Annotated in this window: 191 protein-coding genes, 1 tRNA gene, 3 pseudogenes and 3 riboswitches (1 of these 198 cut by a window edge); of the genes and pseudogenes, 103 read left to right on the forward strand and 92 right to left on the reverse strand. The window is 69.0% G+C overall.

Translation table 11 applies throughout. The features are described from left to right. The 5 genes from F3H57_RS07920 to F3H57_RS07940 all read right to left on the reverse strand — a co-directional run. A protein-coding gene (locus F3H57_RS07920; RefSeq protein WP_149755371.1) for a tyrosine recombinase XerC crosses the window boundary here: on the reverse strand, window positions 1-103 show its 5' portion. 824 nt of this gene lie to the left of the window's left edge; only the first 103 of its 927 coding nucleotides appear in the window; its start codon is at window positions 101-103; its stop codon lies off the left edge, out of view. Beyond that, a complete protein-coding gene (locus F3H57_RS07925) occupies window positions 100-807 on the reverse strand; it encodes a DUF484 family protein (RefSeq protein ID WP_149755372.1) in 708 nt (235 codons plus the stop codon). Before F3H57_RS07925 ends, F3H57_RS07920 begins: the two co-directional genes overlap by 4 nt. A 144-nt stretch (window positions 808-951) precedes the next feature. Then, the gene (locus tag F3H57_RS07930; RefSeq protein ID WP_149755373.1) at window positions 952-1,650 is read right to left on the reverse strand and encodes a thiamine ABC transporter ATP-binding protein; all 699 of its coding nucleotides are present in this window, start codon (window positions 1,648-1,650) and stop codon (window positions 952-954) included. Continuing rightward, complete coding sequence (locus F3H57_RS07935; protein ID WP_149755374.1) at window positions 1,637-3,151, reverse strand: ABC transporter permease family protein; 1,515 nt, start codon at window positions 3,149-3,151, stop codon at window positions 1,637-1,639. The genes F3H57_RS07930 and F3H57_RS07935 overlap by 14 nt, the downstream gene beginning before the upstream one ends. Further along, window positions 3,127-4,110: a thiamine ABC transporter substrate-binding protein gene (locus tag F3H57_RS07940; RefSeq protein WP_149755375.1), complete on the reverse strand. Its 984-nt coding sequence runs from the start codon at window positions 4,108-4,110 to the stop codon at window positions 3,127-3,129. The genes F3H57_RS07935 and F3H57_RS07940 overlap by 25 nt, the downstream gene beginning before the upstream one ends. Window positions 4,111-4,152: 42 nt before the next feature. Then, window positions 4,153-4,272: riboswitch (TPP riboswitch) on the reverse strand. A 117-nt stretch (window positions 4,273-4,389) separates the two neighbouring features. Here F3H57_RS07940 and F3H57_RS22145 point away from each other — a divergent pair. From F3H57_RS22145 to F3H57_RS07955, 4 genes are all read left to right on the forward strand, one after another. Further along, complete coding sequence (locus F3H57_RS22145; RefSeq protein WP_188129632.1) at window positions 4,390-4,530, forward strand: hypothetical protein; 141 nt, start codon at window positions 4,390-4,392, stop codon at window positions 4,528-4,530. Window positions 4,531-4,652: 122 nt separating this feature from the next. Continuing rightward, window positions 4,653-5,753, forward strand: a complete 1,101-nt coding sequence (aroC, locus tag F3H57_RS07945; protein ID WP_149755376.1) for a chorismate synthase — start codon at window positions 4,653-4,655, stop codon at window positions 5,751-5,753. Window positions 5,754-5,824: 71 nt separating this feature from the next. Beyond that, complete coding sequence (locus F3H57_RS07950) at window positions 5,825-6,418, forward strand: LysE family translocator (protein ID WP_149755377.1); 594 nt, start codon at window positions 5,825-5,827, stop codon at window positions 6,416-6,418. Between the two features lie 66 nt (window positions 6,419-6,484). Then, window positions 6,485-7,444 (forward strand): acetyl-CoA carboxylase carboxyltransferase subunit alpha, encoded by a 960-nt coding sequence (locus F3H57_RS07955; RefSeq protein ID WP_149755378.1) that lies wholly within the window; start codon window positions 6,485-6,487, stop codon window positions 7,442-7,444. A gap of 15 nt (window positions 7,445-7,459) precedes the next feature. On the opposite strand, the gene F3H57_RS07960 is transcribed toward F3H57_RS07955, so the two are convergent. Continuing rightward, on the reverse strand, window positions 7,460-8,134 hold the full coding sequence (locus F3H57_RS07960) for a GntR family transcriptional regulator (protein ID WP_149755379.1): 675 nt from the start codon (window positions 8,132-8,134) through the stop codon (window positions 7,460-7,462). Window positions 8,135-8,303: 169 nt separating this feature from the next. Between F3H57_RS07960 and F3H57_RS07965 the strand changes: the two genes are divergently transcribed. Genes F3H57_RS07965 through F3H57_RS07980 form a run of 4 tightly spaced genes read left to right on the forward strand, consistent with a single transcriptional unit; the run spans window position 8,304 to window position 11,008 of the window. Further along, the gene (locus tag F3H57_RS07965; RefSeq protein WP_149755380.1) at window positions 8,304-8,762 is read left to right on the forward strand and encodes a GAF domain-containing protein; all 459 of its coding nucleotides are present in this window, start codon (window positions 8,304-8,306) and stop codon (window positions 8,760-8,762) included. 25 nt (window positions 8,763-8,787) lie between these two features. Next, window positions 8,788-9,402 (forward strand): LysE family translocator, encoded by a 615-nt coding sequence (locus tag F3H57_RS07970; protein ID WP_149755381.1) that lies wholly within the window; start codon window positions 8,788-8,790, stop codon window positions 9,400-9,402. 23 nt (window positions 9,403-9,425) lie between these two features. Further along, a complete protein-coding gene (locus F3H57_RS07975) occupies window positions 9,426-10,319 on the forward strand; it encodes a homocysteine S-methyltransferase family protein (protein ID WP_149755382.1) in 894 nt (297 codons plus the stop codon). A 41-nt stretch (window positions 10,320-10,360) separates the two neighbouring features. Continuing rightward, complete coding sequence (locus F3H57_RS07980) at window positions 10,361-11,008, forward strand: RluA family pseudouridine synthase (RefSeq protein WP_149755383.1); 648 nt, start codon at window positions 10,361-10,363, stop codon at window positions 11,006-11,008. 4 nt (window positions 11,009-11,012) lie between these two features. Here F3H57_RS07980 and F3H57_RS07985 read toward each other — a convergent pair whose 3' ends face one another. Continuing rightward, window positions 11,013-11,882, reverse strand: coding sequence for a helix-turn-helix transcriptional regulator (locus tag F3H57_RS07985; protein WP_149755384.1), 870 nt, complete (start codon window positions 11,880-11,882; stop codon window positions 11,013-11,015). A gap of 85 nt (window positions 11,883-11,967) precedes the next feature. Between F3H57_RS07985 and tsaA the strand changes: the two genes are divergently transcribed. The 13 genes from tsaA (at window position 11,968) to ureG (ending at window position 20,671) form a co-directional block, all read left to right on the forward strand. Continuing rightward, window positions 11,968-12,450: a tRNA (N6-threonylcarbamoyladenosine(37)-N6)-methyltransferase TrmO gene (tsaA, locus tag F3H57_RS07990; RefSeq protein ID WP_149755385.1), complete on the forward strand. Its 483-nt coding sequence runs from the start codon at window positions 11,968-11,970 to the stop codon at window positions 12,448-12,450. Window positions 12,451-12,679: 229 nt separating this feature from the next. Then, complete coding sequence (locus F3H57_RS07995) at window positions 12,680-13,414, forward strand: urease accessory protein UreD (protein WP_223163007.1); 735 nt, start codon at window positions 12,680-12,682, stop codon at window positions 13,412-13,414. A gap of 3 nt (window positions 13,415-13,417) precedes the next feature. Next, a complete protein-coding gene (locus F3H57_RS08000; RefSeq protein WP_149755386.1) occupies window positions 13,418-13,720 on the forward strand; it encodes an urease subunit gamma in 303 nt (100 codons plus the stop codon). A 19-nt stretch (window positions 13,721-13,739) separates the two neighbouring features. Continuing rightward, window positions 13,740-14,309 (forward strand): HupE/UreJ family protein, encoded by a 570-nt coding sequence (locus F3H57_RS08005; protein WP_149755387.1) that lies wholly within the window; start codon window positions 13,740-13,742, stop codon window positions 14,307-14,309. Window positions 14,310-14,319: 10 nt separating this feature from the next. Beyond that, entirely contained in the window at window positions 14,320-14,625 is a 306-nt protein-coding gene (locus tag F3H57_RS08010; protein WP_149755388.1) for an urease subunit beta, read from the forward strand. Beyond that, the gene (locus F3H57_RS08015; RefSeq protein WP_149755389.1) at window positions 14,626-15,027 is read left to right on the forward strand and encodes a lysozyme inhibitor LprI family protein; all 402 of its coding nucleotides are present in this window, start codon (window positions 14,626-14,628) and stop codon (window positions 15,025-15,027) included. 210 nt (window positions 15,028-15,237) lie between these two features. Continuing rightward, on the forward strand, window positions 15,238-15,546 hold the full coding sequence (locus F3H57_RS22150) for a hypothetical protein (protein ID WP_188129633.1): 309 nt from the start codon (window positions 15,238-15,240) through the stop codon (window positions 15,544-15,546). A gap of 20 nt (window positions 15,547-15,566) precedes the next feature. Beyond that, the gene (locus tag F3H57_RS08025; protein ID WP_149755390.1) at window positions 15,567-16,526 is read left to right on the forward strand and encodes a hypothetical protein; all 960 of its coding nucleotides are present in this window, start codon (window positions 15,567-15,569) and stop codon (window positions 16,524-16,526) included. Between the two features lie 269 nt (window positions 16,527-16,795). Continuing rightward, the gene (gene ureC, locus F3H57_RS08030; RefSeq protein ID WP_149755391.1) at window positions 16,796-18,508 is read left to right on the forward strand and encodes an urease subunit alpha; all 1,713 of its coding nucleotides are present in this window, start codon (window positions 16,796-16,798) and stop codon (window positions 18,506-18,508) included. 120 nt (window positions 18,509-18,628) lie between these two features. Continuing rightward, entirely contained in the window at window positions 18,629-18,847 is a 219-nt protein-coding gene (locus F3H57_RS08035) for a DUF1127 domain-containing protein (RefSeq protein ID WP_149755392.1), read from the forward strand. A 22-nt stretch (window positions 18,848-18,869) separates the two neighbouring features. After that, window positions 18,870-19,352 (forward strand): urease accessory protein UreE, encoded by a 483-nt coding sequence (locus F3H57_RS08040; protein ID WP_149755393.1) that lies wholly within the window; start codon window positions 18,870-18,872, stop codon window positions 19,350-19,352. Then, complete coding sequence (locus tag F3H57_RS08045; protein ID WP_149755394.1) at window positions 19,342-19,971, forward strand: urease accessory protein UreF; 630 nt, start codon at window positions 19,342-19,344, stop codon at window positions 19,969-19,971. The genes F3H57_RS08040 and F3H57_RS08045 overlap by 11 nt, the downstream gene beginning before the upstream one ends. A 64-nt stretch (window positions 19,972-20,035) precedes the next feature. Next, window positions 20,036-20,671, forward strand: a complete 636-nt coding sequence (ureG, locus tag F3H57_RS08050) for an urease accessory protein UreG (protein WP_149755395.1) — start codon at window positions 20,036-20,038, stop codon at window positions 20,669-20,671. A 129-nt stretch (window positions 20,672-20,800) separates the two neighbouring features. Here the strand turns inward: ureG and F3H57_RS08055 are convergent, their stop codons facing one another. Then, on the reverse strand, window positions 20,801-21,355 hold the full coding sequence (locus tag F3H57_RS08055; RefSeq protein ID WP_149755396.1) for a 5-formyltetrahydrofolate cyclo-ligase: 555 nt from the start codon (window positions 21,353-21,355) through the stop codon (window positions 20,801-20,803). Between the two features lie 27 nt (window positions 21,356-21,382). Next, window positions 21,383-22,780, reverse strand: coding sequence for a magnesium transporter (mgtE, locus tag F3H57_RS08060; protein WP_149755397.1), 1,398 nt, complete (start codon window positions 22,778-22,780; stop codon window positions 21,383-21,385). 164 nt (window positions 22,781-22,944) lie between these two features. On the opposite strand from mgtE, the gene guaD reads away from it, so the two are divergent. After that, on the forward strand, window positions 22,945-24,225 hold the full coding sequence (gene guaD / locus F3H57_RS08065; protein WP_149755398.1) for a guanine deaminase: 1,281 nt from the start codon (window positions 22,945-22,947) through the stop codon (window positions 24,223-24,225). A gap of 178 nt (window positions 24,226-24,403) precedes the next feature. Here the strand turns inward: guaD and F3H57_RS08070 are convergent, their stop codons facing one another. Together F3H57_RS08070 and F3H57_RS08075 are read right to left on the reverse strand one after the other, a co-directional pair. After that, complete coding sequence (locus F3H57_RS08070) at window positions 24,404-26,065, reverse strand: BCCT family transporter (RefSeq protein ID WP_223163008.1); 1,662 nt, start codon at window positions 26,063-26,065, stop codon at window positions 24,404-24,406. Between the two features lie 116 nt (window positions 26,066-26,181). Continuing rightward, a complete protein-coding gene (locus tag F3H57_RS08075; protein WP_223163009.1) occupies window positions 26,182-26,646 on the reverse strand; it encodes an Lrp/AsnC family transcriptional regulator in 465 nt (154 codons plus the stop codon). Window positions 26,647-26,778: 132 nt separating this feature from the next. On the opposite strand from F3H57_RS08075, the gene ald reads away from it, so the two are divergent. Beyond that, window positions 26,779-27,900 (forward strand): alanine dehydrogenase, encoded by a 1,122-nt coding sequence (gene ald / locus F3H57_RS08080; RefSeq protein ID WP_149755399.1) that lies wholly within the window; start codon window positions 26,779-26,781, stop codon window positions 27,898-27,900. 34 nt (window positions 27,901-27,934) lie between these two features. Next, entirely contained in the window at window positions 27,935-28,291 is a 357-nt protein-coding gene (locus tag F3H57_RS08085) for a YigZ family protein (protein WP_149755400.1), read from the forward strand. Between the two features lie 4 nt (window positions 28,292-28,295). On the opposite strand, the gene F3H57_RS08090 is transcribed toward F3H57_RS08085, so the two are convergent. Next, window positions 28,296-29,183 carry a cation diffusion facilitator family transporter gene (locus F3H57_RS08090; RefSeq protein WP_149755401.1) on the reverse strand — a complete coding sequence of 296 codons (888 nt, stop codon included), beginning with the start codon at window positions 29,181-29,183 and terminating at the stop codon, window positions 28,296-28,298. An 11-nt stretch (window positions 29,184-29,194) separates the two neighbouring features. Beyond that, window positions 29,195-29,626 (reverse strand): large conductance mechanosensitive channel protein MscL, encoded by a 432-nt coding sequence (mscL, locus tag F3H57_RS08095; protein ID WP_149755402.1) that lies wholly within the window; start codon window positions 29,624-29,626, stop codon window positions 29,195-29,197. 116 nt (window positions 29,627-29,742) lie between these two features. Between mscL and F3H57_RS08100 the strand changes: the two genes are divergently transcribed. Then, a complete protein-coding gene (locus F3H57_RS08100) occupies window positions 29,743-30,444 on the forward strand; it encodes a glutathione S-transferase N-terminal domain-containing protein (RefSeq protein ID WP_149755403.1) in 702 nt (233 codons plus the stop codon). Between the two features lie 111 nt (window positions 30,445-30,555). Here F3H57_RS08100 and F3H57_RS08105 read toward each other — a convergent pair whose 3' ends face one another. From F3H57_RS08105 to F3H57_RS08160, 12 genes are all read right to left on the reverse strand, one after another. After that, on the reverse strand, window positions 30,556-31,005 hold the full coding sequence (locus F3H57_RS08105; protein WP_149755404.1) for a YtoQ family protein: 450 nt from the start codon (window positions 31,003-31,005) through the stop codon (window positions 30,556-30,558). A gap of 78 nt (window positions 31,006-31,083) precedes the next feature. Next, on the reverse strand, window positions 31,084-33,408 hold the full coding sequence (gene ytpR, locus F3H57_RS08110; protein WP_149755405.1) for a YtpR family tRNA-binding protein: 2,325 nt from the start codon (window positions 33,406-33,408) through the stop codon (window positions 31,084-31,086). A 136-nt stretch (window positions 33,409-33,544) separates the two neighbouring features. Next, a complete protein-coding gene (locus F3H57_RS08115; protein WP_149755406.1) occupies window positions 33,545-33,832 on the reverse strand; it encodes a YrhK family protein in 288 nt (95 codons plus the stop codon). 75 nt (window positions 33,833-33,907) lie between these two features. Then, complete coding sequence (locus F3H57_RS08120; RefSeq protein WP_149755407.1) at window positions 33,908-34,837, reverse strand: tRNA ligase subunit PheS family protein; 930 nt, start codon at window positions 34,835-34,837, stop codon at window positions 33,908-33,910. A 70-nt stretch (window positions 34,838-34,907) separates the two neighbouring features. After that, window positions 34,908-36,200, reverse strand: coding sequence for a DUF3422 family protein (locus F3H57_RS08125; RefSeq protein ID WP_149755408.1), 1,293 nt, complete (start codon window positions 36,198-36,200; stop codon window positions 34,908-34,910). A 152-nt stretch (window positions 36,201-36,352) separates the two neighbouring features. Continuing rightward, window positions 36,353-36,580 (reverse strand): hypothetical protein, encoded by a 228-nt coding sequence (locus F3H57_RS08130; RefSeq protein WP_149755409.1) that lies wholly within the window; start codon window positions 36,578-36,580, stop codon window positions 36,353-36,355. A 620-nt stretch (window positions 36,581-37,200) separates the two neighbouring features. After that, on the reverse strand, window positions 37,201-38,697 hold the full coding sequence (locus F3H57_RS08135; protein WP_149755410.1) for an NAD(P)(+) transhydrogenase (Re/Si-specific) subunit beta: 1,497 nt from the start codon (window positions 38,695-38,697) through the stop codon (window positions 37,201-37,203). Window positions 38,698-38,713: 16 nt separating this feature from the next. Next, window positions 38,714-40,288, reverse strand: coding sequence for a Re/Si-specific NAD(P)(+) transhydrogenase subunit alpha (locus F3H57_RS08140; protein WP_149755411.1), 1,575 nt, complete (start codon window positions 40,286-40,288; stop codon window positions 38,714-38,716). Window positions 40,289-40,492: 204 nt separating this feature from the next. After that, window positions 40,493-43,888 (reverse strand): efflux RND transporter permease subunit, encoded by a 3,396-nt coding sequence (locus F3H57_RS08145; RefSeq protein ID WP_149755412.1) that lies wholly within the window; start codon window positions 43,886-43,888, stop codon window positions 40,493-40,495. A gap of 3 nt (window positions 43,889-43,891) precedes the next feature. Further along, complete coding sequence (locus F3H57_RS08150) at window positions 43,892-45,352, reverse strand: efflux RND transporter periplasmic adaptor subunit (protein WP_149755413.1); 1,461 nt, start codon at window positions 45,350-45,352, stop codon at window positions 43,892-43,894. Between the two features lie 132 nt (window positions 45,353-45,484). Then, window positions 45,485-46,018 (reverse strand): molybdenum cofactor biosynthesis protein B, encoded by a 534-nt coding sequence (gene moaB / locus F3H57_RS08155; RefSeq protein ID WP_149755414.1) that lies wholly within the window; start codon window positions 46,016-46,018, stop codon window positions 45,485-45,487. Then, the gene (locus tag F3H57_RS08160) at window positions 46,015-46,800 is read right to left on the reverse strand and encodes a uracil-DNA glycosylase (RefSeq protein WP_149755415.1); all 786 of its coding nucleotides are present in this window, start codon (window positions 46,798-46,800) and stop codon (window positions 46,015-46,017) included. Before F3H57_RS08160 ends, moaB begins: the two co-directional genes overlap by 4 nt. Before the next feature lie 319 nt (window positions 46,801-47,119). Between F3H57_RS08160 and F3H57_RS08165 the strand changes: the two genes are divergently transcribed. The 4 genes from F3H57_RS08165 to plsY all read left to right on the forward strand — a co-directional run bounded on the left by F3H57_RS08165 (window position 47,120) and on the right by plsY (window position 50,601). Then, window positions 47,120-48,070, forward strand: coding sequence for an aspartate carbamoyltransferase catalytic subunit (locus tag F3H57_RS08165; protein WP_149755416.1), 951 nt, complete (start codon window positions 47,120-47,122; stop codon window positions 48,068-48,070). Next, window positions 48,067-48,621: an aspartate carbamoyltransferase catalytic subunit gene (locus F3H57_RS08170; RefSeq protein WP_149755417.1), complete on the forward strand. Its 555-nt coding sequence runs from the start codon at window positions 48,067-48,069 to the stop codon at window positions 48,619-48,621. Before F3H57_RS08165 ends, F3H57_RS08170 begins: the two co-directional genes overlap by 4 nt. 73 nt (window positions 48,622-48,694) lie before the next feature. After that, window positions 48,695-49,993 carry a dihydroorotase gene (gene pyrC / locus F3H57_RS08175; RefSeq protein WP_149755418.1) on the forward strand — a complete coding sequence of 433 codons (1,299 nt, stop codon included), beginning with the start codon at window positions 48,695-48,697 and terminating at the stop codon, window positions 49,991-49,993. Beyond that, a complete protein-coding gene (plsY, locus tag F3H57_RS08180; RefSeq protein ID WP_149755419.1) occupies window positions 49,993-50,601 on the forward strand; it encodes a glycerol-3-phosphate 1-O-acyltransferase PlsY in 609 nt (202 codons plus the stop codon). The genes pyrC and plsY overlap by 1 nt, the downstream gene beginning before the upstream one ends. A gap of 272 nt (window positions 50,602-50,873) precedes the next feature. Here the strand turns inward: plsY and F3H57_RS08185 are convergent, their stop codons facing one another. Both F3H57_RS08185 and F3H57_RS08190 read right to left on the reverse strand, forming a co-directional pair. Further along, window positions 50,874-51,470 carry an inner membrane-spanning protein YciB gene (locus F3H57_RS08185; protein WP_149755420.1) on the reverse strand — a complete coding sequence of 199 codons (597 nt, stop codon included), beginning with the start codon at window positions 51,468-51,470 and terminating at the stop codon, window positions 50,874-50,876. A 30-nt stretch (window positions 51,471-51,500) separates the two neighbouring features. Further along, entirely contained in the window at window positions 51,501-52,403 is a 903-nt protein-coding gene (locus F3H57_RS08190) for a DMT family transporter (protein WP_149755421.1), read from the reverse strand. Between the two features lie 309 nt (window positions 52,404-52,712). On the opposite strand from F3H57_RS08190, the gene F3H57_RS08195 reads away from it, so the two are divergent. Then, a complete protein-coding gene (locus F3H57_RS08195) occupies window positions 52,713-53,201 on the forward strand; it encodes an MgtC/SapB family protein (RefSeq protein WP_149755422.1) in 489 nt (162 codons plus the stop codon). A gap of 163 nt (window positions 53,202-53,364) precedes the next feature. Here the strand turns inward: F3H57_RS08195 and F3H57_RS08200 are convergent, their stop codons facing one another. Both F3H57_RS08200 and ftsY read right to left on the reverse strand, forming a co-directional pair. Further along, window positions 53,365-53,760 (reverse strand): GNAT family N-acetyltransferase, encoded by a 396-nt coding sequence (locus F3H57_RS08200; protein ID WP_149755423.1) that lies wholly within the window; start codon window positions 53,758-53,760, stop codon window positions 53,365-53,367. Then, on the reverse strand, window positions 53,757-55,097 hold the full coding sequence (ftsY, locus tag F3H57_RS08205) for a signal recognition particle-docking protein FtsY (RefSeq protein ID WP_149755550.1): 1,341 nt from the start codon (window positions 55,095-55,097) through the stop codon (window positions 53,757-53,759). Before ftsY ends, F3H57_RS08200 begins: the two co-directional genes overlap by 4 nt. Before the next feature lie 60 nt (window positions 55,098-55,157). Here ftsY and F3H57_RS08210 point away from each other — a divergent pair, with 60 nt between their 5' ends. Next, window positions 55,158-56,078, forward strand: a complete 921-nt coding sequence (locus F3H57_RS08210) for a lytic transglycosylase domain-containing protein (RefSeq protein ID WP_223163010.1) — start codon at window positions 55,158-55,160, stop codon at window positions 56,076-56,078. Window positions 56,079-56,394: 316 nt separating this feature from the next. On the opposite strand, the gene F3H57_RS08215 is transcribed toward F3H57_RS08210, so the two are convergent. From F3H57_RS08215 to F3H57_RS22155, 15 genes are all read right to left on the reverse strand, one after another. Next, on the reverse strand, window positions 56,395-57,621 hold the full coding sequence (locus tag F3H57_RS08215; RefSeq protein WP_149755552.1) for an aminotransferase class V-fold PLP-dependent enzyme: 1,227 nt from the start codon (window positions 57,619-57,621) through the stop codon (window positions 56,395-56,397). Window positions 57,622-57,638: 17 nt separating this feature from the next. Continuing rightward, on the reverse strand, window positions 57,639-57,836 hold the full coding sequence (locus F3H57_RS08220) for a DNA gyrase inhibitor YacG (protein ID WP_149755424.1): 198 nt from the start codon (window positions 57,834-57,836) through the stop codon (window positions 57,639-57,641). Next, window positions 57,833-58,864: a ribonuclease E/G gene (locus tag F3H57_RS08225; RefSeq protein WP_149755425.1), complete on the reverse strand. Its 1,032-nt coding sequence runs from the start codon at window positions 58,862-58,864 to the stop codon at window positions 57,833-57,835. Before F3H57_RS08225 ends, F3H57_RS08220 begins: the two co-directional genes overlap by 4 nt. Further along, complete coding sequence (locus F3H57_RS08230; RefSeq protein WP_149755426.1) at window positions 58,861-59,436, reverse strand: Maf family protein; 576 nt, start codon at window positions 59,434-59,436, stop codon at window positions 58,861-58,863. Before F3H57_RS08230 ends, F3H57_RS08225 begins: the two co-directional genes overlap by 4 nt. Before the next feature lie 61 nt (window positions 59,437-59,497). Continuing rightward, the gene (infA, locus tag F3H57_RS08235; protein WP_005978431.1) at window positions 59,498-59,716 is read right to left on the reverse strand and encodes a translation initiation factor IF-1; all 219 of its coding nucleotides are present in this window, start codon (window positions 59,714-59,716) and stop codon (window positions 59,498-59,500) included. 102 nt (window positions 59,717-59,818) lie between these two features. Next, window positions 59,819-60,703: a carbon-nitrogen hydrolase family protein gene (locus tag F3H57_RS08240; protein WP_149755553.1), complete on the reverse strand. Its 885-nt coding sequence runs from the start codon at window positions 60,701-60,703 to the stop codon at window positions 59,819-59,821. A 156-nt stretch (window positions 60,704-60,859) separates the two neighbouring features. After that, a complete protein-coding gene (locus tag F3H57_RS08245; RefSeq protein WP_149755427.1) occupies window positions 60,860-61,441 on the reverse strand; it encodes a GNAT family N-acetyltransferase in 582 nt (193 codons plus the stop codon). Continuing rightward, the gene (locus F3H57_RS08250; RefSeq protein WP_223163011.1) at window positions 61,438-61,836 is read right to left on the reverse strand and encodes a ketosteroid isomerase-related protein; all 399 of its coding nucleotides are present in this window, start codon (window positions 61,834-61,836) and stop codon (window positions 61,438-61,440) included. Before F3H57_RS08250 ends, F3H57_RS08245 begins: the two co-directional genes overlap by 4 nt. After that, window positions 61,833-62,219, reverse strand: coding sequence for an arsenate-mycothiol transferase ArsC (locus F3H57_RS08255; RefSeq protein ID WP_262504502.1), 387 nt, complete (start codon window positions 62,217-62,219; stop codon window positions 61,833-61,835). Before F3H57_RS08255 ends, F3H57_RS08250 begins: the two co-directional genes overlap by 4 nt. Window positions 62,220-62,288: 69 nt before the next feature. Further along, a complete protein-coding gene (locus tag F3H57_RS08260; RefSeq protein WP_149755430.1) occupies window positions 62,289-62,768 on the reverse strand; it encodes a UPF0262 family protein in 480 nt (159 codons plus the stop codon). Window positions 62,769-62,882: 114 nt separating this feature from the next. After that, window positions 62,883-63,515, reverse strand: coding sequence for a hypothetical protein (locus tag F3H57_RS08265; RefSeq protein WP_149755431.1), 633 nt, complete (start codon window positions 63,513-63,515; stop codon window positions 62,883-62,885). Further along, window positions 63,512-64,822, reverse strand: coding sequence for a histidinol dehydrogenase (gene hisD / locus F3H57_RS08270; RefSeq protein ID WP_149755432.1), 1,311 nt, complete (start codon window positions 64,820-64,822; stop codon window positions 63,512-63,514). The genes F3H57_RS08265 and hisD overlap by 4 nt, the downstream gene beginning before the upstream one ends. Before the next feature lie 287 nt (window positions 64,823-65,109). Further along, window positions 65,110-65,577 (reverse strand): DUF2948 family protein, encoded by a 468-nt coding sequence (locus F3H57_RS08275; RefSeq protein WP_149755433.1) that lies wholly within the window; start codon window positions 65,575-65,577, stop codon window positions 65,110-65,112. After that, window positions 65,577-66,845, reverse strand: a complete 1,269-nt coding sequence (gene murA, locus F3H57_RS08280) for a UDP-N-acetylglucosamine 1-carboxyvinyltransferase (protein WP_149755434.1) — start codon at window positions 66,843-66,845, stop codon at window positions 65,577-65,579. Before murA ends, F3H57_RS08275 begins: the two co-directional genes overlap by 1 nt. Before the next feature lies 1 nt (window position 66,846). Continuing rightward, window positions 66,847-67,002: a hypothetical protein gene (locus F3H57_RS22155; RefSeq protein ID WP_188129634.1), complete on the reverse strand. Its 156-nt coding sequence runs from the start codon at window positions 67,000-67,002 to the stop codon at window positions 66,847-66,849. Between the two features lie 100 nt (window positions 67,003-67,102). Between F3H57_RS22155 and F3H57_RS08285 the strand changes: the two genes are divergently transcribed. Continuing rightward, a tRNA-Thr gene (locus tag F3H57_RS08285) sits at window positions 67,103-67,177 on the forward strand. Between the two features lie 245 nt (window positions 67,178-67,422). Beyond that, the gene (locus F3H57_RS08290) at window positions 67,423-68,220 is read left to right on the forward strand and encodes a tyrosine-type recombinase/integrase (RefSeq protein WP_149755435.1); all 798 of its coding nucleotides are present in this window, start codon (window positions 67,423-67,425) and stop codon (window positions 68,218-68,220) included. On the opposite strand, the pseudogene F3H57_RS22505 reads toward F3H57_RS08290, so the two are convergent. Beyond that, a pseudogene (locus F3H57_RS22505) lies at window positions 68,108-68,651 on the reverse strand (IS21 family transposase); the annotation flags it as partial. The gene F3H57_RS08290 and the pseudogene F3H57_RS22505 overlap by 113 nt on opposite strands. 567 nt (window positions 68,652-69,218) lie before the next feature. Here F3H57_RS22505 and F3H57_RS08295 point away from each other — a divergent pair. The 19 genes from F3H57_RS08295 to F3H57_RS08385 all read left to right on the forward strand — a co-directional run bounded on the left by F3H57_RS08295 (window position 69,219) and on the right by F3H57_RS08385 (window position 90,986). Then, entirely contained in the window at window positions 69,219-69,917 is a 699-nt protein-coding gene (locus tag F3H57_RS08295) for a GntR family transcriptional regulator (RefSeq protein ID WP_223163019.1), read from the forward strand. A 318-nt stretch (window positions 69,918-70,235) separates the two neighbouring features. Beyond that, on the forward strand, window positions 70,236-70,430 hold the full coding sequence (locus F3H57_RS08300; protein ID WP_037266307.1) for a hypothetical protein: 195 nt from the start codon (window positions 70,236-70,238) through the stop codon (window positions 70,428-70,430). Window positions 70,431-70,681: 251 nt separating this feature from the next. Further along, complete coding sequence (locus F3H57_RS08305) at window positions 70,682-70,960, forward strand: MoaD/ThiS family protein (protein ID WP_149755437.1); 279 nt, start codon at window positions 70,682-70,684, stop codon at window positions 70,958-70,960. Window positions 70,961-70,969: 9 nt separating this feature from the next. Next, window positions 70,970-72,133, forward strand: a complete 1,164-nt coding sequence (gene moeB / locus F3H57_RS08310) for a molybdopterin-synthase adenylyltransferase MoeB (protein ID WP_223163012.1) — start codon at window positions 70,970-70,972, stop codon at window positions 72,131-72,133. 69 nt (window positions 72,134-72,202) lie between these two features. Beyond that, window positions 72,203-73,231: an ABC transporter ATP-binding protein gene (locus tag F3H57_RS08315; protein ID WP_149755439.1), complete on the forward strand. Its 1,029-nt coding sequence runs from the start codon at window positions 72,203-72,205 to the stop codon at window positions 73,229-73,231. Then, complete coding sequence (locus tag F3H57_RS08320; RefSeq protein WP_149755440.1) at window positions 73,228-74,304, forward strand: ABC transporter permease; 1,077 nt, start codon at window positions 73,228-73,230, stop codon at window positions 74,302-74,304. Before F3H57_RS08315 ends, F3H57_RS08320 begins: the two co-directional genes overlap by 4 nt. Window positions 74,305-74,362: 58 nt before the next feature. After that, window positions 74,363-75,292, forward strand: a complete 930-nt coding sequence (locus F3H57_RS08325) for a thiopeptide-type bacteriocin biosynthesis protein (RefSeq protein ID WP_188129635.1) — start codon at window positions 74,363-74,365, stop codon at window positions 75,290-75,292. Then, complete coding sequence (locus F3H57_RS08330; RefSeq protein ID WP_149755442.1) at window positions 75,289-76,635, forward strand: YcaO-like family protein; 1,347 nt, start codon at window positions 75,289-75,291, stop codon at window positions 76,633-76,635. Before F3H57_RS08325 ends, F3H57_RS08330 begins: the two co-directional genes overlap by 4 nt. Beyond that, window positions 76,632-77,270: a TOMM precursor leader peptide-binding protein gene (locus F3H57_RS08335; RefSeq protein WP_149755443.1), complete on the forward strand. Its 639-nt coding sequence runs from the start codon at window positions 76,632-76,634 to the stop codon at window positions 77,268-77,270. The genes F3H57_RS08330 and F3H57_RS08335 overlap by 4 nt, the downstream gene beginning before the upstream one ends. After that, entirely contained in the window at window positions 77,267-79,594 is a 2,328-nt protein-coding gene (locus F3H57_RS08340) for a nitroreductase family protein (protein WP_149755444.1), read from the forward strand. The genes F3H57_RS08335 and F3H57_RS08340 overlap by 4 nt, the downstream gene beginning before the upstream one ends. Then, complete coding sequence (locus F3H57_RS08345; protein ID WP_149755445.1) at window positions 79,587-80,636, forward strand: PqqD family peptide modification chaperone; 1,050 nt, start codon at window positions 79,587-79,589, stop codon at window positions 80,634-80,636. Before F3H57_RS08340 ends, F3H57_RS08345 begins: the two co-directional genes overlap by 8 nt. 23 nt (window positions 80,637-80,659) lie before the next feature. Next, window positions 80,660-83,209, forward strand: a complete 2,550-nt coding sequence (locus tag F3H57_RS08350) for a lantibiotic dehydratase (RefSeq protein ID WP_149755446.1) — start codon at window positions 80,660-80,662, stop codon at window positions 83,207-83,209. Window positions 83,210-83,223: 14 nt separating this feature from the next. Continuing rightward, a complete protein-coding gene (locus tag F3H57_RS08355; RefSeq protein WP_149755447.1) occupies window positions 83,224-83,946 on the forward strand; it encodes an ABC transporter ATP-binding protein in 723 nt (240 codons plus the stop codon). Window positions 83,947-83,961: 15 nt separating this feature from the next. Beyond that, window positions 83,962-85,125, forward strand: a complete 1,164-nt coding sequence (locus tag F3H57_RS08360; RefSeq protein ID WP_149755448.1) for an ABC transporter permease — start codon at window positions 83,962-83,964, stop codon at window positions 85,123-85,125. Continuing rightward, window positions 85,125-86,294, forward strand: a complete 1,170-nt coding sequence (locus F3H57_RS08365) for an ABC transporter permease (RefSeq protein WP_149755449.1) — start codon at window positions 85,125-85,127, stop codon at window positions 86,292-86,294. Before F3H57_RS08360 ends, F3H57_RS08365 begins: the two co-directional genes overlap by 1 nt. 12 nt (window positions 86,295-86,306) lie before the next feature. Then, on the forward strand, window positions 86,307-87,521 hold the full coding sequence (locus tag F3H57_RS08370; RefSeq protein ID WP_149755450.1) for a YcaO-like family protein: 1,215 nt from the start codon (window positions 86,307-86,309) through the stop codon (window positions 87,519-87,521). Next, a complete protein-coding gene (locus tag F3H57_RS08375) occupies window positions 87,518-88,873 on the forward strand; it encodes a TfuA-like protein (RefSeq protein ID WP_149755451.1) in 1,356 nt (451 codons plus the stop codon). Before F3H57_RS08370 ends, F3H57_RS08375 begins: the two co-directional genes overlap by 4 nt. Then, a complete protein-coding gene (locus tag F3H57_RS08380; protein ID WP_149755452.1) occupies window positions 88,845-90,041 on the forward strand; it encodes an efflux RND transporter periplasmic adaptor subunit in 1,197 nt (398 codons plus the stop codon). Before F3H57_RS08375 ends, F3H57_RS08380 begins: the two co-directional genes overlap by 29 nt. Before the next feature lie 45 nt (window positions 90,042-90,086). Beyond that, on the forward strand, window positions 90,087-90,986 hold the full coding sequence (locus tag F3H57_RS08385) for an alpha/beta fold hydrolase (RefSeq protein WP_149755453.1): 900 nt from the start codon (window positions 90,087-90,089) through the stop codon (window positions 90,984-90,986). Window positions 90,987-91,213: 227 nt separating this feature from the next. On the opposite strand, the gene F3H57_RS08390 is transcribed toward F3H57_RS08385, so the two are convergent. From F3H57_RS08390 to F3H57_RS08400, 3 genes are read right to left on the reverse strand one after another with little or no spacing between them, the layout of a single operon-like run. Continuing rightward, window positions 91,214-92,083 (reverse strand): ABC transporter ATP-binding protein, encoded by an 870-nt coding sequence (locus F3H57_RS08390; RefSeq protein ID WP_149755454.1) that lies wholly within the window; start codon window positions 92,081-92,083, stop codon window positions 91,214-91,216. After that, on the reverse strand, window positions 92,080-93,108 hold the full coding sequence (locus tag F3H57_RS08395; protein WP_223163013.1) for a FecCD family ABC transporter permease: 1,029 nt from the start codon (window positions 93,106-93,108) through the stop codon (window positions 92,080-92,082). The genes F3H57_RS08390 and F3H57_RS08395 overlap by 4 nt, the downstream gene beginning before the upstream one ends. Then, complete coding sequence (locus tag F3H57_RS08400) at window positions 93,105-94,139, reverse strand: ABC transporter substrate-binding protein (RefSeq protein ID WP_223163014.1); 1,035 nt, start codon at window positions 94,137-94,139, stop codon at window positions 93,105-93,107. Before F3H57_RS08400 ends, F3H57_RS08395 begins: the two co-directional genes overlap by 4 nt. Before the next feature lie 57 nt (window positions 94,140-94,196). Then, a riboswitch (cobalamin riboswitch) is annotated at window positions 94,197-94,405 on the reverse strand. A 317-nt stretch (window positions 94,406-94,722) separates the two neighbouring features. Here F3H57_RS08400 and F3H57_RS08405 point away from each other — a divergent pair. The 6 genes from F3H57_RS08405 (at window position 94,723) to F3H57_RS08430 (ending at window position 100,619) form a co-directional block, all read left to right on the forward strand. Then, window positions 94,723-95,433, forward strand: a complete 711-nt coding sequence (locus F3H57_RS08405; protein WP_188129636.1) for an IclR family transcriptional regulator domain-containing protein — start codon at window positions 94,723-94,725, stop codon at window positions 95,431-95,433. A gap of 64 nt (window positions 95,434-95,497) precedes the next feature. Further along, window positions 95,498-96,463, forward strand: coding sequence for a Bug family tripartite tricarboxylate transporter substrate binding protein (locus tag F3H57_RS08410; protein ID WP_149755456.1), 966 nt, complete (start codon window positions 95,498-95,500; stop codon window positions 96,461-96,463). A 78-nt stretch (window positions 96,464-96,541) separates the two neighbouring features. Next, complete coding sequence (locus tag F3H57_RS08415; protein ID WP_188129637.1) at window positions 96,542-96,985, forward strand: tripartite tricarboxylate transporter TctB family protein; 444 nt, start codon at window positions 96,542-96,544, stop codon at window positions 96,983-96,985. A 19-nt stretch (window positions 96,986-97,004) separates the two neighbouring features. Further along, a complete protein-coding gene (locus tag F3H57_RS08420) occupies window positions 97,005-98,516 on the forward strand; it encodes a tripartite tricarboxylate transporter permease (protein WP_149755458.1) in 1,512 nt (503 codons plus the stop codon). Window positions 98,517-98,526: 10 nt separating this feature from the next. Further along, entirely contained in the window at window positions 98,527-99,756 is a 1,230-nt protein-coding gene (locus tag F3H57_RS08425; RefSeq protein WP_149755459.1) for a CaiB/BaiF CoA transferase family protein, read from the forward strand. Beyond that, window positions 99,753-100,619: an HpcH/HpaI aldolase/citrate lyase family protein gene (locus tag F3H57_RS08430; protein ID WP_149755460.1), complete on the forward strand. Its 867-nt coding sequence runs from the start codon at window positions 99,753-99,755 to the stop codon at window positions 100,617-100,619. Before F3H57_RS08425 ends, F3H57_RS08430 begins: the two co-directional genes overlap by 4 nt. Window positions 100,620-100,696: 77 nt before the next feature. On the opposite strand, the gene F3H57_RS08435 is transcribed toward F3H57_RS08430, so the two are convergent. Next, entirely contained in the window at window positions 100,697-101,575 is an 879-nt protein-coding gene (locus tag F3H57_RS08435) for a shikimate dehydrogenase (protein WP_149755461.1), read from the reverse strand. A gap of 364 nt (window positions 101,576-101,939) precedes the next feature. On the opposite strand from F3H57_RS08435, the gene F3H57_RS08440 reads away from it, so the two are divergent. Further along, window positions 101,940-102,158, forward strand: coding sequence for a DUF1127 domain-containing protein (locus F3H57_RS08440; RefSeq protein ID WP_149755462.1), 219 nt, complete (start codon window positions 101,940-101,942; stop codon window positions 102,156-102,158). Window positions 102,159-102,344: 186 nt separating this feature from the next. On the opposite strand, the gene tdm is transcribed toward F3H57_RS08440, so the two are convergent. Both tdm and F3H57_RS08450 read right to left on the reverse strand, forming a co-directional pair. After that, window positions 102,345-104,714 (reverse strand): trimethylamine-oxide aldolase Tdm, encoded by a 2,370-nt coding sequence (gene tdm, locus F3H57_RS08445; protein WP_149755463.1) that lies wholly within the window; start codon window positions 104,712-104,714, stop codon window positions 102,345-102,347. 64 nt (window positions 104,715-104,778) lie between these two features. Next, entirely contained in the window at window positions 104,779-106,125 is a 1,347-nt protein-coding gene (locus F3H57_RS08450; RefSeq protein WP_149755464.1) for an NAD(P)-binding domain-containing protein, read from the reverse strand. A 167-nt stretch (window positions 106,126-106,292) separates the two neighbouring features. Between F3H57_RS08450 and F3H57_RS08455 the strand changes: the two genes are divergently transcribed. Continuing rightward, entirely contained in the window at window positions 106,293-107,597 is a 1,305-nt protein-coding gene (locus tag F3H57_RS08455; RefSeq protein WP_149755556.1) for an ABC transporter substrate-binding protein, read from the forward strand. On the opposite strand, the gene F3H57_RS08460 is transcribed toward F3H57_RS08455, so the two are convergent. Then, window positions 107,598-108,317 carry a FadR/GntR family transcriptional regulator gene (locus F3H57_RS08460; protein WP_149755465.1) on the reverse strand — a complete coding sequence of 240 codons (720 nt, stop codon included), beginning with the start codon at window positions 108,315-108,317 and terminating at the stop codon, window positions 107,598-107,600. 223 nt (window positions 108,318-108,540) lie between these two features. Then, complete coding sequence (locus F3H57_RS08465) at window positions 108,541-109,911, reverse strand: ammonium transporter (RefSeq protein ID WP_149755466.1); 1,371 nt, start codon at window positions 109,909-109,911, stop codon at window positions 108,541-108,543. Between the two features lie 449 nt (window positions 109,912-110,360). Here F3H57_RS08465 and F3H57_RS08470 point away from each other — a divergent pair, with 449 nt between their 5' ends. Genes F3H57_RS08470 through F3H57_RS08485 form a run of 4 tightly spaced genes read left to right on the forward strand, consistent with a single transcriptional unit; the run spans window position 110,361 to window position 115,416 of the window. Continuing rightward, complete coding sequence (locus F3H57_RS08470; RefSeq protein ID WP_149755467.1) at window positions 110,361-111,611, forward strand: sarcosine oxidase subunit beta family protein; 1,251 nt, start codon at window positions 110,361-110,363, stop codon at window positions 111,609-111,611. Between the two features lie 13 nt (window positions 111,612-111,624). Next, window positions 111,625-111,912 carry a sarcosine oxidase subunit delta gene (locus tag F3H57_RS08475; RefSeq protein WP_149755468.1) on the forward strand — a complete coding sequence of 96 codons (288 nt, stop codon included), beginning with the start codon at window positions 111,625-111,627 and terminating at the stop codon, window positions 111,910-111,912. Beyond that, a complete protein-coding gene (locus tag F3H57_RS08480) occupies window positions 111,909-114,863 on the forward strand; it encodes a sarcosine oxidase subunit alpha family protein (RefSeq protein ID WP_149755469.1) in 2,955 nt (984 codons plus the stop codon). Before F3H57_RS08475 ends, F3H57_RS08480 begins: the two co-directional genes overlap by 4 nt. After that, window positions 114,856-115,416, forward strand: a complete 561-nt coding sequence (locus F3H57_RS08485) for a sarcosine oxidase subunit gamma (protein WP_149755470.1) — start codon at window positions 114,856-114,858, stop codon at window positions 115,414-115,416. Before F3H57_RS08480 ends, F3H57_RS08485 begins: the two co-directional genes overlap by 8 nt. An 85-nt stretch (window positions 115,417-115,501) precedes the next feature. Here the strand turns inward: F3H57_RS08485 and F3H57_RS08490 are convergent, their stop codons facing one another. After that, window positions 115,502-116,503 (reverse strand): GlxA family transcriptional regulator, encoded by a 1,002-nt coding sequence (locus tag F3H57_RS08490; RefSeq protein ID WP_149755471.1) that lies wholly within the window; start codon window positions 116,501-116,503, stop codon window positions 115,502-115,504. A gap of 138 nt (window positions 116,504-116,641) precedes the next feature. Here F3H57_RS08490 and F3H57_RS08495 point away from each other — a divergent pair, with 138 nt between their 5' ends. After that, entirely contained in the window at window positions 116,642-117,289 is a 648-nt protein-coding gene (locus tag F3H57_RS08495; protein ID WP_149755557.1) for a helix-turn-helix domain-containing protein, read from the forward strand. A gap of 21 nt (window positions 117,290-117,310) precedes the next feature. Here F3H57_RS08495 and F3H57_RS08500 read toward each other — a convergent pair whose 3' ends face one another. The 4 genes from F3H57_RS08500 to F3H57_RS08515 all read right to left on the reverse strand — a co-directional run bounded on the left by F3H57_RS08500 (window position 117,311) and on the right by F3H57_RS08515 (window position 121,200). Continuing rightward, window positions 117,311-118,378: a heme-dependent oxidative N-demethylase family protein gene (locus tag F3H57_RS08500; RefSeq protein ID WP_149755472.1), complete on the reverse strand. Its 1,068-nt coding sequence runs from the start codon at window positions 118,376-118,378 to the stop codon at window positions 117,311-117,313. A gap of 11 nt (window positions 118,379-118,389) precedes the next feature. Then, the gene (locus F3H57_RS08505) at window positions 118,390-119,376 is read right to left on the reverse strand and encodes a PDR/VanB family oxidoreductase (protein ID WP_149755473.1); all 987 of its coding nucleotides are present in this window, start codon (window positions 119,374-119,376) and stop codon (window positions 118,390-118,392) included. Continuing rightward, a complete protein-coding gene (gene dmmA, locus F3H57_RS08510) occupies window positions 119,373-119,981 on the reverse strand; it encodes a dimethylamine monooxygenase subunit DmmA (protein WP_149755474.1) in 609 nt (202 codons plus the stop codon). The genes F3H57_RS08505 and dmmA overlap by 4 nt, the downstream gene beginning before the upstream one ends. A 73-nt stretch (window positions 119,982-120,054) precedes the next feature. Beyond that, entirely contained in the window at window positions 120,055-121,200 is a 1,146-nt protein-coding gene (locus F3H57_RS08515) for an aminomethyltransferase family protein (protein ID WP_149755475.1), read from the reverse strand. A gap of 243 nt (window positions 121,201-121,443) precedes the next feature. On the opposite strand from F3H57_RS08515, the gene F3H57_RS08520 reads away from it, so the two are divergent. The 7 genes from F3H57_RS08520 (at window position 121,444) to F3H57_RS08550 (ending at window position 128,509) form a co-directional block, all read left to right on the forward strand. Next, window positions 121,444-122,817 carry an ammonium transporter gene (locus tag F3H57_RS08520; protein ID WP_149755476.1) on the forward strand — a complete coding sequence of 458 codons (1,374 nt, stop codon included), beginning with the start codon at window positions 121,444-121,446 and terminating at the stop codon, window positions 122,815-122,817. A 12-nt stretch (window positions 122,818-122,829) separates the two neighbouring features. Then, window positions 122,830-123,048 carry a hypothetical protein gene (locus F3H57_RS08525; protein WP_149755477.1) on the forward strand — a complete coding sequence of 73 codons (219 nt, stop codon included), beginning with the start codon at window positions 122,830-122,832 and terminating at the stop codon, window positions 123,046-123,048. Window positions 123,049-123,193: 145 nt separating this feature from the next. Beyond that, complete coding sequence (locus tag F3H57_RS08530; protein WP_149755478.1) at window positions 123,194-124,120, forward strand: class II glutamine amidotransferase; 927 nt, start codon at window positions 123,194-123,196, stop codon at window positions 124,118-124,120. A 1-nt stretch (window position 124,121) separates the two neighbouring features. Beyond that, window positions 124,122-124,799, forward strand: a complete 678-nt coding sequence (locus F3H57_RS08535; protein WP_149755479.1) for a GltB/FmdC/FwdC-like GXGXG domain-containing protein — start codon at window positions 124,122-124,124, stop codon at window positions 124,797-124,799. Window positions 124,800-124,812: 13 nt separating this feature from the next. After that, window positions 124,813-126,159, forward strand: coding sequence for an FMN-binding glutamate synthase family protein (locus F3H57_RS08540; RefSeq protein ID WP_149755480.1), 1,347 nt, complete (start codon window positions 124,813-124,815; stop codon window positions 126,157-126,159). A 78-nt stretch (window positions 126,160-126,237) separates the two neighbouring features. Continuing rightward, window positions 126,238-127,566 carry a type III glutamate--ammonia ligase gene (gene glnT, locus F3H57_RS08545; protein ID WP_149755481.1) on the forward strand — a complete coding sequence of 443 codons (1,329 nt, stop codon included), beginning with the start codon at window positions 126,238-126,240 and terminating at the stop codon, window positions 127,564-127,566. Window positions 127,567-127,663: 97 nt separating this feature from the next. Further along, window positions 127,664-128,509, forward strand: coding sequence for a DMT family transporter (locus F3H57_RS08550; protein ID WP_149755482.1), 846 nt, complete (start codon window positions 127,664-127,666; stop codon window positions 128,507-128,509). A gap of 76 nt (window positions 128,510-128,585) precedes the next feature. Here F3H57_RS08550 and F3H57_RS22160 read toward each other — a convergent pair whose 3' ends face one another. Together F3H57_RS22160 and F3H57_RS08555 are read right to left on the reverse strand one after the other, a co-directional pair. After that, window positions 128,586-128,756, reverse strand: coding sequence for a hypothetical protein (locus F3H57_RS22160; RefSeq protein WP_188129638.1), 171 nt, complete (start codon window positions 128,754-128,756; stop codon window positions 128,586-128,588). 31 nt (window positions 128,757-128,787) lie between these two features. Continuing rightward, a complete protein-coding gene (locus F3H57_RS08555; RefSeq protein ID WP_149755483.1) occupies window positions 128,788-130,170 on the reverse strand; it encodes an ammonium transporter in 1,383 nt (460 codons plus the stop codon). A gap of 643 nt (window positions 130,171-130,813) precedes the next feature. On the opposite strand from F3H57_RS08555, the gene F3H57_RS08560 reads away from it, so the two are divergent. From F3H57_RS08560 to ptsP, 5 genes are all read left to right on the forward strand, one after another. Further along, window positions 130,814-131,950 (forward strand): glycosyltransferase, encoded by a 1,137-nt coding sequence (locus F3H57_RS08560; protein ID WP_149755484.1) that lies wholly within the window; start codon window positions 130,814-130,816, stop codon window positions 131,948-131,950. A 154-nt stretch (window positions 131,951-132,104) separates the two neighbouring features. Next, window positions 132,105-133,307, forward strand: coding sequence for a 3-deoxy-D-manno-octulosonic acid transferase (locus tag F3H57_RS08565; protein ID WP_149755485.1), 1,203 nt, complete (start codon window positions 132,105-132,107; stop codon window positions 133,305-133,307). An 82-nt stretch (window positions 133,308-133,389) separates the two neighbouring features. Next, window positions 133,390-133,842 (forward strand): DUF1178 family protein, encoded by a 453-nt coding sequence (locus tag F3H57_RS08570; protein ID WP_149755486.1) that lies wholly within the window; start codon window positions 133,390-133,392, stop codon window positions 133,840-133,842. 118 nt (window positions 133,843-133,960) lie between these two features. Beyond that, on the forward strand, window positions 133,961-135,217 hold the full coding sequence (locus tag F3H57_RS08575; RefSeq protein ID WP_149755487.1) for an aspartate kinase: 1,257 nt from the start codon (window positions 133,961-133,963) through the stop codon (window positions 135,215-135,217). 211 nt (window positions 135,218-135,428) lie between these two features. Then, the gene (gene ptsP, locus F3H57_RS08580) at window positions 135,429-137,666 is read left to right on the forward strand and encodes a phosphoenolpyruvate--protein phosphotransferase (protein ID WP_149755488.1); all 2,238 of its coding nucleotides are present in this window, start codon (window positions 135,429-135,431) and stop codon (window positions 137,664-137,666) included. A gap of 205 nt (window positions 137,667-137,871) precedes the next feature. On the opposite strand, the gene F3H57_RS08585 is transcribed toward ptsP, so the two are convergent. The 3 genes from F3H57_RS08585 to F3H57_RS08595 form a co-directional block, all read right to left on the reverse strand. Then, window positions 137,872-138,744, reverse strand: a complete 873-nt coding sequence (locus F3H57_RS08585) for a DUF2189 domain-containing protein (RefSeq protein WP_149755489.1) — start codon at window positions 138,742-138,744, stop codon at window positions 137,872-137,874. A gap of 446 nt (window positions 138,745-139,190) precedes the next feature. Then, entirely contained in the window at window positions 139,191-139,895 is a 705-nt protein-coding gene (locus F3H57_RS08590) for an EcsC family protein (RefSeq protein ID WP_223163020.1), read from the reverse strand. Between the two features lie 280 nt (window positions 139,896-140,175). Further along, complete coding sequence (locus tag F3H57_RS08595; protein WP_149755491.1) at window positions 140,176-140,661, reverse strand: GNAT family N-acetyltransferase; 486 nt, start codon at window positions 140,659-140,661, stop codon at window positions 140,176-140,178. 128 nt (window positions 140,662-140,789) lie between these two features. On the opposite strand from F3H57_RS08595, the gene F3H57_RS08600 reads away from it, so the two are divergent. The 6 genes from F3H57_RS08600 (at window position 140,790) to F3H57_RS08625 (ending at window position 145,853) form a co-directional block, all read left to right on the forward strand. Next, window positions 140,790-141,395, forward strand: a complete 606-nt coding sequence (locus F3H57_RS08600; protein ID WP_149755492.1) for a flavin reductase family protein — start codon at window positions 140,790-140,792, stop codon at window positions 141,393-141,395. A gap of 332 nt (window positions 141,396-141,727) precedes the next feature. Beyond that, complete coding sequence (locus tag F3H57_RS08605) at window positions 141,728-142,375, forward strand: CatB-related O-acetyltransferase (protein ID WP_149755493.1); 648 nt, start codon at window positions 141,728-141,730, stop codon at window positions 142,373-142,375. Window positions 142,376-142,527: 152 nt separating this feature from the next. Then, window positions 142,528-143,388, forward strand: a complete 861-nt coding sequence (locus F3H57_RS08610; RefSeq protein ID WP_149755494.1) for an S-methyl-5'-thioadenosine phosphorylase — start codon at window positions 142,528-142,530, stop codon at window positions 143,386-143,388. A gap of 263 nt (window positions 143,389-143,651) precedes the next feature. Continuing rightward, entirely contained in the window at window positions 143,652-144,191 is a 540-nt protein-coding gene (locus tag F3H57_RS08615; protein ID WP_223163015.1) for an adenine phosphoribosyltransferase, read from the forward strand. A 176-nt stretch (window positions 144,192-144,367) separates the two neighbouring features. Further along, window positions 144,368-145,381 carry an alkane 1-monooxygenase gene (locus F3H57_RS08620; RefSeq protein ID WP_149755495.1) on the forward strand — a complete coding sequence of 338 codons (1,014 nt, stop codon included), beginning with the start codon at window positions 144,368-144,370 and terminating at the stop codon, window positions 145,379-145,381. A gap of 70 nt (window positions 145,382-145,451) precedes the next feature. Then, window positions 145,452-145,853 (forward strand): hypothetical protein, encoded by a 402-nt coding sequence (locus tag F3H57_RS08625; RefSeq protein WP_149755496.1) that lies wholly within the window; start codon window positions 145,452-145,454, stop codon window positions 145,851-145,853. Between the two features lie 258 nt (window positions 145,854-146,111). Here the strand turns inward: F3H57_RS08625 and F3H57_RS08630 are convergent, their stop codons facing one another. Next, window positions 146,112-146,765: a sulfotransferase family 2 domain-containing protein gene (locus F3H57_RS08630; protein WP_149755497.1), complete on the reverse strand. Its 654-nt coding sequence runs from the start codon at window positions 146,763-146,765 to the stop codon at window positions 146,112-146,114. 113 nt (window positions 146,766-146,878) lie between these two features. Between F3H57_RS08630 and F3H57_RS08635 the strand changes: the two genes are divergently transcribed. Next, a complete protein-coding gene (locus F3H57_RS08635; protein ID WP_149755498.1) occupies window positions 146,879-148,510 on the forward strand; it encodes an AMP-binding protein in 1,632 nt (543 codons plus the stop codon). A gap of 208 nt (window positions 148,511-148,718) precedes the next feature. On the opposite strand, the gene F3H57_RS08640 is transcribed toward F3H57_RS08635, so the two are convergent. Then, complete coding sequence (locus F3H57_RS08640) at window positions 148,719-149,258, reverse strand: DUF4269 domain-containing protein (RefSeq protein WP_149755499.1); 540 nt, start codon at window positions 149,256-149,258, stop codon at window positions 148,719-148,721. A 253-nt stretch (window positions 149,259-149,511) separates the two neighbouring features. On the opposite strand from F3H57_RS08640, the gene F3H57_RS08645 reads away from it, so the two are divergent. The 3 genes from F3H57_RS08645 to F3H57_RS08655 all read left to right on the forward strand — a co-directional run bounded on the left by F3H57_RS08645 (window position 149,512) and on the right by F3H57_RS08655 (window position 151,750). Continuing rightward, window positions 149,512-149,730 carry a hypothetical protein gene (locus F3H57_RS08645; RefSeq protein ID WP_149755500.1) on the forward strand — a complete coding sequence of 73 codons (219 nt, stop codon included), beginning with the start codon at window positions 149,512-149,514 and terminating at the stop codon, window positions 149,728-149,730. A 286-nt stretch (window positions 149,731-150,016) separates the two neighbouring features. Beyond that, entirely contained in the window at window positions 150,017-150,235 is a 219-nt protein-coding gene (locus F3H57_RS08650; protein ID WP_149755501.1) for a DUF1127 domain-containing protein, read from the forward strand. A 483-nt stretch (window positions 150,236-150,718) separates the two neighbouring features. Further along, window positions 150,719-151,750 (forward strand): hypothetical protein, encoded by a 1,032-nt coding sequence (locus F3H57_RS08655; protein ID WP_149755502.1) that lies wholly within the window; start codon window positions 150,719-150,721, stop codon window positions 151,748-151,750. Between the two features lie 162 nt (window positions 151,751-151,912). Here the strand turns inward: F3H57_RS08655 and F3H57_RS08660 are convergent, their stop codons facing one another. The 6 genes from F3H57_RS08660 to F3H57_RS08685 form a co-directional block, all read right to left on the reverse strand. Beyond that, complete coding sequence (locus F3H57_RS08660) at window positions 151,913-152,743, reverse strand: hypothetical protein (RefSeq protein WP_149755503.1); 831 nt, start codon at window positions 152,741-152,743, stop codon at window positions 151,913-151,915. Between the two features lie 69 nt (window positions 152,744-152,812). Then, window positions 152,813-153,445 (reverse strand): uracil phosphoribosyltransferase, encoded by a 633-nt coding sequence (upp, locus tag F3H57_RS08665; RefSeq protein ID WP_149755504.1) that lies wholly within the window; start codon window positions 153,443-153,445, stop codon window positions 152,813-152,815. Further along, window positions 153,442-154,452 carry an adenosine deaminase gene (locus tag F3H57_RS08670; RefSeq protein WP_149755505.1) on the reverse strand — a complete coding sequence of 337 codons (1,011 nt, stop codon included), beginning with the start codon at window positions 154,450-154,452 and terminating at the stop codon, window positions 153,442-153,444. Before F3H57_RS08670 ends, upp begins: the two co-directional genes overlap by 4 nt. Further along, on the reverse strand, window positions 154,452-155,660 hold the full coding sequence (locus F3H57_RS08675) for a phosphopentomutase (protein ID WP_149755506.1): 1,209 nt from the start codon (window positions 155,658-155,660) through the stop codon (window positions 154,452-154,454). The genes F3H57_RS08670 and F3H57_RS08675 overlap by 1 nt, the downstream gene beginning before the upstream one ends. Window positions 155,661-155,778: 118 nt before the next feature. After that, window positions 155,779-157,080, reverse strand: coding sequence for a thymidine phosphorylase (locus F3H57_RS08680; protein ID WP_149755507.1), 1,302 nt, complete (start codon window positions 157,078-157,080; stop codon window positions 155,779-155,781). Continuing rightward, window positions 157,077-157,484: a cytidine deaminase gene (locus tag F3H57_RS08685; RefSeq protein ID WP_149755508.1), complete on the reverse strand. Its 408-nt coding sequence runs from the start codon at window positions 157,482-157,484 to the stop codon at window positions 157,077-157,079. The genes F3H57_RS08680 and F3H57_RS08685 overlap by 4 nt, the downstream gene beginning before the upstream one ends. Before the next feature lie 149 nt (window positions 157,485-157,633). Between F3H57_RS08685 and F3H57_RS08690 the strand changes: the two genes are divergently transcribed. From F3H57_RS08690 to F3H57_RS08700, 3 genes are all read left to right on the forward strand, one after another. Then, window positions 157,634-157,843 (forward strand): DUF3072 domain-containing protein, encoded by a 210-nt coding sequence (locus F3H57_RS08690; RefSeq protein WP_149755509.1) that lies wholly within the window; start codon window positions 157,634-157,636, stop codon window positions 157,841-157,843. A 66-nt stretch (window positions 157,844-157,909) separates the two neighbouring features. Further along, window positions 157,910-158,101 (forward strand): DUF3072 domain-containing protein, encoded by a 192-nt coding sequence (locus F3H57_RS08695; protein WP_149755510.1) that lies wholly within the window; start codon window positions 157,910-157,912, stop codon window positions 158,099-158,101. 102 nt (window positions 158,102-158,203) lie between these two features. Next, window positions 158,204-160,483, forward strand: coding sequence for an NADP-dependent malic enzyme (locus tag F3H57_RS08700; RefSeq protein ID WP_149755511.1), 2,280 nt, complete (start codon window positions 158,204-158,206; stop codon window positions 160,481-160,483). A gap of 69 nt (window positions 160,484-160,552) precedes the next feature. Here F3H57_RS08700 and F3H57_RS08705 read toward each other — a convergent pair whose 3' ends face one another. Then, on the reverse strand, window positions 160,553-160,795 hold the full coding sequence (locus tag F3H57_RS08705; RefSeq protein ID WP_149755512.1) for a hypothetical protein: 243 nt from the start codon (window positions 160,793-160,795) through the stop codon (window positions 160,553-160,555). Between the two features lie 248 nt (window positions 160,796-161,043). Here F3H57_RS08705 and prpE point away from each other — a divergent pair, with 248 nt between their 5' ends. Beyond that, window positions 161,044-162,936 carry a propionate-CoA ligase PrpE gene (prpE, locus tag F3H57_RS08710; RefSeq protein ID WP_149755513.1) on the forward strand — a complete coding sequence of 631 codons (1,893 nt, stop codon included), beginning with the start codon at window positions 161,044-161,046 and terminating at the stop codon, window positions 162,934-162,936. Window positions 162,937-163,074: 138 nt separating this feature from the next. Here prpE and F3H57_RS08715 read toward each other — a convergent pair whose 3' ends face one another. From F3H57_RS08715 to F3H57_RS08725, 3 genes are all read right to left on the reverse strand, one after another. Beyond that, window positions 163,075-163,572 (reverse strand): DUF421 domain-containing protein, encoded by a 498-nt coding sequence (locus F3H57_RS08715; RefSeq protein WP_149755514.1) that lies wholly within the window; start codon window positions 163,570-163,572, stop codon window positions 163,075-163,077. Then, window positions 163,569-164,252: a DUF4396 domain-containing protein gene (locus F3H57_RS08720; RefSeq protein ID WP_149755515.1), complete on the reverse strand. Its 684-nt coding sequence runs from the start codon at window positions 164,250-164,252 to the stop codon at window positions 163,569-163,571. Before F3H57_RS08720 ends, F3H57_RS08715 begins: the two co-directional genes overlap by 4 nt. Before the next feature lie 64 nt (window positions 164,253-164,316). Further along, window positions 164,317-165,078: an NAD kinase gene (locus F3H57_RS08725; RefSeq protein WP_149755516.1), complete on the reverse strand. Its 762-nt coding sequence runs from the start codon at window positions 165,076-165,078 to the stop codon at window positions 164,317-164,319. A gap of 235 nt (window positions 165,079-165,313) precedes the next feature. Between F3H57_RS08725 and glyA the strand changes: the two genes are divergently transcribed. Further along, window positions 165,314-166,603 (forward strand): serine hydroxymethyltransferase, encoded by a 1,290-nt coding sequence (gene glyA, locus F3H57_RS08730; protein WP_149755517.1) that lies wholly within the window; start codon window positions 165,314-165,316, stop codon window positions 166,601-166,603. A 435-nt stretch (window positions 166,604-167,038) separates the two neighbouring features. Here glyA and F3H57_RS08735 read toward each other — a convergent pair whose 3' ends face one another. Next, window positions 167,039-167,413: a hypothetical protein gene (locus F3H57_RS08735; protein WP_149755518.1), complete on the reverse strand. Its 375-nt coding sequence runs from the start codon at window positions 167,411-167,413 to the stop codon at window positions 167,039-167,041. A 102-nt stretch (window positions 167,414-167,515) separates the two neighbouring features. On the opposite strand from F3H57_RS08735, the gene F3H57_RS08740 reads away from it, so the two are divergent. Continuing rightward, the gene (locus F3H57_RS08740) at window positions 167,516-168,283 is read left to right on the forward strand and encodes an alpha/beta fold hydrolase (protein ID WP_149755519.1); all 768 of its coding nucleotides are present in this window, start codon (window positions 167,516-167,518) and stop codon (window positions 168,281-168,283) included. 7 nt (window positions 168,284-168,290) lie between these two features. On the opposite strand, the gene F3H57_RS08745 is transcribed toward F3H57_RS08740, so the two are convergent. Together F3H57_RS08745 and F3H57_RS08750 are read right to left on the reverse strand one after the other, a co-directional pair. Continuing rightward, window positions 168,291-168,647 (reverse strand): hypothetical protein, encoded by a 357-nt coding sequence (locus tag F3H57_RS08745; protein ID WP_223163016.1) that lies wholly within the window; start codon window positions 168,645-168,647, stop codon window positions 168,291-168,293. Window positions 168,648-168,769: 122 nt separating this feature from the next. Then, entirely contained in the window at window positions 168,770-169,054 is a 285-nt protein-coding gene (locus F3H57_RS08750) for an acylphosphatase (protein WP_149755520.1), read from the reverse strand. Window positions 169,055-169,173: 119 nt separating this feature from the next. Between F3H57_RS08750 and F3H57_RS08755 the strand changes: the two genes are divergently transcribed. Both F3H57_RS08755 and lepA read left to right on the forward strand, forming a co-directional pair. Continuing rightward, window positions 169,174-170,190 (forward strand): glycosyltransferase family 2 protein, encoded by a 1,017-nt coding sequence (locus F3H57_RS08755; RefSeq protein WP_149755521.1) that lies wholly within the window; start codon window positions 169,174-169,176, stop codon window positions 170,188-170,190. Window positions 170,191-170,534: 344 nt separating this feature from the next. Then, the gene (gene lepA / locus F3H57_RS08760) at window positions 170,535-172,337 is read left to right on the forward strand and encodes a translation elongation factor 4 (protein ID WP_149755522.1); all 1,803 of its coding nucleotides are present in this window, start codon (window positions 170,535-170,537) and stop codon (window positions 172,335-172,337) included. A 310-nt stretch (window positions 172,338-172,647) separates the two neighbouring features. On the opposite strand, the gene F3H57_RS08765 is transcribed toward lepA, so the two are convergent. Together F3H57_RS08765 and F3H57_RS08770 are read right to left on the reverse strand one after the other, a co-directional pair. Next, the gene (locus F3H57_RS08765) at window positions 172,648-173,457 is read right to left on the reverse strand and encodes a DUF1353 domain-containing protein (protein WP_149755523.1); all 810 of its coding nucleotides are present in this window, start codon (window positions 173,455-173,457) and stop codon (window positions 172,648-172,650) included. A gap of 75 nt (window positions 173,458-173,532) precedes the next feature. Next, window positions 173,533-173,979, reverse strand: coding sequence for a low molecular weight protein-tyrosine-phosphatase (locus F3H57_RS08770; protein WP_149755524.1), 447 nt, complete (start codon window positions 173,977-173,979; stop codon window positions 173,533-173,535). A 40-nt stretch (window positions 173,980-174,019) separates the two neighbouring features. Here F3H57_RS08770 and F3H57_RS08775 point away from each other — a divergent pair, with 40 nt between their 5' ends. After that, complete coding sequence (locus F3H57_RS08775; RefSeq protein WP_149755525.1) at window positions 174,020-174,718, forward strand: NAD-dependent deacylase; 699 nt, start codon at window positions 174,020-174,022, stop codon at window positions 174,716-174,718. A gap of 41 nt (window positions 174,719-174,759) precedes the next feature. Here F3H57_RS08775 and F3H57_RS08780 read toward each other — a convergent pair whose 3' ends face one another. The 6 genes and pseudogenes from F3H57_RS08780 to F3H57_RS08805 form a co-directional block, all read right to left on the reverse strand. Beyond that, window positions 174,760-175,248, reverse strand: coding sequence for a copper chaperone PCu(A)C (locus tag F3H57_RS08780; protein ID WP_149755526.1), 489 nt, complete (start codon window positions 175,246-175,248; stop codon window positions 174,760-174,762). Window positions 175,249-175,265: 17 nt separating this feature from the next. Beyond that, window positions 175,266-175,634, reverse strand: a complete 369-nt coding sequence (locus F3H57_RS08785; RefSeq protein WP_149755527.1) for a hypothetical protein — start codon at window positions 175,632-175,634, stop codon at window positions 175,266-175,268. 220 nt (window positions 175,635-175,854) lie between these two features. Continuing rightward, window positions 175,855-177,375, reverse strand: coding sequence for a fucose isomerase (locus F3H57_RS08790; RefSeq protein WP_223163017.1), 1,521 nt, complete (start codon window positions 177,373-177,375; stop codon window positions 175,855-175,857). An 80-nt stretch (window positions 177,376-177,455) separates the two neighbouring features. Further along, window positions 177,456-179,179 (reverse strand): annotated as a pseudogene (locus F3H57_RS08795) (FGGY-family carbohydrate kinase). 52 nt (window positions 179,180-179,231) lie between these two features. Continuing rightward, window positions 179,232-179,870 carry a GntR family transcriptional regulator gene (locus F3H57_RS08800; protein ID WP_149755529.1) on the reverse strand — a complete coding sequence of 213 codons (639 nt, stop codon included), beginning with the start codon at window positions 179,868-179,870 and terminating at the stop codon, window positions 179,232-179,234. Beyond that, complete coding sequence (locus F3H57_RS08805; RefSeq protein ID WP_188129639.1) at window positions 179,867-180,811, reverse strand: dihydrodipicolinate synthase family protein; 945 nt, start codon at window positions 180,809-180,811, stop codon at window positions 179,867-179,869. Before F3H57_RS08805 ends, F3H57_RS08800 begins: the two co-directional genes overlap by 4 nt. 101 nt (window positions 180,812-180,912) lie before the next feature. Here F3H57_RS08805 and F3H57_RS08810 point away from each other — a divergent pair, with 101 nt between their 5' ends. From F3H57_RS08810 to F3H57_RS08825, 4 genes are read left to right on the forward strand one after another with little or no spacing between them, the layout of a single operon-like run. Then, complete coding sequence (locus tag F3H57_RS08810) at window positions 180,913-182,316, forward strand: FAD-binding oxidoreductase (RefSeq protein ID WP_149755531.1); 1,404 nt, start codon at window positions 180,913-180,915, stop codon at window positions 182,314-182,316. Further along, window positions 182,313-182,834 (forward strand): TRAP transporter small permease, encoded by a 522-nt coding sequence (locus F3H57_RS08815; protein ID WP_149755532.1) that lies wholly within the window; start codon window positions 182,313-182,315, stop codon window positions 182,832-182,834. Before F3H57_RS08810 ends, F3H57_RS08815 begins: the two co-directional genes overlap by 4 nt. Before the next feature lie 3 nt (window positions 182,835-182,837). Then, window positions 182,838-184,115, forward strand: coding sequence for a TRAP transporter large permease (locus F3H57_RS08820; RefSeq protein ID WP_149755533.1), 1,278 nt, complete (start codon window positions 182,838-182,840; stop codon window positions 184,113-184,115). A gap of 36 nt (window positions 184,116-184,151) precedes the next feature. After that, entirely contained in the window at window positions 184,152-185,159 is a 1,008-nt protein-coding gene (locus F3H57_RS08825) for a TRAP transporter substrate-binding protein (protein ID WP_149755534.1), read from the forward strand. Between the two features lie 128 nt (window positions 185,160-185,287). Here F3H57_RS08825 and F3H57_RS08830 read toward each other — a convergent pair. Next, window positions 185,288-185,725 (reverse strand): annotated as a pseudogene (locus F3H57_RS08830) (transposase); the annotation flags it as partial. A 182-nt stretch (window positions 185,726-185,907) separates the two neighbouring features. Continuing rightward, entirely contained in the window at window positions 185,908-186,207 is a 300-nt protein-coding gene (gene rpmB, locus F3H57_RS08835) for a 50S ribosomal protein L28 (RefSeq protein WP_149755535.1), read from the reverse strand. A 235-nt stretch (window positions 186,208-186,442) separates the two neighbouring features. Here rpmB and F3H57_RS08840 point away from each other — a divergent pair, with 235 nt between their 5' ends. Continuing rightward, complete coding sequence (locus tag F3H57_RS08840) at window positions 186,443-187,702, forward strand: MFS transporter (protein WP_149755536.1); 1,260 nt, start codon at window positions 186,443-186,445, stop codon at window positions 187,700-187,702. 49 nt (window positions 187,703-187,751) lie between these two features. On the opposite strand, the gene F3H57_RS08845 is transcribed toward F3H57_RS08840, so the two are convergent. Together F3H57_RS08845 and meaB are read right to left on the reverse strand one after the other, a co-directional pair. After that, on the reverse strand, window positions 187,752-188,402 hold the full coding sequence (locus F3H57_RS08845) for a TenA family protein (RefSeq protein ID WP_149755537.1): 651 nt from the start codon (window positions 188,400-188,402) through the stop codon (window positions 187,752-187,754). Between the two features lie 76 nt (window positions 188,403-188,478). Beyond that, window positions 188,479-188,595, reverse strand: a riboswitch (TPP riboswitch). A 141-nt stretch (window positions 188,596-188,736) separates the two neighbouring features. Further along, the gene (meaB, locus tag F3H57_RS08850) at window positions 188,737-189,720 is read right to left on the reverse strand and encodes a methylmalonyl Co-A mutase-associated GTPase MeaB (RefSeq protein ID WP_149755538.1); all 984 of its coding nucleotides are present in this window, start codon (window positions 189,718-189,720) and stop codon (window positions 188,737-188,739) included. 167 nt (window positions 189,721-189,887) lie between these two features. On the opposite strand from meaB, the gene F3H57_RS08855 reads away from it, so the two are divergent. Then, window positions 189,888-190,256 (forward strand): c-type cytochrome, encoded by a 369-nt coding sequence (locus F3H57_RS08855; protein ID WP_149755539.1) that lies wholly within the window; start codon window positions 189,888-189,890, stop codon window positions 190,254-190,256. 50 nt (window positions 190,257-190,306) lie between these two features. Here F3H57_RS08855 and F3H57_RS22165 read toward each other — a convergent pair whose 3' ends face one another. Both F3H57_RS22165 and F3H57_RS08865 read right to left on the reverse strand, forming a co-directional pair. Beyond that, window positions 190,307-190,933, reverse strand: coding sequence for a response regulator (locus F3H57_RS22165; protein ID WP_188129640.1), 627 nt, complete (start codon window positions 190,931-190,933; stop codon window positions 190,307-190,309). After that, a complete protein-coding gene (locus F3H57_RS08865; protein WP_149755540.1) occupies window positions 190,930-192,303 on the reverse strand; it encodes a histidine kinase in 1,374 nt (457 codons plus the stop codon). Before F3H57_RS08865 ends, F3H57_RS22165 begins: the two co-directional genes overlap by 4 nt. A gap of 385 nt (window positions 192,304-192,688) precedes the next feature. On the opposite strand from F3H57_RS08865, the gene F3H57_RS08870 reads away from it, so the two are divergent. After that, a partial coding sequence (locus F3H57_RS08870) for a PQQ-dependent catabolism-associated beta-propeller protein (protein WP_149755541.1) occupies window positions 192,689-193,318 on the forward strand: 630 nt, incomplete at its 3' end.

The raw sequence follows: 193,318 nt of genomic DNA on the forward strand, positions 1-193,318 counted from the left end.
GATAGGCGGTGATCGTCGCCTCGGCCGATCCGTCGATCGCGCGCCGGGCGGCCAGCCACGCCTCCAGCGCGTCGCGCGCGGCGGGGCTGAGCGCGAGGGTCACGACAGCCAGCGCCGCATCGACCGCTCGAACACGCCGGCGAAGAAGCCGAGCAGATCGGAACCGTGCTGCGGCGTGAACTGGTTCGGATCCTCGGCCCCGAGGACCAGAAGGCCCGGCAGCCGCCCGGCGCCGAAATCGAGCTTCAGGCACGCCTCGGACCGGATCCAGTCCGACAGCTCGCCGTAGATCCGCGCGTCGCGCATGCCGCACTGGCGCAGCGTCACAGCGCGCACCGGCGTGCCCCGCCCTTCGGAGACGTAATCGTCGATGAATCCCGGCTCGGCCACGGTCAGCACCTCGCCGAGCTTGCGCACCGCCGGGATGTCGCCGCCCTCGCGGGACTCCAGCACCAGCTTCACGCAGTCGACGCGCAGGATGTCGGCGACGTCGCCGCCGAGATCGCGCAGGAACGTCTCGAAATCCACCGGGTCGAGCATGCGCAGGATCGCGCGGTGGATCTGGTTGGTTCCGGCGAGGTTCTCGTAGGCCGCCGCGATGACCGACCGGTGCGTTTCCTCCAGCCGGTCGAGACGCGATTCGAGCCGTTCCATCGCGATGCCGCGCAGATCGACGATGTTGGCGCCCATGGCCCGTTCGTTGGCGGCGACGAGCGCGCGCATCAGGTCCTGGTCGTCGAGCACGATATCGGGCTTGGCGATGATCGTCTCGCGGACATTGTCTTCGATGCGGGCGGCGTCGCTCATGCAGGGGCCTCGTCGGTCGGGCGCGTGGGTGAGGCGCAGGATAATCTCGCGCCGTCGGGCTCTTGCGGACATGACTTCATGTTGGGGGTGCAAGTCAATCGGGGCCGCACCCCTGGACAGGCGGGGTTGCGCCTGCGCCACGCCCTACGCGCCCAGATAGGCGCGCAGCGCCTCGGGCGGATCGGCGAAGATCGCGGCCGTCTCGCGTGGCGGCGCCGCCACGCCTTCGGCCACCAAGATCGTGCGCTCCGCGAAGGCGCGCGCATCGGCGGGGTCGTGCGTGACCAGAAGCGCCAGCGCCTCCATCTCGCCGGCGACGCGCGCAAGCTCTGCCAGCATCTCTGCCTTGAGCGCCGGGCCGAGCGCCGCGAAGGGCTCGTCGAGCAGCATGACCGGGCGGTCCTGCAACGTCACGCGCGCCAGCGCCGCGCGGCTCGCCTGCCCGCCCGACACCGCGCCCGGCTTGCGCCCGGAGAGATCCGACAGGCCCATCCGCTCCAGCGCCGCGGCGATCCGCTCGCGCTCCTCCGCCGTCAGCCGCCCGCCGCGCGGGCGCAGCGCCAGCGCGAGGTTCTCGTGCAGCGTCAGGTGCGGAAAAAGGTTGTTGTCCTGAAACAGCGTCGCGACCGGCCGCTGCCCCGGAGGCAGCGCGGTGAGGTCCCGGCCCTGCCATGTCACGCGGCCCGAGGCCGGCGCGCGAAACCCCGCGATGACGTCGAGCATGGTGGACTTGCCCGCCCCGGACGGGCCGATCACGGCGACCCGCCCCGGCGCCTCCAGCCGCAGATCGGCGCGAAGCTCGAAGCCCTCGGACCCCGCGACGATACCCTCAAGCGCCAGCATTGCGGCCCCCTCTGTCAAATCCCCAGAACAGCCCCAGCGACAGCGCCAGGAGGAGGAGTGCCGCACCCTGCGCCGCCTCCATCCGGTAGGACCCCATCAGCCGATAGACCTGAAGCGGCAGCGTCGCCCGTTCGGGATCGGCGAACAGCGCGATGACTCCGAGGTCCCCCATCGAGAGGGCCGCCGTCAGGCCCGCCGCGAATCCCAGCGGCCGGCGCAGGCGCGGCAGCAGGATGCGCGTGACCCAGACCCGCCCCGAGAGGCCCAGCGCCGCCGAGAGGCGCGCGAAATCGGTGCGGATCGCCTCGGCCTCGGGGCGCAAGATGCGCAGCGCGAAGGGCAGCGCCATCAGCGCGTTGACCAGCGCCGTGACCGGCAGCGCCAGCGCCACCGGGTTCACATAGGGGCGCACGATCACGAAAAGGCCCGTGCCCAGCACCAGCGGCGAGATCGCGATGCCGAGTAGGCCCATAACCTCCCCCCACCGCGTTGCCAGCGGCAGCGCCCACAGAAGGCACAGCGCGGTCGAGGCTAGCGCCACGCCCAGCGACTGCCCGGCCGCGCGCCAGACCGGCCAGCCCAGATCCGCCAGCCCCGGCACCCCGTTCCACGCCACCAGCGCCAGCGGCGTCAGCAGGAACAAGGCCGCCAGAGCGATGGCGGCAGCATCGAGGGCGCGCGCCGAGCGCCGCGCCGCGTCCCAGCGCGGCACCACGCGGTCGAGCCCCGCGCCCATGCCCGCCGCGCCCGACAGGCGCAGCGCCACCAGCCCCGCGGCCAACGCCAGCGCGAGTTGCAGGCAGGCCAGCATCGCCGCGCGCCCCAGATCGAAGTCGAAGCGCATCGCCTGGTAGATCGCCAGTTCCACCGTCGTCGCCCGCGGCCCCCCGCCCAGCGTCAGCGCCACGGCGAAGGAGGACAGGCAGATCACGAAGATCACCGCCGCCGCCTGCGGCGCGATCCTGCGCAGCATCGGCCATTCGACGACCCGGAACACTTCGCGCGGACCGAGGCCCAGTTCGGCGGCGAGCCGCAGCCGCTCGCCCGGCAATGCCAGCCAGCCCTGCAGGATCATCCGGGTCGCCAGCGGCAGGTTGAAGAAGACATGCGCGACGATCACCCCGTGCGCGCCGTAGATCGTGATCCCCGGCAGGCCCAGCGCCTCCAGCGCGCCGTTGACGATGCCCGAATTGCCGAAGACGGCGATCAGACCCAGCACCGCGACGATCACCGGCAGGATGAACGGCGCGCCCAGAAGGGCCACAAGCAGCGACCGCCCCGGAAAGTCGCGCCGCGCCAGCGCTCGCGCCACCGGAACGGCGAGCGCGACCGACAGCGCGGCCGACAGCGCCGCCTGCCAGAGCGTGAAGCGCAACGCCTGCCCGTCGCCGGGGGCGAAGGCGCCGAAGCCGCCCGCGCGCCACAGGACCGCCGCGACCGGCCCCAGCGCCAGCGCGGCAACCAGTGCGCCCGCGCCTAGCGCGACAGCGCGCTGCGCCACGCTTCGATCGCCGCGTCCTTGCGCGACGCGGCCTCGTCCTCGTCGTAGAACAGCACGGTTTCGGGCAGATCGAGCGCCTGGAACCCCTCGGGCCAGTCCTCGCGCGGCAACTTGGCCGGGATCGACCAGTTGCCGGTGGCGATCATCGACTGGAAGTCCTCGGACAGAAGGAACGCCATGAAGTCGTCGGCCAGATCGGGCACGTCGGTCGAGGCGACCTTCGCGGCAAGCTCCACCATGAAATAGTGGCCCTCGGGGAAGATTGCCGCTTTCACGGTGTCGTCGTCCTCGGCGATCAGGTGATAGGCTGGCGACGTGGTGTAGCTCAGCGCCATGTCCGCCTCGCCGTCGGTGAAGAGGCCGTAGCTTTCGGACCAGCCCTTGGTGACGGTCAGGATGTTGTCCGCGAGATCCCCCCAGGCGGCCTCTGCCTCCTCGCCGTAGACCGCGTCGACCCAAAGCGCGAGCGCGAGGCCGGAAATCGAGGTGCGCGGATCCTGGATCACGATGCTCAGATCGTCGGGGGCGCTCCGCAGCTCCTCGAAACTCTGCGGCGGCATGTCGACCCGGTCGGTGTCGTAGACGAAGGCGGTGTGCCCGTAATTGTAGGGCAGGAAGACGTCGTCGGTCCAGTCGACCGGCAGCGTCAGTTCCGAGGTGTCCTGCCCGTGCGAGGCAAAAAGCCCGCTTTCCCGCGCCCGGCGGGTGACGTCGGTGTTCAGCCCGAAGACCACGTCGGCATCGGTGTTCTCGCCTTCGAGCAGAAGCCGTGGCAGCAGGTCGCCGGTCGAGAATTCGAGATCGCAGTCGCAACGCGCCTCGAACAGCTCCTCGATCTTCGGGCCGGGCCCCCACTCGGAAGCGACGTAGTCTCCGGCATAGACCGTCAGGACCCTGTCCTGCGCGGCGGCGGCACCGGCACAGGTCATGGCTGCGGCAAAGATCGTGGTGGCTCTCATCGCCCATCCTCCTCTTGGCGGCGGAGGGGGCAAGGGATGCGGGCAGCCCGGCCAAACCTTCCCTCCGCCGGTCTCAACCGGGCCAGGTTCAACGGGTTCGCAGGCAGGCCCGCTTCTCAGCCCGGCACGGCCACGCGCGCCAAGGCACCCCGAGGTGTGCAAGCGAGGTAGCCGAGGGACCGGCCTCCGGCAAGGGGGCATACTGCCGTCGGGGGTTGCCTTCGGGACTGTTAGCTCCACGATTTGCCGGATAGCCGACTGGGCGGAACGAGGTCAGAGATGAGCGACAGACAATCATTGGCGGCACGCATCTGGGAGAATCTGAACCCGAAAGAGCCGAGCCCGTGGTTCCTCCTGAAGCTCTGGATATTCATGGTGAGTTCCATGTTCATCGCTCTCGTCATCGGCATCGTGACCTGAGCCAGGGGGCCGCCGCCGACAATTCGCCGCGCCGGCGGGCGCTTCCCGCGCGCTTCCAGTACCGCCGGCCTTGAGCCGCTCCGCCGCGTCGCCTAACAGGGGGCGATCAACGGAGCGTCACCATGTCCTTCAACACCTTCGGCCACGTCTTCCGCGTCACCACATGGGGCGAAAGCCACGGGCCCGCGCTCGGCTGCACGGTGGACGGCTGCCCGCCGAACGTGTCCCTGGACGAGACGGCGATCCAGTACTGGCTCGACCGCCGCAAGCCCGGGCAGAACAAATACACCACCCAGCGACGCGAGGCCGACCAGGTGCGCATCCTGTCGGGCGTGTTCGAGGGGCGGACCACCGGCACGCCGATCCAGCTGATGATCGAGAACACCGACCAGCGGTCCAAGGATTACGGCGAGATCGCCGAGACCTTCCGCCCCGGCCATGCCGACATCACCTACTGGCAGAAATACGGAATCCGCGACTACCGCGGTGGCGGCCGGTCCTCGGCGCGCGAGACCGCGGCACGTGTCGCCGCCGGCGGCGTCGCGCGCGCCGCGCTGGCCGCGCTGGCTCCGGGCGTGACGATCACCGGCTACATGACGCGCATGGGCGCGCATGGCATCGACGGGCCGCGTGACATGGACGAGATCGGGCGCAACCCGTTCTGGGTGCCCTCGGCGGCGGCGGCCGAGACCTGGGCCGCCTATCTCGACGAGCTGCGCAAGTCCGGCAATTCCTGCGGCGCGGAGATCGAGGTCAGCGCCTCGGGCGTGCCCGCGGGCCTCGGCGCGCCGGTCTACGGCAAGCTCGACACCGACCTCGCCGCAGCCTGCATGTCGATCAACGCGGTCAAGGGCGTGGAAATCGGCGAAGGCATGGACGCCGCCCGGCTCACCGGGGAAGACAACGCCGACGAGATCCGCCTCGGCAACGACGGCGCGCCGGTCTACGGGTCGAACCACGCCGGCGGCATCCTCGGCGGCATCTCCACCGGGCAGGACGTGGTGGTGCGCTTCGCGGTCAAGCCGACCTCGTCGATCCTCAAGCCCCGCGCCTCGATCACCAAGTCCGGCCAGCCGACCGAGGTGGTCACCAAGGGCCGCCACGACCCCTGTGTCGGCATCCGCGCGGTGCCCGTGGGCGAGGCGATGGTGGCCTGCGTGATCCTCGATCACCTTCTGCTGGACCGCGCACAGACCGGCGGGCAGCGCGGGACGATCGGCTAAGCGCCACCGCCGCGCCTCACCTGCACCGGCGCGACCGCATTTCTTCCTACCGCCATGCTTGAGCGCCGATCATGACCCCCGAGATCCTCACCGCGTTGACCACCTTCGCCCTCGTGACCGTGGTCACGCCGGGGCCGAACAACTTCATGCTCATGGCTTCGGGGGCGAATTTCGGCGTCGCGCGGACGGTGCCGCACATGCTGGGCATCGGGCTCGGCTTTCCGGCGATGGTGTTCCTCGTCGGTCTTGGCGTGATGCGGCTCTTCGACCTCTGGCCGCCGGCCTACACGATCCTCCGCATCGCCTCCGCGCTCTACCTCCTCTACCTGGCCTGGAAGATCGCGACCGCCGCGCCCGCGGCCGAGACCGCGCGCCGCGGGCGTCCATTCACCTTCCTCGAAGCGGCGGGCTTCCAATGGGTAAATCCCAAGGCCTGGTCGATGGCACTGTCGGCGATCACCCTTTACGCGCCGGGCCGCGATTTGACGGCGATCCTGTGGGTATCGGGCATCTACGTCGCCTGCTCGGTCGTCTCGACCTCGGCGTGGACGGTGCTCGGCACCGCCATCGGCCGGGTGCTGGGCAATGCGCGGCGGCTTCGGATCTTCAACATCGCCATGGCGGCGCTGCTGGTCGCGACGCTGATCCCGGTGTTCCTCGCCTGAGGCGGGGCGCGGTTGCATAACCTGCGCCGCTTCGCCATATCGGGCCCGACCTGTCCGGAGCGCTTCATGCACTATCTCGACTTCGAAAAACCGCTCGCCGAGATCGAAGGCAAGGCCGAGGAACTGCGCGCCATGGCGGCCGCCAATTCCGAGGTCGATATCGGGGACGAGGCCGCGGCGCTCGACCGCAAGGCCGAGACGATGCTGCGCGACCTCTACGGCAAGCTCTCGCCCTGGCGCAAATGCCAGGTCGCGCGACACCCCGAACGGCCGCACTGCAAGGACTACATCTCCGCGCTCTTCACCGAATACACCCCGCTCGCCGGCGACCGGAACTTCGGCGACGATCACGCGGTGATGGGCGGGCTCGCGCGCTTCAACGACCGCGCCGTGGTCGTCATCGGCCATGAGAAGGGCAAAGACACGCAGTCGCGCCTGACCCACAATTTCGGCATGGCCCGGCCCGAGGGCTACCGCAAGGCAATCCGCCTGATGGACATGGCCGACCGCTTCGGCCTGCCGGTGGTCACGCTGATCGACACGCCGGGCGCCTATCCGGGCAAGGGCGCCGAGGAACGCGGCCAGTCCGAGGCGATCGCCCGCTCGACCGAGAAATGCCTGCAGATCGGCGTGCCGCTGGTGAGCCTGGTGATCGGCGAAGGCGGATCCGGCGGCGCGGTGGCCTTCGCAACGGCGAACCGCGTGGCGATGCTCGAGCACTCCGTCTATTCGGTGATCTCGCCCGAGGGCTGCGCCTCGATCCTGTGGAAGGACGCCGAGAAGATGCGCGAGGCCGCCGAGGCGCTGCGCCTGACCGCGCAGGACCTGCAGAAGCTCGGCGTGATCGATCGCATCATCCCAGAGCCGCTGGGCGGCGCGCACCGCGACCCCGAAAGCACCATGGCCAGCGTCGCGGCGACCCTCGCGGCCATGCTCGGCCAGCTCGAGGACCAGAGCCGCAAGGACCTGGTTCAGGCCCGGCGCGACAAGTTCCTGAAGATGGGGTCCAAGGGCCTCGCCGCCTGAGCGCCTGTCCGCGGCTCAACCCACCAGCATCTTCAACCCCTGCGTGACGTCCGAGCGCACGGCAAGCCGCAGCCCCGGTTCGTCGCCCGCCTTCAGCGCGGCGATGATCAGCCGGTGGTAATGCGGCGCCTCGGACCGCCTCAGCCGCGTATAAAGCGCCCGCATCGTCGGGCCGAGCTGCAGCCACACCGTCTCGGCCATCGCCAGCATCGCCGGGGCCTGCGCCCGCAGGTAGAGCGTGCGATGAAATTCCAGGTTGGCGCGGATGTACCCGACCGCGTCACGGTTCGCGACCACCTCGGAAATCGTGGTGTTGATCGCCTGCAGCCGGTCGATCAGCGCCATGTGCGCGCGCGGCAGCGCCCGGCTCGCCAGTTCCACCTCGATCAGCGCGCGCAGCGCGGCCAGTTCCTCGATCCGCTCGGGGGTCAGCGCCGGCGTGGCCAGGCGGCCCGACGCGCTCATCGTCAGCGCGCCCTCGGCCACCAGCCGCTGCACCGCCTCGCGCGCCGGCGTCATCGACACGTCGAATTCCCGCCCGATGCCGCGCAGGGTCAGCGCCTCGCCCGGGGCGATCTGGCCGAACATGATGCGCGAGCGCAGCCCGCGATAGACCCGGTCATGGGCCGACGGCGCGGGCTCTGCCGCGCGCGGCCCGAAGATCGGAGAAGAGCGTGAGGACGACAACATCGCCCCATGTGATCACAAAGCGCATTGGCGTCAATCACCCTCGTCTTCGCGTCCGCGCGAGCCCGCCGCCGGGCGCTCCCGGCCGCCGATCGGCCGGACCGGACCTGACCGGGATTGCCTCGGCGCACGCGGGCGGGTAGCGGCAGGGAACGTGACGGAGGATCGGATCATGCAGGCGGATTATGCGCAGTTGCAGAAGAGCGTCGCGGCGCTTTGCGAGGGCGAGGACGACGCGGTGGCGCTGATGGCGACGCTGGCGTGCGAGCTGCACCATGCCGACGCGCGCTTCGACTGGACCGGGTTCTACCGCGTGGTGGCACCGGGGCTGATGAAGATCGGGCCGTACCAGGGCGGGCACGGCTGCCTCGTCATCCCGTTCGAGCGCGGGGTCTGTGGCGCGGCGGCGCGCACCGGCGAGGTGCAGATCGTCGACGACGTGGAGGCCTTCCCCGGACATATCGCCTGCTCCGCCTCCACCCGGTCGGAGATCGTGCTGCCGGTGCGCGACGGCGCAGGGCGACTGATCGCGGTGCTCGACATCGACAGCGACCGGCCCGGGGCCTTCGGGCCAGACGACGCGGCGGGGCTGGGCGCGATCCTGGACTCCGTCTTCGGGCGGCTCGGATGATCGCCGCCGGAGCGCGGACGCGGCTATGGTAGGCCTCCTGCCCGACGCCGGCACGCTGCTGGCGTTCCTCGGCGCGGCCCTCGCGCTGAACCTGACGCCCGGCGCCGACGTGATGTTCGCGCTCGCCTCGGGCGCCGGCGGCGGGCGGCGCGTCGGCGTGGCGGCGGCGCTTGGGGTCAGCCTCGGCTGTCTGGTGCATGTCGCGCTGACCGCTGCGGGGGTGGCGGCGCTGCTGGCAGCGCACCCGGCGGCCTTCGACGCGATCCGCTATGCCGGGGCGGCCTACCTGATCTGGCTTGCGATCCGCGCCTGGCGGGCCGGGCCCGCGACCGGCGAGGCCGGCGCGCGCGGGATCGGCCGGGCGGTGGCCCGCGGCGCGCTGACCAACGTGCTCAACCCCAAGGTGGCGCTCTTCATCCTCGCCTTCCTGCCGCAATTCGCCGACCCGGCGCGCGGGCCGGTCTGGGCGCAGATGCTGGCGCTCGGCGGGATCTTCGCGCTCACCGCCTTTGTCGTCACCGCGGCCTACGGCGCGGCCGGCGGCGCGCTGCGGCACGCGCTGGCGCGGCGGGCGCGCTGGCTGAACCGGATCGCGGCGGCGGTGTTCGCGGGCCTCGCCGCGCGGCTGGTGCTGGCCTAGGTGACCCCCTGAAAGGGGGAGAGATGGCCGATATCACTTTACTCGACGGCGGCGTGGGACAGGAGATCGTGGCCCGCGCCGGCGCGTCCGACACGCTGGCCTGGGCGACGGAGGCGATGCGCCGCGCGCCCGGCACGGCCGAGGCGGTGCACCGCGATTTCCTGTCCGCCGGCGCGACCGTCGCGATGGCGAATACCTACGCGGTCCTGCCCGACCGGTTGCCGGAAGACGGACGCACAGAGGCGCTGCGCACCCTGCGCGCACAGGCGATGGCGGAGGCCCGCGCAGCGCGGGACGTCCACGGTTCGGGCCGGATCGCGGCGACGATCGGCCCGCTCGGCGCCAGCTACCGGCCGGACCTCATGCCGCCGCACGACAAGGCGGTGGCGGTCTATGACGACGCCGTCGCGGCGCTCGGGCCGGAGAGCGACCTGCTGGTGTTCGAGACGGTGGCGTCGGTCGCCCATGCGCGGGCGGCGCTCGCGGCATTGGACCGGTCCGGACGGCCGGGCTGGATCGCGGTCACGGTGGACGACGAGGACGGCAGCCGCCTGCGCTCGGGCGAGCGGGTGGCCGAGGCGGCCGCACTCATTCGCGACTCGTCTGCGGGCGCCGCGCTCGCCAATTGCTCCGCGCCCGAGGCGATGCCGGCGGCGCTGGACGCGTTGGCCAAGACCGGCCTGCCCTACGGCGCCTACGCCAACGCCTTCGAGACGATCACCAAGGATTTCCTCGCCCGTCCGGCGGTCGACAACCTGTCGCGGCGGCGCGACATGGCGCCCGCCCCTTACGCGGCGCACGCGCTCGACTGGGTGGCGCGGGGCGCGACCGTCGTCGGCGGCTGCTGCGAGACGACGCCCGCGCACATCGCTGCCGTGGCCGAACGATTGCGGGCCGCCGGCCACGGCATCGTCTGAGCGCTTGCCAGCGGCGCGCCCCGCTGGCAGAGCCACATCCCATGAGAGACGTCTACGATCCGCCGCAGGGCGACATCAGGGTGCTGCACGAAGATCACGAGATCCTCGTGGTCGACAAGCCCGCCGGGCTTCTGTCGGTGCCCGGCAATGGGCCGGAGCTGGCCGACTGCCTGATCGCCCGCCTGACCAAGGCCTTTCCGCAGGTGCTGCTGGTGCACCGGCTGGACCGGGACACCTCGGGCGTGATGATCTTCGCGCTCAGCCCGCACGCGCAGCGGCATCTCGGCCTGCAATTCGAGAAGCGGCAGGTGAAGAAGTTCTACGTCGCGCGCGTCGCCGGCGCGCTGGAGCCTGCCAAGGGCTCCGTCGATCTGCCGCTGGCCGTCGACTGGCCGAACCGGCCCCTGCAAAAAGTGGACCACGCGGAGGGTCGCCCGGCCCTGACCGACTGGCGCGTGCAGCGGCGGGGCGAGGGCGAGACGCGGGTGAAGCTCAGCCCAAAAACCGGGCGAAGCCACCAGCTTCGGGTGCACATGCTGGCGCTCGGCCACCCGATCCTGGGCGATCCGCTTTATGCGCCCGAGACGGCGGCGGACCACCCCCGGATGATGCTGCACGCCGAGGAACTGCGCCTGCGCCACCCCGATGGCGGCGCCGGCCTGAACTTTCGCGCCAAGGCGCCGTTCTGAGCGTTCAGCCGTTCCAGCGCACGGCGCCGGTTTCGGAGACGTCGTAGCCGCCGAGCCTGTCGGCATGGTCGCGGAAGTCCTGGCCGCGGCAAAAGGCGAAGAAGCGTTGCAGGCCGGGATCGAAATAGGCCTTGCGGTCGATCAGCAGGTCGAAGCGTTCCTCGATCAGCGGCACGAAGCGCAGCCCGTGCGCGGCCGCGAGCGCCCCGAGGCCGAAGGTCACCTCGGCCGCGCCCTGCTGCACCGCCGTCACCGCGTCGCTTTCCGACAGCGCCGGCGGCGCGAGGTCGAGCGCGCCACGCTCCAGCCCCGCCTCGGAGAGCAGGTGGTCGAAGACCGATTCGGTCCCCGATCCGCCCTGGCGCGGCACGATCCGGCGGCCGGGAATGTCGGCGAGGCGCTGCACGGAACTGTCCGGCGACAGGGCCAGCCCGCGCGTGCGCTTCGCGAACCCGATCAGGACGGCGTTCTGCGCGCCGCTGCGCTGCGCCGCCGCGACGTTCCATGCGCCGTCCTCGAAAAGGTGCAGGCCGGTGGCCACGCCCTCCCCGGCGGCAAAGCGCGTCAGCCCGTCGCCGGAGCCGTCGAAATAGGTCGCAAGAGCCGTCTGCGCCTGCCGCAGCGCCCAGTCGAGCAGGGGATCGTGGCTGCCGAGGAACACCGCCGGGCGCACCGACGGCGGCGCGCCGGCATCGAGCGCGCCGGCCGCGATCCAGGCGCGCACCTCCCGCGCCGGGAAGAGCAGCTTGCCGGTGACCTTGGAGCATGGCACCTGGCCGGAGCCCGCAAGATCGTAGACCTTGCGCTCCTTGATCCGGAGCAGGTCGGCCAGTTCGCGGACGGTGAGGTATTCAGGCTGGGTTATCTCGGTCATCGTGCGTCCTTATTGCACCGACAGGCGGGGGCGCGGCAAGCGATGCGCTCTTGCGAAATCACGTCCGACCGGTCCAATTGACGCCATGAGCGATACCGATATCAGACCCGGCGAGCGCGCGGCGGATCTTCCCCCGGCCGCCGACGCGCAATTGCGCTTCATCGGCCGGGCGCGCACACCCTTTGCCAGCCGCGCCGACTGCCCCCGGCAGGGGCGGCTCGACGGGCCGGACTGCGCGCTGGAGCTCGATCTGGTCTGGGCCGACGCGCTGGAGGGGCTGGAGCGGTTCGAACATGCCGACGTGCTCTACTGGCTCGACCGGTCGCGGCGCGACCTGGTGCTGCAGAGCCCGAAATCGGACGGCACACTGCGCGGCACCTTCGCGCTGCGCTCGCCGGTGCGGCCCAACCCGATCGGGCTGTCGCGGGTGCGGATCGTCCGGCGCGAAGGCGCTCGGCTGATCGTGCGCGGGCTCGACTGCATCGACGGCACGCCGCTGATCGACATCAAGCCGGAAGCCTGCGCCTACACGCCGGAGGCACCGGCGAAGGCGGCGGACGGGGCGTGATCGCGAATCGCCCGAAAATCGGGCGAACGCCATCAGAACCGCCCTCGAATTACGCATCGCCTCGCCATGTGCTCCGTCATGCGCGCCGTGATTTGCCGTCGCGCCCGCTGTGGGTGCAAATGCCTGAAGAACAGGCGGGGGCGGGATCATTCCCTACGACGTGGGCATAGAGGCGCAGCGCGCACGCGGCACCGCGCGGTTGGGCGTGAAGCGCCGCGGGTCGGCGTCGGTGATCGACGATCTGGCCATGTCGGGCTCGCTCAAGCTCGTCTTTCCCGGCACCGCCGGGCCGCTCCAGGCGGTCTGGCTCAACACCGCCGGCGGCGTCACCGGCGGCGACCGGTTCGAGACCGCCGTAAGCCTCGCGCCCGAGGCCGCTGCGGTGCTGACCTCCCAGGCCGCCGAACGTATATACCGTGCCCTCCCCGGAGAGACCGGGCGCATCGAGACCTCCCTGAGCGTCGGCGCTGGCGGCAGCCTGTCGTGGCTGCCGCAGGAGACGATCCTCTACGACGGCGCCGCGCTCGACCGGCGCCTGTCGGTGGACCTCGCATCCGGCGCCCGCTTCCTCGGCATCGAGACGCTGATCTTCGGCCGCGCGGCGATGGGCGAGCGGGTGCGCGACCTTCGCCTGACCGACCGGATCGACCTGCGCGTCGGCGGCAGCCTCGTGTGGGCGGACCGGCTGCGCCTCACCGACGACGCCGATGCCGCACTCGCCCGGCCGTTCGTCGCGAATGGCGGCGGCACGGTCGCCACCCTCCTTTTCGCCGCGCCGGGCGCCGCGTCCCGGCTGGAGGCGGTGCGCGCGCTTCTGCCCGCGACCGCCGGCGCCTCTTCTCCCGCAGAGGACGTGATCGCCGCGCGCATCGTCGCCCCGGATGGGTTCGAGATGCGCCGCACGCTCTGCCCCCTGCTCGAACGCCTCTCGGAGGCGCCGCTTCCCCGACCCTGGATGATCTGACACATGCAACTGACCCCCAGAGAGAAGGACAAGCTCCTTGTCGCCATGGCCGCCGAAGTGGCCCGCCGCCGCCTGTCGCGCGGCGTGAAGCTCAACCACCCCGAGGCCATCGCGCTCATCACCGACGCGGTGGTCGAAGGCGCGCGCGACGGCCGCTCCGTCGCCGAGATGATGCAGGCCGGGGCCGAGGTCATCACCGCCGAACAATGCATGGAGGGCGTGCCCGAGATGATCCACGAGGTGCAGGTCGAGGCGACGTTCCCCGACGGCACCAAGCTCGTCACCGTGCACAACCCGATCCGCTGACCGCCAAGGAGGCATCCCCATGACCCGCTTCGCCCTCGCCCTTGCCGCCGCCCTCGCCGCCGGCCCGGCCTTCGCCCATCTCGACCCCGGCGCGCACGGATCTTTCGCCGCCGGCGCCTCGCACCCGGTCTTCGGCACCGACCACGTGCTGGCGATGGTGGCGGTCGGCCTCTGGGCGGCGATGCTGGGCGGCCGCGCGCTCTGGGCGCTGCCGGCCGCCTTCGTCGGCGCAATGGTCTTCGGCTTCATCGTCGCGCTCGGCGGCCTGCCGCTGCCGGTGGTGGAGCCGATGATCGTCGCCTCGGTTCTGGTGCTGGGCCTCCTGACGGCGGCGGCTTTGCGCCTGCCGCTCGGCGCGGCGGCCGGGATCGTCGGCCTGCTCGGCGTCTTTCACGGCCATGCCCACGGCGCGGAGATGGGCGGCGCGAGCGCACTGGCCTACCTTGCCGGCTTCGCGCTGGCCACGGCGGGTCTGCATGCGGCGGGCGTTGCGGCTGGAATGGTGCTGACGAAGCGCGCAGAGTTCGTGCTGCGCGGGCTTGGCGCGGGCGTCGCGCTCGCCGGCTCCGCGCTGCTCGTGGCAGGCTGAGGGGGCCGAGATGATTCCCGGAGAGATGTTCCCCGCCGACGGCGCCCTGACGCTCAACGAGGGCCGCGAGGCGATCACGCTGATGGTGGCCAATACCGGCGACCGGCCCGTGCAGGTCGGCTCGCACTACCATTTCGCCGAATCCAACCCGGCGCTCGACTTCGACCGTGCGGCGGCGCGGGGCTACCGGCTCGACATCGCCGCGGGGACCGCGGTGCGGTTCGAACCCGGCCAGCGACGCGAGGTCACCCTCGTGCCCTATGCCGGCGCGCGGCGTGTCTACGGCTTCAACCAGCAGGTCATGGGAGAGCTCTGAATGCGGCACCTCCAGGCAGCGGCGATCGGTCTGGCGGCGCTGACCGCCGGGCCGCTCACGGCGCAGGATCTCGATTGCAGCGATCCGGTGACGCAGGTCGAGATGACGGGTTGCGCGTCCCTCGACTACGACGCCGCCGACGCGGCGCTGAACGACGCCTACGGTCGGGCCGTGTCACGCGCCCGCAGCATGGACACGGGGCTGGACGCGGACGACGTGCCCTCCGAGACGGTCCTGCGCGAGGCGCAGCGCGCCTGGATCCCGTTCCGCGACCGCGCCTGCGAGGCCGAGAGCCTCGTCTATCGCGGCGGGTCGGCGCAGAACATGGTCTTCTACATGTGCCTGACTCGGCTGACCGAGGCACGCACCGAAGATCTGCATGCCTTCGGCGAGGGATACTGATGCGACACGCGGGCTTGTGCTGCGCTGCGGCGGAGTGCATCCTGTGGATCGGGGCGCCGCCTGGCGCGTTCGGCTTCGGTTGGACGGTGCGAGCGACTCAAACGGCCCCAGGAGGGACTGCGAGGTGACGGCGCGACCGGGATCCAGCCTTCGCAACGTGCCGAGCGGCGTCAGGACGACGCGCCCGGCCGGCAAGGAGACCTTACGTTGATGCACCCGTATTTCGCCGCCTGTGCGGCGCTGACCACGCTCTCGATCGAGGCGCAGACCGTCTTCTGGACGCGTGTCGCCGGGCTGTCCGGCTATGCCACGCTGCCGCAGGGCGAAGCGCAGCGCATGGCCGCCGAAAAGCCGCGCGCCTTCGCCGAAAGCGGTGCGGCGCTCACCCGGGCGATCTGGCGCGGGGCACCGGCGGCGGCGCTGTTCGGGATCTGGGCGGCCCCCCTGACACGCACGGCGCGCGCCAACCGGCGGCGCCTGGGACGGCACCGCACCCGCCGGGCGCGGGCCACACACTGACCGGACAAGGAAGGTTCGAGATGTACCTGACGACACCGATGACAGCGGCGAGCGCGATGGCGGTCTGGAGCAGCCACGCCTGGAGTGCGCAGATGCGCATGGCGCAGGTCTTCCTTGATGCCGCGATGACGCAATCGCGGATGATGTGGGGGCTGCCGGCGGCGCCGCAGGCGATGGGCCTCGCCGCCCCGGTGATGCTGTGCGGCACCGGCCCGAGCGCCGGTGCGCCGACGTCGAAGCCGGCCGCGCGCACGGCACCGGCGGCGCCGGCAGACACGACCAAGACCGCGGAAGCAGCTCCGGCCGCTTCGGACGCCGCCGCGAAGGCTCCGGCCAAGCAGACCGCGCCGAAGAGCGGCGGGACCACCGCGAAGCGCACCAGCTCCGGCCGTACGACAGCGCGCCGGACAACCAAGCGCTCTGGCTCCGCCGCATCCGCGAAGCCCGACACAACGTCATCGGCAGCGAAAACCGGCGACGCGGCAAGTGCGGGCGGGAAATCCGGCACCGCGGCCGCGCCCGCGGCGCCGAAGGCCGAGACCTCCGCCAAGGGCACCGGCTCGACCTCCGCCAAAGGCACGGGCGCGTCCACCGCTGCCAAGGAGACGTCCTCCTCCTCCGCGGCAAAAGGCACGGAGCCGACCTCCGCTGCCAAGACCGACGCCCCGTCCGAAGCCAAGCCAACCCCGCCGAAGACCGATGCGCCCGCGACCCAGTCGAAAGACACCGGCAAGAGCGGCTCCAAGACAGCCAAGAGCGGCAACAGCGACACCTCGTCGGGCGGCACCTCGGGCGGCAGCAAGCCCGCGCCGAAGGCGGCGGCAACCACCTCGAAGGATGCGCAGGTGAAGGCCGACCCGAAACCGGCCGCATCCGGCAGCGGGGCCGGCGCCAAGACGGACGACAAGCCCGCGCCGCGCCGCCGCGCGCGCAAGCAGCCCTCGACCCCGCCGGCGATGCCCGAGAAATCCGGCGACTGACCGAAGCGACCGGGCGCGCGCCACGCGCCCGGCCACCACCCCAAGGAGCGTGCCGCCCGTGCCGACCGCCCGACCACAGAAGCCGAGGCCGATGTGAGCATCGCGCTTCACCCGGCCCGGCCCGGGCTCTTCGGTGATCCGGACGGCGTGCCGCGCAGCTTCGGCCCGCCGCCCGGCGCCGGGCCAGACGCGCCGCTCCTTTCCGCCGAACGTCCCGAATGCCACCGGTCCGAGGCCTGGTGGCACGCCCCAGCACAGGAGCCGTAAACATGCCTGCCACGATCTCTCGCGCCGATCATGCGGCGATGTTCGGCCCCACGACGGGCGACCGCGTGCGCCTTGCCGATACCGACCTGGTGATCGAGGTCGAACGCGACCTCACCGGCCCTTACGGCGAGGAGGTGAAGTTCGGCGGCGGCAAGGTCATTCGCGACGGCATGGGCCAGTCTCAGACCACGCGGGCGGACGGCGCGGTCGACACGGTCATCACCAACGCGCTGATCCTCGACGCGACCGGCATCTACAAGGCCGATGTCGGGCTGCGCGACGGGCGCATCGCGAAGATCGGCAAGGCCGGCAACCCCGACACCCAGCCCGGCGTCGACATCGTAATCGGTCCGGGGACCGAGGTGATCGCGGCCGAGGGCCGGATCCTCACCGCCGGCGGCTTCGATAGCCACATCCACTTCATCTGCCCCCAGCAGATCGAGGACGCGCTGCATTCCGGCATCACCACGATGCTCGGCGGCGGCACCGGACCTGCGCACGGCACGCTGGCGACGACCTGCACGCCGGGGCCGTGGCATATCGGGCGGATGCTTCAGGCGCTCGACGCCTTCCCGATGAATTTCGGGCTGTCGGGCAAGGGCAACGCCTCGCTTCCCGCGCCGCTCGAGGAACAGGTGCGCGCCGGCGCCTGCGCGCTGAAGCTGCACGAGGACTGGGGCACCACCCCCGGCAGCATCGACAATTGCCTCAGCGTCGCCGACGACATGGACGTGCAGGTGATGATCCATACCGACACGCTGAACGAAAGCGGCTTCGTCGAGAACACCGTCGCGGCGATGAAGGGCCGCACCATCCACGCCTTCCACACCGAGGGCGCGGGCGGCGGGCACGCGCCGGACATCATCAAGATCTGCGGCGAGGATCACGTCCTGCCGTCCTCGACCAACCCCACGCGCCCGTTCACCGTGAACACGCTGGAAGAACATCTCGACATGCTCATGGTGTGCCACCACCTCGACAAGCGGGTGCCCGAGGACGTCGCCTTCGCCGAAAGCCGCATCCGGCGCGAGACCATCGCGGCCGAGGACATCCTGCACGACATGGGCGCGTTCTCGATCATCGCGTCGGACAGCCAGGCGATGGGCCGGATCGGAGAGGTCATCATCCGCACCTGGCAGACCGCCGACAAGATGAAGAAGCAGCGCGGCCGGCTGAGTGAAGAGCAGGGCGACAACGACAACCTGCGCGCCCGCCGCTACGTGGCGAAATACACGATCAACCCCGCCATCGCGCACGGCATGAGCCAAGAGATCGGCTCCATCGAGGAAGGCAAGCGCGCGGACCTCGTGCTCTGGTCGCCGGCCTTCTTCGGGGTGAAGCCCGAGATGGTGCTGATCGGCGGGTCCATCGTCTGCGCGCAGATGGGCGATCCCAACGCCTCCATCCCGACGCCGCAGCCGGTCTACACGCGGCCGATGTTCGGCGCCTTCGGGCGCGCGGTGGAACGCTCCGCCGTGACCTTCGTGTCGGCCGCCGCCGCGGCGGACGGGATCGGCGCGTCGCTGGGTCTGGCCAAGGACGTCCTGCCGGTGCGCAACACCCGCGGCATCACTAAGGCCGACCTCGTGCTCAACGACTATTGCCCGGAGGTCGAGGTGAACCCCGAAACCTACGAGGTCCGCGCCGACGGCGAACTTCTGACCTGCGCGCCGGCTTCCGAGCTGCCGATGGCGCAGCGCTATTTCCTGTTCTGAGGGGACGAGCCATGCACATGTCGCATCGCGGGACTGCCCTATTGTCCGTTGGGTCGCGTTCGCAAACTGCCTACTTCGTGGGCACGGGAGGGGACGACACCGACACAACGGACGAAACTTATGGCACAGAGTGCATTTGCAAACGACACCGCCGGCGCCGGCTTTCTGGCCCGGCTCGGGGATGGCCTGACCCGCGGGCTGACCTTTCTCGCGGAGAACAACCCGCGCTACGCGCGCATCCAGCAGCTGAACCGCATCAGCGACGCAGAGCTGGAAGCGCAAGGCACGACCCGCGCCGAAGCCGTGCGTCACATGTTCCGGGATCAGTTCTACCTCTGATCCACCGGCCGGGGGGCGCGGCATGAGCGCCCCCGACCTCACCTCCCGCGCATATCACGACCATGCGCACGCCACGCCTGCGGGCCGCGTGGTGCTCGATTACGAATCGCGCTTCCTGCGCCGACGCGTGCTGACGCTTGAGGACGGCCGCCGCCTGCTGGTCGACCTCGCGCAGACCGTATCGCTCGATCACGGCTCGGTGCTGGTGACCGAGGACGGCGCAGAGATCGCCGTGGAGGCCGCGCCCGAGCCGCTTTACGCCGTGACCGGCGATATCGTCCGGCTCGCCTGGCATATCGGCAACCGCCACACCCCCTGCCAGATCGACGGCACCCGCCTGCTGATCCGGCGCGACCACGTCATGCGCGACATGCTCGCGCGGCTGGGCGCCGAGGTGGCGGAGGTCACCGCGCCCTTCGTGCCCGAGGGCGGCGCCTACGGGCATGGCCGCACCCACGGCCACGACCACTCCCATGCCCACGGGCCGGAGCCGCATGAGCACTGACCTCACGCTGCACCAGCTCTTCTCTCCCGCCTTTCCGACCGGCGGTTTCGCCTATTCGCACGGGCTGGAAACACTGGTGGCGGAGGGGCAAGTGACCTCGGCCGAGGAACTGCGCGACTGGCTGGAGACCTGGCTGGCGCAAGGGACCGGCTGGTCGGACGCGGTGCTCTTCGCCTGCGCGGCGCGCGGGGAGGATCCGGGCGCGCTGTCCGACCTGGCGCTCGCCCTCGCCGGCACGGCGGAGCGGCGGCGCGAGACGGAATTGCAGGGCGCCGCCTTCGCCGCCACCTGCCGCGCGGTCTGGGCGCTCGATCTGCCGGAAATGGCCTACCCGGTGGCGGCGGGGCGGGCGGTCGCCCTCCTGGGCCTCGATGCAGAGGCGGCGCTGGGGACGGCGCTCCTCAACACCGTGTCGGGCTATGTCGGCGCGGGCATCCGGCTTATCCCGATCGGGCAGAGCGCGGGCCAGGAGGTGCTGGCGGCGCTCGCCCCCGCCTGCGCAGAGGTGGCGGCGCGGGCGATGGCTGCCTCGCTCAACGATCTGGGCGGCTTCGCGCCGCTTATCGACGTGGCATCGGCCCGGCACGAAACACTGGGCGTGCGGCTCTTCCGGTCCTGACCCCTTTCACACCGTGCGCCGCTTCGCGATAGTCGCGCGACAACATGAAGAGAGGAACAAAGACATGGCGTCTCCCCACGGTCCCCTGCGCGTCGGCATCGGCGGCCCCGTCGGCGCCGGCAAGACGACGCTGACCGCTGCGCTCGCGCGCGCGCTGGCGCCGCACCTGTCGATGGCGGTGGTCACCAACGACATCTACACGCAGGAGGACGCCGAGGCGCTGATGCGCCTGCAGGTCCTGCCGTCCGAGCGCATTCGCGGGGTCGAGACCGGCGGCTGCCCGCACACCGCGATCCGCGAGGACGCCTCGATCAACCTCGCCGCCATCGCGGAGCTGAATGCCGCGCTGCCGGACCTCGAACTGGTGCTGATCGAGAGCGGCGGCGACAACCTGTCGGCCACCTTCTCGCCCGAACTGGCGGACGTGACGATCTACGTGATCGACGTCGCCGCCGGAGAGGAGATCCCCCGCAAGGGCGGCCCGGCGATCACCCGCTCGGACCTCCTGGTCATCAACAAGACCGACCTCGCGCCCCATGTCGGGGCCTCGCTGGAGGTCATGGCCGAAGATTCCGCGCGCATGCGCCCGGGCCTGCCGACGATCTTCGCGGCGCTCCGGCGGGGCGAGGGCATCGACGAGATCGTCGCGAGCCTGGCCGGGATCGGCGGGCTCGACCTCGCACGGCTGGCGGCGGAATGAGCGGGACCGGGCGGGACTGGTAGCCTCGGATTGCGCGCCCGGCGGCCCGCGGCGGCAGCGAGGGGCCAGCCCCTCGCGCGCCCCGGGATATTTGCGGGCAGATGAAACCAGGGGCGGCAGGGGCCCGGGTCAGCCGGGGGTGATGATCTCGCGCTCGGTGATGATAAGGTCGAGCGGCTGGTCGGTTGGCTCGGTCGGCAGGGCGTCGGCCTCCTGCGCGGCGAAGGCGAAGCCGATGGCGCGGGTGGGGCGGCGGGCGCGCAGGCGCGCCAGCGTGCGGTCGTAGAAGCCGCCGCCATAGCCGAGCCGGTCGCCGGCACGGGTGAAGGCAACCAGCGGAACGATCAGGATCTCGGGCTCGATCAGGTCGAGCGTGGCGGGGATCTCGGCGCCGAAGGGGCCGGTGGTCATCTCGGTGTCCGGGGCCCAGCGGGCGAAATCCAGGGGCTCCCCTTTCGCCCGGATCACCGGCACGGCGACGGGGCCGTGGGCCGCGGCCTCGATCATCGCCGGGCGCGGGTCGATCTCAGTCCGGATCGGCATGTAGCCCGAGAGCGGCACGCCGCGGTGGCCGGAGAGATACTCGGACAGGCGGGCGGCAGGGTCGGCCGGGCGCGCCTCGTAGGCAGCGCGCCGGCGGTCGAACGCGGCGCGGCGGGCGGCGGCCTTGGGATCGTCGGTCATGGCGGTCTGGAGTCCTTCCGGTAGAAATCAAAGAAGCACGATCACGGCGAGGCCGAGGAAGGCGAAGAAGCCCACGACATCGGTGACCGTGGTGACGAAGGCGCCGGAGGCGAGCGCAGGGTCGATGCCGACCTTCTCCAGCACGATGGGAATGCCGATCCCGGCAAGGCCCGCGACGACGAGGTTGATGACCATCGCCGCGGCGATCACGAGGCCGAGTTCCGGCGAGCCGAACCACACAAGCCCGACGATCCCCATGATCACCGCGAAGGCGGCGCCGTTGACGAGGCCCACGGTGATCTCGCGCCGGATCACCCGCACCGCGTTCGACCCGGTAAGGTCGCGGGTGGCGAGCGCGCGCACCGCCACGGTCAGCGCCTGGGTGCCGGCATTGCCGCCCATCGACGCGACGATCGGCATCAGCACGGCCAGCGCCGTGACCTGCGCGATGGCGCTTTCGAACTGCGCGATGACGAGAGAGGCAAGCACCGCCGTCACCAGGTTCACCGCGAGCCAGGGGAAGCGCTGGCGCGTCGTCTCCATCACGCTGTCCGAGAGCGAGCTTTCCTCGCCCACCCCGGCGAGGCGCAGGATGTCCTCCTCGTTCTCCTCGTCGAGGACGGCCATGGCGTCGTCGATTGTGATCACCCCGACGAGGCGGTCGTTCTCGTCCACCACCGGCGCGGAGATCAGGTGATACTGATTGAACGCGTAGGCCACGTCGCCGTCGTAGCGGGTCACCGGGATGACGTGAAAGCTTTCATCGGTGATGTCGCGCAGCATGACCTCGCGCCGCGAGCCCATGAGTTTGCCGAGCGCGACCTTGCCCACCGGCTTCAGCCGCGGATCGACCAGGATCACGTGGTAGAATTGCTGCGACAACTCGTCCGAATTGCGCATGAAGTCGATGGCCTCGCCCACGTTCCAGTGTTCGGGGGCCATCACCACCTCGCGCTGCATCAGGCGGCCGGCGGAATATTCGGGGTAGGTCAGCGATTGCTCGACCGCGATCCGGTCGGGATCGTCGAGCACTTCGAGGATGGCGTCGCGCTGGGGATCCTGCAGATCCTCCAGGAGGTCGACCACGTCGTCGGAATCGAGCTCGCGCACCGCGCTGGCGAGAACGCGCGGATGCAGGATCCCGACCACTTCCTCGCGGATGCCCTCGTCGAGTTCCGTCAGGATGTCGCCGTCGAATTCCTCCCCGTAGAGGCGGATCAGCCGCATCCGGTCGAAGGCGTTCATCTGTTCGAGCATGTCGGCGATGTCGGCCGGGTGGAGCGGGTCCAGAAGCTCCACCAGCTTGCCGCGATCCTGGACCTCCACGGCGTAGAGGATCGCCGAGATGGTCTTGGGGTCGAGGGCGTAGGCGTCCTCGTCCCCGGCCTCGGGTTCGGGGGCGATGTCGGTCTGGTCGTCGGTCATTCTGCCTGTCCCCCTGTGCTGACGGCGGCGAGTCTCGCGCGACCTTACGGGAGGGGCCGGGCAAGCGACAGGCCCGGCGCGGGCGCGATCACGGCGACGTTGGCGATTTACCTTGCTCGGGCACGGGGATAGGCTTTTTCCGCGCTGCGGCAAGGGGGCTGGACATGGATGACGCGGACCTTCTGCTCGGCCGGGTGCTGCGCTTCGACGGCGATCCGTTCGCGGGCGGCGCGGCGCGCGTCGATCCGGCCGGAGGAGTGCTTCTGGCGGGCGGCCGGATCGCCGCGGTCGGGGACGGCGCGGCGCTGGCGGCGGCACATCCGGGGGCGGCGCGGCACGATTACGGCGCCGGCCTGATCTGCCCCGGCTTCGTCGACGCGCACGCGCATTACCCGCAGACGGCGATCATCGCGAGCTGGGGCAAGCGCCTGATCGACTGGCTGAACACCTACACCTTCCCCGAAGAGATGCGCTTCGGCGATCCCGCCTATGCAAGCGCGGTGGCGGAGCGGTATCTGGACCTCACCACCGCCAACGGCACCACCACGGTGGCAAGCTACTGCACCATCCACCCCGAGAGCGTCGAGGCGCTCTTCGCGGCGGCGGAGGCGCGCGGGCAACGGGTACTGGCCGGCAAGACCTGCATGGACCGCAACGCGCCCGAGGGGCTGCGGGACGATGCGCAATCGGCCTACGACCAGTCGAAGGCATTGCTGGAGCGGTGGCACGGGCGCGGGCGGCTGTCCTACGTGATCACGCCGCGCTTCTCGCCGACCTCCACGCCCGAGCAGCTCTCTGCGCTCGGCGCGCTCTGGGCGGAGCATCCGGAGTGCCTGATGCAGACGCACCTGTCCGAACAGGTGGACGAGATCGCCTGGGTGCGGTCGCTCTACCCTGGGGCGCGCGACTACCTCGACACCTACGAGGCGCACGGGCTCCTGGGCGCGAACGGGGTCTACGGGCACGCCATCCACCTCGAAGAGCGGGAGATCGACCGGCTGCGCGAGGTCGGCGCGGCGCTGGTGCATTGCCCGACCTCGAACACCTTCATCGGCTCGGGGCTGTTCGACATGGGGCTCGCGGCCTCGCTGCGCGTGGGTCTGGCGACGGATACCGGCGGGGGCTCGTCCTTCTCGATGCTTCGCACGATGGCGGCGGCCTACGAGATCGGACAGCTCCGCGGCACGCCGCTGCACCCCGGCACGCTGATGTGGCTGGCGACGGCCGGCTCGGCGGCAGCGCTGCGCATCGGGGACCGCGTCGGGCGGATCGAGGGCGGGATGGAAGCCGATCTCTGCGTTCTCGACCTGGCATCGACGCCGGCCATCGCGCAGCGCGCGGCGCGGGCGGAGGATGTCTGGGAAGAGGTCTTCGCGACGATCATGATGGGCGACGACCGGGCGGTGCGCGCGGTCTGGATCGGCGGGGGTCGCGTCGCGGCGTAGGTCGGCGCGGGGCGAGGAGGACGGGAGCGAGGGGCCTGCCCCTCGCGCTCCCCGGAGTATTTTTGAGCCCAAAGAAGCAGAGCGCCGGAGATCCGTGATGGGCCAGCCTGCGCGGCTTCGGTCCGGACGGTGCGGAGGCGGAAATGCGAACGCCCCGCCGTTGGCGGGGCGCTGCGTGTCACTCGGCGGGATTGGGCCGCGCGCCGGGGGGAGGCGTCGGGTCGGAGCCGTAAAGCTCGCCCGGCAACTCGTTCGGCATGGCGTGGTCCGCCTCGTCGTCGTTGCGGTACTTCTGGTTGTGCCGGTAGATCATCAGCGGATCCCATGACAGCGCCTTGAAAAGGCCGATCAGGATCAGGAAGACGATGATGGCGAAGGGGAAGCCCGCGATCACAGCCGCCGCCTGTAGCGCCGAGAGGCCGCCGGCCAGCAGAAGCACCGAGGCGACGGCCCCTTCCGCGACCGCCCAGAAGATGCGCTGCACCTTCGGGGGATCGGGATCGCCCCCGGCAGTGAGCATGTCGATCACGAAGGAGCCCGAGTCCGACGAGGTCACGAACCACAGCACGATCAGCACGATGGCGAAGCCGGACATCAGATCGGAGGCCGGGAAGAAGTCGAGCAGCGCGAACATCGCGTCGCCGTAGCTCTCCTTCGTCGCCTCCACCAGCGCCGGGTCACCGCCGAGCGAGATCTGCAGCGCCGTGCCGCCGAAGGCGCAGAACCAGAAGAACATGATCGAGGAGGGCAGCAGCATCACCCCGACGAGGAATTCGCGGATCGTTCGGCCGCGGCTGATGCGGGCGACGAAGACGCCGACGAAGGGCGCCCAGCTGACCCACCAGGCCCAGTAGAAGATCGTCCAGGAGTTCTGCCAGGTGCCGCCATCGGCCCAGGCTTCGGCCCAGGTGCCCCATTGCACGAGATCGCGCACATAGGCGCCGTAGCTCTGCACGTAGGTGTCGAAGATGAAAAGCGTCGGCCCGACGATCAGCATGAAGGCCAGGAACAGCATCGACAACAGGATGTTGAGGTTAGACAGCCGCTTGATGCCGCCGTCGAGGCCCGCGACCACCGAGAGCGTGGCCAGCGCGGTGATCCCGGCGATCACCAGGATCTGCACCACCGGCGATTGCTCGATCCCGAAGACCTCTCCGAGCCCCGAATTGATCTGCATCGCCCCGAGACCGAGCGAGGTAACGATCCCGAACATCGTGCCGAAGACCGCCAGGATGTCGACCGCATCGCCCCAGAACCCGAAGATCCGGTCGCCGAGCAGCGGGTAGAGCGCCGAGCGAATGGTCAGCGGCAGGCCCTTGCGGAAGTGGAAATAGGCCAGGCTGAGCGCGACGATGGCGTAGATCGCCCAGGCGTGGAAGCCCCAGTGCAGGAAGGAGATCGTCATCGCCTGCCGGGCCGCTTCCTCGGTCTCCGCATCGCCGACGGGCGGGGCGAAGTAGTGGTAAAGCGGCTCCGCCACGCCCCAGTAGATCAGCCCGATGCCGATCCCCGCCGAGAACAGCATCGCCGTCCAGGAAAAGAGGTCGTAGGCCGGCGTCTCGTTCATCCGGCCGAGCCGGATGTCACCGAACCGCCCGAAGGCGAGGTAGACCACCGCCACCAGCAGGATGTTGACCAGCGCGATCAGCGCCCAGCCGAGATTGCCGGCCAACCAGCCCTGCATGGTCGAGAAGATGGCGCCCGCGGTTTCGCTGAATAGGGCGCCGAAGATGATGAAGCCCACGATCAGGATCGCCGAGGTGCCGAAGACCCGCCGGTTGACCTTGGGAAAGAAGAGCAGCGGTTCCTGCTGCATCTTGTCGTGCATGTTGTCGCTCATCCGTCTCCCTGACTGCCCGTCCGCGCGGGCCGAAAGGACCGGACGTCGGGCTTATCCACCGCGGGTTCCACCCGCGTTAACGACGAACGATAGCCCAAAAGACGGGCAATTGCCAATCAAACTGGAAGAGCGGTGGTCGAAAACACGGTACGGAGGGCGAAACTGGACTGCATCTGGGTCACATGCGGCAGCCGGGTTAGGTACTGGCGATGGATGCGGGCGAAGTCCTCCGTGTCCTCGGCGACGACTTTCAGCAGGTAATCGGCAGATCCCGCCATCAGGTGGCATTCCAGCACGTCCGGCACCCGTCGCACCGCCGTCTCGAAGGTGTCGAGCACCTCGTCGGACTGGCCTGAGAGCGTGATCTCGACGAAGACCGTGGTCGGCAGACGGAATTTCTTGTGATCCAGAAGCGCCACATAGCCCGCGATGAAGCCATCTGCCTCGAGCCGCGCGACCCGCCGGTGACAGGCCGAGGCCGACAGGTGCGCCGCCTCCGCCAGCTCGGCGTTGGAGATCCGCCCACGCGTCTGAAGGACCCGGAGGATCCTCAGGTCGGTGTCGTCCAGTGGGCCTGCCACGCCAGATACTCCCGGATTTTAGCGCTTAGGTCGACGAAACTTCGAAGTTTTTCGCTAACACCGCACCACCTTTGCAGAGAAATTGCAAGCCGTCGCACCCAGTGTGCATGGTAGAGGAAAAGGAGGAGCCGCATGAAGATCGGATGCCCGACAGAGATCAAGCCGCAGGAATTCCGTGTCGGCGTGACACCCGCCGCGGCCGCCGAGGCGGTGGCGCATGGCCACGAGGTGCTGATCCAGTCCGGCGCCGGCACAGGGGCCGGTTTCGACGATGCCGATTACGAGGCCGCCGGCGCGCGCATCGCCGCCGATGCCGAAGAGGTCTTCGCCGCCGCCGACATGATCGTGAAGGTGAAGGAGCCGCAGGCGGGCGAGCGCAAGATGCTGCGCGAGGGGCAAATCCTCTTCACCTACCTCCACCTCGCCCCCGATCCCGAACAGACCCACGACCTCATCGCCTCTGGCGCGACCTGCATCGCCTACGAGACGGTGACCGACGATCGCGGCGGCCTGCCGCTGCTGGCGCCGATGTCCGAGGTGGCCGGCAAGCTCGCCCCGCAGATGGGCGCCTGGACGCTGCAGAAGGCCAATGGCGGGCGCGGCGTGCTGATGGGCGGCGTGCCCGGCGTGACGCCGGCGCGCGTCTGCGTCGTCGGCGGTGGCGTCGTCGGCACCCATGCGGCGCGCATCGCCTCCGGCATGGGCGCGGACGTGACCGTGCTCGACCGCTCCCTGCCCCGCCTCAAGCAGCTCGACGACATGTTCCGGGGCGAATTCAAGACGCTCTATTCCTCCAAGGCCAACACGGGCGAGCAGGTGCGCAGCGCCGACATGGTGATCGGCGCGGTGCTGATCCCCGGCGCAGCGGCGCCGAAGCTGGTCAGCCGCGCGGACCTGTCCGACATGAAGCCGGGCGCGGCGCTCGTCGACGTGGCGATCGACCAGGGCGGCTGCTTCGAGACGTCGAAGGCGACGACGCATCAGGATCCGATCTACGAGGTCGACGGGATCATGCATTACTGCGTCGCCAACATGCCCGGCGCGGTGGCGCGGACCTCGACGCTGGCGCTCGGCAACGCCACCCTGCCCTTCATGCTGGCGCTCGCCGACAAGGGCTGGCAGCAGGCCTGCCTCGACGATCCGAACCTCCTCAACGGTCTCAACGTCCATGCCGGCAAGCTGACCTACTACGCTGTCGGCCGCGCCCTCGGGATCAACGTGACCTCGCCACAGATCGCGGTGAAGGCGGCTTGACCTTCGCCCCCGGCCGGGGCACCCCGCCCCGGCCATGAGTTTGATCGTCCTAGACAACGTGCTCTCGGATCGCGGATCGAAATACGCGGTCGCCGGCGGGCCCGCCGCGACCCGCGAAGAGGCCGACGCGCTTCTGAAAGAGCTCAAGCGTCGCAAGAAGTTCGCCAAGGCCACGCACAACACCTGGGCGGCGCTCTTGCCGGACGGCCCGGTCAAGGACGACGATGGCGAGGCCGGCGCCGGCATGGTCATCCTGCGCATGCTCGAACGCGAGGGGCTGGAGGGGCACGTGGTGATCGTGACCCGATGGTTCGGCGGCAAGCACCTCGGCGGCGACCGCTTCCGGCACATCCAGAACTGCGTGCGCGCCTATCTCGACGAGATCGCCTGAAGCCTCAGATCGTCAGCGCGCCGCTGTCATGCGCCTTGTGCTCGGGCTCCACGTGGATGGTGACCTGAGCGCCCGGGATCTCGCGCCGGATCGCCGTCTCGATCCGGTCGCAGATGACATGTGCTGTCTCCACGCTCATCTCGCCCGGCACGACAAGGTGGAAGTCGACGAAGCGCGCCGGACCGGCGTGCCGCGTGCGGATGTCGTGCGCTTCCACCGCGCCGGCGCCGCTTTCGGTGATGATCCGGTGAAGCGCGTCCTGCTCCTCGCTCGGGACGCTTTCGTCCAGGAGGCCGGAAACGGAGGCGCGAATCATCCGCCAGCCGGACACAAGGATGTAGACCGCGACCGCACCGGCCAGCGCCGGGTCGATCCAGGCCCAGCCTGTCAGCGCCGCCGCCGCGACGCCCGTCCCCACCCCGGCCGAGGTCGCCACGTCGGCCGCCAGATGCCGCCCGTCCGCCACCAGCGCCGGCGAATGCAGCCGTCGCCCCTGCCGCATCAGCACCAGCGCCCAGCCGCCATTCGCCGCGCTCGCCACCGCGATCAGCGCGATCCCGAGACCGGGCGCACCCAGCCCGGCCGGATCGCCGATCCCGGTCCAGACCTCCTCCAGGATGAAGAGCGCGGCGAGCACCACCATCACCCCCTCGGCCACCGCCGAGAGAATCTCGGCCTTGTGGTGGCCGTAGGGATGTTCGGCGTCGGGTGGCCGTGCCGCCACCCGCACCGCCCACAGCGCAATGCAAGCGGTACCGATATTGACGATGCTCTCCAGCGCGTCCGACAGGATCGCGAGCGATCCCGTGATGCGCCAGGCGGCGAGCTTCAGGCCAAACACGCCGACCCCCACCCCGAGGGAGGCCAGTGCCAGCCACGTCCTGGTATCCAAGTCCTTGCCCCTTACTTCCTCAGCGCGTCGCGGATCTCGATCAGCACGTCGAGCTCGGACGGCCCGGTCTTGACCTCGGGCTCCACGTCGTCGGGTCGCTCCGCCGCCGCCTTGATCCGGTTGACCGTCCTCACCAGCATGAACACGACGCCGGCGACGATGAAGAAGTTGATGACGGCCATCAGGAAATTGCCGATGGCAAACACCGCGGCGCCCGCCTCCTGCGCCGCGGCGACGCTGGGATAGCCGCCCTCCGGCGCCGTGCCCAGCACGTAGAACCAGCCGGAAAAATCGATGCCGCCGGTGAAGATCCCGATCACCGGGTTGATGAGGTCGCTCACCAGCGACGTGACGATCGCGGTGAAGGCCGCGCCGACGATGATGCCCACGGCCATGTCCATGACATTGCCCTTGGCGATGAAGTCCCTGAATTCGCGGATCATGTTTCCTCCTTCCGCAAGCGGACCCTGCGGCGCACGGCGCCTGTGCGCGCCCGCCCGTGGCCGGGCGCGTGCCGCCGCATTACGTCGCCCCGCAGCATCACGCAACGGAGCATTCCATGGCAGATCTTTCCGCCTTTCCGATCACCCGCCGCTGGGCACCGGAACATCCCGACCGCATCCAGCTCTACGCCTTCCCGACGCCGAACGGGGTGAAGATCTCCATCGCGCTCGAGGAAATGCACCTGCCCTACGAGGCGCACCGCGTCACACTCGGCGACGAGGACGTGCGCAGCCCCGAATTCCTGTCGCTCAGCCCCAACAACAAGATCCCCGCGATCATCGACCCGGAGGGTCCTGACGGCGCGCCCATCGGCCTTTTCGAATCCGGCGCGATCCTGATCTACCTCGGGGAGAAGACCGGCCGCTTCCTCGGCACCAATCCGGCCGAGCGGGCCGAGATCCTGCAATGGCTGATGTGGCAGATGGGCGGCGTCGGCCCGATGTTCGGGCAGATGGGCTTCTTCGTGAAGCTCGGCGGCAAGGACATCGAGGATCCTCGCCCGCGCGAGCGTTACATCGGCGAGGCCAGGCGCCTGCTGTCGGTGCTCGACCGCCAGCTCGAAGGCCGGGACTGGATCGCCGGCGAGTATTCCATCGCCGACATGGCCGTCGCCCCGTGGCTCAATGCGCTCGACTTCTACGAAGCGCGCGGACTCGTGGGCTTTCATGATTACAGGAACGTGCCGGCCTATCTCGAACGGTTCCTGTCCCGCCCGGCGGTGCAGATCGGCCTCAAGACACCCCCGCGCGAGGGCTGACCGATCCCCATGCCCCTGCTTCTTTGGGCCTGAAAATACTCCGGGGGTGCGGGGGCAGCGCCCCCGCGAACCTCACCGGCCTCGTGGCGCGCACGAACGGCGCGCCGAAGCTCAGCCCGGCAGCGTCCCGGTCAGCACGTAGCGCAGGATGTTCACCACCTCCTCGGGCTCGCGCGCCACGGCGAGCGCGGCGGCATCGACCTCCTTCAGCGCGTGGTCATGCTCCTCGGGCTGCAGGATCACCAGCGACTTGCCGAGGGCCGAGGCGACGCCCGCGTCGAAGGCCGCGTTCCACTGCTTGTACTGCGTGCCGAAGCGCACGACGACGATGTCGGCGTCCTCGATCCCCTTGCGGGTGCGGATCGCGTTCATCATCGCGCCCTTGTGGTCGTGCCAGTATTTCGACGTCTCCGCGCCGAGGATCGTCACGCCGCAATCGTCCGAGGCGCCGTGATCGGTCACCGGCCCCGAGAAGGTGACGTCGAGCCCCTGCGCCCCGTCGATGATCCGCTCGCGCCAGTCGGTGTGAATCTCGCCCGAAAGATAGACGTTGAGGCCCATGAGAATCCCTTTCCTGCCCTGACAAGTCGCCCTTGAGGTATCGCGCGCCGCAGGCCGGGCACAAGCCCGTGTCGGGGCTCAGCCCCGAAGCTGCCCGCCAGTCGCCTTCTGCACCTTCTCCACGATCCTTGCCGCAGCGGCCTCGATCTGTACCTCCGACAATGCCGCGTCGCGCGGGCGCAGCCGCACCGACACCGCGATCGACTTACGGCCCTCACCCAGCGGCCCGCCCTCGAAGGCGTCGAAGACCTGCACGCTTTCGATCAGCGCCTTGTCGGCGCCGGCGGCGGCGTTGACGAGGTCCTGCGCGGCGACGCCCGCGTCGACGACGAAGGCGAAGTCGCGCTCGACCACCGGATGCGCCGGCAGGTCGAGCGGCGGGCGCTCCGTGCGCACCCGTTTCGGCTGCGGCACTTCGGCCGGCCAGAGAGTGAAGGCGACGGCGGGGCCGGTCAGCCCCAGCGCCTGCAGCACGCGGGGATGGATATCTCCGAAGACGCCGAGGATCTTCTTGGGACCGAGGCCGATCATGCCGTGCCGCCCGGGGTGCCACCACGGCCCCGCCCCGCGCAGGATTTGCGCGCGGGCAGGCGCGCCGATGGCGGCAAGCACCGCCTCGAGGTCGGCCTTGGCGTCGAAGACGTCCACCGGCCGGGCGGAGCCGTGCACGTCGCGCCCCGTGCTGGCACCGAGACGCAGGCCGCTCATGCCCGCCGCGGGTGTGTCTCCAAGCGCGAAGAGCGCGAGGTTCGCCGCGCCGCGCGTCTGGTTGGCTGCTGCGGCGCGCAGGAGACCGGGCAGCAGGGCCGCGTCGCCCGCCTCTGTCGGGAAGAGGGTCGCATCATCGGCATGGGCGTCGCCCGCGAAGAGGCATTCGTCGTAGCCGAGCGCGGCCGCCGTGCGACGGGCGATGCGGGTGCGCCTGCGGAGCGGTGACAGCGCAGGACCGGGCACGCCGGCGGGCCGCGGAAGTGGGGCGCTCTCGACCCCGCCGAGGGAGGCGATGCGGGCGATCTCGTGCACAAGGTCGGCCGGCGCGACGGGGCCGGGCCGCCAGCTCGGCGGGTGCACCGTGGCGCCCTCCACCCGGAAGCCCAGAGCTGCCAGCGTCTTGCGCTGCGCCTCTTCGGCAATCTCCAGCCCCGTCAGCTCGTCGCAGAGGCCGAAATCGAAGGCGATCTCGGGGGCTGAATCGGGCGCCGCGCCCGCCTCGACCACATGGCTCGGCATGCCGCCGGCATGGTCGACGATCATGCGGGTCGCAAGTTCGATACCGTCGCGGGCAGAGGCCGGGTCGACACCGTGGATGAAGCGGTGTGCGGCGTCCGAGGCAATGCCGAGCGCCCCGGCCGTCGCTTCCGTCGTGGCGGGATCGAACCAGGCCGCTTCGAGGAAGACGTCGACCGTTCCCTCCGTCACGCCGGTCCCCTCACCGCCCATGATGCCGCCGAGGCTGACCGGGCCTGATCCATCCGAAATCGCCACCATGCCGGGGGCGAGCGTGTAGGTCCGCTCGTCCAGAGCTGCGAGGGTTTCGCCCCCGGCCGCCCTGTGGACACGCAGGGAGCCGGAAAACTTGCCCGCATCAAAGACATGCAGCGGACGGTTGATGTCGTGCGTGAAGAAATTCGTCACGTCGACAAGGAAGGAGATCGGCCGCAGCCCTATCGCCTTCAGTGCGTCCCGCAACCACTTGGGACTCGGGCCGTTCTGGACGCCGCGGATGAGGCGCCCGCAGAAGACCGGGCAGGCATCGGCGGTGTCCGCGTCGATGGCCACGGCCACGGGGCTGTCGAACTGGCCGGGGACCGGCGCGGCCTCTTTCGGGCGGAGCGTTCCGAGGCCGCGGGCGGCCAGATCGCGGGCGATGCCGCGAATGCCGAGCGCGTCGGGCCGATCCGCCGGAACCGAGATTTCCACGACCGGGTCGACCTTTGCGGGGTCGTGTTCACCCAACCAGTCGGCAAAGGTCCGGCCGACCTCGCCCGAAGACAGCTCGATGATGCCGTCGTGATCCTCGCCGAGTTGCATCTCGCGCATCGAGCACATCATGCCGTGGCTCTCCACGCCGCGGATCTTGCCGACCTGGATCGTCGTGTCGATCCCGGGGACATAGGTTCCGGGCTTGGCCACGACGACGGTGATCCCGGCACGCGCGTTGGGGGCGCCGCAGATGATCTGCGACTCGCCGGTGTCGGTCTCCACCCGGCAGACCTTCAGCTTGTCGGCGTCGGGATGCTTCTCGGCCGCGACCACCTTGCCGATGGTGAAGGTCGACAGCATGTCCGAAGGGTCATCGATGCCCTGCACGACAAGGCCCGTGTCGGTGAGCGCCGCCGCGATCTCCTCGACCGGGGCCGTCGTCTCCAGGTGATGCTTGAGCCAGGAGAGGGGGAATTTCATCGCGGCACCTCGGGCAATCCTCGTCGCCCGCGCTCCTAGCCGATCGGTCCGGCGACGGAAAGGGCGTACGGAGCGTGCCGACCGCGAGGCATTCCGTGTGCCCCTATTCCGAGATCGGCCGCGATTCCGTACCGGATCAGTCGAGGGTCTCGGCATCGGCCAGCGTCTCGGTGTCGCCGGCGCGGAAGAGGTGGATTTCCCGCGTCAGCCGCAGGGTCGGCTTCACGCAGAAGAACAGCGAGCCGAACACGAACATCCACGTCGCGGTGAACTGGGTCTCGTCCCAGAAGAACAGGACGGAGCCGACCAGGAACAGCACCGCCGCGGCGAAATCCACGATCGTGTGAGCAAGCTCGTAGCGGGCGTAGAGCCTGCGCGTGCGGGCGGTGCTCTGGCGGGTTTCGTGCCGGAAAAGCTTTGTCATGGCGGCCTCGCGGATGGTGACGTGCCGGGCAGGACATGCGGCGGCGCTGCGCCGAGTCGAGGAGACGCCCTCGCCCTACCGCGACAGGCCGGCAGCCAGCGTCGGCACGTCGAGCGGATCGAAACCGTAGTGCCGCAGCCAGTGGATGTCGGCGGCATAGAGGCCGGCCGCGTCGGGGATACCGTATTTCAGCATCGCCAGGCGATCGAGATCGAGCGCGAAGGCGATGGCCTGTCCGGAGCCGAGACCGGCGGCTTCGTGGTGCACCGGGTGCAGGAGGCCGCCTGTCACGGCCGCCGTCCACGTGCCGTCCGCGCCGCGGAGCTCGAACGCCGCCGAGGGTGCGGTGTGGGAGGCCGAGGCCGCGCGGAGCCGGATTTCGAGATCGCCGCGTTCGAGGAAGGCCGACAGGATCTTCTCGACCAGCCATTTTAGCTGCGGAAGGCCCGGCGCGGAGACAGTGGCGACGCCGTACAGCACATGCGCGGGATGCGGAGCGCCCGATGCCCGCACCCGGCCCGTCGCGGCGACGCGCCCCACCCCGCCGCGGGACGCCAGCGCACGCAGCACCGGGCCGGTCACATGCGCGTCGGGCAGTGCGCCCGGCCCGGCATCCGGCGCATCGCTCTCGGTCAGGGCGAAGCCCTGGTCGGCGAGCAGGGCGGTCACCTCCTCGATCACCTGGGACAACGGGTGGACGGTGCCGCGCGCGAGCGGGCGCGCGGGCAGCGTGACATCGATCCGTTCCGCCGCCATCCGCACCTCGAGCGCCTCGTCCGCCAGGACCTGTCGGCGCGCCGCGAGCGCGGCGTTGATCTCGTCTTTCAGGGCGTTGAGGCGGGGACCTTCGACCTTGCGCTCCTCGGGCGTCATGCGGCCGAGTTCGCGCATCTTCAGGCTCACCGAGCCCTGCTTGCCGAGCGCCTCGGCGCGCAGCGCGTCGAGCGCCGCCTCGTCCGCGGCCGCGGCAATGCGGGGAAGTAGGGTGTCGCGCAGATCGTCCATAGGGGCCTCCGGGCAGCGTCGGCGCCTAGCTAGACGCCGCGCCGGCGGCGCGCAAGCCGGCGGCGCGGGATCAGTCCTTCGCTTCGGCCGCTTCGCGCAGGCGGCGGATCAGGAACCAGACGGCGAAGATGACCGGCGGCGTCACCGCCGCGGTCAGCAGGCCCTTGGAGACGCCGAGCGGCTCCGCCGCCGGGTAGAGCAGGTAGGAGGCAAGCGAGACCGCGTAATAGCTGATGGCGACGGTGGAGAGGCCCTCCACCGTCCTTTGCAGGCGTAGCTGCATCTCGGCCCGCTTGTTCATGCCCTCAAGCAGTTGCTGGTTCTGGGCGGCGCGCTCCACCTCCACCCGCGTGCGCAGAAGCTGCGAGGTACGCATGGCGCGTTCGGACATGGTGCCGATACGGCGTTCGGTGGATTTCACCGTGCGCATGGCCGGGTCGTAGCGGCGCATCATGAACTCCGCGAAGGTCTGCCGGCCCTGCCAGCGTTCCTCGCGCAGGACGGAGATGCGCTGGCCCACGATCGCCTCGTAGGCGTCGGTCGCGCCAAGGCGGAAGGACGTCCGGGCCGAGAGCGATTCAAGCTCGGCCGATGTCGCGAGGAGCGATTTCAGCGTGTCCTCGGCCGACCCTGTGCCCTGGGTCATCGCCTCCATCAGGTGCGACAGCTCGGTGTCGATCTGGCCCAGCTTGGGCGAGATCTCCTTCACGCGGGAGAAGCCGAGCATCGACATTGTCTTGTAGGTCTCGATCTCGGTCAGGCGCTGGACGATGCGACCGACGCGGCGCTGGCCGATGCCGGGGCGGGTGAAGACGGCAAAGCGCTGGTGCCCGGCCGGGTCGATGCGAAAATCGCCGGCAATCACGGCGTCGTCGCCGATGACCGCGCTCGCGGCGATGGAATCGGAGACGAACCAGTCCTCGATCAGCGCGCCGGTGCGGTCCTCGTCCTCGGGCCGCTCGCAGATGCGCACGAGCGCCGAGGTCATTCGCACCCCCGGCGCCTCGGTGAGCCAGTCTGGCGGGAAGACCTCGAAATCCGCGGGATCGAAGGGGCGGTCGGTGAGCCCATCGAGGAATACCGTGTAGGTGACGAATTCCGTGTGCTGTTCCCATTTCAGCATGTGCTGGCCGATGACGCTAGAATAATGCGTGGCGCCGGGCTGCGGGTGCTGGGCGCCATAGCGGTCGAGCAGGTCGGTCAGGTGGGCCAGGTCGAGGGACTTGTCGCGCGAGGCCGCATGCTGCGGCTTCTTGATCGCCAGGTACACCGCGCGGCAGGGCGCGGTGAGCGACGGGAACGGGCGCGCGTGCAGCTCGTTGGCGAGCTTGTAGCGCAGCGGGTGGTCCTGGATCGGCGGCATATCTGGCCCCGGAATTGGCATCGGGGCCGACTAGATACCGGTGGCGACCTCGGCGTAAAGAGACCTCTCGTCGAAAATTCAGGGGCTTGCCGGGATGCCGCGGTATGCGGAACGGCCTCTTCGGTGCGATATCAGGCGGTTGTACCCGCCGGTCAGCGGTGGCGGTGGTGCTTGTCGCTCAGGCTGCGGTCGCGTTGGGAAGGGCGGTCGAGCATGATCGCGAGCAGGACCGCCCGCAGCAGCAGCAACGCCGCGATGCCGGCCAGCAGCACCGACCACGATCCGATCGCGGGGGCGGAGAGCATGGCGATCCCCACCAAGAGCAGCCCCATCGTCGCCATCGCGAAGATCCGCATGGAGCGGGTTTCCTGGGATATCATCGTGTCACCTATCGAACGCTTCGGGTGCCCCTTGTCATCCCCGGGGGCGCCTTGTGGCAGACATAGCATCGAAACGGGTGCAGCCCGAGTGTGGCGCGGACGGCTCGGCAGAGTATGGCCGGGGCCTGCGCGAGGATCAGCCGGCCGGGCGCGACACTGCGGCATTTTTGTCGGAACATGCGGCAGAGCCGCAACAGGGCAGTGGTGGATCCGGGCAGGAGCGGCGTGGGGCAGAAAGGAATTTGCGTTTTACGGTAGGGCGTTGAGGGGCGTCTGTGGCCGCCAACCGATTTACCCGGGCGCCTTGCCCGGACCTGACGGGTGCGCCCGCGCGGAACAATGGCCGAGGGCCGCCGCGCATCGCCGGACCGGCGATCTGCCTACGCTCGCGCGGCTCTTGGAGGTCTCCCGGAAGTGGCTGCCACAAAGCGCTCCTGCTCTCAGGCCGGGATCGCCGGACCGCCGCCCGGCGATACCCGGCTTGCGCTTAGTCGGGGCGGCATGGGGGGGGCGGTGCAGCGGGTCGCCAACTGCGCACGTCGCGCGAGACCTATACCGCACCGCGTGGTTCCGGAGTGTCGCGGCGCCGCCTCTTGGGGCGGCGCCGGCCTTTCGTCGGATCAGGAGATCTTCTGCAGAAGATCGTCGAGGGACTTCTTCGCATCGCCGTAGAACATCCGCGTGTTGTCCTTGAAGAACAGCGGGTTCTCGATGCCGGAATAACCCGTCCCCTGCCCGCGCTTGGACACGAAGACGTTCTTGGCCTTCCACACCTCGAGCACCGGCATGCCGGCGATGGGCGAGTTGGGATCGTCCTGCGCCGCCGGGTTCACGATGTCGTTGGAGCCGATGATGATGACCACGTCGGTATCGGGGAAATCGTCGTTGATCTCCTCCATCTCCAGCACGATGTCGTAGGGCACCTTGGCCTCGGCCAGGAGCACGTTCATGTGCCCCGGCAGACGGCCCGCGACGGGGTGGATCGCGAAACGCACCTCCTTGCCCTGCGCGCGCAGGCGCTTGGTCAGCTCGGCGACGTTGTTCTGCGCCTGCGCCACCGCCATGCCGTAGCCGGGCACGATGACAACGCTGTCGGCCTCTTCGAGGGCCTGCGCCACGCCGTCGGCGTCGATGGCCACCTGCTCGCCCTCGACCGCCTGCTGCTCACCCTGCGCGCCGCCGAAGCCGCCGAGGATGACCGACACGAAGGAGCGGTTCATCGCCTTGCACATGATGTAGCTCAGGATCGCACCGGAGGAGCCTACGAGCGCGCCCACCGTGATCAGCAGGTCGTTGGACAGCGAGAAGCCGATCGCCGCGGCCGCCCAGCCCGAGTAGGAGTTCAGCATCGACACAACCACCGGCATGTCGGCGCCGCCGATGCCCATGATCAGGTGATAGCCGATGAAGAGCGCGCAGAGCGTCATCAGGAAGAGCGGGAAGAAGCCGCCGGTGCCGAAGTACCAGAACAGGCAGATCAGCGACACGCCCGCCGCGGCGGCGTTGAGCATGTGCCCGCCCGGCAGCTTGGTCGCGGCGGAGGTCACCTTGCCCGACAGCTTGCCGTAGGCGATCACTGAACCGGTGAAGGTGATGGCGCCGATGAACACGCCAAGGAAGAGCTCCAGCCGCAGCACGTTGATCTCGGCCTGCGACTTGTGGGCCACGAGCGCCGCGAAGCCGCGGAACTGCTCGGACACCGCCTCGGCCGAGGCGAGCGCCTCTGCGGCGAGACCGTCCTGAAGCGGGAACGGCACCCCGGCCTCGGCAAAGAGAGACGCGACGCGGCCGATCTCGATATGGGCGTTGTAGCCCACGAACACGGCGGCAAGACCGACGAGCGAGTGCATTGCCGCGACGAGCTGCGGCATCTCTGTCATCTGCACCCGCTTGGCGACGACGACACCGATGGCCGCGCCGGCGGCGATCAGCAGGATCGACAGCCACCACAGACCCGCGCCGGGGCCGAAGAGGGTGGCGAGCACCGCCAGCGCCATGCCGACGACGCCGTACCAGATCGCGCGCTTGGCGCTTTCCTGCCCCGAGAGTCCCCCGAGCGACAGGATGAACAGAACTGCTGCGACCACGTAGGCCGCGGTGGTGAAGGGAAATTCCATGTCTCCGCTCCTACGCTCAGGATTTCTGGAACATGGCGAGCATGCGCCGTGTCACGAGGAAGCCGCCGAAGATGTTGATCGCGGCCATGAAGACCGACAGCGCGGCCAGGAGGATGACCAGGAAGGACCCGGACCCGATCTGCATCAGCGCCCCGAGGATGATGATCGACGAGATCGCGTTGGTCACCGCCATCAGCGGGGTGTGCAGGCTGTGCGCGACGTTCCAGATCACCTGGAAGCCGACGAAGACGGCGAGCACGAAGACGATGAAGTGCTGCAGGAAGGACGGCGGCGCCACCAGACCGACGGCGAGCATCGCGATGCCGCCCACGCCAAGCAGCGTGACCTGGCTGCGGGTCTGCGCCTTGAAGGCGGCCATTTCCTCGGCACGCTTTTCCTCTGGCGTCTTTTCCTTTTCCTTCGGCTTGGGCTTCTGCGCCGCGATCGCCTGGGTCTTCGGCGCCGGCGGCGGGAAGGTCACCTCGCCCTTGTGGGCGATGGTAGCGCCGCGGATGACGTCGTCTTCCATGTCGTGATTGACGGCGCCGTCCTTTTCGGGCGTCAGGTCCGTCATCAGGTGGCGCACGTTCGTCGCGTAGAGCGTCGAGGACTGCGTCGCCATGCGGCTGGGGAAGTCGGTGTAACCTATGATGACAACGCCGTTGTCGGTCACGACGCGCTCGTCCTTGACCGTCATCTTGCAGTTGCCGCCGCGCTCGGCGGCGAGGTCGACGATGACCGAACCGGGCTTCATGGCCTTCACCATGTCCTCGGTCCACAGCTCGGGCGCCTCGCGGTTGGGGATCAGCGCCGTGGTGATGACGATGTCCATGTCCGGTGCGAGCTCACGGAACTTGGCGAGCTGCGCCTCCTGGAATTCCGGCGAGGACGGCTTGGCGTAGCCACCCGATTCGGAGCCGTCGGCCTGTTCTTCCTCGAAATCGAGGTAGACGAACTCGGCGCCCATCGACTCGACCTGCTCGGCCACTTCCGGGCGCACGTCGAAGGCGTAGGTGATCGCGCCGAGCGACGTGGACGTGCCGATCGCCGCAAGGCCGGCGACGCCGGCGCCGACGACCAGAACCTTGGCCGGGGGCACCTTGCCCGCCGCCGTCACCTGGCCGGTGAAGAAGCGGCCGAAATTGTTGCCCGCCTCGATCACCGCGCGGTAGCCGGCGATGTTGGCCATGGACGACAGCGCGTCCATCTTCTGCGCCCGGCTGATGCGCGGGATCATGTCCATCGCGATGACCGACGCGCCCTTGGAGGCGGCGAGCTTCATCAACTCTTCGTTCGATCCCGGGTAGAAATGCGAGATCAGCGTCTTGGTCTCGTCGAGCCGGTTCACTTGCTCTTCCGAGGGCGGGCGGACCATGGCGATGATCTCGGCCTCGGACCAGAGCGCGTCCGGCCCGTCGACGACCGTCACCCCCGCGTCGCGGTAGGCGTCGTCGAGAAAGCCGGCCTTCTCCCCTGCCCCGGCCTCGATCAGACAGTCGTGGCCGAGCTTCTGAAGCATCTTGGCCGAGTCCGGGGTCATCGCGACCCTGTTCTCGCCCGGGGCGGTTTCCTTTGGCGTGCCTATCTTCACAGGTGGTCCCTCTCCGTTTCCCGATCCGGGGCCCATGGCCCTCGGCTGGTTATCCCGTTGCGGGCTTAGAGCATAGACACCGCCCGGGTGAAAGCCATCCATTCGTTTGTTGCGCGCAAGTGTCGAGCGCGGCAACAAACGAAGCTGTTTTACCCAGCGGAAGAGCGCGGGACACGGCGTTCCTGCGACCGAGCGCCGCAGAACTCAGCTCGCTGCCGGGCGCGTCCTGCGACCGAGCGCGAGCCACATGGCCGCGGCGAGGTAGGCCAGAAGCGACAGCGCCGCGACCCCGCCGGCAAAGAGCGCGAAGGCCGCCGGCAGCGTCTCTGCCCCCGGCAAGACGCCGGAGAGGGGCGCCGGCAGCGCGCCGGTCACCCCCGCCCAAACGAGCGTGACGCCGAGCCACACGACGACGAGCGCGAGGCCGCCAGCGTAGGCGATCCGCGCCGGCCGCAGGCGGTGGCGCAGGCCGCGTCCGAAAGCGGCACGGGCGCGAGCGAAATCCTCCCCCACCGCAAGAAGGGCGGGCACCACCAGCAGCACCAGCACCATCCCGAAGCCGAGCCCGTAGCACAGGGTGATGACCGTGGGCTTGAGGAACTGCGCCTGGCTGGAGCTTTCGTAAAGCAGCGGGCCGAGGCCGAGGACGGTGGTCAGCGTGGTCAGCAGGACGGGGCGCAGGCGGTCGGCGGCGCCGTCGATGATCGCCGGGACGATGCCTCGGTCGCTTGCGTAATCGTCGATCGTGGTCACCAGAACGATGGAATCGTTGATAATGATTCCGGTCATGCCCAGGAGGCCGACGACCGTGAACATGGATGTCGGCACGTCCCACACGTTATGGCCCCAGATCGTGCCCACGAGGCCGAAGGGGATGATCGCCATGACCACCAGCGGCCGCGTCCAGCTTGCGAAGACCCAGGCGAGGATGAGGTAGATCCCGAGCAGCACCAGCACGAGCCCGGTTGCGGCATCGGACAGGAACTCGTCCTCGTCCTCCGAGAGGCCCGACAGCGTGTAGTCCACCTGCCGTTCGGAGGCGATGCGCGGCAGGATCTCCTCTTGCAGTGCCTCGATGACGTTGGCGGCGCTCTGGGGGTCGTCCTCGGCGATGTCGCCGGTGACGGAGATGAGCCGCACGCCGTTCTCGCGCCGGACGGTCGAGAACCCGGTGCGCCGGTCGACCTGCACGATGTCGGCGAGCGCGACATATCCGCCTTCGGGCAGGCGGAGCTGCGTGCGTTCGAGGAAATCGGCGGTCAGCTCGTCCTCGGGCAGTTCCACCCGGATCTCGGCGGAGCGCGGGCCGAGCGGATAGGTCGCCGCCTCGATCCCGCCGAGCCGGGCGCGCAGGGTCCGCCCCAGGCTGTCGATGTCGAATCCGAGCGCGGCGCCCTGCGGGGTCAATTCCAGGATCAGCTCCTCCTGGTCGTAGGGCAGATCGTCCTCGACAGCGGAGACCTCGGGGAAGCGGGCGAGCGCCTCTTTGAGGTCCTCGGACGCGGCCTTGAGGATGCCGGCCTCCGCGCCCGAGAACTGAACGTCCAGCGCGTCGCCCCCGGGTCCGGAGCGCCAGCCGCGGAAGCTGACGGTCTCGGCGAGCGGGTGGTTCTGCACTTCTTCCTGCAGGTCGGCGACGAAGGCGAAAGAGGAATAGGGCCGGAAATCCGGTTCGATCAGCTCGATCGAGATGGCGCCGAGAAGGTCGGGATCCTTGCTTTCTGTGCCCGACAGGCCGCGCCCGGTATTGCCGCCGATCTCGGTCATCACGAAGGCGACGGGATTGCGCCCGTGCTCGGCCTCGTAGGCCGCGCCGACAGCGGCGGTGGCGCGCTGCATCTCGCGCATCATCGCGAGGCTGTCCTCGCGCGTGGCGCCAGGCGCCATGGCGAAGTTGCCCGAGATGGAAGGCTGTTCCGGCGCGTTGAAAAAGCGCCACGGCACGTCGCCACGGATCATCAGCGCGGCCTGTGAGGCCAGAAGCGCCACCGCTCCGGCGAGGACCACGTAACGCCCGGCGATCACGCCCGCCACAAGCGGGCGGAAGAGCCGTTCTCGCACCCAGAGAAAGCCGCGGTTCACCACCCGCGAGGGCAGATCGTACCAGTGATCCTTGCCCGAATGCCGGAGCGCGTGCGCCATGTGGTTGGGCAGGATCAGGAAACACTCGACCAGCGAGGCGATCAGCACCACGATCACGGTGAAGGGGATGTCCTTGATCATCTCGCCGAAGCGCCCGCCGATTGCGGTCAGGCCGAAGAAGGCGATGATCGTCGTCAGTGTGGCGCAAAAGACCGGCATGGCCATGCGCGCGGCGGCGCGTTCGGCGGCCTCGGCCGGCGGCAGGCCGCGCCGGGCGAGCGCGTCGGAATGTTCCCCCACCACGATGGCGTCGTCGACGACGATGCCGAGCGTGATGATCAGCGCGAAGATGGAGATCATGTTGAAGGTGATGCCGCTCGCGTACATCAGCGCGACGGCGGCGAACATCGCTGTGGGGATGCCGGCGGCCACCCAGAACGCCACGCGGGCGTTGAGGAAGAGAAACAGCAGCGCCACGACCAGACCGAGCCCCATGAGCCCGTTGTCGATCAGGATGTCGAGCCGCTGGGAGATCTCGTCGGCGCGGGTGCGGATCAGCTCGATCCTCGTGCCGGCGGGCAACTCGGCGCTCATCTCGGCGGCGATCTCCTCCACCCGGCGCTGGATGGCGATGGCGTCGCCGCGGGCGGAGCGGTCGACGCGGATGGAAATGGCCGAATTCTCGCCCACGAAATAGCTGCGCGCGCGGTCGACGCCTTCGACCCTGACATTCGCCACATCCCCCACGGTCAGGCTCGTGCCATTGGGGTTGGAGCGCAGGGCGATGGCGGCGATCTGGTCGGCGGCGCGCTTTTCCACCCCGGTGCGCACGCGGGCATTGGCGCCGGTGACCTCCCCGGCGGGGTCGGCGTCGACCTCCGCCGCGATGGCGGCGGCGATCTCCTCCAGCGTGACGTCGTAGGCCAGAAGGTTGGCCGACGGCACCTCGATCACCGTGCGCGGCGCGGAAATACCGCGGATCGTGGTGGAGGTGATGCCTTCCTCGAACATCCGCTGCACGAAGGCGTCGGCGATGCCGGCAAGCTGCTGCGGATCGAGCGGACCGGAGACGACGACGTCGGTCACCCGGTCGAACCAGTTGTTGCGCGTGACCTCGGGGTCCTCGGCCTCTTCCGGCAGTTCGGTGACGGAATCGACCGCCTGCTGGATGTCGTTGGCGGCGCGGGCCATGTCCCAGCCCGGCTCGAATTCCACCTCCAGGCGGGCTCGGCCCTCCTGGCTCTCGGCCTCTGTTCCCTCCACGCCTTCGACGGCAAGGAGCGCGGGTTCGAGAAGCTGGACGATGCCGGCGTCGATATCCTCCGCGCCCGCACCCTCCCAGCGCACGTCGACGTCGATCTCGTCGATGACGACGTCGGGGAAGAATTGCGCGCGCATGTTGGGGATCGCCAGTGCGCCGGCGGCCAGCATCAGGACCAGCAGGAGGTTGGCGATGGTGCGGTGGCGGGTGAAGTAGCTGAAGAGTCCGTGGGCCCTGTCCGGGGTCGGCCGCGCCATGCCCTAGCCCCCGATCCGCGATTCGATGCGCTCGACCACGGAAGCCGGGACGCGCTGACCGGAAAGCTGCGCGAGGATGCGTTCCTTGGCGGCGTCGGGCATCGCCGCACTGCCCTCCACGTAGGCGACGAGGCGCTGGCGGCGTTCGTCGCTGAGTTCCATGAGCGCGTCGGCGGTTTCTTCCTCGTCCGGCAGGTCCACCCCGAGCGTGCGGACCTTTATGCCGGGACCGAGGAGCGGCGTGCGCTGCGCCACCACGAGACGGCCGTCCACCGGGCCGGCGTCGACGAGGATGTCGTCGCCCTGCCGGCGCTGCAGGGTCACCGGCACGACCTCCAGCCGATCTTCGGCGCCGACGACGAGCACGGTGCCGGCGGCGTCGAGCGCGGTGGCCGGCAGGCGGGCGAGGTTCTCCATTGGCGCTTCCTCGACCTCCACGGTCACGAAGTCGCCGGGGCGGAAACCGGGGGCGCGGTCCAGCCGGGCGAAGATGATGCGCCCGGTCTCGCCCTCCGCCACCGATCCGGCGGAACGTTCGATACGGCCCGAGGCGACGATATCGGTGCCATGCACGTCGAGCCGCACGGTCACGTCCTGGTGCCCGAGTTCCCCGTCCGGGCCGAGCAGCCGGATGTAGCCCTGGGTGGAGACGCGGAAGGCAACCTCGAGCGCGTCGGGGTCGATCAGTCGGGCGATCTGTTCGCTTTCGGACACCAGCCGGCCCTCGACCACGCTGACCTCGGACAGGGTGCCGGTGAAGCCGGCGCGAATCTCGGTATCGGTCAGCGCGCGCTCGGCCTCCGCGATGGCGAGGCGGGCGCGGCGGATGGCGGTCTCGGTCGCGTTGAGCCGCGCCTCGGCCTCGGCCACGGCCTGCCGGCGCTGGATCACCGCGCCGCGCCCCGTGGAAAGCTGCAGTTCGGCCTCCTCCACCGCCGCGGCGGAGCCGACGCCGCGGTCAGCGAGGTCGCGCTGACGGGCGAGCGCGCGCTCGTAGAGCGCGGTCTGCCCCTCGGCGGCAGCGAGGTTCTCCTGCGCCAGTTCCACGGCGCGGGCGGCGTCGGTTTCCTCGGCCTCGGCGTCCTGCAGGTCGGCCTCGGCGCGGTCGAGCGCGGCCTCGGCGTCGGCGGGGTCGATCCGGGCGAGAAGCTGGCCCTGCGAGACGCGCCCGCCCTCGTCCATCTCTTCGGCCAGTTCGACGATGCGGCCCGAGGCACCGGCGCGGATCTCCAGCTCGCGTCGGGAGCGGACCTCGCCATAGGCGGTAAGGATCGGGCGCAGGGTCTCGGCCTCGGCCGCCACCACGTTGACGGAGAACACCCGCTCCTCGCGCTGGGGCATCCGCGGTTCCTCGGAGAGGCGGGCGGTCACGGCGCCTTGCACCAGCGCCGCGGCATAGACCAGAAGGCCCAGCGTCATCGCCGTCAGGAACAGGCCCAGAAGGCTTCGGCGCAGAAATCGCATCGTCGTCACGGTCCCTCGGGGCGCGGCGGGCGGGCCGTCGGGGCCACGTCGCGACGCGCTGATAATAGGTACAAGTGTTGCGCCGCATGGGCCGGCCCAGACGCGCTCACGACCCTTTTACGGGCGCGGCGGTCATTTCCGCCGCTGATGTTCCGATAATCTTGGGAAAATTTCCACGAAATTGCACGGACGGTGCCGGTAATCGAGCTGCGGCGCGAGGATCTCGTCCCAGGCGTCGCGGCAGGCCGAGGGCGAGCCCGGCAGCGCGAAGAGGTAGGTGCCCTCCGCCACGCCGGCGGTTGCGCGGGACTGCACGGCGGACGTGCCGATCTTGTTCATCGACACGATGGTGAAGACCGTGCCGAAGGCGTCGATCTCCTTTTCGTAGACGTCGCGGTGCGCCTCCACGGTCACGTCACGTCCCGTAAGGCCCGTGCCCCCGGTTGAGATCGCCACGTCGATGTCCGGGTTGGCGCACCACTCGCGCAATTTTGCGGCGATGGCGGCCCGCTCGTCGCGGACGATGGCGCGCGCGGCCAGGGTGTGGCCGGCGCCCTCCAACCGCTCGACCAGCGTGTTGCCGGAGCGGTCGTCCTCGGGCGTGCGGGTGTCCGACACGGTCAGCACGGCGATGCGGACAGGCAGAAAGTCGCGGGCGGCGCTCATGGGCTGGTCCTTTCGGAACTGGCGGTGAGCCGCGCGGAGAGGTCGAGCAAGTCGGCCCAGGCCTCGCGCTTGGCCGCCGGGTTGCGCAGAAGGTAGGCGGGGTGGAGCATCGGCAGCGCCGGGCGGCCGAGCGCCTCGGTCCAGCGGCCGCGCAGGCGGGTGATGCCGCGCTTGCCGAGCACCGCGCCGGCCGAGACGTTGCCCATGATCACCAGAAGGTCGGGATCGGCGAGCGCGACGTGGCGTCTGAGGAACGGCAGCATCATCGCCACCTCGTCGGCGCGCGGGTCGCGGTTCTGCGGCGGCCGCCAGGGCAGCACGTTGGTGATGTAGACGCCGGCATCGCCGGTGTCGGTGCGCGCCAGCCCGATGGCGGCGAGCATCCGGTCGAGGAGCCGGCCGGCGCGGCCGACGAAGGGTTTGCCGGCGAGATCCTCCTCGCGTCCCGGCGCCTCGCCGACGATCATCACCCGGGCCGAGGGGGCGCCGTCGCAGAAGACGAGGCTGCGGGCGCCGCGGCGCAGGTCGCAATGGGGATAGGCGTCGATGGCAGCGCGCAGGGCGCCCAGGTCGCGCGCGCCGGCGGCGGCGCGCTCGGCCTCGGCGACGGGGTCTTCCCCGGCGGCGGGCGCCGGGGCCGGAGCGCTCGGGGCGGCCTCTTTCGGCTGGGCAGCGGCGGCGAAACGGTCGACGGGCGCGTCCGAGATCGTCTCGGTCACGCCCATGTCGAGCTGCCATTCCAGCGCCGCGCGGGCGGCGTGCCAATCGAGTGCCGAATCCATGGCCGCGAGCATAGCCGCGCGGGCCACGGGGGAAAGGGGCGCCGGGCGCGCGGCGGACCGGGGGCTGGCGCTGCAACGCCCGAGGTCTGCGCTTTATCCCGGCCACACACCTCAGCAATCCGAACGGCGCGCGCGGGTCACATCGCGCCAGACCGTCGGGCCGGTCCGGCGCGCGCCCGGCACCTTCGGTACTCTTCGGGCGATCGCCGCTTTGTCCGGGCGTTTTTCGGGGACGGCGAGACGCACCTTCCCCTACCCTTGCCGGTGCCGCGCCCCGCAGCTACAACGCCCGCGACCAAGAGGCCGGAGCCAAAGCCCGATGCGTTTCGATCACCGCCACCTGCTGGGCATCGAGGCCCTGCGCCCCGACGAGATCGTCACGCTGCTCGACCTCGCGGACCGTTACGTCGCGCTCGGCCGGCAGCAGGAAAAGCACGCCAGCCTGCTGACGGGCCGCACCCAGATCAACATGTTCTTCGAGACCTCGACCCGCACCCAGGCCAGCTTCGAGCTCGCCGGCAAGCGCATGGGCGCGGACGTGATGTCGATGGCGATGCAGGCGTCCTCGATCAAGAAGGGCGAGACGCTGATCGACACCGCGCTGACGCTGAACGCGATGCATCCCGACCTCCTGATCGTGCGTCACCCGCATTCCGGCGCCGTCGCGCTGCTCGCGCAGAAGGTCAACTGCGCGGTGATCAACGCCGGCGACGGGCGGCACGAACACCCCACGCAGGCACTGCTCGACGCGCTGACGATCCGCCGGCGCAAGGGGCGGCTGCACCGGCTGACCGTGGCGATCTGCGGCGACATCGCGCACAGCCGCGTCGCCCGCTCCAACATCCTGCTGCTGCACAAGCTGGAGAACCGCGTCCGCCTCGTCGGACCGCCGACGCTGCTGCCCTCGGGGATCGAGGATTTCGGCGTGGAGGTCACCCACGACATGCGCGAGGGGCTGGCCGATGCCGACGTGGTGATGATGCTGCGGCTCCAGAAGGAACGCATGGACGGCGGTTTCATCCCCTCGGAGCGCGAGTATTACCACCGCTACGGGCTCGACGCCGAGAAGCTCGCCCATGCCAAGGAGGACGCCATCGTCATGCATCCCGGCCCGATGAACCGCGGGGTGGAGATCGACGGCACGCTGGCCGACGACATCAACCGCTCGGTGATCCAGGAGCAGGTGGAGATGGGCGTCGCGGTGCGCATGGCGGCGATGGACCTTCTCGCCCGCAACCTGCGCGCCCGGCCGACCGAGGTGATGGCATGAGCGACCTTGAGGTCCGCGCCGCGGAGACCGGGATCGTCCGGGTCTTCCACCTCGACCTGCCGGCCGACGCGGTGGAGCGTTTCACCGGCGAGGCGGGAACCGGCGAATGGCCGGTGAAATACGCCCTCGGCGCCACCGCGCTGCGCCGCGACTTCGTGGAGATCGTGGCGATCCGCGACCTCGGGGCGATGACGCTGCCGGGATATCTCGAAGAGGCCTACGACATCGCCGGCAAGGATCTCGAGGCCGACCGCGCGGAGCTCGAGGCGCTGACGGGGCACGTGCTGGTGCTGCCCTCACAGGCATTCGAGCGCACGGCCCAGACGCTGGACGTGCGTCCCCCGCTGCGCTTCGTCGGCGCCTACCGCGAACCGGGCGCCTCCGCGCCGGCGGCGCCGCTGCACAGCGCGGCCTCGGGAGGCGCGGGCACCGGCGGCAGCGCCCCGAACACGGCGCCCGGCCGCCGCTCACCGCTGTTGCAGGCGATGGCCTACGTGATCATGGCGCTCTTTGCCGCCGTCGTCGTCTACCTGCTGGTGGCCGCGCTGTGAACCGGGCGGACTTACCTGCCCCGCGCGGCGCCGCGTTCTGCGCCGCCGCCGCCGATCCGGCAAGGAGCCCTGCATGACACCCGTGCTGATCGCCAATGCGCGCCTGATCGACCCCGAGGCCGGCGAGGTCCGCGAGGGCGCGGTACTGATCGAGGATGGCCGCATCGCCGAGGTCTTCGACACCCCTGCCCCGGACGTGTCGGAGGACCGCGTGCCCGCAAAGGCGCGGCGCGACGCGCGCGGCAAGTGCCTCGCGCCCGGGATCGTGGATATCGGCGTGAAGGTCTGCGAGCCCGGCGAGCGGCACAAGGAAAGCTACAAGACCGCCGGGGACGCCGCGGCGGCCGGCGGCGTGACCACGATGGTCACCCGGCCCGACACCGACCCCGCGATCGACACGCCCGAGACGCTGGAATTCATCCGCCGCCGCGCGGTGGAGGCATCGCTCGTTCATGTCCTGCCGATGGCGGCTCTGACCAAGGGCCGCCAGGGCCGCGAGATGACCGAGATCGGTTTCCTGATGGATGCCGGAGCCGTCGCCTTCAGCGATTGCGACCACGTGGTGCGCGATACCAAGGTACTGACCCGCGCGATGACCTATGCGGCGGGCCTCGGCGCGCTGATCGTCGGCCACCCGCAGGAGCCGATCCTGAGCGACGGCGGCGCGGCGACCTCGGGCAAGTTCGCCTCGCTGCGCGGGCTGCCGACGGTGTCGCCAATGGCCGAACGCATGGGCCTCGACCGCGACATCGCGCTCGTGGAGATGACCGGCGCGCGCTACCACGCCGACCAGGTGACCGCCGCGCGCGCCCTGCCCCCGCTGGAACGTGCCAAGCGCAACGGTTTCGACGTCACCGCTGCCACCTCCATGCACCACCTGACGCTGAACGAGATGGACCTCGCGGATTACCGGACGTTCTTCAAGGTCAAGCCGCCGCTCCGCTCCGAGGACGACCGGCAGGCGGTGATCGAGGCGGTGAAGACCGGGCTCATCGACATCGTCTCGTCGATGCACACGCCGCAGGACGAGGAATCCAAGCGCCTGCCCTTCGAGGAGGCCGCCTCTGGCGCGGTGGGGCTGGAGACGATGCTGCCGGTGCTGCTGCGCCTCTACCATTCCGGCGATCTGCCGCTGCCGGTGCTGTTCCGGGCGCTGTCGCTCAACCCCGCGCGGCGGCTGGGGCTGGAGGCGGGGCGCATCGCCAGGGGCGCGCCGGCGGACCTGGTGCTGTTCGACCCAGACAAGCCCTTCGTCCTCGACCGGTTCAAGCTGCGCTCGAAATCGAAGAACACGCCGTTTGACGGCGCCCGACTGCAGGGTAAGGTGATAGCGACATTCGTTGCCGGATCCGCTGTCTACGAGGCCGACTGATGCCCGCGCTCGACTCCGCGCCCCTGGTGCTGATCCTCTGGGCCGTTCTGGGCTATCTCTGCGGGTCGGTGCCCTTCGGGCTGGTGATCACGCGCACCATGGGGCTTGCCGATCCGCGCACAATCGGGTCGGGCAATATCGGCGCGACAAACGTCCTGCGCACCGGCTCGAAGGCGGCGGGGGCGGCGACGCTGATCCTGGACGCGGCGAAGGGCGCGGTGGCGGTGGTGGCCGCGCGGCTCTTTTCGGCGGAGGACGCGGTGCAGGTGGCAGCTCTGGCCGCCTTCGTCGGGCATTGCTACCCGGTCTGGCTGCGCTTCGTCGGCGGCAAGGGAGTGGCGACGTTTCTCGGCGTCCTTCTTGGGCTGATCTGGCCGGTGGGCCTGCTGACCTGCGCGACGTGGCTTGCGGCAGTGGCGCTGACCCGGGTGTCGAGCGTCGGCGCCCTGATCGCGGCGGTGCTGTCCTCGGGCTGGATGCTGCTATTGGGGCGGCCGGACGTACTGGTCGTGGGCGTGCTGATGACGCTTCTGATGATCTGGCGGCACCGGCAGAACATCGCCCGTCTGCGCGCAGGCACCGAGCCCCGGCTGGGCGAACGGCCGTAGGCTGCGGCCGCCGCGCCAAGTGGTCTGAACATCCGTGACTGGCCCGAAGGCGCCGGGTCAGCGCCGGCCCGTGGGTTGGCGCTTCCAGACCTCCGGGGTCTTTGATTTATGCCAGCCACGCCCCTCCGAAATTCAAACGTTGCGCCAGAATGACAAAGCGCCGACCCGCGGGGACGGGTCATGCCGGAGGCATGCTTCCAGCATGACGCTGGCCCGGCGCCTTCGGCTTGACTCCGGGCCGAGTTGCGCGGGGTTCGAGCTACCTTGCCGCCCTATTCTTCCCCGGTGCCGTAGCGGCGGAAGAGACCACCCTGCGCCATGAAGAAGGCAAACAGCGCCGCCGTCAGCCCGAAGGTCTTGAAGTAGACCCAGGTCTCGGTCGACATGCTGCGCCAGACGACCTCGTTCGCCAGCGCCAGCGCGAAGAAGAACGCCGTCACCCGCTTCGTCAGGATCATCCAGCCCTCGTCCTGCAGCGGCACCAGCCCCTCCATCACGTAACGCAGGTAGCTCTGGCCGCGCAGCAGCCCCACCGCCAGTACGCCGCCGAAGATCAGGTAGATCAGCGTCGGCTTCATCTTGAAGAAGCGCTCGTCGTTGAGCCACACCGACAGCCCACCGAACACCACGATCAGCACCACCGTCACCACCTGCATCCGGCTGAGATGTCCGGTCAGCCACCACAGAAGGCCGGTCGAGGCCACCATCACCGGCACGAAGCCGGCGGTGACCACGATGAAGCCGTCATAGGCGGTGCCGCCGATGTCGAAGCTCCGGTCCTTCAGGATGAGGTAGGCCACGAAGAAGGCCAGCACCGGGCCAAGCTCCAGCGCGGTCTTCAGACCCTGGGATATTTCGCGATTGGACATCTGCCACCTCCGGGGGGCGATATGGGCCATTCAGCCGCCGAACTCAACGATCACCGCACCGAGCGCGATGAGGGCCATCAGAGCGATGCGGCGCGGGCCGACGGTTTCCTTCAGCACCAGCCAGCCGATCAGCGCAGCGAAGACGGTAGAGGTCTCGCGCAGGACCGCCGCCTCGCCGACCTTGTCGAGCCGGGTGGCCAGCATGATCGAGCCGAAACTGGCGAAGGCGACGAGCCCGCCGGTGACCCCCCGCAAAGCCAGTGGGCCGGGGGGCGGCGGGGCCTCCATGCGCGCGTAGCGCCAGACGGCATAGAGCGGCATGGCCGCACCGTCTATCATGAAGAACCAGGCGAGGAAGGTGAACGGGTCGGCGGCGCTGCGGATGCCGTAGGCGTCGTAGGTGGTGTAGAGCGCCACGAAGAGCCCGGTAGCGACCGCGAAGCCGAGCGCGGGGCCGAGCGTCGCGCGGGCGTCGTGAAGGTAGAGGTAGTTGTAAAGCGCGAGCCCGAAGATCCCCGCCATCAGCACCGCGATGCCGAGCCATTGCAGCGGCGCGAAGACCTCTCCGAAGATGAGGTAGGCACCGATCACCGCGAAGAACGGGCCGGTCCCGCGCACCACCGGGTAAACGACGGTGTAGGCACCGCGGGTATAGGCCAGCGCCTGCAGCACCTTGTAGACGAGGTGGATGGCGAAGGCGCCGGCGAAGATCGTCCACATGTGCGGCGCGGGCCAGGGCACGACGAAGAGCGCGAAGGGGGCGGCCATCAGCCCGTAGGACGCGTCGATCGCGCCGCGCGACAGCCACGGGTCGTGCCGGCCCTTCTGCAGCGCGCCGAAGACCGCGTGCAGGAGCGCGGCGAGCAGCGCCAGCGCCATGGCCAGCGTGCGCCCGGCCTCGGTGCCCTCGAGCGAGATCAGCCAGTCGCTCACGGCGCGTCCCTTTGTCGGCGACGCCGGGCGGAGAGGCCGGAGGGGGCGCTGCCCCCGCGCCTGCGGCGCCCCCCGGAGTATTTGGAGCCCAAAGAAGCCGGGAGAGGCGGGATCTGGCGGCCGGGGGACGAGGTGGCGGCGACGCAGCGGAAGCGGCCTCCGCATGCCCGGCGGCGCGGGGCGGGTGCCGGCTGGCGGCCTGCTGGGGGGCGGGGACGCGCAGGTGGCGCGCCGACGAACCGAACGTGCCGCAGAGGCGTTATGGCCGGGACGGACACCGCGACCCGGTCTCCGAGGGGAGGACATGCCATGATCGACCTCGTCCGAGACGAGCTTCTGACCACGTTCGGCGCGACGCCGCTGCCGGTGGCGATCCTGCGGCTGGTCTGTGCCGCGATCCTCGGAGCGATTCTGGGCTGGGAGCGCGAATCGCACGACAAGCCGGCGGGGCTGCGCACCCATATCCTCATCGCCATCGCGTCCTGCCTGTTCACGCTGATCGCCTTCGATCTCATCGCCATGGGCGAAGAGGCCGGGGATGCCCTGCGGGTCGATCCGATCCGCGTGATCGAGGCGGTGACCGCCGGGGTGGCGTTCCTCGCCGCCGGGTCGATCATAACCCAGGGCGCGCGGGTGCGGGGGCTCACGACCGGGGCCGGGATGTGGATGGCCGGCGCGGTCGGCCTGTCCTGCGGGACCGGCAACGTGCCGCTTGCCGCGCTCGCCACGGTGCTGGCCCTCTTGGTGATGTGGGTGCTGCGCAAGCTGGCCGGCCGCCGCCAGGGCAAATACCGTTGAGGCGGCGGGGCGGCGGCAACGCTCCGAGACGGCGCCTGTTCACTATGAAGAACCTCACTACACGCGCCGGGGGCCCTCGCGGCGGCATGGCACGGTGTCGTGCCCGGGCACCGTGCGGAATCGTCACCGGTGGCGGCATCGCGCGCCCCGCCCCGGGACGCGATCATGGCAGGATCCGCTCCATGCCCGTGCGGATCTCGAACCCGAATCGCTTGTAGAGCGCGGCGCTGCCCGGCGGTGCGATCAGGACGATCCCGCAGGTGGCGGGCAGCTCGGCCTCCGCCCAGGCGATCAGGCGTTCCACGATGCCGGTGCCGAGGCCCTGCCCGCGCATCTCCGGATCGACCGCGACGTCGACGATCTGCGCCACCGTCCCGCCGTCTCCCACAAGCCGGCCGAGTCCGACAAGGCGGCCCCGCCGCCGCGCCGCGACGACGTGGAGCGAGCCCTCGAGCCCCTTGGCCGCCGCGGCCGGGGCGCGGCGCCCCTCGCCCGCGAGCCGCATGAGTTCGAGGTATTCGCCCACCGCGGGCGCGCCGTCCTGCCAGGTCAGGCTCACCTGTCGAGCCCCGAGAGCGCGGCGGCGAATTCCTCGGGGTCGAACGGCGCGAGATCGTCGATCTGCTCGCCCACGCCGATGGCGTGGATCGGCAGGCCGAAGCGGTCGGCGAGCGCCACCAGGACGCCGCCCTTCGCAGTGCCGTCCAACTTCGTCATCACCAGGCCGGACACGTCGGCGAGCTTCTGGAAGGTCTCCACCTGGTTGAGCGCGTTCTGCCCGGTGGTCGCGTCGAGCACCAGGAGCGTGTTGTGCGGCGCCTCGGGGTCCTTCTTGCGCAACACGCGGACGATCTTGGCCAGCTCCTCCATCAGATCGGCGCGGTTCTGCAGCCGCCCGGCGGTGTCAATCAGCAAAAGATCGGCGCCGTCGTTCTGCGCCTTGGTCAGCGCGTCGAAGGCGAGGCTTGCCGGGTCCGAGCCCTCGGGCGCGGTCATCACCGGCACGCCGGCGCGCTCGCCCCAGACCTGCAACTGCTCGACAGCGGCGGCGCGGAAGGTGTCGCCGGCGGCGATCACCACCGACTTGCCGGCCTCGCGGAACTGGCTGGCGAGCTTGCCGATGGTCGTCGTCTTGCCCGACCCGTTGACGCCGACCACCAGCACCACCTGCGGCTTCGTGCGGTAGAGCGGCAGCGGCTTGGCCACCGGCTCCATGATCCGGGCGATCTCGGCCGCCAGGAGCTCCTTGATCTCCTGGGTGGAGACGCGGCGACCGTAGCGGCCTTCGGCCATGTTGCCGGCGACGCGCAAGGCGGTGTCGACGCCCATGTCGGCCGATATCAGCAATTCCTCGAGGCTCTCGACCATCTCGTCGTCGAGCACCCGGCGCATGACCGGCGCCTCGGTGGTGCCGCGCCCGAAGAGACGGCCGAAAAGGCCGGTATTGCGCGTCTCGGGCGTGCCGTCGCCGGGGATCTCGGGCGGAGGCTCCGGGCTGTCCGGCACCTCCTTCTGCGGGATCTCCAGCGGGGTGAGCGGCACGCTCTCGGAGGGGCGTCCGGGCTCCGGATCGTCGGGGACCGGGGCGTCCGGTCCGGGGTCGTCGGGCACCTCCGCCGGGGCGGCGGGGTCTTCGGGCACCGGCGCCTCGTCCGGAACCACCGGGGGCACTTCCTCCGGCGGCGCGGGCGCCGGATCGGCCGGCGGCGTGACGTCCGGGGCCTCGGGCGCCGGGTCGGCCGGCGTCGCCGGCCGCTCGGGCGTATCCGGCGCCGGCGGGGCGCCGGAGCTCTCCGGATCGGTGCTGCCGCCCTCCTCGACGATGGCGTCGAGCCCCTCTTCGAGCTTCGAGGAGGAGCGCAGCAGGCGGCTTTTCAGTTTTCCGAAAAAGGACAAGACGGCCTCCGTCACGATCCCTCCTCACGTAGACGCGATGGCGGGCAAGGAAAAGGGCCGTTGACGGCACCGGGCGCCGGCGCCCAAATCCGCGCCATGTGGCGATGGATGCTCCTGGCCCTGACGCTCGCCCTCCCCGCGCCGGCCGCGGCGGAGCCGGGCACGCTGTGCTCGGCCGGAAAATGGAACCGGGTGATGTGCATCCGCCCGTCGCATTTCGTCTTCGATACCTGCCAGGCGATCGAGTATTTCGCACGGGAGAACGGGCTCGACCCGGGCTTCTTCGCGCGGCTCCTCTGGCAGGAGAGCCGGTTCGACCCCAACGCGGTGTCGCACGCCGATGCGCGCGGCATCGCGCAGTTCATCGATTCGACCGCCTACCTGCGGGGCCTCTCCGACAGCCACAACCCAGCGCTCGCGCTCGAGCATTCCGCCCATTACCTCGGGGAGATGACGCGGGAGTACGGCAACCAGGGGCTCGCGGCGGTGGGCTACAACGGCGGCGAAGGGCGCGCCGAGGGGCTGATCGCGAAGACCGGCGGGCTGGCGAGCGAAACGGTGGATTACGTGCGCATCATCACCGGGCTGCGCGCCGAGACCTGGCGCGACGACCCGCCCGAGGACCACGATTTCCGCCTGCAGGGCGACATGCCGTTCCAGGAGGCGTGCCATGACCTCGCCCGCAACCGCCGCCTGACGAAATATCCGCCGGTGGAGCCGCCGGTCTCGCCCTTCGGCGTGCAGATGGCCTTCGCCCGCACCGAGGCCGGCGCGCGGGACGCGTTCGAGACGCGCAGCCGCGCCTGCCGCGGCCGGGTCGAGGACGTGCCGCTCGACATCGTCTTCGTGCGCAACCGCGTCTCCGGCCGGCAGGGCTACTACATGGCGCGGCTCGGCCAGGAGACGGCGCGCAGCGCGCACACCCTTTGCGCCGCGCTGCGCCGGCAGGGCTGCATCTGCGCCGTCTACAAGAACGACTGACCGCGCGCCGCCGGGCCCAATTGCCAGGCCGAGGCCCTCGCCGGGCCCGGGGCGCTGTCCCCGGGCTTCATCTGCCCGGAAATATCCCCGCCGGAGGCTCCCGCACGGCCCACGCGCGCTGCGCCGGGACGCCGGGCGACCCGGTGTTCAACGACCCGGTGTCCAGCGTGCGCCCGGCCGCCCGGCCATGCTCCCGTGGCGAGGATGGAAGTTCCGGCGGGGCCCATACCGCCAGATGAAGACGGGGGTGCCGCGACGGACCGCAAGTGGGACGCTCGTTGGCGGACGGAGGCGGGCCGGGCGCGCGGCGTCGCGGTCAGAGGATTCCGCGCACCGCGTCGAGGAAGGCGCGCACTTCGCCCAGGGTGTTGTAATGGCAGAGCGAGACACGCACGCAGCCGGTCTGGCCGAGCGGTTCGAGGATGTTGCCCGAGTAGTGGTCGGCCTTGCGCAGGTGGGTGCGGATGCCTGCCTCGTTCAGGCGGTCGACGATCTCGGACGCCGGAACCGCCTCGGCCCAGAACGACACCAGCCCTTCGCGCGCGGGGTTGTCCGCGCCGCCGATCACGGTCACGCCCGGCAGCGACGCGAGGCCCGGCAGGTTGTCGGTGCCGAAGAGCATGGCGTCCGTCAGAGCGCTCTCATGGGCGTGGATCGCCGCGCCCGCCGCCTCGATCCGCTGGCGCGGGTCCGAGGCGCCGGAGACCTCCGCCCCCAGCCAGTCGAAATAGGCGACGACGTCCGACAGCGTCGCATAGGCGCCGGTGTCGCGGGTGCCGAGTTCCCACGCGCCGACCGGGCCGCCGGTCAGGCTGTCATGGCCGAGCGCGGTCAACCGGTCCGAGGCCCAGGCGACCCCGAAGCCGTGGCGCGAAAACATCTTGTAGGGCGAGATCGCGTAGCCGTCGATGTCCGCGCCGGCGATGTCGATGCGCCCGTGGCAGGCGTGCTGGATCCCGTCGACGACGATCAGCGCCTCGGGCGCCTCGGCGCGAATTGCCGCCGCGATGGCGGGCACGTCCATCGCCATGCCGGTGACCGGCGAGGTGTGAAGGATCGTCGCCACGCGCACCTCGGGCGTGACCGCGGCCGCGTAGGCCTCGGGCGTGACCTGCCCGGTCGCATCGTCGTGCTTGACCCAGACGTGTTCGCGCCCCGTGACCTCCGCCCAGCGGGCGGCGGCGGAGCGCGAGGCGGGATGTTCGACCGTGGAGCCCAGCACCACGCCGCCCTCAGGCGCGCCGAGGCAGGCATCCCGGATCATCCGGAACAGCAGCTCCGTGCCGCTTTCGCCGACGAAGATCGCCCCCTCCGGCGCGTTCAGCAGCACCCGCATGTCCGCCTTCGCCCGGTCGATCGCCGCCATCAGCGCCCGGCTGGCACCGTTCGCGCGGCCCTGGTTGTCGGGGATAGCGGCATAGCGGGCGGAGGTCTCCACCACCGCGTTCAGCGTCAGCGCGCCGCCGGCATTCTCGAAGAAGATCCGCTCGCCTTCGAAGGGGCAGGTCTCGACATGGGCGAAGCGGGCGCGGATCGCCGTCATCAGCTCGGGTGCGAAGGTCAATGTCGGCTCTCCGGATCGGTGGCATCGGCGGCGCGGGCGGCCTGGTCGAGCGCCTCCTCGGTGTCCTCGGGGTCGGTCGAGGGCACCGCATAGGACCCGTTCAGCCATTTCGCGAGGTCGAGATCGGCGCAGCGCTTCGAACAGAACGGCCGGACCTCGGGATCGGTGGGCTTGCTGCAGATCGGACAGCTCATGGGGCCTCCTGCCTGAGGATGTCGGCGAGCGCCGGGCGGTCGCGCTTGCGCTGCAGCTCGATATTGCCCATCGGCGTCCAGCCGGCAAAGATCGTCTCCACGCTGTCGGCCTTGAGCGCGGCGCGCAAGGCGCCTTCGATCTGCCGCCGCTCCTTCTTCGGGATCGGCGCGGGGTCGATCGTGACGAGCCCGCCGAGCCCGCGCAGCCGCAACTGGCGCGGCAGCGCCCGCAACGCGGCCAGCGTCGCCTTCACCCCCGCCGCCGGGGACGTGTCGCCGCCGGTGTTCACGTCGACGGCGACGAGCGCACGGGTGACCTCCACCGCCATCGAGGCACCGCCGCCCAGCGGCACGTGCGGCCCGCGCAGCGCCTCGATCTCGTCGAGCACGCCGTGACGGTCGAAGGCGCCGGCCTCGCGGTCGACCTCCGCCGGGAGCGCCCATTCGCGCCAGGCGCGGGCATGGGCGCCGTCGCCCTCCACCAGCACCTCGGCCGGGCCGGCCGTGTCGGCCATGACGGCAGCGGCAAGCGCGCTCATCTCGCGGATGTCCTCGGCGATGGCATCGGGATCGGCGCCGTCGCAGGAGGAGCGCAGGATGAGGCCGTCGGCGCCGCCGTATTCCTCGTGCGCAATCTCGAGGATCGCATCACGCGCGTCGGAATCGCGGATCGCGCGGCTGACATTGATGCCGGGCGCGCCGGGCGTGACGATGCCATAACGGCTCTTGAAGAGGACGCGGTCGGTGACCGGGATCGCCTTGCCCGGTTCCGGGAACCCCGTGACCTGCAGGATGCGCGCCTCGCCCGGCGAGATCCCCTTGATCTGGCGCAGGTAGGCAGGGCCGTCCGGCGTGTCGAAAAAGATGCCCCCCTGCCCCTTCATCGGCCGCCCGGCGATGCCGCGATAGATCGTGCCCGGCAGTGCCCCGGCGCCGTCGATGAAAAGATCGTCGAGCCGCCCGTCCACGATCAGCGCCGCGGCCTCCCGGCCGCCGAGCTCACCGAGCGCGATCGTCGCCCCCTTCATGCCCGCCCCCAGACCGGCCAGCCGGCGGCGGCCAGAAGCTGCGCGGTCTCGGCCAGCGGCAGCCCAACGACGGCGGTGAAGGACCCCGAGATCCACGGCACCAGCGCCCCCGCCGGACCCTGGATACCGTAGCCGCCGGCCTTGCCCTGCCAGTCGCCGGTGGCGAGGTAGCCCCGGATCTCGTCATCGCTCAGCGGTTTCATCTTCACCTTGGTCACAACGTCACGGGCCCAGACCCGCGGACCCCGGCGGACCGCGAGCGCTGTCACCACCTGGTGGCGCCGGCCCGACATCGCCCGCAGGAACGCCGCCGCCTCGCCTTCGTCCTCGGGCTTGCCGAGGATGCGCCGGCCGAGCGCGACGGTGGTGTCCGCCGACAGCACGATGTCGTCCTCATCCGCGACAACCGCCACCGCCTTCTCGCGCGCCATGCGCTGGCAATAGGGGCGCGGCAACTCCCCCCGCACCGGCGTCTCGTCGATATCGGGCGGACGGATGTCGTCGGCGACGATGCCGAGCTGGGACAGAAGCTCGCGCCGCCGCGGCGAGCCGGAGCCGAGAATGAGCTTCATCGTCGCTCTCCACACATGCGAACGGGGCCCGAAGGCCCCGCGCCATCGGCCCTGTCGGGCCTCACTTGAAGCGGTAGTTGATACGGCCCTTGGTCAGATCGTAGGGCGTCATCTCCACCTGCACCTTGTCGCCAGCCAGAACCCGGATGCGGTTCTTGCGCATCTTGCCTGCCGTGTGCGCGATGATCTCATGGCCATTCTCTAGCTCGACCCGGAACGTCGCGTTGGGCAGGAGTTCCTTCACGACACCGGGAAATTCGAGCGTATCTTCCTTGGCCATGGTCTCTCCTGAATTGCGTAGAGGGGCGGCGCTGCGCACCACCCGCTCGATGCGCCCGTAATTGGCCTATTCGGCGGATTTTTCAAGCCCAAAACGCGAGCCTCAGCGCAAGGACACGATTTCAGGCGCGCCGGCGCGCGGTACCTGCTCGTCCCAATGCGCGCGGTTGAGCACGACGCCGTCGGCGCGCACCGCAGCGATCCGCGCGAGATCCACCTCGGCATAAGTCCAGCCCGGCGCGTCCAGCACACCTTCGGCAAGAACGCCGGTCGGCGGAAAACCGGTGTCGGGCGGGCCGAACACGCCGCCGGTGCCGCAATTGGTGTCCACCGCCTCGGACCACTCGGCCGCGCCGACAGTGGAGGACATGACGCTCACGCATTGCGCCTCGAGCGCGCGCGCCATCGCGCCGATGCGCACCCGCCAGTAGCCGGCCAGCGCCTCGGTGCAGGACGGCACCAGCAGCAGATCGCAGTCCGCCAGCGCGCGGCCCAACAGCGGATATTCCGAATCGTAGCAGATCAGCACGCCGATCCGGCCCAGCGCGGTATCGAAGACCCGCAGCGGTCCGCCCGGCACAACGCCCCAATCCTCGCGCTCGAACCGCGTCATGATCTGCTTGTCCTGCACGCCGACCGCGCCGGACGGCGCGAACAGCCGCGCCCGGTTCACCGGACGGGCCCCGAGCGCCGGATCGAGGACCGGCGCCGATGCCGCCAGCACATGCACCCCGTGCCGCGCCGCGAGCTCGGCATGCAGCGCGTCGGCCGCCGGCACGCGGTCCGACACCGCTCGCAGCGACGCCTCGAGATCCCCGGCCACCTCGAGCCCGTCCAGCGTCGCCAGTTCCATGCTGCCATACTCGGGAAAGACCAGCAGCTCCGCGCCCGCCTCCGCGGCCTCCGCCACCCAGGCCCCGATCTTGGCCGCATAGGCGTCCCAGCTCTCCAGCACATCCAGCGGATAGGCCGCCGCCGCCACCTTCACCATGTCACGCCTCCCTCGCCACTCTTGCCTGCACCCCTGCTTCTTTGGGCCGACAAATACTCCGGGAGCGCGAGGGCAGCGCCCTCGCCCGGGGGGTTTGGGGGTCCACCCCCAAACATGGTGCGCGCGCGCCAGCGCGCTCCGCGGGATCCGCCCTCACAGCTCGCGCAACCAGAACTGCAAATGATGGTCGGTCTCGGCCGCCTCGTCGATGTCCTTCCAGCGGAAACTGGCGACCACCCCCGGTAGCGGCGCGTAGCCGCGCTTGCGCCAGAACCCGTTCAGCGGCACGTAGCCCTCGGGCCGCAGCGGATGGTCCTCGGGGCGCTGCACGCTGCAGAAGGCGGCGTGGCTGCGCCCCAGGCGCCGCGCGTGGTCCTCGCGCGCGTCGAAGAAGGCATGGCCGAGACCCCGCCCCCGATACTCCGGCAGCAGCACCGATTCGGCGCAATAGAAGATCGTCTCGAGGTCGAGCCCGGTGGGCGCGAAGGCGGCGGCGAAATCGCCGGCATGGTCCTCCATCGGCGTGCCGGTGGCCGCCCCGACGAGGGTATCGCCGTCGAATGCGCCGACGACGATCGCGCCCGCGCTCTCGCGGTAGGCCTGCAGGTAGCCGCGCTCGTACTCCACCGAGCCGTCGTAGAGGTAGGGCCAGGCCCGGAACACCTCGATCCGCAGCCGCGCGACGTCGTCGAGCGCGGCCGCCAGCGCGTCTCCGGTGAGCGTCTCGACCTTCACGAGGAAACCTGCCGGATCCAGTCGGCGAGGTTGTAATAGGTCACAACGCGGCTGATCTTCCCGCCCTCCAGCGAAAAGAACGACCCCGCCGGCAGCTTGTAGGTCTGGCCCGCCGCCTCCGGCAGGCCCTCGTCGGTCTGAAGGTAGCTGCCGTTGACGATGTATTCCGCCGCGCCGCGGGTGCCGCCCTCGGCCGAGAACAGCACGATGTCGGTCAGGTGCTCGTCGTAGCAGCGCGCCATGTGCTGGCAGAAGGCGCGGAACTTCTCGCGGCCGACGCGCACCTCGCCCTCGTTGACGTGGTGGGCTACGTCGTCCGACAGGCACTCGAGCATGCCCTCGATGTCGTGGCGGTTGAACGCGTCGAAATAGCGGGCAAGCGTGTCGGTGCTCATCGCGGTCCCCATTTTCCCTTCAGCTGATCGTGGATCTGGTCGCGGGTCTGGCGGTAGGCGTTGAGCTTGGTTTCGCGGTCCTCGCCGATCCCGGTCGGATCCATAACCGGCCAGTATTCCACCGACAAATGGAAAAGCCGCGTCAGGTCGAGCGCGTGCCGCCGGGCCGCCGGCGACATGGTCACGATCAGGTCGAACCCCGACAGCGCCTCGCCCAGCGCCTCCAGTTCCTCGAAGCTGCGGGCGCGGTGGCGCGACAGCTCCACCCCGATCTCGGCGCAGGCGGCGATGGCGAAGCCGTCGATGTCGAGATCGCCCAGCACGCCCACCGATTGCACGTAGACCGACGTGCCGTAGAGCTTCTTGGTGATCCCCTCGGCCATGGGCGAGCGGACGGCGTTGTGATCGCAGGCGAAGAGCACCGATTGCGGCAGGGGCGTCGCCGGCACCAGTCAGCCCCCGAAATGCAGCACGCAGACCAGCGTGAAGAGCCGCCGCGCGGTGTCCTGGTCGATCTCGGCCTTGCCGTCCAGCCGCTCGCGCAGGATCCGCGCGCCTTCGTCGTGGATGCCCTTGCGGGCCATGTCGATGGTCTCGATCTGGCTCGGCGGCAGGGTCTTCACCGCGTCGTAGTAGCTCTTGCAAATGGAGAAGTAGTCCTTGACCACCTGCCGGAAGGGCGACAGCGACAGGTGGAACTCGGCCGCCTGCTCGCCGCCCTCGGTGGCGACGTCGAAGACCAGCCGCTTCTCGCGGATGCCGAGCGACAGCGTGTAAGGTCCGTCCGGCATGGCATGGCCGTTGCGCGCCGGCAGCGCAAAGACGTTGCGTTCCATCAGATCGAACATCGCCACGCGCCGCTCCTGCTCGATCTCGGGCGTGGGCGGCGGCAGGGCGGCATCGTCCAGGTCGATATGCGCGATATGGCTCATGGCGCCATCCTTCCGGCGTTTTGCCGGTCAGCCTAGTCCGCGCGGCGCGCGGCGGCAATGCCGCAGCGCAGCATAAATTGTTTCAGGTCCGTCACGATCCGGGCGCCCTGCGCCTCAGCGAACCATGTAGGCCGCCGCGATCGTCGCGAACAGCAATGCGGCGCCGCAGAGCTTGGCCGTCATCGGGTGCAGCGCCAAGGGCACCGATCTATGCGCCGTGTAAGTCGCACCGATCCCCAGGAGCAGCACAGGCTGGAAATAAAGGTAGCCCGGCCAGCCGCCCTCCGGCGGATAGGCCAGCACGCCCGCGAGCAGCAGCGCGACAAGGGCCGGCCAGCCCAGCCAGGCGCGCGGGATCGGCCGATCCGTGTCGTAGCGCGCGGCAGCCCTCGCCAGCCGCCCCGTCGGCACCGGCCAGACCCAGCTGCCGAACGCGGCGCCGACGCCCCCAGCGGCGGCCGCCACCGGGGCCGATGCGCCGAGGACCAGCACGATGGCGGTGGCTGTGGACACCCCGACATGCAAGGCGCTCGCCATCCGCTCAGGGGACCAAACGCCCCTGCCCCGTGCCGTCAGCTGGTAGCTCTCGACCACGTCGAACGACCACAGCGGCAAGGTCGCGGCGGCGAAGATCCGCACCGCGACCGCCTCGTCCGCCGAGATCCAGACGAGCAAGACCAGGCCGGCAGCAGCGAGGAAGGCCAGCGGCACCGCGTAACCGAATGCTGTCAGGTCAGCTCGGGTCATTGCCCCGATTTGTTGAGCCTTTCGCGCCGCGCAGCAACCGACAATCCGTGCGCCTCCAGGCTTTCGGCGGAGGCCAGCCGTTCGGCAGAGGGGCCGATGGCGGCGAGCGCCTCGGGCGTCATCTCGGCCAGGGTCGTGCGCTTGAGGAAGTCGAGCACCGACAGCCCCGAGGAGAATCGCGCCGAGCGCGCCGTCGGCAGCACGTGATTCGGCCCACCGACGTAGTCGCCGATGGCCTCGGGCGTCCAGTGGCCGAGGAAGATCGCACCGGCATGCCGGATCTGGCGCGACAGGCTGCGCGGATCTTCCACGCAAAGCTCCAGGTGTTCGGGCGCGATCCGGTCCGACAGGTGCGCGGCCTCCGAAAGATCCGCGACGGTGATCACGGCGCCGAAGTCGCGCCAGCTCGCCCCGGCGATGGCGCGGCGCTCGAGCGTCTGGAGGCGCGCCTCCACCGCGTCGGCGACCTGCCGGCCGAAGGCGGCGTCGGTGGTGATCAGGATCGACTGGGCGCTCTCGTCGTGTTCGGCCTGACTCATCAGGTCGAGCGCGATCCAGTCGGGGTCCGAGGTGCCGTCGGCGATCACCAGGATCTCGGAGGGCCCGGCGATCATGTCGATGCCGACGCGGCCGAAGACCCGGCGCTTGGCGGCGGCGACATAGGCGTTGCCCGGCCCGGTGATCTTGTCGACGGGCGCAATGCTCTCGGTGCCGTAGGCAAGCGCGGCGATCGCCTGCGCGCCGCCGATGCGGTAGATCTCGTCGACCCCGGCGGTGCGCGCGGCGTACATCACGAGCGGGTTGATCACGCCGTCCGGCGTGGGCACGCAGATCGCCAGCCGCTCCACCCCCGCGACCTTGGCGGGAATCGCGTTCATCAGCACCGACGAGGGATAGGAGGCGAGCCCCCCCGGCACGTAGAGCCCCGCCGCCTCCACCGGTGTCCACCGCCAGCCGAGCGTCGCGCCCTCTGGGTCGGTCCAGCTCGCGTCCGTCGGCATCTGGCGCACGTGGTAGGCGCGGATGCGCTCGGCCGCGTGGTCGAGCGCCGCGCGATCTGCGGGCGGCACGCGGGCGATCTCGGCATCGACCTCGGCGGCGGTGATGGCCAGCCCGCCGGGCTTGAGCGCGAGGCGGTCGAAGCGTTCGGTCAGCCCGATCAGCGCGGTGTCGCCCCGGGCGCGGACGTCCGAGATTATCGCGGCGACGGCGTCGTCGACATCGGGGCTGTCCTCGCGCTTGGCGGTCAGCAGCGCCTCGAAGCGCGACGCGAAGTCGGGCTCGGCGGTGTCGAGAAAGACGGGCATGGCGGTCTCCGTGCGTCGGGCGTGGCGGCGGTTATATCGCGCATGCGCGTGGTGTCGAGTTGGGGTGGTATATGCGGCCGATGCGCGGCGCGAGACGGACCGGGCAAGCCGTGCCGCGTGTCGTCGCCGGGCTTTCGTCCGCGGAGCTCTGAGCCGACCGGCCCGGAATCAAGCCGAAGGCGCCGGGCCAGCGTCATGCGTGCGTCGCATGCCTGCGGCATGACCCGTCACGGCGGGCCGGCGCTGGCCCGGCGCCTGCTCGTCGGTGGCGACCCTGGCGACGTTCCCTATTCCGGATGCTCCGGCGTCTTGCGGGAGGGCGCGAGATACGGGCGCGTGACGTCGCGCAGCATCACCTCCAGCGCCTCGACCTCGGCGCGGACCACGCCGTCGCCGGCGAAGACGACCTCGACCGCGCCAGCCGCGTCGGCGCCGGGCTCGAAGCCCACAGAAAGGATCTGAAGCACCGTGTCGGGATCGCCGCGGGTGACGCCCTGGCTCCGCACCCCGGTCACGTGGTCGACCACCAGCACCGATTGCACGCGCTCCACCCCGCCGCGGGCGAGGTCCTCTTCGCGGCGCAGGCGGTTCACGAGGAAGGCGAGCCGCCGCTCGTCCGGCAGATACCGCATTTCGGACGAGGGCAGCACCGCGTCCTGGACCAGCGCCGACAGCACCGACAGATCGTCGGGATCCATGGCCCCAAGATAGAGCGGCTTGCCGCCGGCATCCTCGAAGCGGGCATCCTCGGTCATCAGGCGGCCACCCGCTCGATCTTGGCACCGACCCCGGCGAGCTTCTCGACCACGTGCTCGTAGCCCCGGTCGAGGTGATAGACCCGGTTCACCACTGTCTCGCCCTCCGCGGCGAGCCCGGCGAGGATCAGCGACACGCTGGCGCGCAGATCCGTCGCCATCACCGGCGCTCCCTTGAGCGCCGGCACGCCGTTGACCTTCGCGGTGCCGCCCGACACCTCGATCGAGGCACCCATGCGCATGAGTTCCGGCGCGTGCATGAACCGGTTCTCGAAGATCTTCTCCTCCAAGACGGACGTCCCCTCCGCGGTGCACAGAAGCGCCATCATCTGCGCCTGAAGATCGGTCGGGAAACCCGGATAGGGCTCTGTCGTCACGTCAACCGCCTGGATGCGGTTGCCGCGACGCGCAACCTTGAGCCCGGTCTGCGTCTCCTCCACCGACACGCCGGCGGCATCCAGCCGCTCGCAGAAGGACTGAAGAAGGTCGATGCGCCCGCCGAGGCACTCCACCTCGCCGCCGCAGATCGCCGGGGCGAGCATGTAGGTACCGAGCTCGATCCGGTCGGTGACCACTTTGTGCGTCGCACCGCCGAGCCGCTCGGCCCCCTCGATGGTGATCGTCGAGGTGCCCTCGCCCTCGATCTGCGCACCCATCGCGCGCAGGCACCGTGCCAGATCGACGATTTCGGGCTCGCGCGCGGCGTTCTCGATCACCGTGGTGCCGCGGGCGAGCGTCGCGGCCATCAGCGCGTTCTCCGTCGCGCCCACGGACACCAGCGGGAAACGCACGCGCCCCCCGCGCAGCCCGCCCTTCGGCGCCTTGGCGAAGACGTAGCCGTCGCGCAGGTCGAGCTCCGCCCCCAGCGCCTCGAGCGCCTTGAGGTGCAGGTCCACGGGCCGCGCGCCGATGGCGCAGCCGCCGGGCAGCGACACCTCGGCATAGCCGTCGCGCGCCAGCATCGGGCCCAGTACGAGGATCGAGGCGCGCATCTTGCGCACGATGTCGTAATCGGCTCGGTGATTGTCGAGCGCGTGGCTCGACATGGCGATCACCCGCCCGTCGTTGAGCGCGCTGACCTCCGCCCCGAGCGAGGACAGCAGCTCGGTCATGGTGCGGATGTCCGACAGCCGCGGCGCGTTCAGAAGGGTCAGCGGCTCTTCGGTGAGCAGAGTCGCAGGCATCAGCGTCAGGCAGGCGTTTTTCGCGCCCGCGATCGGGATCTGCCCCGAGAGCGGACCGTTCCCGGTCACGACGATCGAATCCATCTCAGCTGTCTTCCTTGTCCTGCTCGTCCCCGTCCGACTTGGCCTCTCGCGCCTTCGCCTGCGCCTTGCGCCGGGCGAGGTTGGCCTTCAGCGCCGCCCGGAGGCGGTCCTCGCGGTCGTTGTCGCGTGACGTTGGGGTGCCTCGTTTCCGCTCCATGCACCGGTCCTTACAGGAGGTGGCAAAAAGCGTCCAGATTGCGCTTGCACGCCATGGCGCTTCTGGGTAGAGAGCCGCCCACGCCGCCACGGCGCCGGGCGCTGCTGTAGCTCAGTGGTAGAGCACTCCCTTGGTAAGGGAGAGGTCGACAGTTCAATCCTGTCCAGCAGCACCATCCTATCCCCTTGATCGCGAAGAAACGCCTTGCTTTCAAAGGTGTTTTCACACTCCGCTGTTACAAACCTTGTTACAGAACGGGTGCAGCGACGGCTGGGAAACCACATTACCTACTGAACCGTGAGGGCCGCTACTTCGCGCGGAGCGTGGTGCCGACAGAGCTGCGGCCCTACCTCGAGAACAAGTCGGAGCTGCCCACGCCGCTCGGCGCTATGGTAGCACCCCATCGCCGTCGCCGAGTTGATGCAGAAGATCGCGCTGGCAGAGCGCCGCGCAGCCGAGGAGAAGGGCCTCCCGCAGGTGCCGGGCCCTTTTTCACTCACCGAAGCACAGATCGCTGTGCACAGCTACAACGTCCGACTCGTGCACACCGGCGCGCGGATTACCGAGATCATGCAGCTCCGAAAGGCGGACCTCCGTCAGGAGGACGAGCTCTACGTGATCCGGCTGTCTCCCGACGCAGGCACGATCAAGACGGGGCATTATCGCGACGTGCCCCTGCACCACCAGCTCGTCGAGCTGGGCTTTCCTGAGTTCGTCGCTGCAGTTCCCGAAGGCCCCCTCTTCTACAGCGGCAAGGCCGACGAGGTCCGGCTCGACAAGGCCGAGCATCAAGGCAACCGCACCGCCGCGTGGCTGCGCGCGGCCAAGCTGGTGCCGACGGGCGTTCAGCCGAACCACGCGTGGCGGCATCAGCTCAAGACCGTCGCCCGCGAGATCGGTATCTCTGACCGCGTGGCAGATGCCATCTGCGGCCACGCCGGCAGGACAGCAGATGACAATTATGGCGACGTGACCGTAAAGGCGCGCGCTCGGGCCTACGTGCTGACCGCGGCACCGGTGTCTGACGCCGATTTGGCGGCCGTGTCCAACGCGCTGGTGGGCAGTTCACTGCCCGCTTGGACCGAACAGTGCAACGCCGTGAAGCGGAGTCGAACAGTATCTCGTGGGTCTGCAGTATATAGGCATGCGCCAAAAAGGCGCGGCTGTGCGAGAGCTTCGCATGTGCGACCTGCGGCTTGGTCCGTTCGCCGCCGGTGATGGCAAAGTCTTCGCTACAGTCGAACTGGAAGGCTTCGCCGGGCCGGAACGCCAGATGCACAAAGGTGCCGCGCCCCGTCGCGTTCTGCTCGCGCTGCCGCGCCGTCCGCCACTCCCGCGCGAAGGCTGCGACCCGGTTGTAGGAGCCGGTGTAGCCAATCGCCACGAGGTCGGCATGCAGATGCGTCAGGAGCCGGCGTTGCTAGCGCGACTTCGCGGCGTCGGTCTTTAGCCAGCCGGCGAGCTTGTCAGCAAAGGGACCGAACTTGCTCGGTCGCTCGGGCCGAGAACTTCGGCTGGATCGTGCCTGCTCCCAGATACTTCTTGATGGTGTCCCGCGAGAGCCCGGTTCGTCGCGCGATCTCTCGGATCGGCAACGTGTGAGGAAGCGCCAAGCGGCGAATGACGTTCAAAAGTCCCGTGTGGATCACTCCATTACCCTCGTCGCTCGCAGCGATCGGGAGAAGGCTCACATGGGTCAAATCTCAGTGGAAATCAGGCGCTAAGCCGGATCAGTTCCGCTCGGAAATCAACACCTTGTGTTACCGTCGGTTACTAGCGAGCCCCAGAACAATGGCAATACCGATTCCGATGGCGGCGCCCACGGCCCAGGTTCCGGTCGCGACGGCGGTTCCGGCTCCCACGGCGACAGCGACAGCGATGGCAGGTGCCTTGGACATAACGGCGGCTCCTTCCTCTTGCCTTGCTTCGGCGGAGGCTCCGGCACAATCATATCGCGAACCGGAAGCACTCGACAACCGCGCGCGTGATGGATCGATCCGACGCGCCCAGTCCTATCTATCTCCCGTGCAAGGCCACTAAGAGTCTGTCACTCAAAAGTTTTGTGAAACTCACAATCCCGCGATTCTTTGCCGGTCTTGGCAGCGCAACGGCAGGGTTCTGCGAAATTTCCACTTGAGCATACAACTTAGGGTTTTACCCAGCGGCAGTCGGTTCCTACGCTCGCCTCAGATTCGCGGAGGGAGTTCATACCAGTGATGCATATCCGTCGCACGTCATGTTCCTACAGCACCGCCTATCTCGGATTGCGTGATCAGATCATACGAGGCGACTACAAGCCGGGCTCACGCCTTGGCATATCACTGCTCGCCAACGAGTTTCGTATGAGCCCGACGCCGGTGCGCGAGGCACTGTCGCGCCTGGCCCAGGAAGACATAATCGAGACGCGTCAGCAGCGCGGATTCTTCATCAAGGAATTCAATCCGGACGAGATCGCTGAGCTTTACGCGCTCATTCATCTGAACGTCGCGTTTCTGATGCGACGCACCGCGTCGAACGGCGCGCTGCCCACGGTGGCCGACGAGATCTCAGACATCTTCGCGGCCGAGACGGCGACCGCTGCGTCGAGGCACGTCTTTCGGTTTCGCGATCGGCTTGCCGACCACGCCGGGTCACCGAACGCGGCGCAGACTCTGCACAACCTTTTCCTCCGGACGCACTTCATCCGGGTAGTGGAGTTCAGCAACCGCCAGCGGCACGCAAAAATGAAAAGCATCGCTGTCAGTATCGCGAGAGCGGCCCGTCGCGATGATCGGCAGAACTGTTTCAGGGCCCTCGACAGACTGTTCCTGCAGCGGGCGGAGTGGTTCCCGACGGTTACAAATCAAGCCTCCAACCTAGCGGCACAGATCGGCAAAGATGGCAGCGTCGAGCGGGAACTGAAAGTCGCTGAATAGGGCGCCGGAAGCGCTATTCGCCATCATCACACGCCCAATTACCCCTTCCTCAGAGGCGCTCATTTCGGTGCCTAAATTGGACGCTTTGGCGAACGCCACCTGATACATCGGGTGCGAATTTTTCATTTATAGTCAAATATCTGTCCACCTTCCCGGGCGAAACACGAGGTCCCGTCTCCGAATAATATATTTCTCACCATTTCGTTGCCTGAACGTAAGGCGGCTTGCTATCGATATACGTGTCGCGAACGGCTGAAACCCGGGAATGAGTTCGGAGATCAGAATCGCGGCGCAACACTGAAATCGGAGTAAGCAGAGATGAGCATCAAAGCATCTGCTCTCGACACGCACGTGTTCGACCTTCACGCCGACGACGACCTGGACCTGTTCGCAGAAGAACTGCCCGAGCAGGTTCAGCTCGTGTCCGACTGCGCCAGCTCGGCCAGCTCGGCCAGCTGCTGCACCTGCACGGGCAGCTTCGGCAGCATGGGTTCTGTCGTCAGCTGCGGCTGATACGGAATTTGTCCAGCGCCGGAGGCAGGCCCGCCTTCTGTGTCTGGACAGGTCGGCAGGCGTGGCGCGCCTGCCGACCATCCCCCGACAGACTTGGCGATCCATCGGTTCTCTTACTTCACCCTTCAAGATAATCGATCGGACCGGTCCCGACAATCCCCGAGCGGCGCAAATCCACTTCGCGCCGGTTGGTTCCCTGTTGCCGTCGCCCCCCTTCGGACGCGGCACAAACAGATCTGGGAGATCGCGACATGACCATCGTCATCGAACTGCCCGCGACGCTGCGCCCCTATGCGTCCGGTGAATCGCGGGTCGCGCTCGACGGAGAGGACTCCTTCGGCGGCGCGCTCGATGCGCTCGTCACGCGGCATCCGCGCCTCAGAAAGCGGCTGCTCACATCGTCGGGCGCGATCTACGATTTCGTCGGCGTTTTCGTGAACGATCGCCGGCTCGACCGCGACGACATGCCCGATCGCGCCCTCTCGGACGGCGACGTGGTGAGCTTCGTTCCGGCGATGGCGGGGGGCTGAGCCATGGCCATGGACGGATCCGCACCGCCGACCATGCCGGAGTTGACGCAGGACGAAACGCGCCGCTACGGCCGGCAGCTCGTCCTGTCCCAGATCGGGCCGGACGGACAGCGCCGCCTCAAGGGGGCGCGCGTGCTCGTCGTCGGCAGCGGCGGGCTCGGTTCGCCCGTGCTGCTCTACCTTGCCGCGGCGGGGATCGGACATCTCGGCATCGTCGATTTCGACATCGTCGACATGAGCAACCTGCACCGGCAGGTCCTGTTCACCGACGCCGACGTCGACCGCTCCAAGACAGAGAGCGCGGCCGAACGCCTGCGGGCGCAGAACCCGCACCTGTCCTTTGCGGTGCACGAGGCCCGCATCGACGCGGACAACGCGGCCGGGCTCGTCTCCGGCCACGATGTCGTCGTGGACGGCACCGACAATTTCGCTGCGCGTTACGTCATCAACGATGCCTGCGTCCGTGCGGGCGTGCCCAACGTCTCGGCATCCATCCTGCGGTTCGAGGCGCAGGTCTCGGTCTTCGACCCGGCGCGCGGGGGGCCGTGCTATCGGTGCGTATTCCCCGCCCCGCCGCCGGCGGGTCTTGCCCCGTCCTGCGCCGAGGCCGGCGTGGTGGGCGTCCTTCCGGGCATCGCCGGGACGCTCCAGGCGAACGAGGTCATCAAGCTGGTCTGCGGCATCGGCACGCCGCTCGCGGGGCGGCTTCTGACCTTCGACGCGCTCGACGCCCGGTTCCGCACCTTCGAGGTGGCGCGCGACCGCGGCTGCGTCGCCTGCGGCGATGCTGCGGATCCCGCCCGCCCCCTCGGCCTCAACCCCGAGGCGGCGCCGGCCACCTGCCACGCCGCTGCGATCCCGGAAATGACGGTCGAGGCGCTGAGCCGCAGTCTCGCCGAAGGGACCGCCCCCCTGCTCGTCGATGTGCGGGGCGAGGCGGAGCGCGGGATCGCCGCTATTCCGGGCTGCACGGCCATGCCGCTCGACACGATCGAGATCGCGGCGGACGCGCTGCCCACGGGCCGGACGATCCTGTGCATCTGCCACAAGGGCGGCCGCTCCATCACCGCGGCGCGCACCCTGCGCGAACTTGGCTTCGACGATGTCGCGAGCCTTGCCGGCGGCGTCGACGCCTGGGCGGCCCGCATCGACCCCAGCGTCGCCCGCTACTGAACCCCGAGGCCGCGCCGCCGCGGCCCCTGTCACCGATTGGCCCCGAGGGCCGAGATCCGAGGTTACGCCATGCCTGTCTTCTCCAAGCACCGCCTTCCGCGCGACGCGGGCGACAGCCGCCGCGGCGCCGCGCTCGATCCAGCGCAGTCGCGGCCCCTGACGGACCTTCGGGTCGCGGCCACCGGGGTCCGCAAGACCTACAAGAGCGGCGATCGCGAGATCCGCGCCCTGAAAGGTATCGATCTGCACGTCGCCAAGGGAGAGTTCCTGGGTGTTCTCGGCCCCAACGGCGCCGGCAAGACGACGCTGATCGAATGCCTGGAGGGCATCCGCAGCCCCGACGACGGCGACGTGCGCATCCTCGGCGCCGACGCCGCGGACGCGCGCGAGATGAAGGCGGTGCGCGGCCGCATGGGGATCGCGCTCCAGCACTCCACCCTGCCGCCGCGCCTGACGGCGCGCGAGCTTCTGGGGTTGCAGGCGCGCCTCTATGCCAGCGACGTGAGGGTCGACCGGATGATCGACCTCGTCGGGATCGGCGACAAGGCCGACCAGAGGATCGAGCACCTCTCGGGCGGCCAGCAACAGCGGGTCGCCGTGGCCATGGCGCTGATGGGCGATCCGGAGCTTCTGTTCCTCGACGAGCCGACCTCGCAGCTCGACCCGCACGCGCGGCTGGCCCTGTGGGAGGTGCTCTATGCCCAGCGGGACCGGCGCGAGGCATCGGTGATCATCACGACCCACCAGATGGAAGAGGCGCAGCGCATCTGCGACCGGGTGGTGATCGTCGATCAGGGTCGCATCATCGCCGAGGGGCGCCCCAAGGACCTGCTGCGCCAGCATTTCACCGCGCGGCGCATGACCTTTCTCTTGCCGATGGCCGCCACGCTCGATCTGCGCGCGCTGAACGCGCGTTCCGCGCCGGCCGGAAACGGCCTCAAGCGCATCACGCTCAGGACCGAACGGCCGAGCGCGACGCTGGTCGAACTGGGCCAGACCTTCGGCGACCAGCTTTCGGATCTCAGCGTCGAGGAACCGACGCTCGAGGAGCTTTTCGTGAAACTCACCGGGACCCCGCTTGAAGGAGAGGCCGCATGACCCTGGAACCTATCAGAGCGCTGTTCTCGATCCAGCTGGCGGAGACCCGGCGCGATTTCGGCGCGGTGTTCCTGAGCCTTATATTTCCGCTGTTCTTCGTCCTGCTGCTGAGCGGCTCGGTCCTGCTGTCGCCGGACTTCACGGTCGAGTTCGGAGTCGTCAACGGCGACACCAACGCGGAATCGCGCGCGTTTGCCGATGCTCTCGCTTCCCAGAACGTCGCATTGCGCACCCTCGGCGCCGACGAGGCCGCCGCCGGGCTCGACAGCGGGGAGCTGTCGGCCGTCGTCACCTTCCCCGAGGGCTGGCGCCCCGGCGGCGCGGAGCCGCTGCGGCTCGACAGCGGAGAGACTTTCTCGGGCTTCGCGCAGACGGCGGTGGACGCGGCGCGGGCGCGCGTCGGCCTCGCCGACGACGGCAGCATCGACGCCCGCGTCGTCACCCAGGCCCGGAACGCCGAGTTCAACTTCATCTACCCGGGCATGTTGGCGCTCGCGCTGGTGCAACTCGGCCTCTTCATGACCGCGACGCCGATCCTCAAGGCGCGGGACCGCGGCACGCTGCGCTACCTGCTGCTCACTCCGCTTACCAAGACCGAGATGGTGTTCAGCCAGATCGCCTTCCGCCTGGCCGTGGCCATCGTGCAGATCGGCATTCTGCTGGGCGTGGGCAGCTTCATCGTCGACCTGACGCTTCTGCAATGGGTCCAGACCGCCGGCCTCGCGCTCATGGGCGTGGTGATGCTGATCGCCGTTGGCTACGCGCTCTCGGGCCTCGCCAGCAGCACCGAATCCGGCATGGCCCTGATCATGATCGCGAACTTCACGCTCATGTTCGGCGGCAACATCTTCTGGGATCCCGAGGGCTCCACCGTGCTGATGGCGATCGCCCATGTGCTGCCGGTCAGCTACCTCGCCGACGCCTTCCGGCAGGTCATCACGCATACCGACGGGCTGTGGCCGCTCTGGGTCGATCTCGTCGCCATCGTCGGCTGGACCGCTGCGATCCTCATGCTCGCGACCCGCACGTTCTCGTTCGACATGCGCAGCGGAGACACCGCCCAACGCGCCTGACATGCCGCGCCGTGCCAGGTGCGCGGCGCACGACCCCGACGACCCGAGGAGATGGCCCATGACCGACGCCCCCGTGACCACCGACCCCAACTGGATCTTCCTCAAGATCTATCTCGGCGAAGCGGTCGACCGCATGGACTGGATGATCGCCGAGGTCGCCCGGCTCACCGCCCGCCGCGACGATCTGCGGAAATGGTTCTTCCTGCGCTATATCGACGAGGACGGCATCCATGTCCGCCTGCGCGTGCTGCCCGCCGACGAGGCAAGCGCCGACAAGATCCGGGCGGACCTGATCGACTCCACCGCCGACCGCCTCAGCCGCATCCACGCCCAGCCGCCCGGCGATTACGCGCCGATGGTGTCGCTGCCCGGTTTCGAGGAGCAGATCGAGCAGGTCACCGCCGCCCACAACGACGTGCGCGTGGTCGAGGCCGCCTACGAGCCCGAGTACGACAAGTTCGGCGGCGCCGCCGGCATGCCCATCGCCGAGACGCTGTTCTTCCGCAGCTCCGAGATCGCCGCACGGCTGATCGAGCTCGACACCGACGGCGCGCTGTCGCGCAAGAGCCTGATCCCGCGCCTCATGCACGAGACCTTCGAGGCGTTCCGCCCCGGCACCGACCCCGCCACCTTCTGGCGCGAATATTCCTATTACTGGCTCGGGGCGCGGACACCCGCGGCCGAGGATTGGCGCGACCGTTTCGCCGAGAAGGCCGCCGACCTCGCCGCCGACGGGATCTCGCCGCTGGCGCCGCACGGCACCGCGCAGGGCAAGTTCGATGCGCTGGTCTCGGACTGGCGCACGGCGCTGGACGCCGCCGCCGCGGATTACGCCGCGCTCGGCGGACAGGCCGGGATCAACGCCGAGGTGCTCGCCTTCACCTTCGCGCACCTGATGAACAACCGCCTCGGCATCGCCAGCCTCGAAGAGGCATACATGGCCGCGCTGGTCGAGCAAGCGGCCGAGCCCGGGAAGGAAGCGGCATGAACCCGGTTCTCGACCTCGACATGGATCATCTGCGGGCGCGCTACCCCTTCCAGCGCCTGCTGATGCCGCAGGGCGGGCTTCTGTCGGGTGCCAGCAAGATGGCGCCCGACCGCGGATCGCCCGACCTGCACGTCGCCGTCACCGACATCGGCAACATGACCAAGGTCTTCCCGCATGTCATCAAGCCCGACGGCAACGACGTCGTGGACGAGCCGATGGGCGGCGCCGGCGCCGATCTCGACGAGGAGATGGCCTGGCTGCGCGCGGTCATGGAAGGCGCGGAACGCTACGCCAACATGGCCTATGAGAGCGAGGACGATTTCGTCGTCGCCAGCGGCAACGAGGTGGGTGAGCTGGGCATCGACCTCGACACCATCGCCCGCTGCTCGGACGCCGAATACGCCGACCCGGCCTGCCCGTTCAATCCGCCCGACAAGTCCCTGCCGATCCGCTGGACGCGTGGCTGGTCGCTCACCCACGAACGCGAGCGTTGGGTGCCGACGGTGATGACGCATCTCTACGCGCGCCCCTCGCGGAACGAACGGTTCTGGCAGGAGATCTCGACCGGGGTCGCGGCGCATGTCGACCTGTCCTCGGCGATCGTCTCGGCGCTCTGCGAGGTCATCGAACGCGACGCGCTGGCGATCCTGTGGCTGGCGCAACTGCCGCTGCCGCGGATCGAGGTGCCCGTGCCTCGTCCGCCGGCCCTGGCGGACAATCACCGGATGCTGGACCAGAGCCTCGTGCGGCAGCATTTCTTCGACGCCACCAGCGACCTCGAAGTGCCGACCGTCTATTCGCTGCAACTGGTCGAGAACCACCCGAAGCTGGCGCAATACGTCAACTGCGCCACCGGCTTCGATCCGGCAACGCTGGTGGCCAAGACGATCCGCGAGGCCGCGCCGGCCCGCCCCGTCCTGCAACAGCAGGCCAACATGCCCGAGAACTTCGACGATTACCGGGCCCTGTCGGACGGCGCGGGGATGCTCGGCCGCCCCGAATGGCGGCAGGCGTTCGACTTCCTCACCCGGTCGCCCAACAGCATCGCGCTCGGCGAGATGACCGCGCCCGGGGCGGAGCGGCCGGCCGATCAGGTCCGCTACATCCTCGACCGCCTCTCGGCGCAGGGCTTCGAGGCGGTGATCTGCGATCTGACCACCGACGAGCTGCGCGACATGGGCATCTGGGTCGTGCGCGCCGTGATCCCCGGCCTCATGCCGATGAGCGTCGTCCAGAAGGGCCGCTTCCTCGGCACTCCGCGGCTTTACGACTACCCGCGCCGCGCCGGGTTCGGCGCTCTGGACGAAGCCGACATCAACCCCCTGCCACAGCCGTTTGCATGATGAAGACACTGTATCTCACTCTCGGACCTTTCGGTGCCGCGGTCGCGGATCGCGCCGCCTGCCCCGAAGACATCGTCCGGCCGTTTCCGCACGACGCGGCCGACATCGCCGCCGCGCTCGACACGCTCTTCGCGGAGGCCGACTTCGTGGCCGTCGCCGCGTGGCGGCCCGACGCGGGCGGCTTCATGGCCGTCGAAGAGGCCGCGCGCCGCACCGGAACGCCGTGGAGCCTTGCGGTCCTGACCGGCACGCACCTGTCGGTCGGCCCGCTCACGCATCCGGGCCGTCCCGGCTGCTACGGCTGCCACGTCAAGCGCGCCGGCACGCATCATCGCGCGCCCGGCCGCCAGTCGGTGCTCGAGCAGTTCTACCGCAAGCACCCGGAGGCGGGGCCCGAGGGCTTCACCCGCCCGATGGTCTCGCTCGCCGCCAACGCGCTGAAGGGCGATGCGGCGGCGGGCCTGCACCAGGCCGGACGCCTGCGCATCGTCGACGTCCTGACCGGACAGGTCACCCTCACCAAGGTCCTGCCCGTCCATGGCTGCCCGAGCTGCTTTGCCGACCGGGCGCAGGCGCAGCCCGGCGCGCGCTTCGTCCGCGACCTCGCCCCGGCGCTTTCGGAGATCCTGAGATGAACCAGATGAACAGCATCAGCGCCGACGTGATCGGCGGCAGCTTCCTGAACGATGCCGAACTCGCGCTGCCCGAACGCCCGCGCGTGCCGCCCGAGATCCTGATGATCCCCTATGGCGCGCACGGCCTTCTGTTCGAGGGCGGCGACGGCAACCAGATCATCTCGGGACGCGGCGCGCGCAGCTTCATCCCGCGCCTCGTCGCCGTCCTCGACGGCACGCGCACCCTGCCCGAGATCCTCGCCGCGTTTCCGCGCGTCGACGATGCGAAGGTCTTCGGCGCGCTCGCGTTGCTCTACAGCCGCGGGCTGCTGGAGGACGGCCCCGGCGCGGCGGTGCCCGAGGCGCTGGAAGAGACGGCGCGATTCCTCGGCCGCTACATCGACGCCACGCGCGTCAACGGCAATCGCGGCGCGGCGCTGGACCGGCTGGCCGGGACGCGCGTGGCGCTGGCCGGACGCGGCGCCGCGTGGCTCGCCGAGGCGCTGGACGGCGCGGGTCTGGCCGCGCTCGACACGCCCGCGACGCCGGCGGACCTCGACTCGGGCACCGGCCTGCTGCTTACGCTCTTCTCCGGCCCCGAACCGGACGCGCAGGACTGGCTCGATGCGGCATGGAATGCCGGCATCCGCATCCTGCACGCGCATGTCGGCGCCGAGACGGCCGAGATCGGCCCGCTCTTCGTGCCGGGCGCCTCTGCCAGCCCGACCTGCTTTCGCCGCCTGCGCCCCGAGGCCCCCACCGGCACGCCGGCCGATCCGGGGTTCTGGGCCGGCACCTTGGCGATGTCGGCGCAGTCCCTCGTCAGCCGGATCGGCCGCGTGGAGCTTTTCGATCTGTGCCACGTTCACCAGGGCACGGCCTACGAGAGGTTGCAGCTCGCCCGGCTTCCCGGGTCCGAGGCGGCCGGGCTCGGCCATGTCGCGCCGCCCGAGACCGATCCGCACAACGTGGTCTGGCGGCTCCACAACGCCGCGAACGCGATGCCCCCGCGCGAGCTTCTGGTGCCGCGCGACCACCAGATGCACTACTCGGCCTCCAACATCTCGACCGCGCAGGAGAAGCCGGACCCGCATCATGGCGCGACGCCGATCGCACTGCCCGAGGACCGCCCGCTGACGGACGTCGCGCGCGATGCTCGGCTCGACCTGCCGACCCTCGGCACGATGCTGCGCCATGCCGCCGGCTACGACGCGGACGGCACCCGCATCGCCCCGAGCGCGGGCGGCCTCGGCTCCGCCAACCTCTATCTCGTGGCGCGGGACGTGCCGGGGCTGCCGCGCGGCGCGATGTGCCATTACTACGCTCCGGCGCACCGGCTCGACTACCTCGGGACCCTCACAGACGAGGAGCTTTCCGGCGCGCTTGGCGCCAGCGCCGAGGATCTGCCCGCCGCGCTTCTCGTCGGTGCCTCGGACACCGACAAGACGCAGAAGAAATACAACAACTTCGCCTTCCGCTTCGCCCAGCTCGATTGCGGCGTGGCGCGGGCCTACCTGACCGATCTGGCCGGCCATTACGGCCTGCCGGTGCGGGATTATCCCGGCCTGCGCGACCGCAGCATGGCGCTTCTGCTGAAGCTCGGCATCCGCGCCGACCAGGAGATCGTCGCCTTCGCCGCCGGACTGGGCGAGATGGCGCACACCGCGCGCCGCCCCCTGCCCGCGCTGCGCCCGTTCCAGGCCGTCACCCAGCTGATCGAGCTGTCGGCGCAGGACGGGCCGGTTTCGGCCCCGGCGGCGATCGTGCCTCCGGCGCCGGTCTGGAGCGCGGCAGACGATCCGGGGCATGTGCTGCGCACGCGGCGCTCGCGCCGGGTCTTCGATGGCGTCCCGCTCGGCTCGGCCGAGATCGGCCTGCTGTTCCGCGAGGCGCAGGTCATCGGCGACATCCTCGAGGCGACCGGCGCACGCCGTCTCAGACTGGGTTTCTGGGGCATCGCCGCCCGCACGGACGGCACCGCCGACATCCTGCGCCCCGGCGCGGACGCGCCGCAAGTTTTCCGGCCCGGCGTGGAGTTCGAACGGCTCGCGGATCTGACGATCCAGCCCAAGCTGATGGAAGCGCCCTTCGTGCTGCTCGTGACCGGAGATCTGCACGACGCCGTCGCACGGGCCGGCGCGCGTGGCTACCGCGACCTCGTCGGCCGTGCCGGTGCGATCGCGGGCCGGACGCTCAATGCCGCGTGGGCCGCGGGCATCTCGGGCTGCCCTTGGGGCGGGATGTGCGAATCCGGCTGGGGCCCGCTTCTGGACATTGACCGCTACACCGACTGCCCGCTCTTCGGGATCAGCTTCGGCCGCACCGGGGAGGAGACGCATGGCTGACATCGCATTCACCGACATGGCAGAGCCTGCCGCCGCGCCCTGCCTTGCCTTCAAGCCCGGCGTGGCCAAGGTCAAGCGCAAGAACACGACGGTGTTGGTGTCGCCCGAGGACGGCCGCTCGCTGCGCATCTCGAAACCGGCCGAGGCGCTGATCCCGCTGCTGGCCGAGGGCGCGGACAAGCCGCGATTGCGCGAGGCGCTGGCTGACCGCTACCCGACGACGCCGCGCATCACGCGGCAGCTCGACCGCTTCCTGACACAATTGCGCGACGCGGGAATGCTCGAGACCGGCATCGCCGCGCCGACGGCCGATCGGTTCGACGAGAAACCGGTCGCGAAGATCGCGCTCGTCGACGTGGGCCCGGCGGCCGAAGCCGTCGCCGGGGCGATCCGCAGCGTGCCGCCGCGGCTCGCCTGGCTTGCGCTCGCCGCGCTCGTCGGTGGCGCGGTCCTTTGTATCGGGCTTCTCGCGTTCGACGCGCGCATGCCGCACCCGTCCGATTTCGTGTTCGACTTCCATGTCGCCGGCGTCCTGACCTACGCGCTGATCGGCGTTCCGCTGCACGAGTTTGCGCACGCGGTCGCCTGCCGCCTGATCGGGGCGGAGGTCGGCAAGGCCGGCATCGTCGCCCACGGCTTCACGCCGGGACCCTATGTCGAGACCCGCGGCGTCTACCGCATCCGCAACCGCTGGCACCGCTTCGCCGTCCCGGCGGCCGGACCAGCGACCGATCTCGTCGCCGCCGGGGCCGGAGCCGCGATGGTTCTGCTGGCGGCGAACGCCGATGGCGGGCTCGCCCATGCGGGCCAGACGCTGATGCTGACGGCGCTGCTCTTTCTCGCCTTCAACACCAACCCGTTCATGCCCAGCGACGGCAGCCACATGGTCGAAGCCGTGCTCGACGATGAAATGGCGCGCAAATCGGCGCTGCGGCTGCGCGGCTCACCGCTCTCCGACCGGCGCGACGTCGCCTTCTACCGCGCCTACGCCTCGAGCCACCTGCAGGGCATCGCCTGCCTGCTTTGGTTCTGGTGGTTCTGACGCGTGCACCCCGGGAGGATGCCATGACATTCGAAGCGAGATCACTGCAACGGCCCGCCCACGTGGCACGCCCGAGCGTCGTCGCCCCCTTCGCACTCCTGCGCGCGGCGACCCTGCCCATGGGTGCCCTCGACCGCCTGCGGCTTCCGCACACCGAGAGGCTTCTCGCGCGGATCGCGCAGGCGCAGGCGCGGATGGAAACCGTGCGCGCCGAGGTCGAGGCCGCGCTGCACGGGCTCGTCCCGGCGCTGGAGACGGAAAAGAAGCTGCGCCGCGCGGCGGTGAACCTCAAGCGCGACGTGCACAACGGGCGCGGCTCCAAGCTGTCGGACGAGGTCATCGCCAAGATCGCCGGCCGCCTCGGGCACGGGCCCGCCAGCGACGCGCTGGAGGACTGGCGCGGCGCAGCGCGCGACTATTCCGGGGCGCGCACCGCGCTGGACGAAACCGTGACCGAGGAGACCCAGAGCGTCCTGCGACCGGCCCTGCGCGCCGCGCTCGACGTGCCTCATTTCGCCCGCGCCGTGGCGCTGTCCAGCCCCCGCACCGCCCGGATGGCGGCGAAGGAAAAGAAACTGCCCAAAACGGCATGGCCCGACAAGCTGGAGCGCTCGCTTCTGGGCTACATCGCACGGGCCAGCGCCAAGACCAGCCCCTTCTCAAGCTTCATGTCGGTGTCGACGATCGCCGTCGACACGGCATCGCCGGCGCCGCCCCCGCAGGCGTCCGAGGCGGACTATGACAGCATCGCCGCCGCCAACCGCGGGATCGCCGCGCAACTTGAGCGTCTCGGGCGCGAGACGGCTTTGCGCGCCTCCGGCGACCGGTTGACCGTCAACCCGACGCTGCGCTCTGTGCGCAACGGCCGCTTCGTCGCGCTCTGCAACGAGGATGTGACCATGGCGGGCCGCGGATGGAGCGAGCAGCGGCTCGCGCAGTTCCGCTTCGGCGCGGCCCTGGGCGAGACCCTGACACCGGGCCTGTCGGACGATTGGGACGGCTGGGCCGGACGGCTCGCCGCGGCGGGCGTGCCCCGCGACGACGCGGGCAAGATGATCTCCACGCTCCTGTCGCGCGGCGTTCTGACCGCGCAGCCGGTGATCGACGCCTTCACGGGCGATCCGCTGGATGCGCTGGCCGCGCATTGGCGCCACTGCGGAGACGACGCGCTGCACGCCGCCGCCTCGGACCTCGACACGATGGCAGACGCGGCCCGCGGCTTCGGCACGGCCGAGGGCAACGACCGCCTCGCCCGCCTCTCGCGGGTCGAGGAGACGGCCGCCGACCTGCGGAGCAGGCTTGCCGCCGGCGCACGCGCTCCCGACGCCCTGACCAACGCGGTGACCGAGGATTGCTGGCTCGGGAGCGCGGGCGGAACCCTCGGGGCCGATCTCATGGGGCCGCTGTCCGACCTCGACGACTTCCTGTCGTCGCAGGTCGCCGTGGCCCCGGCCTACACCCGCCTTGTCGAGGCTTTCGTGGAGACCTTCGGCGCGGGCGCCTCCTGCGATACGGTGGTGGAGTTCCTGACCGGCGCCGCGCCGCACCTTGTCGACATCCCCGAATTCGGCGCGCGGGTCGAGGAAACCCCGCCCGAGGCGGCGCCCGAAGGCGCGCGCATCCCGGTCACGGCCCATTTCCAGATCGCGCACGATGCGACGCGCGGCGATACGCAATTCGTGATGAACCGCGTCTTCGACGGCGCGGGCTGGCTCGCCGCGCGCTTCACCCGCGCGGACCATCCGCAGGCCGACCGCCTGACCGGCGCGCTGGAAGGCTGGCTCGCCACGGTCGCGGACGGGGCCGAGCCTGTGGATCTGCCGGTCGCCGCGCACGCGTCGGACCTTCAGGCCCACCGCCGCGTCACACACCGCGCGCTGGGCTGGCCGGGCGAGCCCCTCACGCTTGGGGAGGAGCGCATCGTCGATCCCGCAGCGCTCCGGCTTCACCACGACCGCGCGACCAACCTTCTGTCGCTCACCGACGCCGAGGGGCGCCCGATCAGCCTGCAATACATCGGCAACACCTTCCCCATTCCGACCTGGGGCGTGCGCTATGCGCTGTCGATCCTGTCGCGGCCATTCGCCGTGGCCCGGCCGAGCGTCGATGTGCCCTCGCTGGCCTCGGACGTTCCGGTTCATCCCCGCCCCGCACGGCGCCACGGCAAGGTGGTGCTGACCCGGCCGGGCTGGTGGGTCTCCTCGGCGCATATCCGCGAGACCTGGCTCGACGGCACGCCGGCCGAACAGCTTGTCGCCACGGCGCGCGACTGCGCGCGGCACGGCCTTCCGCCGTGCTTCTACGCGCAAATCCACGTGCCGATGCAGAACGCCTCGCTGGTCAGCCAGGACATGCTCGACGCCAACCGAAAGCCGATCTGGATCGACACCCGGAACCCGTTCTGGCTGGCCATGCTGGAGCGGCTCGCCCGCAAGGCGGAGTGGCTGGTGTTCAGTGCGCCCTGCCCCGGCCCGGACGCGCTCTGGTTCGAGGTCGCCGGGCACAGACACGTCAGCGAAATCCATCTCGAGATGCTGGTGCGCGCCGGACAGCGCCGCCGCGCCTCGGACTGAGAAAGGAGACGGCCATGACACTTCACGACCCCGAGATCGCCCTCAAGGCCACCGAACAGACGGACGCGGCGCCTCTGGTCGTCATCGACCGTGTCTCGCGCGCCTACCGCAAGGGCAAGGTCGCGGTCCCCGTGCTTGAGCGGCACGCGATGACCATCGCGGCCGGCGAAATGCTCGCGCTCGTGGGCGCGTCCGGCTGCGGCAAGACGACCCTTCTGAACCTGATCGGCGGCGCGGACCGCCCCGACGCGGGCGAGATCACGGTGGGCGAGACGCGCATCACCTCGCTCTCCGATGGCGCGCTGACGGATTGGCGCGGCCGGAACGTCGGTTTCATCTTCCAGTTCTACAACCTCCTGCCCGCCCTCTCGGCGCGCGCCAATGTCGAACTGCCGCTGCTGATCCACGATCTGCGGGCCGCCGAACGCCGGGCGCGCGTCGACAACGCCCTGAACCTCGTCGGCCTCGAGGACCGCGCCGACCACCGCCCCGAGGAGATGTCGGGCGGCCAGCAGCAGCGCGTCGCCATCGCGCGCGCCCTCGTGACCGATGCCGACCTGCTGCTCTGCGACGAGCCGACCGGCGATCTCGACCAGGATTCCGCGACCCGGATCATGGAGCTTCTGAGCCTTCTGAACGAGGAATTCGGCAAGACCATCGTCGTCGTCACGCACGACCCCAACGTCGCGGCCTATGCCGCCCGCACGGTGCGTCTGACGCGCCCCGAAGCCGTCTGAGGGAGGCCCGAACCGATGCGCCTTGTCTCGCTCATCCTCAGGAACGCCGCCCGCAGCCGCGCCCGGGTCGCGTTCACGCTCGGCTCGGTGGTCGTGGCCTTCCTGCTGCTCGGGCTCATGCTGCCGGTGCTGCGCGTGTTCGACAGCCGCGTCGACTTTGCCGATGCGAACCGTCTCATGGTGCTCAACAAGGCGTCGATGATGCGGCCGCTGCCGATCAGCTACGGCGACCGGATCGCCGAGCTCGACAACGTGTCGGACGTCGGGCACTTCACCTATTTCGGCGCGTCCTACCGCGATCCTGGCAACGAGATCCCGGCCATCGTCACCAATCCCGCGAAGTTCCCCGACCTGGTCGACGAGGTCGCCTTCCGCAACGAGGGCACGCTGTCGGACTGGCAATCCGACCCGTCGAGCATCGCCGTCGGGCGCGAGCTGGCCGACGAATACGGCTGGCAGGAGGGCGACCTCGTGCCGCTCTATTCCTCGATCTACACGCGGTCGGACGGCAACCCGGTCTGGACCTTCAGGGTCGGCACGATCTTCGACGGCGCGACCGAGGATTCGGTCACCAATTCGGTGGTGATCCCCTACGGCTTCTTCAACACCGAACGCAGCCGCGGCAAGGACACGGTGGGCTGGTATGCCGTCCGCATCGACGACGCCAATGCCGCCGAGACGACGGGCGAGGCCATCGACGCGGTCTTCGAGAATTCTCCGAACGAGACCGCGACCACCACCGAACGCGCCTTCGCCAAGAGCTTCCTCAACCAGATCGGCGACTTCAAGACGATGATCGGCGCGGCGCTGATCCTCGTCTTCTGGACGCTCGTCCTGATCACCGCGAACGCGCAGATGCAGTCGATCCGCGAACGCTTCGGCGATTTCGCAGTCATGCGCATCCTCGGCTTTCGCAAGCGCCGCATCGCCGGGATGATCCTGTCGGAGAGCCTGTTGATGATGTTCGCCGGCGGCGTGATCGGCATGGCCGTCGCCGCCGTCGCGGTCGCCATCGTCGCGGCGAACGGCGAGGCGCTTCTCGCGCTTCTGAAGCTCGACTGGCGCGACTGGGCCATCGGCGCGGGCCTCATGGCCGGCACCGGGCTGGTCGTGGCCGCCGTGCCCGCGACGCTCGCGGCGCGCCAGAAGATCACCGACGGACTGGCGGAGGCCCTGTGATGAAGACGTTCAAACGTATCCGCACCGCGCTTGTCATCTCGCTCAGGGGGCTGGGGCGGCGCTGGTGGGCCTCGCTCAACTCGGTCTTCGGCACCGCGGTCGTGGTCGCCGTCATGGTGGCGATCCTCGCCATCGGCGCGGGCTACAGCGAGGCCATGAAGATGGCCGAGGTGGACGACGCCTACATGATCCTCAAGGGCGGCGTGCGCTCGGAGATGGAAAGCACGCTCGAAGGGCCGGACGTGCGGCTGATCGAATCCGAACTCGGCGGCGACGCCGCGGCCGAGGTCTATGTCGTCACCTCCATCGAGGACAGCGAGGGCGAGCCGGTCAACGTCGCACTGCGCGGCATCGGCGCGGGGTCGGTCGACATACGTCCCGGCTGGACGCTGAGCGCCGGTCGAATGCCCCGAGAAGGCCGGCGCGAGATCGTCGTCGGCAAGCGCGCGCAGCAGCATTTCGGCGGCCTCGCCCTCGGCGACGCGATCCGGCTCGGCTCGGCCAGCTGGACGGTGGTCGGCATGTTCGAGACCGGCGGCTCGCTGACGGAATCCGAGATCTGGGCCGGCGCCACCCCCGTCCAGGACGCCTTCGACCGCCCCGACGCCTACCAGGTCGTCATCGCGACCCCGCAGGACGGCGAAAGCCCGCAGGACATGCAGGCCCGCATCAATCGCGACGACCGGCTGAGCGTGTCGGTGGTGAGCATGGCCGACTACTACGGCGAACAGGCCCGCGCGATGGAGCGATTCGTGTCGATCCTCGGATACGGGATCGGAAGCCTGATGGCGCTCGGCGCGATCTTCGCGGCGCTCAATACGGGCCTTGGCCACATAAAGACCCGCGCCAAGGAGATCGCGACATTGTCGATCCTCGGCTGGACCCGCAGTTCGTTGACCGTCGCCCTCGCGATCGAGACGGTGCTGATGACGGTCCTCGGCGGCCTCATCGGCGTGGCGCTGGTCCACCTGATCTTCGACGACCGGCTGATCTCCACCCTCTTCTTCGCCGAGGACTTCACCCAGATCGTCTTCGACTTCGAGGTGACGGCCGCGATCCTGTGGCAGGCGGTCGCGATGGCGGTGGTGATCGGCCTCTTGGGCTCGATCGGCCCGGCGATGCAGCTGCGCCGCCTGCCGGTCGCGCAGATCCTGCTGCAGCGGCGCTGAGGGAGGCACGACATGATCACGCTGCTCGGCCAACCCGCCAGCGCCGCCAAGGCGCATTTCGACGGCACCCACCGGACCCGCGCGCCCGAGGAGACCTTTGCCGACTACGCCCGGCACATGCCGGCAATGGGCATCACGCGGATCGGCAATGTCACCGGGCTCGACCGGATCGGCTTTCCGGTCTGCGTCGCGGTCCGCCCGAATGCCCGCGCCCTGTCGACCAGCCAGGGCAAGGGGCGCAGCCTGGCCGCCGCCCGGGTCTCGGCGCTCATGGAAGCGATCGAGACATGGCACGGCGAGCGCCCCGAGGGCGAGATCCGCATCGCGAGCCATGCCGAGCTGTCGCGCGAGGGCCCGGTGCCGCCGCTGCGCGATTTCCCGGTCCGGGCCGATGCGCACCTCTCCGAGCGCCACCCCATCCCGTGGATCCGCGGCTGGGACCTGATGGAAGAAGCGCCGGCATGGCTGCCGCTCGAGACGGTGTCGACCAATTTCGTGGAAGGCGGCAACCGGCCTGCCTTCCTGCGCTCCACCAACGGGCTCGCTTCGGGCAACCACGTACTCGAAGCGGTGGTGCACGCCCTCTGCGAGGTGATCGAACGCGATGCGCTGACGATGTCGGGGCTGCGCGGAAACCCGGTTCCGGTCGATCCGCAGAGCGTGCCGGACCCGGAACTGCGCCAGCTTCTGGACGAGCTGGCCGAAAAGGCGGTCGCGGTCTTCCTGACGGACCTGACCTGCGACACCGGCGTGCCCACCTTCTCGTGCGAGCTCATCGACGATCCCGAGAGCCCGGCCTGGCGGGCGCTGCCGCAGGTCGACGGCCACGGCACGCACCTCGACTACCGCGTGGCGCTCAGCCGGGCGGTGACCGAGGCGATCCAGGCCCGCGCGACGGTGATCTCGGGCAGCCGCGACGACCTGTTCCCGCAGGATTATCGCGACGCGGTCAGCATCGAGGACCAGCTGGCCCGCGTCGAGAACCGCAGCGCCGCCCCTCTGGCGACCGTCCGGACCGACGCGACCGCGAGTTTCGAGGGCGACCTCGCGCTGCTGCTGGATCGCCTGCGCGCGGTCGGCGTGCGGCACGTGCTGGCCTGCGACCTTCGCCGGTCCGAAATCGGCATCCCGGTGGTCAAGGTGGTCGTTCCGGGGCTCGAGCCGGTGCGCACCCCGTTCTATCAGCCGGGCCCGCGCGCCCGCGCGATCCTGAAGGAGGCCGCATGACCGGACCGATCCTCATCTTCCTCGGCCCGACCCTGGCCGTCGACGCCGCGCGACGGCATCTCGACGCCACATACCTGCCGCCCTGCCGCATGGGCGACGTGTTCCGGGCGCTCGAGACCCACCGCCCGCGGGCCATCGGCATCGTCGACGGCTATTTCGAGGCAACGCCGGCGGTATGGCACAAGGAGATCCTCTACGCGCTGTCGCAGGGGGTGGCGGTCTTCGGCGCCTCCAGCATGGGCGCCCTGCGCGCGGCCGAACTGCACCCGTTCGGGATGGAAGGCGTCGGCGCGATCTTCGAGGCCTTCGCGCACGGCGATCTGACGGACGACGACGAGGTGGCGGTGGCCCATGCCGAGGCGGCGGCGGGCTACGACCTCGCCTCCGATCCGATGGTCAATCTGCGCCGCGGGCTGGACCTCGCGAAGGGCGCGTCGGTGATCGCCGAAGACGACCGGACGCGGATCGTCGCCGCATTGAAGGCGCTGCCGTATCCGCAGCGCAGCTGGCAGGCCATCTGGGCCGGCGCGGGCGGCCTCGCGCAGGCCCGGCTGCGGGCGTTGCGCGACTTCGTCGAAACGACCGATTGCGACCTGAAGGCGCAGGACGCGCGCGCGCTTCTGGACCGGATCGCGGAATGGGACGGGGCCGGCCGCGCGGCGCCCAAGGCAGATCATTTCGACTTCGAGCCGACCCTCTTCTGGGAGGAACTGATGCGGCTCAACCGCCCCGAGGAGGCGACCGGCGGTGACGGCGGGCAGCGATTGCTCGACCATGTCCGCGTCTCGCCGGGCCGGGAGGCCGCGCTGTCGGGCGCGCTTTTGCACCATCTGGTCACGGATGCCGTGCGGCGGCTCGGCGTCACGGTTCCGGACGACCGCGTGGTTCTTGCCCGCTTCCGCCGCAAGCGGGGGCTGACCTCGCCTGCGGCCCTCGGGACCTGGATGGCCGACAACCGGATCGACCAGGCCGGGTGCCTCGACCTTGCGCGATACGAGGCACAGGTGCGGGCGCTTCTCCAGCGCACCATGCCGAGCCTCGGACCGGATGTCGCGGCCGCCCTGCGCGTGGCCGGAACCTACCCCGCGGCAGAGGCCGGCGCGCGGCGCACCGAGACGCATCTTGCGCGCGCGGGCATCGACGATCCGGGGCCGGACCACGTGGACGCGCTGGAGCCGGTGCTGGCCGACTACCAGCGCCGGACCGGACCTGTTCACACCGACCTCGACACCCACGCGGCCGAGCTTGGCTTCGGGTCGACGCGCCACTTCCTCCGGGCGCTGATCGGCGCCCATCTCGCAGCGGAATCCGAGGAGGCCGACGATGACACACCTGCCAGACAGCACGCGTGAGGCGCCGCGCAGGACCGAGCCCACCGGCGGGGCCTTCCGCAGCTATTCGGAAGCCGAGCGCGCCCGCATGCGCGGTATATTGCAGGACATGGGCACGCGCACGTCCTCGGCCGGGGCCGCGCCCGGCGGGCCGTCCCCCGACGGTCCGGCCCGGCCCCGGCGCGGTCTGCGCCGCATCGGATGGGCCGCGCTGGCGGGTGCGGCGGTCGCGGGGGTCTGGGCGTTCGCGCCGTCCCCCGACAGGATCGTCGCGGCCGCCGAAACCCGGCTGGCCGCCCTGATCGGCCCCGCCGAGCCGCCGGCAGACCCGGCCCCCGCGCAGCCGGCCGACCCGGCGGCCGAGCCGGGCGCCGCCGCACCGCCGCCCCCGGCGGCGGCCCCGACCCCGACGCTCGAGGCCAGCGGCAAGGTTGTCGCCCGCCGCGAGGCGACACTGTCGAGCGATCTGACCGGCCGGCTGGCCGAACTGCTCGTCTCCGAGGGTGACAGGATCGAGGCCGGCGACCCGGTCGCCCGTCTCGACGCCGAAGCGGCCGAGGCGCAGCTTGCCATCGCCAGCGCCAACGTCGCGGCGGCCGAGCAGGAGCGCGCCGTGGTCGCCGCCGAACTCGCGGCCATGGAGGACGACCTCGCCCGGACCCGGACCCTCACCGAACGTGGCGTGTCGTCGAAACAGGCCCTGAGCGAGTTGCAGGGCCAGCACGCCGTGCTCGAGGCGCGGGCCGCCTCCAACGACAGCCGGATCGACGTCCAGCGGCGGCAGCTCGAAGCGATGCGGCAAGACCTCGACAACACGCTGATCCGCGCGCCCTTCGACGGCGTGATCACCGAGATCACCGCCAATGTCGGCGAGATCGTCTCGCCCGTGTCCTCGGGCGGCTATACCCAGTCAGGCATCGCCACCGTGGTCGATCCCGGCTCCATCGTCGGCGAGGTCGACGTGAACGAGCAGTTCCTGTCGAAGGTGCGCCCGGGCCAGCCGGTCGAGATGACGGTGCCGGCCTGGCCCGACCGCACCTTTGCCGGCTCTGTCGACCTGATCACGCCCGTCGTCGACGACAGCACCGCCGCGGTCGAGGTCACGGTCGCCTTCGACGACGTGCCCGCCAGCGTCTATCCGGGAATGCGCCTCGATGTCGCGTTCCTCTCCGGTCCCGAAGAAAGCTGATCCGCGCCTTCCGCGGTTCGGACTATCCCCAGAAGGAGACCCGACATGATCTTCACCCGACGAAGCCTGTGCTGCGCGTTGACTGCCGCCCTCGCACTGTCCCATGTCGCACGGGCGGCCCCGCAGCTGGACGGCATGGACACCTTCGAGACCGATCGCATCACCATCGACAGCACGTCCGGCCCGGGACCGGACGTGATCCTTCTGCCCGGCCTCGCCACCCCGGGCGAGGTCTGGGACGGGGTCGTCGCGGATCTCGACGGACGCGCGCGGACCCATGTCGTGAACGTCAAGGGGTTCGGCCACGGCGACGGAGCCGCCAACGCGGCGGGCGACCTGATGGCGGGCGTCCTGTCGGACATCGCCGTCTTCACACGCGACCGCGGGCTCGACCGGCCGGCGCTCGTGGGGCACAGCCTCGGCGGCACGCTTGCGCTGCAGGCGGGGATCGAGACGCCGGATCTTTACGGCAGGCTCATGGTGGTCGACGCGCTGCCTTTCGTGGCGCTGCTCTTCGATCCCGGCGCGACGAAGGACAGCGTCGAGGAACAGGCCGCCTCCATGCGCGACCGGATGGCCGAGGCGCCGGCCGGCGCGAACGCGGAGGCGACCGCCGAGCGCTATGCAATCGGCGAGGACGCACAGAAGCGCGTCGCGGAGTGGATCGCGGCCTCGGATCCGCAGACCGTCGCGCAGGCCTTCTACGAGGACATGCAGACCGACCTGCGGCCCGCCCTCTCGGACATCGTCGCGCCGGTCCACTTAATTGTGCCGGTGCCGCCCGAGGCAGAAGGGCGAGACTTCCCCGCACAGTATGAGTCGCTTTACGGCGACGTGTCCAACTTCACCCTGCATCCGGTCGAGGAGGCTCGCCACTTCGTCATGCTTGATCAGCCAGACAGGATGACGGCGCTGATCGAGGACTTCCTTAAGCTCTCTGACTAGGGGTCTTGAATCACACGACGGGTGACCCCGGCAGACCAAAGCAACGTCCCCGGTATCATCATCATGCGTGCATTTGGGGCGGCGCGACGCACTGTCGTCGTCAAGCTTGATCGGCCGGAGGGAATAACGGCGCGTTCCGAAGACTTCCTCACCCTTGCCGACCAATATGCGTCAGCCGCGCCGGGTGTTCCGGACGACTCGAGGATGGGCGCCCGCGTCGCGACACGCTACGATAGGTGCCCGTAGGTCTCTTGTCGGCTATCGCTTCCGCTGCGCCTGTCGTCTTCCGGCTTTGAACGGCAATGAGCCTGGAGCGAACGATGGCGGGCCGGTGGAGGCGCCACAGTGAAGTCGATCCGGAGGGTGCCGTGCCGGTCGTACCGCTGGGTGGCCTCCACCGCGAAGACATCGCGGATCAGCCCGGGTGTCAGCGTACCAGCCGGCAGGCCCTGAGTGACCAGCCGCCCCCGGTCCAGAACCGCGATGCAGTCGCAGAAGGCCGCGGCATGATCGAGATCGTGCAGGGCGATCACGCAGGTTGTCCGGAGGCTCCGCAGCAGGTCGAGCAGTTCGAGCTGATGGCGGATGTCCAGGTGGTTCGTGGGCTCGTCGAGCAGGATCTCGCGCGGCTCCTGGGCGAGGGCGCGCGCCACCTGGACGCGCTGGCGCTCTCCGCCGGAGAGTGTGGACCAGGACTGGCCCGCACGGCCCGTCATGCCGGTCGTCTCGAGCGCGGCGGCCACCGCCGCCTCGTCGGCCGGTGTCCAGCCGCCCCAGGCGCCGCGATGGGGCGTGCGCCCCAGGCTGACCACGTCCCGCACGCGCAGTTGCATCTCGGTCGCGGAATGCTGCTCCACGAAGGCCAGCCGCCGGGCGAGCTCGGCGCGGCGAACCCTGCTGACCGGGCGCCCGTCCAGCAGCACGTCGCCCGCATCCGGGCGGCGCAGCCCGCCGAGCAGGCGCAGCAGGCTGGACTTGCCGGAGCCGTTCGGACCGACGAGCCCCAGCACACCTCCCGCCGGCGCCGTGACGCTCACGCCGTTGAGGATGCGCCGTCCTCCGGCGCTCCAGCTCACATCCCGGGCCGCGAGCGTCATGAGGTCCTTCGCGACCGCCAGAGGATCGCCACGAAGGCGGGTGCTCCGAAAAGCGCCGTCACCACGCCGATCGGCAGGACCTGCCCCGGAACCACGGTGCGCGAGAGCACGTCCGCCCCAACCATGAAGACCGCCCCGGCCAGCACCGTCGCCGGGATCAGTCGCTCGTGACCCGGACCGACAAGGAACCGAGTGGCATGGGGGACGACGAGCCCGACGAAGCCCACCGCTCCGATCAGGCTCACCATGGCGGCGGTGAGGAAGGCGGTGATGGCGAAGAGCTCGACCCGGACCTTGCCGGTCTCGATGCCGAGCGCCGCGGCGGCGTCCTCGCCAAAGGCGAAGGCATCGAGCGCCCGCGCGCGGCGCAGGCAGAGCAGGCCGCAGATCAGCACCACCGGCACCGCCAGCCCGGCGTCGGGCCAGCGGATGCCCCCGAGGCTGCCCAGCAGCCAGAACATGATGCCGCGGGTCTGCTCTGCACTCGCCGAGGTCGTGACGATGAAGGAGGTCGCGGCGTTGAAGAGTTGCGAGCCGGCGATCCCCGCGAGGATGATCCGCTCGGTACCGCCTCCCGTACCCGTCGCGAGCAGGGCGACGAGCCCGAAGGCCGCCGCGGCACCGCCAAAGGCCCCGAGGGTGAGAGACACCGCGCCGGCACCCACGCCGAGGATAATCACCATGACCGCGCCGGTGGAGGCCCCGGCCGCTATGCCCAGCAGATAGGGCTCGGCCAGCGGGTTGCGCAACAAGGCCTGGAGGACGCAGCCGCAGAGGGCAAGCGCCCCGCCCGCCGCGGCGGCCACCACCGCGCGGCTCAGGCGATAGTGCCAGACGATGCCTTCCCGGATCGGGTCCACCGTCAGGTCGAGCCCGAAGATCTGGCGTCCCAGTACCTTGAGGATCGCCGGCAGCGGAATGCGCACGTCACCGATCGAGATGGCTGCAGACCCGGCGGCGAGCAGTGCGGCTCCGGCCAGCAGCAGGAACCACCCCAGCGGGAAGCGGCGGCGGGGATAGCTCACCGCGTGAGGCCGAGGGCCGAGATGGCCTCAGCCAGCCGGGCCACGCCGTCGATCGCGCGCAGCGTAGGATTCATGGCATGGGCGTCGAGCTCCACCAGCCGGCCATCGTGCACCGCGGTCATCTGGCTGGTGAGTGGATCGGTCTCGAGGAATTCGCGCTTGAGAGCCACATTGTCAGCCGGCTGGTTCCGCCGCTTCATCGTGCCCAGAACGATCACGTCCGGATCGTGGTCGGCAATGGTTTCCCAGCCCACGAGCGGCCATTCCTCGTGGCTGTCGACGACATTGCGCAGACCGATCACGTTCGAGATCCACTGAGGCGCGCCGTAGCCGCCGGCCAACCAGGCCTCGCCGTCGATTTCGGGCGAAGAGAACCAGTAGACGACCGAGATCTCCTCGGCCGCCAATGCCTCGGCGTCCCGGGCCGCGGCGGCTTCGCGCTCCCGGCTATCGGCGATCAGGGCCTCGCCCTCCGAAGGCACACCGCCGATATCTGCCAGCTCCGCGACCTCCCGGTAAAGCAGGTCCGAACTCCACGCCTCGGACCGGGCGCCGTCACCAGAGGCGGCGCCGAACTCGCTCTTGGCGCATTCCGCAGGCGAGACGTAGACGGGAATGCCGAAATCCTCGAACTGTGCGAAGGTTCCGACGCGCCCCTGCTCAGGCCCGATGTCGTTGATCCACTGGACGGCGACCATGTCGGGCCTCGTGCCGACAACCGCCTCGAAGCCAGGCGTATTCTCGGCAATCCTCGGCAGGTTCGCCCCCGCTTCGGCAAGCTCCCCGGGCAGGTCACTGACCCAGGTCGCGGTTCCGGCGATCCGGTCGGCCAGCCCGAGCGAGAGCAGGATCTCGGTGGTGCCCTGCCCGATAGAGACGATGCGCTCGGGGGCTTCGTCGAATTCCAGCGTGCGGCCGCAATTCTCGATTGTCACGGCGGCACCGCCGACCTGCGCCAGCGCGGGAAACGCCAGGCCGGCGGCCATCAGGAGGGAAAGGCCGCCCACGGCGACCGGGATGTACTTGGTCATGTCTGGTCCTTCTCCGGACGCCCCGCCCGGATCGGTTGCGGTGACAGGCCGTGCCTCATGCCTCGGCCCGGAACGGCAGGTCTCCTGACTCGTGGCCTGTCGCGCCCCGATCCGCCTTCCCGCGCAGTGCGCGCAGTGGCTCCGGCATCGGCCGGAAGGAACGGAGCGGCCACTTACAGTTGCGGGGGCAGTCCCGGACTTGCGCCGAAGGGGCGCGCACCGGATTCCCTTTTGATCCCGAAGGAGCCGTTCCCGACCGGTTGAATAGTCTCTGCGTGGTGCTGTCAACGAGTTCGCGGCGCGGAGGCTCGGCTTGAAGGGAGATTGACCCCGCTCCGACAGACGCGCTGCGTAATCCCGGGGAGCCTCGGAAAATGCGTTCTATTCCATGGGGATGCTTGCGGTGTCGGCAGCATCCCCCGCATCGGGCACCGGTCTCGCGCGCAATTGGACCGGCGCCCATCGCCCGGCCAGGACGGGCATTCGCTTGACACGCTCGACGCTTCAGTACTAGCGTGTTCGACATGATGCACATGTTCAACATACTGAACGATCGATGAGTTCGGGTCGTGGCTCGGAGAGGGTGCTCCTCCTGCTGGAGTGGATGGCGGAACAACCGGATTCCGTGTCCCTGGCGGCGGCAAGTGCGGCCCTTGGTGCGCCGAAATCGAGCGTTCTCAACCTGCTCAGGATGCTCGTCGACATGGGCTATGCAGAGAAGGCGTCTGAGCACAGCTACCGCCTGATCCGGCTGCCCGGAGAGGTCGGATCCGGTCGTGCGATGCACGGCACGCTCCTTCGGCAGACCCGGCCTGCGCTCGAAGCCGCCGTGCAGCACTCGCAGGAAAGCGGCTTCGTCGCGGTCCTGGAGGACGGCCAGGTCCGATATCTGTGCAAGGTCCTGCCGGACCGGGAAATCCGCTACGACCGAGACATCACGGTCTTGAGAAACCCGTTTCGCGTGAGCAGCGGCATCGTCCTGCTGACCGGTCTCGAGAACACGGCACTGACTGCCGCCGCACGGACTGCGGAGGCTCATGGCTACGGCGATCCCGCGAACCTCGTCGAACGGGTCGCCGAAGCGCACCGCGACGGCTACGCCGTGACCCGCCGCGGCGTCGTCGAGGGTGCGGCCGGTGTAGCCGCGCCGATCTACGGCCCGAACTACGAGGTCGTTGCGGCACTCAACATTGCGGGGCCGGCGGACCGGCTGGCGGACCATCTGACCGACATCATCGACATCACGACCACCAGCGCACGGGCCGCAAGCGCGGCCCTCGCGCGCCGCTCATGACATGACGGCGCATACCGGAGTGCACGAGACGCGCTCCACGAACCAGTCTCCGAGGGAGGATACCTTGACCAAGATCACACTGACCGGAAGCATCGGTCTTGCAGGCATCGGTCTGATCGCACTCGCCGGCCCGATCGCCGCACAAGAGTTCCCCGAGCGCCCGATCGAGTTCGTCGCGGGCTACGGTCCCGGCGGTGGCCACGACACCATGCTGCGCACGATGGCGCGGCTGATCGAAGAACAGGATCTTGTCGATGTGCCGATCAACGTCGTGAACAAGGAAGGCGGCAGTTCCGCCGTGGCGATGGGCTACCTGAACGCCCGCGCGGGCGATCCGCACTACCTGATGTCGATCACCTCATCGCACATCGCAACGCCGCTCACCTCGAACATCGGGCTGGATTACTCCGATTTCACCCCGATCGCCCGGCTCGGCATCGACCCCGAACTGCTGGTGGTGAACGCGAGCAGCGACTTCGAAAGCCTCGAGCAACTCATGCAGGCCGAAGACACGCTCAATGTCGGCGGTACCGCCACGGGCAGCATTGAGCACATCGTGACAATGCAACTCGCCGAAGCGACCGACCTCGACCTGAACTTCATCCCGTTCCAAGGGGACGGCGAGGTTGTGACGGCGCTCCTGTCGAACCAGATCGATCTTGCGATCGCGAACCCGGGCCCGGTCGCGGATTATCTGGACAGCGACCAGTTCCGCGCGCTGGCGATCAGCACGGAAGAACGGATCGACAACCTGCCCGACGTACCGACCTTTACCGAGCAGGGTGTCGACATCACGATCAGCCTGTTCCGTGGCCTGACAGCGGCGCCGGACATCTCGGACGAGGCGCGCGCGGCATTGACCGAAATGGTGACGACGCTCTTCGAGACCGAGCAATGGCAGGACGAGTATATCGAACCGAATGCCGTCGTTCCGCTCGTGATCACCGGCGAGGAGTTTGCCGACTACCTCGGCAAAACCGAAGAGGTCTATCGCGAGACCTTGGGTGAACTGGACATGCTGAGCCAGTAAGGTATGCGCCCGGCCCCGGAAACGACGGGCCGGGCATCCCACAGACAGCGATACCGCTCAAACTCGCCGGAGGTTTCCATGCGAGCGTCCGAACTCGTCCTACTGGTGACGATTGCCGGCTTCTCGGCCGTGCTTTGCGTCCAAAGTCTCGAATTCCGCTACACGTCGGCGCAAGGTTTCGGGCCGGGCTTCGTGCCCATGAACTTTGCAATCGCCACACTGGTCCTCGGTCTTTTGATCATGCTGAAGTCGCGAAAAGCGACCTCCGACGCGACGGCCCCGTCTGCCATCGGTGAAAGATTCAGGGCCGCCCTTCCCGCAGTCGCGGCGGCGGCGCTCCTCTTCGCCGCGACATATGTCATGCATCTCGGATCGGTCCTGCTGCCGCTGTTCGCGGTCATGGTCGTCATTTCGCTGACCATGCTGGGGCATTCGCTGATCCGGGCTCTCCTGCTCAATGCAATCACGCTCGCAGCCGTGTTCGCCATCTTCAATCTCTGGCTGAACATTCCGGTCACCTGATCAGAAAGGCGCTTTCCACATGGAAGCTCTAAGCAACCTGATGATTGGGTTCGGCGAAGTGCTGACCCCATTCAACATCGCCATCATCTTTGCCGCGGGCCTCATCGGAACCGTCGTTGGCGCACTTCCCGGTCTCGGACCGTCCGCGGGCATCGCCCTGATGCTCCCGCTGACCTTCGGCATGAGCGAGGCGTCCGGCCTGTGCCTGCTGACCGGCGTCTACATGGGCACGATGTATGGGGGCCGGATCACCGCGATCCTGATCAACGCCCCCGGCGATGCGCCGGCCATCATCACCGCCCTCGAAGGCTATCCGATGATGCAGAAGGGCCGCGGCGCCATGGCGCTCGGCATTTCCGCCGTCGCGTCCTTCGTAGGGGGTCTCTTCGGGCTCGCGGTGCTCATCTTCCTGGCCCCTGTCATCGCCTCCTACGCCATCTACCTCGGCGCCCCGGAATACTTCCTGCTGATGGCGGTCGGACTCGCCACGGTCATGCTTCTGGCAGGCGACAGCATGCTCAAGGCGTTCTTCGTGACATGCCTCGGCGTTCTGGTCAGCACCTTCGGCAGTGACTACGTCTCCGGCCAGATCCGCTTCGCCTACGTGCCGGAACTCATCGAGGGCATCGATTTCGTCGCGATCATCATTGGCCTCTACGGCCTCGGCGAGGTTCTCTACAATCTCGAGAAGAAGGTGAAGCTCGAACTCGGCAAGCCGCGGTTCAGCATCCGGGAATTCGTGCCCGGTCGAAGCGAACTCGGCGAGGCCGCGGCTCCGACGATGCGCGGCTCGGTCCTCGGAACGCTGATCGGGATCGTTCCGGGCGCCGGTGCGACCGTGGCGACCTTTCTCGATTACGCACTGGAAAAACGGATTTCGAAGCGGCCGGAGAATTTCGGAAAAGGCGAAATCAGCGGCCTGGCCGGCCCGGAGGCCACAAACAACGCCGCGGTTCCCGGCTCGCTCATTCCGCTGATCACGCTTGGCATTCCCGGGTCCGGCGGAACCGCCATCATGCTCGGCGCGCTGATCATGTTCGGGATGAGGCCGGGGCCTCTCCTGATGACGACGTCGGGCGACATCGTGTGGGCCATGATCGCGGGCCTCGTGCTGGCCAACTTCTTCCTGCTGCTGTCGAACATTCTGCTGATCCCGGTCTTCATCAACCTGCTGCGGACCATTCAGAACAATCTGGCAAACGTCGTCATAGCGCTCTGCGTGGTTGGCGCCTTCTCCCTGAGCTACAGCCCCTTCAACATCTGGATCATGCTGATCTTCGGCGTGCTGGGGTACCTGTTCAAGAAGAACGACTATCCGACCGGACCGTTCATTCTGGCGGTCGTTCTGGCGCCACTCGCCGAGAACTACTTCCGCCAGGCGGTGATGCTGGGCCAGGGCAGCGCCGCGATCTTCGTCGAGCGGCCGATCTCTCTCACCATCCTCATCCTGATGGTCCTTATCGTCGCGGGGTCGGTTTTCGGTCGCCTTCGGGCCCGGAAGCTTCGCGAGATGCGCAACCCCGAAGAATGAAAGAGACACCATGAGCTGGCAGAAATTCACTTTCGACGACACCACCGGAGGTCCGATGGCAGGCGTCCGGGTCGTGGATCTATCGCGCCTCGTGGCCGGGAACATGGCCTCGCTGCAACTGGCGGATTTCGGGGCCGACGTCATCAAGGTCGAACCGCTCCCGACGGGTGATCCGCTCAGGGCCTGGAAGCAAAGCGGAACGTCGACGTTCTGGAAGGTCTACGGGCGAAACAAGCGGAGCATCGGGGTGGACTTCCGAAAGGAGGGCGCGATCGATCTGCTCAGGAAGCTGATCGCAACCGCAGACGTGCTGATCGAGAGCTTTCGTCCGGGCACCCTGGAAAAGATGGGGCTCGGACCGGATGTTCTGCACGAACTGGCCCCGGGCCTCGTGATCCTTCGGGTTTCCGGTTTCGGTCAGACCGGCCCCTACTCGTCCCGTCCGGGCTTCGGCACTCTCGTCGAAGGCATGTCCGGCTTTGCATCCCGAAACGGGGAGGAAGGCGGTGATCCCCTGCTTCCCCCGCTCGCGCTCGCGGACATGATCGCCGGGATATACGGCTCGAACGCGGTTCTGATGTCTTTGCGCGCCCGCGAAGCCACGGGCCGTGGGCAGGTCGTCGATCTCGGATTGCTGGACGCTATGACCTCCGTGCTCGGCCCGGAGGCCCTGGACTTCCAACTCTCGCAGAAACCGAAGCCGAGACTTGGCAACGGTTCCAACCAGTCGAGCCCGCGCAACGTCTACCAGGCGAAGGACGGCGGCTATATCGCGCTCTCCGCCTCCATGCAGAAGACCGCGGAGCGCGTCTTCCGGTGCATCGGCCGGGAGGACCTGATCGACCATCCGGACTACTGCAACAACGAACGGCGCGTGGCTCGCAGGGGTGAAGTGGACCGGATCGTCGGCGACTGGATCGGCGCCCGCACGACCGAGGACGTCCTGACCGTTTTCGACGAAAACGGAATAACCGCGGCGCCCGTCTACGACATGTCCGACATATCCTCGGACCCCCACTTCCGCGATCGAGGAATATACGTGGCGCTGCCCGACGATGAACTGGGATCCGTGTCGATGCACGCACCGGTGCCCCGATTGTCGGCCACACCCGGAGCCTTCCATCGCCCCGCACCGTCAATCTCCGAACATGCGCATCAGGTACTTGCGGACACCGGCATGGACGCACAGGAGGTTGCCGACCTGATGGAACGCGGCGTCGTCGGGAGGGCCCCGGAATGAAGGGCAAGGCAGCGACGTGGCGCTCCCTCCTCTATGTGCCCGGCAATAACGAACGGTTCATCGCGAAGGCCCAGAGCCGCGGAGCCGATGCGATCATCCTGGACCTGGAGGACAGCGTGCCTTCCGATCGCAAGGAAGACGCTGTCAAGCTCGTGTCCGAATGGCTCCCGTCCCTTGCAGCGGGACCATCCGACATCTGTATCCGGGTCAATGGGGACCTGCTTCAACTGGCCCGGGACCTGCGTCTGCTCGGCCGCCAGGGCGTCTCGGCGATCCTTCTGCCGAAATGCGACGATGCCGGGAAAGTGCGGTTGGTGGCGGAGGCGTTGGATCTGCTCGACCCGGCGGGCCACGTCGGTATCGTTCCCCTGCTCGAAAGCCCCGAAGGCCTCAACAATGCCCACGCGATCGCCGCGGCATGCGATCGCGTGTGTGCACTTCTTCTCGGCAGCGAGGATTTCGCCGCAATTTGCGGGATCACCCCGTCCGAAGCCACGCTGCTCGGCGCCAAACAGCAGATCGTCTACGCGGCGCGCGCCGCCGGCATTGCGCCGCTAGGACTTCTCGACAGCATCGCCGCCTACGCGGGCCATGACATCGGCGCTTTGGCCGCAAGATCGTCGGCTTTCGGGTTTTCGGGCGCGACCGCAGTTCATCCTGACGCCATAGCCCCGCTGAACAGAGGCTTCGCACCGAGCGACGAAGACATCGAATGGGCAAAGTCGGTCGTGATTGCCATGGAGGATGCCGCGCACCGGGGTCTCGGGGCGGTCTCGCTCGGCGGCAAGATGATCGACAAGCCTATCGCGGACCGCGCCAGGTCGACCCTTGCTCGCCAAGACGCTTTCCGTGGCAAGCGCTGAACTCCGCCGGCTCGGCCCGGTCGATAACAGCGACATCTGCGAGTCCACGGCCTGCCCTGTGACGCGGCGCAGCGCGGTCAGGGGGAGAAGGCGTCGAAGGTCGTCCGCATCGCATCGGGACAGGCGGGCCGGCCGGTGAAGAGCTCGAAGGCATGCACCGCCTGGAATACCGCCATGCCGGCGCCCGGCAATACGGCGCAGCCGCGCACGCGCGCGGCTGCCAGCAGCGCGGTCTCGAGCGGGAAATAGACGATATCGGCGACCCATTGCCCGGCGGACAGAAGGCCCGGGTCGATCGCGGCGCCGGGCAGCTTGGCCATCCCCATGGGCGTGGCGTTCACGATCCCGTCCGGCCGATCCGCGGCAAAGAGTTGCGCGGCCTCCGTCGCCAGCGCCGCGCGGCAGGGGGCGGGAGCGGCCTCGATGTCGGCGCAGAGCCGCTCCGCACGGGCCACATCCGTGTCGAGGATGGACAGGCGCAGGGCGCCGCTCTGCGCGAGCGCATGCGCCACCGCGACCCCGGCGCCGCCCGCGCCCAGCAGCAGGACATGGTCGCGCCGCGCCTCCGGCAGCCCCAGCGAGAAACTGCGGGCAAAGCCGGTCAGATCGGTATTGTGGCCGATCCGCCGTCCGCCGTCGAAAACGACGGTGTTGACCGCGCCGACCGAACGGGCCTCGGGCGAGAGCGCATGCAGATGCGCGATCACCTCGATCTTGCAGGGATAAGTGACGTTGAGGCCACAGAAGCCTGCCCCCTCTGCCCGGTCCACGATGTCCGCGAGGGTCGCGCCCGCAAGCTCCGGATCGTCGAGGTCGAAAAGGCGATAGCTGCCTGGAATGCCCTGCCGGCGCGCCTCGGCCTCGTGCATCGCCGGAGTGCGCGACAGCGCGATGCCGCGCCCGACGAGGCCCGCGCGCAGCCCGGCGCGCCCGGAAGCTGGCGGTTTCGCCGTCATCTGATCCTCCCGTCCACAGGCTGCGTCACCGGGCGACCGCAATGCAACGAGCGACGCGCGGACACAAGGGCGCGGCCCGTCTACGGCCCCGACCCGTACCGGTGGCGGGCCGAACGCAACAGCGCTGCGACACCGGTCGCATTGACGTCGCGGAGACAGCCGCGCCCGGTTGGAACAGGGTTGTGCAGCGTCGCGCGGGATCGGAAGAAGTGACTGTCCTCCCAGAGACTTATACTCCCCGGACAGATATGCATGAAGCGGGATGCCGGGATGTAGTATGGTCGGTGGTGTACCAGAAGAGAGGCCCTTATCTGGCGGTCAAGCACAGGCACACTCGCCAAGTGCGGATGCAAGGAGATCCAATATGACCGCAACCGATTTCAACTCCGTTCCGCACCACACCTCCGAAGGTCGTGGACTCTTCGGGCGTATTGCGGATTTCTTCAGAACCGTCGCGGAATCGACCGAACGGGTGCAGAGCATCCGCGTCCGGCACTCCCTCAGCGACGCAGAACTGGCCGCGCGCGGCCTGAAGCGCGAAGACCTCGCACAGTACGTGTACCGCGACACGCTGCACGTCTGATAGGGGCCTCGGTGGCCGGGACGCCCAGGCATGGGCCGGGTACCCGCCCCTGAAATGAAATACGACAATCTGCGCATGCCTTCGCTATGGCCGAAGATGCGCGGATTTCTTGAGGGCCGGCTCAGCCGGCCCTTTTTGCGTCCGGCCGCCCTGTCCGGGCCCGGGGCGGCCGCCCGCCGTCCCGTGTCAGGACCGCGGGCGCAGTTTCTTCGGGTCGTAATGCGACAGCGGCACGATGGTCGCCGGAAGCCGCTTCTGGTGGCCGTCGAGCTTGCCGATCTCGACCTCCGTGCCGGGCTCGTGATGCGCGACGTCGACCCGCGCCAGCGCAATGTTCTTGCCGAGGATCGGCGAGCGCATGGACGACGTGACCACGCCGATCTGCGCGCGTCCGATATGGATGCAATCGCCATGCGCGACCGACACGTTGCTGTCGATGTCGAGGCCCACGAACTTGCGCATCGGGTTTTCCTTGCGGCGGATCAACGCCTCGCGGCCGATGAAGTCGTCGGTCTTGGACTTGAGCGGCACGGTGAAGCCGATGCCCGCCTCGAACGGGTCGGTCTCGTCGCTGAAATCGTAGCCCGCGAAGATCAGCCCGGCCTCGATCCTCAGCATGTCGAGCGCCTCGAGCCCCATCGGGGTGAGCCCGTGGCCCTGCCCCGCTTCCCACACCGCGTCGAAGACCTCGCCCGCGTGTTTCGGGTGGCAGAAGACCTCGTAGCCCAGTTCCCCGGTATAGCCGGTGCGCGAGACGACGATGGGCGTGCCCTGATCGTCCCCGATCCGCGCGGGCGTGAAGCGGAACCAGTCGAGATCCATGAAATCGGGCTGATGCGGCGCGGTCCACACGACCTTGCGCAGGATGTCGCGGCTTTCGGGACCCTGCACGGCGATGTTGTGCATCATGTCGGTGGAGGAGCGGATCAGAACCTTCAGCCCCAGCGCCTCGGCCTGTTCGCGCAGCCAGTCGCCGCCGTAATCGGACCCGCCGATCCAGCGGAAATTGTCCTGCCCGAGCCGGAACACGGTGCCGTCGTCGACCATGCCGCCGTGCGGGTAGCACATCGCGGTATAGACCACGCCGCCCACCGGCAGCGTCTTCATGTTCCGGGTGAAGACGTACTGGCACAAAGCCTCGCTGTCGGGGCCGGTGATCTCGAACTTCCTGAGGGCGCTGAGGTCCATGACCACCGCCTTTTCGCGGCAGGCGTGGTATTCCTTGATCGGCCCTTCGGTGGACATGCAATTGGCAAGCCAGAAGCCGTTGTAGTCGATGAAGTTGTCGGTGAACCGGTCGAACCGGTCGTGAAAGCCTGTCTGCCGGGTCATCCGGGGCTCCGCGTCGGGCGTGGGGCGCCAGGCCACCGCGCGTTGGAATGTTTCGCTGCCGCTGTAGGTGCGCACGTGGATGTCGGTCGGGTTCCAGCCGTTCGCCGGCGAGGTGTCGTCCGGGCAGGCCGAGGACACGCAGACCAGATCGGTCAGCGCGCGCAGCAGCACGTAGTCGCCGGGGCGCGTCCACGGCTCGTCCGAATACATCACGCCGTGTTCGTCGAGGCCGGTGTTGAAGAAGAAGTTGATCGCCATCCAGCCGGCACGCGGCGTGACCCCGCGCGGGCCCAGCGCGCCGTTGAAATTGTCCGAACAGTTGACGTGACCGGGATAGCCGATGTCGTCGTAGTATTTCGGATAGCAGGCCAGCGCGAAGGCGTCGTGCCGCCCGCAGGTGTCCTGCACCACCTCGATCAGCGGCAGCATGTCCTGGTCGTAGTATTTCCCGTGCAGCCCCGGCATCGGGTAGGCATGCCCCATGAGCGTCCGCGTCGTGGTCACGTCGAGCGCATGCTCGATCCCGCGGTCCAGCTTGCGGGCCGCGAAGCACTGGAAATCGGTGCATTGCCGGCCGTCGACGTCGAGAATCTGGATATAGTCACCGGCCTTCACGAAATAGGCCTCGGCGGTGGCGGAATGCACGCGGATGTCGCTGACCGGATCGACGAGCGGATCGGGCAGCTCGAATTTCGGCACGCGCTTGAGCGTGGCGCGGCGCACGAAGACGGTGAGCGGCGTCGCGGTGTCCTGCGCCTCGAAATCCATCGCGCCGCCGGGGGCGGCCACGATGACCGATCCCTCGCCCGTCGCGGTGAACTCCTGCGCCGTGCCGGCGGGCGTGGTTCTATCGAAGAGCCGGATCGCCTGCGCGCGCGCAAGGTCCAGCCCGCGCGCCTCGATCCCCATGCGCAGGCTGCGCAGCGACGGATCGTCCGACACAAGCAGCGCCTGAAGCCCGGCGGGCGCGGCGCCACCGGCCTCGCCCAGAAGGCCGGGATGCGATCGGCCCGCGCCATCGGCGCAGACCAGCTCGCACGGCTGGCCGCCCTCGGTGTTCACCACTTCAAGCCTGTCGCCTTCCTCCAGGCGCACGAACATCGCGCCGCAGCCGGGCACGACGTAGCGTTCGGTGCCCTGCGGCAGGGTGAAGACGCTCGGCTCCCACATACCGCTCGGTTTTGGCGGGCCGGGCGTGACGGCGGGATAACGATCGTCCAGCATCGCGCTGCTCCTTGGGATGGAAGTGAGACCGGCCGCGGCGCCGGGGCGCCGCGGCCATGGGCCGTCAGGTCTTCAGATAGGTCGCCATGCTGTCGTCGAGCGCGTCCTTCCACGGCGTGTGGTGGACCGGCGCCATGGTCCCCGTGATCACCGACTTGTAGCTGTTGTTGCGGAAGCCCATGATGTCCTCCATCTTGTGATACTTCCACTGCACGAAGGCCGCGCTCGCGCCGTCGAGGTCGAAGTCGGGATAGTCGGTCTCGGCCACCAGTTCCTTGATGTAATCGGCCTGGTAGTGGATCGCGTACTTCGCGTCGTCGCTCGCCTCCTCGCGCTCCTGCCGCTCCTTCACGTCGGCGAGCATCACCTCCTTGTCGGCCGGAATCTCGATCCGGCCCATGATCGCGTCGCGGACCCACCAGGCCTGCGCGTCGAACATGTTGAAGGTGAACCACTGGTCCTGCATGCCGAGGTAGAAGAGCTTCGGATTGTAGATCCACGCCACACCCTTGTAGAGGTCCGTGGTCGCCAGACGGTTGGCCGTCTTCAGGCGCAGATCGTCCGGCAGGAAGTTGAAGTGGTGCTTGTAGCCGGTGCACAGGATGATTGCGTCGATCTTCTTGCTGGTGCCGTCCTTGAAGTGCGCGACGTTGCCCTCGAGCTTGACCAGCGCTGGCTTCTCTTCCCAATTGTCGGGCCAGTCGAAACCCATGGGCGCAGAGCGGTAGCACGAGGTGATCGACTTCGCGCCGTATTTCCAGCACTGCGAGCCGATGTCCTCGGCCGAGTAGGACGAGCCCATGACGAGGATGTCCTTGCCGGCGAACTCGCGCGCGTCGCGGAAGTCGTGGGCGTGCAGGATCCGGCCGTTGAAGGTCTCGAACCCCTCGTAATAGGGCACGTTCGGCGTGGAGAAGTGGCCCGAGGCGACGATGACGTGATCAAAGTCCTCGGAATAGACGTAGTCCTTTTCGTGGTCGTGCACGGTGACGGTGAACATGCCGCTGTCGTTGTCGTAGGACACCCAGCGCACCACGGTGTTGAAACGGATGAGGTCGCGCACCCCGGCCTTCTTCACCCGTCCCTCGATATAGTCGAAGAGCACGGCGCGCGGCGGGTAGGACGCGATCTGCTTGCCGAAATGTTCCTCGAAGGAATAGTCGGCGAATTCCAGGCCCTCCTTGGGGCCGTTGGACCACAGGTAGCGGTACATGGAGCCATGCACCGGCTCTCCGTTCACGTCGAGACCGGTGCGCCAGGTGTAGTTCCACAGCCCGCCCCATTCTTCCTGCTTCTCGAAGCACACCAGTTCCGGGATCTCCGCGCCCTTCTCGGCGGCGGACTGGAAGGCACGCAGCTGGGCAAGGCCGGACGGACCGGCGCCGATGATCGCGACACGTTTCTTGGTCATGGCAGTTCCTCCCTGTGAGGCGGACAATTGGTTTGCTTTTGGTCTGAACCAAATGGACAACCACAGGACCACACCTGTCAACGATTTTTCTTCGCAGGGCATCAATTTTCCCCTCGGGAACGCTCGGGCTGCTTTCCCAGCGCGCAGCCGGCGGCTAGTCTATGCGCATGGTTCCATCGAGCTTCGCCCACCGCATCGCCGTTTCCTCGCTGTTCCCGCAGGACCAGGTCGGCATGAAAGAACCGATCCGCATCGGTTTTCTCGCGCCGCTGACCGGGCCGGTCAGTTCCTGGGGACTGCCGGGGCTGAACGGCTGCCGGCTGTGGGAGGACTGGCTCAACCGCGCGGGCGGCATGCTGATCGGCGGACGGCGCTACCCGGTGCAGCTCGTCCCGTTCGATTGCGGCTACGAACCCGAGCGGGCGCTCGAAGGCGCGCGGCACCTGGTGCTTTCCGAGAAGGTGGCGCTGCTGATGATGCTGGGCGGGGACACGTTCACCCCGCTGCGCAGCTTTTTGTCGGACAGCCGGGTGCTGACCTCCACGCTGCTGCCGAGCGATCTTTCGCCCGACACCCGCTATCTCATCGCGCCGTCCGAGACGCACCCGATCTTCAACGTCACCGGCGTCGACTGGATCGCACGGCACCGCCCTGACCTGCGCCGCGTCGCGCTCTGCAGCCAGCGCGACGCGCTCGGGCTGCCGTCGCTGGCGACCTACCGCGCGGCGTTCGAGGCGGCCGGGATCGAGATCGTGAAAGAGGTGATCTACGACCCCGAGGAGAGTGACGCCGCCGGGATCGTGCAACCGATGATAGACTCGGGCCCGGACCTTCTGTGCTGGTGCACGAGCCACACGCCCCACGTTCACGCGATGACGGAATATGCCTTCGGCGCGGGGTTCGGCGGCGCGATGCTGTCCTGCACCTTCGACAATTACCAGCGGCTCGTCGCGCGCACCTCGGCCGAGTTCATGGAGGGCAGCGTCTTCCAGTTCCCCGACTTCGACGACCCCAAGCTTGCCAAGAAGGCGTTCTTCTTCAACCGGCCCAGCACGTTCTTCCGCGAATACAACGCCCGCTACCCGGAAAGCTGGAGCGCGGTGAGCTGGGAATACGTCGCCATCCTCGACATCTGGCATGCGGCGGTGGAGAAGGTCGGATCGGTCCACCCCGCCTCCGTTCTCGCGACGATGAAGCAGATGGACCGCGTGACCCACGCCTTCGGCCCCGCGCGCTGGTGGGGCGAGACGATCTTCGGCATCGACAACGTGCTGATCGGCGACTGGCCGGTGGTGACGCTCCGCGAAGGCAAGGCGAGGATCGCGGAGTTCGGGTCGATTCCCGGCTGGCTGGAGCGGCACGAGGAGCTTCTGAAACACCACATGGAGGCGCTCGGCCAGCTCTGGCAGCAGCGGCTGGAGACCGGCGGGCAAAGCACCGGGCTCGCCGCGCGCGGGGCCGCCTTCAGTTGATCAGCGGTCGTGCAGGAAGAGCTTCTGCTCTTCCACCAGGTGCAGCTTCACGATCTCCACCGCCGCCTCGACGTCGCGGGTGGCGATGGCGTTGAAGAGCGAATTGAACCGGGTCTGGTAGTCCTGGATGCGGTCGGGCGTCAGGTGCTTGCGCATCAGCGCGGTGCGGAAGCTCTGGCGGCAGACCTCGATGGTCAGCTCGTAGCAGGATTCGAGCAGCGCGTTGCGGGTCGCGCGGGCGATCCGGCGGTAGAACTCCTCTTCGCAGCGCACGAATTCGGTCACGTCGGTGCGCACCGCCTCGATCTGCGCGACGGTGCGCGACAGCTCCTCGAGCTCCAGCGGGGTCATGTTCATCACCGCGAGGCGGAACATCTCGGGCTCGATGATCGAGCGCACGATGAGATGGTCGAGCGGGCTGGTGCGGTCGCCGAGCGACTGCCGGCGCGGCGGCTCGGGCCGTTCGGACTGGTAGATCACGAAGCTGCCACTGCCCTGCCGGCGGCGGATGATCTTGCGCGTCTCCAGCACGTCGAGCGCCTCGCGCACGGTATTGCGCGACACGCTGAGTTCGGTGGCGAGCGCGCGTTCGCTCGGCAGGCGTGAATCGGGAGGATAATCGCCAGAGGTGATGCGCGCGAAAAGCGTGTCGATCACGATCCGCACGGTTTCCCCGACCGACTGCCCGATGGCGAGATCCGCGCTGGTCAACTGGTTCATGTCCACTCCGGCAAGGCTGCGACGCCGCGAGGCCACGATACGGGAACGCGGCGGACGGCCACAAGCGGATCGTGCGGGAAGCCGGGGCTTTGGTGCATTGCCCGGAGCGAGCGGCGCGCAAGCCGCGCATCGTCGGGCCGCGGCCCGGCGATGCGCGGCGGCCTTCGGCCTTGATTCCGCGCCGGGGCCCGAGCGCGCCGGGACCATTCCCGGCGCGCCTCCCTCAGCTGCGCGGCAAGCTGTCGGCGTGCGTCATCACGTCCGGCTCGAGATCCCAAAGCAGCTTGTCGAGCCCGTCGATCTGGTCGTCCTGCGCCACCCGCAGCCCGATCGTCTTGTCGAGGATGAACCCGAAGACCAGCCCCGTCACGGCCCCCACACCCACGCAGAGGGCGACGCCGGCCAACTGCATCACGAGGGAAATCTCGCCATGCTGGAAGGCATAGGCGCCCTCCTCGATGCCGAAATAGCCGCCGCGCGGCGTGCCGGCCTTGAAGATCCCCAGCACGATCAGCCCGTAGACCCCGGCCCCAAGAAACAGCGGGAACAGCTTGTGCTCGTCGATGCCGCGCTTGAGCGTGAACTCGTAGACGAGATAGGCCGCGACCGGCGCCGTCAGGCCCAGAAGAAGCGCCTGCCACGGCATGTAGACGTCGAAGCCCGAGGCCCCGGCAACATAGCCCGCCAGCGGCCCGAGCAGCGTGTAGGCGTAGTTCTTCGACATGTAGGCCAGCACGAGGCCGGTGAAGGCGCCGCCGGCCCAGACCAGCGCGTAGTTGTTCAGCGCCACGCCCACGCTTGTGTCCGCCATGGTCACGCTCACGCCCAGCGCCTCGGGGTCGAAGAAGAACATGCACGACAGGATCACCATCGGCAGCCCCGCGAAGATCAGCAGCAGGCCGGGCGCACAGAGCCCGATGCTCGGCGCAAGATAGGCCGCGACGCGCGGATGCGGCGACATCATGCCGGGCCGGGCGCCGAGCTGCATGGTCAGCGCCAGCGCCATGCCCGCCGGGAAGAGGTAGACGAAGCCGACGCCGAAGAAGTCGTGAAAGCCGGCATTGGTGAGCGGCCCGACCGAGCCCCAGGTCGCCCAGCTCAGCGCAGAGGACACCACCGCGGCGACCGCGCAGAGGATGAAATAGGGTGCCGCCTTCATCCGTTCGGACACCGAGAAGTGAAACAGGATGTTGATGATGCCGGCGAAGACGGCGAGGAAAAAGACGAAGATCTGGAACGTGTTGAGGCCCGGAAACACGCCCGGATCGACGTTCTGCGCCAGCACGTTGACCATGGCACCACCGATCCACCAGTCGCGGATCGAGTCCATCATCGTGGCGCCTTCCATGATGTAGTATTGCGACGCCCAGAGGCCGAAGCCGATCAGGTAATAGGTCCCGAAGCCGATGAAGAAGCCGAGCGACTTCTCGATCGTCGAGTTGAACAGGTTCTTGCGCCGCGCCGTGCCCGCGTCGATCAGCAGGAGCCCGACGACGACGAGGATGGCCCCCACCGTCCCCGAGGCATAGAGCAGGTTCTGAACGAGCGAATTCAGGCTGACCTGATCCGCGAAGATGGATCCTTCTGGTGGCATCTTGTGTCTCCTCCCAATGATGGCCTTGTCGTTTGCCCGGCGCTTGCTGCGCCGGTTGCACCCTCGGCCGCGCCGGCCGGGCGCAGCCGTAGTACCAATCAGACCTCTTTTGGGCCTTTGGTCCGGGAGCATGCGACGGATTGGCTTACGCACAAAGCAATTTTTTACGGACCGGAAAATTTTTTGCCTTGAGGCGGCGATACGGTACCCAGGACACGGGGGTCGGCCGCTGCCCCCTCGCGTCCAAGCAGGAACAGGCCCCAAGTGGTTCTTCCGGCTGGATAACCGCCGCGTGCCGGGCCGGGCCGCCAATCCCGTGAGCCGCCCGCCATGCCCGGTACGGTATCGGACCCAGAGACCCCGATGTCCGATCTTGTCCCGAACATGTCCGATGCGGCCATGACCGGACGCGCCATGCCTGAGATGCTGGCCCAAAGGAGTTCGAATCGATGCGATACTCGGGATTCAAGGTCATACGCGAAGCGCTGCACGGCCATCGCGGCTGGGGCCCGGCCTGGCGGGACGCGGCGCCTGCGTCCGATTACGACTACGTCATCATCGGCGGCGGCGGCCACGGGCTCGCCACCGCCTACTACCTCGCGAAGGAATTCGGCGAGAGCCGTATCGCGGTTCTCGAGAAAGGCTGGATCGGCGGCGGCAATGTCGGGCGCAACACCACCATCATCCGCTCCAACTACGAGCGCGACGGCAACGAGCCGTTCTACGAGTTCTCCCTGAAGCTCTGGGAGGGGCTGGAGCAGGAGCTGAACTACAACGCAATGGTCAGCCAGCGCGGCATCCTCAACCTGATCCACTCGGACGCGCAGCGCGACGCCTTCGTGCGCCGCGGCAACGCCATGCGCCTGCACGGCGCGGACGCCGAGCTGATGAGCACCGAGCAGATCCTGGCAAAGTACCCATTCCTGAACGTCGACAACGCCCGTTTCCCGATCAAGGGCGGGCTGGCGCAGCACCGCGGCGGCACCGTGCGCCACGACGCGGTCGCCTGGGGCTATGCCCGCGCCGCCGATGCGCGCGGCGTCGACATCATCCAGAACTGCGAGGTCACCGGCTTCCGGATGGAGAACGGCCGCTGCACGGGTGTCGAAACCACCCGAGGCACCATCGGCGCGAAGAAGGTCGCGGCCTGTGTCGCAGGCTCCTCCTCGCGGCTGATGGAGAAGGCCGGGATGCGCCTGCCGATCGAGAGCCACGTGCTCCAGGCCTTCGTGTCCGAAGGGCTGAAGCCGGTCCTGCCGGGGGTCATCACCTTCGGCGCCGGCCACTTCTATTGCAGCCAGTCCGACAAGGGCGGGCTGGTCTTCGGCGGCGATATCGACGGCTACAATTCCTACGCCCAGCGCGGCAACCTGCCGGTGGTCGAGGACGTCTGCGAAGGCGGCATGGCGATCTTCCCGATGCTCGGGCGCGCACGGCTTCTGCGGATGTGGGGCGGCGTCGTGGACATGTCGATGGACGGCTCCCCGATCATCGACCGCACGCATATCGACGGGCTCTATTTCAACGGCGGCTGGTGCTACGGCGGTTTCAAGGCGACGCCCGCCTCGGGCTTTGCCTACGCGCACCTTCTGGCCACCGATCGCCCGCACGAGATCGCCACCGCCTACCGCTTCGACAGGTTCCAGAAGGGCCTGATGATCGACGAGAAGGGCATGGGCAACCAGCCCAACCTGCACTGAGAGGAGGCCGGACATGCTCATCGACCACCCCATCCTCGGCCCCCGCGACGCCAGCGAATTCGTCTACAAGGGCGACGCGAACCTGATCCATCGCCCGGACTGGCAGGCGGAGGACGCGGCCGCGCAATTCTTCGAATACGGCTATCTGCGCGATAACCCCGCCGGCCCGCACCGCGAGCTGTGGTTCCACGAACAGGGCGACCGGTCCTGGCTCGTGGTGACGCGCGACACACGAACCCACGAGATAACGAAGGTAGAGCTGGCGCGCGACGTCGCCCGGCGGGAAGGACGTTCGAAATGACCGAGGTAAACCGCGTCGACGGCGGCCTCATCGACCGCACCCGCCCCATGCGCTTCCGTTTCGACGGCAAGGAGATGACCGGCTACCAGGGCGACACGCTCGCCTCCGCGCTCCTGGCCAACGGCGTCCGGCTGATGGGCCGCTCGTTCAAGTACCACCGCCCGCGCGGGCCGCTGACCGCCGGCTCGGAAGAGCCGAACGCGCTGGTCGAATTGCGCGAGGGCGCACGGAAAGAGCCCAACACCCGCGCCACCACCGCGGAGCTGTTCGACGGGCTCGTCGCCCAGTCGCAGAACCGCTGGCCGTCGCTCGCCTTCGACGCGCTGGCGATCAATGACGGGCTCGCGCCGCTTTTCGCGGCGGGGTTCTACTACAAGACCTTCATGTGGCCGGCCTCGTTCTGGGAAAAGCTCTACGAGCCGATCATCCGCCGCGCGGCGGGGCTGGGATCGCTCAGCCTGAAGGACGATCCCGACGAGTACGACAAGGGTTTCCTGCACTGCGACGTGCTGGTGATCGGCGGCGGACCGGCGGGTCTGGCCGCGGCGCTCCGCGCCGGTGAAGCCGGGGCGCGCGTGATCCTCGCCGACGAGGATTTCGTCATCGGCGGGCGCCTCAACGCGGAGACTTACGAGGTCGGCGGCGGCGCAGGCCACGCCTGGGCGGCGGAGGCGGCGGGCAAGCTCGCCGCGATGCCGAACGTGCGGGTGATGCCCCGGACCACGATCCTCGGCGCCTTCGACCACGGCGTCTACGGCGCGCTGGAGCGGGTGAGCGATCACCTGCCCGTCCCGCCGGACGGCAAGCCGCGCCAGATGCTCTGGCGGATCTACGCTCAGCGCTCCATCCTCGCGGCGGGCGCGACCGAGCGGCCGGTGGTCTTTGACAACAACGACCGCCCCGGCATCATGCTGGCGAGCGCAATGCGCGCCTACGTCAACCGCTGGGGCGCGGCGCCCGCGCGGCGGGTGGCGGTCTTCACCAACAACGACGACGGCCACCGCACGGCGGCCGACCTCGCGGCGCGCGGCGTGACCGTCGCAGCAGTGATTGACACCCGCGAGAACGCGCCGTCCGGCACCGGCTACGAGGTGATCTCGGGCGCCTACGTCACCGACACGGCCGGACGGCGCGGGCTGTCCTCCATCGAGGTGCGCACACCGGACGGCGGGTCGCGGCGGATCGAGTGCGGCGCGCTCGGGGTGTCGGGCGGCTGGAATCCCAACGTCCACCTGACCTGCCACCAGCGCGGACGCCCGACATGGGACGAGTCGCTCCACGCCTTCGTGCCGGGCGGCACCCTGCCCCCGGGCATGAGCGTGGCGGGCGCGGCCTCTGGCGCGTTCTCCACCCACGCGGCGCTGCGCTCGGGCGCGGAGATCGCCGGTACGGTGCTGGAGGGCCTCGGCCGCAGGGTCCCTGCCCCGGATCTGCCGGAGGCGGAGGACGCGCCGGTGAACATCGCGCCGTTCTGGGTCGTCGAAGGCGCAAATCGCGCCTGGGTCGACCAGCAGAACGACGTGACCGCCAAGGACGTGCGGCTGGCGCATCAGGAAAACTTCGTCTCGGTCGAGCATCTCAAGCGCTACACCACGCTCGGCATGGCCACCGACCAGGGCAAGACCTCGAACATGGCGGGCCTTGCGATCATGGCGCAGGTCGCGGGCAAGAACATCGCCGATGTCGGCACCACCATGTTCCGCCCGCCCTACACGCCCACCGCCATCGGCGCCTTCGCGGGCCGCTCGCGCGGCAAGGACTTCCGCCCGGTGCGCAAGACCCCCAGCCACAAATGGGCCGAGGAACAGGGCGCGCCCTTCGTCGAGGTCGGCATGTGGCTGCGCGCGCAGTACTTCCCCCAGCCCGGAGAAACCCAATGGCGCCAGAGCGTCGACCGCGAGGCGCTGGCGGTACGCAACTCGGTCGGGATCTGCGACGTGACCACGCTCGGCAAGGTGGACGTGCAGGGCGCGGACGCGGCGGAGTTCCTCAACCGCATCTACGCCAACGGCTTTGCCAAGCTCGCCGTGGGCAAGACGCGCTACGGCCTGATGCTGCGCGAGGACGGCATCGCCATGGACGACGGCACCGCCGCGCGGCTGGCGGAGGATCACTTCGTGGTCACCACCACCACCGCCAACGCCGTGCCGGTCTATCGGCACATGGAGTTCGTACGCCAGTGCCTTTACCCGGATATGGACGTGCAGCTTATCTCCACCACCGAGGCATGGGCACAGTTCGCGGTGGCCGGGCCCAATTCGCGCAAGCTCCTGCAGAAGATCGTCGATCCCGACTTCGACCTCTCGAACGAGGGCTTTCCGTTCATGGCATGCGGCGAAGTCACGGTCTGCGGCGGCCTGCGCGCGCGGCTCTTCCGGATCTCTTTCTCGGGGGAGCTTGCCTTCGAGATCGCGGTGCCCACGCGCTACGGCGATGCGCTGGTGCGCCGGCTGATGCAGGCGGGCGAGGAATTCGGCGCGGTGCCCTACGGGACCGAGGCGCTCGGCGTTCTTCGGATCGAGAAAGGGCACGCCGCGGGCAGCGAGCTCAACGGTACGATCACGGCGCACAACCTCGGCATGGGCAAGATGGTGTCAAAGAAGAAGGACTCCATCGGCTCCACCCTGTCGGAACGCGAGGGGCTGAACACTCCGGACGCGCTGAAACTGGTGGGTCTGAAGGCGCTCGATGCAGGCAGCCCGGTGCCGGCGGGTGCGCACCTGATGACACGCGGCAGCGCCGTCGATGCGGCGCACGATCAGGGCTATGTCACCTCGGCCTGCTATTCGCCGAACCTCGGCTGTCACATCGGCCTCGCCTTCCTCAAGTCCGGCGACGAACGGACCGGGGAACGGGTGCGGCTGGTCAGCCCGCTGACCGGGATCGACCACGAGGTCGAGGTGGTCAGCCCCCATTTCGTCGACCCCGAAGGAGGCCGCCTCCGTGCATGATCTCGCCCCCCTGACCCCGCTCGGCGCGGCCAAGCCCCGCACCGACACCATCGGCGACTGGACCCTGACCGAGGTCACGGACCGCGCCCTCGCCTCCGTCGCGGCCCGGCTCGGCCGCGAGGAGGAGGCCGCCCGCATCGTCGCGGACCTCCTCGGCGCTGAGGCGCCTGCACCGTCCCGCCTCAGCGGCGGAGAGATCGCCGCGTTCTGGTCCGGCCCCGATCAATGGATGATCGAGGCGCCGCTGAAGACGCACGAGGCCCTCGCCGCGCAGCTTTCCGCCCGCGCGGGCGGCGCGATCAGCGTGACCGAACAGACCGACGCCTGGTGCCGGTTCGACCTGACCGGCCCGGACCTGCCCCGCGTTCTCGAACGGCTCTGCCCGGTCGACGTCCACCGCCTTGTCGGCGGCGAGGCGATTCGCACGACGATGGAGCACATGGGCTGCTTCCTCATCTGTCGCACCCCCGTGCATGTCTCGATCCTCGGCCCGCGCTCTTCCGCCGGATCGCTGCATCATGCGCTCGAGACGGCGATGCGCGCGGCCAAGTGACCCGCCGCAATGGGGGCGTTCCCGTGTCCCCGCGGCGCTGGCAGGCGGCCGGTCCCCCCTCTCCCGGGCCGGCCGCCGACGTCTCTCAGACCGAGGGGACCGGCAGGTTGCCCTCCACCCGGTAAAGGTTGATCCGCGCGCGATCCTCCTGCGGGGTCAGGCCGAAGGCGGCGCGGTAATGGCGCACCAGCGACTTCACGCTGCCGTAGCCCACGGCCGCCGCCACGTCGGCGATGCGGTCGTTGGAATACATGACGATCTGGCGCGCGGCCTTCATGCGCATGCCCCGCAGGTAATGGCTGGGGTTCTGCCCGGTCGCCGCCTTGAACAGCCGTTCGAGGTGGCGCGGCGTGACGTCCAGATCGCGGGCGATGTCGGCCACCGCGACCGGCTCCGACAGGTCGCGCGCGGCGATGGCGATGGCGCGGGCGACAATCGGCGGCAAGTCCGCTTGCGCGTGATCGGTGCCGATCGTCGGCACCGCCTGCTGGACGCCGGACTTGCGCATCATCGGATGCTGGAACCAGCAGGCGACCTCCGTCGCGACGGCGTCACCGAGCGATTCGCCGATCATGTGGAGCGCAAGGTCGAACGCGGCGGCGGCGCCCGACGCGGTGACCCGGCGCGGCGCGATCTCGATCACCCTGTCGCTGCGCGGCACGCCCGGAAACTCCGCCGCGAAGGCCGCCTCGTAGCACCAGTGGACCGATAGCGGCGCGGTGTGCGCGATGCCGCTGCGCACCAACGGGAAGACCCCGCCGCTGATCGCGCCGAGCGTCGTGCCGTGCCGTTCGATCCGCCGCAGATGCGCCGGCGTGCGCGGGTCGGCGAAGGCCGCGCCGGGCGCCGAGAGAAGCAGCAGGTAGTCGTAGTCGCCGCCCTCCTCCAGGCGTTCGTTGGCGTCGAAGGCGACCTCGGCGCTCGACACCGGGCGCTGCCCGGTCTCGGCCAACAGCCGCCATTCGAAGGTGCGCGTGCCGGAAATCTCGTTCGCCGCGCGCAGAGGCTCGATCACCGAGGTCAGGCAGGCCATCGGGAAGCCGGGAAAGAGCAGGAAGCCCACCCGGATAAGGCCATCCGCGTTCATGCCGTGCCCCCTATTCGGCTGCGACGCGGCAACATTTGCACATCATGAAAAAAGCATGCACTTTGAAGAAAAACCGGACAAGCCTGGCGCGATGTGGCACCGGCCGGCGAAGAATTGTAGGATGCAGCGATGTCGAACATGAAAGCCTCGGGGACAGAGTTGGTCACGAAGCTCACGCAAGATCCGCACAAGGTCCGCGACGAGCGAGAGAAGGTTCTCGAGGTGGCGATCGGACGCAAGGTCCGTGCCTTCCGCAAGCAGAAGAACTTTACCGTGGCAGAGTTGTCGAGGCTGACGGACATCTCCATAGGCATGCTCTCCAAGATCGAGAACGGCAACACCTCGCCGTCGCTGACCACGCTGCAGACGCTGGCGCATGCGTTGTCGGTGCCGCTGACGTCGCTCTTCAAGGGCTACGAGGAACGGCGCGAGGCGGTCCATACCAAGGCCGGCGAGGGCCTGGAGATCGAGCGCGAAGGCACGCGGGCGGGCCACCAGTACAACCTCCTGGGCCATATCGGCTCCAATTCCAGCGGCGTGATGGTGGAGCCTTACCTGATCGAGCTGACCAAGGAATCCGATACGTTCAAGACCTTCCAGCACGAGGGGATCGAGATGATCTACATGCTGGAAGGCGAGGTCGGCTACCGCCACGGGTCGGAGCATTACACGCTCCAGGCGGGCGATACGCTGTTCTTCGACGCCGACGCGCCGCACGGGCCCGAGATCCTGCTGAAGCTGCCGATCCGCTACCTGTCGATCATCACCTACCCGCGCGACCGCTAGGCGGCGGCGCGGGCGGGCGCGTCATTTCTGCAGAGGCGGCTCGGTCTCGAGGTCGGGCCAGACGCCCGGTGAAGTCGGCAGCCCGTCATCGTATTGCGACAGGTAGTCGAGCATCAGCGGCCGGTTGGCAATGAAGCCCTTGTAGTCCGCCAGATCCTCGGGGAGGTCGCGGACGACGCGGTGCAGGCGGCGGCCCCATTTCGGCACCGTCACGATGTCCTGGAAGGCGATCAGGTAGCAGCGGATCGGGAAGACCAGCGCGTTGGAGCGCGGCAGGCGGAAGAAGGTCTGAAGTTCCACCCGCAGATGCTGCTTGGCGCCGATGTTTTCGGGTGTGAGCGTGGTCTTCTCGACGCCCCACTTATGGTAATTCTCGGGGCTCGTATCGAGGCGCGGATTGACCGTCATGGTCCAGTTCAGCCGCCGCGCGGGCGACCCCTGCTGGACGTTCAGCAGGAATTTCAGCGCCCGCTTGAAGATGCCCATCTCGTGCGCCCGCGGCACCGGCGCGTGCCATTCGAAGAAGTTCATGCCGATGTCGAAATCGAGCGACCAGTCCGCCTGCGTCGTCACCATGCCGGCATCCATCCACAGGTTCTCCTCGCGCTGGTCGAGCACTGCGAAATCGCCCTGGGTCTGCCGGGTGATGTATTCCATCGGCCCGTAGGGCAACGTCGTCTCGTCGAGGAAGGTGAAGGTGTCGTCGATGCCGAGCGGCTTGTTGATCCAGCGCCACTGGTTGCCGTCGCGGTGAAGCTCGAAGAGGTCCGGGTAATCCTCGGACTTCGACACCATGATGAGCTCGAGAAGATCCCAGCCCGCCAGCGTCATGTGCGGCAGCGACTGGCAGCGCAGCGGATCCTCGGCCAGCACCAGCGCGCGGTCGTGCATTTCGGAAACGTAGTGTTCGTCGACGTCGAAACGCTTCTCGTAGACCGATCCTTCCGGGCCGCCGCGGTGCTGCTCCATGTTCACCGAATACATGTAGCTGTCTTCGTGGAACGGGAACGGGAACCGCCGGATCGCCCAGTCGGAGTTGCGGAAGGAATAATCGTCGCGGAACGTCTCGGTGTTGAACTGCATGGTCATTTCGGGACCTCCTATCGATCCAGCACGAGCTTCTTGCCGGCAAAGCGGCTGACGCAGGGCATGATCTTCTTGCCGCTGGCCTTCTGGTCGTCCTCGAGCCAGTGGTCGGCGTGGATGAGTTCGCCGTCCGCCTCGATCACGTCGGTCTCGCACTGTCCGCAGGCGCCGCCGCGGCAGAGGAACGGCGCATCGACGCCGGCGCGTTCGATCGCCTCCAGCAGGCTTTCATGCGGTTCGACATGCACGTCGATGCCCGACCGCGCGAGATGCACATCGAACGGATCGCCCGGCTGCGGGGCGAGGAATTCCTCGGCATGGACGGCGTCGCCGGGCCAGCCGTGGTCGGCGGCCGTGGTCTTGACCCAGTCGATCATGCCCTTCGGCCCGCAGACATAGACATGCGTGCCGAGCGGCTGACCGTCGAGCAGATCTTCCAGCGGCAACGCCTCCTTGCGATCACTGTAGTAGACGTGGACCTTGTTCGCATGCCGTCCGGTGAGATCGTCGGCATAACTCGCCAGCGACTCGCTGCGGCAGGCATAGTGCAACTCCCACCGGCCGCCCTGGCGTTCGAGCTGCGCGATCATCGACAGGAACGGCGTGATGCCGATGCCGCCGGCGAGGAACACGTGCTTGCGCGCGCGCAGATCGAGCGGGAAGAGGTTCACCGGGTAGCTCACCGAGAGCCGGTCGCCGACCGAGACGGCCGTATGCAGGAAGCGCGATCCGCCCCGCCCCTCGTCGTCGCGGCGCACCGATATGGCGTAGTGCGAGGTATCCGACGGGTCGGACATCAGCGAATAGGGGTTCTTCCGCGGGCGGCCGTCGTCGTTCATCTCCACGATGGTGTGCGCCCCGGGCGAGAACGGCGGAAACGGCGCGCCGTCCGGGCGCTCGAACTCGAACCGGGTGACCAGATCGTTCAGCGGCACGATGGCGCGGACGACGACGTCGATCGTACCGCCGCCGGCCTTGGCTTTCTGGGGTGCGGCGCTCATTGGTACAGCTCCACGGGATCGGGGACGTTGCCGGGGTCCTCGGCATCGACGCGCACGCCCTGGAACGCGGCGAGCCGGCGCGAGTAGTGATCGCGCACGAAGAGGTGCAGGCCGCAATGCGCGCAGACGAACGGGTCGGTGGTCACGTCCTCCGTGATGCCCTTGCAGTGCACGCATTGCATCCGCCGCGCGACGGAGCCGCGATGCTCGCGCTGGATCGACCGCTGCGGCAGGCCGTGCTCGATCGCCTCGCTCATGGCCTGGCCCATCAGCCCCTCGGTCCCGGCGAGGTAGAGCTGCAGGCCCATATGCGCATCGGTCAGCACCCGGCGCAGGCGCGGCACGCTCGCCTCGTAGCTCGGCGCGACGTGGAACTGCGCGGGTCCGCACATCTCGAGCCGGGGGACATAGCTCTCGCCCGTGCCCTTGGGGATGTAGATGATGTGTGCCGCGCGCACCAGCGCGGGGTCGCGGACAGCGAGGTCGAGAAGCGCCTCGGCGCCCTCGGCATCCGCGATCATCAGGTGCGCCTTGCCCGGGCGCGGCTCCAGCGTGCCGTAGACCGGACGGCTCGCGATACTCTCTGGAAACTGGAAACGCGACATTGCGCCTGTTCTCCCGTGCTGTCGTGTCGGTCCGGTGGTCGGGGCGCGCCGCGGCGCCCCGACCGGGCTGCACTCAGCCCTTGGCGGTGCGGATCTTCTTGTCCTTGTCGTAGAACGGCATCTCGTCGGTGGTGCAGGGAATTTCCGTGCCGTCGTCGTTCACCACGGTCAGTTTCGTGCCGGGCACGGCGCAGTCGACCGGGATCCGGGCGATACCCACGTTGTGCTCGTTGAGGCTCGAATACATCCCGAAGGTCACGACGCCGACCTCCTTGCCGTCCTTGAGAAGCTTGGCACCGATATCCGCCGGTGTCTTGCCCTCGAGCCGCACGCCGTAGATCTTGAACCGCTCGCGGCCCTTGGCGGCGTAATGGTTCTCCGCCCCGCGAAAGCCGGTCTTGTCGGGCGAGACGGTGAAGTCGAGGCCGAGCTCCCACAGGGTGTCGCCCGCCGGCTCGTCCGGGAACGGGAACGTCTCTGAATTGTCGCCGGGATAGAACAGCAGGTAGCTTTCCGTGCGCAGCAGATCGAGCGTGGAGAACTGCACCGGGCGGATGCCCATGTCCTTGCCCTTCTCGAGGATCGCGTCCCACATCGCGACGGCGTGGCGCGCCTCCACGAACAGCTCATAGCCGCGTTCCCCGGTATAGCCGGTGCGCGAGATCATCACCGGCATCCCGAAGAGCTTGGTCTGCACGATGCCGAAATAGGCCAGATCGCGGATGCCCGGCACATGCTCCGCCAGGAAATCCACGGCGACCGGCCCCTGCAGCGACAGATCGTGCAGGTCGTCGTCGAAGATCATCGCGACGCTCTTGCCCTGCGCGGCCATGACGAGCGATTCGTGCCCGGTGCCGGTGCCGTGCACCACCATCCAGTGATTCACCGAGAGGCGGTAGATGACGCAATCGTCGATGAACTTGCCCTCGTCGTTGAGGAAACAGGCGTAGGTCGCCCGGCCCGGCATGATCTTGTCGACGTTGCGGGTGGTGGCTCGGTCGATCACCGACGCCGCGTGCGGCCCGACAAGATGCACCTTCTTGAGGCCCGAGACATCCATCAGACCGGCCTTCGTGCGCACCGCCAGGTAGTCCGCCTCGGCCCGCTCCGGGCTGTGGTCGTAGAACCACGCGGTGCCCATGCCGTTCCAGTCTTCCAGCTCTCCGCCGATCTCGGCGTGGCGCTGTGCCAGAGCGGATGTCCGATAGATGATCGCCATGCTGTGACCTCCCAAGGTTGCCTCGTTTCGGCGCATTCAGACGCATCCGATTTCAAAAATCAACACTTTCGTTCATAACTTTTTCCCGTGGGGAAATTTTTGCCGGCTGTGCGGGAAGATGCCCAAGCAAAGGGCGGTTTTTGCCTAATGCGAAAAAAAATTGACAGAAATGAATGTTCACGTTTGCCTACGGGAAAAACTTTTCAGCAAGAATAAACGGCCGGCAACGGCAAGGGAGGAGAAATGGACGGCAATCTGAACGCACTGACCACTGTGTTCACCGAGTTCTATTACTGGGTGACCGTGGTCTTCATGTTCCTCATCCACGTGGGGTTCTGCATGTACGAGGTCGGCGCCAGCCGGCGGCGTAACCACATGCATACGCTGATGAAGAACGTCATGGTGATCCCGCTGGTCACGGTCACCTTCTTCTTCTTCGGATGGTGGATCTACTGGGCCTTCCCGATGTTCCCGTTCTTCGGCGGGCTCGACCACGAAATGGCCAACGCCAACCGGCCCTGGGCAGAGACGATGGCGCCGAACCTCGATGATCGAATCACCGGCGTGTTCTGGGCGGCCTTCCTGCTGTTCTCCTGGACCGCGGCCTCGATCGTGTCGGGGTCGGTGATCGAGAGGATCCGCTCCTCGGCGCTCTGGGTGCACGCGGTGCTGATCGGGTCCGTCTGGTGGATCATCGACGCCGCCTGGGGCTGGCACTACGGCGGCTGGATGGTGCAGTATCTCGGCTACCATGACGCCTATGCCTCGGGCGTGATCCATGCCATCGCGGGCGGCTACGCGCTCGGCGTGATCTGGGTGCTGGGGCCTCGGCTCGGCAAGTTCGCGCCGGACGGCACCCCGCGCGACATTCCCCCGCACAACCCCTGGATGCTCACCATCGGGCTGTTCCTGATCTATACCGGCTTCTGGGGCTTCTATGCGGCCTGTAATGTCCCCGTCATATCGCCCGAGGCGATCGGCGGCGAGATTACCGGCACCACCTGGACCGCGACGAACATTTACCTCGCGCCGACCTCGCTGTCGGGGATCACGTTCAACTTCCTGATGTCGCTCTCGGGCGGCCTGATGGCGGCCTATCTGGTGTCCAAGGGCGATGCGTTCTGGACCTTCTCGGGCGGTCTGGCCGGCATCATCACCGCGTCGGCGGGCAACGACCTCTATCACCCGGTGCAGGCGATGATCATCGCCGCCATCGGCGTGGTGATCGTCTACAACCTGCACTTCTGGGTGGAGCGGCGCTTCAAGCTCGATGACGCGGTCGGCGCGGTTGCGGTGCACGGCTATGCCGGCGTCGTCGGCCTGGTGATCGCGGGCTTCGTGCTCTGGGGCGCGCCGTCCTCGCCGTTCGAGGGCTACGCCACGATCAACCCGGTCGGCCAGATCCTCGGCGCGGCGATCATGTTCGTCGGGCTGGGCTTCCTGCCCGCCTACATCGTGGCCCGCTTGCAGAAGGCCGCCGGCGTGCTGCGCATCCCGGAGGAGGTCGAGCTCGAGGGGCTCGATTACGCCGAACACACTGCCTACGAGGAGGCCAAGGCATCAATCATCGAAGCCGACAAGGCCCACCTCGCCCAGAAAACCATGCCCGCGGAGTGAGGAGAGACCGAGATGTCGACTATCGGATACGAAAGCTGGGCCGTCGATCTGGCCGAGGTAGGACCGATCTATCCCTTCCAGGGATGGGAGATCGCGATGGTGATCGTCGGTGTGCTGTTCTGGCTTGGCTGGCACCGGATCCAGTTCAAGCGTGAGAGCGAACACCTCGAACGCGCGAAGCGCCGTGCGCGCGATCACGCGGACATCATGAGCAATATCGAACGGTACTGACGTACTGCGATGCGGGCGGGCGAGATGCCCGCCCAATATTGCCTCTAATGAAAATTTATTTCCCTTAGTTGATAGTTCAGGATGTGGGTGATAGCGTCTGGACAGACGCCCGAGTGGCAGAATCATGAATGGAGGCACTGGTTGAATGTGCGGGATTGTCGGACTTTTCCTGAAGGACAGCGCGCTGGAGCCCCAGCTCGGCGCGATGCTCACGGACATGCTCGTGACCATGACGGATCGCGGCCCGGACAGCGCCGGCATCGCCATCTACGGCGATGACGACGGCGCGAACACGAAACTGACGGTCCAGTCGGACCAGCCCGACGCGGCGTTCGCGGATCTCGACAAGACGCTGTCGCAGGCGCTCGGCGCGCCGGTCACGCTGGAGCGGCGCGACACCCACGCGGTGCTGCGCCTGCCCCGCGACAAGGAGATGGACGCGGTGCGGATCCTGCGCGACGCGGGCGAGGTGCGCCTCATGTCGGCAGGCTCCACGCTGGAGATCTACAAGGAAGTCGGTCTGCCCAAGGACGTGGCGGCGCGCTTCGACATCGCCTCCATGGCCGGCACACACGGTATCGGCCACACGCGGATGGCGACGGAATCGGCAGTCACCACGCTCGGTGCCCATCCGTTCAACACCGGCGCCGACCAATGCCTCGTGCACAACGGATCGCTGTCGAACCACAACTCCCTGCGCCGCAAGCTGCAGCGCATGGGCGTGCATATCGAGACCCAGAACGACACCGAGGTCGGCGCCGCCTACCTCACCTGGCGGATGCAGAACGGCGCCAGCCTCGGCGAGGCGCTGGAAAGCGCGCTCGACGATCTCGACGGCTTCTTCACCTTCGTCGTCGGCACCAAGGACGGCTTCGGCGTGGTGCGCGACCCGATCGCGTGCAAGCCCGCGGTGATGGCCGAGACCGACCAATACGTCGCCTTCGGATCGGAGTACCGGGCGCTGGTGAACCTGCCGGGCATCGACGAGGCCCGCGTGTGGGAGCCCGAGCCTGCCACGGTCTACTTCTGGAAACATTCGGACCCGCAGGTCCCGACGGGAAAGGCCGCCTGACATGCAGACCATAGATCTGGGCACCACCGCCCTGCGCGAGCTGAACGCCTCCCTGCACGCGCAGGCCGCCGACACCAACCAGACCGCGTGGGAAATCGTCAATCCGCGCGGCAGCCACGCCGTCGCCGTGGGCCTCGACGCACCGATCGAGGTCTACGTGAAGGGCTCCACCGGCTATTACACCGCCGGCATGAACAAGCAGGCGACCGTGCATGTCCACGGCTCGGCCGGGCCGGGCGTGGCCGAGAACATGATCTCGGGCACCGTCATCGTCGACGGCGACGCCTCCCAGTACGCCGGCGCCACCGGGCATGGCGGCACGCTGGTCATCAAGGGCAACGCCTCCTCGCGCTGCGGCATCTCCATGAAGGGGATCGACATCGTCGTGCACGGCAATGTCGGGCACATGTCGGCGTTCATGGCGCAGTCCGGCAACCTCGTCGTCTGCGGCGACGCGGGCGAGGCGCTCGGCGATTCGATCTACGAGGCGCGTCTATTCGTGCGCGGATCGGTGAAATCACTCGGCGCCGACTGCATCGAGAAGGAGATGCGCCCCGAGCATCTGGAGATCCTGCGCGATCTTCTGGAGCGCGGCGGCTGCGACGCCAGACCCGAAGAGTTCCGCCGCTACGGCTCGGCCCGGCAGCTCTACAACTTCAACATCGACAACGCGTATTGAGGGGCAGATGACGATGAAGGACACAAAGCACGACGGCCCCCCGCGGACCCCGCCGAGGCAGTCGGCGACCTTCACCCAGGACGTCAACGCCGAGATCCGCCGCGCCGCGGCGACCGGCATCTACGACATCCGCGGCGGCGGCGCCAAGCGCAAGGTCCCGCATTTCGACGACCTGCTGTTCCTCGGCGCGTCGATCTCGCGTTATCCGCTGGAAGGCTATCGCGAACGCTGCGGCACCGACGTCACGCTCGGCACCCGCCACGCCAAGAACCCGATCAAGCTCGACATTCCCGTGACCATCGCGGGCATGAGCTTCGGCGCGCTCTCGGGCGCGGCGAAGGAGGCGCTGGGGCGCGGCGCATCGGCGGCGGGCACCTCGACCACCACCGGCGACGGCGGCATGACCCAGGAAGAGCGCGGGCATTCGTCCAAGCTGGTCTACCAGTACCTGCCCTCGCGCTACGGCATGAACCCTGACGATCTGCGCAAGGCGGATGCGATCGAGGTCGTCGTCGGCCAGGGCGCCAAGCCCGGCGGCGGCGGCATGCTGCTGGGCCAGAAGATCTCCGACCGGGTGGCGCAGATGCGCAACCTGCCCCAGGGGATCGACCAGCGCTCGGCCTGCCGGCACCCGGACTGGACCGGACCCGACGATCTCGAGATCAAGATCCTCGAGCTGCGCGAGATCACCGGCTGGAAGGTGCCGATCTACATCAAGGTCGGCGGCGCCCGCCCCTATTTCGATACCACGCTGGCGATCAAGGCGGGCGCGGACGTCGTCGTCCTCGACGGCATGCAGGGCGGCACCGCGGCGACGCAGGACGTGTTCATCGAGCATGTCGGCCAGCCGATCCTCGCCTGTATCCGCGAATCCGTGCGCGCGCTGCAGGACATGAACATGCACCGCGAGGTGCAGCTCATCGTCTCGGGCGGCATCCGCTCTGGCGCGGACGTGGCCAAGTGCATGGCGCTCGGCGCGGACGCGGTGGCCATCGGCACCGCCGCGCTGATCGCGCTCGGCGACAACGACCCGCGCTGGGAAGAGGAATACCAGAAGCTCGGCACCACCGCCGGGGCCTACGACGACTGGCACGAGGGGCGCGACCCCGCCGGCATCACCACGCAGGACCCCGAGTTGGCCGCGCGCTTCGACCCGATCGAGGGGGGACGGCGGCTCAACAACTTCCTCAAGGTGATGACGCTGGAGGCGCAGACCATCGCGCGCGCCTGCGGCAAGAACCACCTGCACAACCTCGAGCCCGAGGATCTGTGCGCCATCACCATGGAGGCGGCGGCGATGGCCAAGGTGCCGCTTGCCGGCACCGACTGGTGGCCCGGCAAACCCGGCACCGGCTTCTGAATCGGCTCACCGGCGCGTCCCGACACCGGGGCGCGCCGAATGCGTCAAGAAACGAACTCCACGAACAGGGACCGAAACATGACACAGGACCTCGCCGAATTCGCGGCGAAGAACGGCGTGAAGTACTTCATGATCTCGTTCACCGACCTCTTCGGCTACCAGCGCGCAAAGCTGGTGCCGGCCCAGGCGATCGCGGACATGCAGAAGGACGGCGCCGGCTTCGCAGGCTTCGCCACCTGGCTCGACCTCACCCCGGCGCATCCCGACATGCTGGCGGTGCCCGACCCGTCCTCGGTGATCCAGCTGCCCTGGAAGCCCGAGGTCGCGTGGCTAGCCAGCAATTGCGTGATGGAGGACGCGCCCGTCGCACAAGCCCCGCGCAACGTGCTCTCGCGCCTGATCGACGAGGCCGCCGAAGAGGGGCTGCACGTCAAGACCGGCGTCGAGGCGGAGTTCTTCCTGCTGACGCCCGAAGGCGACGAGATCAGCGACCCCTTCGATACCGCCGCCAAGCCCTGCTACGACCAGCAGGCGGTGATGCGCCGCTACGAGGTGGTGCGCGAGATCTGCGACTACATGCTGGAGCTCGGCTGGAACCCCTACCAGAACGATCACGAGGACGCGAACGGCCAGTTCGAGATGAACTGGGATTTCGACGACGTGATGAAGACCGCTGACAAGCATTCGTTCTTCAAGTTCATGACCAAGTCGGTGGCCGAGAAGCACGGCTTCCGCGCGACCTTCATGCCCAAGCCCATCGAGGGGCTGACCGGCAACGGCTGCCACGCGCATATCTCGGTCTGGGACGAGCCGGGCGACAAGGCGAAGACCAACGTCTTCGCCGGCGAGGGCGAGGGCCAGACCGGCGAGGTCGGCCTGTCGGAGCGCGGCAAGCACTTCCTCGGCGGGATCATGAAGCACGCCAGCGCGCTGGCGGCGATCACCAATCCGACGGTGAACAGCTACAAGCGCATCAACGCGCCGCGCACCACCTCGGGCGCGACCTGGGCGCCCAACACCGTCACCTGGACCGGCAACAACCGCACCCACATGGTGCGCGTGCCCGGCCCCGGCCGGTTCGAGCTGCGCCTGCCGGACGGCGCCGCCAACCCCTACCTGCTGCAGGCGGTCATCATCGCCGCGGGTCTGTCGGGCATCCGCAGCAAGGCCGATCCGGGCAAGCGCCACGACATCGACATGTATGCCGAGGGCCACAAGGTCCGCGGCGCGCCGAAACTGCCGCTCAACATGCTCGACGCGCTACGCGACTACGACCGCGACAAGGAGCTGAAGGCGGCCATGGGCGAGGACTTCTCGCGCGCTTACCTGAAGATGAAGCGCGAGGAATGGAATTCCTTCGTGCAGCACTTCAGCCGCTGGGAACGCGAGCACACGCTCGACATCTGACGCCCTCGGGCGTCCCTGAGAACCCGCGACAGGCGCCCGCATCAAGCGGGCGCCGTTTTCCGTCCGCCCCACCGGACACGACCAAGGAGACCGGCCCATGTCCTCTCTCGGCTTCGGCCTGATCGCGGCGTTCTGCTGGGGATTGCATGACATCGCGATCCGCTATCTCAGCCGCACCGTGCCGCTTCTGGGTGCGCTCTTCGTGGTACTGATCGCCGGCGCGGTCTTCCAGGGCGGCGCGCTGGTCCTGCGCGCAGGGGATCTTGCGCTCGGCCCCGAGGCGCTGGTCCTCTCGGCGCTGTCGGGAGCGACCTTCCTCGTCGCGAGCATCGGGCTCTACTTCGCGTTCGAGCGTGGACCGGTGCGGCTCGTCAGCCCGATCATCGGCGCCTATCCCCTGCTGTCGCTCGTCTTCGAGGCGATGCAGGGCCGTCCCGTCGGAAGCGGCCAGATCGTCGCCGTGCTCTGCGTCATCGCCGGCGTGGCGGTGGTGGCGATGCTGTCGGACCGCTCGGACGGCACCGATCCGCCGCGCGGTCCGACGATCCTGCTTGCGCTGATGTCGGGGGCGGGCTTCGCCTCCACCTTCAAGCTCGGCCAGATGGCGGCGGAGATCGACGGAGAGCTGCCGACGACGCTCGCCGCGCGCACCATCGCGGTCACTCTTCTCGCCGCGTTTCTTCTCTGGCGCCGCGCCCCGGTCTGGCCGGGCCGGCGCGCGCTCCTGCCGCTCATGGCGATGGGGGCGCTTGACGGGGTCGCGCTGCTCTCGGTGATCTCGGCGGCGACGCTGGCGCACCCGCAGCTCGCCGCGGTCGCCGCCTCCATGTTCGGCTTGTTCACCATCGTTCTGGCCTGGGGCCTCTTGAGCGAGCGCATGACGGCCGGGCAATGGGCCGGCTGCCTCGTCGCCTTCCTCGGCATCGGCTACCTCGCCCTCTGACGCTCCGAAGGCAGCCAAGAAAAAGGGCCGGAGCGGGCATCCCCGCTCCGGCCCAATTCTTGCCGCCTGCGCGGCGTTACTTCTTCGCGACCTCGCGATAGGCGTGTTTCTCGTGGCGGTTGCCCATCCAGAGCGCGATCACCACGAGCGCGGCGGAAGCGATCAGCCAGATCGCCTCGAACCCGCCGAAGCCGGTATAGAAGGCCCCGGTGAAGCCGTCCCAGGTTCCGTTGGTCACAGGGTTCATGGGTCAGTCCTTTCCTTGCTGAACGTGGCCGTCATTCGGCCGGAGTGGCGGAGGCGTGGATGCCTTCGGGGTAGGCGGAGGCCGGCACCTTGGTCAGGTCGAGGCCGACGATCTCGGCCTCTTCGGGCACCCGCAGCATGCCGGTCACCTTGAGCACCAGCGACACCACGTAACCCGGCACGAAACCCAGGAGCGCCATGACGATGCCGCCGAGGAGCTGACCGAAGAAGCTGATCTCGATCACGTCAGAGGCGCCGAACATGGCCGGATAGCCGGTGCCGACGATGCCCACGGCGATCACACCCCAGAGGCCCAGCGCCCCGTGCACGGTGAAGGCGCCGACCGCGTCGTCGATGCCCATCTTCTCGACCGTCGTGGCGATGAACGGCATCGCGGAGGCGCCGAGAAAGCCGATCACGAAGGCCAGCGGCGGCCACCACAGGTCGATCCCCGCGGCGCAGGAGATGATGCCGCCGAGCGCGCCGGACATCATCCAGAACGGATCGCGCGTGGTCATCCAGGCGCCGATGATGCCGCCCGAGAAGCCCATCAGGATGTTGAAGGTCATCCCCGACATGGTCATCGGCGTGCCGTAGATCGACGCCTCGATGCTGCTCGACCAGGACCAGGCCTCGCCGGGGACGATCACGCAGCCCATCAGGAAGCCCCAGAAACCGGCGATGATCAGCATCAGCCCGATCAGCGTCATCGGCATGGAATGCCCCGCCAGGTGGTTGGCGCTGCCGTCGGCGTTGAACTTGCCGATCCGCGGCCCGAGATTGATGAGCACCCCGAGGCAGAAGAACCCGGCGATCATGTGCACGACGCCCGCGGCGCCGAAATCATGGTAGCCGAACTGCGTCACCAGCCAGCCGTCCGCGTGCCAGCCCCAGGCCGCCGCGAGGATCCATACGAAGGCGCCCAGCACCACCGCGAGGATGATGAACCCGATGAGCTGGATGCGCTCGATCACGCCGCCCGACAGGATCGACGCCGTCGTCGCGGCGAACAGCACGAAGGCCCCCCAGAACACGCCCGAAGAGCGGTCATCGAGGTTCGGCCCCATGTACTGGCTGAGCGGGCTCGCCACCTCGTTGGCATAGGCCAGCCCGGAGATGCCCATGGCGCCCTCGGACAGCGACAGCCCGGTCGGAAAGGCCCAGTAGATCCACCAGCCGACATAGTAGAAGAACGGCACGATCATCGCGAAGGCGAGGATGTTCTTGATTCCCGAGGCCAGCGCGTTCTTCGACCGCGACGCGCCCATCTCGTAGGCCAGAAAACCGACATGGATGAGCACCATGAGCGGAATGGTGAGATAGTAAAAGACTTCGGAGAACATCGTGCCGTTCGAGGCCGATTTCGCCTGAAGCTCGGCGACCGTGGCCGCCAATGTTGCTAGATCCTGTTCCACTTGATCTGTCCTCGCTGTTGTCTGGATCTTGTCTCCGGGGCGACGCGGCGGTGCCCGGATTTGGCGGGCGCAATTGCCCCGGAGGCGACAGCCACCCGGACGCGGACGCGTGACCCGGCCCGTCCTGCCTCCATGTGTCCTGCCATGCCTCTTGGCCCCCTGCCCCGAGATACGCCGGACGCGGTCCGGACCGGTTGGCAAAATTGGTCTCCGAGACGCCGGTGCGCGACCGCATCTCCGCCATAATGGTCAAATATTTTTCTTCGGAAGAATAAATTGGTGCCTCGCGGCCCTCGGGATATGCTGATGGCCCCGCGTGCCGGATTTCTGGGCGCTCGCGCCCCTTCGCGCTGACGAATTGGTCCGATCCGAAGCGCCGCACGTGGCGGCGACGAATCGGCTACGCGCCCCGGCCGGCCGCAAATGTTCCCGCGTCCAAGGGAACTGCCGGCCCCGTCCGCACATTGTGAAGGCAGACTGCGATCACAGGAGCGTTAACGTGCATAATATCATCTATCTCGTCGGACTCGTCGTCATCGTCGTGGCCATCGTCGGCTTCGTCCTCTGACGACCGTTCCCTGCCGCTTGTCCGGCCCCCGACCGATTGCTAAGCGGTCGCGACCGCACGTTCGAGGGGCCGGCCATGCGCGCAGCCATCGCCACAGGCGACTACCACAAGATGGGCGAGACCTTCGTCAATCGCCACATCGAACACCTGTTCGGCGGCGACACGGTAATCGTCGTCGGCCGTAGCAACGGCGACGACCCATACGGCAAACCGCTTTTCATGCGCCGGCGTCGTTTCGGCCCCGCCGACCGCGCTCTCCTCCCCTATTTCACACTGCGAAACGCGCTGGTGCACGCCACCTCCCGCGTGCCGTTCGGACAGGGCAAGCACGAATTGCGGGAATTCCTGCGCACCCAGCGCGTCGAGGTGATCCTGGCCGAGTTCGGGACCCAGGCGCTGGCCGTGGCGCCGCTCGGCGCCGAGATGGGCCTGCCGGTATTCTCCTATTTCAGGGGCACCGACGCTTCCAAGCACCTCAGATCGCGTCGCATCCGCCGCGCTTACCGGCTGATGATGCCGCATCTCGCGGGCATCGTGTCGGTCTCGCAATTCCTCCTGGACAATCTCGCCGCGGCCGGGGTCACGCATCCCAATGCTCACGTCATCCCCTCGGGCGTCGACGTGCGGCGCTTCCGCCCTGGCGACAAGCGGCCCGGCAGCTGCCTCGCTGTCGGCCGCTTCGTGGAGAAGAAGGCGCCGCTGACCACGCTGCGCAGTTTTGCCGAGGCGACGCGCGACCACCCCGAGGCGCGGCTCGACTTCGTCGGAGACGGCCCGCTCCTCGCCCCCGCGCAGCGCCTCGCGGAGGATCTCGGCGTCGCGGAGAAGGTCACGTTCCACGGCGCCCGGCCGCACGAATTCGTCCGCAAACAACTTGAAAGCGCACAATATTTCCTCCAGCACTCGGTAACCGCGAAAGACGGCAACACCGAGGGCCTGCCAACCGCGATCCAGGAGGCGATGGCCGCCGGCTGCATCACCGTGTCCACTCGCCACGCCGGCATCCCTGAAGCGATCGACGAGGGAGAGACCGGTTTTCTCGTCCCCGAGGGCGACGCGCCGGGCTTCACCACTGCGATCGCCCGCGCCTTCGCCATCTCCGATCCCGCCGCCATGGCGGTGCGCGCGCGGAGCGTGGCCGAGACGCGCTTCGACAACGACCGCCTGCTGGCGCGGCTGGAGGACGTGATCCGGAGCACGGTGCGAGCATGAACGCCTGTGGACGAGATCGTGGAAAAACCGGGGGCAGGTCGTGTATATGCCGGCGAAGGACGGCTCAGCGCCTTCGCGCCGCGCATTCCCGTCGGGATCGTGCAATTGTCACGCGCATGGCTTCCTGGCCGATCACCCGCTTCCAGGACCCCCGATGCACCTCTACCGCTTCCTGATCTCGCTCTTCGCCGCGGGCGTCGCGACCCGGCTCGCCCTGCGCCGCGACCGGTCCGCGCTGGCGGCGCGGCTCGGCTTCGGGGATGGCGGCGCGGGCCGTCACGTCTGGCTGCACGCCGCCTCCAACGGGGAGCTGGCCTCTGCCCGCCCGATCCTCGAGGCATGGCGCACCGCGCGTCCCGACCTGCCGCTGGTCATCACCTGCAATTCCGAAAGCGGCGTCGCGCTCGCGCGCGATCTCGGCTTTGCCGCGACGCTGGCACCGCTCGACCTGGCCCATGCCGTACGGCGGTTCTGCGAGCGCTGGCAGGTGATCGGCCATATCGCCATGGAATCAGAGCTCTGGCCGCATCGCTTCACCCAGGTGCCGGGCCCGGTCGTGCTGCTTGGCGCGCGCCTGTCGCCGCGCACGGCGCGCACCTGGGCACGGCTGCCGCGCCTCGCCCGCAAGGTGCTGGGGCGGGTCGCGTTCGCCTCGGCGCAGGACTCCGGCTCGCGCGATCGCCTCGCCGCGCTCGGTGTGCCGCGAGACGCGCTCGGCCCGGTGGTGGATCTCAAGTCCTTCTATACGCCTCCTGAGGTCGCGCCGACGCCCGGTCTCGACCGGGACGACACATGGCTCGCTGCCTCGACCCATCCCGGCGACGAGGCGCTGGTGCTCGAGGCCCATGAAGCGGCGCGGAAGCGCCGCCCCGACCTCACCCTCATCCTCGCGCCGCGCCACCCCCGGCGGGGCGACGAGGTCGCCCGGCTCATCGCGGCGCGCGGGCTCGCCTTCACCCGCCGCTCCGCCGGCGGCGCCCCCCGGCCCGGCGCCGTGCACCTAGCCGATACGCTGGGCGAGATGCCGCTGTGGTACGCCAGCGCCGGCACGGTTTTCATCGGCGGCACGCTGTCGGATCGCGGCGGACACACCCCCTACGAGCCCGCGGCCTTCGGCGCGGCGCTGATCCATGGCCCCGACACCCGCAATTTCCGCGCCGCCTTCGACACGCTCGATGCCGCCGGGGCCGCGTTGCGGATCACCGACGCCGCCACACTCGCCGACACGCTCGTCACGCTCGGCGCGCCCGGCCGCCGCGCCGCGCTGGCCAGCGCGGCGCAGACCGCGCTGCGCCCCGAAACGGGGCCCGAAGCGCTGGTCGGCGCGCTTCTGGCGCATTTCGGAACTGCGACATAAGATACCGCCTGCATTAGCAAAATCTTGAAATGCACGGTCCAGGCTGTAGGCATGATCCGACCAGACCAGGATCCGGCCACAGATGATTCGATACACGCTCAGATGCGCCCGTGGGCACGAGTTCGACAGCTGGTTCGGCTCTGCCGCCGCCTATGACGCCCTTGCCGCCGCCGGCCATCTCGGCTGCGCGGTCTGCGGCTCGGCCGAGGTCGGCAAGAGCGTGATGGCCCCGCGCCTCGGCGGCGACGCGCGGGATGCGGCCGCACCGGATACCGGTCCGCAAGAAGCGCAGCGCCCGCTCTCCGCCGCGCCGACGCCGCGCGAGCGCGCGCTGGCCGATCTGCGCCGGCACATCGAGGCCACATCCGAGGATGTTGGCCGCAACTTCGTGCACGAGGCGCGCGCGATGCATCTCGGCGATGCCCCGGATCGCCCGATCCGCGGCGAGGCCACCTTCGAAGAGGCCCGCGGCCTCGCCGAGGACGGCATCCCTGTCGCCCCGTTGCCCTTCCGTCCGGACCGCAAGAGCAACTGACCGCCGCCCAGGCTTCGTCTGCCCGCAAAAATCCCGGTGAGTCCGCGGGGCGCCGCATCTTGCGCCGCGCCGCCGGCTTGCCTTAAGGAGCCGAAGCGAAAGCCTCGGGAGGCGCGGGATGCCCGTTCTGGTGATGAAATTCGGCGGCACGTCGGTCGCCACGCTCGACCGCATCCGCCGCGCGGCCAAGCGTGTCGGCACCGAGGTCGCGAAGGGCTACGACGTGATCGTCATCGTTTCGGCGATGGCCGGCAAGACCAACGAACTGGTCGGCTGGGTGAACGAGACCTCGCCCTTCTACGACGCCCGCGAATACGACGCGGTGGTCTCGTCGGGCGAAAACGTGACCGCCGGCCTCATGGCGCTGACCCTGCAGGAGATGGAGGTGCCGGCGCGGTCCTGGCAGGGCTGGCAGGTGCCGCTGATGACCACCTCGGCCCACGGCGCCGCGCGGATCGAGGATATCCCGCCCGCCAACATCACCCAGAAATTCGCCGAAGGCATGCGCGTCGCGGTGATCGCCGGCTTCCAGGGGGTCAGCCCCGAGGGCCGGATCACCACGCTCGGCCGCGGCGGATCGGACACCAGCGCCGTCGCCTTCGCCGCCGCCTTCGGCGCGGAGCGCTGCGATATCTACACCGACGTCGACGGCGTCTATACCACCGACCCGCGGGTCTGCGCCAAGGCCCGCAAGCTCGACCGCATCGCCTTCGAGGAGATGCTGGAGCTCGCCTCGCTCGGCGCCAAGGTGCTGCAGACCCGCTCGGTCGAGCTGGCGATGCGCTACAACGTGAAGCTGCGCGTCCTGTCGAGCTTCGAGGAACAGTCCGACGAGGCCGGCACGCTCGTCTGCGGAGAGGATCTGATCATGGAATCGAACGTCGTCTCGGGGGTCGCCTTCTCGCGCGAGGAGGCCAAGGTCACCATCGTCACCGTCGCCGACACGCCCGGCATCGCGGCGTCGATCTTCGGCACGCTCTCGGACGCGGGCGTGAACGTCGACATGATCGTGCAGAACGTGTCGGAAACCGGCTACGGCAGCCATGACGAGCTGGTCACCGACATGACCTTCTCCTGCCCGAACGAGCAACTGGCGCGCGCGGAAAAGGCGCTGGAGGGTGCGCGGGCGGACGGAACGCTCGCCTTCGAGCGACTGGAGACCGAGACCGAGGTCGCCAAGGTGTCGGTGGTGGGCATCGGCATGCGTTCGCAATCGGGCGTCGCGGCGCGGATGTTCCGCACGCTCGCGGCCGAAGGCATCAACATCAAGGTGATCGCCACGTCGGAAATCAAGATCTCCGTGCTCGTGGACCGCAAGTACATGGAACTCGCCGTGCAGGCGCTGCACGACGCGTTCGAGCTGGAGCGCGCCTGACGCGCGGCCGGTGTGGCGTGGGCAGTTTTGTCCATGCTGCAGCCCCCGGGGCCAGGCGAACGCACCGCGCCCGAAGCTCGCCCGCGGGGACGGGGAACATGCCCGGAGCGTCGGCATCCGGTGCCAATCGCCCGTGGCGCTTCGGCTTTCCCTTTCCTCGCCCCGCTCCCCTGCCCTATAGCTGGTCCGCCGGATCACGAGGACGGACCAAATGTCGGACCGCACCGAGAGCGAAAGCCGCAAACTGCTGGGGCGCCTGCGCGACACCATGGCCGAGGAAGCCGCGGGACAGGCGCGCCTCGACAAGATCACCCATCTGACGGCGGATTCGATGGGCACCGAAGTGTGCTCCATCTACCTCTTCCGCGATGAGGACACGCTCGAGCTCTGCGCCACGGAGGGCCTGAAGTCCGAGGCCGTGCACCAGACGCGGATGCGCCTCGGCGAGGGGCTCGTCGGCCGCGTCGCACGGTCGGGCAAGATCGTGAACGCCGCCGACGCGCCCTCGGCCCGCGGCTTCCGCTACATGCCCGAGACCGGGGAGGAAATCTATTCGTCCTTCCTCGGCGTGCCGATCCAGCGGCTGGGCGAGAAGCTGGGCGTTCTGGTGGTGCAGTCCAAGCAGGCGCGCGAGTTCACCGCCGACGAGGTCTACGCGCTCGAGGTCGTGGCGATGGTGCTGGCCGAGATGGCCGAGCTCGGCGCCTTCGTCGGCGAGGGCGCGGCGCTGAAGGCCCGGCACACCCAGCCGGTGCTGATCCGCGGCACCCAGGGCCAGGAAGGCGCGGCGGAGGGCCATGTCTGGCTGCACGAGCCGCGCGTGGTGGTCACCAACCTAGTCGCCGACGACCCGGAAAAGGAGATGGAGCGCCTGCACAAGGCGGTCGAGAGCCTGCGCGTGAGCGTCGACGGCATCCTCGCCAACGCCTCGGACCCCGAACAGGTGCAGGTGCTCGAGGCGTACCGGATGTTCGCCAATTCCAAGGGCTGGCTGAAGCGCATGGAAGAGGACATCGAGCGCGGCCTCTCGGCCGAATCGGCGGTCGAGAAGGAGCAGTCGAACGCCCGCGCGCGCATGTCCCAGGTGACCGACGCCTACCTGCGCGAACGGTTGCAGGATCTCGACGACCTGTCGAACCGGCTCTTGCGGATTCTCACCGGCCAGGGCGCCGAGACCGGCGCCGATCTGCCGGCCAACCCGGTTCTTGTGGCGCGCAATATCGGACCGGGCGAGCTTCTGGAATACGGCAGATCCCTGAAGGGCGTGGTGCTGGAAGAGGGCTCCGTCGGCAGCCATGCGGCGATCGTCGCCCGGGCTCTGGCGATCCCGCTGGTGATCCATGCCGGGCGGATCACGACAGAGGCGTTGAATGGCGATCACATCATGGTGGACGGCGATCAGGGCCTGGTGCACCTGCGACCCGACGACAGCGTGGTAAGCGCCTTCCGCGACAAGATGGCCATGCAGGCCGAGGCGCTGGAACGCTACGCCTCGATCCGCGAGACGCCCTGCGTGTCGGCCTGCGGCGCACGGATCGGCCTGCACATGAACGCCGGGCTGATGGCCGACCTGCCGTCGCTGTCCAATTCCGGCGCGGAGGGCGTCGGCCTCTTCCGCACCGAGCTGCAGTTCCTCGTGCGCAACCAGATGCCGCGGCGGATGGAGCTGGCGGCGCTCTATGCACGCGTGCTCGACGCTGCCGGGGGGCGGCAGGTGATCTTCCGCACGCTCGACATCGGCTCGGACAAGGTGCTGCCCTACATGAAGCCGAACGACGAGCCGAACCCGGCGCTCGGCTGGCGGGCGATCCGCGTGGGGCTCGACAAGCCGGGCGTGCTGCGCATGCAGCTCCAGGCGCTCCTGCGCGCGGCCAACGGCCGGTCGCTGACGGTGATGTTCCCGTTCGTCGCGCAGCTCGACGAGTTCCGCGCCGCCCGGGCGGAGATGGACAAGGCCATCGCGCGGGAGGAAAGGCTCGGCCACGTGCTGCCCGAGAGGATCGAGGTGGGCACGATGCTGGAGACGCCGAGCCTGGCCTATGCGCCGGACGGGTTCTTCCGCGAGGTCGACTTCGTGTCCATCGGCGGCAACGACCTCAAGCAGTTCTTCTTCGCCGCCGACCGCGAGAACGAGCGCGTGCGGCGGCGCTACGACACGCTCAATACCTCCTTCCTGACCTTCATCGAACGCATCGTGCAGCGCTGCGAGGCTGCGGGCACGCCGTTGTCCTTCTGCGGCGAGGATGCGGGCCGCCCGATCGAGGCGCTTTGCCTCGCCGCCATCGGGCTGCGCTCGCTGTCGATGCGCGCGCCATCGATCGGACCGGTCAAGCATCTGCTTTTGCGCTCGAACCTCGACGAGGTGCGCAAGGTGATCCTCGACGCCCGCGACAGCGACGCCCAATCGGTACGTCCGGCGGTGATGGAGTACCTGCGCGGGGCCGGCTGAAGGCGCGGCTTCCGAGGCAGACCGTGACGGCCGTCTTTCATCTTCGGCCGCACCGTCTTCTCCGTGCCGCCGTGCGGTGACGCGCCTTCCACGGAGCCACCGCAGGTGCCGGGCGGTCGGTGCCCCCTTCGACCCGGCCGGGGCCACCTGTCGGAAGGGGGCCCGGCGGACAGATCATCGCCAAGGCCGCAGAAGACTCTCTCGCTCAGCCGTGCGGCACCGCGCGGCGGTAGAGATGCCAGCTGGCGTGCCCCAGAAGCGGCAGCGCCACCGCCAGCCCGACCAGCGCCGGCAGCGCACCCAGAGCCAGCACCGCCGCCACGATCCCGCCCCAGGCGAGGATCACCGCCGGGTTCTTGCGCGTCACCCGCAGCGACGTCACCACCGCGTTCGGCACACCGACATGGCGGTCGAGCAGCAGCGGAAAGGACACCACAGAGGTCGCCAGTACCAGCGCGGCGAAGACCGCGCCCACGGCGATGCCGACCAGGCCCATGGTCCAGCCTGCACCGGTCGTCGCCGCCTCCGTTACGAAGGCACCGAACGAGGCGGGCAGTTCCGGCCCCATCGTCGCCTCGAAGATCAGGCGTGCCGACAGGAGCCAGCCCAGCATCACCGCCGCGAGGTAGAGGCCCAGCACGGCGATCGCACCGAAGGCGGGCGAAAACACCACGTCGAAGGCCGTCGTCCACCGCATCTCGCGTCCCGCCTCGCGCTGGCGGCTCATCTCGTAGAGCCCGAGCGCGGCCAGCGGGCCGACCAACACGAAGCCCGCCAGGAGCGGAAAGACCAGCGGCATGAGGCTGTGCGTCAAGGCCGCGTAGACCAGCACCGCACCGAGAACGGGATAGAGCAGGCACAGCACCATCGCGTCGGCGCGGCTGTGCAGAAGGTCGTCCCAGCCCGCGCGCAAGGCCGCGCGCAGATCCGCCACGGTCAGCGTCGCGATCGCGCCCTCCGCGACCGGGCGCGCGCCGCTGTCGCCGCCGATGGCCTGCGTCGTCTCGGCCAGGTGCGCCGAACCCGCCGCAAGACGGTGTCCGAGCCAGGAAAGGGGATTTCCGATGGTTTTGTCCATGAGGTCCGGCCTCCGGTCCTCCGGGTGGGCGGAACGGCCCGGGGCGCGGTCACCCGGGCGCCACGCCCCGCTCGCGGCACCTTGCCGCAGCCGAAGCGTAACATACGCCAGCCCCGCGCGTCCCGACACGAAGACGAGAGCGGCACAGGCCCTCGACCGGGGCCGGCCCCGCAGGCCGCCGCTCACGAAAACGCCCGGCGCGGTTGTTCACCGCGTCCGGGCGCCCTTCGTCGCGGTCCGGTGCTGCGACCCTTCTGGCCTGCGCCTCCGCCGCTCTCGGCCTGCCGCCCCGTGCTGGAGCGGGTCGGCGGCGTTCAGCCGCCTCGCGCCCCATGTCGCCGGTTCATCGGCGGGACGCCCCTGCGCATGTGCGCCGTGTCCGCCCGACTCGGTCGGGCCCGACCGAAATACGGCTTACATGACGAATTTTAGGTTAACGCTGCGGATCAGATCCGCGTGAGCGCGGCGCGGAACTCCTCGACCACCGCCTCGCGCGGGCGCCCCGTCCGTTCGGCAAGGCGCTTCAGCCCGAAATGCACCGCGGCCATCTCCTGGTAATAGGAGGTGTAGGCGTAATTCGTCGCCGCCCCCGCCGCGGCTCCGAGCACCGGCACCGTCTGCGCCGCCAGCTTCTGGCCCAGCACGGTGCCCAGCCGCGGCGCCACCCGGGCGATAAGCCCGTTCACCGTCGCCCCGGTCAGCGTCACCCGCGCCGAGAGGAACGCCATGTCGACGCCGTCGTCGGCCTCCAGCGGCCCGGCAGAGGCGAAGACCGCCAGGCATTCCTTGGCTGTCTCGGGGTCGGCGGGGTCGTAGCCGTGTTCCCACGCGATGCCCTGGATCGCGCGCAACAGGACCGTCGTGGTCACCGGCAGCTCGGCCAGGGCGGTGGGCAGCCCGCCGGCGCCGCCGGCCGCGCCCATCGCGGTGGTCAGCGCGGTGTTCAGCCAGCCGCGCTGGTCCGGCACGTAGCCGCGCGAATGCTGCGCCGCGTCGAAAGCGGATTCGAGGGCCCGGGCGGTCACGCTCTCCAGCCGGTTCTTGACCCGGTCGGGCAGCCGTTCGAGCAGATTCTCCGCCTGAGCGCCGATCACGTTGAGCACCTGCAACCCCACGCCCCCGGCGCGCCTGTGGCGCCGCGCGAGATCCATGAGCTCGTGCCGGGGATCGCGTGCCACCAGCGCCTGCTCGGGCGGGACGGCCGTGTCGTCGGGGCGGTTCTGAGCATCGGTCATGCCGGCAAGATCAGCACTCCGCCCGCACCTTTCAATACGGGCGCCCTGCCGCGCGCGCTCTGCCGCCACTCCGGCGCCCGGCCCCGCGATCACACCCAGGCTTCTTTGGGCCTCAAATACTCAAAAAAAGTCCGTCCGGCTGCCACCCGCACGCCCGGACCGGCAACGTGGCTCCGCCCGCCCCGGGCCCGGCCGCTCATGTCCAGGCCGTGACCTCGCCCGCGACCCCGTCCCAGGCGCCCTCCGCCAGCGCGAGGCCGAGCACCCGCTCGGGGTTGGTGGGCGGGGGCATCTCCACCCCGTCCAGCCGCACGAACCCGAACCGCCCGTAATAGGGCGCATCGCCCACGAGCAGAACGCGCGCCCAGCCGTCCCGCGCAACATGCAGGCTCTCGCGGATGAGCGCGGCGCCCAGCCCCTCACCCTGTGCCGTAGGGTGCACCGCGATCGGCCCCAGGAGCAGCGCCGGCACAGTGCCGACACGCACCGGCCAGTAGCGCACCGCGCCGCCGAGGAAGCCGCCCGGCTCGTAACGCGCGACGCGGCAGAGCGGGGCCACCGGCGCGACGCCCTCGCGCAGCCGGTAGGACGACAGCGCTTCGCGCCCCGGCGCGAAACACAGGTCGAACAGTGCCTCCACCTCCCAGGCGTCCTCGGGCGTCTCTGGCACGATGCTATACATGGGCGCGGGGGCTCCGGCGAAGGACGGGGGGAGAGGTTGAACTCGGGCGCGCGGGGTGCTTTCTGCAAAGATGGCGCCTAGCACCTCTGCGCGCGCCCTGCAAAGCCCGCCCGCGAGAGGAGTCCGAGATGTTCTACCGTCCCGAAGACGGCCACGGCCTGCCGCACAACCCGTTCAACGCCATCGTCACGCCGCGGCCCATCGGCTGGATCTCGACCCGCGGTGCGGACGGATCCGAGAACCTCGCGCCCTATTCGTTCTTCAACGCCGTCGCCTACGTGCCGCCGCAGGTGATGTTCGCCTCGACCTCGGCCAAGTCCGACCGCGGCGACACCAAGGACAGCGTCGCAAATATCCGCGAAACCGAGGCGTTCTGCGTCAACATCGTCGAATACGAGATGCGCGACGTGATGAACGCCAGCTCCGGCGCCTGGGACAGGGAGACCGACGAGTTCGACGTCTCCGGTGCTCCCCGGGCCCCTTGCGAGGCGATCGCCTGCTCGCGCGTGGCCACCGCGCCCGCGAACCTCGAATGCCGCCTGACGCAGATCGTGAAACTGCCGGGCGAGGCGAACTTCGTGGTGTTCGGAGAGGTCGTGGGCGTGCACCTGCGCGACGATTGCCTCGTCGACGGGATCTTCGACGTGCTGACCTTCAACCCGCTTTCCCGCATGGGCTACCGCGACTACACCGTCGTGCGGGAGAAGTTCTCGCTCAAGCGGCCGGGGGAGTGACGCGGGCGCTGCGGGTCCGGACCGCCGGCCCCGGCGGACAGGGCGGAGCGAGGGGCCAGCCCCTCGCGCTCCCCGGAGTATTTCAAGCCCAAAGAAGCAGGGCCGGCGACGCGGAAGGCGGCGCGAGATCGGGAGCGGCCGTGCGCGCGCCAATCGGGTTTCGCAGGGGCCGCCATCTTCCGGAGCCGCGTCTTGTCGGCAGGGACCGACACCGGCGGCTTTGACAATGGACCTGCGGGCGTGGCATTCACACCGCGCAACCGATGGAGGGAGCCGTGGACCAGCGCCTTTGACCGATACGCCCTGATCCGTTTCGTCGAAGGAGGTCCGTCATGCCGGCCCCGTTTCCCGATGCACGCGAGGTGCATCCCGTCACCCTGCCCGACGGCTCCGTCCACGAGGGCACCGTCTTCCTGAACAACGTGATCGACCATCCGCGGATGGAGATCGGCGATTACACCTACGCCTCGGATTTCGATCCGCCGCCGCCCGGCGGCTGGGCCGCGCGACTCGCGCCGTATCTTTTCGACTTCGCCAAAGAACGGCTGAGGATCGGGCGGTTCTGCCAGATCGCCCACGGCGTGCGCTTCGTGGGCGCGTCGGCCAATCACGCCACGCGGGCGCTGACGAGCTTCCCGTTCCAGGTCTTCGCGCCGGACCGGATGCACGGCTACGCGCCCGACAGCCGCGATACCGTGGTCGGCCACGACGTCTGGCTGGGCTACGGCGCCGTCGTCTGTCCGGGCGCGCGCATCGGCAACGGGGTCTTCGTCGGCGCCGGCGCGGTGGTGCGCGGCGCGGTGCCCGATTACGCGGTGGTCACCGGCAACCCCGCCCGCGTCCGGCGCCTGCGCTTCACGGAGGACGAGATCGCGACGCTGAACCGGATCGCCTGGTGGGACTGGCCCGCAGAGCGCATCGCCGCGGCGCGACCCGCGCTCGAGGCCGGCGATGTCGCCGCGCTCGCGGCGCTGGCCTGACGGCGTCCGGCCGGAGGGAGCGAGGACGCCGGCCACGGCGGAGGAGCGGCGCAGCATTGAGCGACGCTCGCCCGCGCTTCCGCCCCCGGCTTCCCCTTCGCCGTGACATCTGCTCATGTGGCCCCGGAACGACGGCAGCGAAGGCGGCGCACATGACACTCGGCATCATCGGCGGATCGGGCGTATACCGGATCGACGGGCTGGACGGCGCCGCCTGGCAGGAGGTGGCGACCCCCTGGGGCGCGCCCTCCGACGCGATCCTGACCGGCACCCTCGGCGGCGCGCGGATGGCCTTCCTGCCCCGGCATGGGCGCGGCCACGTCCACAGCCCCTCCGAAATCCCCTACCGCGCCAATATCGACGCGCTGAAACGGCTCGGCGTCACCCGGATCGTCTCCGTCTCCGCCTGCGGTTCCTTCCGTGAGGAGATGGCGCCCGGCGACTTCGTTCTCGTCGACCAGTTCATCGACCGCACCCGCCTGCGCCCGCAAAGCTTCTTCGGCACCGGCTGCGTCGCGCATGTCTCGCTGGCCCACCCGACCTGCCCGCATCTTTCGGCCGCCGCCGCGGAGGCCGCCGGCGCCACCGGTGTGCGCGTCCACGTTTCCGGCACCTATCTCGCCATGGAAGGCCCGCAATTTTCCACCCTCGCCGAAAGCCGGATGTACCGAGAGGCCTGGGGCGCCGACGTGGTCGGCATGACGGCGATGCCCGAGGCGCGCCTCGCCCGCGAGGCCGAGATCTGCTACGCTCCCGTCGCCATGGTCACCGACTACGATTGCTGGCACGAGGATTACGGCGCGGTCGACGTGGCCGCCGTGATCGCCACGCTCACCGCCAATGCCGAACATGCGCGCGGGCTCGTCCGCGGCTTGCCCGGGGTTCTGCCGGAGCCGGCGCCCTGCCCGCATAACTGCGACCGCGCGCTCGACCACGCGATCATCACCGCGCCCGATGCGCGCGACCCTTCGGTGCTGTCCCGGCTCGACGCCGTCGCCGCACGCGTCCTCTGACCGCCGAAGCGCTGTCCCGGTTTCATCTGCCCCCAAATATCCCCGCCGGAGGCTCCGACCCGGGCCGTAGCGCGGCGCCTCGGGACCTTGCCGCCACCATCGCCGCCGGACCGAGGCCCCCGGTCGCCGCTGCCGCGTGCGGCCCACAAGAGACGCTTCACAATGGACCTCGCCGGCAAAACGTGGTGACCAATACGCAAAGCAACGCCACGACGCCGCGACATTCGACCCGAGGCAAAATCCCCAAGCGCAGGAGACCCCGCGTGAGTACCTCCGCCGATATCCACCACTACATCCGCACCATCCCCGACTTTCCCAAACCCGGGGTCATGTTCCGGGATGTCACCACGCTCTTTGCCGATCCGCGCGGCTTCCGCATGGCCATCGACCAGCTCCTGCATCCCTATTCCGGCACGCGGTTCGACAAGGTGATCGGGCTCGAGGCGCGTGGCTTCATCCTCGGCGGCGCGGTGGCGCACCAGCTGTCGGCCGGCTTCGTGCCGGTGCGCAAGAAGGGCAAGCTGCCCGCCCGCACCATCGCCCAGAGCTACACGCTCGAATACGGCGAGGAGACCGTGGAGGTCCACGACGACGCGGTCGAGGCCGGGGAGCGCGTGCTCATCGTCGACGACCTCCTGGCCACCGGCGGCACCGCGGAGGCGGGAATCAAGCTGATGGAGAGTCTCGGGGCCGAGATCATCGGCACCGCCTTCATCGTCGATCTGCCCGACCTCGGCGGCCGCGCACGGCTGGAGGCGCTGGGGATCGAGGTGCACGCGCTCTGCGCCTATGCCGGCGACTGACCGCGCGCCGTGCGAGGCTCTGTGTCGGGGCAACCCGATCTGACGGAAAGCCCGCCTCAGGTGCCCCAATGCCCCCGATCCGGCGCCTTTGCGCCGCACGGGTGACGGATTGCTCCGGCACGTCTCGGATGGCACGCCATCCGCACCCGGCCGACCGCGCCAGCCACGGAGACACCATGTTCCGCTTCGCCTCGATCACGCTGACGATGACCGCGCTCCTCGCGGCCGCGCTTCTCCTCGGCGGCGCCTTCGCCTGGGCGGCTCTGGCCTACATCACCGTCTTCGCCTTCGCGATGGACCGCCTCGCCGCGCTCGCCGCCCCCGATGCGCCCGCGGGCCAGGAATTCCCCGCCGGCACCACGCTCTCGGCGGTGCTCGGGCTCGCGCATCTGCCGCTCCTCTTCGGCGGGGCGCTCGCGCTCGCCGGCCCCGGTCTTGCCACTCCGGTAAAGCTCGCGCTTTTCGTCGCCCTCGGGCTCTTCTTCGGGCAGGTCTCCAACGCCAACGCGCACGAACTCATCCACAGGCCCGGCCGCGCGCTGCGCCGGCTCGGCACGACGGTCTACGTCACACTACTCTTCGGGCACCACGCCTCGGCGCATCCGCGCGTGCACCACGTCTGGGCGGCAACGCCGCGCGATCCGAACTCCGCGCGGCTCGGCGAAGGGTTCTGGCGCTTCGCCCTCCGGGCCTGGAGCGGCTCCTTCCGAGAAGGCTACCTCGCCGAGGCGGCGCTCCGCGCACGCTCAGGCCGGCCACACCCCTACCGCGCCTACGGACTCGGCGCGGTCCTCTGCGTCACCGGCGTCACCCTCGCCGGCGGCGTCGCCGCGCTCGGCTGGTATCTCGCGCTCTGCGCCTACGCCCAGCTGCAGCTGCTGCTGTCGGACTACGTCCAGCACTACGGCCTGACACGGCGCGAGACGGCGCCCGGCAAATGGGAACCCGTCGGCCCCCAGCACAGCTGGAACGCGCCCCACGGCTTCACGTCGGGGCTCATGCTCAACGCGCCGCGCCATTCGGACCATCACGCCAACCCAGCGCGCGCCTATCCGGGGCTGCGTCTCGACCGCGCGCGCATGCCGATGCTGCCGCATTCGCTGCCGGTCATGGCCAGCCTCGCGCTGATCCCGCCGCTCTGGCGCCGGCGCATGGACCGCCGTGTCGCGCGCCTCCGCGCGTCCGCCTGACCGCCGATCCGTTAGCCCTTTCTCAACCATGGCGCTTCCCTGCCCGCGCGGCCTCTGCCACGCTCGAGCCATGATTCGCGCCCTTGCCCTGGCCCTGACGCTCGCCACCCCCGCGCTCGCCGCGGAGACCGGCGCCATGTCCGGCGCCGAGTTCGACGCCTACACCGAAGGCAAGACACTCTATTTCGGCCAGGACGGAGCCGCCTACGGTGTCGAGCGCTACCTGCCGGATCAGCGCGTCGTCTGGTCGTTCCTCGACGGCGAATGCAAGACCGGCCGCTGGTACGAGCAATCCGGACAGATCTGCTTCGTCTACGAGGACAACCCGACTCCGCAATGCTGGAGCTTCTACCGCGCGCCACAGGGCGGCCTGCGGGCGGTGTTCGAGAACGACCCGGCCCGGACCACGCTCTACGAGGCGCGCCAGGACGAGGAACCGATGCTCTGCAAGGGGCCCGACGTCGGCGTCTGACCGCACCGGGATCGGAGGGGCGCTGCCCCTCTTGGCCGCAGGGCGGCCAATTCACCCCGGAGTATTTCGCGGCCCAAAGAAGCCAGAACGCGCGCTGCTGCTTCTTTGGGCCGCGAAATACTCCCGCCGGAGGCAGTCGCGCCGCCGCCATCGGGGACGCGGCCGGGACAGCGTGTCACGTTCGCCGGGCGCGCGGAGCCGGCCGCCGCAGGCGGGCGGCGACAGGACCTGAGCGGCGCGACGCGCCGCACCGCCGGATCAGGGAGGATCGAAGCGGTAGCCGAAGCGGGCGATGTCCTCGCCGCAGATCCCGGCGACGCGCTCGGCGGTGGCCGCGTCGTAATAGGCGCGCCAGTCCGCGGCGCGGCCAGAGCGGTTGGCACGCGGGACGTCAGGCCGGAAGCCCAGATGCGCCGCCAGCGGGGCGAGGTCCTCCTCCAGCGCCTCGAGCCTCAGGAAGTACGCCGGGCGCTCGCGCCCGTCCGGACCGCGCAGGTAGGATCCGTAGGGATGCGCCGAGAGGCTCGCCGCCGTCGCCGGGTCGGCGACGAACCCGGCGAAGTCCGTGCGCCGCGCCCGCCGCACCGCCGCGTGATCGAAGTCCTGCGCCCGCAGCCAGTGGTAGTAGCTCACCACCCGGTCCCAGGGATTGCGCACCAGCGTGAAGGCCAGCATTCCGGCCATCGCCGCCTGGGGCAGGACGCCCTCGATGTCGGCAAGTGTCGAATGCTTCCACAACCGTCCGCGCGCGTTCAATCGCTTCAGCCGTCCGCGCCGCCGGCGCGCCTTGGGCGTGTCGCCGATCAGGATGTCGTCGGCCATTGCCCGAGCCTCGAGCGCCAGCGCCATCGACGTGCCGCCCGTCTTGGGAATGTGCACGAAGACATAGCGGCGCCCGGGCGAGATGATCATGGCGCCGATCCTAGCCGCCCGCTCCCCGGCGCGACATTCGCGCGCGCACGAAGGCTGGACGCCGTGGCCGCCACGTCGCACTCTGCCCGCCGAGAAGGAGAGGGAGGAAACCCATGGGCTGGCTCGCCGACGAGACCGGACTGGAGAAAAGCGACGCGAACTACACGGCGCTGACGCCGCTGTCGTTCCTGTCCCGCGCGGCGGACGTGTTCCCGGACGACACCGCCATCGTCTACGGCCGCACGCGGCGCAGCTACGCGGAGTACCGCGAGCGATGCTCTCGGCTCGCCTCCGGGCTCGCCGGCCTGGGCGTCGTGCCCGGCGACGTGGTGGCCACGCTCCTGCCCAACGTGCCGGCGCATGCCGAGGCGCATTTCGGCGTGCCCGCCTGCGGCGCAATCCTGAATGCAATCAACACGCGGCTCGACGTGTCGACCGTGGCCTACATCCTCGGCCATGGCGGCGCGAAGGTGCTGCTCTGCGACAGCCAGTTCCTGCCGCTCGCGCACGATGCCATCGCTGCGATGGAGGAAGGCAGCCCGCCGCAAATCGTCGAGGTTCCCGACGCCGAGGCCGGCCTCGCCACCTCGGGCGACTACGTCACCTACGACGACTTCCTCGCCTCCGGCGATCCGGACTTCGCCTGGATCATGCCCGAGGACGAATGGGAGAGCCTCGCGCTCAATTACACCTCCGGCACCACGGGCCGGCCCAAGGGCGTGGTTTACCACCACCGCGGCGCCTACCTGAACGCGATGGGCCAGGTGCTGTCCTGGCGCATGGTGCTCAGGCCCGTCTACCTGACCATCGTGCCGCTCTTTCACTGCAACGGCTGGTGCCACACCTGGATGATGCCGGCGGTCGGCGGCACGCTGGTCTGCTGCCGCGAGGTCCGCGCGAAACCGATATTCGACGCCATCGCGGACGAGGGCGTGACCCATTTCGCCGGCGCGCCGATCGTTCTCAGCACCCTCATCGACGCGCCCGAGGAGGACCGCCGCGCCTTCGAGCAGGTGGTCGAGGTCTTCACCGCCGGCGCCCCGCCCGCCGCCGCCACGCTCGCCGCGATCGAGCCGATGGGATTCAACGTCACCCATGTCTACGGCCTGACGGAGACCTACGGGCCGGCGACCGAATGCCTCTGGCATCCCAAGTGGGACGGGCTGGAGCGCGACGACCGCGCCGCCGTCAAGTCCCGCCAGGGCGTCGGCATGCCGTTCATCGAACACGTCACCGTCATGGACCCCGAGACCATGCAGGAGGCCAGCCGCAGCGGCGCCCATCAGGGCGAGATCATGTTCCGCGGCAACGGAGTGATGAAGGGCTATTACAGGAATCCCGAGGAGACCGCCAAGAGCTTCGCCGGCGGCTATTACCGCACCGGCGACCTCGCGGTGCTGGAGGACGACGGCTACATCCGCATCGCCGACCGGGCCAAGGACATCATCATATCGGGCGGTGAGAACATCTCCTCCATCGAGGTGGAGGGCGTGCTGATGACCCACGAGGCGGTGAGCCTCTGCGCCGTGGTCGCCAAGCCCGACGACAAGTGGGGCGAAGTGCCCTGCGCCTTCGTCGAGACGCGCGCCGGCACCGAGGTGAGCGAGGCGGATCTGATCGCCTTCGCGCGCCGGACGCTCGCGGGGTTCAAGACCCCCAAGGCGGTGGTGTTCGGCGAGTTGCCCAAGACCTCCACCGGCAAGATCCAGAAGTTCCAGCTGCGCGATCGCGCGAAGGATCTCTGACTCGAACCGGTGTCCGCGCGCCGCGTCGCCGGCGCGCGGCTTCGGGCACCGACGGCATGCCTGGCGCCACGCGTGTCTTCCGGCCAGAGCGGGACCGGCGTGTCTCAGCGGGGAAAACAAAACCTGGTTCCGCCCTTTCCTCAGCGGAAGTGCTTCTGACCGGGCTGCCAGTGCCGAAGCGGCGCTTCGCTGCGAGAGCCGCGAACCTCTACGGCGCGGAGCGGGGCAGCGAGGTGGCCGCGTCAATGATGTCCCGAAGCCGGGCGTCGTCCAAGAGCTCCAGCTCGAGCATGGCGACGTATGGGTCGCCTTGTAACGACAAGGCTCTTGCAAAAGCCGGTTCCGTCTTCAGGCCATCCCGCTTCAGTCGCCTGACCGACTCCTGCAGGTGTGGCCCCAACGCCAACAGCCTTGCCTCGACCCGAAAATGCCGAACGCCCCACTGATACTCCGTGGCGAGCCTCTGGCAGAACAGTTCGATCTCCCACCCCATCGCTTTGAACGATGCGACGGTCGCCGGTTCTGAAAGATGACTCACGTGGCGAATGGAAAAAGCCTCCATCCGACCGAATGCGCGACGCACAACCGCTGAAAACCGGTCGAAGTTCGGCGCGGTGCACGCGATATCTATGTCGCTCTGCTCCGTCGCAAGACCAAGCGGCGGCGTTCCGATGACAACCGGCGTGAACTCCGCGAGCCGGGTGAGGATATGCAGTTCTTCGATGACGTCGTCATATGGCGGTCTCATCCTCCCTTTCTCCGTTTCCCTGCATCTGGCGGCAACCATCGTTGAGGCGATATTCGAGACCTGACCGCGACAGCCTCGGCCTCGCGGCAAGCCGGCGAAGGCTGCGGCGCCGGTTTTTGCCTCACCTGCTATGCAATTAGCGGGATGCGGACCTGTTCTCTCGATATTTGTCACGCTGCACCGCAGCGGCTACATCCTGTCGCGAAGCCTGGGACACCAGACACCAAGTAAAGCAAGACAAAGGAGCTCAGACATGTCCGCAATCACTTTCAATTCCTCGGCGCCGCAAGAGCGCCAGGGCCGTGGCCTGCTCGGAAACATCGCGTATTTCTTCGGCAAGGTCGCCGACACCACCCAGCGCGTGAAACGCGTTCACGTGCTCCACTCCCTGAGCGACAAGGAACTCGCGGAACGTGGCCTGAAGCGCGAAGAGCTTGTGCACTACGTCTATCGCGACTCGCCCTACGTCTAAGAAGCTCTCGCAGACGGCCGGCTGGCGGGCTTGCACGGCCGCTCCGGCCCTCACGGTGTGAACCGGCCTGCGCATTGACTTGGGGACAATCTCGATGCGCAGGCGGCCCGGTCGATCGTGGCTCGGCCGCGTTACGGTATGAGTTTCAAGGCCGCTCCGCTGCAAGAGCCATGCACGTGGCGGGATGCGGTGATGAAGCATCTCCTGTGGCTGTGCTGCAGCGCAGCGTCTATCTGCTGCGCAACGCTCGGGCGCCAAAGCGCCCCGCACTTCAAGGAGTTCCCAGATGACCGCAACAGATATCCAGTCCATCCCGCAAGACCGCTCCGAAAGCCGTGGAGTCTTCGGCCGCATCCTCGACGCCATGGTGATCATTGCCGAGTCCAACCCTCGTTTGCGTCGCGTCGAGCAGCTCCAGGCGATGTCCGACGAGAAACTCGCCGAGATGGGCCTGAAGCGCGAAGACATCGTCCGCCACGTTTTCAAGGACACCTTCGCCCTCTGATGACCTCAGTGGCTTCCGCGGCCGCCTATTGGGCCCGGCGCACGAGGAAACGGAGCCCGGGGCTGCTGATCGCCGCGCGGCGCATGACGGGCCACCTCAAGCGACGGCGCGACGCGGGCCATGATGGACAAATCCGTCCGGCAGATGACGCGCTCCCGGCGCCGTCAGGCGCTGTTCCGGAAGACCCGTTCGCCTCACGTCCCCCTTCCCCATGCGCGATGATCTGCGCGTGGGTGGCCGCATCGGCGGGCTCCGCCTCTCTGCCGGCGCGGGCCGCGCCGCAATGTCCACCGACAGCGCCATCCCGTTCAGGTTCGAAAGCGGCGTCTCGTCCCGGCTGTCGGCCGGATATCACTGCCGAACGGCGGAGGTTTGTACCCCGCACAGGTGCTCTCCCACCGCCCGCGAGGCGGGAGGCGCGCAATCGACACCCCCCATTCCCCATGCTAGCATCCGTCGACCAGAGGCAGAGCAGCCCACAGGATGACAGCGCTCCACGAATACCAGCGGCTCGAGGCGACAGGCCTGTGGCGCCCCGAGAGGGGTGCGCAGCGGCGCGAAGTCGTGGTGGCGCTGGGCGACGCGACGCTGACCATCAAGGACTTCAACGACCGCGTGCTCGCACATTGGTCGCTCGCCGCGGTGACGCGTGCCGGTCCGCGCGGACAGGACCCGACCCTCTACCACCCCGACGGCGATCCCGGCGAGACGCTGGAACTCGCCGCTGCCGAGACCGACATGATCGAGGCGCTCGAACGCATTCTGCGCGCGGTCGACCGGCGCCGTCCGCGGCCGGGGAAGTTGCGCGTCTGGCTGTCGGGCGGCATCGCCGCGGCGCTTCTCGTTGCGGCGGTGATCTGGCTGCCCGGCGCACTCCTGGCCTATGCCACGGACGTGGTGCCCCCGGCCAAGCGGGCGGAGATCGGCGCCTCGCTGCTCGACCGGATCACCCGCGTTTCGGGCCAGCCCTGCGCCGCGCCCGAGGCGCGCCAGCCGCTGCGCCGCCTGGCCGCGCGACTCCTCGGGGAGGCGCGGCGCGACGCCCTCGTCGTGCTGCCCGAGGGGCTGGAAGACACCGCGCACCTGCCGGGGGGGCGCATCCTGCTCAGCCGCGCGCTGATCGAGGACCCCGAGGATCCCGACGTGCCCGCGGGCTACATCCTTGCCGAGGCCGTGCGCGCCGCGGCGGGCGATCCCCTGGCGAACCTCCTGCGCCATTCCGGCCCGGTCGCCAGCCTGCGCCTGCTGACCACCGGGGAGATGCCGGATTCCGCTCTCGACGCCTATGCCGAGTACCTGCTGACCGAGCGCGCGGCGGCGCCGGTCCCGCCGGAGACCCTGCTCGCCGCCTTCGACAAGGCGGAGTTGCGCGCGACCCCCTATGCCTATTGGCGCGACATGACCGGCGAAAGCACGCTGCGCCTCATCGAGGCCGATCCCCGCGCCGGCCTCGGCAGTCGCCTGGTCCTCAGCGACGCCGACTGGCTGCGCCTGCAGGGCATCTGCGGCGGCTGAGCCCGGCATCCGCCCCCGCCCGGCCGCGTCGCCCTGCATCGCGTTTCAGGATACCCGGCGTACGGACCCGCGCAACAGATCGCAGCGCGCTCCCCGAAGACATCCACGGAGACCCTCGCACGGACCGGGGCGCGCCGCACCCCGGCGCAGAGCCGTGTCACCTCACCGGTAATACACCACCGGATCCTTGACCTGCGGCGGCCGGCCGCCGAGGGCGCGGCGCGGCACGGTATTGGTCCATATCTGCTGAGTGGCGTAGAAACCATCGAGCGACTGGTTGGCGCGGTTGCGGTTCAGCCGGTCGTCGTCCCAGGCGCGGCGGTGGCCCTCCGGGATCCGCACGACCTGATCGTCGCGCTTGTGGTAGACGTGCAGCGGCAGGATCCGCGTGCCGCCCGGGAGATCGCGCACCGCCTCGCCGCGCACCGGATCGGAGCGTCCCTGCACCACGACCGTCGTCGCCGGCGCGGAAGCGGCGCCGCAGCGCACCTCGTAGCCGCCCGCGGGCCCGCCCGCACAAGCGGACGCCTCGGCGGGCAGGACCATCGGGCGCGGCGGCGGCGCCGGGCGCGGCGTGTAGCGCGCCGGTTCGGGCACCGGGCGCACGATCTCGGGGGCCGGCCGGGCGCGCCGCTCGCGCGCCGGCGGCGTGGCGGCGGCGACCTCGGTTCGCGGCTCCGGCGGCGCGATGGTCTCGGCCCGCGCAATCCGCTCCGGTTGCGGGTCGGCTTGCGGTTCGGGGGCTCCGGACAGGCTCGGCGTCTGGCCGCAGATATGCTCGCGCGACCGCGTCACCCGCGGCACCCAGGAGGTCGTCCCGTCGATGCCGGCGCGGATAAAGGCGCAGCCGCGGCTGTCCACGTATTGCCGGCCCTCGTAGCTCTCCGGCGGCAACTCCGCCGGCACGTCGCTCGCGTCCTGTGCCCAGGCGGCGGCGCCCAGCAGCATCGCAACCGCCCAGGCGCCAGGTCCGGGCCACATCGTCTTCGCCATTGCCATCCCCCACAGATGCTGGTCGGAAGGATGCCGCAAGGATTAGCGCCTGTAAAGCATTGGAGGCGCTTATTTAGTGCCGAACATGCGGTCGCCGGCGTCTCCCAGCCCCGGCACGATGTAGCCCTTCTCGTTGAGCCTCTCGTCCAGCGCGGCGGTCACGATGGGCACGTCGGGATGCGCCTCGCGCATCCGCTCCACACCCTCGGGCGCCGCCAGCAGGCACAGGAAGCGGATGTCCGTCGCTCCGGCCTGCTTCAGCAGGTCCACCGCCGCGGCCGAGGAATTGCCCGTCGCCAGCATCGGGTCGACCGCGATCACCAGCCGGTCCTCGAGAGAATCCGGCACCTTGAAGTAATACTGCACCGGCTGCAGCGTTTCCTCGTCGCGGTAAAGCCCGACGAAGCCGACGCGCGCCGAGGGAATGAGTTCCAGCACCCCGTCGAGGAGCCCGTTGCCCGCCCGCAGGATGGAGATAAGCGCCAGCTTCTTGCCGGCCAGCACCGGCGCCTCCATCGGCTCCATCGGCGTGTCGATGGTCCGCGTCGTCATCGGCAGCTCGCGGGTGATCTCGTAGGCCAGAAGCTGGCTGATCTCGCGCAGAAGCTGCCGGAACGACGCGGTCGAGGTGTGTTTCTCGCGCATGATGGACAGCTTGTGCTGCACCAGCGGGTGCCGGACGATTGTCAGATGCTCGGTCATGGGCGCTCTCCTGTCAGGCGCTTGGCGATGCGTGCGCGGGTCTCTTCGTCGCAGAAGGCGGCGTCGAGCGAGGCGCGCGCGAGCTCTCCGAATACCTCGGACTCCCAGCCGAAGGTGCGGGCGAGCCCACGATATTCCGCGCGCATGGAGGTGTGGAAGAACGGCGGATCGTCGGTCGACACGCTCACCCGCACGCCGCGGTCGCGCAGGGTTTCGATCGGATGCGCGGCGAGCCGCGGGTAGACCCCGAGCGCCACGTTAGACCCCGGGCAGACCTCGAGGCAGATCCCGTTCTCCACCAATCTGTCCACAAGCGCCGGATCCTCGACGCTGCGCACCCCGTGGCCGATCCGCTCAACCCGCAGGTGATCGAGGGCCGCGCGCACTTCTTCGGGCCCGCGCCATTCCCCGGCATGGCTGGTCAGCCGCAGCCCGGCCTCGCGCGCGCAGTCGAAGGCCCAGGCGAAGTCCTTCTGCTCGAACGCGTTCTCGTCGCCCGCCATGCCGAAGCCGACGAGACGTCGCCCGGCGGTCTCGGCGGCGCAAAGGGCGGATTTCCGGGCCCTTTCGGGGCCGAGGTGACGCACGCAGGTGACGACAAACCGCAGCGTCACGCCGAGATCGCGCTCCACCTCCGCAGCGGCCTCTTCCATCGCGGCGAGATAGTCGCGCCAAGCGTCCACATCCCCGCCGCCGCAGAAATCGGGGCTGAGGAAGGTCTCGCAATAGATCACGTCGTTCGCGGCCAGCTCCTCGCCCACCGCGCGCGCCAGCCGGGCGTAATCCTCCGGGCGGCGCAACACGCCGGTCGCCGCCTCGTAGACCTTGAGGAAATGGACGAAGCCCTCGAAGGCGTAACTGCCGTCGCGGCGGAAGATGCGCGAGATGTCCTCGCGCTTCTCCGCGGCGAGACGGCTGATGAAATCCGGCGGCGCCGCTCCTTCGAGGTGAAGGTGCAGCTCCACCTTGGGCATCGCCTCGATCTGCCGCACCGCGTCCTCGTCCATCACAGAAAGCTCCGCCCCGGCCCCTGCGCCGGCACCCCAAGATGCGCCGCGACTGAGGCCGCGACATCGGCATAGGCGACCTGTCCGATCTCACCGGCGCCGGCCCCCGCGACCAGCACCGGCACGCGCTCGCGCGTGTGATCGGTGCCGCGCCATGTCGGGTCATTGCCGTGATCGGCGGTCAGGCACAAGAGGTCCCCCTTGCGCAGCCGCGGCAGGATCTCCCCGATGCGCGTGTCGAACCATTCCAGCGCCCTGGCATAGCCCGCCACGTCCCGCCGATGCCCCCAGAGCGAATCGAACTCCACGAAGTTGGCGAAGACGAGTGCCCCGTCGGGCGCCTCGTCCACCAATCCCGACAGGTGGCCCATCAGCTCCGCATCGGTGCCCTTCACCACCCGGTCGATCCCCTCCATGGAGAAGATGTCGCCGATCTTGCCGACCCCGATCACCGCGCGGCCCGTATCCTGCACCCAGTTGGTCAGCACCGGCTCGGGCGGCCGGATGGCATAGTCGCGCCGGTTGCCGGTGCGCCGGAACGCGCCGGCCTCGCCCACGAAGGGCCGCGCGATCACCCGGCCGACGCGCATCTCGTGCAGCATCGGCGCGATCCCCGCGCAGAGCGCCTGCAGCCGCTCCAGCCCGAACGCCTCCTCGTGCGCGGCGATCTGGAACACGCTGTCGGCGGAGGTGTAGCAGATCGGCCAGCCGGTGCGCAGATGCTCGGCCCCGAACCGCTCCAGCATCACCGTGCCCGAGCCGTGGCAATCGCCGAGAATTCCGCCCGTGCCGGCGATCTCGCAGACCCGCGCGCGCACCGCCTCCGGAAAGGCCGGCTCGGCCACAGGAAAATAATGCCAGTCCCACGGCACCGGCAGCCCGGCCAGCTCCCAATGCCCCGACGGCGTGTCCTTCCCGCGCGAGCGCTCGGTCGCCGCGCCCCAGCGCCCCTCGGGCACAGCCCCGAGCCCCGGCGCCGCCGCGCCCGAGGCCAGGCGCAGCGCGGCGCCCAGCCCCAGCCGGTCCAGCACCGGCAGGCGCAGCGGCCCCGACCGCCCCGTCTCCGCGGCGCCCCGCGCGCAGGCCTCGGCGATATGCGCCACCGTGTTCGCCCTGGTATCCGGCACGCCGTCGTTGAAGAACGCCCCGGCATCCGGCGCCCCGCCGATCCCGACCGAATCCATGACCACCAGAAAGGCCCGGCTCATATCGCCCCCGGTTTCATCTGCCCGAAAATATCCCGGGGGAGTCGCCGCAGGCGACGGGGGCAGCGCCCCCTGCCCCGACCCCTGCGAAGACGCCCGCGAGGGCGGATGAGCACCCCCCTCATCCCACGCGCCCCCGCACCAGCGCCGGCACCTCCGCGTCCGGCCCGATCCGCATCGCCGACTGCACCGCCCGCGATGCCGCCTCCGCCTGCCCTTCGCGCCCTGCATGCACGCGCGCCAGCGGCTGCCCCTTCGCCACCACCGTGCCGAGGGGGGCCACGTCGGTCAGCCCCACCGCCGGATCGACCCGGTCGCCCTCGACCTGCCGGCCGCCGCCCAGCGCCACCACCGCAAGGCCCAGCGCCTCGCCGTCGATCGCCTCGACCACGCCGTCCTCCTGCGCCGGTACTTCCCGGACCACCGGCGCCTCGGGCAGCAGGCGCGCCCAGTTCTCGACGAAACCGCGCGGCCCGCCCATGGCATCGACCATCCGGCCAAACCGCTCGGCCGCCGCGCCGCCCCCGATCGCCGCGCCGATCCGCGCCGCGCCCGCCTGCAGCCCATCGCAGAGCCCAGCCGAGGCCAGAAGCTCCCCGCCCAGCGCTTCCGTCAGCTCCCGCAGCGGCCCGCCACCGCCGCTCAGTACCTGCATCGCCGCGGCCACCTCGACCGCGTTGCCGACCGCCGGCGCCAGCGGCGCGTCCATCCCCGTCAAGAGCGCCGTCGCCGGGCAACCCGCCGCCCGCGCCGTCTCCACCAGCGCCTCGGCCAGCAACCGCGCCTCGGCCTCGGTCTTCATGAACGCGCCCGAGCCGACCTTGACGTCGAGCACCAGCCCCCCGATTCCCGCCGCCAGCTTCTTCGACAGGATCGATGCGGTGATGAGATCGACGCTCTCAACCGTCGCCGTCACGTCGCGCACCGCGTAAAGCCGCCGGTCCGCGGGCGCGAGGTCCGCCGTCGCCCCGGCGATCGCACACCCCGCGACCTCCACCACCTCCCGCAGCCGCGCCTCGTCCAGGTCGGTGCGCACGCCCGGGATCGCCTCCAGCTTGTCGAGGGTGCCGCCCGTGTGACCCAGCCCCCGGCCCGAGATCATCGGCACGCAGACCCCGCAGGCGGCCAGCGCCGGGGCCAGCACGAGGCTCACGCAATCGCCCACGCCCCCGGTCGAATGCTTGTCGAGCACCGGCCCGCCCACGTCCCAGGTCAGCTGCCGCCCCGAGGCGCGCATCGCTTGCGTCAGCGCCAGCCGCCCCCCGGGGCCGAGCCCGCGCAGACAGACCGCCATCGCGAAGGCCCCGGCCTGTGCGTCCGACACGCCGCCGTCGGCCAGCCCGCGCGCGAACCAGGCCAGCGCCTCCGCATCCGGCGTCTCGCCGCGCCTGAGGGCCGCGATCACGCCGCGCGCGTCGGTCATGCGCCCTCCATGTGGCCACGCCCGAAGGCCCCGGGCAGCAGATCCGACACGCGCATCACGCGCTCGGCTCCCGCCGTTGTGGCCATGGTGACCACCGCGTCGCCGGGCGCGAATTCCGCGATCTTCTGGCGGCAGCCGCCGCAGGGCGGCACCGGCTCGGGCGCGTCGGCGATCACGTAGATCGCCGCGATCTCGGTCCCGCCGCCGGCGACCATCGCGGCGATCGCGCCGGCCTCGGCGCAGGTGCCCTCGGGATAGGCCACGTTCTCCACGTTGCAACCCGCGAACACGGCGCCGGACCCGGTGCGCAAAGCCGCGCCGACCTTGAAGCCCGAATAGGGCGCATGGGCCCGCTCGCGCACCGCCCGCGCCGCCTCGCGCAATTCCGCCGCCTCGCCCGTCATGCTGCTCCCAGTCTCGCCCGCATCTCGCCGGACCTTCATGGTGTGCACGCGGCGTCGCAAGACGCAAGCCGCGCGGCGGCGGCGGAACCCCTCGCGCCGCGCCGCGTTCCCGCCGCGAGAACCGGAACACAACACGAACGGAGCCCGCCATGACAGACGATCCCAAACAGGACACCCCCGGCAACGCCGACAAGCCGGTCGAGCGCTGGACCACCGGCGACGAGCCGATGACCGGCGCCCAGGCCTCCTATCTCGAAACCCTCTGCGAAGAGGCGGGCGAGTCCTTCGACGACAGTCTCAGCAAGGCCGAGGCCTCGCGCCGCATCGATGCGCTGCAATCCGCCACGGGCCGCGGCTGACCGGAACCCGGTCGCGTCGGCGGGGCGTTTGCCCGTCAGGACACATCAAGACAGGAGGCCGACCTCATGGCACAGCCGACGGAAGCCCAGCTCGATCCCGCCCACGACCTGCCGGACGACCCGCGCGAGCCGATGACCGATGTGCAGGCGGCGCAGCTGCGCGACCTCACCGACCGCACCGGCGAGGAGTTCGACATGGCGATGACCCAGCGCGAGGCCGCGCGCCGCATCGCGCAGCTCGACGAACTCGCCCGCTGACCGGCGCCGGCCGGGCCGGTGCCGCACCGCGGCAGGAACAGCACCTTCCGCACCGGCATCAAATGGGCTAGCCCTCCCCTCGACCACGACCCGGGGGGAGCAATGTCCGACCAGCCGACCGACACCTTGCGCCAGCAGGCGCTCGCCTATCACCGCGACCCCAAGCCGGGGAAACTGGAGATCCGGGCGACCAAGCCCATGGCCAACGGCCGCGATCTCGCGCGCGCCTATTCGCCCGGAGTCGCCGAGGCGTGCCTCGAGATCAAGGCCGATGAAAATACCGCCCGCGACTACACCGCCCGTGGCAACCTCGTGGCCGTCGTTACCAACGGGACTGCGGTTCTGGGGCTCGGGGACATCGGGGCGCTGGCCGCCAAGCCGGTAATGGAAGGCAAGGCGGTCCTCTTCAAGAAATTCTCCGGCATCGACTGCTACGACATCGAGCTGAACGAATCCGACCCCGAGAAGCTCGCCGACATCGTCTGCGCGCTCGAGCCGACCTTCGGCGCCATCAATCTCGAGGACATCAAGGCGCCCGACTGCTTCATCGTCGAGAGGATCTGCAAGGAGCGGATGAACATCCCGGTCTTCCACGACGACCAGCACGGCACCGCCATCGTCGTCTGCGCCGCCGCGCTCAACGCGCTGACCGTGGCCGGCAAGCGTTTCGAGGACATCAAGATCGTCTCCACCGGCGGTGGCGCGGCCGGCATCGCCTGCCTCGACATGCTGCTCAAGCTCGGCGTGAAACGCGAGAACGTGTGGCTGTGCGACCTGCACGGTCTCGTCCACGAGGGCCGCACCGAGGAGATGACGCCGCAAAAGGCCGAGTACGCTCAGTCGGGCGGGCCGAGGTCCCTCTCCGACGTGATCGAGGGCGCCGATCTCTTCCTCGGCCTCTCGGGGCCGAACGTCCTCAAGCCCGAGATGGTCGAAAAGATGGCCACGCGCCCGATCATCTTCGCGCTCGCCAACCCGAACCCGGAAATCATGCCGGACGCCGCGCGTGCGGTGTCGCCCGACGCGATCATCGCCACCGGCCGGTCGGACTACCCCAACCAGGTCAACAACGTCCTGTGCTTTCCGTTCATCTTCCGCGGCGCCATCGACGTCGGCGCGACGGAGATCAACGACGAGATGAAGATCGCCTGCGTCGAGGCGATCGCGGCGCTCGCCCGCTCCACCACCTCGGCGGAGGCGGCGGCGGCCTATCGCGGCGAGCTGATGACCTTCGGCGCCGATTACCTGATCCCCAAGCCGTTCGATCCGCGCCTTCTGGCGAACGTCTCCGTGGACGTCGCGCGCGCGGCGATGGAGTCCGGTGTCGCGACGCGCCCGATCGAGAACCTCGAAGCCTATCGCGACCGGCTTAACGCCAGTGTCTACAGGTCCGCGCTGCTGATGCGCCCGGTCTTCGAGGCCGCCTCCACCGCCGCGCGGCGCATCGTCTTTGCCGAGGGCGAGGACGAGCGCGTGCTGCGCGCCGCGCAGGCGATCATCGAGGAGACCACCGAGACCCCGATCCTGATCGGCCGCCCCGAGGTCATCGCCACCCGCTGCGAGCGCATGGGGTTGGAGATCCGGCCCGACCGCGACTTCAACATCGTCAACCCCGAGAACGATCCGCGCTACCGCGACTACTGGCAGAGCTATCACGACCTGATGTGCCGCCGCGGTGTGACACCCGACCTCGCCCGCGCGATCATGCGCACCAACACGACCGCGATCGGCGCCGTGATGGTCCACCGCGAAGAGGCCGACAGCCTGATCTGCGGCACCTTCGGTGAATACAAGTGGCACCTGAACTATGTCCGCCAGGTGCTCGGCACGTCGAATCTCTATCCGCACGGCGCGCTGTCGCTGATGATCCTGGAGGACGGGCCGCTCTTCATCGCCGACACCCACGTGCACACCCGCCCGACACCCGAACAGATCGCCGAGTCGGTGATCGGCGCGGCCCGGCACACGCGGCGCTTCGGCATCGAGCCGTCGATCGCGCTGTGTTCGCAGTCGCAGTTCGGCAACCAGGACAGCGATTCGGCTGAGCGTCTGCGTGCGGCACTGGAGCTCCTCGACGCCGCGCCGCGCGATTTCTGCTACGAGGGCGAGATGAACGTGGAGGCGGCGCTCGACCCCGACTTGCGCGAGCGCCTTTTCCCGGCCAACCGGATGCGCGGCCCGGCGAACGTGCTGATCTTCAGCCATGCCGATGCCGCCTCCGGCGTGCGCAACATCCTCAAGGCGAAGGCCGGCGGACTCGAGGTCGGTCCGATCCTCATGGGGATGGGCAACCGCGCGCATATCGTGAACCCGTCGATCACCGCGCGCGGCCTGCTCAACATGGCCGCCATCGCCGGTACACCGGTGGCGCAGTACGGCTGAGCGTTCGGGGCGGGCAGACTGCCCGCCCTGCCGGATCGGCGCGCCGCCACCCGGTCGGCGCGCGCCGGGTCAGATTCCGCCGCCCGTCGCCTCCCGCAGCGCGGCGGCCTCTTCCTCGGGTGTGCCGGGAAACGGATCGCGTCCGGCGCGGCGGTACCAGTAGGCGGCGTTGCCCTCGTCCCCCTCCAGCCGGTGCAGATGGGCATGCATCCATGCGCCCTCCGGGCTCGGGTCGTCCTGCGCGATGTCATGTGCGCCCTGCCAGTCTCCCTGTGCGAGGGCATCGAGCGCGGCCTGCAGTCTCTCGTGCATCGTGTCCTCCTTCCGGTTACCCCAGTCACGTAGGGCCGGGCCGCGCGCCGCACACCCCGCCGAGGTTTGCAAACTCCCGACGATTTCGCCGGATCGCTTCGCTGCCGCGTTGCTTTGCAAATATCCGCAAGGTCGCGCCGCGAATTCTGCAAACTTTTTGTCGCAGGCTTGGGAGTGTGGTCGCTAACGGGCTTGCCCGACCGTGTCCGCTATCCGTAACAGACCGGCAACGAGGAGGAGGGAACGCGATGAGCTATGCCGAGGTTTACGCCGCCTGGAAAGCCGACCCGGAGGCGTTCTGGATGGACGCGGCCCGCGCCATCGACTGGGACCGCGCGCCTAAGAAGGCGCTCACCGACAAGGGCGACGACCTCTATGCCTGGTTCGCCGACGGCCTCGTCAACACCTGCTGGAACGCCGTCGACCGACACGTGGAGGCCGGCCGCGGCGAGCAGACCGCGATCATCCACGACAGCCCTGTCACCCACACCAGGCGCGAGATCTCCTACGTGGAGCTGCGCAACCGCGTCGCCACGCTCGCCGGGGCTCTGCGCGCCAAGGGCGTGGAAAAGGGCGACCGCGTCATCATCTACATGCCGATGATCCCCGAGGCGCTGGAGGCGATGCTCGCCTGCGCCCGGCTCGGCGCGATCCACTCGGTCGTCTTCGGCGGCTTCGCGGCGAACGAACTCGCGGTGCGCATCGACGACGCCAAGCCCAAGGCGATCATCGCCGCGTCCTGCGGCATCGAACCGGGGCGGATCGTCCACTACAAGCCGCTCCTCGACGGCGCCATAGAGCAGGCGACGCACAAGCCGGATTTCTGCGTGATCTTCCAGCGCGAGGCGGAAGTGGCCCACCTGACCGAAGGCCGCGACGTCAACTGGCACGGCTTCCAGTACGGCGTGGAGCCGGCCGAATGCGTCCCCGTGGAGGGCGACCACCCGGCCTACATCCTCTACACCTCGGGCACGACCGGGGCGCCCAAGGGTGTCGTGCGGCCCACCGGCGGGCACCTCGTCGCGCTCAACTGGACGATGAAGAACATCTACAACGTCGATCCCGGAGAGGTCTTCTGGGCCGCCTCGGACGTCGGCTGGGTCGTCGGCCACAGCTACATCTGCTACGCGCCGCTGATCCACGGCAATACCACCATCGTGTTCGAGGGCAAGCCCGTCGGCACCCCCGATCCCGGCACGTTCTGGCGCGTGATCTCCGAACACAAGGTGCGCAGCTTCTTCACCGCGCCGACCGCCTTCCGCGCCGTGAAGCGCGAGGATCCCACGGGCGAGTTCATCGCGAAATACGACCTGTCGCACCTGCGGGCGATCTACCTCGCCGGCGAACGCGCCGACCCCGACACGATCGAGTGGACGCAGGACAAGACAGGAAAGCCGGTCTACGACCACTGGTGGCAGACCGAGACCGGCTGGACCATCGCCGGCAACCCCGTCGGGATCGAGGCGATGCCGGTCAAGATCGGCTCCCCGACGGTGGCGATGCCGGGCTACGACATCCGCATCCTCGCCGAGGACGGCTCCGAGAAGCCAGACGGAGAGCTGGGCGCCATCGCGGTGAAACTGCCGCTGCCGCCCGGCACGTTGCCGACGCTCTGGAACGCCGAGGAGAGGTTCCGCAAATCCTACCTGACCACATTCCCCGGCTATTACGAGACCGGCGATGCCGGCATGAAGGACGCGGACGGCTACCTCTGGATCATGGCGCGCACCGACGACGTCATCAACGTCGCCGGCCACAGGCTGTCGACGGGGGGCATGGAAGAGGTGCTCGCCAGCCACCCCGACGTCGCCGAATGCGCGGTGGTCGGCGTGAAGGATGAATTGAAGGGCCAGCTTCCCATGGGCTTCGTCTGCCTGACCAAGGGCGTGAACCGCCCCGCCGCGGAGGTCGAGGCCGAATGCGTGAAGCTGGTGCGCGACCGCATCGGGCCGGTCGCGGCCTTCAAGCTCTGCAAGGTGGTGGACCGACTGCCCAAGACCCGATCCGGCAAGATCCTGCGCCGCAGCATGGCCGCCATCGCCGACGGCGAGGAGGTCAAGGTCCCGGCGACCATAGACGATCCGGCGATCCTCGACGAGATCCGCGAAGGCGTCTCCGCGATGGGCTATCCGCGCGGCTGATGCTCCGGCGCCGTCGCTGCTGCATGGCACCGTGATACCGGACTTGCGCCCCCGGCCCAGCGGGCCGGCCGGCTCCCGTCTCGGCGACCGTGCCCAGGCCGCCGCGAACCTTGGTCCCGCGCGCGGGAGGCGCCGGCCCTATCGCCGCACCCCCTCCAAAAGTTCGTCCGACACCTTCTCGTGGCCGTGCAGAACGGTGAAGACCCCCGTCGCCTCCACCACCGCCGCCTGCACGCGGCTCAGGTCGCCCACGTTCTCGTCGCGCAGCTTGGCCCAGAGGTCCGCCCGCGTCATGTCGGCACGGGCGAGGTTCTGCTCCAGGATCTTGCCGTTCTCCATCACCATGAGCGGGCCGTTGTCGATCGTGTTCTCGGCGGCACGGAAATGCGTGCGCAGGGGCGCCACCGCCATCTGCCACAGGAAGATGACGACGACCGCGCAGATCGGAATCCACAGGCTCTTGTCCGTCGCCGTCAGGCCGCTCGCCACCACGGAACCAAGCGCCACCGTCACGGCAAAGTCGAAGCCCGAGAGCTTCGAAAACGACCGCAGCCCGAAGATGCGGCTCATGGCGATCACCACCGCCATCAACAGGGTGACGCGGAGCAGCAATTCTCCGAACAGGGCAAGGCTCATGCATGGGCTCCTTCGCGGTCATGGTCGTGATGGGTATGGCGCGGATCCATCATACCCGATTTCACGCCGCGCTGAATGAGCCAGATATTCATCGGCCAGGCGGCCAGCAGCCCCAGGCTGAGCGACACGACCAGCGAGGACCAGAACCGCACCTCGCCCATGGTCGCGCCGCCCGACAGCCACAGATCGGTGCCGATGGCGACAACCTCCATCACCGTGATCGAGGGCGTCTCGCTCAGCACAGCGTCGCGCAGCGCGGTGCGCAGCGGCGTGCCCTCCTGCACCAGCGGCCCGACGGTCAGCGCAAAGCCCGCCGCATAGGCGCAGGCGAAAGTCAGCGCCGCCACCCAGACCGTGGCCAGCGACAGAAGCCCGACGGCAATGAAGAGCCCGGCGATCTCACCCAGCCCGCAGCCCGAATAGCAATGCGCCACCGACCGCGCGCCGCGCCGCGCGGGACTATCGCGCGCGATCTCCTTGCGGCCCGCCCAGCGGTAGATCAGCAGGCCCAGCGGCCCCGAATAGGCCACGGTCAGGGCCCAGACGAGCTTCATGAGGCTCATCAGGTGGCTGTTGCGGGTTGTCAGGTCGCGGATCGTCCAGGCCAGGCACGGCACCATCGCTGCGACCCAGAGGCCGAGGACGAGCGGGGAGGAAAGTAGCGCTGTCACGACATCCATGTCCGGCCAACGCCGTGGAGGGCGGGCCCGGTTCCCCGTCCGTCCTCCGGTGGCGCCGTCCGTCTCAGACGAACTGCTCGCGAATGAGCCGCTCTTCGAGCCCGTGACCGGGGTCGAAGAGGACCCGGTGCACCACGCCCGGCTCCGACCGGATGCCGACCTCCACCACGTCGCGCACCGACCGCGAATCCGCCTCCGCCATGACCGGGCGCTTCTCGCCGTCCAGCACCTCGAAGCGCACGTCGGCAGTCTTGGGCAGGAGCGCCCCGCGCCAGCGCCGCGGCCGGAACGCCGACATCGCGGTCAGCGCCAGCACATCCGCGCCAATCGGCAGGATAGGCCCGTGGGCGGAGTAGTTGTAGGCGGTCGAGCCTGCCGGCGTCGCCACCAGCGCGCCGTCGCAGACAAGCTCCGACATGCGCATCCGCCCATCCACGGTGATCCTGAGACGCGCCGCCTGCGGCCCTTGCCGCAGCAGCGACACCTCGTTGATCGCCAATGCCTCGTGCACCGCGCCGCCGGTGTCCACCGCGCGCATCGACAACGGGTTGAGCTCCGCCTCCTCCGCCGCGGCCAGCCGCTCGGGCAGGTCGTGGTCGGAATATTCGTTCATCAGGAAGCCCACCGTACCGCGATTCATGCCGTAGACCGGCACCGCCAGCGCCTGCGTGCGGTGCAGCGTCTGCAGCATGAACCCGTCGCCGCCCAGCGCGACGATCACGTCGGCGCCGCTCTCGGCATGGTCGCCATAGGCGCGGGTCAGCGATTCCAGCGCCGCCTGCGCGATGGGCGCGTTCGACGCGGCGAAGGCGATGCGAAGCGTCATGGCGCTGGGTTTCCTCGGTCGGACAATCCGCGCCGAAACAAGCACATGTTTTCCGCCCTGACCAGCGATGCGCAACATCCTTACGGGGTGCCGCGTCGCATTCCCCTTGCCATGTGTCGCCTCCGGGGGTGTATAGAGGGCTTCAGCGCACTGGTTTCCGATCGGAAACACGGGAAACGCAACGCCGGGAGCCGGCCCGCGCCGGCCGCCCCGGCCAGATTCGGGAGATATCGACATGAACATCACCCACCGCGACACCGGGTTTTTCACCGAGACCCTGTCCAGCCGCGACCCGGAACTCTTCGCGGCGATGGAGGGCGAGCTCGGCCGTCAGCGCGACGAGATCGAGCTGATCGCGTCCGAGAACATCGTAAGCCGCGCCGTGATGGAAGCGCAGGGCGGCGTGATGACCAACAAGTACGCGGAAGGCTATCCCGGCCGGCGCTATTACGGCGGCTGCAAGTGGGTCGACGTGGCCGAGAACCTCGCCATCGACCGTGCCAAGCAGCTTTTCGGCTGCGGCTTCGCCAACGTGCAGCCCAATTCCGGCAGCCAGGCCAACCAGGGGGTGTTCACCGCGCTTCTGCAGCCGGGCGACACGATCCTCGGCATGAGCCTCGATGCCGGCGGGCACCTCACCCACGGCGCCAAGCCCAACCAGTCAGGCAAGTGGTTCAACGCCGTGCAATACGGCGTGCGGCGCGAGGACGAGCAGCTCGATTACGACCAGCTCGACGCGCTCGCGAAAGAGCACAAGCCGAAGATGATCATCGCCGGCGGCTCGGCGATCCCGCGGATCATCGACTTCGCCGGGATGCGTGAGATCGCGGACAGCGTCGGCGCGTATCTTCTCGTGGACATGGCCCACTTTGCGGGGCTGGTGGCCTCGGGCCACTACCCCTCGCCCTTCCCGCACGCGCATGTGGCGACGACCACGACCCACAAGACCCTGCGCGGCCCGCGCGGCGGCATGATCCTGACCGACGACGAGGCACTGGCCAAGAAGTTCAACTCGGCGATCTTCCCGGGCATCCAGGGCGGGCCGCTGATGCACGTCATTGCCGCCAAGGCCGTGGCCTTCGGCGAGGCGCTGCGCCCGGAGTTCAGGAATTACTCCGGCCAGGTCATAAAGAACGCACAGGCGCTGTCGGAGCGGCTGATCGAGGGCGGACTCGGCACCGTGACGGGCGGCACCGACACGCACCTGGTCCTGGTGGACCTGCGCCCCAAGGGCGTGAAGGGCAACGCGACCGAGACCTCGCTCGGCCACGCGCACATCACCTGCAACAAGAACGGCGTCCCCTTCGATCCCGAGAAGCCGACGGTGACGTCGGGCATCCGCCTCGGCACGCCGGCGGGCACCACCCGCGGCTTCGGCGAGGACGAGTTCCGCCGGATCGCCGACTGGATCGTCGAGGTGGTGGACGGGCTCGCGCAGTCCGAGGAGAACGGCGCGGTCGAGGCCAAGGTGCGCGCCGAAGTGGCCGAGATGCTCGCGCGCTTCCCGGTCTACCCCGAGCTGTGAAGCTCGCGCAGGGTGGGCAGATTGCCCACCCTGCCAGGCGCCGCTGACGCCCCATCGACAAACCGGCAGCCGCTGCCGAAGAGGAACATCGCGGCTTTCGTCCCGGCCACCGGCCCGCGCGACGCAGGCCACCTCGCGCCCGAGTGGTGGCCGCGACGCCGGCCCACTCGGCGCGCCAAACGCGGACCATCACGTCAGGCCATGCGCCGCTCCCATCGCGCCTCACCCTCGGCGCGATGGGACCGCCCGAACGCAACGCGAGAACGGCATGACGACCGCCACCCCGACAAGAGCGCGCGCGGCCCCACCACGCCACCGGGCGTCCCCATCGCGCCGCCCGCCCTTGGTTTTCATCTGCCCGGAAATATCCCGGGAGCGCGAGGGCAGCGCCCTCGCTCCCATCGCCTGCCACATAAACCGACGGCCGCCCCTTGATCAGAGCAGACCGCGCCAGCGCAGCAGCACGAGCAGCAGCACCGCCAGCAGACCCAGGTTGACCGCCAGCGTCGCCGCAAGCCCCAGCGCCTTGCCGATCCGCCGGTCGCGCACGTCGATCCCGCGCAAATGCGCCTCGGCCCGGTCCGCCGCGGCGCCCACGCGCGCGGGGTCGATCAGCGGGCGCAGCCGCGGGTGCCCCGACAGATGCGCGGCCTCCGCCAGCGTGCCGAGATCGCGCCGCACGCCCCTGGGCAGATCGCGCCCGGCCCGCGTCGCCCGCTTCCGGAGCGTGCCGGACTTCAGCCCGAGGCGCTCGGCCATCAGCGTCTCGATCCGCGCCACCCGCGCCGTCAGATCCGCCTCGCCCGCCATCGCGCCCGCTCCTGTCCCATTCGGCCCGCCGCGACGCTACCGCGGCGCGCGCCGCGCGCAACCCCTCTGGCCCCGCGGCGGCGAAGCGGCTACCACGGCGCCATGCAGCTTCACACGATCACCCACGGCACCGTCGCCGATACGCCTCCACTCCTCATCGTGCACGGGCTCTACGGGTCGGCGCGGAACTGGGGGGTGATCGCGAAACGCCTGTCGGATACGCGCCAGGTGATCGCCGTCGATCTGCGCAATCACGGCCAGAGCCCGTGGAGCGACAGCCATTCCTATCCGGAGCTCGCGGGGGATCTGTCCGAGCTGATCGACACGCTGGGTGGCAGCGCCGATATCGTCGGCCATTCCATGGGCGGCAAGGCGGCGATGGCCCTCGCCCTCACCGCGCCGGACAAGGTGGGCCGCCTGGTCGTCGCCGACATCGCGCCGGTCGCCTATGCCCATTCGCAGATCCGATATATAGAGGCGATGCGCGCGGTGGATCTCAGCCGTGTCGAAAAACGCTCCGAAGCCGCCGCACAGCTGGCCGAGACGGTACCGGAGCCGACGCTCCAGAGCTTCTTCACCCAGTCGCTGGACGTCGCCAACAAGCGCTGGATTCTCAATCTCGACACGCTCGCGGCCGAGATGGACAAGATCCTCGGCTGGCCGGACATCTCCGGCCGATTCGACGGCCCGACGCTGTTCCTCAGCGGCAGCGAAAGCGACTATGTCGGACCCGAGCACCGCGACACGATCCGCGCGCTCTTTCCGCGTGCCCGCTTCGCCAGGCTGCCCGGCGCCGGCCACTGGCTGCACGCCGAGAAGCCCCGCGACTTCGAGGCCTCCGTGCGCACCTTCCTCGACATGACCGACTGAGGCGCGGTCAGAGCGCGCTGCAGCTGCGCTCCGCGCTCCGCACGAACCTGGTGTAGGTCGACCACAGCCGCTCGTCGTCCTGCCGGTCCGATTGCCGGATCACCTGCGCCTGATGCGGATCGCGGTAGAACGATTCCGCGACGCGCTGCTCCGAAGAGGTCAACACCCGGTCCGCCACGCCCTGAATGCAGCCGCAAAGCTGCGGGTTGCGCTTGGGCCTGTCGCTGCGCAGGCACGCCGTCCGCAGCGGGCCGTTGGCCAGGTTGACCGTTGAGAAGGACGCGCTCCGCGTCACCGTTTCGCGTTGTCCGCACGCCGAAAGCGTCAGCGCACACACCGCCAACACGAGGGGAATTGCCTTCATCCGCCTGTCCCTTGTCCGCGCCGGGCCGGGGCGTTCTTCAAGCGCCGTGCCGTGCCCGGCATCACTGCCGATGCCGGATCATGGCGCAGATCAAGGGATATTTCAATTCACGCGATGGCGTCTCAGTCCGCGATCTGCACGCCCTTGCAGCCGCGCACCTCCTCGAGATCCGCCGGCTCGGTCGTCACGTCCTCGACCTCGGCGGACGACGGCCCCTGGCGCATCGCGCCGACCACCTCCTCGAGTTCCAGTGCCTCGCCGGCGAGCACCGCCTCGACGCTGCCGTCCGCGGCATTCTTCACCCAGCCGCGCACGTGGCGCGGCGCCGCGGTCTCGCCGACATAGGCGCGATAGCCGACACCCTGCACCTTGCCGGTCACGCGCACGCGCATCGCATTCTCTGACATGGAATCCTCCTGAAATTCGGTGTTCCTTGGCCAACCCGCGGCCCCGGCCCCGCGTTCCCGGGCTTTCCCCGGGGACGGTCTCTGCCATAGTCGGCCCGAGCACAGCGAAAGGCCGTCCCATGTCCCTCTCCCGCCTGCGCGGTCGCGCGTCGCGCGCGCTGCAATACGCCGCGGTGCGCCGGTCGATCCGCCACGTCGCCGGCCCGCGCCGGTTCGAGCTGAGCGACACAGAGGTCGCGACGATCCTCGTCGGCCGCAACGTCGGCTTCTTCCTCGACCGCTTCGCGGAGCATCACCGCGCCCTCGGCGCCGACTATCTGGTCTTTCTCGACAACGGCTCCAGTGATGACGGGCCGGAGCGGGCGGCGCGGATGGACAACACCATCGTCGCGACCACCGATGCCAATTTCGCGCAAAACGAGGCGCCGCTGCGCTACTATGCCGCCACGCTCTTCACCCGCGGGGGCTGGCGGCTCTGCGTCGATGCGGACGAGCGGCTGGATTACGTAGGCGCGGACCGGCTGGCGTTGCCCGACCTCGCCGCCCGCCTGACCGCGCGGGGCCATACGGGGCTCGCCGCGCAGATGCTGGAGATGGCGCCGCCCGGCCCGATCAGGCCCGATCACGACCGCGATTTCGATGCCGCCCTCAGCGACTTCACCCGATGCTCGCTCGCCGACATCACCTCGCATCCCTACCACGACCCGGCGCTGCCCTTCGCGTGGTTCCTGGCGCAGAACAGCGCCGGCCCGGAGGTGGAGATCAAGTTCGGCGGCCTGCGCCGGACGCTGTTCGGAGAGGAGTGCTGCCTGACCAAGCACCCCTTCTTCCGCGCCGGCCCCGGCATCGTGCCGCAGCCCCATCCGCACGTGACCACGGGCATCGCGGTGGCGGATTTCACCGCCCTCCTGCGGCACTACAAGTTCGCCGGCGGCGCGCTGGCGCGCGACGCGATGCTGACCGCCGAGGGCCGCGTCGCCCACACCGAAAGCGCCCAGCGCCTCGCGCGCTTCTCCTCGGAGCCTGCCCTTTCCTTCGACGTGACAACAGCGCAGGACGACCCCGGCGTGGAGGGCCTGACCGAGGCCGGCTTCCTCACCGCCAGCCCCGAGGCCCGCGCGATGCTGGGCGCCTGAGGCGCGCCCCGCGCCAAAGGTACGCCGGGCGGCTCCAAGCCACCGCCCACCACAAGCCATGGCGCGGGGCGACCAGCCCCGCGCCGCGCCCGAGCCTCGCCCCGCGAGGGCGCCTTGGCGATGTCCTTCTCCGCACAGCCTCTGTCCGGGGCTTGCAAGATAAAACGCCCACCCCAGGCGATGCGCCAGCGCCCCCGCAGTCTCGGGCGCGGCACTCCCCAAGGCGCTCGCCAGCCCACGCATCCGCGCCCCCGCGACGCACGACCGGCTTTAAACCCGCCCCGGAACGCTGTACTCAGGCGAAAATCTCGCGCGTTCCCAGCGCCGCAGCTTATATGAGCGTCATGACCCCACTCTCGCGCATCCGCAACTTCTCCATCGTCGCCCATATCGACCACGGGAAATCCACCCTGGCCGACCGGTTGATCCAGCTCACCGGCACCGTCGCGGAGCGCGACATGCAGGACCAGCTGCTCGATAGCATGGACATCGAGCGCGAGCGCGGCATCACCATCAAGGCCAACACCGTCCGCATCGAATACCCGGCGAAGGACGGCCACACCTACGTTCTGAACCTCATCGACACGCCCGGGCACGTCGACTTCGCCTACGAGGTCGCGCGCTCCATGCAGGCGGTCGAGGGCTCGCTGCTGGTGGTCGACGCAACGCAAGGGGTGGAGGCGCAGACGCTCGCCAACGTCTACACCGCGCTCGACGCCGACCACGAAATTGTGCCGGTCCTCAACAAGGTCGACCTGCCCGCGGCCGACACCGACCGCGTGCGCGCGCAGATCGAGGACGTTATCGGCATCGATGCCTCCGAGGCGTGCATGATCTCCGCCAAGACGGGCGTCGGCATCCCCGACGTGCTCGAGGCCATCGTCACCAAGCTGCCCCCGCCCGAGGGCGGCGATCCCGACGCGCCGCTCAAGGCGATGCTGGTCGATTCCAAGTACGATCAGTATCTCGGCGTCATCGTCATCGTCCGCATCATCGACGGCACGCTCAAGAAGGGCGACCGCATCCGCATGATGAAGACGGGCGGCACCTACGACGTCGACGACGTCGGCATCTACCGCCCCGCCATGACCCATGTGAAGGAGCTCGGCCCCGGCGAGATCGGCTATCTCAACGCCTCGATCAAGCAGGTGCGCGACACCCGCGTCGGCGACACCATCACGCACGAGAAGAAGCCCTGCGCGCAGGCCCTGCCCGGCTTCAAGCCTTCCGTGCCGGTGGTGTTCTGCGGCCTCTTCCCGGTAGACGCCAACGACTTCGAGGACATGCGCGAGGCGATCGAGAAACTCGCGCTCAACGACGCCTCCTTCACCTACGAGATGGAGACCTCGGCCGCGCTCGGCTTCGGCTTCCGCTGCGGCTTCCTCGGGCTTCTGCACCTCGAGGTGATCCGCGACCGGCTCGAACGCGAGTACAACATCGAGTTGATCACCACCGCGCCCTCGGTGGTCTACCACCTCTACACCAAGGACGGCGAGCGGCGCGATCTGCACAACCCCGCCGACATGCCCGACATGACCCATGTCGCGCATATCGAGGAGCCGCGGATCAAGGCGACCATCATGGTCCCCGACGAATATCTCGGCGACGTCCTGAAGCTCTGCCAGGAGCGGCGCGGGATCCAGCTCGACCTGACCTATGTCGGCGGGCGCGCGATGGCGGTCTACGATCTGCCGCTGAACGAGGTCGTCTTCGACTTCTACGACCGGCTGAAATCGGTGACCAAGGGCTACGCCTCCTTCGACTACGAGATGACCGGCTACCGCGAGGACAACCTCGTGAAGATGCAGATCCTGGTGAACGACGAACCCGTCGACGCGCTGGCCATGATGGTCCACCGCGACCGGGCGGAGATGCGCGGCCGCGCCATGTGCGAGAAGCTGAAAGAGCTGATCCCGCGCCACATGTTCAAGATCCCGATCCAGGCGGCCATCGGCGGCAAGGTCATCGCCCGCGAGACGTTGTCGGCGATGCGCAAGGACGTGACGGCGAAGTGCTACGGCGGCGACGCGACCCGCAAGAAGAAGCTGCTGGAGAAGCAGAAGGCCGGCAAGAAGAAGATGCGCCAGTTCGGGAAGGTCGAGATCCCGCAGGAGGCGTTTATTTCCGCCTTGAAGATGGACAGCTAAGCTGTCCATCTTCAAGGCGAGTGGGCGAAAGCGAATGGCGCAGCCGATCGCGCGCCCACACGGTGGGGGTGGGCGCCTGATCTTGCGTGCTTTGCCGCCCCGTCACTGCTGGCCTGTCGCCGTTCATACGGTCTTTCGCTGCTACGATCTCACTATGCGGCTACCGAAGCGTTTCCCGGACGCCACCCACATCCGGCACCGCCGCAGATGCATCGCGAGACCCGCCCCACCACGGATGTGAACGACGTCGCCGCCCGTGCACGCCGCGACGCAGCCTCCCAGTGGCACCTACCGCCCCCGGGCCGCCATCCTATCCGGGCACCCGGTCCACCGCGGTTTTGTCGAAATCCTCGATCTGCGGCTCGTAGCCCTCGTAGCTCGGCTCGCCGCCCTGTTCGGTACGGCTGTCGGCGTCGCTGTCCAAACGCGCCATCTCCTGCAGCATCTGCCGCTCGAGCATCAGCAGGAAGCGTTCGAGCTGCGCCGGATCGGGGTCGCTGCTCTCGATATAGGACTTCGCGCGCCGCATCGCCTGCTGCTTGCGCGGCGCCGGCACGGCCGACAGATCGCGCGACGGATCGGTGTCAGGCCGGTGGATCGTCCAGCGCGGCCCGCCGAGATAGACCGCCGCGAACATGAGCTTGGCGCGCACCGGCTCCGTCCCGCCGGCGATCAGCGCGTCGTAGAACATGCGGTGGACGTCGGGCCATTCGGCCTTGTGAAAGGCCGGGCCGGCCTCGTTGCCGACGCCGCAATAGGCGTCGTGCACCGCCGCCGCGCCGCGCACCTCCGGCGCCGTCGGGCGCCCCACGATGGGCACGAAGATCGGCGGGATCGAGGCGCCGTCCGTGAGCGTGCCCGCCGGTGCCACCCAGGTCCGCCCGGTGCCGTCGGCAAAGCTGACCGCCCGCGCCATCGGGTAGAACGTGTAGGACCGTCCCGGCAGCCTCCGCGGATCGTCGCGAAGCTCCACCGGCGCCCCCTCGAAAGCGCAGGTACCGGGCGCGCCCGTCAGGCAGATATTGGCCGGGTCGCGGACCTCGTCCTCGGTCAGAAGGTGGGTAACGTCGCAGGCCGGCAGCGCCAGGCACAGGGCGAGAAGAGGCAAGGCTCGGGTCATCGGGAAATCCGGTCGGTCGTTCAAACTTGCCCGATGGAAACACGCGGATGACGCAAGGGCAAGCGCCCAGTGCGCTCAGCCCAGCGTGTCGAGAAGCCCGTCCGCCGCCCGCTCGACCAGGTCCAGCGCGCCGTCGAAATCGCGGGTGTGGTAGGGGTCGGGCACGTGGTCCGCGTCGTCCACGTAGTCTGTGAACATCGTCACGCGCGCCTGCGCCCCGTCCGGCGCCATCCGCGCGAGGTGGGCGAAGTTCCTGTCGTCCATCGCCACGATCAGGTCGAACCGGTCGAAATCGGCGCGCGTCACCTGCCGCGCGCGCAGCGGCGACAGATCGTAGCCGCGCGCCCGGGCGGCGTCCTGCATCGGGCCGTAGGGCGGGTCTCCGATGTGCCAGTCGCCGGTGCCGGCGCTGTCGAGCTCAAGCGCGATCCCGCGCGCGGCGGCCTTCGCGGCGACCACCGCCTCGGCCGAGGGGGAGCGGCAGATGTTGCCGAGACAGACGAAGAGAATACGGTGCGTCATGCGCGGTGACATAGCGGCGCGACGGCAAAGGGGAAAGACCATGCAGCAGGGCAAGATCGTCATCCTGACCGGCGCGGGGATCTCGGCCGAGAGCGGCCTCGGCACCTTCCGCGATGCCGGGGGTCTCTGGTCGCAGGTGCGGATCGAGGACGTGGCGACGCCCGAGGCCTTCGCCCGCGATCCCGCCCGCGTGCACGATTTCTACAACGGGCGCAGGGCGCAGGCGGCTTCGGCGGAGCCGAATCCGGCGCACCACGCCCTCGCCCGGCTGCAGGCACGTCATCCCGGCGGCGTGGTGATCGTCACGCAGAACGTCGACAACCTGCACGAGCGCGCCGGCGCCGAGGTGCTGCACATGCACGGGGAGCTTGCTGCCGCCCTCTGCGCACGCTGCGATCACCGCTGGCCCGCGCCCGAGGAGATGGGGGCGGATACCCCCTGCCCCGCCTGCGGCGCCCCTGCGGCACGCCCCGACGTCGTGTGGTTCGGAGAGATGCCCTACCGGATGGAGGAGATCGCCGGCCACCTTCAGGACGCCGCGCTCTTCGTCGCCATCGGCACCTCGGGCCAGGTCTACCCGGCGGCTGGCTTCGTGGAGGAGGCGCGGCTCTGCGGCGCCGAGACGCTGGAGCTCAACCTCGACGCCTCGGACGTCTCCCGCGCCTTCGACCGGCACGCCGTCGGCAAGGCGAGCGAGATCGTCCCGGCCTGGGTGGAGGAGGTGCTGGGCGGGGCCTGAGAGCAGCACGCCCGGCGCAAGAGCACCGGACGCGCGGATGCTCAGCCGTCGTGGCCCTGCATGTCGTGGCCGTCACCGTGCTCGTGCGCGCCGTGATCGGGCTGCCGCTCGTTATCGACGGGGATCTCGATCACCATCTCGCCAGCGTTCTCGAAGGTGAGCGTCACCGGGATCGTGTCGCCCTGCTCCCACCCCTCGGTGAGGCCCATGAACATCACGTGGTCGCCGCCCCGCTCCAGCGCGTGAGTGCCGCCCGCAGGAATGGCGAAGCCGCCCTCCACCGGACGCATCAGCATCATGCCGGTGTCGTCCTCCTGATGGGTGTGCAGCTCCACCTTCGCGGCGGCCTCGGAGGCGACTGAGACCAGGCGGTCGTCGCTGTCTGTGTCGTTCTCGATCACGAAGAAGGCCGCGCCGCTCTTGGCGGCGGGGGAGGCGCTGCGCGCATAGGCGTCGGTCAGCGTGATGTCGGCGGCGGCGGCGGTCGCGGTCAGGGCCAGCGCGGCGCCGGCCAGAAGGATCGGTTTCATCAGTGTCTCTTTCGCGTTCAGGTCGTTCGGGAAGCTCGGGTCTCGAACGATGCACGCGGCGGGCCCCGTGCCCGTGGCGGCAGGCCGGCCCGGCAGGTGACGGACCCGGCCTCGGGCGGCCGCGCCATGCGCCGGGGCAGCGCCATCGGCGCGGGCAGCACCGGCGGCCCGACCGGCGCCCCGAGCAGCGCGGCGGCGGCATCGGGGCAGAGCTGGCTGTGCCGCACCGGATCGCCCTCGGCATCGAGCGTCACCGTCACCACGGCCAGCCCGCGGCACAGCACGACCTCTCCGGCCGGGGGCGGCAGGCCCCGCGCGACGGCCATCTCCACGCTCGCCAGGGCGAGCCAGAGGCCGAGCAGGAAGGAAAGAAGGCGGCGCGTCATGGCACCCGGATGCCAGAGCCGTGTGCACCCCGCAATGCGGCATCTCGCACGCAAAGATACCATGCTGGACGGCGTTGCGCTTGCGGGCTGCGATGCCGGGTTTCCGAGGCCGCTCTCGTCCGCCCGGAAAGTGACGCGCTCCGACAGTTCGATGGAAGCACCGGGGCGGACCCGACCCATAGCCTCGTCAGGACGCGCCCCTGAATCGATGGCCGGAGGCCTAGAGGGGCTGCGTGCCGCACCAATGGACGGTCATTCCGAGCTCCGCAGCCAAACACGCCTTCGCCAAAGCCGCATTCCGGGCCCCGTCGGCATCGCTGCCATAGGCGACCTGGATGTGGTTCGCCTTGTGGCGCGCCATCAGCGCATCGCGTCCTTGACCGTCCAGAACGGCATGCATGATCGGCCACTGAGGTGTCGTGCTGTCGCGGCGGCGCCGGGATTCCGCAGCTGGAAGCGAGACGGCGCGTCCGGTGCCGATGTCCATGTGCAACCCACCGTCCGCTACATAGACCCGGCTCCAGACGAGATGACCGGACTTGGCCACGCCCGTCACGGTGCCGCCCCCGAGCCGGAAATACATAGGCGGCTGTCGGTGGCTTTCGGTACCGGCGAACCCGCCCTCGTGGTGGGCGGGCGGAGTTGCACCCGATATCTCGAACACCCAGACGAAACCATCCACCGTGCCCGTCGGATCCTCGGCACCCCAGCGGACATCATGCAACGTCGTCTCGGCCGGTTCACCGAGCGCCCGATGCACGCGGTCGGTCAGGATCGCGTCGACGCCGGCGCATTCGTCCACCTCGTTGAAATGCGGGATCGACCGCCCCTCGCGTATAGGGACACCATTGCGATCCGGAGCGATCGGGCGCTCGTCGTTGTTGAAGAGGCCCTCGGCGAGGTCTGAGGCGGGGAGCAGGTCCTTCAGGCCCTGCTGGTACTGTATTCCGATGGCCTCGCACCCGAAATCATCGGCGATCCGGGCCGCCGCCACGTAGAGACGGAGTTGTTCGATCACCTGCTCGCGGGTCAGCTCCGTCTCCGGATCGGAGCCGAAATGGAATGTCATTCCGCGGTCCTCGAGCCACTCGAGCGCGGCTTCGGCGTGGGCAGGATCGACCTGCTGCGTCTCGTGATAGAGGGCCGATTGGGACAGACGCTCCTTGAATAATCCGAGCGGCGCAAGCAAGTGATCCGGGATCATCGCGTTCATCATGCCCATGCAGCCCTCGTCGAATACGCCGAGGATCGCCTTGTTGCGTTTCAGATCCCCGGCGATGCGGGCGGCCGTCTCGCGCAGACCGCTCTCGGCCCAACTTGGATGAAATGCTCGGACATGGGACAAGTCGTGTTCGAGATGGCCGGTCTCGAGCCAGGTCCTCAGCCCCTCGCGGAAGAAGTCGTCGTCGAAGGTCTCGCTCCATAGGGTTGAATAGTCCCGCCCCATGGCCGTGAGCGACCCGTTGAGATTCAGCATTCCGACAAGGCCGGGCCATTTCCCCTGCCAGTTCGCGACCGTCAGGATCGGGCCTTTGTGCAGCAGGAGACCCGGCACGACGTGATGGGAATATTGCCATGCGGCAATGGCGATGATCACCGGCGCTTCGGGGTCGATGTCGGCGAACGCATCCATGCCTTCGCGCTGCGATGCGAGAAAACCGTGCCCGGCGTCCGTCGCGGGATGGCCGCGCCGGATGGAGCAGCCGGCGTCAGAAACGGCGCGCGACAGCTTTTCTTCCATCTCGGCCTGGGCGGGCCAGCATTCCTGGTTGGCACTCTCGCGCAGGTCGCCGGGGGCGAAGAGCAGGATCTCTTTCTTGGTCATGCCGACTGCATCTCCTTAGAATAGGTCGCGAAATCCTCCTGCATGCGAAGGAAGACCCGGTGTTTGGCATCGTGGAAGCGACGTGTCTCGGCGCGGGGTTCGATACGTTCGGCGGAACCGCTCAGCGCGGCCATCGCGGTATCGAGGCTGCCGCCTGTCGCCGCGGCGCGCCCCAGCATGGCCGAGCCGAGCAGCACCGGTTCCTCTGCCGCCGGTACGATCACGGGCACGCCGCAGATATCGGCATGTTCGCGGACATAGAGAGCCGACCGCGCCAGCCCCCGGTCACGACCAGCGCCGACACCGTCACGCCCTTCGCACGCATCGTGTCGAGCATCTGCCGGGTGCCGTGGGCCAGCGCCTGTATCCCGGCGAGGTAGAGCCGCGCGAGGTCGTCCTCGTCCATCGACAAGGTCAGGCCGCTGATCGCGCCACGTCGGGTCGGATCGGCCAGCGGCGCACGGTTGCCCAGAAAATCGGGCTGGACGTGGAGCCGTTCGGTCAGGCGGTGGCTGCCTTCTTTCCCGGCCATGCGGTCGATCCTTTCGGCGAGCCGGTCGTAGAGCGAACGTCCTGCCCTCTCGGCCGCTTCGCGCGCGGACGCGGAGGCGGCGTGGCCCTCGACAAGTCTGTCCAGAAGAGCTCCCGCGGCGCTTTGTCCCGCTTCGAGCGCCCAGGTCCCGGGCAGAAGCGCGCCGTGATATGGCCCCCAGACCCCGGGCACGAAGACCGGATCCTGCGTCAGAGCGATGTGACAGGCGGAGGTTCCCGCGATGAGCGAGACGCGCCCGTCCATATCCGCATCTTTTCCGGCAAGGAGAACCCCGAGCGCGCCGGCGTAGGCGTCGATCAGGCTGGCCGAAACTTTTGTTCCGACTGGCGCGCCCAGATGTGCGGCAGCCTCAGGCGCCAGCTCGCCCACGGCCGTTCCTGGCGGCGCGAACTGCCGCCCGATGGGGGCGAAACCGTCGCGGGACAGGGTCTCGAGGCCAATCCGCGACAGGAATTCGGGATTCCAGCCTTCGCCGGCATACCCCCTCTCCGCCTGGTAGAGCCACTTGCAGACGGCCGAACAAACCGAGCGTGTCCGCGATCCCGTCGCCATGAAGGTCAGCCAGTCGGGAAGATCGAAGAATTCCGCCTCCCGCATGCGATCGGGAAACGTGCGGTGCAGCCAGCGCAGCTTGGGCATCTGCATCTCGGCCGAGACGGACCCGCCGACATGGCGCAGCACATCGTGACCGGTGGCATCGATGGCTTCCGCGTCCGGGATCGCACGGTGGTCGAGCCAGGCGATCGTGTCGATCTCCGGGTCCACCGCCGTCGAAACCCCGCCGCTGCCGACGACCACGAGGCTGCAGGTCGCATCGAAGCCGATTCCGACGATATCCACGGATCCGGCCAGCGAGAGCGCCTCGCGTGAGGCGCGTCCTACGGCCTCCCAAATCCCGGATGAGCGGTATTCCGCATGATCGTCGCCAGGGCGGAGCAGCTCGAGGTCGCAGGCGGCGGTAGCCAGCAGGCGTCCGCTCTCGTCCACCACTCCGGCGCGGGCGCTGCCGGTGCCGACGTCTATCCCAAGGTAGGCGTTCATTCGGATCTCCGTTCGCTTCCGGTCGGAGGGAAAAGGGCAGCCGGTCCCGGCGTCCGGCGCATTGCGGCGCTCGCGGGCGTCAGAGACCCGGATGTTCTCTCGGTGCAGTGCGGGTGGTGACGGCATCACCTTCGGCAGTGCGGTCCGTCGATCTGCGCGCGACGGGCGCGTTCACTACTCAGATCCTCACGGCGCGCTGTATCGCGCTGCCGAGGTGGCGCACGAGAGCCTCCTCGGCCGCGTCTGCGTCGCGGCCCGCAATCGCGTCGATCACCGCGAGATGTTCGTCCATGACCGAGACGACCAGTTCGGGCAACATTCGCGTATCCTGGTGGCGGATGAGTCGGATCTTGATCGAGTTCACGCGGTAGATGGACGAGATGAGGTCGTTTTGAAGGCAATCGACCATGCGGTCATGCGTGTCCCAGTCCAGTTGCTGCGCGGATGCGAGAAGTTCGGGAGTGACGCCTTTCTGCGCGGCGTCCCGGGCCTCCAGATGCCGTTCGCGCAACTCCGCGATCTCCTCGTCGGTCGCCACCTCGACGAAGCCGCGCACGGCCTCTTTTTCGAGGATGACGCGAAGCTGGAAGGCATTGCGGATGAGCCCAATGTCGACGCTCAGTATCTGCAGGCCCCGATGCGAGACCGTACGGATGAGGCCATCCGCTTCGAGCCGAGGAATCATTTCGCGGACGGCGCCGAGCGACATTCCCGTCAGCTCCACGAGCTCCCGCTGCGAGACGAACTGTCCCGGAACGATATCCCGGGACAGCAGGCGTTCGGTGAACTTGTCGTAGGCTTGTGCTCGAAGCGTCATCGTGCCCCCCCGGTGATCTCGATTTCCTGCTGCCTTAACACAGCTAGCACATCGGCAAGGCGGTTCACCGCTGCGACATCAGCCTGACTGAGCGGCAAACGGGTCCGGGTCCAGGCCGGATCACTGCGCATCGCACCGACCAGCGCCTTGACCATCGGCGTGACCGGCACGGTCACCACCTCTTCGACGAAGGCGTCGAGCGCCGGATCGGCCTGGCCCTGCCGTACCATGGCACCCACGCGGCGGGGAACCAGGTTCGCCATGCCGCTGATTGCGCCCGCACCCCCGAGAGGCGCGGCACGGGCCAGCGATCGCTCGTCTCCGATCAGGATCGCCAGATCCTCCATAGGGAGCAGCTTGGACGTCAGGGACCAGTCGCCGCCGCTGTCCTTCACGCCGAAAATCGCGTCTCCACAGGTCTGCTTGATCCGCCGCACGGTCTCCGGGGCGAACCCGACCGCAGTCACCTGCGGAATGTGGTAGAGGATGATCTGCGGCTGCGCGTCCGAGACGCGGGCCACGAAATCGGCGACCCAGTCGTGCAGCGCCTCGGCCGTAATGCCCTTGAAGTAGAACGGCGGCGCGAGAAGCAGGCGCCGCACGCCGCGCTGGAAAACCATCCGCGCCTGGGTCTCCGCCATCTCGAGGTCGCTGGCCGCGATTCCCGCCGTAATCCGACTCGGCGCAATGCCTGCATCGAGAACGGCAGACAGAAGCTCTTCGCGGTCCCGCAGGCCGAGCGACGAGCCCTCCCCGGTGGTTCCGAAGAGCGTGATACCGTCTGCCCCCTCCTCTATCACACGCACCGCGTGACCGGCGGCGCGCTCGCAGTCGACCGCGCCGGTCTCGGTGAAGGGCGTCACCATCGCAGCGGAGACTCCGAAGAGATGTGCCCGAGGTGCGGCACCGGTCGGCTTGGCGGCGATGGTGGTAGTATTCATGGCGGACTCCAGATCTGCAATTACTAACATGTTGCCGTGTTGACACCGATTGTTCAAGTGATAAGTTGCGTCTCGTATCGAGGAGCAGGGAGGGCTTGGCGATGGACGGAACAGCGATCAGGTCACGCATTGCCGACATGCTTCGGGATCTGCCCGAGGCAGCACGAAGCGCGCTCGTCGATCCGGTTCCTCCGCGCAATCTCACCGACTGGTCGACCCTCGGGCCCGAGTGCCCCGGCGCGCTCTTCTGCCCGCGCGACACGGCGCAGGTCGCGGCCGTCCTTGCTGCCGCGAATGCCGCCGGGATCCCGGTCGTGCCGCAGGGCGGGCTGACGGGCCTGTGCGGCGGCGCACGTCCCATCGCAGGAGCCATCGCCCTGTCGCTCGAGAAGATGTCCGGGATCGAAGATCTCGACGAGGCATCCTCGACCATGACGGTTCTTGCGGGCACGCCGCTTGAGACGGTGCAGCGCGCGGCCGAGGCGGCAGGCTTCTACTTCGCACTCGACCTCGGCGCGCGCGGCTCTTGCGCCATCGGCGGCAACGCCTCGACCAATGCCGGCGGCAACCGCGTGATCCGGTACGGCATGGCGCGAGACCTCATACTCGGGGTCGAGGCCGTTCTGCCCGACGGCACCGTTGTCGATGCGCTCTCGAAGCTGATCAAGAACAACACCGGCTACGATGTCCGCCAGCTTTTCGTGGGCTCGGAAGGCACGCTGGGGATCATCACGCGGCTCGTGCTGCGGCTGCACCCCAGGCCCGGCTGCACCCACGCGGCGATCTGCGGTCTGGCCGACTATGACTCGGCCCTACGCCTGCTGACGGGCGCGCGCCGAAAGCTTGGCCCGACTTTGTCGGCGTTCGAGGCGATGTGGCCCGATTACTGGGAGGTCGCCTGCGCCGTTCCGGGCGTCCGCGATCCGCTTTCCGGCCCCCATGCGAACACCGTCCTGGTCGAGGCTCAGGGCACCGACGAGACGGTGGACGGGCCGCGCTTCGAGGCGTTTCTCGAAGAGATGTTCGAGCAGGGCGTGATCGAGGACGCGGCCCTGTCGCAGAGCATTGGGGATGTGCAGGCCTTCTGGGGCGTTCGCGATGCCTGCGCGGAATTCAAGACGACGCTCGGGCCGCACCATGCCTACGATGTCGGGCTGCCCACGGGCGCTATGGACGACTTCGCCCGTGCCTGCCGCACGGCCATCGCCGAGGCGGTGCCCGGCGGCCGCTCGGTCTTCTACGGCCATATCGGCGACGGAAACCTGCACCTGCTGGGCTGGCAGCCCGGTGCCTCTTCGCAACCCGGCCAGGCGCTCGACGAGGCGGTCTACGCGACCGTGCGCGACTTCGGCGGCTCGGTATCGGCCGAGCACGGGATCGGCACGACAAAGAAGCCCTACCTCGAACATTCGCGCAGCCCCGAGGAGCTCGAGGTCATGCGCCGGATCAAGCGGGCGCTCGACCCGAACATGATCCTGAACCCCGGCAAGGTGATCGACGCATGAGCGTTTTCAGAGCCATTGAGGCGAATTTCGAACGGTATCTGCTTGCGGGCATCTTGCTCGGGCTTGTCGCGATCCTCGCCGCCCAGGTCGTTTTCCGCTACCTCGTCGGCTCTCCGCTCGTCTGGTCGGAGGAGCTTGCCCGTTACCTGCTCGTCTGGTGTACCTTTGTCGGCGTCAGCCTCGCCGTCCGAGAGGGGCGCAACATCTCCGTCGACCTGCTTCCGGTGCTTGCCGGCGCGCGCTGGATGCGGGCCTTCGGCGTCCTGGCCCTTGTCGGCTCCGCCATCTTCTTCGCGCTGATGGTCTGGTACTCGGTCCCCCTCACGCAGAGGATCGCGCGGATCGGGCAGACCTCTCCGGGTCTCGGCATCCAGATGTGGATCGTCTACGCCGCGGTGCCCGTCGGCATGAGCCTTGCCCTTCTGAGGGCGATCCAGGCGCTCTTCGGCATCGTCCGCGGCGACCCCGTCCCGGGCCTCGACGAAGGCGAGCCGTCCGTCATCCACGAGGAGGTCTGAGCCATGGTCGCCGTCTACTCGCTCGCCTTCTTCCTCCTCGCGCTGCTGCTCAGCATCCCGGTCGCCTTCGCGCTCGGCTTCGCGGCCTTCCTGCCCGGCTGGATCGGCGCACCGACCAACGCAGGTCAGGTGGTACGCTCGGTCGTCACGGCCCTCGACAGCTTTCCGCTCCTCGCGGTGCCGCTCTTCATCCTCGCAGGCGAAATCATGACGCAAGGCGGGCTGGCCAAGCGCCTGTTCTCGTTCGCCGATGCCATCTTCGGACGGTTCCGCGGCGGGCTGGCGATGTCGACCGTGGCCGCTTGCATGCTCTTCGGAGCGATCTCCGGCAGCTCGCCCGCCACCGTCGCCGCGATCGGCTCGATGGCGGTGCCGCTGCTCACAGCGCGGGGATACGATCTGCGCTTCGCCACGGCGCTCGTCACCGCCGCAGGCACGCTTGGCGTCATCGTTCCGCCCTCGATCCCGATGATCATCTACGGCATGGCCGCGCAGGTCAGCGTGTCGGCCCTCTTCATCGGCGGCATCATTCCCGCCATCCTCATCGGCGGCCTGCTCATGGTCTACGCTCACCTCTACGGGCGCCGGAACGCGGATCGCATCACCTCGGATGCCGGCAAGGTGAGCGCGTGGTCGGCGCTGAAGACGAGCTTCTGGGCGCTCGCCGCGCCGATCTTCGTCCTCGGCGGCATCTATGCCGGTGCCTTCACCCCGACCGAGGCCGCCGCCATCGCCTGCGTCTACGGCACCTTCGTCGCGATGGCGATCTTCCGCGAACTCACGCCGCGCGGCATGGGCGCGGTCCTGGTCAACACCGCACTGACGATTGCGCCGATCCTGATCATCGCCGGCACGGGCGCGGCGCTCGGCCGCGTTCTGACCCTGTTGCAGGTGCCAAGCGCGCTCGGCGAGTTCGTCGGAGGGGCGATCGACGATCCGATCATCCTTCTTCTGATGATCAACCTGATCCTGCTGGGGGTGGGGATGGTGATGGAGACGCTCTCGGCAATCATCGTCCTTACGCCGATACTCCTGCCGGTCCTCGCGCCCTACGGCGTCGATCCGGTGCATTTCGGGCTGATAATGGTGGTCAACCTCGCCATCGGCTTCGCCACACCGCCTGTAGGCGTGAACATTTACGTGGCGAGCGGGATCACCAAACTTTCGGTGCTACAGATCTGTCGCGGCCTCGTCGTGCCCGTCGCGCTGCTGATCGTGGGCCTGCTTGTCGTCACCTACGTGCCCGGGCTCACGCTCTGGCTTCCGACGCTCGCCGGATGATCCGGCGGCATTTATCCACCAAAAGGGAGAGAGACGTTGAAACTAAAGACCTTCACGGCATCCGCCGTCATCGCGCTGGCAACCGGCCTGCCCGCGGCCGCTCAGGACTACACGATGATCCTGGCCCATACACTCAGCGACACCACGCATCCGCTCTATCAGGCGTTCGAGAGGATCGCCGAGGAGATCGAAACCAATTCGGACGGCCGCATCGACGTGCAGCACCAGCCCGGCGGCGCGCTCGGCGGCGACCGCGAGCTGATGGAGTCGATGCTTCTGGGCGATATCCAGTTCGTGCCCACCTCGACCTCGGGCGCGGTGCAGTTTGTGCCGGAATTCGCCGCGTTCGAGATCCCCTACGCTTTCCCGACCGATACCACGAAGCTCAAGGCGATCCTCAACGACAGCGATTTCACCGCGGCTCTCGAGGAAAAGCTGGCCGAGCAGGGCATGGTCTTCGGCAAGTTCTACAATGGCGGGTTCCGCCAGCTGACAACGTCGGGCACCGCGGTCCATACGCCCGCCGACATCAGCGAGAACAACCTGCGCATCCGCGTGCCGGAAAACCCGTATTCCGTCGCGACCTGGGAAGCCATCGGCGCGGCGCCCACGCCCATCGCCTTTCCCGAACTCTACGGCGCGCTCCAGCAGAACGTCGTCGACGGACAGGAGAACCCGTTCGGCCATATCCTGTCGCAGCGCTTCTACGAAGTGCAGGACTACCTGACCACGACGAACCACATCCTGCTCGCCAACGTAAACCTCATCAATAAGGAGTGGTACGACAGCCTGCCGGAAGACCTGCGAGAGGTCGTCGACCAGGCGCTCGAGGATGCCGAGGATTTCCAGTGGCAGCTTCAGGACGAGATGCTGGGCGAGCAACGCGCGGCGATCGAGGAGGACATGGAGATCATCGACCTGACGGATGAAGAACTCCACCAGTTCCGCGACGCGACTGCTCCCATCGAGCAAAAGGTGCGCGATGAAATCGGCGATGAGATGGTCGACGTCCTCAAGAGCTCTATCGAAGCCGGTGAAAGCTAGGTTGGATTGGTCTCGCTAGAGTGTACCGGGGTGGGGCTCGATGCGCTCCATCTCGGCCTGAGGCGGTCCCCATTTCCCGGGCGGATTGACGGCGCTGCCAAGCTTGCCTGTTGATCATGCCGCCGTCTTCAGACCGGGGCCCTGATGGGCCTCAGGGTTCGTCCGCCGAGCGCGCAATGTGGGCGCTCGGTGTTGTAGAAGTCGATCCACCTGCCGATGCCTGACCGCGCTGCGGACCCTGTTTCGAAGGCGTGCAGATAGACGCATCCGTGTTTCAGGGAACGCCATAGCCGCTCGGGCATGACGTTGTCCGTCCAGCGCCCGCGTCCGTCCATCGAGACCGTCACCGCCGCGCCAAGCAGGATCTGCGTGAACCGCGGGCTGGTGAATTGGCTGCCCTGGTCCGTGTTGAATATCTCCGGTCGCCCGTGGAGCCGGAGAGCATCTTCCAGTGCCTCGATGCAAAACTCCACGTCCATCGTGTTCGACAGCCGCCATGCCAGCACCCGGCGCGTCGCCCATTCCATGATCGCGACCAGATTGAGGAAGCCGCGCCGCATCGGGAGCGCGGAGGATCAGTCAACGGTCCGGGAGATCGTTGCCAAAACGGCCGCTGGCGGGCTCAATTCTGCCTCTTGGGGGCGAATTGAGCCCGCTTCGTTGACCGTCTCCCTTGAGGATTGTCCACATAAGAAAACCCCGCTGCCACGGACGGCAGCGGGGTTCATCGTTTCCACGCGATGCGCGATCAGGCTTCGGCGACCGGCGCGGTCTGCGCCTTCGCGATGTCCTGCTTGATCTTCAGCGCCTTCGGCGACAGGTCAGCGTCCTTCGCCTTGGCGAGGAACTTGTCGAGCCCGCCGCGATGATCCACCGAGCGCAGCGCCGACGCCGAAATGCGCAGCTTCACGCCGCGGCCGAGCGCCTCTGATTGCAGCGTCACGTCGTTGAGGTTCGGCAGGAAGCGGCGCTTCGTCTTGTTGTTGGCGTGGCTGACGTTGTTGCCAACCATCGGCCCTTTTCCGGTCAGTTCGCAGACACGCGACATGGGGTTTTCCTCGTCTCTTTGCGAGGGATCGCGCCCCCGCCAATATCAAAGGGCGCCGCGACTGGCAGCGCCCGGGAATCTGGTCCGCTGGCGTGTAGGCACATTGCGCGCCCGCGTCAAGGGCGGAGCCACCCGCCAGGCGCCCGAACGGCGCCCCGCTCCATAGCGCCGCATTGACTCGGCGCACCGCGCCGTGCGCTCTGGCAGACGAAACCCCCGTCTGCAAGGAGACCGCGTGAACCAGATCCTCTCCGGCGTGTGGCCGCTCCTTCTCGGTATCGTCCTGATCATGCTGGGCAACGGCATGCACTTCACGCTCATCGGCCTCCGCGGCGGGATCGAGGGGTTCTCGGCCACCGAGCTGGCCATCGTCACCTCGGGCTATTTCGCGGGCTTCCTGGCGGGTGCGCGGGTCAGCCCGGTGATGATCCGGCGCGTCGGGCACGTGCGGGTCTTCGCCGCGCTCGGCAGCTTCATGTCCGCGGGCCTCATCGCCTTCCCGCTGGTCACCGAACCCTGGGCCTGGACGATCCTGCGCCTGCTGATCGGCTTCTGCATGTCGGGGATCTACGTGACCGCCGAAAGCTGGCTCAACGACGCCTCCACCAACGAAACGCGCGGCAAGGTGCTCGCCGCCTACATGATCGCCCAGACGCTCGGCATCATCGGCGCGCAGGGGATCCTGACGCTCGGGGACGCGGGCACATCGGTGCTGTTCATCGGCGCGTCGATCCTGGTGTCGGTCTCCTTCGCGCCGATCCTGCTGTCGGTCTCGCCCGTCCCGGCGGCCGAGGTGGCGCGGCCGATGCCGCTTCTGTCGCTGTTCCGCAGCTCGCCGCTCGGCACCGTGGGGATCTTCCTGCTCGGCGGGGTCTATGCCACGCAATCGGGCATGGGCGCGGTCTTCGGCACCCAGATCGGCATGAGCGCAGCGCAGATCTCGCTCTTCGTGGCAATGCTCTTTGCTGGCGCGCTGGTGCTGCAATATCCCATCGGCTGGCTGTCGGACCGCATGGACCGGCGCCGGCTGATCTTCGGCGCCGCGCTTCTCGGGGCGGTGTGCTGCGGACTGGCCTGGCGGGCGGAAGACACGCTCTGGGCGCTGATGGCCGCCGCCTTCCTCGCCGGAGGCGTGACCACGCCGCTCTACGCGCTGTTTCTGGCCTATACCAACGACGCGCTGCCGGCCGAGGACATGCCGGCAGCTTCGGGCGGCCTCGTCCTGACCTTCGGGGTCGGCGCGATCCTCGGGCCGATCGTCGCCGGCGCGGCGATGCAGCGGCTCGACCCGTTCGCGTTCTGGCTGACCCTGGGCGGCACCTTCGCGGGAATCGCGCTCTACGCGCTCTACCGCATGACCCGCCGCGCCTCCGTCCCGAGCGGGGAGACCGAGAGCTATCTCGGCGTCGTGCCGACCGCCTCCCCCGTCGCGGTGGAGGCCGCCGGCGCCTGGGCCGCCGAACAGGCGGAGGCCGAGCGCGAGGCGGACACCTGAGAGGCGCTCGGGATGCGATCCCGAGCGCTTCGGTGCGACAGGGTGCGTCTTACCCTCGACCTCCTTCATAGGCGGCGTCGAAGAAGTCGAGTTCCAGCGCCACGGCCCTCAGGAAGAAGTCGTGGCAGATGTCCGGCGCCGTCGGCCCCACCCGGTCCAGCTCCGAAGCCAGGAACGCAACGAACTCCCGAAACTCGGGGTTGTTGTGAAGAACGATCCACTCGGCATGCACGAAATTCGGCGGCAGGGCCTCCGGCGCCCGCGTAGCCCAGTCGCAATACAGCCCCTCGGCGACGTTCAGCACAGCCAGCACCGCCGCGTAGGACCGGGTCGCGGCGGCCTCCTTCATGATCGACTGGAATCCTGTCGTGGGCTCGGCATTCGGGATCGCGGCCCGATCCTCCTCCGTCACCCCCAGGCTCTCGAAGGCGCGCAGGAAATAGGTGTTTTCCTCGCCCGATATCGTCCCGGCGAAGCGCCCGAAGCGGAGCCGTGCGTCGAACGTATCGGCCGACGCGATCGCCGCGCCAAGGAGCGTCAGGAAACTGTCGAGGAAGCGGTGATCCTGAACGAGGTAGTAGGCCATCACCGCGTCGCTGACGGTCCCGGCGTGGAGTTCGGTCACGAACCGGTGCTCCACGGCCTGCGTCCAGGTCGGCTCGCTGGCCTGTATGAGTGTGTCGGTGAATCGCTCGGTCATGGTACTGCCCTTTCTTGGCTGGCAGCGAGACCGTTCAGTCTTGTCATCGGGCGGCCTCGCAAAGAGGCCGGCAAAGGCAGGCGCATAACTCCAATCCCTTCGCCGGCATGATCCGGATCAGGTTCGAAGGGTCACCGCGCTGCATGCGCGAGCGGTTTCTCAGCCCCTTGTCGAGGCTCCCCTTGGTGGGCGCTTCCATAACCGGGAATAGTGCCGCTGTCACCGGTTCCTGAAGACGGATCGCCGCAGTCACGGACGAGTCGCTCACCGGGGCGGCTGACCTCCGGTCCAGGCCCTCCGCTCGTAGGGTGGGCAATCTGCCCACCCACCGCGCTCACGCCCCCAGATACTCCCGCAGTAGCGTCTCGGCCGCCACCGCCGCCGTCACCTCGCCGGCCTCGACCTCGGCGGCGAGCCGCGCCATGGCGCCCTTCACCGGCTCGCGGCGGAGCCTCGCGAGCAGCCCCTCGCGCACCTCCGCCTCGAACCAGTAGCGCGCCTGGCCCGCGCGCCGGGCCGCCCAGTGCCCCTCGCTCCGCCGCCACTCGGCGAGCGCGGTCATCTCCTCCCAGACCTGCGCAAGCCCCGCTTCCTCCGCCGCCGAAACGGTCATCGCCTTGGGAAACCCCTCGGGGTCCTGCGGCCGCTTGCGCAAGAGCCGCAGCGCCCCCGCATAGTCCGAACAGGTGCGCGTCGCGGCCGCCTTCAGCTCCCCGTCCGCCTTGTTGACCAGCAGGATGTCGGCCATCTCCATGATGCCGCGCTTGACCCCCTGCAACTCGTCGCCGCCGCCCGGCGCCAGGAGCAGCGCGAAAAGGTCGGTCATCTCGGCCACCACGGTTTCCGACTGGCCGACGCCCACCGTCTCCACCAGCACCGCGTCGAAGCCGGCGGCTTCCAGCAGCGCGATCGCCTCGCGGGTGCGGCGCGCCACGCCGCCCAGATGCGATTGCGAGGGCGAAGGCCGGATGAAGGCGCCCTTCTCGCGCGACAGCCGCTCCATCCGCGTCTTGTCGCCCAGGATCGACCCGCCCGAGCGCGCCGAGGACGGGTCCACCGCCAGCACCCCGACCTTGCGGCCCGCGGCCGTCAGCATCATGCCGAAAGCCTCGATGAAGGTCGACTTGCCCACGCCCGGCGTGCCCGACAGGCCGATCCGCAGCGCCTCGCGCCCGTGCCCGACGGCGTTCAGCCGCTCCATGAGGTCGGTCGCGCTGTGCCGGTGATCCTCCCGCCCGCTCTCGATCAGCGTGATCGCGCGGGCCAGCGCGCGCCGCTCCCCGGCCAGAACCCCTCTCGCCAGATGCTCGATGTCCATGCGCGCTCCTGTCCCGCCCCGGATGGGCGCCGCCGTTTCTGCCCGCGGGATGCGCCCTTGTCCAGCACTGCCGGTCCGCGCTCGGCGGACACAGACATTGGTCTAGGGCACGGAACGGGCACACCCCGCGCGCGCGTTCCCTTGCTGTCTGCAAAGGGAGGAGACAGATGCACAGAACTCTCGCGACAGCCGCCGCCATCGCCGCGCTGCCCGTCCTGCCCGCACTGGCCCAGGACGTCGACCCGGGCCTTGCCTACAACAACAATTGCCGCACCTGCCATTCGCGCGACGAAGGCGACAACCGCCTCGGCCCCAACCTCTACCAGATCGTCGGTCGCGATGCCGCCGCCGCCGAGGGATACCAGTACAGCAACGCGCTCGCCTCGGCGGACTTCGCCTGGGACGAAGAGCGGCTCGACGCCTGGATCGAGAACCCCGACAACGTCCTGAACGGCCACAAGATGAAGCCGTATTCCGGCATTGCGGAGGCAGAGACCCGCGCCGCCATCATCGAGGCGCTGAAAACCGACGATTGATACCTTGCCGTCCCGCGCCTAGCCCGGCGAGGCGCGGGACGGTCACCGGCCTACCGGTCCAGCCCCGCGTCCACGGCGTAGCGGATCATCTCGCTCGTGCTCTTCGCACCGAGCTTGCGCTTGACCGCCGAAGACGTGTTCGCCGCGGTCTTGTAGCTGATGTGCAGCGCGTCCGAGATCGCCTGCAGCGAATGGCCCTGGCTGATCAGCCGCAACACTTGATGCTCGCGGTCCGTCAGGGCCTGCAACGGATCGCCCGGCGCGCCCGAGCGGGTCATCGCAACCGACACCGCCATGTCGTGAGACAGGTAGGGCCGCCCGGCTTCCAGTGCACGGACCGCGTCGAGGAAATCGTCGGGCCGGGAGTTCTTGGACAGGTATCCATGGGCGCCCGCCGCCAGCGCCTTGGCCACGAAGGCGGTCTGCTCGTTCATCGAGAAGATCAGGATGCGGGCCTCGGGCGCCCGCCGCAGCAGTGGTTCGATCAGCTTCAGCCCGCCGACCCCCGGCAATCCGAGATCGAGAACCACGAGGCCGGGCACTTCGGCGGAGGCGAAGGTCAGCGCCTCGGCTTCCGTGTGGGCGTTCAGGATCCGGTCGTAGCCCAGCTCTTCCAACAGCTGGCCGCAGCCCAGATGCGTGACCGGGTGGTCGTCGACGATCAGGCCGGTTTTCAAGATGCCACCGCCAGGGCGAGGCCGCGCGCCGCCGGCACCTCTTGCGGCATCCGCGCGTCGAGCCGGGCGCCGCCCCCGGCGCCGCGCCCGATCGCGAGCTGCCCGCCGAGGGATCCGATGCGGTCGCGCATCCCCGTCAGTCCCCGTCCCTCGTCGGCATCCGCAGCAATGCCGGAGCCGTCGTCCTCCACGACAAGCAGAAGGTCGGAAGCGTCGGCGGCCAGCTCCGCGCGGATCCGGTCCGGCGTGCCATGGCGCAGCGCGTTGGTCGTCGCCTCCTGGAAGAACCGGTAGACGGTCAGGTCGACGCTTTCGTGCGTCCGGGGCAGATCGGCGGGCAGGTGCACGTCCCAGTCGATATCGGGATGCGTCCGCCTGAAGGCGTCGAAGAGGTCCGCCACCGCCTCCAGAAGCGGCAGCTGTCCGATGGCCATCGGCCGCAGCGTCGTCAGAAGGCGCGCGTTCGACGCCTGGATCTGCTCGACGATCTCGAGGATCGCCTCGGCATCGGCCGCCCGTTTCGCATCGCCCGAGGCGCGCGCGCCGCGCAAGAGCGCCGACGCCTTCACCTTCAGCCCGAAGAGGCAGGGGCCGAACTCGTCGTGCAGCTCCATCGCGATGGCGCGGCGCTCGTCGTCGCCAAGCTCGACCACGCGCCGCGCGAGGCGGGCGCGCTCCGTATCGGCCCGCGCGAGGCCCTCGGTCAGCGCGTTGAACCCCTCGAAGATCGGCGCGAGATCGCGGCTTGCGGGGCGCGCCACGCGCGCGGCCAGGTCGCCGTCGCGCAGCCGCCGCATCGCCGCCCGCAGCGCATCGAGCGGCCCGAGCGCGCGCCGCACCAGGAACCCGAGCAGAAGCACCTGCAGAAGCACCGTCGCCATTACGATCCAGATCAGTTTCGTCGCGTCCTTCCAGACCTCCGCGATCTCGTCGGCAGGGGCCGTCGTCATGGTGACGAAGCCGTGCACCGTTCCGTTTGCGCGCACGGGGATTCGGGTCTCGCGCGGGCGCGGCTCCACCAGCCGGGTGAACCAGTCCGGCACCGCCCCCATCTCGTCCTCCTCGGCCACTGCGGGACGGACGTTCACCGGCCCGCTCTGCGCATCGAGAAGCACGATATCGACGTGCCGCGGCTCCACGATGATCTCGGACAGTCGGGTCATCACGTCCCGCGACGCCCCGTCGCGCAGCGTCGCCCCGACCGCGGCGAGCACCATGGCGCGCGCGCTCTGCTCGCTCGCGGCGATCTCCACCTCGACCGCCTCGCGCGCGTTGCGCACCAGCGTCGTGGCCCCCAGCGCAAGGCCGGCGCATTGCACCACGACGACGCAGAGCAGGATCTGGCGGCCGAGCTTCATGCGCCGGAACATGTCGTCCTCCCTCGGATCGCTGCCGAGCTTATCCGCTCGCTTTCGCGCCGTCGACTGTCCCGCGCCGGACCGGGAACATTCGGCAAGTCTTCCGGGACGTTATCCCGCAGACATTTGGGACGCGCGGCGATCCCGCAGGGTGCTAGCCATTGGGTGAGGAGAAGAGACTCGTGACATTCCAGGACATCGACGCACTCGATCCCAAACTCCCTGTTCGGACCGCGTCGGGCGCGCATTGCGCCCTGCCCGCCATGTTTCATCGTCTCTCCACATGTGCGGCAAAACTCCGTCCCGGCACGACGCGCGTCTCTTCTCCCCGGTCGCATCGCCGCCTTCGGCCCTCGATGAGCGGTCCGGCAGCCCACCCCGGAAAGAGAGGTTCCGCATGCTGAGACTGGCCTTACTCGCATCCCTTGCCGCGAGCCCCGCCCTTGCCAACAAGGTCTTCGTGTCGAACGAGCGCGGCAACACCGTGACCGTTATCGACAGCGACACCTGGGAGGTGATCGAGGAATTTCCCGCCGGCAACCGCCCGCGCGGGATCACCATCTCGCCCGACGGCACGAAACTCTATGTCTGCGCCTCGGACGACGACACCGTGCGCGTCTTCGATACAGAGACCTACGAGGAACTTTACACACTGCCCTCGGGCCCGGACCCGGAGCTTTTCGTGATCCACCCCTCTGGCAACCCGCTCTACATCGCGAACGAGGACGACAACCTCGTCACCGTGACCGACACCGAGACGCGGCAGGTTCTGGCCGAGGTGCCGGTGGGCGTGGAGCCCGAGGGCATGGGGATCAGCGCCGACCGGAAATACGTGGTCAACACCTCCGAGACCACGAACATGGCGCATTTCATCAACACCGAGACCTACGAGATCGACCACAACATCCTCGTCGACCAGCGCCCGCGCTACGCGCAGTACACCGCGGACGGCACCCGGCTTTACGTCTCGTCCGAGATCGGCGGCACGGTGTCGGTGATGGACATCGCCGAGGACGGCACCCCGACG

The sequence above is a fragment of the Roseivivax sediminis genome, from assembly GCF_900112685.1.
Classification (GTDB): Bacteria; Pseudomonadota; Alphaproteobacteria; order Rhodobacterales; family Rhodobacteraceae; genus Roseivivax; species Roseivivax sediminis.

What these genes read in the sequence shown, in the direction of transcription:
- F3H57_RS07925 (WP_149755372.1), bottom strand. Translation starts at nt 807, where the DNA reads ATGAGCGACGCCGCCCGCATCGAAGACAATGTCCGCGAGACGATCATC.
- F3H57_RS07930 (WP_149755373.1), bottom strand. Translation starts at nt 1,650, where the DNA reads ATGCTGGCGCTTGAGGGTATCGTCGCGGGGTCCGAGGGCTTCGAGCTT.
- F3H57_RS07940 (WP_149755375.1), bottom strand. Translation starts at nt 4,110, where the DNA reads ATGAGAGCCACCACGATCTTTGCCGCAGCCATGACCTGTGCCGGTGCC.
- F3H57_RS22145 (WP_188129632.1), top strand. Translation starts at nt 4,390, where the DNA reads ATGAGCGACAGACAATCATTGGCGGCACGCATCTGGGAGAATCTGAAC.
- aroC (WP_149755376.1), top strand. Translation starts at nt 4,653, where the DNA reads ATGTCCTTCAACACCTTCGGCCACGTCTTCCGCGTCACCACATGGGGC.
- F3H57_RS07950 (WP_149755377.1), top strand. Translation starts at nt 5,825, where the DNA reads ATGACCCCCGAGATCCTCACCGCGTTGACCACCTTCGCCCTCGTGACC.
- F3H57_RS07955 (WP_149755378.1), top strand. Translation starts at nt 6,485, where the DNA reads ATGCACTATCTCGACTTCGAAAAACCGCTCGCCGAGATCGAAGGCAAG.
- F3H57_RS07960 (WP_149755379.1), bottom strand. Translation starts at nt 8,134, where the DNA reads ATGTTGTCGTCCTCACGCTCTTCTCCGATCTTCGGGCCGCGCGCGGCA.
- F3H57_RS07965 (WP_149755380.1), top strand. Translation starts at nt 8,304, where the DNA reads ATGCAGGCGGATTATGCGCAGTTGCAGAAGAGCGTCGCGGCGCTTTGC.
- F3H57_RS07970 (WP_149755381.1), top strand. Translation starts at nt 8,788, where the DNA reads ATGGTAGGCCTCCTGCCCGACGCCGGCACGCTGCTGGCGTTCCTCGGC.
- F3H57_RS07975 (WP_149755382.1), top strand. Translation starts at nt 9,426, where the DNA reads ATGGCCGATATCACTTTACTCGACGGCGGCGTGGGACAGGAGATCGTG.
- F3H57_RS07980 (WP_149755383.1), top strand. Translation starts at nt 10,361, where the DNA reads ATGAGAGACGTCTACGATCCGCCGCAGGGCGACATCAGGGTGCTGCAC.
- F3H57_RS07985 (WP_149755384.1), bottom strand. Translation starts at nt 11,882, where the DNA reads ATGACCGAGATAACCCAGCCTGAATACCTCACCGTCCGCGAACTGGCC.
- tsaA (WP_149755385.1), top strand. Translation starts at nt 11,968, where the DNA reads ATGAGCGATACCGATATCAGACCCGGCGAGCGCGCGGCGGATCTTCCC.
- F3H57_RS08000 (WP_149755386.1), top strand. Translation starts at nt 13,418, where the DNA reads ATGCAACTGACCCCCAGAGAGAAGGACAAGCTCCTTGTCGCCATGGCC.
- F3H57_RS08005 (WP_149755387.1), top strand. Translation starts at nt 13,740, where the DNA reads ATGACCCGCTTCGCCCTCGCCCTTGCCGCCGCCCTCGCCGCCGGCCCG.
- F3H57_RS08010 (WP_149755388.1), top strand. Translation starts at nt 14,320, where the DNA reads ATGATTCCCGGAGAGATGTTCCCCGCCGACGGCGCCCTGACGCTCAAC.
- F3H57_RS08015 (WP_149755389.1), top strand. Translation starts at nt 14,626, where the DNA reads ATGCGGCACCTCCAGGCAGCGGCGATCGGTCTGGCGGCGCTGACCGCC.
- F3H57_RS22150 (WP_188129633.1), top strand. Translation starts at nt 15,238, where the DNA reads ATGCACCCGTATTTCGCCGCCTGTGCGGCGCTGACCACGCTCTCGATC.
- F3H57_RS08025 (WP_149755390.1), top strand. Translation starts at nt 15,567, where the DNA reads ATGTACCTGACGACACCGATGACAGCGGCGAGCGCGATGGCGGTCTGG.
- ureC (WP_149755391.1), top strand. Translation starts at nt 16,796, where the DNA reads ATGCCTGCCACGATCTCTCGCGCCGATCATGCGGCGATGTTCGGCCCC.
- F3H57_RS08035 (WP_149755392.1), top strand. Translation starts at nt 18,629, where the DNA reads ATGGCACAGAGTGCATTTGCAAACGACACCGCCGGCGCCGGCTTTCTG.
- F3H57_RS08040 (WP_149755393.1), top strand. Translation starts at nt 18,870, where the DNA reads ATGAGCGCCCCCGACCTCACCTCCCGCGCATATCACGACCATGCGCAC.
- F3H57_RS08045 (WP_149755394.1), top strand. Translation starts at nt 19,342, where the DNA reads ATGAGCACTGACCTCACGCTGCACCAGCTCTTCTCTCCCGCCTTTCCG.
- ureG (WP_149755395.1), top strand. Translation starts at nt 20,036, where the DNA reads ATGGCGTCTCCCCACGGTCCCCTGCGCGTCGGCATCGGCGGCCCCGTC.
- F3H57_RS08055 (WP_149755396.1), bottom strand. Translation starts at nt 21,355, where the DNA reads ATGACCGACGATCCCAAGGCCGCCGCCCGCCGCGCCGCGTTCGACCGC.
- mgtE (WP_149755397.1), bottom strand. Translation starts at nt 22,780, where the DNA reads ATGACCGACGACCAGACCGACATCGCCCCCGAACCCGAGGCCGGGGAC.
- guaD (WP_149755398.1), top strand. Translation starts at nt 22,945, where the DNA reads ATGGATGACGCGGACCTTCTGCTCGGCCGGGTGCTGCGCTTCGACGGC.
- F3H57_RS08070 (WP_223163008.1), bottom strand. Translation starts at nt 26,065, where the DNA reads ATGAGCGACAACATGCACGACAAGATGCAGCAGGAACCGCTGCTCTTC.
- ald (WP_149755399.1), top strand. Translation starts at nt 26,779, where the DNA reads ATGAAGATCGGATGCCCGACAGAGATCAAGCCGCAGGAATTCCGTGTC.
- F3H57_RS08085 (WP_149755400.1), top strand. Translation starts at nt 27,935, where the DNA reads ATGAGTTTGATCGTCCTAGACAACGTGCTCTCGGATCGCGGATCGAAA.
- mscL (WP_149755402.1), bottom strand. Translation starts at nt 29,626, where the DNA reads ATGATCCGCGAATTCAGGGACTTCATCGCCAAGGGCAATGTCATGGAC.
- F3H57_RS08100 (WP_149755403.1), top strand. Translation starts at nt 29,743, where the DNA reads ATGGCAGATCTTTCCGCCTTTCCGATCACCCGCCGCTGGGCACCGGAA.
- F3H57_RS08105 (WP_149755404.1), bottom strand. Translation starts at nt 31,005, where the DNA reads ATGGGCCTCAACGTCTATCTTTCGGGCGAGATTCACACCGACTGGCGC.
- ytpR (WP_149755405.1), bottom strand. Translation starts at nt 33,408, where the DNA reads ATGAAATTCCCCCTCTCCTGGCTCAAGCATCACCTGGAGACGACGGCC.
- F3H57_RS08115 (WP_149755406.1), bottom strand. Translation starts at nt 33,832, where the DNA reads ATGACAAAGCTTTTCCGGCACGAAACCCGCCAGAGCACCGCCCGCACG.
- F3H57_RS08120 (WP_149755407.1), bottom strand. Translation starts at nt 34,837, where the DNA reads ATGGACGATCTGCGCGACACCCTACTTCCCCGCATTGCCGCGGCCGCG.
- F3H57_RS08125 (WP_149755408.1), bottom strand. Translation starts at nt 36,200, where the DNA reads ATGCCGCCGATCCAGGACCACCCGCTGCGCTACAAGCTCGCCAACGAG.
- F3H57_RS08130 (WP_149755409.1), bottom strand. Translation starts at nt 36,580, where the DNA reads ATGATATCCCAGGAAACCCGCTCCATGCGGATCTTCGCGATGGCGACG.
- F3H57_RS08135 (WP_149755410.1), bottom strand. Translation starts at nt 38,697, where the DNA reads ATGGAATTTCCCTTCACCACCGCGGCCTACGTGGTCGCAGCAGTTCTG.
- F3H57_RS08145 (WP_149755412.1), bottom strand. Translation starts at nt 43,888, where the DNA reads ATGGCGCGGCCGACCCCGGACAGGGCCCACGGACTCTTCAGCTACTTC.
- F3H57_RS08150 (WP_149755413.1), bottom strand. Translation starts at nt 45,352, where the DNA reads ATGCGATTTCTGCGCCGAAGCCTTCTGGGCCTGTTCCTGACGGCGATG.
- moaB (WP_149755414.1), bottom strand. Translation starts at nt 46,018, where the DNA reads ATGAGCGCCGCCCGCGACTTTCTGCCTGTCCGCATCGCCGTGCTGACC.
- F3H57_RS08160 (WP_149755415.1), bottom strand. Translation starts at nt 46,800, where the DNA reads ATGGATTCGGCACTCGATTGGCACGCCGCCCGCGCGGCGCTGGAATGG.
- F3H57_RS08165 (WP_149755416.1), top strand. Translation starts at nt 47,120, where the DNA reads ATGCGTTTCGATCACCGCCACCTGCTGGGCATCGAGGCCCTGCGCCCC.
- F3H57_RS08170 (WP_149755417.1), top strand. Translation starts at nt 48,067, where the DNA reads ATGAGCGACCTTGAGGTCCGCGCCGCGGAGACCGGGATCGTCCGGGTC.
- pyrC (WP_149755418.1), top strand. Translation starts at nt 48,695, where the DNA reads ATGACACCCGTGCTGATCGCCAATGCGCGCCTGATCGACCCCGAGGCC.
- plsY (WP_149755419.1), top strand. Translation starts at nt 49,993, where the DNA reads ATGCCCGCGCTCGACTCCGCGCCCCTGGTGCTGATCCTCTGGGCCGTT.
- F3H57_RS08185 (WP_149755420.1), bottom strand. Translation starts at nt 51,470, where the DNA reads ATGTCCAATCGCGAAATATCCCAGGGTCTGAAGACCGCGCTGGAGCTT.
- F3H57_RS08195 (WP_149755422.1), top strand. Translation starts at nt 52,713, where the DNA reads ATGATCGACCTCGTCCGAGACGAGCTTCTGACCACGTTCGGCGCGACG.
- F3H57_RS08215 (WP_149755552.1), bottom strand. Translation starts at nt 57,621, where the DNA reads ATGACGGCGATCCGCGCCCGCTTCGCCCATGTCGAGACCTGCCCCTTC.
- F3H57_RS08220 (WP_149755424.1), bottom strand. Translation starts at nt 57,836, where the DNA reads ATGAGCTGTCCGATCTGCAGCAAGCCCACCGATCCCGAGGTCCGGCCG.
- F3H57_RS08225 (WP_149755425.1), bottom strand. Translation starts at nt 58,864, where the DNA reads ATGAAGGGGGCGACGATCGCGCTCGGTGAGCTCGGCGGCCGGGAGGCC.
- F3H57_RS08230 (WP_149755426.1), bottom strand. Translation starts at nt 59,436, where the DNA reads ATGAAGCTCATTCTCGGCTCCGGCTCGCCGCGGCGGCGCGAGCTTCTG.
- infA (WP_005978431.1), bottom strand. Translation starts at nt 59,716, where the DNA reads ATGGCCAAGGAAGATACGCTCGAATTTCCCGGTGTCGTGAAGGAACTC.
- F3H57_RS08250 (WP_223163011.1), bottom strand. Translation starts at nt 61,836, where the DNA reads ATGAGCACCGACACGCTTGCCCGCTATTTCGACGCGTTCAACCGCCAC.
- F3H57_RS08255 (WP_262504502.1), bottom strand. Translation starts at nt 62,219, where the DNA reads ATGGCCGAGGGGATCACCAAGAAGCTCTACGGCACGTCGGTCTACGTG.
- F3H57_RS08260 (WP_149755430.1), bottom strand. Translation starts at nt 62,768, where the DNA reads ATGAGCCATATCGCGCATATCGACCTGGACGATGCCGCCCTGCCGCCG.
- F3H57_RS08265 (WP_149755431.1), bottom strand. Translation starts at nt 63,515, where the DNA reads ATGACCCGAGCTGACCTGACAGCATTCGGTTACGCGGTGCCGCTGGCC.
- hisD (WP_149755432.1), bottom strand. Translation starts at nt 64,822, where the DNA reads ATGCCCGTCTTTCTCGACACCGCCGAGCCCGACTTCGCGTCGCGCTTC.
- F3H57_RS08275 (WP_149755433.1), bottom strand. Translation starts at nt 65,577, where the DNA reads ATGACCGAGGATGCCCGCTTCGAGGATGCCGGCGGCAAGCCGCTCTAT.
- murA (WP_149755434.1), bottom strand. Translation starts at nt 66,845, where the DNA reads ATGGATTCGATCGTCGTGACCGGGAACGGTCCGCTCTCGGGGCAGATC.
- F3H57_RS22155 (WP_188129634.1), bottom strand. Translation starts at nt 67,002, where the DNA reads ATGGAGCGGAAACGAGGCACCCCAACGTCACGCGACAACGACCGCGAG.
- F3H57_RS08290 (WP_149755435.1), top strand. Translation starts at nt 67,423, where the DNA reads ATGCAGAAGATCGCGCTGGCAGAGCGCCGCGCAGCCGAGGAGAAGGGC.
- F3H57_RS08295 (WP_223163019.1), top strand. Translation starts at nt 69,219, where the DNA reads ATGCATATCCGTCGCACGTCATGTTCCTACAGCACCGCCTATCTCGGA.
- F3H57_RS08300 (WP_037266307.1), top strand. Translation starts at nt 70,236, where the DNA reads ATGAGCATCAAAGCATCTGCTCTCGACACGCACGTGTTCGACCTTCAC.
- F3H57_RS08305 (WP_149755437.1), top strand. Translation starts at nt 70,682, where the DNA reads ATGACCATCGTCATCGAACTGCCCGCGACGCTGCGCCCCTATGCGTCC.
- moeB (WP_223163012.1), top strand. Translation starts at nt 70,970, where the DNA reads ATGGACGGATCCGCACCGCCGACCATGCCGGAGTTGACGCAGGACGAA.
- F3H57_RS08315 (WP_149755439.1), top strand. Translation starts at nt 72,203, where the DNA reads ATGCCTGTCTTCTCCAAGCACCGCCTTCCGCGCGACGCGGGCGACAGC.
- F3H57_RS08320 (WP_149755440.1), top strand. Translation starts at nt 73,228, where the DNA reads ATGACCCTGGAACCTATCAGAGCGCTGTTCTCGATCCAGCTGGCGGAG.
- F3H57_RS08325 (WP_188129635.1), top strand. Translation starts at nt 74,363, where the DNA reads ATGACCGACGCCCCCGTGACCACCGACCCCAACTGGATCTTCCTCAAG.
- F3H57_RS08330 (WP_149755442.1), top strand. Translation starts at nt 75,289, where the DNA reads ATGAACCCGGTTCTCGACCTCGACATGGATCATCTGCGGGCGCGCTAC.
- F3H57_RS08335 (WP_149755443.1), top strand. Translation starts at nt 76,632, where the DNA reads ATGATGAAGACACTGTATCTCACTCTCGGACCTTTCGGTGCCGCGGTC.
- F3H57_RS08340 (WP_149755444.1), top strand. Translation starts at nt 77,267, where the DNA reads ATGAACCAGATGAACAGCATCAGCGCCGACGTGATCGGCGGCAGCTTC.
- F3H57_RS08345 (WP_149755445.1), top strand. Translation starts at nt 79,587, where the DNA reads ATGGCTGACATCGCATTCACCGACATGGCAGAGCCTGCCGCCGCGCCC.
- F3H57_RS08350 (WP_149755446.1), top strand. Translation starts at nt 80,660, where the DNA reads ATGACATTCGAAGCGAGATCACTGCAACGGCCCGCCCACGTGGCACGC.
- F3H57_RS08355 (WP_149755447.1), top strand. Translation starts at nt 83,224, where the DNA reads ATGACACTTCACGACCCCGAGATCGCCCTCAAGGCCACCGAACAGACG.
- F3H57_RS08360 (WP_149755448.1), top strand. Translation starts at nt 83,962, where the DNA reads ATGCGCCTTGTCTCGCTCATCCTCAGGAACGCCGCCCGCAGCCGCGCC.
- F3H57_RS08365 (WP_149755449.1), top strand. Translation starts at nt 85,125, where the DNA reads ATGAAGACGTTCAAACGTATCCGCACCGCGCTTGTCATCTCGCTCAGG.
- F3H57_RS08370 (WP_149755450.1), top strand. Translation starts at nt 86,307, where the DNA reads ATGATCACGCTGCTCGGCCAACCCGCCAGCGCCGCCAAGGCGCATTTC.
- F3H57_RS08375 (WP_149755451.1), top strand. Translation starts at nt 87,518, where the DNA reads ATGACCGGACCGATCCTCATCTTCCTCGGCCCGACCCTGGCCGTCGAC.
- F3H57_RS08380 (WP_149755452.1), top strand. Translation starts at nt 88,845, where the DNA reads ATGACACACCTGCCAGACAGCACGCGTGAGGCGCCGCGCAGGACCGAG.
- F3H57_RS08385 (WP_149755453.1), top strand. Translation starts at nt 90,087, where the DNA reads ATGATCTTCACCCGACGAAGCCTGTGCTGCGCGTTGACTGCCGCCCTC.
- F3H57_RS08390 (WP_149755454.1), bottom strand. Translation starts at nt 92,083, where the DNA reads ATGACGCTCGCGGCCCGGGATGTGAGCTGGAGCGCCGGAGGACGGCGC.
- F3H57_RS08400 (WP_223163014.1), bottom strand. Translation starts at nt 94,139, where the DNA reads ATGACCAAGTACATCCCGGTCGCCGTGGGCGGCCTTTCCCTCCTGATG.
- F3H57_RS08415 (WP_188129637.1), top strand. Translation starts at nt 96,542, where the DNA reads ATGCGAGCGTCCGAACTCGTCCTACTGGTGACGATTGCCGGCTTCTCG.
- F3H57_RS08420 (WP_149755458.1), top strand. Translation starts at nt 97,005, where the DNA reads ATGGAAGCTCTAAGCAACCTGATGATTGGGTTCGGCGAAGTGCTGACC.
- F3H57_RS08425 (WP_149755459.1), top strand. Translation starts at nt 98,527, where the DNA reads ATGAGCTGGCAGAAATTCACTTTCGACGACACCACCGGAGGTCCGATG.
- F3H57_RS08430 (WP_149755460.1), top strand. Translation starts at nt 99,753, where the DNA reads ATGAAGGGCAAGGCAGCGACGTGGCGCTCCCTCCTCTATGTGCCCGGC.
- F3H57_RS08435 (WP_149755461.1), bottom strand. Translation starts at nt 101,575, where the DNA reads ATGACGGCGAAACCGCCAGCTTCCGGGCGCGCCGGGCTGCGCGCGGGC.
- F3H57_RS08440 (WP_149755462.1), top strand. Translation starts at nt 101,940, where the DNA reads ATGACCGCAACCGATTTCAACTCCGTTCCGCACCACACCTCCGAAGGT.
- tdm (WP_149755463.1), bottom strand. Translation starts at nt 104,714, where the DNA reads ATGCTGGACGATCGTTATCCCGCCGTCACGCCCGGCCCGCCAAAACCG.
- F3H57_RS08450 (WP_149755464.1), bottom strand. Translation starts at nt 106,125, where the DNA reads ATGACCAAGAAACGTGTCGCGATCATCGGCGCCGGTCCGTCCGGCCTT.
- F3H57_RS08455 (WP_149755556.1), top strand. Translation starts at nt 106,293, where the DNA reads ATGGTTCCATCGAGCTTCGCCCACCGCATCGCCGTTTCCTCGCTGTTC.
- F3H57_RS08460 (WP_149755465.1), bottom strand. Translation starts at nt 108,317, where the DNA reads ATGAACCAGTTGACCAGCGCGGATCTCGCCATCGGGCAGTCGGTCGGG.
- F3H57_RS08465 (WP_149755466.1), bottom strand. Translation starts at nt 109,911, where the DNA reads ATGCCACCAGAAGGATCCATCTTCGCGGATCAGGTCAGCCTGAATTCG.
- F3H57_RS08470 (WP_149755467.1), top strand. Translation starts at nt 110,361, where the DNA reads ATGCGATACTCGGGATTCAAGGTCATACGCGAAGCGCTGCACGGCCAT.
- F3H57_RS08475 (WP_149755468.1), top strand. Translation starts at nt 111,625, where the DNA reads ATGCTCATCGACCACCCCATCCTCGGCCCCCGCGACGCCAGCGAATTC.
- F3H57_RS08480 (WP_149755469.1), top strand. Translation starts at nt 111,909, where the DNA reads ATGACCGAGGTAAACCGCGTCGACGGCGGCCTCATCGACCGCACCCGC.
- F3H57_RS08490 (WP_149755471.1), bottom strand. Translation starts at nt 116,503, where the DNA reads ATGAACGCGGATGGCCTTATCCGGGTGGGCTTCCTGCTCTTTCCCGGC.
- F3H57_RS08495 (WP_149755557.1), top strand. Translation starts at nt 116,642, where the DNA reads ATGAAAGCCTCGGGGACAGAGTTGGTCACGAAGCTCACGCAAGATCCG.
- F3H57_RS08500 (WP_149755472.1), bottom strand. Translation starts at nt 118,378, where the DNA reads ATGACCATGCAGTTCAACACCGAGACGTTCCGCGACGATTATTCCTTC.
- F3H57_RS08505 (WP_149755473.1), bottom strand. Translation starts at nt 119,376, where the DNA reads ATGAGCGCCGCACCCCAGAAAGCCAAGGCCGGCGGCGGTACGATCGAC.
- dmmA (WP_149755474.1), bottom strand. Translation starts at nt 119,981, where the DNA reads ATGTCGCGTTTCCAGTTTCCAGAGAGTATCGCGAGCCGTCCGGTCTAC.
- F3H57_RS08515 (WP_149755475.1), bottom strand. Translation starts at nt 121,200, where the DNA reads ATGGCGATCATCTATCGGACATCCGCTCTGGCACAGCGCCACGCCGAG.
- F3H57_RS08520 (WP_149755476.1), top strand. Translation starts at nt 121,444, where the DNA reads ATGGACGGCAATCTGAACGCACTGACCACTGTGTTCACCGAGTTCTAT.
- F3H57_RS08525 (WP_149755477.1), top strand. Translation starts at nt 122,830, where the DNA reads ATGTCGACTATCGGATACGAAAGCTGGGCCGTCGATCTGGCCGAGGTA.
- F3H57_RS08530 (WP_149755478.1), top strand. Translation starts at nt 123,194, where the DNA reads ATGTGCGGGATTGTCGGACTTTTCCTGAAGGACAGCGCGCTGGAGCCC.
- F3H57_RS08535 (WP_149755479.1), top strand. Translation starts at nt 124,122, where the DNA reads ATGCAGACCATAGATCTGGGCACCACCGCCCTGCGCGAGCTGAACGCC.
- F3H57_RS08540 (WP_149755480.1), top strand. Translation starts at nt 124,813, where the DNA reads ATGAAGGACACAAAGCACGACGGCCCCCCGCGGACCCCGCCGAGGCAG.
- glnT (WP_149755481.1), top strand. Translation starts at nt 126,238, where the DNA reads ATGACACAGGACCTCGCCGAATTCGCGGCGAAGAACGGCGTGAAGTAC.
- F3H57_RS08550 (WP_149755482.1), top strand. Translation starts at nt 127,664, where the DNA reads ATGTCCTCTCTCGGCTTCGGCCTGATCGCGGCGTTCTGCTGGGGATTG.
- F3H57_RS22160 (WP_188129638.1), bottom strand. Translation starts at nt 128,756, where the DNA reads ATGAACCCTGTGACCAACGGAACCTGGGACGGCTTCACCGGGGCCTTC.
- F3H57_RS08560 (WP_149755484.1), top strand. Translation starts at nt 130,814, where the DNA reads ATGCGCGCAGCCATCGCCACAGGCGACTACCACAAGATGGGCGAGACC.
- F3H57_RS08565 (WP_149755485.1), top strand. Translation starts at nt 132,105, where the DNA reads ATGCACCTCTACCGCTTCCTGATCTCGCTCTTCGCCGCGGGCGTCGCG.
- F3H57_RS08570 (WP_149755486.1), top strand. Translation starts at nt 133,390, where the DNA reads ATGATTCGATACACGCTCAGATGCGCCCGTGGGCACGAGTTCGACAGC.
- F3H57_RS08575 (WP_149755487.1), top strand. Translation starts at nt 133,961, where the DNA reads ATGCCCGTTCTGGTGATGAAATTCGGCGGCACGTCGGTCGCCACGCTC.
- ptsP (WP_149755488.1), top strand. Translation starts at nt 135,429, where the DNA reads ATGTCGGACCGCACCGAGAGCGAAAGCCGCAAACTGCTGGGGCGCCTG.
- F3H57_RS08585 (WP_149755489.1), bottom strand. Translation starts at nt 138,744, where the DNA reads ATGGACAAAACCATCGGAAATCCCCTTTCCTGGCTCGGACACCGTCTT.
- F3H57_RS08590 (WP_223163020.1), bottom strand. Translation starts at nt 139,895, where the DNA reads ATGGATCTCGCGCGGCGCCACAGGCGCGCCGGGGGCGTGGGGTTGCAG.
- F3H57_RS08595 (WP_149755491.1), bottom strand. Translation starts at nt 140,661, where the DNA reads ATGTATAGCATCGTGCCAGAGACGCCCGAGGACGCCTGGGAGGTGGAG.
- F3H57_RS08600 (WP_149755492.1), top strand. Translation starts at nt 140,790, where the DNA reads ATGTTCTACCGTCCCGAAGACGGCCACGGCCTGCCGCACAACCCGTTC.
- F3H57_RS08605 (WP_149755493.1), top strand. Translation starts at nt 141,728, where the DNA reads ATGCCGGCCCCGTTTCCCGATGCACGCGAGGTGCATCCCGTCACCCTG.
- F3H57_RS08610 (WP_149755494.1), top strand. Translation starts at nt 142,528, where the DNA reads ATGACACTCGGCATCATCGGCGGATCGGGCGTATACCGGATCGACGGG.
- F3H57_RS08620 (WP_149755495.1), top strand. Translation starts at nt 144,368, where the DNA reads ATGTTCCGCTTCGCCTCGATCACGCTGACGATGACCGCGCTCCTCGCG.
- F3H57_RS08625 (WP_149755496.1), top strand. Translation starts at nt 145,452, where the DNA reads ATGATTCGCGCCCTTGCCCTGGCCCTGACGCTCGCCACCCCCGCGCTC.
- F3H57_RS08630 (WP_149755497.1), bottom strand. Translation starts at nt 146,765, where the DNA reads ATGATCATCTCGCCCGGGCGCCGCTATGTCTTCGTGCACATTCCCAAG.
- F3H57_RS08635 (WP_149755498.1), top strand. Translation starts at nt 146,879, where the DNA reads ATGGGCTGGCTCGCCGACGAGACCGGACTGGAGAAAAGCGACGCGAAC.
- F3H57_RS08640 (WP_149755499.1), bottom strand. Translation starts at nt 149,258, where the DNA reads ATGAGACCGCCATATGACGACGTCATCGAAGAACTGCATATCCTCACC.
- F3H57_RS08645 (WP_149755500.1), top strand. Translation starts at nt 149,512, where the DNA reads ATGTCCGCAATCACTTTCAATTCCTCGGCGCCGCAAGAGCGCCAGGGC.
- F3H57_RS08650 (WP_149755501.1), top strand. Translation starts at nt 150,017, where the DNA reads ATGACCGCAACAGATATCCAGTCCATCCCGCAAGACCGCTCCGAAAGC.
- F3H57_RS08655 (WP_149755502.1), top strand. Translation starts at nt 150,719, where the DNA reads ATGACAGCGCTCCACGAATACCAGCGGCTCGAGGCGACAGGCCTGTGG.
- F3H57_RS08660 (WP_149755503.1), bottom strand. Translation starts at nt 152,743, where the DNA reads ATGGCGAAGACGATGTGGCCCGGACCTGGCGCCTGGGCGGTTGCGATG.
- upp (WP_149755504.1), bottom strand. Translation starts at nt 153,445, where the DNA reads ATGACCGAGCATCTGACAATCGTCCGGCACCCGCTGGTGCAGCACAAG.
- F3H57_RS08670 (WP_149755505.1), bottom strand. Translation starts at nt 154,452, where the DNA reads ATGGACGAGGACGCGGTGCGGCAGATCGAGGCGATGCCCAAGGTGGAG.
- F3H57_RS08675 (WP_149755506.1), bottom strand. Translation starts at nt 155,660, where the DNA reads ATGAGCCGGGCCTTTCTGGTGGTCATGGATTCGGTCGGGATCGGCGGG.
- F3H57_RS08680 (WP_149755507.1), bottom strand. Translation starts at nt 157,080, where the DNA reads ATGACCGACGCGCGCGGCGTGATCGCGGCCCTCAGGCGCGGCGAGACG.
- F3H57_RS08685 (WP_149755508.1), bottom strand. Translation starts at nt 157,484, where the DNA reads ATGACGGGCGAGGCGGCGGAATTGCGCGAGGCGGCGCGGGCGGTGCGC.
- F3H57_RS08690 (WP_149755509.1), top strand. Translation starts at nt 157,634, where the DNA reads ATGACAGACGATCCCAAACAGGACACCCCCGGCAACGCCGACAAGCCG.
- F3H57_RS08695 (WP_149755510.1), top strand. Translation starts at nt 157,910, where the DNA reads ATGGCACAGCCGACGGAAGCCCAGCTCGATCCCGCCCACGACCTGCCG.
- F3H57_RS08700 (WP_149755511.1), top strand. Translation starts at nt 158,204, where the DNA reads ATGTCCGACCAGCCGACCGACACCTTGCGCCAGCAGGCGCTCGCCTAT.
- F3H57_RS08705 (WP_149755512.1), bottom strand. Translation starts at nt 160,795, where the DNA reads ATGCACGAGAGACTGCAGGCCGCGCTCGATGCCCTCGCACAGGGAGAC.
- prpE (WP_149755513.1), top strand. Translation starts at nt 161,044, where the DNA reads ATGAGCTATGCCGAGGTTTACGCCGCCTGGAAAGCCGACCCGGAGGCG.
- F3H57_RS08715 (WP_149755514.1), bottom strand. Translation starts at nt 163,572, where the DNA reads ATGAGCCTTGCCCTGTTCGGAGAATTGCTGCTCCGCGTCACCCTGTTG.
- F3H57_RS08720 (WP_149755515.1), bottom strand. Translation starts at nt 164,252, where the DNA reads ATGGATGTCGTGACAGCGCTACTTTCCTCCCCGCTCGTCCTCGGCCTC.
- F3H57_RS08725 (WP_149755516.1), bottom strand. Translation starts at nt 165,078, where the DNA reads ATGACGCTTCGCATCGCCTTCGCCGCGTCGAACGCGCCCATCGCGCAG.
- glyA (WP_149755517.1), top strand. Translation starts at nt 165,314, where the DNA reads ATGAACATCACCCACCGCGACACCGGGTTTTTCACCGAGACCCTGTCC.
- F3H57_RS08735 (WP_149755518.1), bottom strand. Translation starts at nt 167,413, where the DNA reads ATGGCGGGCGAGGCGGATCTGACGGCGCGGGTGGCGCGGATCGAGACG.
- F3H57_RS08740 (WP_149755519.1), top strand. Translation starts at nt 167,516, where the DNA reads ATGCAGCTTCACACGATCACCCACGGCACCGTCGCCGATACGCCTCCA.
- F3H57_RS08745 (WP_223163016.1), bottom strand. Translation starts at nt 168,647, where the DNA reads ATGAAGGCAATTCCCCTCGTGTTGGCGGTGTGTGCGCTGACGCTTTCG.
- F3H57_RS08750 (WP_149755520.1), bottom strand. Translation starts at nt 169,054, where the DNA reads ATGTCAGAGAATGCGATGCGCGTGCGCGTGACCGGCAAGGTGCAGGGT.
- F3H57_RS08755 (WP_149755521.1), top strand. Translation starts at nt 169,174, where the DNA reads ATGTCCCTCTCCCGCCTGCGCGGTCGCGCGTCGCGCGCGCTGCAATAC.
- lepA (WP_149755522.1), top strand. Translation starts at nt 170,535, where the DNA reads ATGACCCCACTCTCGCGCATCCGCAACTTCTCCATCGTCGCCCATATC.
- F3H57_RS08765 (WP_149755523.1), bottom strand. Translation starts at nt 173,457, where the DNA reads ATGACCCGAGCCTTGCCTCTTCTCGCCCTGTGCCTGGCGCTGCCGGCC.
- F3H57_RS08770 (WP_149755524.1), bottom strand. Translation starts at nt 173,979, where the DNA reads ATGACGCACCGTATTCTCTTCGTCTGTCTCGGCAACATCTGCCGCTCC.
- F3H57_RS08775 (WP_149755525.1), top strand. Translation starts at nt 174,020, where the DNA reads ATGCAGCAGGGCAAGATCGTCATCCTGACCGGCGCGGGGATCTCGGCC.
- F3H57_RS08780 (WP_149755526.1), bottom strand. Translation starts at nt 175,248, where the DNA reads ATGAAACCGATCCTTCTGGCCGGCGCCGCGCTGGCCCTGACCGCGACC.
- F3H57_RS08785 (WP_149755527.1), bottom strand. Translation starts at nt 175,634, where the DNA reads ATGACGCGCCGCCTTCTTTCCTTCCTGCTCGGCCTCTGGCTCGCCCTG.
- F3H57_RS08790 (WP_223163017.1), bottom strand. Translation starts at nt 177,375, where the DNA reads ATGGAAGAAAAGCTGTCGCGCGCCGTTTCTGACGCCGGCTGCTCCATC.
- F3H57_RS08800 (WP_149755529.1), bottom strand. Translation starts at nt 179,870, where the DNA reads ATGACGCTTCGAGCACAAGCCTACGACAAGTTCACCGAACGCCTGCTG.
- F3H57_RS08805 (WP_188129639.1), bottom strand. Translation starts at nt 180,811, where the DNA reads ATGAATACTACCACCATCGCCGCCAAGCCGACCGGTGCCGCACCTCGG.
- F3H57_RS08810 (WP_149755531.1), top strand. Translation starts at nt 180,913, where the DNA reads ATGGACGGAACAGCGATCAGGTCACGCATTGCCGACATGCTTCGGGAT.
- F3H57_RS08815 (WP_149755532.1), top strand. Translation starts at nt 182,313, where the DNA reads ATGAGCGTTTTCAGAGCCATTGAGGCGAATTTCGAACGGTATCTGCTT.
- F3H57_RS08820 (WP_149755533.1), top strand. Translation starts at nt 182,838, where the DNA reads ATGGTCGCCGTCTACTCGCTCGCCTTCTTCCTCCTCGCGCTGCTGCTC.
- rpmB (WP_149755535.1), bottom strand. Translation starts at nt 186,207, where the DNA reads ATGTCGCGTGTCTGCGAACTGACCGGAAAAGGGCCGATGGTTGGCAAC.
- F3H57_RS08845 (WP_149755537.1), bottom strand. Translation starts at nt 188,402, where the DNA reads ATGACCGAGCGATTCACCGACACACTCATACAGGCCAGCGAGCCGACC.
- meaB (WP_149755538.1), bottom strand. Translation starts at nt 189,720, where the DNA reads ATGGACATCGAGCATCTGGCGAGAGGGGTTCTGGCCGGGGAGCGGCGC.
- F3H57_RS08855 (WP_149755539.1), top strand. Translation starts at nt 189,888, where the DNA reads ATGCACAGAACTCTCGCGACAGCCGCCGCCATCGCCGCGCTGCCCGTC.
- F3H57_RS08865 (WP_149755540.1), bottom strand. Translation starts at nt 192,303, where the DNA reads ATGTTCCGGCGCATGAAGCTCGGCCGCCAGATCCTGCTCTGCGTCGTC.